This is a genomic window from Aequorivita sp. IT1282 (genome assembly GCF_058068205.1).
Genome location: NZ_JBYRHR010000004.1, coordinates 1 through 230,686, shown reverse-complemented (window position 1 = coordinate 230,686; position 230,686 = coordinate 1). Strand labels below are relative to the sequence as shown.

Annotated in this window: 192 protein-coding genes, 2 tRNA genes and 1 riboswitch (1 of these 195 cut by a window edge); of the genes, 71 read left to right on the top strand and 123 right to left on the bottom strand. The window is 37.1% G+C overall.

Going from position 1 to position 230,686, the window contains the following annotated elements; genetic code table 11:
- The 9 genes from AC3RVG_RS10375 to AC3RVG_RS10335 all read right to left on the bottom strand — a co-directional run.
- Nucleotides 1-942 carry the 5' portion of a T9SS type A sorting domain-containing protein gene (locus tag AC3RVG_RS10375; RefSeq protein WP_489691396.1) on the bottom strand. Its footprint begins 717 nt before the window's first position, so the window shows 942 of its 1,659 coding nt (coding positions 1-942); its start codon is at nt 940-942; its stop codon lies off the left edge, out of view.
- Between the two features lie 132 nt (nt 943-1,074).
- Complete coding sequence (gene queA / locus AC3RVG_RS10370) at nt 1,075-2,124, bottom strand: tRNA preQ1(34) S-adenosylmethionine ribosyltransferase-isomerase QueA (protein WP_489691395.1); 1,050 nt, start codon at nt 2,122-2,124, stop codon at nt 1,075-1,077.
- 136 nt (nt 2,125-2,260) lie between these two features.
- A complete protein-coding gene (locus AC3RVG_RS10365; protein WP_489691394.1) occupies nt 2,261-3,505 on the bottom strand; it encodes a 3-phosphoshikimate 1-carboxyvinyltransferase in 1,245 nt (414 codons plus the stop codon).
- A 240-nt stretch (nt 3,506-3,745) separates the two neighbouring features.
- A complete protein-coding gene (locus tag AC3RVG_RS10360; protein ID WP_489691393.1) occupies nt 3,746-4,072 on the bottom strand; it encodes a nucleotide pyrophosphohydrolase in 327 nt (108 codons plus the stop codon).
- Complete coding sequence (locus AC3RVG_RS10355) at nt 4,072-6,093, bottom strand: DUF3858 domain-containing protein (protein WP_489691392.1); 2,022 nt, start codon at nt 6,091-6,093, stop codon at nt 4,072-4,074. The genes AC3RVG_RS10360 and AC3RVG_RS10355 overlap by 1 nt, the downstream gene beginning before the upstream one ends.
- A 13-nt stretch (nt 6,094-6,106) precedes the next feature.
- Nucleotides 6,107-8,011, bottom strand: coding sequence for a DUF3858 domain-containing protein (locus tag AC3RVG_RS10350; protein ID WP_489691391.1), 1,905 nt, complete (start codon nt 8,009-8,011; stop codon nt 6,107-6,109).
- Between the two features lie 150 nt (nt 8,012-8,161).
- Complete coding sequence (dtd, locus tag AC3RVG_RS10345) at nt 8,162-8,614, bottom strand: D-aminoacyl-tRNA deacylase (protein ID WP_489691390.1); 453 nt, start codon at nt 8,612-8,614, stop codon at nt 8,162-8,164.
- Between the two features lie 58 nt (nt 8,615-8,672).
- Nucleotides 8,673-9,620, bottom strand: coding sequence for a ribosome small subunit-dependent GTPase A (gene rsgA, locus AC3RVG_RS10340; RefSeq protein WP_489691389.1), 948 nt, complete (start codon nt 9,618-9,620; stop codon nt 8,673-8,675).
- Between the two features lie 21 nt (nt 9,621-9,641).
- Nucleotides 9,642-10,724, bottom strand: a complete 1,083-nt coding sequence (locus AC3RVG_RS10335; protein ID WP_489691388.1) for a chorismate mutase — start codon at nt 10,722-10,724, stop codon at nt 9,642-9,644.
- Between the two features lie 245 nt (nt 10,725-10,969).
- Between AC3RVG_RS10335 and gldA the strand changes: the two genes are divergently transcribed.
- A complete protein-coding gene (gene gldA, locus AC3RVG_RS10330; protein ID WP_489691387.1) occupies nt 10,970-11,869 on the top strand; it encodes a gliding motility-associated ABC transporter ATP-binding subunit GldA in 900 nt (299 codons plus the stop codon).
- Here the strand turns inward: gldA and AC3RVG_RS10325 are convergent.
- The 10 genes from AC3RVG_RS10325 to AC3RVG_RS10280 all read right to left on the bottom strand — a co-directional run bounded on the left by AC3RVG_RS10325 (nt 11,856) and on the right by AC3RVG_RS10280 (nt 23,597).
- Nucleotides 11,856-12,605: a head GIN domain-containing protein gene (locus tag AC3RVG_RS10325; protein ID WP_489691386.1), complete on the bottom strand. Its 750-nt coding sequence runs from the start codon at nt 12,603-12,605 to the stop codon at nt 11,856-11,858. The genes gldA and AC3RVG_RS10325 overlap by 14 nt on opposite strands.
- A 29-nt stretch (nt 12,606-12,634) precedes the next feature.
- Nucleotides 12,635-13,744, bottom strand: a complete 1,110-nt coding sequence (locus tag AC3RVG_RS10320; protein ID WP_489691385.1) for an acyloxyacyl hydrolase — start codon at nt 13,742-13,744, stop codon at nt 12,635-12,637.
- 71 nt (nt 13,745-13,815) lie between these two features.
- Nucleotides 13,816-14,772, bottom strand: coding sequence for a methylenetetrahydrofolate reductase [NAD(P)H] (gene metF, locus AC3RVG_RS10315; protein ID WP_489691384.1), 957 nt, complete (start codon nt 14,770-14,772; stop codon nt 13,816-13,818).
- 34 nt (nt 14,773-14,806) lie between these two features.
- Nucleotides 14,807-17,515, bottom strand: coding sequence for a methionine synthase (metH, locus tag AC3RVG_RS10310; protein ID WP_489691383.1), 2,709 nt, complete (start codon nt 17,513-17,515; stop codon nt 14,807-14,809).
- 59 nt (nt 17,516-17,574) lie between these two features.
- The gene (locus AC3RVG_RS10305; protein WP_489691382.1) at nt 17,575-18,516 is read right to left on the bottom strand and encodes a pyridoxal-phosphate dependent enzyme; all 942 of its coding nucleotides are present in this window, start codon (nt 18,514-18,516) and stop codon (nt 17,575-17,577) included.
- Entirely contained in the window at nt 18,513-19,526 is a 1,014-nt protein-coding gene (locus AC3RVG_RS10300; RefSeq protein WP_489691381.1) for a homocysteine S-methyltransferase family protein, read from the bottom strand. The genes AC3RVG_RS10305 and AC3RVG_RS10300 overlap by 4 nt, the downstream gene beginning before the upstream one ends.
- 80 nt (nt 19,527-19,606) lie before the next feature.
- A complete protein-coding gene (locus tag AC3RVG_RS10295) occupies nt 19,607-20,041 on the bottom strand; it encodes an OsmC family protein (RefSeq protein ID WP_489691380.1) in 435 nt (144 codons plus the stop codon).
- A 114-nt stretch (nt 20,042-20,155) separates the two neighbouring features.
- The gene (locus AC3RVG_RS10290; protein WP_489691379.1) at nt 20,156-21,298 is read right to left on the bottom strand and encodes a homoserine dehydrogenase family protein; all 1,143 of its coding nucleotides are present in this window, start codon (nt 21,296-21,298) and stop codon (nt 20,156-20,158) included.
- Between the two features lie 3 nt (nt 21,299-21,301).
- Complete coding sequence (locus tag AC3RVG_RS10285) at nt 21,302-22,282, bottom strand: alpha/beta fold hydrolase (RefSeq protein WP_489691378.1); 981 nt, start codon at nt 22,280-22,282, stop codon at nt 21,302-21,304.
- Nucleotides 22,283-22,301: 19 nt separating this feature from the next.
- The gene (locus AC3RVG_RS10280; protein WP_489691377.1) at nt 22,302-23,597 is read right to left on the bottom strand and encodes an O-acetylhomoserine aminocarboxypropyltransferase/cysteine synthase family protein; all 1,296 of its coding nucleotides are present in this window, start codon (nt 23,595-23,597) and stop codon (nt 22,302-22,304) included.
- 126 nt (nt 23,598-23,723) lie between these two features.
- Nucleotides 23,724-23,843: riboswitch (SAM riboswitch) on the bottom strand.
- Between the two features lie 360 nt (nt 23,844-24,203).
- Here AC3RVG_RS10280 and metK point away from each other — a divergent pair.
- The gene (gene metK, locus AC3RVG_RS10275) at nt 24,204-25,460 is read left to right on the top strand and encodes a methionine adenosyltransferase (protein WP_489691376.1); all 1,257 of its coding nucleotides are present in this window, start codon (nt 24,204-24,206) and stop codon (nt 25,458-25,460) included.
- 128 nt (nt 25,461-25,588) lie between these two features.
- Here the strand turns inward: metK and AC3RVG_RS10270 are convergent, their stop codons facing one another.
- The 9 genes from AC3RVG_RS10270 to alaS form a co-directional block, all read right to left on the bottom strand.
- On the bottom strand, nt 25,589-27,133 hold the full coding sequence (locus AC3RVG_RS10270) for a M20/M25/M40 family metallo-hydrolase (protein WP_489691375.1): 1,545 nt from the start codon (nt 27,131-27,133) through the stop codon (nt 25,589-25,591).
- A 210-nt stretch (nt 27,134-27,343) separates the two neighbouring features.
- Nucleotides 27,344-27,991: a response regulator gene (locus AC3RVG_RS10265; RefSeq protein ID WP_489691374.1), complete on the bottom strand. Its 648-nt coding sequence runs from the start codon at nt 27,989-27,991 to the stop codon at nt 27,344-27,346.
- Between the two features lie 104 nt (nt 27,992-28,095).
- The gene (locus AC3RVG_RS10260) at nt 28,096-29,886 is read right to left on the bottom strand and encodes a tetratricopeptide repeat-containing sensor histidine kinase (RefSeq protein ID WP_489691373.1); all 1,791 of its coding nucleotides are present in this window, start codon (nt 29,884-29,886) and stop codon (nt 28,096-28,098) included.
- Nucleotides 29,887-29,889: 3 nt separating this feature from the next.
- Nucleotides 29,890-30,132 carry a YlbG family protein gene (locus tag AC3RVG_RS10255; RefSeq protein WP_489691372.1) on the bottom strand — a complete coding sequence of 81 codons (243 nt, stop codon included), beginning with the start codon at nt 30,130-30,132 and terminating at the stop codon, nt 29,890-29,892.
- Nucleotides 30,133-30,250: 118 nt separating this feature from the next.
- Entirely contained in the window at nt 30,251-32,230 is a 1,980-nt protein-coding gene (locus tag AC3RVG_RS10250; RefSeq protein ID WP_489691371.1) for a tetratricopeptide repeat-containing sensor histidine kinase, read from the bottom strand.
- Between the two features lie 181 nt (nt 32,231-32,411).
- On the bottom strand, nt 32,412-34,280 hold the full coding sequence (locus AC3RVG_RS10245; RefSeq protein ID WP_489691370.1) for an outer membrane protein assembly factor BamB family protein: 1,869 nt from the start codon (nt 34,278-34,280) through the stop codon (nt 32,412-32,414).
- 228 nt (nt 34,281-34,508) lie between these two features.
- A complete protein-coding gene (locus AC3RVG_RS10240; protein ID WP_489691369.1) occupies nt 34,509-35,030 on the bottom strand; it encodes a DUF6252 domain-containing protein in 522 nt (173 codons plus the stop codon).
- Between the two features lie 135 nt (nt 35,031-35,165).
- Nucleotides 35,166-36,119, bottom strand: a complete 954-nt coding sequence (locus AC3RVG_RS10235) for a GSCFA domain-containing protein (protein ID WP_489691368.1) — start codon at nt 36,117-36,119, stop codon at nt 35,166-35,168.
- A gap of 94 nt (nt 36,120-36,213) precedes the next feature.
- Entirely contained in the window at nt 36,214-38,823 is a 2,610-nt protein-coding gene (gene alaS / locus AC3RVG_RS10230; RefSeq protein WP_489691367.1) for an alanine--tRNA ligase, read from the bottom strand.
- A 121-nt stretch (nt 38,824-38,944) separates the two neighbouring features.
- Here alaS and AC3RVG_RS10225 point away from each other — a divergent pair, with 121 nt between their 5' ends.
- The 6 genes from AC3RVG_RS10225 to AC3RVG_RS10200 all read left to right on the top strand — a co-directional run bounded on the left by AC3RVG_RS10225 (nt 38,945) and on the right by AC3RVG_RS10200 (nt 42,891).
- Nucleotides 38,945-39,922: a M23 family metallopeptidase gene (locus AC3RVG_RS10225; protein ID WP_489691366.1), complete on the top strand. Its 978-nt coding sequence runs from the start codon at nt 38,945-38,947 to the stop codon at nt 39,920-39,922.
- Between the two features lie 6 nt (nt 39,923-39,928).
- Nucleotides 39,929-40,258 (top strand): MerR family transcriptional regulator, encoded by a 330-nt coding sequence (locus AC3RVG_RS10220; protein ID WP_489691365.1) that lies wholly within the window; start codon nt 39,929-39,931, stop codon nt 40,256-40,258.
- Nucleotides 40,259-40,270: 12 nt separating this feature from the next.
- Entirely contained in the window at nt 40,271-40,879 is a 609-nt protein-coding gene (locus tag AC3RVG_RS10215) for a LemA family protein (protein WP_489691364.1), read from the top strand.
- A gap of 82 nt (nt 40,880-40,961) precedes the next feature.
- Nucleotides 40,962-41,423: a TPM domain-containing protein gene (locus AC3RVG_RS10210; protein ID WP_489691363.1), complete on the top strand. Its 462-nt coding sequence runs from the start codon at nt 40,962-40,964 to the stop codon at nt 41,421-41,423.
- A gap of 62 nt (nt 41,424-41,485) precedes the next feature.
- Entirely contained in the window at nt 41,486-42,286 is an 801-nt protein-coding gene (locus AC3RVG_RS10205; RefSeq protein ID WP_489691362.1) for a TPM domain-containing protein, read from the top strand.
- A 110-nt stretch (nt 42,287-42,396) separates the two neighbouring features.
- Complete coding sequence (locus tag AC3RVG_RS10200; protein ID WP_489691361.1) at nt 42,397-42,891, top strand: TPM domain-containing protein; 495 nt, start codon at nt 42,397-42,399, stop codon at nt 42,889-42,891.
- A 1-nt stretch (nt 42,892) separates the two neighbouring features.
- On the opposite strand, the gene AC3RVG_RS10195 is transcribed toward AC3RVG_RS10200, so the two are convergent.
- From AC3RVG_RS10195 to der, 5 genes are all read right to left on the bottom strand, one after another.
- Nucleotides 42,893-45,655, bottom strand: coding sequence for an outer membrane beta-barrel protein (locus AC3RVG_RS10195; RefSeq protein WP_489691360.1), 2,763 nt, complete (start codon nt 45,653-45,655; stop codon nt 42,893-42,895).
- Between the two features lie 314 nt (nt 45,656-45,969).
- Nucleotides 45,970-46,365 carry a hypothetical protein gene (locus AC3RVG_RS10190; protein ID WP_489691359.1) on the bottom strand — a complete coding sequence of 132 codons (396 nt, stop codon included), beginning with the start codon at nt 46,363-46,365 and terminating at the stop codon, nt 45,970-45,972.
- 75 nt (nt 46,366-46,440) lie between these two features.
- Nucleotides 46,441-48,306, bottom strand: coding sequence for a T9SS type A sorting domain-containing protein (locus AC3RVG_RS10185; protein WP_489691358.1), 1,866 nt, complete (start codon nt 48,304-48,306; stop codon nt 46,441-46,443).
- A 145-nt stretch (nt 48,307-48,451) separates the two neighbouring features.
- Nucleotides 48,452-50,074 carry a helix-turn-helix transcriptional regulator gene (locus tag AC3RVG_RS10180; RefSeq protein ID WP_489691357.1) on the bottom strand — a complete coding sequence of 541 codons (1,623 nt, stop codon included), beginning with the start codon at nt 50,072-50,074 and terminating at the stop codon, nt 48,452-48,454.
- 71 nt (nt 50,075-50,145) lie between these two features.
- Entirely contained in the window at nt 50,146-51,453 is a 1,308-nt protein-coding gene (gene der / locus AC3RVG_RS10175) for a ribosome biogenesis GTPase Der (RefSeq protein ID WP_489691600.1), read from the bottom strand.
- Nucleotides 51,454-51,531: 78 nt separating this feature from the next.
- On the opposite strand from der, the gene AC3RVG_RS10170 reads away from it, so the two are divergent.
- Nucleotides 51,532-52,023, top strand: coding sequence for a GTP-binding protein (locus AC3RVG_RS10170; RefSeq protein WP_489691356.1), 492 nt, complete (start codon nt 51,532-51,534; stop codon nt 52,021-52,023).
- 29 nt (nt 52,024-52,052) lie between these two features.
- On the opposite strand, the gene AC3RVG_RS10165 is transcribed toward AC3RVG_RS10170, so the two are convergent.
- Entirely contained in the window at nt 52,053-52,847 is a 795-nt protein-coding gene (locus AC3RVG_RS10165; protein ID WP_489691355.1) for a M90 family metallopeptidase, read from the bottom strand.
- Entirely contained in the window at nt 52,844-53,734 is an 891-nt protein-coding gene (gene era / locus AC3RVG_RS10160) for a GTPase Era (RefSeq protein WP_489691354.1), read from the bottom strand. The genes AC3RVG_RS10165 and era overlap by 4 nt, the downstream gene beginning before the upstream one ends.
- A gap of 238 nt (nt 53,735-53,972) precedes the next feature.
- On the opposite strand from era, the gene AC3RVG_RS10155 reads away from it, so the two are divergent.
- The 5 genes from AC3RVG_RS10155 to AC3RVG_RS10135 all read left to right on the top strand — a co-directional run bounded on the left by AC3RVG_RS10155 (nt 53,973) and on the right by AC3RVG_RS10135 (nt 58,628).
- On the top strand, nt 53,973-54,230 hold the full coding sequence (locus tag AC3RVG_RS10155; protein WP_489691353.1) for a hypothetical protein: 258 nt from the start codon (nt 53,973-53,975) through the stop codon (nt 54,228-54,230).
- Nucleotides 54,227-55,600 carry a hypothetical protein gene (locus AC3RVG_RS10150; protein ID WP_489691352.1) on the top strand — a complete coding sequence of 458 codons (1,374 nt, stop codon included), beginning with the start codon at nt 54,227-54,229 and terminating at the stop codon, nt 55,598-55,600. Before AC3RVG_RS10155 ends, AC3RVG_RS10150 begins: the two co-directional genes overlap by 4 nt.
- A gap of 253 nt (nt 55,601-55,853) precedes the next feature.
- Nucleotides 55,854-56,024 (top strand): C1orf53 family protein, encoded by a 171-nt coding sequence (locus AC3RVG_RS10145; protein WP_157881732.1) that lies wholly within the window; start codon nt 55,854-55,856, stop codon nt 56,022-56,024.
- A gap of 16 nt (nt 56,025-56,040) precedes the next feature.
- Complete coding sequence (hutU, locus tag AC3RVG_RS10140; RefSeq protein WP_489691351.1) at nt 56,041-58,023, top strand: urocanate hydratase; 1,983 nt, start codon at nt 56,041-56,043, stop codon at nt 58,021-58,023.
- A gap of 68 nt (nt 58,024-58,091) precedes the next feature.
- A complete protein-coding gene (locus AC3RVG_RS10135) occupies nt 58,092-58,628 on the top strand; it encodes a DUF4136 domain-containing protein (protein WP_489691350.1) in 537 nt (178 codons plus the stop codon).
- Nucleotides 58,629-58,699: 71 nt separating this feature from the next.
- On the opposite strand, the gene AC3RVG_RS10130 is transcribed toward AC3RVG_RS10135, so the two are convergent.
- The 6 genes from AC3RVG_RS10130 to AC3RVG_RS10105 all read right to left on the bottom strand — a co-directional run bounded on the left by AC3RVG_RS10130 (nt 58,700) and on the right by AC3RVG_RS10105 (nt 65,679).
- A complete protein-coding gene (locus AC3RVG_RS10130; RefSeq protein ID WP_489691349.1) occupies nt 58,700-60,310 on the bottom strand; it encodes a T9SS type A sorting domain-containing protein in 1,611 nt (536 codons plus the stop codon).
- A gap of 92 nt (nt 60,311-60,402) precedes the next feature.
- On the bottom strand, nt 60,403-62,541 hold the full coding sequence (locus AC3RVG_RS10125; RefSeq protein ID WP_489691348.1) for an alpha-ketoacid dehydrogenase subunit alpha/beta: 2,139 nt from the start codon (nt 62,539-62,541) through the stop codon (nt 60,403-60,405).
- Between the two features lie 85 nt (nt 62,542-62,626).
- Complete coding sequence (locus tag AC3RVG_RS10120) at nt 62,627-63,931, bottom strand: dihydrolipoamide acetyltransferase family protein (RefSeq protein ID WP_489691347.1); 1,305 nt, start codon at nt 63,929-63,931, stop codon at nt 62,627-62,629.
- Between the two features lie 20 nt (nt 63,932-63,951).
- A complete protein-coding gene (locus AC3RVG_RS10115; RefSeq protein ID WP_489691346.1) occupies nt 63,952-64,164 on the bottom strand; it encodes a hypothetical protein in 213 nt (70 codons plus the stop codon).
- Between the two features lie 63 nt (nt 64,165-64,227).
- Nucleotides 64,228-64,836 carry an acyltransferase gene (locus AC3RVG_RS10110; RefSeq protein ID WP_489691345.1) on the bottom strand — a complete coding sequence of 203 codons (609 nt, stop codon included), beginning with the start codon at nt 64,834-64,836 and terminating at the stop codon, nt 64,228-64,230.
- A gap of 90 nt (nt 64,837-64,926) precedes the next feature.
- Nucleotides 64,927-65,679 (bottom strand): enoyl-CoA hydratase/isomerase family protein, encoded by a 753-nt coding sequence (locus AC3RVG_RS10105; protein WP_489691344.1) that lies wholly within the window; start codon nt 65,677-65,679, stop codon nt 64,927-64,929.
- A 322-nt stretch (nt 65,680-66,001) separates the two neighbouring features.
- On the opposite strand from AC3RVG_RS10105, the gene AC3RVG_RS10100 reads away from it, so the two are divergent.
- A complete protein-coding gene (locus AC3RVG_RS10100) occupies nt 66,002-66,973 on the top strand; it encodes a bile acid:sodium symporter family protein (protein ID WP_489691343.1) in 972 nt (323 codons plus the stop codon).
- Nucleotides 66,974-67,074: 101 nt separating this feature from the next.
- On the opposite strand, the gene paaZ is transcribed toward AC3RVG_RS10100, so the two are convergent.
- The 12 genes from paaZ to AC3RVG_RS10040 form a co-directional block, all read right to left on the bottom strand.
- A complete protein-coding gene (gene paaZ / locus AC3RVG_RS10095) occupies nt 67,075-69,573 on the bottom strand; it encodes a phenylacetic acid degradation bifunctional protein PaaZ (protein ID WP_489691342.1) in 2,499 nt (832 codons plus the stop codon).
- Between the two features lie 44 nt (nt 69,574-69,617).
- Nucleotides 69,618-70,826 (bottom strand): 3-oxoadipyl-CoA thiolase, encoded by a 1,209-nt coding sequence (gene pcaF, locus AC3RVG_RS10090; protein WP_489691599.1) that lies wholly within the window; start codon nt 70,824-70,826, stop codon nt 69,618-69,620.
- Between the two features lie 4 nt (nt 70,827-70,830).
- On the bottom strand, nt 70,831-71,688 hold the full coding sequence (gene ypfJ / locus AC3RVG_RS10085; protein WP_489691341.1) for a KPN_02809 family neutral zinc metallopeptidase: 858 nt from the start codon (nt 71,686-71,688) through the stop codon (nt 70,831-70,833).
- Between the two features lie 34 nt (nt 71,689-71,722).
- Nucleotides 71,723-72,130: a PaaI family thioesterase gene (locus tag AC3RVG_RS10080; RefSeq protein ID WP_489691340.1), complete on the bottom strand. Its 408-nt coding sequence runs from the start codon at nt 72,128-72,130 to the stop codon at nt 71,723-71,725.
- Nucleotides 72,131-73,291, bottom strand: a complete 1,161-nt coding sequence (locus AC3RVG_RS10075; protein ID WP_489691339.1) for a 3-hydroxyacyl-CoA dehydrogenase NAD-binding domain-containing protein — start codon at nt 73,289-73,291, stop codon at nt 72,131-72,133. It lies immediately after the preceding gene.
- Nucleotides 73,292-73,386: 95 nt separating this feature from the next.
- Nucleotides 73,387-74,169, bottom strand: a complete 783-nt coding sequence (locus AC3RVG_RS10070; RefSeq protein WP_489691338.1) for an enoyl-CoA hydratase-related protein — start codon at nt 74,167-74,169, stop codon at nt 73,387-73,389.
- A gap of 87 nt (nt 74,170-74,256) precedes the next feature.
- Nucleotides 74,257-74,757: a 1,2-phenylacetyl-CoA epoxidase subunit PaaD gene (gene paaD / locus AC3RVG_RS10065; RefSeq protein WP_489691337.1), complete on the bottom strand. Its 501-nt coding sequence runs from the start codon at nt 74,755-74,757 to the stop codon at nt 74,257-74,259.
- Nucleotides 74,758-74,811: 54 nt separating this feature from the next.
- A complete protein-coding gene (gene paaC / locus AC3RVG_RS10060) occupies nt 74,812-75,582 on the bottom strand; it encodes a 1,2-phenylacetyl-CoA epoxidase subunit PaaC (protein ID WP_489691336.1) in 771 nt (256 codons plus the stop codon).
- A gap of 115 nt (nt 75,583-75,697) precedes the next feature.
- Nucleotides 75,698-75,991 carry a 1,2-phenylacetyl-CoA epoxidase subunit PaaB gene (gene paaB, locus AC3RVG_RS10055; protein ID WP_489691335.1) on the bottom strand — a complete coding sequence of 98 codons (294 nt, stop codon included), beginning with the start codon at nt 75,989-75,991 and terminating at the stop codon, nt 75,698-75,700.
- A 114-nt stretch (nt 75,992-76,105) separates the two neighbouring features.
- Nucleotides 76,106-77,062, bottom strand: a complete 957-nt coding sequence (gene paaA / locus AC3RVG_RS10050) for a 1,2-phenylacetyl-CoA epoxidase subunit PaaA (protein WP_489691334.1) — start codon at nt 77,060-77,062, stop codon at nt 76,106-76,108.
- A gap of 57 nt (nt 77,063-77,119) precedes the next feature.
- Nucleotides 77,120-78,193 (bottom strand): 2Fe-2S iron-sulfur cluster-binding protein, encoded by a 1,074-nt coding sequence (locus tag AC3RVG_RS10045; protein ID WP_489691333.1) that lies wholly within the window; start codon nt 78,191-78,193, stop codon nt 77,120-77,122.
- 152 nt (nt 78,194-78,345) lie between these two features.
- On the bottom strand, nt 78,346-78,915 hold the full coding sequence (locus AC3RVG_RS10040; RefSeq protein ID WP_489691332.1) for a TetR/AcrR family transcriptional regulator: 570 nt from the start codon (nt 78,913-78,915) through the stop codon (nt 78,346-78,348).
- A gap of 133 nt (nt 78,916-79,048) precedes the next feature.
- Here AC3RVG_RS10040 and AC3RVG_RS10035 point away from each other — a divergent pair, with 133 nt between their 5' ends.
- The 3 genes from AC3RVG_RS10035 (at nt 79,049) to AC3RVG_RS10025 (ending at nt 81,646) form a co-directional block, all read left to right on the top strand.
- Nucleotides 79,049-80,872: an aromatic amino acid hydroxylase gene (locus AC3RVG_RS10035; RefSeq protein ID WP_489691331.1), complete on the top strand. Its 1,824-nt coding sequence runs from the start codon at nt 79,049-79,051 to the stop codon at nt 80,870-80,872.
- Nucleotides 80,873-80,912: 40 nt separating this feature from the next.
- Entirely contained in the window at nt 80,913-81,218 is a 306-nt protein-coding gene (locus tag AC3RVG_RS10030) for a rhodanese-like domain-containing protein (protein WP_489691330.1), read from the top strand.
- A 101-nt stretch (nt 81,219-81,319) separates the two neighbouring features.
- Nucleotides 81,320-81,646, top strand: coding sequence for a thermonuclease family protein (locus AC3RVG_RS10025; RefSeq protein WP_489691329.1), 327 nt, complete (start codon nt 81,320-81,322; stop codon nt 81,644-81,646).
- Here the strand turns inward: AC3RVG_RS10025 and AC3RVG_RS10020 are convergent.
- From AC3RVG_RS10020 to AC3RVG_RS10010, 3 genes are all read right to left on the bottom strand, one after another.
- Nucleotides 81,641-82,255, bottom strand: a complete 615-nt coding sequence (locus AC3RVG_RS10020; protein WP_489691328.1) for a DUF4230 domain-containing protein — start codon at nt 82,253-82,255, stop codon at nt 81,641-81,643. The two genes, AC3RVG_RS10025 and AC3RVG_RS10020, sit on opposite strands and share 6 nt — an antisense overlap.
- A 163-nt stretch (nt 82,256-82,418) precedes the next feature.
- Nucleotides 82,419-85,178, bottom strand: coding sequence for a carboxypeptidase-like regulatory domain-containing protein (locus AC3RVG_RS10015; RefSeq protein ID WP_489691327.1), 2,760 nt, complete (start codon nt 85,176-85,178; stop codon nt 82,419-82,421).
- An 87-nt stretch (nt 85,179-85,265) separates the two neighbouring features.
- Complete coding sequence (locus tag AC3RVG_RS10010) at nt 85,266-86,189, bottom strand: GLPGLI family protein (protein ID WP_489691326.1); 924 nt, start codon at nt 86,187-86,189, stop codon at nt 85,266-85,268.
- 173 nt (nt 86,190-86,362) lie between these two features.
- Between AC3RVG_RS10010 and AC3RVG_RS10005 the strand changes: the two genes are divergently transcribed.
- The 5 genes from AC3RVG_RS10005 to ppk1 all read left to right on the top strand — a co-directional run bounded on the left by AC3RVG_RS10005 (nt 86,363) and on the right by ppk1 (nt 90,543).
- Nucleotides 86,363-87,160 carry a hypothetical protein gene (locus tag AC3RVG_RS10005; RefSeq protein ID WP_489691325.1) on the top strand — a complete coding sequence of 266 codons (798 nt, stop codon included), beginning with the start codon at nt 86,363-86,365 and terminating at the stop codon, nt 87,158-87,160.
- Between the two features lie 5 nt (nt 87,161-87,165).
- On the top strand, nt 87,166-87,780 hold the full coding sequence (locus AC3RVG_RS10000) for a deoxynucleoside kinase (protein ID WP_489691324.1): 615 nt from the start codon (nt 87,166-87,168) through the stop codon (nt 87,778-87,780).
- A 164-nt stretch (nt 87,781-87,944) separates the two neighbouring features.
- Entirely contained in the window at nt 87,945-88,070 is a 126-nt protein-coding gene (locus tag AC3RVG_RS09995) for a type II toxin-antitoxin system HigB family toxin (RefSeq protein WP_489691323.1), read from the top strand.
- Between the two features lie 48 nt (nt 88,071-88,118).
- Complete coding sequence (locus AC3RVG_RS09990) at nt 88,119-88,436, top strand: helix-turn-helix domain-containing protein (RefSeq protein ID WP_489691322.1); 318 nt, start codon at nt 88,119-88,121, stop codon at nt 88,434-88,436.
- A 70-nt stretch (nt 88,437-88,506) separates the two neighbouring features.
- Nucleotides 88,507-90,543, top strand: coding sequence for a polyphosphate kinase 1 (ppk1, locus tag AC3RVG_RS09985; protein WP_489691321.1), 2,037 nt, complete (start codon nt 88,507-88,509; stop codon nt 90,541-90,543).
- Here ppk1 and AC3RVG_RS09980 read toward each other — a convergent pair.
- From AC3RVG_RS09980 to AC3RVG_RS09970, 3 genes are all read right to left on the bottom strand, one after another.
- Nucleotides 90,540-91,556 (bottom strand): App1 family protein phosphatidate phosphatase, encoded by a 1,017-nt coding sequence (locus AC3RVG_RS09980; RefSeq protein WP_489691320.1) that lies wholly within the window; start codon nt 91,554-91,556, stop codon nt 90,540-90,542. The genes ppk1 and AC3RVG_RS09980 overlap by 4 nt on opposite strands.
- Before the next feature lie 279 nt (nt 91,557-91,835).
- Entirely contained in the window at nt 91,836-94,340 is a 2,505-nt protein-coding gene (locus tag AC3RVG_RS09975; protein WP_489691319.1) for a sodium-translocating pyrophosphatase, read from the bottom strand.
- A 184-nt stretch (nt 94,341-94,524) separates the two neighbouring features.
- Nucleotides 94,525-95,037: an inorganic diphosphatase gene (locus AC3RVG_RS09970; protein WP_489691318.1), complete on the bottom strand. Its 513-nt coding sequence runs from the start codon at nt 95,035-95,037 to the stop codon at nt 94,525-94,527.
- Between the two features lie 165 nt (nt 95,038-95,202).
- Here AC3RVG_RS09970 and AC3RVG_RS09965 point away from each other — a divergent pair, with 165 nt between their 5' ends.
- The 5 genes from AC3RVG_RS09965 (at nt 95,203) to AC3RVG_RS09945 (ending at nt 101,119) form a co-directional block, all read left to right on the top strand.
- The gene (locus AC3RVG_RS09965; protein WP_489691317.1) at nt 95,203-95,673 is read left to right on the top strand and encodes an SRPBCC family protein; all 471 of its coding nucleotides are present in this window, start codon (nt 95,203-95,205) and stop codon (nt 95,671-95,673) included.
- A 315-nt stretch (nt 95,674-95,988) separates the two neighbouring features.
- Entirely contained in the window at nt 95,989-96,936 is a 948-nt protein-coding gene (locus tag AC3RVG_RS09960) for a DUF4382 domain-containing protein (protein WP_489691316.1), read from the top strand.
- A gap of 146 nt (nt 96,937-97,082) precedes the next feature.
- Nucleotides 97,083-97,316, top strand: a complete 234-nt coding sequence (locus AC3RVG_RS09955; protein ID WP_489691315.1) for a Kazal-type serine protease inhibitor domain-containing protein — start codon at nt 97,083-97,085, stop codon at nt 97,314-97,316.
- A gap of 282 nt (nt 97,317-97,598) precedes the next feature.
- Nucleotides 97,599-97,985, top strand: coding sequence for a (deoxy)nucleoside triphosphate pyrophosphohydrolase (locus AC3RVG_RS09950; protein ID WP_489691314.1), 387 nt, complete (start codon nt 97,599-97,601; stop codon nt 97,983-97,985).
- Entirely contained in the window at nt 97,982-101,119 is a 3,138-nt protein-coding gene (locus AC3RVG_RS09945; protein ID WP_489691313.1) for a DUF3427 domain-containing protein, read from the top strand. Before AC3RVG_RS09950 ends, AC3RVG_RS09945 begins: the two co-directional genes overlap by 4 nt.
- Nucleotides 101,120-101,517: 398 nt before the next feature.
- Here AC3RVG_RS09945 and AC3RVG_RS09940 read toward each other — a convergent pair whose 3' ends face one another.
- From AC3RVG_RS09940 to AC3RVG_RS09870, 15 genes are all read right to left on the bottom strand, one after another.
- The gene (locus tag AC3RVG_RS09940) at nt 101,518-102,378 is read right to left on the bottom strand and encodes an OmpA/MotB family protein (RefSeq protein ID WP_489691312.1); all 861 of its coding nucleotides are present in this window, start codon (nt 102,376-102,378) and stop codon (nt 101,518-101,520) included.
- A 715-nt stretch (nt 102,379-103,093) separates the two neighbouring features.
- Nucleotides 103,094-105,070: a heavy metal translocating P-type ATPase gene (locus AC3RVG_RS09935; protein WP_489691311.1), complete on the bottom strand. Its 1,977-nt coding sequence runs from the start codon at nt 105,068-105,070 to the stop codon at nt 103,094-103,096.
- A 155-nt stretch (nt 105,071-105,225) separates the two neighbouring features.
- Nucleotides 105,226-106,002 (bottom strand): DUF1206 domain-containing protein, encoded by a 777-nt coding sequence (locus AC3RVG_RS09930; protein WP_489691310.1) that lies wholly within the window; start codon nt 106,000-106,002, stop codon nt 105,226-105,228.
- Between the two features lie 238 nt (nt 106,003-106,240).
- A complete protein-coding gene (locus AC3RVG_RS09925; RefSeq protein WP_489691309.1) occupies nt 106,241-107,728 on the bottom strand; it encodes a T9SS type A sorting domain-containing protein in 1,488 nt (495 codons plus the stop codon).
- A gap of 24 nt (nt 107,729-107,752) precedes the next feature.
- On the bottom strand, nt 107,753-110,065 hold the full coding sequence (locus AC3RVG_RS09920) for a T9SS type A sorting domain-containing protein (protein WP_489691308.1): 2,313 nt from the start codon (nt 110,063-110,065) through the stop codon (nt 107,753-107,755).
- A gap of 108 nt (nt 110,066-110,173) precedes the next feature.
- Nucleotides 110,174-111,805, bottom strand: a complete 1,632-nt coding sequence (locus AC3RVG_RS09915) for a tetratricopeptide repeat protein (RefSeq protein WP_489691307.1) — start codon at nt 111,803-111,805, stop codon at nt 110,174-110,176.
- Nucleotides 111,806-111,952: 147 nt separating this feature from the next.
- Nucleotides 111,953-113,434, bottom strand: coding sequence for an NAD(P)/FAD-dependent oxidoreductase (locus tag AC3RVG_RS09910; protein WP_489691306.1), 1,482 nt, complete (start codon nt 113,432-113,434; stop codon nt 111,953-111,955).
- Between the two features lie 4 nt (nt 113,435-113,438).
- Nucleotides 113,439-114,467: a polyprenyl synthetase family protein gene (locus tag AC3RVG_RS09905; protein WP_489691305.1), complete on the bottom strand. Its 1,029-nt coding sequence runs from the start codon at nt 114,465-114,467 to the stop codon at nt 113,439-113,441.
- A gap of 4 nt (nt 114,468-114,471) precedes the next feature.
- Entirely contained in the window at nt 114,472-115,173 is a 702-nt protein-coding gene (locus tag AC3RVG_RS09900; RefSeq protein ID WP_489691304.1) for a COG1470 family protein, read from the bottom strand.
- Nucleotides 115,136-115,843: a COG1470 family protein gene (locus AC3RVG_RS09895; RefSeq protein ID WP_489691303.1), complete on the bottom strand. Its 708-nt coding sequence runs from the start codon at nt 115,841-115,843 to the stop codon at nt 115,136-115,138. Before AC3RVG_RS09895 ends, AC3RVG_RS09900 begins: the two co-directional genes overlap by 38 nt.
- Nucleotides 115,824-116,531 carry a hypothetical protein gene (locus tag AC3RVG_RS09890; protein ID WP_489691302.1) on the bottom strand — a complete coding sequence of 236 codons (708 nt, stop codon included), beginning with the start codon at nt 116,529-116,531 and terminating at the stop codon, nt 115,824-115,826. Before AC3RVG_RS09890 ends, AC3RVG_RS09895 begins: the two co-directional genes overlap by 20 nt.
- Nucleotides 116,512-117,318 carry a COG1470 family protein gene (locus AC3RVG_RS09885; protein WP_489691301.1) on the bottom strand — a complete coding sequence of 269 codons (807 nt, stop codon included), beginning with the start codon at nt 117,316-117,318 and terminating at the stop codon, nt 116,512-116,514. Before AC3RVG_RS09885 ends, AC3RVG_RS09890 begins: the two co-directional genes overlap by 20 nt.
- A complete protein-coding gene (locus tag AC3RVG_RS09880) occupies nt 117,315-117,839 on the bottom strand; it encodes a hypothetical protein (protein WP_489691300.1) in 525 nt (174 codons plus the stop codon). The genes AC3RVG_RS09885 and AC3RVG_RS09880 overlap by 4 nt, the downstream gene beginning before the upstream one ends.
- 243 nt (nt 117,840-118,082) lie before the next feature.
- Complete coding sequence (locus AC3RVG_RS09875; RefSeq protein WP_489691299.1) at nt 118,083-119,933, bottom strand: tetratricopeptide repeat protein; 1,851 nt, start codon at nt 119,931-119,933, stop codon at nt 118,083-118,085.
- Between the two features lie 383 nt (nt 119,934-120,316).
- Entirely contained in the window at nt 120,317-124,294 is a 3,978-nt protein-coding gene (locus AC3RVG_RS09870) for a BspA family leucine-rich repeat surface protein (protein WP_489691298.1), read from the bottom strand.
- Nucleotides 124,295-124,865: 571 nt separating this feature from the next.
- Between AC3RVG_RS09870 and AC3RVG_RS09865 the strand changes: the two genes are divergently transcribed.
- Nucleotides 124,866-126,344 carry an exonuclease domain-containing protein gene (locus AC3RVG_RS09865; RefSeq protein ID WP_489691297.1) on the top strand — a complete coding sequence of 493 codons (1,479 nt, stop codon included), beginning with the start codon at nt 124,866-124,868 and terminating at the stop codon, nt 126,342-126,344.
- Nucleotides 126,345-126,355: 11 nt separating this feature from the next.
- Here the strand turns inward: AC3RVG_RS09865 and AC3RVG_RS09860 are convergent, their stop codons facing one another.
- From AC3RVG_RS09860 to acnA, 4 genes are all read right to left on the bottom strand, one after another.
- Entirely contained in the window at nt 126,356-127,003 is a 648-nt protein-coding gene (locus AC3RVG_RS09860) for an HAD family hydrolase (RefSeq protein WP_489691296.1), read from the bottom strand.
- Nucleotides 127,004-127,078: 75 nt separating this feature from the next.
- Nucleotides 127,079-128,098, bottom strand: coding sequence for an LLM class flavin-dependent oxidoreductase (locus AC3RVG_RS09855; RefSeq protein ID WP_489691295.1), 1,020 nt, complete (start codon nt 128,096-128,098; stop codon nt 127,079-127,081).
- A gap of 59 nt (nt 128,099-128,157) precedes the next feature.
- On the bottom strand, nt 128,158-129,225 hold the full coding sequence (locus AC3RVG_RS09850; protein ID WP_489691294.1) for an NADH:flavin oxidoreductase/NADH oxidase: 1,068 nt from the start codon (nt 129,223-129,225) through the stop codon (nt 128,158-128,160).
- A gap of 460 nt (nt 129,226-129,685) precedes the next feature.
- Nucleotides 129,686-132,466 carry an aconitate hydratase AcnA gene (gene acnA / locus AC3RVG_RS09845; protein WP_489691293.1) on the bottom strand — a complete coding sequence of 927 codons (2,781 nt, stop codon included), beginning with the start codon at nt 132,464-132,466 and terminating at the stop codon, nt 129,686-129,688.
- Nucleotides 132,467-132,749: 283 nt separating this feature from the next.
- On the opposite strand from acnA, the gene AC3RVG_RS09840 reads away from it, so the two are divergent.
- From AC3RVG_RS09840 to AC3RVG_RS09820, 5 genes are read left to right on the top strand one after another with little or no spacing between them, the layout of a single operon-like run.
- Nucleotides 132,750-132,968: a hypothetical protein gene (locus tag AC3RVG_RS09840; RefSeq protein ID WP_489691292.1), complete on the top strand. Its 219-nt coding sequence runs from the start codon at nt 132,750-132,752 to the stop codon at nt 132,966-132,968.
- Between the two features lie 46 nt (nt 132,969-133,014).
- Entirely contained in the window at nt 133,015-133,458 is a 444-nt protein-coding gene (locus tag AC3RVG_RS09835; RefSeq protein WP_489691291.1) for an energy transducer TonB, read from the top strand.
- Nucleotides 133,459-133,482: 24 nt separating this feature from the next.
- The gene (locus AC3RVG_RS09830) at nt 133,483-134,028 is read left to right on the top strand and encodes a hypothetical protein (RefSeq protein WP_489691290.1); all 546 of its coding nucleotides are present in this window, start codon (nt 133,483-133,485) and stop codon (nt 134,026-134,028) included.
- 55 nt (nt 134,029-134,083) lie between these two features.
- Nucleotides 134,084-135,550 (top strand): alpha/beta hydrolase-fold protein, encoded by a 1,467-nt coding sequence (locus AC3RVG_RS09825; protein ID WP_489691289.1) that lies wholly within the window; start codon nt 134,084-134,086, stop codon nt 135,548-135,550.
- Between the two features lie 45 nt (nt 135,551-135,595).
- Nucleotides 135,596-136,471: a hypothetical protein gene (locus tag AC3RVG_RS09820; protein WP_489691288.1), complete on the top strand. Its 876-nt coding sequence runs from the start codon at nt 135,596-135,598 to the stop codon at nt 136,469-136,471.
- Nucleotides 136,472-136,480: 9 nt separating this feature from the next.
- Here AC3RVG_RS09820 and AC3RVG_RS09815 read toward each other — a convergent pair whose 3' ends face one another.
- From AC3RVG_RS09815 to AC3RVG_RS09795, 5 genes are all read right to left on the bottom strand, one after another.
- Entirely contained in the window at nt 136,481-137,005 is a 525-nt protein-coding gene (locus AC3RVG_RS09815; RefSeq protein WP_489691287.1) for a DUF1697 domain-containing protein, read from the bottom strand.
- A 260-nt stretch (nt 137,006-137,265) separates the two neighbouring features.
- Complete coding sequence (locus tag AC3RVG_RS09810; RefSeq protein WP_489691286.1) at nt 137,266-137,511, bottom strand: hypothetical protein; 246 nt, start codon at nt 137,509-137,511, stop codon at nt 137,266-137,268.
- Nucleotides 137,512-137,569: 58 nt separating this feature from the next.
- Nucleotides 137,570-138,787 (bottom strand): BaiN/RdsA family NAD(P)/FAD-dependent oxidoreductase, encoded by a 1,218-nt coding sequence (locus AC3RVG_RS09805; protein ID WP_489691285.1) that lies wholly within the window; start codon nt 138,785-138,787, stop codon nt 137,570-137,572.
- Nucleotides 138,784-140,178 (bottom strand): pyridoxal phosphate-dependent decarboxylase family protein, encoded by a 1,395-nt coding sequence (locus AC3RVG_RS09800; protein WP_489691598.1) that lies wholly within the window; start codon nt 140,176-140,178, stop codon nt 138,784-138,786. The genes AC3RVG_RS09805 and AC3RVG_RS09800 overlap by 4 nt, the downstream gene beginning before the upstream one ends.
- 302 nt (nt 140,179-140,480) lie before the next feature.
- Nucleotides 140,481-141,953, bottom strand: a complete 1,473-nt coding sequence (locus AC3RVG_RS09795; RefSeq protein WP_489691284.1) for a T9SS type A sorting domain-containing protein — start codon at nt 141,951-141,953, stop codon at nt 140,481-140,483.
- A 99-nt stretch (nt 141,954-142,052) separates the two neighbouring features.
- On the opposite strand from AC3RVG_RS09795, the gene AC3RVG_RS09790 reads away from it, so the two are divergent.
- A complete protein-coding gene (locus AC3RVG_RS09790) occupies nt 142,053-143,090 on the top strand; it encodes an endonuclease/exonuclease/phosphatase family protein (RefSeq protein WP_489691283.1) in 1,038 nt (345 codons plus the stop codon).
- A gap of 88 nt (nt 143,091-143,178) precedes the next feature.
- Here the strand turns inward: AC3RVG_RS09790 and AC3RVG_RS09785 are convergent.
- Nucleotides 143,179-143,260 (bottom strand) — tRNA-Leu (locus AC3RVG_RS09785).
- Between the two features lie 170 nt (nt 143,261-143,430).
- On the bottom strand, nt 143,431-144,123 hold the full coding sequence (locus AC3RVG_RS09780; protein ID WP_489691282.1) for an aspartyl/asparaginyl beta-hydroxylase domain-containing protein: 693 nt from the start codon (nt 144,121-144,123) through the stop codon (nt 143,431-143,433).
- A gap of 72 nt (nt 144,124-144,195) precedes the next feature.
- On the opposite strand from AC3RVG_RS09780, the gene AC3RVG_RS09775 reads away from it, so the two are divergent.
- Nucleotides 144,196-145,584, top strand: coding sequence for a dipeptidase (locus AC3RVG_RS09775; protein WP_489691281.1), 1,389 nt, complete (start codon nt 144,196-144,198; stop codon nt 145,582-145,584).
- A gap of 58 nt (nt 145,585-145,642) precedes the next feature.
- On the opposite strand, the gene AC3RVG_RS09770 is transcribed toward AC3RVG_RS09775, so the two are convergent.
- Nucleotides 145,643-146,218, bottom strand: a complete 576-nt coding sequence (locus AC3RVG_RS09770) for a PhnA domain-containing protein (protein ID WP_489691280.1) — start codon at nt 146,216-146,218, stop codon at nt 145,643-145,645.
- A gap of 198 nt (nt 146,219-146,416) precedes the next feature.
- Here AC3RVG_RS09770 and AC3RVG_RS09765 point away from each other — a divergent pair, with 198 nt between their 5' ends.
- From AC3RVG_RS09765 to AC3RVG_RS09755, 3 genes are all read left to right on the top strand, one after another.
- Nucleotides 146,417-148,876, top strand: a complete 2,460-nt coding sequence (locus AC3RVG_RS09765; RefSeq protein WP_489691279.1) for a hypothetical protein — start codon at nt 146,417-146,419, stop codon at nt 148,874-148,876.
- Between the two features lie 121 nt (nt 148,877-148,997).
- Nucleotides 148,998-149,363, top strand: coding sequence for a BlaI/MecI/CopY family transcriptional regulator (locus tag AC3RVG_RS09760; protein ID WP_489691278.1), 366 nt, complete (start codon nt 148,998-149,000; stop codon nt 149,361-149,363).
- A gap of 2 nt (nt 149,364-149,365) precedes the next feature.
- The gene (locus tag AC3RVG_RS09755; RefSeq protein WP_489691277.1) at nt 149,366-151,204 is read left to right on the top strand and encodes a M56 family metallopeptidase; all 1,839 of its coding nucleotides are present in this window, start codon (nt 149,366-149,368) and stop codon (nt 151,202-151,204) included.
- Nucleotides 151,205-151,366: 162 nt separating this feature from the next.
- Here the strand turns inward: AC3RVG_RS09755 and AC3RVG_RS09750 are convergent, their stop codons facing one another.
- On the bottom strand, nt 151,367-153,301 hold the full coding sequence (locus AC3RVG_RS09750; protein ID WP_489691276.1) for a M1 family metallopeptidase: 1,935 nt from the start codon (nt 153,299-153,301) through the stop codon (nt 151,367-151,369).
- Between the two features lie 478 nt (nt 153,302-153,779).
- Between AC3RVG_RS09750 and AC3RVG_RS09745 the strand changes: the two genes are divergently transcribed.
- A complete protein-coding gene (locus AC3RVG_RS09745; protein WP_489691275.1) occupies nt 153,780-155,237 on the top strand; it encodes an FAD-dependent oxidoreductase in 1,458 nt (485 codons plus the stop codon).
- 163 nt (nt 155,238-155,400) lie between these two features.
- On the opposite strand, the gene AC3RVG_RS09740 is transcribed toward AC3RVG_RS09745, so the two are convergent.
- Nucleotides 155,401-156,219, bottom strand: coding sequence for an ice-binding protein (locus AC3RVG_RS09740; protein WP_489691274.1), 819 nt, complete (start codon nt 156,217-156,219; stop codon nt 155,401-155,403).
- Between the two features lie 505 nt (nt 156,220-156,724).
- Here AC3RVG_RS09740 and AC3RVG_RS09735 point away from each other — a divergent pair.
- Nucleotides 156,725-158,584, top strand: coding sequence for a cystathionine beta-synthase (locus AC3RVG_RS09735; protein WP_489691273.1), 1,860 nt, complete (start codon nt 156,725-156,727; stop codon nt 158,582-158,584).
- A gap of 10 nt (nt 158,585-158,594) precedes the next feature.
- Complete coding sequence (locus AC3RVG_RS09730; RefSeq protein ID WP_489691272.1) at nt 158,595-159,263, top strand: RluA family pseudouridine synthase; 669 nt, start codon at nt 158,595-158,597, stop codon at nt 159,261-159,263.
- Between the two features lie 137 nt (nt 159,264-159,400).
- On the opposite strand, the gene AC3RVG_RS09725 is transcribed toward AC3RVG_RS09730, so the two are convergent.
- Complete coding sequence (locus AC3RVG_RS09725) at nt 159,401-161,824, bottom strand: beta strand repeat-containing protein (RefSeq protein ID WP_489691271.1); 2,424 nt, start codon at nt 161,822-161,824, stop codon at nt 159,401-159,403.
- A gap of 193 nt (nt 161,825-162,017) precedes the next feature.
- On the opposite strand from AC3RVG_RS09725, the gene AC3RVG_RS09720 reads away from it, so the two are divergent.
- From AC3RVG_RS09720 to AC3RVG_RS09705, 4 genes are all read left to right on the top strand, one after another.
- Entirely contained in the window at nt 162,018-165,146 is a 3,129-nt protein-coding gene (locus AC3RVG_RS09720; protein WP_489691270.1) for a CRTAC1 family protein, read from the top strand.
- A 50-nt stretch (nt 165,147-165,196) separates the two neighbouring features.
- Complete coding sequence (locus tag AC3RVG_RS09715; protein ID WP_489691269.1) at nt 165,197-165,784, top strand: alpha-ketoglutarate-dependent dioxygenase AlkB; 588 nt, start codon at nt 165,197-165,199, stop codon at nt 165,782-165,784.
- A gap of 161 nt (nt 165,785-165,945) precedes the next feature.
- Entirely contained in the window at nt 165,946-166,350 is a 405-nt protein-coding gene (locus AC3RVG_RS09710; protein WP_489691268.1) for an OsmC family protein, read from the top strand.
- A 96-nt stretch (nt 166,351-166,446) separates the two neighbouring features.
- The gene (locus AC3RVG_RS09705) at nt 166,447-167,379 is read left to right on the top strand and encodes a phytanoyl-CoA dioxygenase family protein (protein ID WP_489691267.1); all 933 of its coding nucleotides are present in this window, start codon (nt 166,447-166,449) and stop codon (nt 167,377-167,379) included.
- Between the two features lie 268 nt (nt 167,380-167,647).
- On the opposite strand, the gene AC3RVG_RS09700 is transcribed toward AC3RVG_RS09705, so the two are convergent.
- Nucleotides 167,648-167,720 (bottom strand) — tRNA-Met (locus AC3RVG_RS09700).
- 108 nt (nt 167,721-167,828) lie between these two features.
- On the opposite strand from AC3RVG_RS09700, the gene AC3RVG_RS09695 reads away from it, so the two are divergent.
- Nucleotides 167,829-169,379, top strand: coding sequence for an AsmA family protein (locus tag AC3RVG_RS09695; protein ID WP_489691266.1), 1,551 nt, complete (start codon nt 167,829-167,831; stop codon nt 169,377-169,379).
- 96 nt (nt 169,380-169,475) lie between these two features.
- On the opposite strand, the gene AC3RVG_RS09690 is transcribed toward AC3RVG_RS09695, so the two are convergent.
- Both AC3RVG_RS09690 and AC3RVG_RS09685 read right to left on the bottom strand, forming a co-directional pair.
- Complete coding sequence (locus AC3RVG_RS09690; protein ID WP_489691265.1) at nt 169,476-169,658, bottom strand: CPXCG motif-containing cysteine-rich protein; 183 nt, start codon at nt 169,656-169,658, stop codon at nt 169,476-169,478.
- 37 nt (nt 169,659-169,695) lie between these two features.
- Nucleotides 169,696-171,606, bottom strand: coding sequence for an ABC-F family ATP-binding cassette domain-containing protein (locus AC3RVG_RS09685; protein WP_489691264.1), 1,911 nt, complete (start codon nt 171,604-171,606; stop codon nt 169,696-169,698).
- Between the two features lie 99 nt (nt 171,607-171,705).
- Here AC3RVG_RS09685 and AC3RVG_RS09680 point away from each other — a divergent pair, with 99 nt between their 5' ends.
- Entirely contained in the window at nt 171,706-172,086 is a 381-nt protein-coding gene (locus AC3RVG_RS09680; protein WP_489691263.1) for a DUF983 domain-containing protein, read from the top strand.
- A gap of 16 nt (nt 172,087-172,102) precedes the next feature.
- Here AC3RVG_RS09680 and AC3RVG_RS09675 read toward each other — a convergent pair whose 3' ends face one another.
- The 7 genes from AC3RVG_RS09675 to topA all read right to left on the bottom strand — a co-directional run bounded on the left by AC3RVG_RS09675 (nt 172,103) and on the right by topA (nt 181,727).
- Nucleotides 172,103-173,146: an NAD(P)/FAD-dependent oxidoreductase gene (locus tag AC3RVG_RS09675; RefSeq protein ID WP_489691262.1), complete on the bottom strand. Its 1,044-nt coding sequence runs from the start codon at nt 173,144-173,146 to the stop codon at nt 172,103-172,105.
- Between the two features lie 135 nt (nt 173,147-173,281).
- Complete coding sequence (porN, locus tag AC3RVG_RS09670; protein ID WP_489691261.1) at nt 173,282-174,181, bottom strand: type IX secretion system ring subunit PorN/GldN; 900 nt, start codon at nt 174,179-174,181, stop codon at nt 173,282-173,284.
- A 24-nt stretch (nt 174,182-174,205) separates the two neighbouring features.
- Nucleotides 174,206-175,783 (bottom strand): type IX secretion system motor protein PorM/GldM, encoded by a 1,578-nt coding sequence (gene porM / locus AC3RVG_RS09665; RefSeq protein ID WP_489691260.1) that lies wholly within the window; start codon nt 175,781-175,783, stop codon nt 174,206-174,208.
- A 44-nt stretch (nt 175,784-175,827) separates the two neighbouring features.
- A complete protein-coding gene (gene porL / locus AC3RVG_RS09660; protein ID WP_489691259.1) occupies nt 175,828-176,481 on the bottom strand; it encodes a type IX secretion system motor protein PorL/GldL in 654 nt (217 codons plus the stop codon).
- A gap of 62 nt (nt 176,482-176,543) precedes the next feature.
- Nucleotides 176,544-177,917 (bottom strand): T9SS ring complex lipoprotein PorK/GldK, encoded by a 1,374-nt coding sequence (gene porK / locus AC3RVG_RS09655; protein ID WP_489691258.1) that lies wholly within the window; start codon nt 177,915-177,917, stop codon nt 176,544-176,546.
- Between the two features lie 115 nt (nt 177,918-178,032).
- The gene (locus AC3RVG_RS09650; protein WP_489691257.1) at nt 178,033-179,196 is read right to left on the bottom strand and encodes a formimidoylglutamase; all 1,164 of its coding nucleotides are present in this window, start codon (nt 179,194-179,196) and stop codon (nt 178,033-178,035) included.
- On the bottom strand, nt 179,196-181,727 hold the full coding sequence (topA, locus tag AC3RVG_RS09645) for a type I DNA topoisomerase (protein WP_489691256.1): 2,532 nt from the start codon (nt 181,725-181,727) through the stop codon (nt 179,196-179,198). Before topA ends, AC3RVG_RS09650 begins: the two co-directional genes overlap by 1 nt.
- 140 nt (nt 181,728-181,867) lie before the next feature.
- On the opposite strand from topA, the gene AC3RVG_RS09640 reads away from it, so the two are divergent.
- The 9 genes from AC3RVG_RS09640 to groL all read left to right on the top strand — a co-directional run bounded on the left by AC3RVG_RS09640 (nt 181,868) and on the right by groL (nt 189,886).
- Nucleotides 181,868-182,041 (top strand): hypothetical protein, encoded by a 174-nt coding sequence (locus tag AC3RVG_RS09640; RefSeq protein WP_489691255.1) that lies wholly within the window; start codon nt 181,868-181,870, stop codon nt 182,039-182,041.
- Nucleotides 182,042-182,155: 114 nt separating this feature from the next.
- Complete coding sequence (gene miaB, locus AC3RVG_RS09635; RefSeq protein ID WP_489691254.1) at nt 182,156-183,601, top strand: tRNA (N6-isopentenyl adenosine(37)-C2)-methylthiotransferase MiaB; 1,446 nt, start codon at nt 182,156-182,158, stop codon at nt 183,599-183,601.
- A 42-nt stretch (nt 183,602-183,643) separates the two neighbouring features.
- Nucleotides 183,644-184,522, top strand: coding sequence for a hypothetical protein (locus AC3RVG_RS09630; RefSeq protein ID WP_489691253.1), 879 nt, complete (start codon nt 183,644-183,646; stop codon nt 184,520-184,522).
- A 41-nt stretch (nt 184,523-184,563) separates the two neighbouring features.
- Nucleotides 184,564-185,841, top strand: a complete 1,278-nt coding sequence (locus tag AC3RVG_RS09625; RefSeq protein WP_489691252.1) for a sigma-54 interaction domain-containing protein — start codon at nt 184,564-184,566, stop codon at nt 185,839-185,841.
- A gap of 56 nt (nt 185,842-185,897) precedes the next feature.
- Nucleotides 185,898-186,410, top strand: a complete 513-nt coding sequence (locus tag AC3RVG_RS09620) for an LptE family protein (protein ID WP_489691251.1) — start codon at nt 185,898-185,900, stop codon at nt 186,408-186,410.
- Nucleotides 186,411-186,414: 4 nt separating this feature from the next.
- Nucleotides 186,415-187,380: a DUF8458 domain-containing protein gene (locus AC3RVG_RS09615; protein WP_489691250.1), complete on the top strand. Its 966-nt coding sequence runs from the start codon at nt 186,415-186,417 to the stop codon at nt 187,378-187,380.
- Complete coding sequence (secG, locus tag AC3RVG_RS09610; RefSeq protein WP_489691249.1) at nt 187,377-187,721, top strand: preprotein translocase subunit SecG; 345 nt, start codon at nt 187,377-187,379, stop codon at nt 187,719-187,721. The genes AC3RVG_RS09615 and secG overlap by 4 nt, the downstream gene beginning before the upstream one ends.
- 170 nt (nt 187,722-187,891) lie before the next feature.
- A complete protein-coding gene (locus tag AC3RVG_RS09605; protein WP_489691248.1) occupies nt 187,892-188,167 on the top strand; it encodes a co-chaperone GroES in 276 nt (91 codons plus the stop codon).
- Nucleotides 188,168-188,248: 81 nt separating this feature from the next.
- On the top strand, nt 188,249-189,886 hold the full coding sequence (gene groL, locus AC3RVG_RS09600) for a chaperonin GroEL (protein ID WP_489691247.1): 1,638 nt from the start codon (nt 188,249-188,251) through the stop codon (nt 189,884-189,886).
- A 93-nt stretch (nt 189,887-189,979) separates the two neighbouring features.
- Here groL and AC3RVG_RS09595 read toward each other — a convergent pair whose 3' ends face one another.
- The 3 genes from AC3RVG_RS09595 to AC3RVG_RS09585 are packed head-to-tail and all read right to left on the bottom strand — an operon-like array spanning nt 189,980 to nt 191,773.
- A complete protein-coding gene (locus tag AC3RVG_RS09595; RefSeq protein ID WP_489691246.1) occupies nt 189,980-190,273 on the bottom strand; it encodes a type II toxin-antitoxin system RelE/ParE family toxin in 294 nt (97 codons plus the stop codon).
- Nucleotides 190,263-190,508: an addiction module protein gene (locus AC3RVG_RS09590; protein ID WP_489691245.1), complete on the bottom strand. Its 246-nt coding sequence runs from the start codon at nt 190,506-190,508 to the stop codon at nt 190,263-190,265. Before AC3RVG_RS09590 ends, AC3RVG_RS09595 begins: the two co-directional genes overlap by 11 nt.
- 35 nt (nt 190,509-190,543) lie before the next feature.
- Entirely contained in the window at nt 190,544-191,773 is a 1,230-nt protein-coding gene (locus AC3RVG_RS09585; protein ID WP_489691597.1) for a M28 family peptidase, read from the bottom strand.
- A 31-nt stretch (nt 191,774-191,804) separates the two neighbouring features.
- On the opposite strand from AC3RVG_RS09585, the gene AC3RVG_RS09580 reads away from it, so the two are divergent.
- Both AC3RVG_RS09580 and AC3RVG_RS09575 read left to right on the top strand, forming a co-directional pair.
- Nucleotides 191,805-192,938, top strand: a complete 1,134-nt coding sequence (locus AC3RVG_RS09580; protein WP_489691244.1) for a TolB family protein — start codon at nt 191,805-191,807, stop codon at nt 192,936-192,938.
- 40 nt (nt 192,939-192,978) lie between these two features.
- Complete coding sequence (locus AC3RVG_RS09575) at nt 192,979-194,352, top strand: MptA/MptB family glycosyltransferase (protein ID WP_489691243.1); 1,374 nt, start codon at nt 192,979-192,981, stop codon at nt 194,350-194,352.
- A 22-nt stretch (nt 194,353-194,374) separates the two neighbouring features.
- Here AC3RVG_RS09575 and AC3RVG_RS09570 read toward each other — a convergent pair whose 3' ends face one another.
- From AC3RVG_RS09570 to folK, 6 genes are all read right to left on the bottom strand, one after another.
- On the bottom strand, nt 194,375-195,913 hold the full coding sequence (locus AC3RVG_RS09570) for a carbon-nitrogen hydrolase family protein (protein ID WP_489691242.1): 1,539 nt from the start codon (nt 195,911-195,913) through the stop codon (nt 194,375-194,377).
- Nucleotides 195,914-196,122: 209 nt separating this feature from the next.
- On the bottom strand, nt 196,123-197,100 hold the full coding sequence (locus AC3RVG_RS09565; RefSeq protein WP_489691596.1) for a deoxyhypusine synthase family protein: 978 nt from the start codon (nt 197,098-197,100) through the stop codon (nt 196,123-196,125).
- Complete coding sequence (speB, locus tag AC3RVG_RS09560) at nt 197,090-198,028, bottom strand: agmatinase (RefSeq protein WP_489691241.1); 939 nt, start codon at nt 198,026-198,028, stop codon at nt 197,090-197,092. Before speB ends, AC3RVG_RS09565 begins: the two co-directional genes overlap by 11 nt.
- Nucleotides 198,018-199,415, bottom strand: coding sequence for an arginine decarboxylase (locus AC3RVG_RS09555; RefSeq protein ID WP_489691240.1), 1,398 nt, complete (start codon nt 199,413-199,415; stop codon nt 198,018-198,020). The genes speB and AC3RVG_RS09555 overlap by 11 nt, the downstream gene beginning before the upstream one ends.
- A 313-nt stretch (nt 199,416-199,728) precedes the next feature.
- The gene (locus tag AC3RVG_RS09550) at nt 199,729-200,661 is read right to left on the bottom strand and encodes a pseudouridine synthase (protein ID WP_489691239.1); all 933 of its coding nucleotides are present in this window, start codon (nt 200,659-200,661) and stop codon (nt 199,729-199,731) included.
- Between the two features lie 98 nt (nt 200,662-200,759).
- On the bottom strand, nt 200,760-201,896 hold the full coding sequence (gene folK, locus AC3RVG_RS09545; RefSeq protein ID WP_489691238.1) for a 2-amino-4-hydroxy-6-hydroxymethyldihydropteridine diphosphokinase: 1,137 nt from the start codon (nt 201,894-201,896) through the stop codon (nt 200,760-200,762).
- Nucleotides 201,897-202,037: 141 nt separating this feature from the next.
- On the opposite strand from folK, the gene AC3RVG_RS09540 reads away from it, so the two are divergent.
- Nucleotides 202,038-204,698 carry an AsmA family protein gene (locus AC3RVG_RS09540; protein WP_489691237.1) on the top strand — a complete coding sequence of 887 codons (2,661 nt, stop codon included), beginning with the start codon at nt 202,038-202,040 and terminating at the stop codon, nt 204,696-204,698.
- A 1-nt stretch (nt 204,699) separates the two neighbouring features.
- Here the strand turns inward: AC3RVG_RS09540 and AC3RVG_RS09535 are convergent, their stop codons facing one another.
- Nucleotides 204,700-205,494 (bottom strand): DUF2797 domain-containing protein, encoded by a 795-nt coding sequence (locus AC3RVG_RS09535; RefSeq protein WP_489691236.1) that lies wholly within the window; start codon nt 205,492-205,494, stop codon nt 204,700-204,702.
- Between the two features lie 121 nt (nt 205,495-205,615).
- On the opposite strand from AC3RVG_RS09535, the gene AC3RVG_RS09530 reads away from it, so the two are divergent.
- Together AC3RVG_RS09530 and AC3RVG_RS09525 are read left to right on the top strand one after the other, a co-directional pair.
- A complete protein-coding gene (locus tag AC3RVG_RS09530) occupies nt 205,616-207,136 on the top strand; it encodes a GH3 auxin-responsive promoter family protein (RefSeq protein ID WP_489691235.1) in 1,521 nt (506 codons plus the stop codon).
- Nucleotides 207,137-207,320: 184 nt separating this feature from the next.
- A complete protein-coding gene (locus AC3RVG_RS09525; protein ID WP_489691234.1) occupies nt 207,321-207,503 on the top strand; it encodes a hypothetical protein in 183 nt (60 codons plus the stop codon).
- Between the two features lie 73 nt (nt 207,504-207,576).
- On the opposite strand, the gene clpX is transcribed toward AC3RVG_RS09525, so the two are convergent.
- From clpX to AC3RVG_RS09480, 9 genes are all read right to left on the bottom strand, one after another.
- Nucleotides 207,577-208,809, bottom strand: coding sequence for an ATP-dependent Clp protease ATP-binding subunit ClpX (clpX, locus tag AC3RVG_RS09520; protein WP_489691233.1), 1,233 nt, complete (start codon nt 208,807-208,809; stop codon nt 207,577-207,579).
- 27 nt (nt 208,810-208,836) lie between these two features.
- On the bottom strand, nt 208,837-209,511 hold the full coding sequence (clpP, locus tag AC3RVG_RS09515) for an ATP-dependent Clp endopeptidase proteolytic subunit ClpP (RefSeq protein WP_489691232.1): 675 nt from the start codon (nt 209,509-209,511) through the stop codon (nt 208,837-208,839).
- A 133-nt stretch (nt 209,512-209,644) separates the two neighbouring features.
- On the bottom strand, nt 209,645-210,964 hold the full coding sequence (tig, locus tag AC3RVG_RS09510) for a trigger factor (RefSeq protein ID WP_489691231.1): 1,320 nt from the start codon (nt 210,962-210,964) through the stop codon (nt 209,645-209,647).
- 82 nt (nt 210,965-211,046) lie between these two features.
- Nucleotides 211,047-211,388, bottom strand: a complete 342-nt coding sequence (locus AC3RVG_RS09505; RefSeq protein WP_489691230.1) for a phage holin family protein — start codon at nt 211,386-211,388, stop codon at nt 211,047-211,049.
- Nucleotides 211,389-211,490: 102 nt separating this feature from the next.
- A complete protein-coding gene (locus AC3RVG_RS09500; RefSeq protein WP_489691229.1) occupies nt 211,491-213,023 on the bottom strand; it encodes an SGNH/GDSL hydrolase family protein in 1,533 nt (510 codons plus the stop codon).
- 18 nt (nt 213,024-213,041) lie between these two features.
- Entirely contained in the window at nt 213,042-214,292 is a 1,251-nt protein-coding gene (locus AC3RVG_RS09495; protein ID WP_489691228.1) for an OmpP1/FadL family transporter, read from the bottom strand.
- Between the two features lie 101 nt (nt 214,293-214,393).
- A complete protein-coding gene (locus tag AC3RVG_RS09490) occupies nt 214,394-215,155 on the bottom strand; it encodes an alpha/beta fold hydrolase (protein WP_489691227.1) in 762 nt (253 codons plus the stop codon).
- An 18-nt stretch (nt 215,156-215,173) separates the two neighbouring features.
- Nucleotides 215,174-215,629, bottom strand: coding sequence for a hypothetical protein (locus AC3RVG_RS09485; RefSeq protein ID WP_489691226.1), 456 nt, complete (start codon nt 215,627-215,629; stop codon nt 215,174-215,176).
- Between the two features lie 23 nt (nt 215,630-215,652).
- Nucleotides 215,653-216,366: a pyridoxine 5'-phosphate synthase gene (locus AC3RVG_RS09480; RefSeq protein ID WP_489691225.1), complete on the bottom strand. Its 714-nt coding sequence runs from the start codon at nt 216,364-216,366 to the stop codon at nt 215,653-215,655.
- Nucleotides 216,367-216,453: 87 nt separating this feature from the next.
- Between AC3RVG_RS09480 and AC3RVG_RS09475 the strand changes: the two genes are divergently transcribed.
- The 8 genes from AC3RVG_RS09475 to murI all read left to right on the top strand — a co-directional run bounded on the left by AC3RVG_RS09475 (nt 216,454) and on the right by murI (nt 224,602).
- Nucleotides 216,454-217,110, top strand: coding sequence for a CBS domain-containing protein (locus tag AC3RVG_RS09475; RefSeq protein ID WP_489691224.1), 657 nt, complete (start codon nt 216,454-216,456; stop codon nt 217,108-217,110).
- Nucleotides 217,111-217,212: 102 nt separating this feature from the next.
- A complete protein-coding gene (locus AC3RVG_RS09470; RefSeq protein ID WP_489691223.1) occupies nt 217,213-218,097 on the top strand; it encodes an NAD kinase in 885 nt (294 codons plus the stop codon).
- A gap of 99 nt (nt 218,098-218,196) precedes the next feature.
- Nucleotides 218,197-218,886 (top strand): type IX secretion system protein PorG, encoded by a 690-nt coding sequence (porG, locus tag AC3RVG_RS09465; protein ID WP_489691222.1) that lies wholly within the window; start codon nt 218,197-218,199, stop codon nt 218,884-218,886.
- Nucleotides 218,887-218,893: 7 nt separating this feature from the next.
- The gene (uppS, locus tag AC3RVG_RS09460) at nt 218,894-219,637 is read left to right on the top strand and encodes an undecaprenyl pyrophosphate synthase (protein WP_489691221.1); all 744 of its coding nucleotides are present in this window, start codon (nt 218,894-218,896) and stop codon (nt 219,635-219,637) included.
- Nucleotides 219,606-222,218 (top strand): BamA/OMP85 family outer membrane protein, encoded by a 2,613-nt coding sequence (locus AC3RVG_RS09455; protein WP_489691220.1) that lies wholly within the window; start codon nt 219,606-219,608, stop codon nt 222,216-222,218. Before uppS ends, AC3RVG_RS09455 begins: the two co-directional genes overlap by 32 nt.
- A 39-nt stretch (nt 222,219-222,257) precedes the next feature.
- On the top strand, nt 222,258-223,136 hold the full coding sequence (locus tag AC3RVG_RS09450) for an OmpH/Skp family outer membrane protein (RefSeq protein ID WP_489691219.1): 879 nt from the start codon (nt 222,258-222,260) through the stop codon (nt 223,134-223,136).
- A 71-nt stretch (nt 223,137-223,207) separates the two neighbouring features.
- Nucleotides 223,208-223,717, top strand: a complete 510-nt coding sequence (locus AC3RVG_RS09445) for an OmpH/Skp family outer membrane protein (RefSeq protein WP_489691218.1) — start codon at nt 223,208-223,210, stop codon at nt 223,715-223,717.
- A 93-nt stretch (nt 223,718-223,810) separates the two neighbouring features.
- Nucleotides 223,811-224,602, top strand: coding sequence for a glutamate racemase (gene murI / locus AC3RVG_RS09440; RefSeq protein WP_489691217.1), 792 nt, complete (start codon nt 223,811-223,813; stop codon nt 224,600-224,602).
- Nucleotide 224,603: 1 nt separating this feature from the next.
- Here the strand turns inward: murI and AC3RVG_RS09435 are convergent, their stop codons facing one another.
- The 3 genes from AC3RVG_RS09435 to AC3RVG_RS09425 all read right to left on the bottom strand — a co-directional run bounded on the left by AC3RVG_RS09435 (nt 224,604) and on the right by AC3RVG_RS09425 (nt 228,135).
- Nucleotides 224,604-225,116, bottom strand: coding sequence for a gamma carbonic anhydrase family protein (locus tag AC3RVG_RS09435; protein WP_489691216.1), 513 nt, complete (start codon nt 225,114-225,116; stop codon nt 224,604-224,606).
- Nucleotides 225,117-225,208: 92 nt separating this feature from the next.
- Nucleotides 225,209-225,940, bottom strand: coding sequence for a LytR/AlgR family response regulator transcription factor (locus tag AC3RVG_RS09430; RefSeq protein WP_489691215.1), 732 nt, complete (start codon nt 225,938-225,940; stop codon nt 225,209-225,211).
- Nucleotides 225,940-228,135: a tetratricopeptide repeat-containing sensor histidine kinase gene (locus AC3RVG_RS09425; protein WP_489691214.1), complete on the bottom strand. Its 2,196-nt coding sequence runs from the start codon at nt 228,133-228,135 to the stop codon at nt 225,940-225,942. Before AC3RVG_RS09425 ends, AC3RVG_RS09430 begins: the two co-directional genes overlap by 1 nt.
- Before the next feature lie 201 nt (nt 228,136-228,336).
- On the opposite strand from AC3RVG_RS09425, the gene AC3RVG_RS09420 reads away from it, so the two are divergent.
- Complete coding sequence (locus tag AC3RVG_RS09420; protein ID WP_489691213.1) at nt 228,337-229,491, top strand: vWA domain-containing protein; 1,155 nt, start codon at nt 228,337-228,339, stop codon at nt 229,489-229,491.
- Between the two features lie 71 nt (nt 229,492-229,562).
- Here AC3RVG_RS09420 and AC3RVG_RS09415 read toward each other — a convergent pair whose 3' ends face one another.
- On the bottom strand, nt 229,563-230,564 hold the full coding sequence (locus AC3RVG_RS09415) for a PorP/SprF family type IX secretion system membrane protein (protein WP_489691212.1): 1,002 nt from the start codon (nt 230,562-230,564) through the stop codon (nt 229,563-229,565).
- 9 nt (nt 230,565-230,573) lie between these two features.
- Nucleotides 230,574-230,686 (bottom strand): T9SS type B sorting domain-containing protein (locus AC3RVG_RS09410; RefSeq protein ID WP_489691595.1); only part of this gene is annotated, 113 nt, incomplete at its 5' end.

The following is a 230,686-nucleotide window of genomic DNA, read 5'->3' as shown; positions in this document are numbered from 1 at the left end:
AAGCTGAACCAACGCAAAATCACTTTTGCTATTGTTCGCTTTTAATTCGGCGCCGCTGATGGTAAAATTTGTTTGTAAATCTCCACTCTCTTCATCGGTTCCGCAGACAGGATTTGGACTTACCCAATTAAAACGAATAGTCCATAACGCCGGACTACTATTATCCAAACAATGATTGGCGGTTAATATGTATGGCGTTTTATCACTCTGTGTATTATTCACCAATGCAGCAGAACATAAATGCCCGTTTCCTAAATTTAAGAGTGCTACTGATTTTTTAATTAAATCTTTTTTTGTGTCGAAATCGCTACCAACAGAACAGTTTACATCGTAATTACAATCTCCAGATTCGTTCATACCGCGAATGCCTTCAACGAATGCATTTACACTACCCATTCTGTAACCATGGATAACATTAGTTATTTGAAGTCGTGGTGATTCTTTCGTGCTAGGAGGCTGATAGTATTCAATCCAGATAATTTCACCTTCTACAAACCACGTTCCCAATTGACCGTTAATTCGGTTCTGCGCATTATTAAAAGTTCGAGTAATATCCGTTCTATCTTGATTGTATAGTTGAACTCTGGAGCCTGGGGGTAAATAAAAATCGCTAAAATTTACACTCAAATTAAGCGCTCCGTGCGATTGGATGGTAGTGCGCCATATTTTAGCACCATTGGGAAGTGTAGTCCACAACCCACCTTGATTCATATTTAGGTTTAAAGGTATTTCAATTCCGTAGCGCCAAGGCATACTTTTGTCTAAGTCGTTAATGCTATCTTGCTGTACTATTAACTCTAAGTCTAAAGTTGGAAGGCGAATAACATCGGGCTGTTGTGGTAAATCTAAATCCCAACTCATAGGGAAATCATCCCCATTACCTTGTGGAAAGGCAATAAGAACGTAGAAACATAAAATGAAGAAAATCGTAGTTTTTTTCATTAAGCCCGCTGGTTAGTATTTTTAAAAACGAACACTAAGGTATCTCTTTATTTTGACATTTGGAAACCAAACGCTTACAAAATAAAAAATCCCGATTTATATCGGGATTCATTAGTATTTATGGGGCTTGATTTAGATAATCAACATTGCATCACCATATGAGTAAAACTTGTATTTTTCTTTAATAGCTTCTGCATACGCTTCTTTAATAAATTCGTGTCCAGCAAATGCTGAAACCATCATTAATAAAGTAGACTTTGGAGTATGGAAGTTACTAATCATTGCATTTGCAATACTGAAATCATACGGAGGAAAGATAAATTTATTAGTCCAACCTTTGTAAGCATTTAGCGTGTGGTTTGAAGAAACTGAACTCTCCAAAGCACGCATTGCCGTTGTACCTACAGCACATACTCTTTTTTTCCTCTGAATACCTGTATTGATAATATCTACAGATTGCTGAGTAATTTCCATTTCTTCAGAATCCATTTTATGTTTTGAAAGATCTTCAACCTCAACAGAGCTGAAAGTTCCCAAGCCTACGTGCAATGTAACTTCTGCTATACTTACACCTTTAATTTCAAGACGCTTTAACAAGTGTTTTGAAAAGTGTAAACCAGCGGTTGGCGCTGCTACAGCTCCTTCATTTTTTGCAAAAATAGTTTGGTAACGTTCTGCATCTTCTGGTTCTACTTCTCTCTTTATATATTTTGGAAGTGGAGTTTCGCCCAATTCTGTCAATTTATTGCGGAATTCTTCATAAGAACCGTCAAAAAGAAAACGAAGCGTTCTTCCACGAGAAGTTGTATTGTCTATAACTTCTGCAACAAGTGTTTCGTCCTCGCCAAAATATAGTTTGTTTCCAATTCTAATTTTTCGCGCTGGATCTACCAAAACATCCCAAAGACGGGTTTCTGGATTCAACTCTCTTAAAAGAAAAACTTCAATTCGAGCTCCTGTTTTTTCTTTATTTCCGAACAAACGTGCAGGAAAAACCTTTGTATTGTTGGTTACCAGTACATCATCTTCATCAAAATAATCAATAATATCCTTGAACATTTTGTGTTCAATTGTCTTGGTTTTTCGGTTTAGCACCATAAGTCGTGATTCGTCACGGTTTGGAGCCGGATACTCAGCCAATAATTCCTCTGGAAGAGTAAAGCCAAAATTTGAAAGTTTCATTCCCATATTGCGAGTTGTCTTTAGATTTTAAAAGGCTGCAAATATACAACCTCAAAACAGGCGTTGTCAAGTAAAAGACCGTTTATTATTTGGAAATCTTTACTATAGCTTACTGGCTGCTAACTTAGAAGGTTTATTATTTTGAAGAATCGCTTAAAGAACAGTCAAAACCCACTTTTTTTAAATCCTCCCAAAAGCTTGGATATGATTTTGAAACTACTTCTGCATTGTTAATTATCAAGCTTGTTTTAACCGCCAGCGGCACAAAGGCCATCGCCATTCTGTGATCTTGATAAGTTTCTATCAACACATTCGGGTTAATTTGAAAAGACTTTTCCAGATTTAAAGAATTGTCATCAATTTGAGGCGTTGCCCCTAATTTTTCCAATTCGTTTTTTAAAGCTGTTAGCCTGTCGGTTTCTTTAATTTTTAAGGTGTGAAGCCCCGTAAGCTTGCAACCTATGCCCAAACCAAAACAAGTTACGGCAATAGTCTGTGCCAAATCTGGCGTATTTGTAAGATCGAGCATAATAGAATCTGGTAATTCTATATTTTTTTTCGAGAGCGAAATAGTCTTTTCTGAAGTATTAAAAACAGTTTGTACGCCCAAAGAATCGTAAATCTGAACCAACGCAGCATCGCCCTGTAAGCTTTCTTCAGAAAAACTTCCGAGTGTTATTTTGCAATCTTTAGATAGCGCTACCAAACTATAAAAATAAGACGCCGAACTCCAATCTGATTCTACTGTTAATGTGGTGCTTTCTACAGTTTTTGCCGATGAAATGGTAATTATATTTTTGTTGAAATTTCCTTCTATACCGATACTTCTCAAAAGTGAAAGTGTCATTTCAATATAAGGCACCGAAGTGGTTTCTCCCTCAAGAGTAATTTTCAGACCGCTGGGTAGCATTGGCGCAACTAACATAAGCGCAGAAATATACTGACTACTCATGTTAGCTTTAATCGTTACTTCATTTTTAAGAAGATTTTTACCCGTAATTTTCAAAGGAGGAAAGCCATCTTGATTTACGTATTCAATAGTTGCTCCTAAATTTTTTAATGCATCTACCAAAATACCAATTGGTCTTTCTTGCATTCGTTGGCTTCCGGTGAGCGTTGTTTGGGTAGCTTGTTTTGCCGAAAAATACGCTGTCAAAAAACGCATCGCCGTTCCGGCATGATGAATATCTACAATACCTTCTGAGCTTTGCAAACCAATTTGAAGCGCAACAGTATCATCACTTTCGGAAAGATTCTGAATAGTAATATTTGGAAACTGCGCCTGTAAAATCAACAATCGGTTCGATTCACTTTTGGAACCGCCTATATTGATTTTTACATTTTCTATTGGAAATTTACCGCGTTTAAGATTGGCTTTCATTTCCGTTTATCGTTTTCTTTGAGCTTGGACCTAAATTTTCCAAAGGTTACAAGAAAGCCGTAAATAAAGCCTGCCAAAATAAGGATTACGAAAAACACAAAAGGATTTCTTTCAGTGAAAAAAGTCGTCTCAAAACCTTCTATTGCCCACTTCACAATTGTAAAAAGGATAGCAGAAGCAATTGTTAGCGACAATACCGATTTCCAAAAACCTTTTGTATTTATAACTCTTTTAAACATACTATTTTAATTTTTCGTTGCTGTGGTGCCTGTCGTGATCGCGTTTGGTTTTTACATCCAACTTTTTCTGAAAAGCGTCTTCAAGATCAACACCGGTTTGGTTGGCTAAACAAAGTACCACAAAAATAACATCTGCAAGCTCTTCGCCCAAATCTTTATTTTTGTCACTTTTCTTTTCACTTTGCTCACCATAGCGGCGGGCAATAATACGTGCAACTTCGCCCACTTCTTCGGTGAGCTGTGCCATATTGGTGAGCTCATTAAAATAGCGTACCCCGTGTGTTTTAATCCAAGCATCTACTGCTTGTTGTGCGTTTTTGATATCCATTATGCTTTAGAAAGTACAACTTTTTCGTTTTCTTTCGCTACTAAAAGTTCAAAGAATTTTTTCAAATTTCCGTATTCCGCAGCAGCTATTAAAGAAGTATTGATAGAAAGTTCTACAGAAACCTGAAGCTTATTACCTATTTGCGTAATTAAGTAACGGTAGCTTCCTACTCCTTCTCCTAGATTATACACTGCATTTTCAGGCAATGATTCAACATTATAACCTTCCGGCAAATCTATATTTACAATATAACGATCTTTCATAGGATAGCCGAAATCTATAGGGTATGAACGCGTTTCAGGTTTAAAAGGATTTTCAGTCGTGGCCATAAAAATTAAAGGTGAAAAATATAATTTTCCTGCTACATCTTCAACTGCATCGAGTGTTTCAAAATCATATTCTAAAGCAACGGGTTTCCCTAAGGTGCTTAAATTTTCGAAATTTACATTCGATAATTCTGTTTGCTTCGTATCCTTTTCAATCGCTTTTCGTCTTGAATCTTCGTTTAAACTTTTAAACTCTGTTCTGTATTTGAAAGCATAATTACCAGTAAATCTATTTTGAGCTTTACCCACAATTGAAAAATCTGGATTGATTTCTGCACTTACCATTGCGCTTTTTACTGCGGGAACCAAAGAGTTTAATGAAACCCAACCAGAAGTGCCATCTTTTTTAATTACGCGCCCTTGCCAGTTTAACACACTCGACTTTAACACGCCAATTTCTGCATCTTTATTGGTTGCATCTAGCAATACAATTCCACCAGGAAGTTCAACGCCGGCTATTACATAATTAAAACCATTACGTGTTGGGAATAGCGGAATACCGTGAGTTTTGGTACTTACCAATACTGGATTGGCGTCAAGATTAGCCTTTCGTAACATAGCAATGAGCATTAGGTTAATATCAGCCACATTACCCGATCCTTTTTTATAAGCTTCCTTTACACCTTCGTTAGTGTAATAACCCGTGAAATTATTCCAAGTCATTTTGTTCAATAAAAACGAAAAGATCTTTGATACTTTCTCTTCGGGACTGCTAACACCACTTAATAGACTATTTAGATCATCTTCAAAATAATTGTCCTTTTCCAATTCGTCGCCGAATGAATCTACTTTGTAAATCCCTTTTGAAACATCTTCCCAAGTAGTTGAATAGGATTTCATTGAGCTGCCAGGAAAATCTACATAACTCAATTCAAATTTAAGTCCAGTGGCATAGTTATCAATATTTCCGGCAAATGCTTCTTCTTTCATTGCTGGCACATTGGCTAAATTAATTGTGTAAATATCTTCTTTAAATCTTAAATCTCTCGGTCCACCTTTAGATGTTCTGTTACCGTATATATCGTATTCTGAACGAGAGTTTGCCAATGCAATTGTTCGGTCTCTACCATCCTTTTCAACTTTATAAGGAACCCAGCCTTTTTGATGTGTCTTGAATACGAAATACTCTGGAGAAGCGAAACGTATTTCTACTTTTTCAACCGGAATAATCTCTTGAAAACTGAACTCATCAATGTTGCCGATAAACGGAGATTTAATAGTGTATTTATATTCTATTACGCAGCCTTCACGAATGTCGGGCATTGTAAATTTCGTTTTGTGAAGGTATTTACTTGTTTTTTCTTCAAAAACACCGTCGTTTCTTAATTTCACTTCTTCTATATCACCACTCCCATCCAAAAAGTAAGTATAGGCTTTTAAACCAGTAATTTCATCCTTAGATCCCGAATCGCCTTGATAAAGGTCTACTTCTTTAGAAGCCCAATCAAAACCTTCTTTATTATAGATTTTAACACGCTCGAAAATATCGGTAACCATATAAAAACCATCGCTATTTGTGTATTGAAATTCGGTGTGAATTTCTCTGTATAAAACTGCGGCATCGGCCGTAGGCTCCGTAGGATGCACTTTTTGAACCAATTCTTCTTTGGAAACTTTTCCAAATTTATAATTTTGAGCTACAGCTGTGCTAACAAAACACATAACTGCAATTACTGTAAGTAGGCTAGATTTCATAATATTCTGTTGTTTATTGTACATTTTGTTTTAAAAGAATTTTTGTTTTATCAAGTCGTGCGATTGACCGAAGAAAATCGCGGTAATTTTCATATTCAGAAGGCGGATAATCGCCTTTGTTTATGGTAATTTTTCTGTTGTATATTACTTTATGAGCATCGGTTTTGCTAAAGCTCATCTCGTATTTTCCAAATTTGGTTTCCAAAATAGTTTCTTCGGGAAGACCTTCCACCTCAAAATTTTCAGGTAGCTCAACCTCAACAGAATCTATATCTACATAGCCAGTGCCGATGTAAAGATTTTGTTTTCGGTTTTCAATTCGCGGCGGGATGTGTTGATTTTGATTGAAAATATTGGCGCAAAAAAGATAATCGTTACCTACTGGATTCGCATAATTAGGAATATTAAGTGCTAAATCTTCAGTGAAAACCACGGCTTCTCTATCATTATTGAGTTTTACATCAACAATAGAAAATCCATTTATATAACCCCACTTCTCCTTGTAATATTCATCTAAATCTTCTTGTTTTCGTTTTGGAAGAATATACATTTTATCATACTGAAGTCCTTTTGAAACAGTATTCAAAGTGGCAGTTACATTTCCTTCTGCATCTATCTTTACTTTTGCATTGTTTACTTGTGTATTCTCTTTAGTATTATAAACCGTGGTACGTACAATTTTACCTCCTTCGGGTGTAATTATCAGCACATTTCTATCATCTGTAAAATTACCTATGTAGCCATAAGGAGTGTCTTGGCTGGTACATTCAAGCCACGTTATTTCATTAGCCTCATTAGGAATACCAAGTATAACGTGATTTCCTTGAAGCGAAGAAAAATCTTCCATAATATCCCATTCCATAGCATCTCCATACACAACTGTGTAATACGATGGCACACCAACGGCATCAAGTAACGCCTTTGTATAATTAGTTAGTGCTTTACAGTCGCCATAACTAAGCTTATCTACGTCTGAAGCCAGCATCGGTTTCCACCCTCCAATACCTATTTGTATACTGATGTAGCGAACTTTATCCTGCACATATTTGTAAATTTTTCGAGCTTTACCTTCGTTTGTGGTTTCATTAGCTACTAGACTTCTAACTTGTGCAAGCGTGCCCGCAGGAAGTTCATTTACGTCGGCAAGTAAACTTTTAGCCATCCAGCTTCCAAACTGTTGCCAGTCTTTGCCCGAACCTGCAGTTCCTTTTAGTTTAAAATTATTGAGCGCCACATAAATAATTGGGAAAATTTTACTCTGCGAAAGACTGTGCTCTTCGTATCTTATTGTTTTAAGATCGGTAGCTGTGAATATTAATTCTTCCGGATTTTCGGAAATTGTAATGTTGTAACCTTCTAAATTTTGTGCCTTATACTTAGGCTTATTCAAAGGGTCGAATTTAATTTTCAACACGCTCTTTTTAGTACTTTCAGCATACCCATTCAATGGATACCACGGACTCAAAAATGCAGTATCTCCAGTTTCAGTTTCCTTTTCAAAAACTACAATATAAGGATATGTTGTTGGGGTGTAGTTTATGCCCAACATACGGTCATCACTATAGATACTGGAGCCCGTACGACTCACATCCATAAAATCCTTCTTTTTGAAATGCTCAATTTCTTTACCAGAGGCATTATAAATCCTAACCTCAATATCCTTAACGCGAGAGTTAGGGTCATAAAAGGCATAGAGTCGTGAATCGCCGTAACCAAGTTTGTTAAGCACAGCCGTAACCCGGCGGGTTTTTACATTCATCTTATTGAAATTGCTTACATCAATTTCAACCAACTCATCTAATAACACACTATTAGCATATTCTTTAAGATCTTTTGGAATAGACGCAATGGAATATTCGTTTTGCGCGAAAATATGAGCACCGCAAAGAAGCAATGCAAAACAAAAAATGTTTTTCATATATAGGAGTTACATGAGGAATAGCAAAATTGAACGATAAGATCATTCATACTAATCAAAATTGAATGTTGCGGGGAGCTAGTTCAAGAATTTCTATAATTGCTTGGCAATATATAAAAAATTTTAAAGGTTAAGAAAAAGTTAAAGGAATTATTCTCTTTTTTTTGAATCTATCCAAATTGTTACCGGTCCGTCATTAATTAATGCCACATCCATCATGGCGCCAAAATTTCCTGTTTTTACTTTTCTATTAATTTCATTTTCAAGCTGAAGCAGGAATTTTTCGTAGAGTGGGATTGCAGTTTCAGGCTTAGCCGCATTTATAAATGAAGGACGGTTTCCTTTTTTTGTATTTGCGTGAAGTGTAAATTGGCTAACCACTAAACAGTCGCCGTTAATATCTTGAACCGAGAGGTTCATAGCATCATTTTCATCCGAAAAAATCCGTAAACGTGCAATTTTTCCTGCTAACCAGTCAATATCGTCGTGGGAATCTTCAGCTTCAATTCCTAATAAAATAAGTAAACCCTGATTTATTTCAGAAAAGATTTTCCCGTCAATGGTAACAGAGGCTTTTTTTACTCTTTGAATTAATACCCGCATTTTGAGTTATTGAGTTAAGGTTAGTTGCTAACGGTAATACTTTTAGAAATTTGAACCTTTATTTCTCGTAAATATCTTTTCGGAAATGATCTTCCTCTCCAGCCAAAATTTGCAAATAACTTTTATACCTAGACCACGCAATTTCTTCGTTTTCTAATGCATTTTTAATTGCGCAGTGCGGTTCTTCTAAATGAAGACAGTTGTTAAACTTGCAGTTTTCCTTCAGTTTAAAAAACTCTGGAAAGTAAGCGCCTAACTCTTCTTTATCCATTTCAACCACACCAAAACCTTTAATACCCGGTGTGTCTATTATTTGTCCACCAAAAGAAAGGTCGAACATTTCAGCAAATGTTGTGGTGTGTTGGCCCTGCAAATGCTGGTCAGAAATTTTGGAAGTTTTTAAATGTAAGCCAGGTTCAAGCGCATTAACTAAGGTAGATTTTCCAACGCCGCTATGGCCCGAAAACATCGTCACTTTATCCTGCATCAAAGATTTTACTTTGTCTAAATTTTTACCTGTAATGGCAGAAATCCCTATACACTCGTAACCTATTTTACGGTAAAGAGCAGCAAGAAATTTTATCTCAAGTAATTGGTCTTCGTTATAAGTATCAATTTTGTTGAAAATAAGCACCGCTTTAATATGATATGCTTCCGCAGTAACCAAAAACCGATCGATAAAAGTGGTAAAGGTTGGTGGATTATTGAGGGTAATAAGCATAAAAGCAATATCAATATTGGCAGCAATAATGTGTGTTTGCTTACTAAGATTAACCGATTTACGAATAATATAATTATTACGCTCGTCTATTTCCTTAATTACACCCACCGTTTCATCGCCTTTTTTCTCAACATCAAAACCTACGTGGTCTCCCACCGCAACTGGATTTGTGCTTTTTATTCCACCAATGCGGAACTTACCTTTTATACGGCAATTATAAAAAGTTCCATTTTCCGCTTTTACGGTGTACCAACTACCGGTAGATTTATAGACTAGGCCTTTCATCTCGCAAAGTTGCAAAATCTTTCAATCATTTATCACCTTTTTTTGGTGGTTAATAGATTCCTGATGAATGGCTTTATAAATTTTCAGTACAAACTCTTCACTAAGTCTGTTTTGTTCACCTTCCAAAATCATTCGTCCAAGCACTTCATTCCATCGTTTCACCTGTAAAATGGCAACGTTGTTTTTCTTTTTCAAGGTTCCAATATTATCGACTATTTTCATCCTTTTGCCCAACATGTCCATAATTTGATCATCTATTAAATCTATTTGGGTACGCATAGTATTTAGCTGATTTTTGAATTCTTCCTCCTCGCCTTCTACTTTACGAATTTTAAGATCAACCGTTATTTTATCTAAAGTCGCAGGAGTTATTTGTTGTGCGGCATCGCTCCACGCATTGTCAGGATCAAAATGAGTTTCTACCATTAACCCATCGTAATTTAAATCGAGTGCAGTTTGACAAAGGTCAAAAATAATATCTCGTCTACCTGCAATGTGCGAAGGATCTAAAATTAGCGGCAAATCTGGAAAAGCATTTTGTAAATCAATCGGGATTTGCCATTCCGGATTATTTCGATAACGCGTCTTTTCATAGGTAGAAAAACCGCGATGTATTACCCCAAGTTTAGTAATTCCTGCAGTATAAAACCGTTCTACAGCACCTAGCCACAAAGCCAAATCTGGATTAACAGGATTTTTCACCAAAACAATTTTATCGGTCCCTCGTACAGCATCTGCAATTTCTTGCACTATAAAAGGTGATACCGTTGTGCGTGCGCCAATCCACAAAATATCTACATCGTGCTTCAGTGCCAAATCTACGTGATTAGCGTTTGCAACTTCCGTAGTTGTGAGTAATCCTGTTTCTTCCTTCGCTTTTTGAAGCCATTTCAAACCAAGGGCTCCAACTCCCTCAAAATTTCCAGGTCGCGTGCGTGGTTTCCAAATTCCTGCTCGTAAAACTGAAGTATCTGTATCTTTTAATTGGTGCGCAATTTTTAATAGTTGTTCTTCAGTTTCGGCACTGCAAGGTCCAGCTATTACAAGCGGATGATTCAATCCGAAAGCGTCTAACCAGTTGCGTAATTCCTTTTTATTTTCCATAAATTCAAGTCATAAAAAAAGCCCCAAAATGGGACTTTTCAAAGTATATTTATAATACAATTATCCCACTAGCAAATGTTTTTGAACATATGCCACCACCCTTGGGAAAAATTGTAAATAAGATTTATTTTCATCGCGGCTAAATTAGCTAATAAATATTATTTCGTAAACGTTTTAAGAAAATTTTTACTTCGGAAGCACAATCACTTCGGAAGAAAATTATGTAGCTTTGTTTTTGAAAAATTATGTCGATACACGTAGAAAATATTACTAAAATTTACGGCGAACAGAAAGCGCTGAACAAAGTTTCCTTCACCATTGAAAAAGGAGAAATTGTAGGCTTTTTAGGCCCGAATGGTGCAGGAAAATCTACCATGATGAAGATTTTAACCACCTTTCTTCCTGCTTCGGAAGGCGTTGCAATCGTCAACGGTTTTGAAGTTACCAAAGATGATATAGCCGTTAAAAAAAGTGTAGGCTATCTGCCCGAACACAATCCGCTTTATTTAGATATGTACGTTCGGGAATATTTACTCTTCAACGCCGGAATTTATAATATTCAAAAAACTGAGGTTGAAAATGTTATTCAGAAAACAGGTTTAACTCCTGAAGCTAATAAAAAGATTAGCCAACTTTCAAAAGGATACCGACAACGTGTTGGGCTTGCTAATGCCCTTTTGCACGACCCCGAAGTATTAATACTCGACGAGCCAACAACAGGTTTAGACCCCAATCAATTAGTTGAAATTAGGGAATTAATTAAAAACGTAGGAAAGGAAAAAACAGTTTTACTTTCCACGCATATTATGCAGGAAGTAGAAGCTATTTGCGATCGCGTAATTATTATAAATAAAGGTAAAATTGTACTCGACAAAAAGCTGAAAGACCTTAAAAACAATAAACAGCAAATTATTGAAGTTGAGTTTGACTATCGTGTGGAAGAAGTGGCGCTACATAAGCTGCCAAAAATTGAAAAGGTTGAAAACTCAATTGGTTTTGTATATCAGCTTACCTTCGATACAGAACAAGATATGCGAGGAAAAGTCTTCGATTTTGCCCACGATAATGGTTTGAAAATTCTTCAGTTGCATCAAAAAAATACAACCTTAGAAAAGTTATTTTCTGAATTGACTATCGAAAAATAAGTTTGCCTCGATAGAGTTCTTCTACTTCAACAATCGGTGGTCGGTGCATGGAGATTACGTTGCCCAAACTCACAATTTTACCGCGAATAGTTAATTGCGGATTCACAATCATTTCACCAGTACTTCGATGATAGATATATAAGTTTTGCACAATTAGGTTTTCAGAATATATTCTGGAATCGCCAGCATACAAGCCGAAACTTGCATAAGTAGCCGTTCCGCTTAAAAAGAAATTTGAAAGACCGTTAGCAACAATATTTATATTTTCGACTTCTAAATCCAGTTTAAAATCACCATCGATTTGATATTCATCTTCGTTATTTTGATCTTCGGAAAGTAGCGTTAATGAAGGGTATTTCAACACGCCAATACTTTCAATAAGGTATCCGGTGCTACTTCGGATTTCAGTAATATTTGGAGCGGTTATATATACTTTTGTCAGTCCATAATCTTGAGCTAAATTGCAGCTATAGCTGTTCAGAATTTCCAGCTTGCCATTTGTTACGGTAGCCGTTACGTCCGAAATTATATTTTCACCTGTTTCAATTCTTACTTTTTGTTCATCTCCTTGTTCAATAAATAGCTTTATACGATCCCAAACTATAATTTTTGTAAATGGCGGAACATTTACTTCCTTCTCCACAATATCTCCTGAAGATTGAATGCAGTCCCAACTTTTGTCAGAGCTACAGCCTGCAAAGAGTAGAATTAATGCGATGTAAATTATTTTTTTCATACTTAGTATTTCTGAAAATTTCAGAATCATTATAAGCGGTAACCTATGCCAAATTCCACAGCTTCAGCCTTGGCCCAATGAGCGTGTACGGTTACTGCAGCAAAAACGGTATCGCTAAAGAAATATCTTTTCAGACCCAATCTGTTGTAAACCCGATTTTCAAATTCATACGGATAATAAACATAATACCCCAACTGCGAAACAAAAGCGACCTTGTTAAAACGCCACTCATGGCCTACAAAAACGCCAACGCGTTTATGGTCTTCGTCTCCCGAAAGATTATCTTCAGGATATGCGATAGAACGATATGTAATTAATTCTTTTAGAAAAATAGAGTAGAAAACATCTACCCCAGCCGTAAAAGTGCTTTTATAATTAATACGTTTATCAACAAAAGCCGAAATTACCAAAAATGGTTCCTGGCCTAGCCCAACAACATCACTTTCGTTAATACCAGTTCTAAAAGCAAGGTTATATTTAAATCGTTCTGCATGGGTTTTGCTGAGTGAATCTTCCTGCACTATAAATTCTGGAAATTCCTTATAATCTAACTGATAACTTACCCCAGCATTAAGTGCTAACGTATTTGTACTATTATTAGGTGCTTTAAAGTTTGCGTTGCTATAGTGGATAATGGTAAAACCAGCGTGGAATCCCAAACCTTTCCAAATATTCTCACGCACAAAATTTACCTTCACAAACGTTGAACTCAAAAAATGTGTGCCGTAAGCGTTGTTATCGTAGTTTGAAATTGGATCAAAAGGGTCTGTTGCATAAGCAACTCCTTGCCCAACCCTAATCATTAAATTACGTTTTAAAAAGTAGAAATTGAAGTGTCCATAGGCGCTGAAAGCACTTCCTAAATATTCGTTGTGTAAATTTTGATATGCTGCTGTAAAACCCCAATCTGGATATTTAAAGCGTCGCTCCCACTCATTAAAACCATATGTTTTCCTGTTAAATGCAAAAATAAAACCTGTTGGGTGACCAGTTATTATATGTTCAATATCTGGATTGTGTTCGAGAATTGAGCCGTAGAAAAAATCGGCTTCCAATGATATTGGCTTTAATTCCTTATCCTGCGAAAAAAGCGGAAAACAGGTAAGTATTGCTATGAAAGGTAATAGTAGGTGCTTCATTTTTTTTTCAACGGTCGTAAAGATAAACTAATCTTCAAACTTTGAGGGAAAGCATTTATTTTCTTTTCTGCTTAAAATACCTGTGAAGCAATTTCTTTAATATTGCTGCTTTTTCCCATTGAATAATAATGCAAAAACGGCACGCCTGCTTTCACCAATTCTTTGCTTTGCTGCACGCACCAGTCAATCCCAATTTGGCGCACGGCTTTGTTATCCTTCGCTTTTACCACTTCTTTCACCAATGTATCTGGCAAATCTACTTTAAACCTGTGGGGAATTAAATTGAGATGCGACTTGACTGCAATTGGTTTTAACCCCGGTATAATCGGCACAGTAATCCCGGCGGCTCTACATTTCTCAACAAATTTGAAGTACTTTTCATTGTCGAAAAACATCTGAGTTACAATGTATTCTGCTCCATTTTTTATCTTCTTTTTTAGGAAATGAATATCGCTTTCGCTGCTCGGAGCTTCCATATGTTTTTCGGGATAACCCGCCACACCTACACAGAAATCTGTTGGGAATGTATTTTGAAGTTCGTCGTCTAAATAAGTGCCTTTATTCAATGAACTAACTTGATCAACGAGATCGCACGCAAATTTATGACCATCTTTTTCGGGGGTAAAATAGGTTTCACTTTTCACAGCATCCCCGCGTAAAGCCATTACGTTGTCAATTCCTAAAAACTGAAGATCTATCAAAAAGTTCTCGGTTTCTTCTTTCGAAAATCCACCACACAAAATATGTGGCACCGCATCTACGTGATATCTGTTTTGGATTGCGGCACAAATGCCAACCGTTCCCGGACGTTTGCGAACGACTTTCTTTTCTATCAAGCCATTTTTCAATTCCTTAAAAATATATTCCTCACGGTGATATGTAACATTTATATAAGGCGGTTGAAACTCCATCAACGGATCAATATTACTGAAAATGGAATGTATGTTTTCCCCCTTTAAAGGTGGTAAAATCTCGAATGAAAACTGGGTTCTTCCGTTTCCGTTTTTTATGTGTTCGGTTACTTTCATATTCATGCCCGCGAAGGCGGGTATCTTTTTATTATTAATCTGCCAAATTCGTTTTCAACCAATTTGTGGCTTCGTCCAAATTCATATTTTTCCGCTTTGCGAAATCTGCAACTTGGTCTTCCTTTATTTTACCGAGACCAAAATACCGAGCTTCTGGGTTTGCGAAATAATAACCCGAAACCGAAGCTGCCGGCCACATGGCTAAACTTTCGGTCAATTCAACGTCAATGTTTTCTTTCACTTTTAAAAGCTCCCAAATTGTCAATTTTTCCAAATGATCTGGGCAGGCAGGATAACCTGGCGCCGGACGAATCCCTTTATATTTTTCTGAAATTAAATCTTCATTGGAAAGGTTTTCTTCGGAAGCATAGCCCCAATAATTGGTGCGTACTTCTTTGTGAAGATATTCAGCAAAAGCCTCAGCTAAGCGGTCTGCCAAAGCTTTTACCATTATGGCATTATAATCGTCGTGTTCTGCAACATATTTGTCTGCCAATTCCGTAGTTCCAAAACCGGTACTCACACAAAAACAACCCACATAATCCTGAATTCCTGTTTCTTTCGGCGCAATAAAATCTGCTAAAGCAATGTTGGGTTTTCCAGCAGCTTTTTGAGATTGTTGGCGGAGGGTTCGGAAAACACTTCGGCTACGCTCAGTGTCCGCAGCACGGTCGTTGAGCGGAGCCGAAACGACAATATCGTCATCGTTTATTGTATTCGCCTCAAAGACGCCAAAAACTGCTCTTGCTTCCAATAGTTTTTCTGAAATTAATTTTTGAAGCATCTTCTCTGCATCCTCAAATAATTCTAAAGCTTGCTCGCCCACAACCTCATCGGTCAATATATTTGGGTATCTACCGTGCAACTCCCAACTTCTGAAGAATGGAGTCCAATCTAAATAATCAACCAATAAGTTTAAATCGAAATTCTTTATAACCTGCACACCCAATTGCTCCGGTTTTGTTATTTCTGAAGTTTTCCAATCAATTTGAAACTTGTTTTTCCTGGCTTCGGAAATTGGCAAATAGTTTTTTACTTTTTGTCGCTTCAGAAAATCTTGTCGGAAAGTGTCGTATTCCTTTTTTAAATTCTCTTTATAAGGAGCCGAAGTTTCCTTTTTCAACAAATCGCCAACCACTGTAACCGCTCGTGAAGCATCGTTTATATGCACCACGGCACATTCATATTCGGGATCAATTTTTACAGCAGTGTGCGCCCTACTCGTGGTTGCACCTCCAATTAATAACGGAACTTTAAAGTTTTGTCGCTGCATCTCTTTCGCCAAAAAAACCATTTCGTCCAACGAAGGTGTTATCAATCCACTCAATCCAATCGCATCTACATTTTGTTCTTTTGCAGTTGCAATTATTTTTTCCGGCGGAACCATTACGCCCAAGTCGATAATTTCATAATTGTTGCACGCTAACACAACACCGACAATGTTTTTCCCAATGTCGTGAACATCACCCTTTACAGTTGCCATCAAGATTTTGCCAGCGTTTTTAGAATCACCAGCTTGCGGATTTCTTAACTTTTCTTCCTCAATGTATGGCAAAAGATAAGCCACAGCTTTTTTCATCACTCGTGCACTCTTCACCACTTGCGGTAAAAACATTTTTCCACTTCCAAAAAGGTCGCCAACCACGTTCATACCAATCATTAGATTTCCTTCAATAACTTCAATTGGTTTGTCGGCAACTTGTCTTGCTTCTTCAATATCCTCTAAAATAAATTCGTCTATTCCTTTCACCAATGCACGTGTAATACGGTTTTGCAAAGGTTCCTCTCGCCACGAAAGGTCGATTTTACTTTCTCGTGATTTACCAATAACGTTTTCGGCAAAATCTAGCAATCGCTCCGTGGCATCTTCGCGACGGTCGAACATTACATCTTCCACGTGCTCTAAAAGGTCCTTTGGAATATCATCGTATATTTCCAGCATTGCAGGATTTACGATTCCCATATTCATACCCGCTTGAATAGCGTGATACAAAAACACTGAATGCATTGCTTCACGAACAGGGTCATTTCCACGGAAACTGAAGGAAACATTACTCACCCCACCACTCACACTTACGTGCGGCAGATTTTCACGCACCCAGCGCGTTGCCTCAATAAAATCAATGGCGTTTCGGCGGTGCTCGTCCATTCCCGTTGCAACGGGGAAAATATTTAAATCGAAAATAATATCCTCTGGGGCGAATTTTACTTGATTCACCAATATATCGTAAGATCGGCTGGCAATTTCTATTCTTCGATCGTAATTATCAGCTTGGCCCGTTTCATCAAAAGCCATCACGATTACAGCCGCACCGTAACGTTTTATTAATTTTGCGTGGTGGATAAATTCTGCTTCGCCTTCTTTCAAACTAATGGAATTCACAACACATTTCCCTTGCACAACTTGTAAACCCGCTTCAATTATTTCCCACTTACTGCTATCAATCATAATAGGAACGCGTGAAATATCTGGTTCGGCGATTACTAAATTCAGGAATTTCACCATCGCCTCTTTTCCGTCAATCAAACCATCATCCATATTTATGTCGATAATTTGCGCGCCGTTTTCAACTTGTTCGCGAGCAACGGAAAGTGCTTCTTCAAAGTTTCGATTTTTTATAAGTCGAAGAAATTTCTTAGAACCTGCCACATTAGTGCGTTCTCCCACATTTATGAAATTGCTTTCAGGGGTTATGATTAGTGGCTCTAAACCTGATAATTTTAAATATCTTTTATCTTTCATTTCAACTTCATTTGCTTAGCGCCTTTGCGAGAAAAATTGCAGGCAAAGGCGCTAAGGTTTTAGAATGGTAGATTCTTTAAGTCAACATTTCCGCCGGAAATAATAATTCCAACTTTTTTATTTTGAAATCGTTCCCTTTCGCGAAGCAAAGCCGCAAATGCAACTGCACTGCTGGGCTCAACGATTATTTTCATCCGTTCCCAAATAAGTTTCATTGCTGAAATAATTTCAGTTTCTTCAACTCGTATTATTTCTGAAACCAATGCTGTTATAATTGGAAAATTAATATCTCCGAGGAAAGTTTTAAGTCCGTCAGCAATAGTATTTGTGGTTTCGTTGAATTCAATTTTTCCGCTTTTTAAACTTCGAAAAGCATCGTCAACCTCAAAAGGTTCGCCGCCGATTGTTTTGCAATCAGTTCCGAAATATTTCCCTGAAAGTGAAGTGCCAGCAATCAATCCACCACCGCCAACGGGTGCAAATACAAAATCTAAATCTGGATGTGTTTTTAGCAATCCTGCTGCGGAAGTTGCATTTCCGAGGATTACATTTTTATCGTTTGACGGATGAATAAAGGTAGCACCTGTTAACTTTTGAATTCGCTCCGCTTCATTTTCACGAGCAATTGCTGTGGATTCCGATTCCGTAATAATTCCGCCATAACCTTTTACAGCTTCCTTTTTTACTTGCGGCGCATTTTCGGGCATTACGATATATGCTTTTACACCAAGATTTTTGGCCGCCAACGAAAGGGCCTGCGCAAAATTTCCGGAGGAATGTGTTACAACTCCTGCTTTTTTCTGCGCTTCGGAAAGTTGCAAAATTGCATTGGTTGCTCCCCGCATTTTAAAAGCTCCCATCTTTTGAAAACTCTCGCATTTAAAGAAAACATCAGCTCCAACCAATTCATTCAAAAAAGAAGATTTCAATACTGGTGTATTGTGAACGTAAGGTTTTACGCGTTCGCACGCTGCTTCAACTTCAAATTTTGTGGGAATCATACAGTACTATTTTCAGATTGAAAAACTGGGCGCGGTTTGTATTGCGAAGCGATTTCAGCAATGGCTTGAATATGTTCCGGCGTAGTGCCGCAACAACCGCCAATAATATTTACCAACTGCTTGTCTAAATATTCTTTTACTTGTTCTGCCATTTGCTTCGGACTTTCATCGTATTCCCCGAACGCGTTTGGCAAGCCTGCATTTGGATAGGCGCTCACGGCAAGATTGGTGCGGTTTGCAATCACTTCCAAATGAGGCGTGAGTTGTTTGGCGCCCAAAGCACAATTAAAACCTACACTCAAAAGTGGAATGTGCGAAATTGAAATCAAAAATGCTTCTGCCGTTTGCCCCGAAAGTGTTCTTCCCGAAGCATCGGTTATTGTTCCGCTTATCATTACTGGAATATCGATATTTCGCTCTTCCTTTATTTCATCGATTGCGAAAAGAGCGGCTTTGGCGTTCAACGTATCGAAAATAGTTTCAACCAAAAGTAAATCTACACCGCCGTCTATTAATGCTTCGGCTTGTTGACGATATGCAACGCGTAATTGTTCGAATGAAATTGCACGAAAACCTGGATCGTTTACATCTGGGCTCATACTTGCAGTTTTATTTGTCGGGCCCATGGCTCCAGCTACAAAACGGGGTTTATTGGGTTCTTTGGCGGTGAATTCATCTGCTACTTTTTTCGCGATTTTGGCGGATTCGTAGTTCAATTCGTAAACCAAATCCTCCATATCGTAATCTGCCATTGCGATGGTGGTGCTGGAAAAAGTGTTGGTTTCCACAATATCTGCGCCGGCAGCGAAGTATTTTGAATGGATTTCTGCAATTGCTTGCGGTTGTGTTAGTGAGATTAAATCGTTGTTGCCTTTAACCGATTTATGAAAATCTTTAAAACGTTCACCACGAAAATCTTCTTCCGAAAACTTGTAACGCTGCAACATTGTGCCCATTGCGCCGTCAAGAATCAATATTCGGTTTTGAAGTTCTTTTTGTATTTTATTCATCGTTTATTTTTATTTTTGAGACCTACAAGGTTTTGGAAACCTTGCAGGAAGATGCAATGAGTTTTAATGGTTTATTCCTATTATATATCTAATACATCCAAAGACTTTCCGTTTAGCACGATACTATATGTAATTTTTACCGACGCCTCAAATGTTATTGAAACCGAACAATATTTTTCAAAACTCAACTGAGCAGCTCGGATAGCTTTCGTTTCGTCAATTTTTCCTTCCAAATGAAGAGACACGTGTATTGATTCGAACGGTTTTGCTTCGCGAACCTCTTTTCGTTGACCTTCCACTTCCATTTTATACGAAGTGATTTCCTGCCGTTGTTTTTTCAAAATTGAAACTACATCAATCGCACTACAACCGCCAACGCCCATTAATAGAAGCTCCATCGGACTCGAGCCTTTTGGCGTATCATCGGTTTTGTTATCAATAAAAACGGGAACGCCAGATGCGCCTTTCGCTTCAAATAAATAGTTGTCGTTAATTCTGTTTAGGGTAACTTTCATAATTAGATATTTTTTTTATTTATAATGACTTAGGACAGTAAAACATAGGACTATTCTTAGTGATTTTTCGTCTTAAGTCTTTCGTCCTACAGCGCAGCTGTCTTAAGTCTTTTTTTAATCTTTATCGCTTATTCGTAAAATATCCCCAAAAACACCACGGGCTGTTACAGCTGCTCCGGCTCCAGCGCCTTGAATAACGATTGGATTGTCGCCATAGCTTTCAGTATATATTTCGAAAAGTGAATCGCTTCCTTTTACGATACCTAAGCTACTTTCTTTAGGCACATTTTCTAATTTTACCTTCAAAATTGCACCGTCTGTTTTTGAGAGATCTCCACAAAGGTCGGCAACATAACGCAAAACGTGATCTGGTTTGGCTGTATTTTTCAGGTGTTGATACGGAGCATCTAATTGGCTTACTGCGTCCAAAAATTCATTTTTAGAAATTGCTCTTAACGATTCAGGAATTAAATTTTCAATGTTTACATCACTAAATTCATTGTGCAAATCCAGCTCTCTAGCTAAGATTAAAAGTTTTCTCCCCACATCGTTCCCAGACAAATCTTCGCGAGGATCTGGTTCTGCGAAGCCTTTTGCTACAGATTCCAAAACAATTTCTGAAAATGGTCTATCCTCACTAGAAAATGTATTAAAAACATAACTTAAAGAACCCGAGAAAATACCGCGAATTCGTGTAATATTCTCGCCCGAAAGATGCAAAAGTTTAATTGTGTCTATCAACGGTAAACCTGCTCCAACATTGGTTTCATATAAATACTGACGTTTTTTTAAAGTCAATTTATGACGAAGTTTTTGATAAAATTCTAAATCTAAAGTATTGGCGATTTTATTCGAAGAAACTAAATGAAAACCACCTTCAACAAAAGCCGAATAATTTTGAACAAAGCCCACATCTGCTGTGTTGTCAACCAAAATCAGGTTTTGAAGATTGTTAGTTTTTGCGAATGAAATTACATCGTCAACATTATAAGATTGCCCCGATTCTGCCTTTTCTTCCACCCAATTTCTATTCAATACTTTTTGCTCAAACAAAACAGTTTTTGAATTCGCGACAGCAAAAATATTTAATTCTAAATCGCGTCGCCGAGAGATTTCCTCCTTCGAAGAAATAATTTGATTAACCAACTGACTACCTACATTTCCGTGTCCAAAAATGGCAATATTTATCTTCTTCTTTTTTATATTGTTTAGGTCAATTCGGTTCAAAACCGGATTATCTAATACTTGCGTGCTCATAATTTAAAGTTTTTGTAATTTTTCTGAATTAAAAATGGGGTCCAGAATTCCCGCCAATTGTTCATATTCTATTAAAAATGCATCGTGCCCGTGAATGGAATTTATTTCGGCATAATGCACGTTGTTTTTTTTTGGTTTTAAAATCGAATAAGTTTCTTTTATCTCTTCATTTATATAAAATCCGTCGCTGTCAATTCCTATCAAATGAATAGCACCTTCAATTTTTGAAGCTACATTTAAAAATGCTTCTTGCGTTTCAAAATTAGCCGTCATCAATAAATGGTTCATCAATTTATAAGCTTGCAACTGAAAACGATTTTGCAAAGCTTCGCCGTGATGCAGCAACCAACTTTCCACCTTGAAAATATTTTTCGCTTCGTTTAAACTTCTATTAAATTTCTGCTTAAAAGATTGCGGCGTTCTGTAGAAAGTCATCGCGTGAACGCGTGCATCGTGAACCGGATTTTCAGAATTATTTAAAATTTGCTTTTGAACTCTACACTGCGCAATCACCCAATCTGTCGCTTTCCAATCGGTTGCAATCGGAATTAAATTCTGAAACAAATCGGGTTTTAAAACTGCCATTTGCCAAAGAATACTTCCACCCAATGAACCGCCGATTCCGGCAAAAATCGACGGTATTTGCAGGTTTGCTAATCCTATTAAAAGCAATTGGGCAACATCGTAAATGTTGAAATCTTCATAATTTTCTATAAAAAAATCATCGTATCCATTCCCGGGAATATTAAAAGCAAGAATGGTATATTTTTCAATATCTATGCACTTTTTAGAACCAATTAAAGCTTTCCACCAGCCGTTTTCACCGCAAACATTACTATTTCCAGTTAGCGCGTGCGTAACCAAAACAATAGGCGTTTTACCCAATTCCTGCCCAAAAACCTGATAACTTAAAGGCAAGTTTTTAAAGTGAAATCCACTTTGGGTTGTGTAATCTGCAATAGTTATACTTGAGATGTGAGACATTAGATTTGAGATTATTTAATTAAACCAATTGCGTTTTATAAACACTTTCAAATGCTTGTTCCAAATCTGCGGTTAAATCTTCAATATTTTCTAATCCAACGGAGAGTCTTATTAAATCTTGACTCACACCTGAAGCAGCTTGATCGGCTTCACTTAATTGTTGGTGCGTAGTACTTGCAGGATGTATTATAAGCGATTTAGTATCGCCGATATTTGCCAAAAGTGAAAATAATTTCACGTTATCAACAACTTTTTTAGCAGTTTCAAAAACGCCTTTTACGCCGAAAGTAACCAAGCCACTTTGTCCGTTAGGAAGGTATTTTTGTGCAAGACTGAAATATGGATTATCCTCTAAACCGGGATAATTTACCCACGCCACTTCTTCGCGATTCTGAAGCCATTGGGCAAATTTCAGCGCATTTTCACTGTGTTTTTTAAGTCGGATTTCTAAAGTTTCTAAACCTTGAATAATTTGAAAAGCACTAAACGGACTTAAAGCTGCACCGAAATCGCGAAGCCCCTCGAGGCGTACTTTTGCGATGAAAGCGGCTTCCTTTAAAACTTCGGAATAAATTAAGCCGTGATATCCTGCAGAAGGTTCCGTGAATTCTGGGAATTTCCCGTTGGTCCAATCAAAATTTCCAGCGTCAATAATTGCGCCGCCTAATGTTGTCCCGTTTCCGTTTATGTATTTGGTAAGCGAATGGATTACAATATTTGCGCCGTGCGCAATTGGATTCAATAAAGCTGGGGAAGCAACCGTATTATCTACAATAAGTGGAATTTTATTTGCCTTAGCTTCAGTAGCAATTGCTTCAATATCTAAAACATCCAACTTAGGATTTCCAAGCGATTCAATAAAAATTGCGCGGGTATTTTCTTTTATGGCTTTTCCGAAATTTTCGGGCTCCGAAGCATCAACAAACGTGGTTGTAATTCCCAAACGTGGCAAGGTAACATTCAGCAAATTGAAAGTGCCCCCGTACAAACTGCTGGATGCAACAATGTGGTCGCCAGCGTGAAGAAGTGTTAATAATGCAGTTGAAATAGCCGATGCGCCTGAGGCCGTAGTTACTGCGCCAATACCGCCTTCAACAGCTGCTAAACGTTTCTCCAAAATATCGCAAGTTGGATTGTTTAGGCGTGAATAAATAAATCCGGGTTCAGAAAGATTGAACAAGTTTGCAGCGTGATCGCTGTTTTTAAAAACGTAACTTGAAGTTTGGTAAATTGGCACCGCTCGGGTTCCTCCATTGGCGGTTACATCGTGTCCTGCGTGCAACAAGTTTGTTGCGAATTTGTTTTGTGTACTCATTTTTCTAGTTTTTTTGAGTTAATAAAAAGATTAAAACAAAAGTCAAAATGCGCCTTGCGACGTACTTTAATAGAAAAATGTTAAAAAGAATAATTGAAAAGCAATTTCAGATAAGAAATTGTCTTGTCGTTATCTATCGCCAATTCTGATAATTTCAGAATCGTTGTAGAATGTAGCACCTTCATTCCTGAGAAAGGGTTGCTAAGGCGTCATAGGGTCTAATCCCTCGGCCTTTCTTGATAACATTTCAGTAAAGATTTGAACTTTGTGAGCACAAATATAGCGTCATAAAAATTTAAGAACCAAATTATTTGCCAAAAATCTTCAAATAAAATTGTCGTTCATAATATTTTTTTACTTTTGCCCTTGAATATTTCAAGAGGAAAGATTTGACTGATTGCGACCTCATTAAAAAATGCTAAAGGCAGTGAAAATCTCCCTTCGGCGCACCCGTCAAATCCTTACTTGAAAATGACATAAGATTGTAAGACATAGGACTTAAGACTATTAAATTTTCAATCCTTGATTAGAAATAATTTTAGTCTTACGTCATACGTCCTTTTATCCTACGTCGTGTCAATTTTTAAATAATTTTATATACAATTTATGGCCTATTTATTTACTTCGGAAAGTGTTTCTGAAGGACACCCAGACAAAGTTGCGGATCAGATAAGTGATGCATTATTAGATAATTTTTTAGCCTTTGACCCTGAGTCGAAAGTTGCTTGTGAAACTTTGGTAACCACCGGACAAGTTGTTTTGGCGGGCGAAGTAAAGAGCAATACTTACCTCGACGTACAAACAATTGCACGCGACGTAATCAACAAAATTGGTTACACAAAAGGAGCTTATAAGTTTAGTGGAGATTCATGTGGTGTAATTTCTTTAATTCACGAACAATCGCAGGATATTAACCAAGGTGTAGATCGCGAAAACAAAGAAGAGCAAGGTGCAGGCGACCAAGGGATGATGTTCGGTTATGCTACGAATGAAACCGAAAACTACATGCCACTGGCTTTAGATATTTCGCATAAAATATTGATTGAATTGGCTGCTCTCCGTAGAGAAGATGACGAAATTAAATACTTGCGCCCAGATTCAAAAAGCCAGGTTACGATTGAATATAGCGATGACAATGTGCCACAGAAAATTGTAGCGATTGTAGTTTCTACCCAACACGATGAGTTTGATGAAGACGAGCCGATGTTGAAAAAAATTAAACAAGACATTGTTGAAATTTTGATGCCGAGAGTGAAAAAACAACTTCCCGAATATGTTCAAAAACTATTCAATGATGATATTGTTTACCATATAAATCCAACTGGAAAGTTTGTAATCGGCGGGCCACACGGAGATACCGGTTTAACAGGCAGAAAAATTATTGTTGATACTTACGGCGGAAAAGGTGCACACGGAGGTGGAGCTTTTAGCGGTAAAGATCCAAGTAAAGTAGATAGAAGTGCAGCTTATGCAGCAAGACATATTGCAAAAAACCTAGTTGCTGCAGGTGTTGCCGATGAAATTTTAGTTCAAGTAAGTTACGCAATTGGCGTTGTAGAACCAACTTCGATTTTGGTGAATACTTATAACTCTAAAAATGTAAAACTTTCTGATGGTGAAATCGCTATAAAAGTCTCTGAGATTTTTAATATGCGCCCAGCTGCAATTGAAAGAAGACTAAAACTTAGAAACCCAATTTATTCTGAAACCGCTGCTTACGGGCATATGGGGCGTGTTCCAGAAATGGTTTCTAAAGTATTCGAAAGCCCATACAACGGAAGAATAGAAAGAGAAGTTGAACTTTTCACTTGGGAGAAGTTAGATTTTGTTGATGTCGTAAAGGAAGCTTTTCAATTGAAATAGTTCTCGACTCCGCTCGAACGGACAATATTAAATAGCGTCTAAATTATAAATCCCAAATTCCAAAAGTTAAGCTTTGGAATTTGGGATTTGCTATTTGGTGCTTTTTAAGCTTTGATGTTTTTAAAAGTTTACATTCCACCTTTACGTTCCGGAACACGCGGCGTTGGCCAAGTTTGCTGCTCGCCCGATCTTTCATTTATCGGAAGAATAATCTGCTCCCGCGAAGTTTTTGAATCATCTTCTGAAGCCATATAAGCCATTATTGCAGTTAATATTACATTACTCTGCACATCGTCAAAAACAATCTTATCATACGTATCTAAGTTTGTGTGCCAAGTGTAATTCCAGTAATCCCAGCTCAATGAACTTAAGCTAAACGCAGGTGCGCCAGCAGCCACAAATGAAGCGTTGTCTGACCCACCAGAAGCAGGCCAACCCGGAAATGTAGTTTCAATATGCTTGCTAATAGAATCAGGAACTGCTCTCAACCAACGTGAAATATATTCGTAGGATTGTAAAAATCCTGCACCATTAATGCTTTTTACTCTTCCCGTTCCATTGTCTTGGTTAAAGACCGCCTGAATATTGTTTACAATCTCAGGATGATCTGCAACAAATGAAGAAGAACCGTTTAAACCTTGTTCCTCGCTTCCCCAGTGACCCACTAAAATGGTTCGTTTTGGGTTTGGATATACTTTTTTGAGAATACGCATGGCTTCCATCATTACTAAAGTACCAGTGCCATTATCTGTCGCTCCTGTGCCGCCATCCCAAGAATCGAAATGTGCAGAAAGAATTACATATTCATCAGGTTTTTCAGTTCCTTTAATTTCAGCAATTGTATTAAAAGTGGGAACTACGCCCAAATCTTTAGATTCCGCAACCACGTGTATTTTCGGTTTGTCGCCGTGTTCTACCATTCGGTAAAGCATTCCATAATCTTCCAATTGAATATCTACGGAAGGTATTTTTTTAGTTCGGGCACCAAAGATTTTATTCACTCCAAAACCTTTTGACCAATAGGAATCTACAATTCCAGCAGCTCCTGCTTCTTCCAAAGCAGTAATAATACTTCTTCTGTCATAACCGCTTCGTTTTATGTTTTGGTTCCAAGCAGTATTCATTTCATCTCTTTCCTTTTTCATCTTTTCGAAAGACTCTGGCGTTGCCCATTCTTTCCAGTTATCGTCTGGTCTTCCCGTGGATTGTTTCATAGCAATCATCACGAATTTTCCCTTTACGGTTGGCAGCCATTTTTTGAAAGAAAGAGAGTCTTTTATTTCTGGCAGTACAATCAATTCTGCAGTTACTCCTTTTGAGGAAGTACCGGGATTCCACGCCAATTGCGTTCCCGCCAAAGTCTGCACTCTGGGCGAAACCAGATCAATATGCGTTATGCCACGCTCCCATCCTTTCCACTCACCCCATTGTTGATTTTCAGCAGAGATACCCCAAGTTTTATATTTAGCAACGGCCCAATCGTGCGCCTTTTGCATTTGTGGCGTACCTACCAAACGCGGACCAATATCGTCCAGCAATTCGTGACCCAGAATTTCTAATTGTGAATTTTCGTAAGCTTCTTTTTGAATGTTTTCGATAACTGTATTCTTATCCTGCGAAAAGATTGAAAAGCTTACAAATAAAAGGAAGCTAAAAGTTAATAGTTTTTGCATAATGACCATTTTAGGTTTCAAAGATTTTTTTCAAAAATGAAATCTAAAACTACAATTAATTTATGAAACCTACCATTGGAATCTTTAACCGCAAAGGGCGCAAAGAAATTCGCAAAGGACGCTAAGTTTAGGATTAATTTTAAGACTTCACTGGTTTTCAAAAACTGAGCACTTTCGAAATTTTGAATTTGGAATTTGTTCTTTGGTGTTTTAAATAATATTGTGGTTTTTCGCCTTTTGAACTGCTTCTATTTTGCTATGCACTTGCAGTTTTTTGTAGATATTTTCAATGTGTTTTCGCACCGTGCTGGGTGATAAAAAAAGATGTTCGGCAATTACCGTGTAACTCAACCCTTTGCTTAACTGCTCCAAAACCTCAACCTCGCGCGTGGAAAGTGAAATTTCTTCTTTGTCTTTCAGATTCTGAATATCAATCGGATTTCGCAATAATTTCAAAGTTTTCATTGCGATGGAAGGATTCATTGCGGCACCACCATTTAAAGTTTCAATTATTCCATCATACAAATCTTTGGGATTGATTTCCTTTAGTAAATAACCATCGGCACCCGCTTTTATCGCGTTGAAAATATGCTCGTCATTATCAAAAGCGGTAAGCATAATTATTTTTATGTGTGGGTATTTTTGCTTTACTATCTGAGTGGTTTCAATGCCATTGAGGACGGGCATTTCAATATCCATTAAAATTAAATCGAGCTTGTGATTTTCTTGCAGTTTTGTAAGCAGTTCGCTACCATTTAAGGCTGTATGCTTTACGGTAACATCTTCAAAAAAGGAGAGCTTTTCCTTAATCGCATGGATGAGGAAAGAATTGTCGTCAACGATAGCAATTTTGTGCATCTTCAGATAGTTAGTAATTTAAAGATACTAAATTTAGTATTTATAAATTATAAAGAAAATAGGGCAATTGACGTATAAAACCGGATTTTGAAAAATATTGAAAATTACTGATAACTTGGTTTTATAGGAATGTTTAGAATAACTCGTGTGCCGTTTTTCTTTTTTGAAATAACTTCAATATTTCCACCAATTTCGCGAGCGCGTTTTTTCATATTACTCAATCCATTGCCTAAATCAGTGGTATCTGGATCGAAACCTTTACCATTATCTAGAATTTCAATTTTAAAATGATTTTCTTCTTTTGAAATATCCACCTCAATTTCTTCTGCGGAAGCATATTTTAACGCATTGTTTACAGCTTCTTGAATAATTCGGTAAATGTTCATGCCTTCAACCGATGAAAATAGGTGAGTTTCGTCAACATTTTTATCAATATCAAAAGAAAATTCTGTTTGTTCCGAAGCATTTTGAGCGTGTTTAATAAAGTTGGCTATGCGTATCTGGAGATCTTCAAACGTAATCTTTTCTTTATTCATCGCCCAAATAGTATCGCGCAATTCATAAATCGTTTGCGAGGCAAAACTGTTGATATTAGTGAGTTTCCTGTTCAATTTTTCACTAATATCCGTAAAGCCGAACTTCACATTATCGATGCTGGAAATTATAAAAGTAAGTTGAGATCCAATATTATCATGCAGATCGCGAGAAATTCGCAAACGCTGTTCTTGCAGTTTGTTTTGAATTTCAATTTGCGATAGCGCAGCTTTCAACTCGCCTTCCTTTTGAAGTTGACGATTTTTCAATTTCTGCTGATTATACAGCAAATACCCGAGTAATCCCAGAATTAATGCCAAACCCAAACTGCCAAAAATAAATGTGTTTTTGCGGCGAACTTGTAAATCCTTTTCCGCCAATTGTGCACGCTGTTGAAGGATTTGGTTTTCCTTTTTTTCGGTTTCAAATTCAATGTTTAATGCAGAAATACGCTCCTTAACTTTTAGACTATGTACGCTATCTTTTACCGTAGTATATTGTTCAAAATAATACAAAGCCGAATCTACAATATTCAACTTTTTATAAATATCTGAAAGCATTTTGTAATTGTAAATCGTCAGATTTTGATATTGCTTTTTTAGTGAAATAGGCAACGATTTGTGCATTAACGGAATCGCGTCATTCCATTTTTGTTCAGCCATAAAAACTTCGCCCAATTGGGTATAGTTTTCTGCAATTCCCAAGGAATCTGCCCATACTAATCTTTGTTGAAGCGATTTATTAAAATATTCTCTCGATTTCGAGAAATTTTCCTGAAGCCCATAAACGCCAGCCAAATTGCTCCAACTATATGGAATTCCGATGGTATCATTCAAAATTAATTTTATTTCCAGCCCTCGATTATAATAATAAATCGCGCTGTCTAATTCATTGTTTATTTCTTTTAAAACGCCGTAGTTATTGTAAATATCTTTAAGTTCGTTCTCAAAATTATTAGCCTCGGCAAGTGCTTTTCCTTTTTGCATGTATTGAATCGCCTTAGGAAAGTCGTTATATTTTAAACTATAGCCCATTTCGCCGTAATAGTCAGCGAGCCTATCTAATTGATTCATGTCTTCATAAATCGTTACGGCCTTAATAGTGCTTTCTGTGCTTTTTTCATATTTGCCTTGATAGCCATAAACTAAAGAAAGTTGGAAATACGCATCGGCCACACCCAGTTTATATGAAATTTTTTCGGCGTCTTTTATATTTTTCTGAAATAATGCAATGATGGAGTCTTGGGGAATATTCAACCCCTGCACATAGAGTTTGTTAATGGAATCTATCTTGGTTTTATTTTGTGAATAGATAGTTGTAACGCTAAATAAAACCAGATAAAAAAGAATAGCTTTTACCATAATTTAAAGTTTTATTTCTGGTTGTACAACTAGGGCTTCGTCCAGATTATACTTTACAAAATTATACCTATTGAGATGAAGTGTTCTAAAATTAAGCTGAGAACGATGCTTGTAAATAGCACTTTCCAACATTTCCATGTTATGGTTATGTGCGTGCCCTATCGACTTTTTCGTGTTGAAAAACCAAACTATTATCCCAATTAAAGATAGCGCTAAAACCAATAAAATGGTGATTTGCAGATACATAATTTCTCTTTTGGTTTTGTAGCCTAAATATACTGATTTACAAACCGTAAGCACATAGGGCAGTTGCCCTATTTATTGCGCTCCAACCGACCCCAAATAATCGATTAATTTTGAATTTTTAAAACAAAAGAGCAACCGCAGTTCCTTTACCTTTTTCTGAAATTATCTCCACTTTTGCATTCAAGTCTTTAGCGCGTTTTTGCATGTTTGCAATACCGTTTCCGAATATGGTTTTTTCAATATCGAAACCTTTTCCGTTATCAACTATTTCTAGTTTATAGGAAGTTTCTTCCCCAGGTTCATCACCAAAAGGAAGTGAAACTTTTACGAGAGAAACCATAATTTCCGTTGCTTCTGAATATTTTAATGCATTGTTTACAGACTCCTGCATTACCCTGTAAATATTCATCCCTTGTACAGAGTTAAAAACAGTTTCCTTCAAAAGTGCTTTGTCCACATTAAACTGAAAATCAACATCGCTTGCAACGACGGCTTTTTCTATAAAGTTAGAAATTCGAGCCTGCAAATCGTCAACTAAAATATCTGTTTTGTTCATTGCCCAAATCGTGTCGCGAAGCTCATAAATAGTTTGAGAAGTAAATCCGCTAATTTTTCCGAGTTTTTCGGTTATTGTATTTGCAACACCTTCCATCCCGAATTTTAAATTGTCTACGGAAGAAATTATAAAAGTAAGTTGCGAACCAATATTGTCGTGCAAATCGCGCGAAATGCGCAGTCGTTGTTCTTGCAGTTGATTTTGGGTTTCAATTTTTGCCAAAGCAGTTTTAAGCTCAGCCTCTTTCTCAAGTTGACTGTTTTTAAGTTTCTGCTGCCGAAAAATAAGAAATCCAAGAATTCCGGTAAAAAGCACTAATGCAACCATTCCGAAAATAAAACTGTTTTTTTGCTCGCCTTGTAATTCGCTTTCGGCAAGGTTTGCTCGGGTTTCGGCTAAGTCTCTTTCCTTCTCAGAAATTTTATATTTTGTTTCTAAAGAAGCGGTTTTGTGAGCGTTTTCGGTTGAAAAAATACTGTCTTTTGCAGCCAAGGTTTTTTCAAAATAAAGTTTTCCTTCTTTATAATTATTCTCCATAAAATACGCTTGGGAAGCGGCGCCATAAAAATCTACCGTAGAGACCAACAGATCTGGGAATTCATCCAAAAAATTATTGCCTTTGTCAATATAATCTTTTGCGTTTTTTAACTGCCCCGTGCCCAAATAAGCCGAAATAATATTTGCAATTGCAGAGAGATTTGCCCTCCGTTCAATATTTAATTGGTCCCTTTCTTTAATAGATTTTTCTAAAATTGGGATAGCTTTTTGGTAAGCTCCAGTTGTAATATACACATCTGCCAATCCGTCTGAAGCATTATAAAGAACGCCGTATTCATTAGCCGCTTTTGCGGTTTCAATTGCTTCTTTGAATGTTTTTTCGGCTTCGCTATAATTTTTTTTCAATAAAAGAGATATCCCAATATTGTTAAGCGAAATAGCTATTTCCTTCTTATCCTTGAGTTTCCGGCGTATTTCCAGTGCTTGGTAATGATATTCCAATGCTTTATCCGGCAGGCCCATATCCTGATAAATAAGCCCGATATTGTTATAATATGTATCTGCTTTTGAACCCGAAAGTTCGCTTTTATTCATTTCCAGAGCTTGGAAAAAATAGTCTAAGGCTTGTTGGTAATTGCCTTTGTTCCAATGAAACATTCCCAAATTATTAATTACCATTATGGTAATGGTTTTATAATTATGGGTTTTACTAATATTTAATGCCTTCTCGAAGTAATATTTTGCAGAATCTGACTGTCCAGAAACGTCGTAGTAAATTCCATAGGTATTGATAAGTTCCGCTTCGGAAAAAGGAATTTTCTTGTTTTGGGATTGTGTTATTCCTTTTAAAAGTAAACTTTTAGCACGTTCCGGTTCGTTGAAAATGTAATAGAAACTTATTCTATTGAAAAGCCGAAGTTTAATAGAATCGTTAGAAGATTCGGCAACCTGCATTAAACTATCTATCTTTTTTTGGGCAGATTGGGAATAAAGGCTTGAACCTCCCAAAACCAAAAATAGTATTATATACAAATTACGGCTCATAAACGGCTTTTGGTGAGTTACCTAAAATACAGAAAAAAATCTAACAAAGTAGTTTTCAAAACATTTGAACTCGTTAAATACAATTAAAATTTAAACCCCATAAATACTTATGGGGTTTTTAACCTCAAATGCTCCTCACTTCACTTGCGGCTTTGAAAAATAATCTGGTTAGTAAATCACTTTATTTTTTAAGGTCGTATGCATAAATGGAATTATTATCTGCTTTGTAATAAAGCAATCCACCTATTTCATCTACTATATATTCTGGTTGTTTGTCTTTTAAAACAATTTCCTTTTCCTTTTTTCCGGAGTCTTTGTTAATTTTCACCAAGCCTACTCCGTCGTCAAGTTTTGTAAGTATAAATTGATCATTTTTAGTAGCCGCTGTGGCTTTAAAACGTTTCAACATTTCGGAGACGGAGGCACCACTAGCTGCGGCCATTCCTCCCGCTAAATCTGCGTCGCGTTCCGACTGACTATCATAACCTGCTAATTTATTCTGCACAGAAGAATTAGCTGCCGCCACTGCCGTTGTTGCCGCAGCAACTGCCGCAACGCCTGCAAGTATTGCCCCCATAGCGCTTTTCCCTGGAGCGCGATAATATTCCTGCCACTGCTTGCCACCGTTCCAATCCATTAAATGCATATTTTGATCGCTAGTAAGAAGTATGCCTCCATCACGAATTTCTACGTGTGTTGGGTCTTCCTTTCCATCAAATTTTGATTCGGCTAAAGTGCTTACTTCCCCCGAAGTAGCATCTACCGCATACAAGGTTTCGTCAACACTTATAAGAAAGCGGTTATTCTTTTTGTCTAAAGTAGAGCTTACGGCATCTGCTCTTTTATATTTCAATGGTTTCTTCCAAACTTGATCGCCTGTTTTTAGGTCTACAATATTTGCATCTTCTGAAGTTATATAAATCAGTCCCTGTGGCGTGTGTGCCATCGTTAAAATGTTTTCTCCCGTCTTTAAAGGTTTTTTGAAAAGCGTTTGCCCATCGAAAGAAATTTTATTGATTCCGCCTTCATAAATTCCGAAGAGAATACCATCTTCCATTACATAAAAATGCTGCACATAGCCTTTAGTTTTTGGCGCTTTATCCCAAAGATCTTCACCGTTTGTGGCGCTTAAAAATGCAATGTTCGATTCGTTTTTTGCTGCAAAAACGCTATCGCTACCGCCGTCATTTTGATTACTCACTACAGCAATTCCATTGGGTAGAATTTCAAAATTTGCCACTTGCCCTTTTACTTTATGATCGTCTTTCCAAAGCTCCGCACCATTAATTCCCAGTTTGTGAATGCGGGTATTTTTTCCTTGGTTTACTAATTCAAAGGCATAAATTTCAGTTTCTGAAATATCTGCAACAAGTGAATTCATATTTTTCATATCATTTTGCCAAATAAGTTCTCCAGTTTGAGCTTTCATATTAAAAACCCCTTGCGAAGTTGGCACTACCAGACTATTCTTTAACAAAAGCGGAGTTCCGGTTACCACATACGTTTTCGCAATACCTACTCGTCCGGGTTCGCCAATATCGAACCTATAATCTTCTTTTCCGGTGTTAAGGTCATAAACAGCCACTTGTTGCGCATATTTCTCTTTTGAGGTTCTGTTTCCGCTTACTACTAGTTTATTTTGAGGCATCATAACGTGTAATGTTATAACATCTTTCCAACCATTAGTTTCAGTACTAAAAAGTGTTTTTCCCGAAATATAGTCAATAACGGTTTTTTTAGAGCTCAAATTAGCAAAGCCACCTTGGTAAATAACTACATAAGGTGCATTCGGAATATAGGTAAGCTCCTCTGGCTTAACCCTTCCGTACTCGGTAAAGTTGAACAATAGTTGGTTGCTACCTGGCTTTATCCCCACTAGGCCATCGTTGGTTGCAACCACCATTGTTCCTCCTTGTGTTAAGCTCATTTCATTAATTTTGGCTCCAGTATCGTAACGAAAATCTGGTTCCTCTGCTCTTTGTGCCAGCAATGGATTACTAGTAAAAAACACAAAGCAAAGCAATACGTAAAAAAGAATTGAAGTTTTCATAATCGTGGTTTTTTAAATGTTGATATTCAAAGATGCCTCGAAATAAAGGTGCAATCAATAGGGCAATTGACGTATTTGACCCCTAACCTCCAAGGGGTTAACCATTGCGTAATTCTGTAATTCCCCTTTGGGTGCTAGGGGGACAAAAAAAACCGGAGGTAAAACTTGCGTTTCGCCCCCGGCCCACGTAAAAACCTCAACATCTGAGATTTTTCTTAGTGTGTTTAATTATTGAAAGTTAAGATCGAAAGATCCTTCTGTAATATTTTTTATGGACTGATCGCCGTTTACGTTTTTAGCCATAAAGTTGAACGTGCCCTTAATGTTAGTATCAGTTTTTTCAGAAACTTTAACCTCGCCTACAACGCCACTATCTTGGTAAGGAGCAGACCATGTTTGTGAATCCATGGGGTTATCTATATTTGCTTCAATATATGTAGCAGTTACGAATACATTTGAATCTGTAAACTCATAAGTTCCAGTTCCATCATAATTATTGATGATAATAAAAATTCCTTTACCATCTGCGTCGGAACCCTGAAGGGTAATCGTAGTGGTTCCACCACCAGTAGACTGACTTGCCGTTGAAGCAATTTCCATGGATCTAAAATCACTGCCTCCAACTTTTGCAGCCACGGTTCCAGAGCCGGCCGAGCCACCTCCGCCGCCATCGTCGTCTTTTTTACAAGAAGTTAAACTCACGGCTGCGATAGCCATTAATACTAAAATTGATTTTTTGAAAAATTTCATAACGTTTGGTTTTAGTTCTCCGCCGAAGCGAATACGTGAATACTATTTGAAACAAAATTGCCTCATTCACAGATAGTTCACAATAGGGCAGTTGCCGTATTCTGCAACATTAACCCCCAAAAGCGCAATGAATCTCTAAAATTTTATGTGTGGAAATCGATTTTGAATTGAAGCCATTTTCTGCTGAAGTTTCTCCAAGAACTGAAGATTCTCCGCACTTTCTGAATTGAATGGCCTGTGAAGTAAACCATTTTGAATAGAAGAAATTTCCTTCTGAGGTGATTCCGTTTCTGAAGCAATCCAAACTTCAGAAAATTTTTGCCAAATAATTTCAATCGCCGTTTTATTTGGGTGAAGCATATCTTCAGCATAAAATCTGTAATCGCGCAACTCGTCCATCATTATTTCAAAAGAAGGGAAATAAAAGCTACTCGACTGCGCTGGAAGTGACAATGTCTGCTGAATTGCAGCAATTAGATGTGCTTTGCTGAGTGAATTTGCTGTGAAACCATCTTTTAGATGGCGCACCGGCGAAACTGTATATATAAAAGTAACATTTGGGTTTATGGCAGAAATTTTTTCCGCAGTATGCTGAATGCTTTTTGAAATAGTATCGATGGAAAGTAATTCCTTTTTAAAATTCTGCTGCGGAAGTTTGTGGCAATTGGCGACTATTTCATCACTTTCCAAATGTCTGTAAACCCAGGATGTTCCGAACGTAAAAATTATATGTGTTGAAGTATATAATGCTTCACGTAAATTTTGAAGTGCCGAATTTAAATTTTTCAGGAAATCAACGTTGTTCAAAGCTGCAAGCTCAGAATGTGCCTCAAAACATTTCCAAATTCCGTTGTGCTCAAAAATATCTTCTTCGGAAAAAAAGTCGTTTTCAATCGCCCGAATTATTAGTTTTTCAATGGAAACTGGATTAAAAATTATTCCAAACGGATTTTGCAGATTCTGAAATTTAAAAAAATCAAACTTCTCCCCGATGTTTTCCGAAAAACAACTTCCCAACAATAGTATATCCGAAGAATAATCTATTTGATTTTCTTCGGGTTTAAGTGGTATTTCAGTTTGAAGTTTCATGTTTCATTGTGGTTAAACTCAGCGAGCCTCCGTGGTTCTCCGTGCAACTCTGCGTAATAGTTATTTCACAGAGTAGCACAAAGAAGATGCAGAATTACACAAAGGATTTAGCTTTTATTAAAGCTTCGTCTATTCCTGCTGGGTTTTTACCGCCTGCTGTGGCAAAAAACGGTTGTCCGCCACCGCCGCCTTGGATGTATTTTCCAAGCTCGCGAATTATTTTTCCAGCATCGAGGCTTTTTTCGATTGCTAATTCCTTCGAAATATAACAAGCTAGTAAAGCTTTTCCATCGTATTCGGCGCCAAAAACTAGAAATAGATTTTCGGTTTCACCGCCCATTTCAAAAGCCAAATCTTTCATACCGCCAGCGTCTAAATCAATCTTTTTAGCAAGAAAATTCACGCCATTAATTTCTTGAATTTCACTTTTCAAATCGCCTTTTAAATTCTTGGCTTTATCTTTTAACAAATGCTGAATTTGTTTCTGTAAATTGCTATTTTCTTCCTGCAAGCTTTCAACTGCTTTTACCGGGTCTTGCGAATTATTTAGTGCTTTTTGAAGAGATGCAAAAGATTCACTTCTATCAATAAAATATTGTTTTGCCGAATCGCCAGTAATAGCTTCAATTCTTCTAATTCCAGATGCAACTGCGCCTTCCGAAGTAATTATAAAATGCCAAATATTATTGGTGTTCGGCACGTGCGTTCCACCGCATAATTCCATCGATTTTCCGAATTTTATAGCACGAACTGCATCGCCATATTTTTCGCCAAAAAGTGCAATTGCACCTTCGTCGATTGCCTGTTGGTACGGAATATTTCTACGTTCTTCTAAAACAATTCCCTCGCGGATTCTTGCGTTTACAAAATCTTCAACTTGTTTTAATTGTTCATCCGTCACTTTAGCATAATGTGAAAAATCGAATCGCAAATTTCGACTGTGAACCATGCTACCTTTTTGCGCTACGTGTTCGCCCAAAATATTTCGCAAACCTTGATGAAGCAAATGCGTTGCGGTGTGGTTTGAAGCAGTTCGGCTTCGTTGCAATTCGTCAACTACTCCATTAAAACTAGCTTCAGGATTTCTTGGAAGCGTTTTTGTAAAATGGATTATTAAGTTGTTTTCCTTTTTGGTATCTACAATATAAGTTACGCCGCCATCTGCCGCTTTTAAATAACCTTTGTCTCCCACTTGCCCACCACCTTCGGGATAGAAAGGTGTTAGGTTGAAAACAAGTTGGTACATTTCGCCATCTTTTTTGCTTTCTACTCTTCGGTAACGTGTAATTTTTACCTGAGTTTCCAGCGTATCGTAACCCACAAATTCTTCAACATCGTCTTTTTGTAAAACCACCCAATCGCCAGTTTCCACTTTCGTGGCTGCGCGAGAACGATCTTTTTGTTGCTGAAGTTCAGAATCGAAGTCCTTTTCATTTAAAGAATAACCGCGTTCACGAAGAATTAAAGCAGTTAAATCTATTGGGAAACCGAAAGTATCGTACAATTCGAACGCCTTTTTACCTGAAATTTCCTTGGAATCCGCAGAATCGATAATATTTTCAAGTAACACCAAACCTTGATCGAGCGTACGAAGAAACGATTGTTCCTCTTCGCGGATAACATTTGTAATTAAATTCTTTTCTGTGATAAGTTCTGGAAAAGCCTCCCCCATTTGGGCACTTAGAGTTTCAATCAATTTATAAATGAACGGTTCTTTTTTGTCTAAAAACGTAAAACCGTAGCGGATTGCTCTTCTTAAAATTCTTCTTATTACATATCCGGAACCAGTGTTGCTTGGCAATTGTCCATCTGCAATAGAAAAAGCTACCGCACGAACGTGATCTGCAATAACGCGGGTTGCGATATCTTTTTTCTCGTCTTTACCGTATTTAGAATTCGTTATCGCTTCTATTTCACGAATAAGCGGTGTAAAAACATCAGTGTCATAATTACTTTGTTTGTTTTGCAAAGTCATACACAAACGCTCAAAACCCATTCCCGTATCAACGTGTTGGGAAGGCAATTTTTCTAGGCTACCGTTGGCTTTTCGGTTGAATTGCATAAAAACCAAATTCCAGATTTCCACTACTTGTGGATGGTCATTGTTCACCAAATCTTTTCCTGAAACTTTAGCTCTTTCTTCGGCAGAACGAATATCTACGTGTATTTCGCTACACGGTCCGCATGGGCCTTGTTCGCCCATTTCCCAGAAGTTATCTTTTTTATTACCGTTTAAAATACGGTCTTCGGGTACAAATTGTTTCCAAAGATTGTAGGCTTCGGTATCGCGCTCTAAACCTTCACTTTCGTCCCCTTCAAAAATTGTAACGTAAAGAATTTCTTTATCAATTTTATATACTTCGGTTAAAAGTTCCCACGCCCATTCTATTGCTTCTTTTTTAAAATAGTCGCCAAAACTCCAGTTCCCGAGCATTTCAAACATGGTGTGGTGATAGGTATCCATTCCCACTTCTTCCAAATCATTGTGTTTTCCGCTAACGCGCAGACATTTTTGGGTATCGGTAATTCGGTTGCTTTTTGGTTTTCCATTTCCTAAGAAATATTCCTTAAACGGTGCCATCCCACTATTGACAAACATTAGTGTAGGGTCGTTTTTAACCACCATTGGCGCCGATGGAACAATGGTGTGTTGTTTCGACTTGAAAAATTCTAAAAATTGGGAACGTATTTCCTTGGACTTCATTTCTTATAAAATTATGCTAAATTAATGGTTGGGCGCAGAAGGAAACTATTTCTATCTTTGTAAAAACGTTACATTTACTCCGCGCTAACAACAAAGCGCAAAAATAGCAATTTTTTAACGCATGTCTAAGGTTAAATATTACTACGATAGCGAAACGCTCTCGTACCGAAAAATAGAAAAGAAAAAGGGTCGAAGACTAAAGATTTTCGCGCTAAGTATTCTAGGCTCGTTACTGAGTGGATTTCTGTTGCTTTTGGTTTACATAAACCTTCCATCTGTACAAACTCCCAAAGAATTATCCTTACAACGGGAAGTGAACAATATGCACCTGCAATTTGAACTTTTAAATAAAAAGATAAATCAGGCACAGGCTGTACTTGCGGAAGTTGAAGATAGAGATAACAACCTCTATCGCGTATATTTTGAAACCAACCCTATACCAGAAGAACAGCGAAAAGCAGGTTTTGGAGGGATAAACCGATATAAAGATTTAGAGGGTTTTAACAATTCAAAATTGATAGCAAACACAACTCGAAATTTAGATATTTTGACGAAGCAAATCGTTGTGCAGTCAAAATCGCTTGAAGAAATAGCTAAACTTGCAGTGAATAAAGAGAAGCTTTTAGCTGCAATCCCCGCCATTCAGCCAGTAAAAAATGAAGACCTTACACGCATGGCTTCAGGTTATGGATACAGAACAGATCCATTTACAAAAGCACGAAAGTTTCATTATGGAATGGATTTTACCGCCTCACGAGGAACACCAGTTTATGCAACTGGCGATGGTAAAGTTTCACGTGCCGATAATAACGCCACGGGCTACGGAAACCACGTTGTTGTAGAACACGGTTATGGCTATGAGAGTCTGTATGCGCATTTGTACAAATACAATGTGCGTCCGGGACAAAAAGTTCAGCGTGGAGACATTATTGGCTTTGTGGGAAGTACCGGAAGAAGCGAGGCGCCTCACTGTCATTACGAAGTTTTTAAAGACGGTGATCGCATTAACCCAATTAATTTTTACTACGGAAGTTTAACTGCAGAAGAATTTGCAGATATTTTGAGAAAATCACAAGAAGAAAACCAATCGCTTGATTAATTCTAGATGCACATAGACCTACCAGAAAAATTGTATTATGGCATCGGCGAAGTAGCCGAAGCTTTCAGCGTGAATACCTCGCTGATACGTTTTTGGGAAAAGGAATTTGATGTACTAAAGCCCAAGAAAAATGCAAAAGGCAATCGCAAGTTTACACCTCAAGACATAAAAAATCTTGAACTCATTTATCATTTGGTAAAAGAGCGCGGTTTTACACTGGACGGCGCTAAAATCCATTTAAAGGAAAACAAGCAAAAAACACTAGACCAATTTGAAATTATTAGAAAATTGGAATCGGTAAAAGCAGAATTATTAAAAATTAAAGAACAACTCTAAATCAATTGTATCATGAAAAAATGGTTACCTCTTATTATTATTCTTGGAATTATTTTTATAATTGGATCATCTTTGGCCAGTCAAAACAACAAATTAGTTGTGCTAGACGAGAAAGCAACTGCGCAATGGGCTAACGTGGAAAGTTCCTATCAACGTCGGGCAGACCTTATCCCTAATATTGTAAGTACTGCAAAAGGCTATGCTGAATTTGAACAGTCAACTTTAATTGCTGTTACTGAAGCCAGAAGTAAAGCGACCTCCGTTACTATTGACCCTTCAAACATTACCCCCGAGCAATTGACACAGTACCAAGAAGCTCAGGCTGGTGTTACTTCTGCCCTTTCGCGTTTATTGGCTGTTTTTGAAAGATATCCAGATTTAAAAGCGAATGAAAATTTCAAGGAATTGATAAACGAATTGGAACGTACCGAAAACCGCATCAACGTTGAAAGAAATAGATTCAATGAGGAGGCGCGATTGTTCAATACCGAAATCAATCAGTTTCCTACAAAGATGTTTGCAGGTGTTTTAGGCTTCCACGAGAAAGCATACTTTAAAGCAGATGCAGGCAGCGAAAATGCTCCAAAAGTAGACTTCGACTTAGGAAAAGACAAAAAATAAAGTTTACAGTAAGCAGTTGCAATTGGCAGTTGGAAGTATTTTTCAACTGAACAATATTTCAGAATTTAAAAAAAAATAAAGCATGTCTAAAGTTGAAGATTTTCTCACCAAAGAGGAAGAAGCAGCAATTATTGAAGCAATTCGTATATCCGAAAAAAATACTTCGGGAGAAATACGTGTGCATTTAGAACCCAGTTCTATCTCTACCGAAGAACCTGGCGAGCAAATAGATGCATTTGACCGCGCTGCAGAAGTTTTTGATACGCTTAATATGGCCAAAACTCAAGAACGCAACGGCGTGCTACTATATGTTGCAGTGAACGATAGAACCCTCGTTATCTTGGGTGATAAAGGCATTAATGAAATTGTGGGACAAAACTTTTGGGAAAGCACCAAAGACGTTATTATTAGCCATTTTAAAAATGGTGATATGAAACAAGGTTTGGTGGAAGGAATACTAAAAGCTGGCGAACAATTGAAAAAGCACTTTCCTTATAAAAAAGATGATAAAAATGAATTGCCGGACGATATTTCGGTAGGATAATTTTTAAGTACAAAGTGTTTCGGCTCCAGCCAGCAACCGTATAAGTTGGCAAAAAAAATTCAATGAAAAAAATTCTTCAGAAATATAAATTCGTATTAGTATTAATCGCGATTACATGTTGCTTCCAAAATGTTTGGGGGCAGTATGAAATTCCACCAAAACCAAAACTTGCGGAGCAAACTTCGGTGTACGATTATATAAACCTACTTACGCCTGCCCAAGAATCTGCCTTAAAAAATAAGTTGAAACGATATGCCGATTCAACTTCCACACAAATAGTTTGTATTATAATCGGTACTACAAAAGGTGAAGACATTTCAATTCTAGGTGCAGAATGGGGACAGAAATGGGGCATTGGTCAAAAAGATGAAGACAACGGAATTGTAATTACCCTCGCCAAAGATGACCGCAAAGTGGACATAAACACAGGTTACGGAATTGAATATAGAATTACCGATTTAATGTCTGAACGTATCATTAACCGCATCATGATTCCCCAGTTCAAAACCGGCAATTTTTACGAAGGTTTAGATCAAGGTAGCGACGCCGTTTTTGCGGCTCTAAAAGGAGAATTTAAAGAAGATCGCGATTTCGGAAAAAAAGAAGACGGTACTCCTATACCATTCTTTATTATCTTCATTTTTATCATTATTATTATTGCGTTAATCCGTAAAGGAGGCAAAGGCGGAAAAGGCGGCGGTAGGAGCAGTCTGTTAGACATAATTGTACTTAGCAGCCTTGGACGAGGTGGTTTTGGCGGCGGCGGAGGCGGCTTCGGCGGCGGAAGTGGTGGCGGAGGCGGCTTTGGTGGCGGTTTCGGCGGCGGTGGCTTTGGAGGTGGTGGCGCTAGCGGTGGTTGGTAAAACCCCCTAATCCCTGAAGAGGAACTTCTTTAAGATATCGAAAAGATTTGTTCAGAATGAAACTTCCTGCAAGGTTTTTAAAACCTTGTAGGTCTAAAGATGTTATAAAAATGAAACTTTCATTAGTATCAATTTTCATATTCACCCTTGTTTTTTCCTGTAAAGGTCAGGATCGAGATTATTCCGAAGTTTTTCCAGAAAACCCAAATTCATTAGCTGTAGTAGATAGTTCGAATATATTTTCAACTGCAGAAAATTACGAGCTTGCCGCCAAATTGGTGGAGTATGGTGATGCTACAACACGACAAATTGTAGTGGTGACTGTAGACTCTATTTCGCCCTACAATGATATTCAAAAGTATGCCAGCGATTTGGGAAGTTATTGGCGTGTGGGCCAAAAAGACCTCGACAATGGCCTGGTAATCGTGCTTTCAAAATCACTCAGAAAAGTGGCTATTGCTACAGGGTATGGCACAGAGAAAATTTTAACCGACTCGATATGCGAACAAATAATCGATAGTACTATGATTCCTGAGTTCAAAAACGGTAATTATTTTAAAGGAATCGACAAGGGTGTTGATGCGATAATTGAAGCCTGGAAATAAATCAATCCCAAGGATTATCATCTATCTCTCCTTTTTTACCAAGCGTATTAAATTTATAGCTCAGCGTAAGCATAAAATATTGCTTTAAAACCGTACTCTGGACATCTTGTATATAATCTTGGTTTGAAGTCCGCTGGACGTTATTATTTTGGTTCAACAAATCGTAAACTTTAAGAGTTGCACTACCGCTATCTTTTAGGAATGAATAGGTTAATGAGCTGTTCCAAAAAACATAACTTCTGTTAAAACCATCGGCAACATCAGCATTATATACGTATTCGATATCATTGCTCCATTCTAAAAATTTCGGAACAAAAGTAGTAGCTCGTAAATTGAATTCGTGCCGCGTGTAATTATTGTCTTCAAATGTGTCTATTTCAAAACTATTGATGCTATAATTAATGGCGTACCTAGGGGTTATTTCAAATATATCCTTCCATCTGAAACTCGTATATAATGATGGAGTATAACTAATTGTTCTACTGCTGTATTGTACGTTATTGATAAAATTCACATTTTTATTGCCGTGCAAATAAATGAACGCTCCGTATTTAAAAGTGCGTAAACTGTCAATTTTAAAATTTTTATTAAAACCGAAATTTCCCGAAAAATTATATGTGCCATTCACGTTTGTGTAGGTGGTAGTCCTAACAAGGTTTTCGTCCACGGTGGTTTTCGGCACTACGCGGTCATTGGTTATTTCGAGATTTAAGTAAGAATAGAAGCCAGATTGATTTTTAAAATCGTAATTATTTCCTCCAAAATAAAATCGATGCTCGTTTGAAGGTTTCAAATCTGGGTTTCCGTTGGTAATATTCAATGGATCTGAAATATCTACAAAAGGTGAAAGTTGGTCTATATCTGGAGCATTATTCTGTAGATAATATCCTGAAAATACGCTAAATGATTTAGTGAATTTATATCGAAAATTAACACCCATCTCCAACGCATTAAAATCGTTTTTGAAGTTTATATCTCTTAGCGCATCATCGCTTTCCAGCGTTCTAAAAACATAACCAACATTCACACTGGCATAGATTTTTTCGGAAGAATAAGTCACGCCCATTTCTGGACTGGATTGCTGATTTGTATTAGTAAAATCGGTACTCTGCGCAGTATTGAAATCTGTATATTCTTGTGAAACTACATCAAAATCGAAAACATTTACTTGGTCTTTTCGTTTATCTTTTTCAAAAGAATATTCAAAATTTAGAAAAAGTGTATCAGCAATAATGGGCACTCGCCACGATGGCGTTACAGTAAAGTCTGAAGAACTTTTTCTGCCATCAGAAAGTTGATTTCTTGAGATTGTATTTGGGTCGTCGCCAAAAATTTGTGTTTCACTATTTGTATAATCCTGATTATCGATAGCGTTAATTTTGTTGTTTGTAATAATCCTAAAAAAGCCGCCCTTATCTCCGTATTTTTTGGTGATTGTGAGACTATTGTTAAAATCACTTCCTTCCCTTTCGCTGTGATTATCGTTATTAGATTGATTAATCAGTTCCTGATCTAAATCACGGCTTTCTTCATTTTTGGTGAAATCAGAAATAGCTTTATTAAGTGTTAGTTGCGGGCGAATAGAAATCAAAAATGTAGAATCTATTTGCGTTTTAAAACTCAAGTTTGCCGTATGGCTATCATTATCATTTTCTGATTTAGTATTCACATTTGAGAAATATCTATTCTCTGGTAAAATATTTTCACGGTTTCGCAACTCTTCGTTAAAAGTATTTGCAGAAGAATAAAAATAATCTGCGCTTAGGTCTATGCCTTTTCCAAAGTTATCCGCAATATTGGCACCAGCGGTACGAGAATTGGTAATACCATCGCCTCCGCCAAACGACCGCCCGTTAATGCTGAAAGAACCATTGCTGTTGAAATTAGCATTTCGAGCGCTACCGAACATTTTCTCTATTTCCCCAAAACTAAAACCTGGAGAATTTATATTGTTCCCTCCCGCAAGAGCGCTAACCCGAAGATCATTGTCAAAGTAATTTATAAGGCCGGCATATTCAAAACGTTTATCTGTTCCACCACCAGCTGCCACCCTTCCAAAAATACCTTTGTTCTTTTCTTCGTCAATTTGGATGTTTATGGTTTTGTTGTTTTCATCACCTTTTTCACCTGTAAATGCTTGAGAATCTGTTTTGGTATCGGTTACCTGAATTTTTTCAACAATTTCTTTAGTGAGATTTCTGGTAGCAATAGTTGGATCATCACCAAAAAACGGCTTCCCATTGACCAAGATTTTGTTAACAGGCTTTCCGTTAACGGTTATATTGCCCTGCGCGTCCACTTCAACGCCCGGAAGTTCTTTCAGTAAATCTTCAACAGTGGCGTTCTTTTTTGTTTTGAAAGAAGCTACATTAAATTCTAAAGTATCTTTTTTGATTGTAATGGGAGCGCGCGATTTTACTACTACTTCATCTAGATTTGCTACCGAAACCGAAATAGGAATAATCCCCAAATCCTGAATTGGTTTATCTAAATTTATTTCCTTTTGAAAGTTTTCGTAGCCAACAAAACTGATGTTCACTCGAACGCTTTTTTCTGAAGTTTTCCCTTCTAAAGCAAATTTGCCATTTTTATCGGTAATGGTGTAAGTAATCAACGTACTGTCTTTTACTGTTTCCATAAAAACGGTGGCAGCTTCAAGTGGACCGCGGGTTTCACTGTCGATTAAAGTACCTGAAACGTGAACATTTTGGGAAAAACCAAAAGAAACAAATAGGAAGAAAAAAATTGAAAAAAATCTCTGCATAAAAAAGTGTAGCAACTTTAATTTACAATCGAATATAAAGCTATATTTTGAAAAATTCAATGCAAATTTAAAATAAAACAGTCCCCTCCTTTTTAAAGATTTTTGCATTATAATATTTCGGTGAAACTGCAGTATTTACCATTAATTACACGTTAAAAATAACGCAATACCATAGTGGAAACTAATTGGTAAATAGGCGAATAATCTTCATTATAAAGGCTAATTCGGTAAAAAATACATCTTTTCAAAAAATAGTAAACGAAAAAAGCTGCTAAAATATCTTTAGCAGCTTTTAAATTTATAATACTCTCTTTTTACTCTTTGGGAGTTTTATCCTTTTTATCCATCGCTCGTTCGCGAATTTCGGTAATACTAATAGGATTAGCTTTGTCGCAACGGTTAGGCATTTTTAAAGATCTAAACGTGAACCACACTCTAGTTCCGTTCTTCTTAAAATTACCCAACAAATTAACGGGGTCGAACATAACGGTTCGCTCATCTTCCAAAGCGATTACATATTCACAATCGCCCTCTACCGTTGAATGTATAATTATCCCCTTGTATTCTTTAACGTTCGGGGTCGAAACTTGAGCTTGAGCTTGAGTTTTTACGCTACTTTTAGAAGGGCTTGTTTTAGGTTTTGTGGAATTGCACGACGCTAGGCTTACGACAGCAAAAGCAAGAAAGAAAATTTTTTTAACGGTTGTCATATTAAGGATTTTATAATAGCTAAGGTAAGAAAAAAGGCTGTTTATATTAAAAAAACAGCCTTTTTCTTAATCTAGTTATTTTACAAGAATCTTCTTGCTGAGCTTATTTTTAGAGTTTCCAATTTCAACTATATAAGTACCAGCACTAACTGCTCCCATATCTATTGTAGTTTTATAGTACGCTGCATTTCTTTTTTTAACTTGCTGTTGCATTACTCTTTTACCTTGAATATCGTACACGTTTAGTCTTAAAATATCACTTGTCGTTGTATTCAACAAACTTAGGTCAAATGTTTTATTATCTACAGATGAAATGATAAGATCTGAAGCATTCATAACCAATTCATCCACACTTGCTGTACTAGACAATTTAAACGATGCTATACGGGTTTTTCTTGGCTCACCTGAGTATTCGCCAGTAAACCAAAAAGTAAGGTCGTCTACAGGGTCTCTTGTAAGTTGTGAATAATCTCCATAACGCGAATTACTAGTTACGGAAGTAGTTCCTGCAACTATTAATTCTGGCGCAATGGTCATGTTACCAATAGGGTCTGAGTTCATTCTTCCTGTATAATATAATGATGGAAATGTAGTAGCACCAGACTTTGTGAAGCCCATACCTATGTTACCTTCTTGATCCATAGCCATTCCAGAAAGGAAAACACTTTCGCCTCCTGCATCTTGAAATGTACCTTCTTGATATTTAACCCAAGGTGCTGCCACACTTGGTCTTCTAAGTTCAATCCAGCGAATACCACAAATTCTAGTCCCGTCTGTTACTTCTACTGGGAAGTTGATTAACATAGATTCGTGCGTACCAAAATCATAACGATGTGTTTGAAAATAGGTTGCAAAAACTATCGGGTCTATACGTTGTGCAGTACCAGGCTGTTCTACAACAGCAAATGAATCTCCTCCAGTTCCTTCTAAAAACGAATCGAAAGCAGCGATAGGAATTTCCTGCGGTTGAGATACTATAGCTGCACCTGGGTTAGACCAATCTATATCAAGACCCCAAACTTTAATGTGGTCTACTGCAACTCCTGCCCAAGCATTATCTTGAAACCATACAATAGGAGCAGCTCCATCTGCTACACCAGCACCTTCAGAATGCACAGGCTGTGGCGCTTGAAAACCACCAGAACCTATATACCCTGGTAATGTTAAGGTAGCAATTTCAGCAGATGGATCTCCATCTAGCATCTTTTGACGGTTGAATGCATAAAAGCGACCACTCTCTAAAGGACTAAAATTTCCTGTACACACATAGCTATTGCCATAAACTGCGTAATGTGGGTAATCGTTTTCTGGCACATCATAGCTGTAAACTGCATAAGTTCCTGTAGGATCTGGAGTAGTTGAAACCGCTATTTTAAATTGTTCTCCAGCAGGTAATTGAAACTGCGAAATAAACCAACGATCTGCTTCTCTATCATACAGAACAACAGGATCTCCTGAAATAACACCACCAAGTGGAATGTTTATATCCTTTGGGAAACCTGGAGCTTGCACTCCGTTTTTGTCCCATACGCTCCACAAACCATTTGTCATTTGCACAACGTGATTAGGACCTACAGCTGCAGTTGGATCTGGTGGGCTCATATCTATGTTAATTCCATCAAAGTTTGCAATTGGAGCACTACCTCTATGAAGCGGAGTTTCGTTTTGCGCCAATGGATCTTGCTGTGTTGGGCTTTCTCCTACAGTTTTAGTAAAATCTTGTTTTTTTAAGTTTTTAGAACTTATTCCGTTTCTGGGAACCTCTCTTTTAGCAACAGACTTTGGGTCTACCTTAGGATAGGTTGTCATGGATTGGGTGACGAAGAAATTGTCGGGGGTTTTTACTTCAACGACTTGTCCTTTTGAGGCCGAATCTTGTGCTTGGGAAACTAATCCGAAACAGCAAAATACTCCTAATAAAAAGTAATTTTTAATTCTCATAATGTTCTAGTTTTATTACGTTAGTTTACTTGAACAAATATCTTGAAACTGTAGGATAGATTGTCTAAAACAGACTACGCACAAACTACTCGAAAATGAAAATTTGATAAAAATCAGGGTTTTCCTGTAAAATTGAATAAAAAAACTAGGTAGCCGAGAAGCGTTCCTGTTCTGTTGCTTTAAGATTGGTAACAAGAAATGCTGCAAGTGTTTCATCTTCCTCATCCAATCCAATTTTTTTGCTAATACGATATCGTTTGCTTTCCACCGCACGTATGGACCTATTTAAGAATAAAGCAATGTCCTTATTTTTAAAATCCATAGCTAAATAATAACACACAATAAGATCAGAATCGCTAAGTTTTGGAAATAGAGCTTTTAAGTTTGAAAAGAAATCAATATTCAGTTCGTTAATTAACTTAAGATGATCTTCACCATTACTAATTACTGAAGAAGATTGTAAGTGAATATTATTATATAAATCTTTTATTTTAACACGTTGCTCCTTGGTATCATCTCTTGAAGCAATGCTTTTAATTTCTTTTTTCAATTCGCCAATATACTCTTCTAAACCAAGGGTTTTAATTTTTAGCTTTTCGTAGTTGGAGCTTAATTGCGAATAACTTTTTCGCTGATTAATAAAGTGATTTATCTTCCTGTTGATTTTTTTATAATAAATAATAAAAGCGCCCATTAGAAGAAGAAGTACTATAAATAGGGCAATTAGCCAATATCTATTCAATACCTTTAAATCGCTTTCAGCTTTAACAGCTTCTTCAGATTCAATTAAATTTTCAGTAATATCATAACTAGCAGTTATGTTCTTTTTCAATATTTCGTCTTCAAACCACTTCAGCGAATCTGAATATATACGGCTCAATTCTCGATTACCTTTCAAATCATATACTTCAGAATAGCGCGTATAATAAGTTTTTTTGGCAACGTAATCTAAGAAGTCTTTAGATTTACTAGCGTAAGACAAGTATATTAAAGTAGAATCCAATTGGTTTTCATTCAAATGTAGAGAGGCCATGCAAACATTCAAATTCACATCATACGCTTGAAAATTATAGTTGTCTATTGTTGGGTTAGACTTTAGGGATTTAAAAATTTTGCGGCATTTATTTGCACTCTTTAAATCATCGAGATGCGTATAATTATCTGTTAACATATAAAGCGCAAATAAATAATAATAGGCATCGTCTTCTATATTTTTATAGATGTCTAAATTCTCTAAAAGCAACGCATTACTCTTCTCAAATTCATGATTCTGAAATGCAGCAAACGCAGGCATTTGCAATACTTCAATCAAACCATTTTTATTATTGGCTAAAGTAAAATATTTTTTTGCCTGTTGAAGGTATTTGTATGCAGTTGAATCTTTTTTTACAACAAAAATATTGGAGAATAAATCTAGACTTGCCTGTCCGGCGACATCATAGTTTTTTTCCATTTCACCATATTTTACTGCAAGCGTGAAACTATTAAATAGTTTTGCTTGCTCTCCAGATTTATGATAGAGAATCCCCTTCGTCATATAATAATCTGCTAAGCGACCTGCAATAGATTTTGTAACAGGAGCGGGTATAGAATCTAAATAACTCCACGCTAAATTAGGATTATTATGTACGTTCGCGAAGGCAGAATCTACATATCGTGTAAATTTTCCTTGCTTTTGCGCCGCAATTGTAGTAGCAAATAAAAATATGTTCGCATATAGAGTGCATTTTAAAATTTGAAGAAAGGAAGTATATCTAAAGCTATTCATGAATATAGAGGAATACAACTAGAACAATATATGAAAAATCTCCTATAACTAATGAGATAAGATTAAAGTTCCTATTTCTTCCTAAAATAAACAGTAATTGGCACTCCAGAAAAATCGAAGTTTTCTCGAAGTTTATTTTCGATAAAACGTTTGTAAGGGTCCTTAACATACTGCGGCAGGTTGCAGAAAAACGCAAAACTAGGATAGGGCGTTGGCAACTGTGTGCAGAATTTTATTTTTACGTATTTAGCCTTGTAAGCTGGCGGCGGATATGCTTGAATTATAGGAAGCATTACTTCGTTAAGCTCGCTAGTTTTTACCTTTTTGCTTCGGTTTTGGTAAACCTCAACAGCAGTTTCTATTGCTTTATAAATACGTTGCTTTGTAAGAACTGAAACAAAAACAATAGGTACATCTACAAAAGGTTCAATTTGCTGGCGGATGTATTTTTCATAATCCTTAACGCTGCTACTTTCTTTATCTTCCACCAAATCCCACTTGTTGGCAAGTATTACAATCCCTTTATTATTGCGTTGTGCAAGCCAGAAAATATTTTCAACCTGTCCGTCAAATCCACGGGTGGCATCAAAAACTAGAATAATTACATCGCAATGCTCAATGGCGCGAACGCTTCGCATTACCGAATAAAATTCTAAATCTTCCTTTACCTTGCTTTTTTTCCGAATACCAGCTGTATCAACTAAGTTGAACTCAAATCCGAAACGGTCATACTTCGTATCTATACTATCGCGAGTTGTTCCTGCAATATCAGTAACAATATATCTGTCTTTTCCAATTAATGCATTAATGAAAGAAGATTTTCCTGCATTTGGACGTCCAACCACAGCAAAACGAGGTAGCTCGCTGTTGTCTTCTTCTTCCCTATCTGGCAAGGCTTTTACCAAATCGTCAAGCAATTCACCGGTACCACTACCATTAATACTTGATAGATTGTATTGATATTCAAAACCTAAGGAATAAAACTCCAACGCAGCGTTTACACGCGAAGCTGCATCGACTTTATTGATAGCCAAAAAGATAGGTTTTTTAGAACGACGAAGCAGTTTTGCAACTTCTTGATCCATTCCAGTAACACCCGTTTCCACATCAACCATAAAAATAATGGCGTCAGCTTCATCTATAGCAAGCTCTACTTGTTTATCAATTTCGGCTTCAAAAATATCACCGCTACCTTTAATATAACCTCCAGTGTCTATCAACGAAAATTCCTTTCCGTTCCAATCACTTTTTCCATAATGACGGTCCCGCGTAACACCGCTTGTTGAATCTACAATGGCTTCTCTACGCTGAATCAATCTATTGAAAAAAGTGGATTTACCTACATTTGGTCTTCCAACAACGGCAACAATGCTCATAATCTTAATTTTAGAGTGCAAAAATAGCTTTTAGTTGGCAGAAAAAATACTATTTTAACCGCTTTAAAAACAAATAAATTTATGCAGCTTTCCAACGAAATAGTATTGAGACCACGTTTTGAAATGGAAACTAATAAAAGTTGCAAGCAAATTTCTGATGTTTTTGTAAAAGCTAAAAAAAATCAAGATCGATTCGTTATTTCCTGTGTGGACGACCATATTTTTATAAAACCGCCAAATAACAACCAGCATTTTTGGTCACCCCAATTACACTTAGAGTTAACCCAACACTCAGAAAACACCTGTACTATCCACGGTTTTTTTGGTCCCAACCCCACAGTATGGACCTTATTTATATTTTTACACGTGGCTATTGGAATTCTATTTATGGTAGATTTAACTTGGTTGTATTCTAACTATAATTTGGGTAATTCTATCACACTACAAATTAGCATAGCAGTTATTTTACTAATATTTTGGGTATTACTTTATGTAGCTGGTAGAATTGGAAAGAAAAAAGGAAAGCCCGGGATGCGGGAACTTTATGATTTTACGATGGAAAAACTTGGTTAAAAACCGAATAAAACGTTCAGTAATTTAATTTATGCTTTAGAAATCCTCTTCCTTGCTGCTGGATTTTGCTGAAAACACTTTTCGAGCATTTCGTAGATTTCCGGATGCTTATTTCTGAAAAGTTTTGGACGCTCAAAAAAATATTCTGAAGCTACCGCTAAGAATTCAACTTCCTTGGTGCCGCCGTATTTTCGAATGTCAGACTTATTATCATTAATAGCTTCCATTTCTTCGTGCATCAATTTCAGCCACGGAGTAATGTATTGTCTTTCCAAAAGTCTTTCTGGAATTCCATCAGCCACGCCGTCCATTTTATCAATAAGATGAACAAATTCGTGAACAGAAGTATTGCCTTTATCCGTTTCGTTTTGAAATCCTAAATGCAGTGCTTTCCGGGACAGAATCATTTGTTTTTCGAATCTTCCAGAGCCTACGAGACCGGCGATTATCCGCTTTTCGCCATCAGTTTCAAATTCGAGATTGTCATTAAAATTATCAGGATAAATAATAATACCACTAAGATTATTGTAATGCCATTCCGCAAATCCGAAAACTGGAATTACTGCACTTGCAGCAATCAATACTTTGTCTAAATCTTCAATTTCGGTGTCAACTGCTTCTATGTACACTTCGCTCAAAAAAAGCATCATTCGCTGCCGAAATGTTTTCTTTTCGACTGTGGAAAGTTGCCTATAAAAATGAACGTTTTCATTTAAAAGTGCTTTCCATTCTTCAGGAAAATTTTGGACAGGTCGTTTCTTATTAATAATGAAAGCATAAACCGCAAAGGCCACCAGACCAATAAAAAGAATGAAATAAATCATTTTTTATTGTTGTAACCAAACCTGCGCAACTGCCTTTCATCGCTTCGCCAGTTTTTATTCACTTTTACATAAAGTTCGAGGTGAATTTGTTTCCCAAAGAATTTTTCCAAATCCTTACGAGATTCAATTCCCACCCGTTTTAGCGCCGAACCTTTATGGCCAATGATAATTCCTTTTTGGGTTTCGCGTTCCACCATAATTACACTTCGAATGCGGATGATAGTTTCGTCTTCAAAAAATTCTTCCGTATCAATTTCAACTGAATAAGGGATTTCCTTTTTGTAGTGAATTAATATTTTTTCACGAATAGCTTCGTTTACGAAAAACCGTTCGGGCTTATCGGTCAATTGGTCTTTCGGATAAAAGGCTGGTGACTCCGGCAACAATTCAATAATTCGATTGAAAACTTCAGGTACACCAAAATTTTTAAGCGCCGAAATAGCAAATATTTCAGCATTTGGAACTTTTTCCTGCCACAATTTTAGTGCTTCAGAAAGCAGCTCTTCGTTACCAATGTCAATTTTATTTATAAGAAGTAATACCGGGATTTTAGAATTCGTTATTTTATTAAAAAATGCTTCATCCTTTAATTCCTTTTCGCCCAATTCAACCAAATATAGCAGTATATCTGCATCTTCAAAAGCAGATTTTACAAAATCCATCATACTTTCCTGCAACTGATAGGCAGGTTTTATAATTCCCGGCGTATCGCTTAAAAGCACTTGAAAATCATCGCCGTTTACTATCCCTAAAATACGGTGGCGCGTGGTTTGTGCTTTGGAAGTGATTATGGAGAGACGTTCGCCAACAAAAGAGTTCATCAAGGTGCTTTTGCCTACGTTTGGGTTTCCAATAATGTTTACGAATCCGGCTTTGTGATTAGTCATTTCTTATAAATATTAAAAGTGCAAATTTACGCTTAATTTTTTCGCCCGATGAAAATTTGAAAAACAAATAGCACAATTGAACATATCAAAGCATTTTGGACAATGTGGATTGTTCAGTTACAACTCCTGCAGTTAATTACAACATAATAGCAAATAGTTCAACCATATATGTTTAATTACTTATTATTGCATTCGAAAAATTTATATTCGCTAGAATACATCCCCACAAAGCATAAAAATGATAAAAAAAATTACACTCCTTGCAGTTTTAATGATTTCCTTTAATAGTTTCTCACAAGTGGGAATTGGGAATACCAATCCTTCGGAATCGTCCTTACTCGATATAAATGATGCAAATAATGATAAAGGAATTTTAATACCTAGAGTTGATATTGGAGATCTGGATACGCAAGCACCTGTTTCCACAGCGACCATAGCTGAAAGCTTATTGGTTTATAACACCAATATTACAACTGGAAAAGGTTATTATTATTGAAGCGGCACAAAATGGATGGGGCTTCAAAATTCAGGTACCGAAAAAACATTTACAATAATGACGGCGATTTAACAGAAAACCGTACTGTTGGTCTTAGTGGCAATTCACTAAATTTCAATTCAGGTTCTAATGTTGCTTTACAAATTGATGACAATCGTCGTATCACCTTCGGCGGTTATGGAGGCACAACCTTTGCCGGCACTTCCGAAAATCTGCTAGGCGTGAATGGAACAGGACAAGTAGTCTCACTTAATACTGCAGCAACAATGGCTGCTACTAATTCAGATTGGTTTGAGGAATCGACTATAACCCCGCCCAATAACATTAATGATAACATTTACACTATTGGTGAAGTGGGCATTAATATTACCAATCCTGATGCTCCCTTCCATATATATGAAGCAACGGGTACTGCACCATCCGGGAATGACGGCACTATGATTATTGAACATGGTGATGACGGTGGCGTTTCGTCTATTGTATTTAAAAGTCACGTCAATGCAGGCAGCGATTATGGGTATATTAGTTATTCCGATAATGGCTCTGGAAACGGTTTTGGAATAGAAAGCAGTCTGTTGGAAATAGGAACTGAAAATGATACGCCAACAGGCTACCCGCAAGGAGTAGACAATATAAACTTCGCTTCTTCTGGCTCTATAGGAATAAGCAATGCTGTCCCTAATGGCAGTTCGTCATTGGATATGGGGGCAAATGACCGAGGATTGTTAATTAATCGCGTATCTCTCACTACTGCCGATGCCGCGGGTCCAATTGCAAACCCAGCTAATGGTTTGCTCGTTTTCAACACCGCAACAAATTTTACGCCAACTGGCTATATAAATGACGTTAGACCTGGATTTTATTATTGGAGCGCAACGCAATCCAGATGGATAGCTCAAAGTCCAGAGAATCGTTCTGCCAGATTTACGAATTCAAATACAACTTTTGATTTAAATCAATCATCGGCGCGAAGTCTTCCTATTTTTGGCTTTGAAGAATGGAATGACGACTCTTCACTTTATGAAGTCAGTGTAAGTAATAATGCAGATGAAATAGTTATAAAGGAAGATGGGCGTTATGAAGTGACAGCCAATATATCTATAATTTCAAATAATAGCAGAACAAATATAGATGCTGAATTCGTAGTAGACCCTGGTACTGTTTCAGTGCGTTATCCAGGATCCACAGCCTCCACTGGTTACGCCCGAAATGCAAGCAACCACGATCATAGTTCTTTGCACTTAAAAGAAACAATTGAACTAGAAGCCAATGACATACTCGTTATAGAAGTTTTGAAGGAAGCTAATGGAGGTTCGGTAACAATGAGAATAGGCGGCAGCTGTAATTTTACCATTAAAAAAGTAAAGTAAACTTATGCTAACTTTAAGAAATAAATTAGACCTCTTTTTAAAAAATTGAGGTCTTTTCATTTTATAACATACTATTAAAATATAAAACTTCGCTGTGTAATAATGCTAAGTGCTCAGAAAAATCTTAATTAATTTCTTCCGAATTAAGGGGTTTAGCTAATTCAGATTTCAAAACAAAAAGTATGTAATTACAATATAAAAAACTGCTAATGATGCACTCAATACTGAGCATTGAATTTAGTATTTTTACACAATGCTTTTTCCAAAGAAAAAAATAGAACTCGAAGAAGGCGATTATTACCTAACGCCCGAAGGTTACAAATGCTTTACGGAGCAATACCATTTAAAACGTGGCTATTGTTGCGAGAGCGGTTGCCGCCATTGTCCGTATGGGTTTGATAAGAAAACCGGAAAGCATCAATAAAAAATATCATTAAAAAATGACTTTTAAAGAACAAATACAGCAAGGCATACCTTCAATTCTTCCCGAAAAGAAGCCTTTCGATGCATCTATAAATCACGCGCCAAAGCGAAAAGATATTCTTTCAAAAGAAGAAAAGGAATTGGCGTTGCGCAACGCGCTTCGTTATTTTGAACCAAAACATCACGCTACACTCCTACCCGAGTTTAGCGAAGAACTTGAAAAATACGGCAGGATTTATATGTACCGTTTTCGTCCTGAATATAAAATGCATGCCCGCCCTGTTGATGAATATCCCGGAAAATCAAATCAGGCGAAAGCGATTATGCTAATGATTCAAAATAACTTGGATTACGCAGTGGCACAACATCCGCACGAGTTGATTACTTACGGCGGAAATGGTGCCGTTTTTCAAAATTGGGCGCAGTATCTTTTAGTGATGAAATATCTATCTGAAATGACCGACGAGCAAACTTTGGCGGTTTATTCGGGACATCCTATGGGTTTGTTTCCTTCGCATAAGGATGCACCGAGAGTTGTAGTAACCAACGGAATGATGATTCCGAATTATAGCAAACCCGATGATTGGGAAAAATTCAATGCGCTTGGAGTAACGCAATACGGCCAGATGACGGCGGGAAGCTATATGTACATTGGCCCGCAGGGAATCGTGCACGGAACCACAATTACGGTTTTAAACGGTTTTAGAAAAATTAAAAAAGAACCCCAAGGTGGTTTATTCGTAACCTCTGGCCTCGGCGGAATGAGCGGCGCACAGCCAAAAGCAGGAAATATTGCTGGATGTGTAACCGTTTGTGCTGAAGTAAATAAAAGAGCAACTGAAACCAGACATAGTCAAGGTTGGGTTGACGAAGTGATTTCAGATTTAGACACACTTTCAAAACGTGTGAAAGAAGCAACTGCAAACAAAGAAACTGTATCAATTGCCTTTGACGGAAACATCGTTGAAGTTTGGGAAAAGTTTGACGCAGCTAATATTCATATCGATTTGGGAAGTGATCAAACATCACTTCATAATCCGTGGGCTGGCGGCTACTATCCAGTTGGATTATCCTACGAAGAAGCCAACGAAATGATGGCCAACAATCCGGAACAATTCAAAAAAGAAGTACAAAGTAGCTTGCGCCGCCATGTGGAAGCAATCAACAAACACACGGCAAAAGGCACTTACTTTTTCGACTACGGAAATGCTTTTCTTTTGGAAGCTTCTCGTGCTGGTGCAGATGTGCTTTCCGAAGAAAAAGGAAAGGAATTTAGATATTCGTCCTACGTTCAAGATATTATGGGCCCGATGTGTTTTGATTATGGATTCGGACCTTTTAGATGGGTTTGTGCTTCCGGAAAACCAGAAGATCTTCAGAAAACAGATGAAATAGCTTGCATAGTTTTGGAAAATTTGATGAAAAATTCTCCAAACGAAATTCAGCAACAAATGCAGGATAATATTACTTGGATTAAAGGCGCGCAAGAAAATAAACTGGTGGTAGGTTCGCAAGCACGCATTCTTTATGCAGACGCTGACGGACGTGTTCAGATTGCTTCGGCTTTTAATACAGCTATTTCAGAAGGTAAAATTGGTCCTGTAATTTTAGGTCGCGATCATCACGATGTTTCGGGAACTGATTCGCCGTACCGTGAAACTTCCAATATTTATGACGGTAGCAGATTTACAGCAGATATGGCCATCCAAAATGTTATTGGCGATAGTTTTCGTGGCGCCACTTGGGTGAGCATTCACAACGGTGGTGGCGTAGGCTGGGGTGAAGTTATAAATGGCGGTTTCGGAATGGTTCTTGATGGTAGTAAAGATGCGCAACGACGTCTTGAAAATATGCTTTTCTGGGATGTGAATAACGGAATAGCACGACGTAGTTGGGCACGAAATGACGAAGCAGTTTTCGCTATAAAACGTGCGATGGAAAACAATCCGCAATTAAAAGTGACGCTTCCAAATTTTGTTGACGACAATCTTTTCAAATAAATTTCTTTAACTTTAAAAGAAAAACGGCAGAGGTGAAAATTCTGCCAAAATTTAAAAAAATAAAAACTATGAAAGCACTTAAATTCTTACCGCTGCTATTGCTTTTTGTTTTCGCTTCCTGCTCCACCGTTCGTGTTGCGACAGATTTCGACAAAGAAGTAAATTTTAATCAGTACAAATCCTTCGCATTTTTTAGACCCGGCATAGACAAAGCCGAAATTAGCGATTTGGACAAAAAACGCATTCTTCGCGCTATTGAAAGTAATCTTACAATGAAAGGAATGTCTAAATCTGAAAAACCAGATTTGCTAGTTAGTATTTTCACTAAAGAACGTGAACGTATTGATGTTTACAGCAACAATTATGGTTACAACTGGGGCTGGAGTCCTTGGTATTACGGAGGTTATTATGGCGGAAGTAATGTTGCGAGAACTGCAGAAGGCACACTTTATATTGATTTAATCGATGCGAAAACCAATAATCTAGTTTGGCAGGGTATGGGTAGCGCAGATTTAGTGACTGGAGATATGGAAAGAAAGGAAGAACGAATTAGAGAAATAGTTTCTAAAATTCTAGCTGAATATCCGCCGGGTTCTAAGAAATAATATAGACTTAATTACAAATCAAAAGCCTTCCCGGAACACAGGAAGGCTTTTTAATTTAGGAACTTATAGGCTTATTGTTTAACTAGCTTTATGCCAGTTTTAATTCTGGAATTAGTTGAAACATTCATAAAAAAAATTCCCGAATTCCAGTTTTGAGTATTTATGTTTACTGAACTTTCATCATTGAATTTTGATGCGAATATTTGCTGACCTAAAACATTATAAATTGAAATTTCTTCAATCGGGGAACCGCTACTAACGAACATTTCATCTTTTACGGGGTTCGCAAAAGATATTGAAACGTCTGAAAATTCTTCAACACCAGCGGTATCATCAACCACATTTTGCGCATAGATTTTTTGGCCACTACCTTTGTCTTCTGTAAAAACGGCTACACTTTGCGATGTTGCTTGTTTGGTAAAACTAATTCTACCTTTTGACGCCGAAAATGTAGCTACAGGACGCGTTTCTTCAGGCCAAGCAAAACCCCCATTTTCATCAAGATTAACTGAATGTAATGTTACCGGCGAAGCACCAGTATCTAATCCATCTTTTATAATAAACAAAGGCGTATTGTTAATTAGCTGAAGACTTCCCGCATGAATTTTTTCGGAACCGATAGGAAATACAACTTTAGCATTATCGGTAAACGCTCGCGCTCCAGTAATTTTATCATACTTCTGAACAAATTCTCCTCTTTCGCTCTGAGTATTATTTGAATAAGTAGCAACAGACCAAATATTTTGTGATCCGCTTTCAAAAGCTATTTCGGTTTCCATTTCATAATCGGTTTCATTGGTGTCGAAATCAGAGCCGTTTACTCCCCAAGGCAAGGTTCCATCTGGATTTATTCGTTGTAGATAAGAATCAAAACGATTTCCTGCCGAAGCATAATAGCCCATATAAACTACATCGCCATCCTGAACACCTTTGTACGAACGAATAAAAGCTGTAGCTCTGTCAGAAATTTGAACAGCACTTCCCCAAACTGCATTACCGTCTGCATCGTATCGCTGTGCATATAGAAAAGAGTTTATACCCGTTAATAATTTATGGAAAACGGCTATATATTCGCCTCCCGAAACCTCAAAGAAATTTCCAGGCGACGAAGTGCCAGATCCCATTGTTAACGGCTGAGTTGCTGGCCAAACTGCAACACCACTAGCGTCATATTTTTGCATAACTGCACCACTTCCAGAAAGCCAGCTAACAATTGCGCCTCCTGCAGAAAGCGGTAAAACTGTTACCACATTACCATTTCCAACTTGAACTCCATTGGCACCCCATAAGTGATTGCCATCGGCATCCATTTTAAACACAAAAGCTGGATCTCCGCCGGCTGTTCCTGTAGCTCCTATATAAAGATTATCATCGGCATCTACGGTTGAAGTCATTATTACCGTAGAAGTACTCATAGGTATTAGGTCGCTTACCAACATACCATCGCTACCAAGTGTTTGGTTGCCATCCGCATCCATAATTTGCAAGCGAAGTTCAATATTTGCTGGCGGCCCAACGTTTTTCCAATATACAACATATGTTTGTCCATCAGAGGTGCCACGGGCTTGCACATCCAGTTCGCCAGACTCGGCTACAAGCGTGTTTGCATCAGTATCATTTGTCCATTGCGCGTGTAATACTGTTACCGAGAAAATGGCGAAAAGTGTAATTATCGATTTCATAAAGAATATAATTTAAATTAGTTTTATATTTATCAATCAAAATATCAAATACTTAACTTAACAGTTGCCTTTTAGAAATTAGCCACTAGCAATTAATAGTTAAGTATTTCAAGTATTTTCTTCTTCACTTTTTCGGTGGAAGGAATCATCGTTTCTTCCAAAATTGAATTCAATGGAATTGCAGGCATATTTTCTGAACCAATTAACATTACAGGTGCATCTAATTGTTGAAAACACTCCTCTTGAATTCTTCCCTGTAAACTTCTACTAAAACCATTTTCCGAAGGTTCTTCAGTTACAACCAAACATTTTCCACATTTTTTAACCGATTTAAAAACCGTTTCATAATCTAATGGGTGAAGTGTTCTTAAATCCACAACTTCAATTTTATCCTGCATTCCAAGCTCTTCGGAAGCGTTCATTGCCCAATGTACGCCCATTCCATAAGTTATAATTGAAAGAGTTTCCTCCTCTTCTTTTTTCCAAATTTCTTGTAAAACCCAAGCTTTTCCGAAAGGCAAAATATAATCTTCCGCAGGCATTAATGAAGTAGCGCCTTTGGTGCCTTTTACCTTGCTCCAATATAAACCTTTGTGTTCAAAAATCACAACGGGATTTGGGTCGTAATAAGCCGCTTTCAACAATCCTTTTAAATCGGCTCCATTACTTGGATAAGCAATTTTTAAACCTCTAATATTTGTAATAATACTTTCTACGGAAGAAGAATGATAAGGCCCACCGCTGCCGTAAGCACCAATAGGAACACGCAAAACCATAGACACCGGCCATTTTCCGTTTGAAAGATAACAGCTTCGGCTTACTTCAGTAAAAAGCTGATTTAGGCCAGGCCAGATGTAATCTGCAAACTGAACTTCAACTATTGGTTTTAAACCTACAGCGCTCATTCCAACGGTGCTACCAACAATAAATGCTTCTTGGATTGGCGTATTAAATACACGGTTATCGCCAAATTTTTGTGCCAAAGTTGCGGCTTCGCGAAAAACTCCACCCAGGCGTCCGCCTACATCTTGACCATAAAGTAAACATTCTTTGTGCTTGGTCATTAACTCTTCAATAGCGAATAAAGCGCAATCTACCATCACAACTTTTTCGCCTCCTTTTGGGGAGCGTTCACCTTCTTCTTCGGTGATTTCGGTTGGTGCAAAATCGTGGGTAAATAAATCTTCTGGTTTTGGATCTTCTGCTTTAAAAGCTTTTTCCAAACTTTTGGCAACTTCCTTTTTTGCAGCATTTTCAATATCTGAAAGTTCTTTTGCTAAAAAACCATTATTAGATAAAAGCTGTTTTAACTTCGGATACGGATCCCGACTTTTAGCTTCGTCCAAATCATCGCGATAAAACTCCATCCTAACTCCAGAGGTGTGGTGATTTAATAACGGAACTTTGGCGTGTACCAAAAACGGTCTTCTTTCAGTTCGAATTTTTGAAATTACATTTTGAATGGTGTTATAACTTTCTTCAAAATCAGTTCCATCGATAGATATTGCTTCCAATCCTTTAAAACCTTTGGCATATTCAAATGCGTCTTGAGCTCGGGTTTCTTCTGCATTTGCCGAAATATCCCAGCCGTTGTCCTGCACTAAATAGAGAATTGGCAATTTCTTTAAAACAGCCATTTGGAAAGCTTCAGCAATTTCGCCCTCGGTAACGGAAGCATCACCTAGACTGCAAACTACAATAGGTGCATTCCCGCGTTTAAGGGACTCTGCTGAATGAACCGACGAATCATAATGACTTTCCGATTTCTTTGCATTTTTAGTTTTTGAATCATTTGAGTGTTGTTCCTCGTCAAAGAGATTACCGCCTTCTCGGTAATGAAAACCTAAGGCAACACCAGTAGCTGGAATAGCTTGCATTCCTGTGGCAGAACTTTGGTGCGGAATTTTTGGTTTATCATCATCTTTCAAGCTTGGATGCGAATAATACGTTCTTCCTGCCGAAAAAGGATCGTCCTTTTTTGCCAAAACCTGAAGCATTAATTCATAAGGTGTCATCCCAATAGAAAGCAAAATGGAGTCATCTCTATAATATGGAAATACATAATCTTGTGGCAATAACTGCATGCCAACCACAATTTGTATTACTTCGTGACCACGCGAAGTAGCGTGTACGTATTTTGAAACGGTTTTGAAATTTTCTTCATAAATCTCGGTCATCGCTTTTGCTGTGACTAAGGTTTTGAAGGCATTTTCTAATATATCTTTATTCATTGTTTAATTATTTGAATCACGAAACATTTGAATCGCGACTAATGCTCAGACCTGAAAGGTTTTAAAAACCTGTCAGGTCTTTTAATTAAATTTTCCGATTGGAATCGAATTGTTCCATATAATCACCAATTCTCCTCAAAAAAGAACCCGCCAAATATCCATCCACAATTCTATGGTCGAAGGAAAGTGAAAGGTACATCATCTGTCTAATCTCAATGGTATCGCCATCTTCACGTTCCATTACTTCGGCACGTTTTTTTATGATTCCGGTTGCGAGAATTGCTGCTTCTGGTTGATTGATTATTGGCGTACCCATTAAACTTCCAAAAGTTCCCACATTGCTAATCGTAAATGTGCTACCTCGAGTATCGTCAGCCGTTAATTTGTTGTCGCGGGATTTTCCTACAAGCATATTTGTTGCTTCGGCCAATTCCTTTAAATTCTTTTTGTCGGCATTTCTCACTACAGGAACAATTAAATTTCCCGACGGAAGCGCAGTTGCCATCCCTATATTTATTTCGTCTTTTACAATAATACTTGTTCCATCAAGCGTGGAATTAATCATTGGGAAATCTGTAATTGCCTTTGCAACACATTCGATGAAAAGTGGCGTAAACGTGAGTTTTTCATTGTGTTTTTTCTGAAAAGCGATTTTATTTTTGTTGCGCCAATTAGCCATATCCGTCAAATCTGCTTCCACATAGGCGGTAACGTGTGGCGAAGTGTGTTTACTATAAACCATGTGGTCTGCAATCATTCGTCGCATACGGTCCATTTCCACAATCTTACCTTTGCCTTTGTCGAATTTTAAATCAGGAACCTGAAAGCCTGAAGCTTCGGGAACGGCTTGCGCAAATTTAAAAGGGCGTCCACTTTCTATGTATTCTGAAACATCGCTTTTACGCAATCGGCCATCTTTTCCTGTTCCGGAAATTCGAGCGAGCTCTTCGTAACTAATGTGGTTTTTACGTGCAATCGCATCAACTAAGGGGGATATAAAAATATTTTCATTTACTTTGAAGGAAGTCCCCTTAGCCCCTGATGGGGGAATTGAAGTTGTACTTTTACTACGCTCAGTAACCTTATCTTTAGAAGGTGAAATTGGGGTTTTTGAAGTTTTTAAAGCAGTTTTTTCTGAATTACCACCTTCTGAAATATCCAAAATAGCAATCACTTCGCCAATTGGAACAACATCCCCATCGCTGAATTTATGTTCCAGCATCGTTCCCGCAGCAGGAGCCGGCACTTCATTATCAACTTTATCTGTGGCTACTTCCAAAAGGATATCGCCTTCTTCAAAAGAATCGCCTACTTTTACGTGCCATTCAATGATAGTTCCCTCGGTTATGCTTTCGCCCATTTTGGGCATTTTGAAATTGGTTTTATTCATAAATAAATTTACCCTTCACACTATGGAAGGTGTTTATATTTTTTCTTCTTTTTATTTTTATTTTTATTCTGTCCAGGGGCATACGGTTTTGCACTTTTAGACCCTGTAAATTTTTTAACTTGACCAGGTGATGATTTATGTGATTTTGTAGCGCGATGGTGATGCACGGTACAAGAAGACAATATACCAGCTGTGAAAAGAGATAAAAAGAATAATCGAAATAAAGTTTTCATAATCTGTGGTTTTAAATTCAGAATAAATGTAATCTACCTTCAATCGATTAAAATTCTTTTTGGCTAAAGCTTAGTATTCTTTTCCTTGAATTCATTTAGCGTCTTATAAAAATCCTCCTGTATTGGCCTATCCACAGGTATTTCGCGCAATGGTTCAACTTCTTTCAAACTCTCATGACAGTTCGCAGGCAACTGCTGATACAATCTCGTGCCAGCTGTTTTCCAAGCAATCATGTCATCACTAATATCTTTAATTGCCTTTGCTGGATTACCAACAATCAGTTTTCGCTTCGGAAATTTCTCTGTAGCTTTTACAAAACTCATTGCGCCAACTATACATTCGTCGCCAATTTCGGCATCGTCCATAATTACGCTGTTCATTCCAATAAGGCAATTTCTACCCAAATTTGCGCCGTGAATTATTGCGCCGTGACCCACGTGCGCACTTTCTTTCAACACAATACTTTTACCTGGAAACATATGTACCGTACAGTTTTCCTGCACATTTACGCCGTCTTCTAAAATAATCTCGCCCCAATCGCCGCGAATTGCAGCACCTGGACCGATATAGCAATTTTTCCCAATAATAACATTGCCCGTTACGGCCGCCAAAGGGTGAACGAAACTAGATTCGTGAATAACTGGAATATGACCTTTAAAACTGTAAATCAAAATATTTAAGATTGTTGATTGTCGATTAACGATTTTTGATTTCAGAATCTTTAAATCAAAAATCGTTAACCTGCAATCGTTAATTATATTTTATTCAAATCGTTTTAATGTTTCCTTCGTAAATTCTGAAAGCACCAATCTGCCCGAAATTACTGCTCTTTTAGCAAGCAAGTCGTCCCAATCTTCGGTGCCACTCCAAAATACTTTTTTCATTTCTTTCATCGCTTCGGGGTTGTAATTGCAAAGATTCTCTGCAAAAGAATTTATAGCAGCATCCATTGTTTCAATACTATCAAAAAGTTGATTGTATAATCCTTTATTTAGCGCCCACTCTGCAGTGTAAAAAGTATTGGCATCAATTGCTATTTGGCTCATTGCACTCAGGCCTAATTTGCGCTCTACAGCGGGACCAACCACAAACGGACCGATTCCAACATTCAATTCACTCAATTTAATTGCTGAAAATTTTGTTGCAAAACAATAATCTGTCGCCGAAGCAACACCAACGCCGCCGCCAACAGTTTTTCCTTGAATTCTGCCGATGATAAATTTGGGACATTTTCGCATTGCATTAATGACATTGGCGAAACCGCTGAAAAATATTTTTCCAGTTTCGGCATCGTTTATATTTATCAATTCGTTAAAACTTGCGCCTGCGCAGAATGTTCTGTCGCCGCCACTTTTTAGAATTATAACTTTTATGTCGTCATTATTTCCTGCTTCGGTTATTGTATCTGCGAGTTCAGCCAGCAAATCTCCTGGCAAACTATTGTGCGCTGGGTGGAAGAATTCGACGGTTGAAATGCCGTTTTGTGTGTTTTGTTTTACGTATGCTTCGTTCATATTTATTCGCGCTTTACGCTCGTTTTCATTTGGTTACAATTTATTCATTTTTAAAGACTTTTCCCTTTGATTTGGCTACTTTAACCAAACAATTTTTCAGGTATTACCGCTTTTGGCATTGCTAAGTATCATTTTACAAAATAAACCAACTTTTTGTAATTATAGTAGTCAATTGCAGCTTTTATAAACTTGATTATTTTCATAATATTTCGGTGAAAACGGTTGGATGAATTCTCGAGAAGTTTTATTGTTTGAATCACTTTATTTCCATTCTACCTCTCAAAATGTTTCAGCACGCATATCTTTGCCAAAAAAAACTTCCATGCTGAAGAAACTCAAGGTAGATTCATTTGTTATTGCCATTGTAATAAGCATCGCTATTGCTTACGTTTTTCCACAGTTGGGAGCATCAGATAGTCCAGTGCCGATGAATTTAATTAGCAGTATTGGAATTTCTCTTATCTTCTTCATTTATGGTTTGAGTCTAAATTCCGAAGCCATAAAAAACGGTCTTAAAAACTGGAAATTACATCTTACAGTACAAAGTTCTACTTTCATATTATTTCCACTTCTTATTCTGCCATTTTTTCCGCTGTTTAAAGACACACAGTATGAGCTTCTATGGCTGGCTTTTTTATTTATGGCCGCCTTGCCATCTACCGTATCGTCTTCTGTGGTGATGGTTTCTATGGCCAAAGGAAACTTACCCGCAGCTATTTTTAATGCGAGTATCTCTGGGATAATAGGAATTATTTTAACCCCGTTGTGGATGATGCCGTTTATAAAACAAACTGATGTGGCTTTCGATTTTTCTACAATCTACTTACAACTAATCACAGAAATTGTAATTCCTTTAATACTCGGACTTTTACTGCGAAAATATCTTGGAACTTGGGCACAAAAACATAAACGCCCATTAAACTTATTTGATAGATTTATCATCCTATTAATTATTTACAAAAGCTTTGTACATTCTTTTGAAGATAAAATTTTTACTATTATTAGCCTGCCTGAAATGCTAATTATGATTGCGGCCGTTCTACTATTGTTTTTTATTGTTTACTCACTTACTGGGTGGTTGGGGAAGGTTTTTAAATTTAATCACGCCGATAGAATTACCAATCAATTTTGCGGAACTAAAAAATCCTTGGTTCACGGAACGGTTTTTTCCGAAGCATTATTTGGCCACACTAACATCATTGGTATTATGCTTTTACCCTTGATGATTTATCACGCGTTTCAGATTTTAGTTATTAGTGTAATTGCTACTAAAAAAGGCAAAGAACAGTTATAAATGCAGCACTTTCGGTTCTAAGCCTATATTTAAGCTTAGTACGAAAAACAAAAACAGCCCGACTTTCGTGGGCTGTTTTTGTTTATTTAAAAAGTTCAACTTTATATAAGACCGAATTGTTCAAAATGATGATTAAGATGTTTTCTTTCCATCAAATACCATTCGTATTTATTCAACTCTCCGAAGACCATATTGTTTAATTTGGTTTCTGGATTTTCCTTGAAATAGGTTTTATAGGCTTCTCTTTCTTCAAGAAATTTAATTTTCGCAGTATCCAAATCTGGATGATTTAATGTTCCTAATTTACCTTTTTCCAACTGTGGAAAATTTGAATTATGGGGAAATTTTTCATAGTTGTAAAGACTTGCGTGAACTTTCTCCAATATCTTTTCAGGCGTTGCAACTTCAAAATCTTGAATTTTTCCTGAAGCAATTTTATAAGTGTATTCCATATGTTCCAACATATGCTGAGGTGTCATAATGCCCCATTTTGGCTTGGTTTCTTCGGATAGCTTGTTCAAAGATTCCTGAATATTTTCATCGGTCATTTCAACAAAAGTCTCCTGTTTCTTTTGAACCATTGTCAAAATTGTTGCAACCGCCACCAACTCATCTTCAGCATCAAAAACCTCCACAAACCATTTTACAATTCCGCTTGGATGTTCTGCGGAAGCAACATCGCGATCTACTTTTTGCTTACACGTTAAACGTACATAAATAGTATCGTTGTGATACAGCGGACGTAAAAAACGACAATCTTCCAAACCGTAATTTGCAGCAACTGGGCCTTTATTTGGATAAACAAATAATCCCGCTGCGGCTGCAATAATGAAATAACCGTGGGCAGTTCGCTTTTCGAAAATACTTCCGTCTAAAGAAGTAATATCGGTATGTGCATAAAAATGATCCCAAGTTAGATTGGCGAAATTTATAATATCGGTATCTGTTAGGGTGCGATTGTGCGTTTTTAGCGACATTCCGGGCTCGATGTCTTCCCAGTGATATTTAAAAGGATGTTGATCGGCTTCTTTATATTTTGCGTTTGCCTGATAAATACCTGTAATTTCGGTTAAAGTAGTTGGTGAACCTTGAATGGCTGTACGTTGCATATAATGTTTTATACCTCGCACTCCGCCCATTTCTTCACCGCCACCTGCACGTCCAGGACCACCGTGAACTAAATACGGAAGTGGCGAACCATGACCTGTGCTTTCTTTGGCACTTTCGCGGTTTAATACTAAAATCCGTCCGTGGTGGGAAGCAGCATTAATTACATACTCCTTCGCAATTTTATCATCATTTGTGGCAATAGAAGAAACTAACGAGCCTTTCCCCATTTGGGCTAAAGTGATTGCTTCGTCTAAATTTTTATATGGCATAATGGTACTCACTGGGCCAAAAGCTTCAGTTTCATGAACCGCTAGATTTTTAAACGGATTATCTTCTCTGAGTAAAATTGGAGCCAAAAAAGCTCCTTTTTTGGCATCGGCACCTATGACGTCAATTTTATCTAAATCGCCATAAACAATAGTTGCAGTTTTGGACAATTCTTGCACGCGTTCTCTAACTTCTTGCACTTGATCTAAACTCACCAATGAACCCATTCGCACTTCTTTTAATCGCGGGTCGCCAATTGTTACTTTTGAAAGCGCATTACCAAGGGCAATTTGCACATCTTCAACTAAGTTTTGCGGAACAATTATACGGCGGATAGCAGTACATTTTTGCCCACATTTTACCGTCATTTCATTTCTTACTTCTTTAATAAAGAGATCAAATTCCAGAGTTCCCGGAACGGCATCCTCACCTAAAATTGAAGCATTAAGTGAATCGGCTTCCATCGTAAATGGAACAGATTCTTCGATAATTTTTTTATGTGCCTTCAGCATTTTACCTGTAGTGGCAGAACCTGTGAACGTAACCACATCCTGCGATTCTACTCCGTCTAGGATTGTTCTTGCAGAACCAGTAATTAGCTGCAATGCACCTTCTGGTAAAATTCCGGAAGCAATAATTTCACGCACTACGGCTTCAGTTAAAAATGACGTATTTGTTGCAGGTTTTACAACGGCAGGGACACCCGCCATCCAATTTACTGCACACTTTTCCAACATTCCCCAAACAGGGAAATTAAATGCGTTTATATGAATTGCAACCCCACGTTTTGGAACCATAATATGATGCGCCATAAAACGGCCACCGCGTGAAAGATCTATTGGATCGCCTTCAACGTGGTAGGACTGATTTGGAAATAATTTCCGAAGGGAAGCATTGGCAAATAAATTCCCGAAACCACCTTCAATATCTATCCAGCTATCAACTTTTGTTGCGCCGGTTCGGTAGCTAATTTCATAAAAATCGGCCTTCTTTTTAACTAGATAAAGTGCTAAGGATTTCAGCATATTTCCGCGTTCCTGAAAGGTCATTTTCCGAAGAACTTCGCCACCTTTTGTTCTTCCGTATTGAAGGATTTCAGCAAAATCTAATCCTTCTGTATCTGAAAGCGCAACGATTTCTCCAGTAATTGCATCGTGCATTGGCACGCCTTCACCTTTACCAGTAATCCATTGTCCTGTAACGTAATTATGTAGTTTTTTCATTTTGTATTTTTAATTAATCCACGTTTAAGTGGCAAAACAACCTTTTAAACTCGCTCGATTATAGCCGCATACCCTTGCCCAACGCCAATACACATTGTTACCAAAGCATAACGCTTATTTTGTTCTTTTAACTCTAAGGCCGCTGAATATGTGGTTCTAGTTCCTGTAACTCCAAGTGGATGCCCAATAGCAATAGCGCCTCCATTCGGGTTTAATCTTGGATCATCGTCCTTTAACCCCCAGGCACGAGTGCAAGCTAATGCCTGTGCTGCGAACGCTTCGTTAAGCTCGATTACGTCCATATCGTCCATGGTTAGGCCTGCTTTTTTCAAGGCTTTATTTGCAGCTTCCACTGGGCCAATCCCCATAATTCTTGGTTCTACTCCAACCACAGCCGAACTTACGATTCTTGCTAATGGCTTGAGATTGTATTTTTTCACTGCCGCTTCCGAAGCAATTATTGTTGCCGCAGCTCCGTCATTCAACCCTGAAGAATTCCCTGCGGTAACGCTTCCACCTTCCTTTTTAAAAGCTGGGCGTAATTTTGCTAAAATCTCTAAGGATGTTGTTGGCTTTACAAATTCATCTTTCGAGAAATTTATAGGATCTTTTTTGCGTTGCGGAATTTCAACAATAAGAATTTCTTTTGCCAATCTCCCGTTTTCTTGGGCTTTGGTAGCTTTTTGCTGACTCCAAAGCGCAAACTTATCTTGGTCTTCTCTTGAAATATTATATTTCTCTACTAGATTTTCAGCGGTATTTCCCATGCCATCGGTTCCATACATTTCCTGCATTTTTGGGTTTACGAATCGCCACCCAAAACTTGAATCGTACATTTTAGCATCGGTTCCAAAGGCTGAAGATGGTTTGGCAACCACGTATGGTCCGCGCGTCATGTGTTCAACCCCACCGGAAATAAATAAATCTCCATCGCCTGCTTTTATAGCTCGGTTAGCCTGGATAATAGCTGAAAGTCCGCTGCTGCAAAGTCTGTTTACTGTTTCACCAGGAACTGTTACTGGCAAACCTGCTAAAAGGGAAGCCATTCGCGCAATATTTCTATTGTCTTCACCAGCCTGGTTTGCACAGCCAAGAATTACATCATCATATGCTTCTTTGGGGATATTCGGATTTCGTTTTACTATTTCAGCAATTACCAAAGCCGCTAAATCATCTGTTCTTATTGTGCTTAATGCTCCTTGGTAACTCCCGATTGGAGTTCTAATTCCGTCAATTATATATGCGTTTTTCATCATTTTAATTTAATATTTCTGAAAAGGTATCACCCTGTTTTATATCGCCAGTTTTATAACCTTTCATAAACCATTTCATTCGTTGTTCGGAGCTACCGTGGGTAAAACTATCTGGCACCACATCGCCTCGTGTTCTTTTTTGAATAGCGTCGTCGCCAACAGCATTTGCGGCACTTAAAGCTTCCTCAATATCACCTTCTTCCAAGTATTTTTTGTTGTAATAGGCCCAAACACCCGCATAAAAATCAGCTTGAAGTTCAAGCGCTACTGATAATCTGTTGGCTTCACTCCTATTTTGGCGTTGCAGTTGTGTTACTTTTTGGGAAGTACCCAGTAATGTTTGTACGTGGTGGCCTATTTCGTGAGCAGTTACATAAGCTATGGCAAAATCGCCCCCTTTTGCGCCGAAGCGAGATTTCAATTCGTCAAAAAAGGCTAAGTCCATATATACTTTTTGGTCTGCAGGGCAGTAAAATGGTCCCGAAGATGAACTCGCATTTCCGCACCCAGTGCTAACCGCGTCGGTAAATAGAACCATTGTTGGCTCTTGATATTCACCTATATTATTCTGTTGAAAAATATTATTCCAAACATCTTCGGTATCAGCCAAAACAGTGGCCATAAAATTACCCATTTCCTTTTCTTGGGCAGTAAGCTCTCTTTGTTCGGTTTGCTGAATAGACTGGGAATTCCCTATTTGTTCAACGAGAGGCGCAAGTTGTTGTCCTGTTTCACCACCAAAAAAGTTTAACGCTAGTACTATTAGAGTAACGACAATTCCGCCACCAGCGGCCATTTTGCCTTTGCTCATTCCACGACGATCGTCTAAGTTACCGCTTTGTCTTCTACCCTGCCATTTCATAATTTTTAAATGTATTAGTTAGGTTTAATTTGAATTACTCCCAATCCTTACTGGTTCTATAAACAACGCCTTTAAAAAGTGCAACTAACTCGTCGCCACGCTTTACTTCAACAATATTGAAACCCAATTTATTGCCTACTTTTTCAATTACAGATTCTGCGGTTAAATAATCGCCTTCGTTCAATGCTTCAATATGATTTATTGAAGTTTCAATGGAAACGGCAAACTTTCCGTGAGTGTTTGCTGCAAAACCAAAAGCCGTATCCGCTAAACTGTAACTAATGCCTCCGTGGGCTTTGTTCATGCTATTGAGCATTTCTTTGCGAACAGTCATCGCAACCTTACATCTTCCTTTTTTAACTTCCAAAATCTCAATTCCGAGCCAAGAACTGAAGGCATCTTGACTTAACATTTTTACAGGTATTTTTTCAGCATCAAGCATTTAAAAAAAGGTTTTATTTTCACGACTCATCTTTCGTAATAAAGGCGAACATCTGTAGCGGTCTTCGCGATATTCATCGTAAAGTTCGTCCATCTTCTTTATGCACCAATCAATGCCCTTTTCGTCTGCCCAAGCCAATAATCCTTTTGGGTAATTAACGCCTTTGGTCATTGCGTTGTCTATATCTTCTGCGGAAGCGATATTCCAAAAAAGCGCGTCGGCGGCTTCGTTGATAAGCATTACGAGGATTCGATTGAAAATTTGTTCAGCTTTTTCAGAAGCCAAAGACCCCTCGACTGCGCTCGGGGTGACATTAATTGAATAATCGTAATAACCTTTTCCACTTTTACGCCCCAAATAACCTGCTTCAGCGAAACGTTTTTGTGTGAACGATGGTTTGTAGCGTGGATCGAAATAAAAGGCTGTAAAAACGGTTTCAGTAACCGTATAATTCACATCATTTCCTATAAAATCCATCAGTTCGAAAGGGCCCATTCTGAAACCACCAAGCTCTTTCATCGCTGAATCTATTTCAGAAAAAGAAGCAATTCCTTCTTCGTAAATTCGAAGGGCTTCTCCGTAAAATGGACGAGCAACTCGGTTTACTATAAATCCCGGGGTATCTTTTGCAACGGCAACCATTTTTCCCCAATCTTTAATTGTTTTAATTGAAATATTTAATGTCTCTTCCGAAGTCTGAATTGCTGGTATAACCTCAACCAATTTCATCAAAGGCGCAGGATTGAAAAAATGAATTCCAATGCATCTTTCAGGTTTTTGCAATGAGGAAGCAATGGAAGCAATGGATAAAGAAGAAGTATTTGAAGCAATTATGCAGTCATCACTCACAAACTTTTCAAGTGTAGAAAACACGTTCTTTTTAATGTCTAAATTTTCAACAATCGCTTCAATAGTCATATTAGAATCTTTCAATTCCTTTAGCGTGTTGACGTATTGGATATTGTTCTGAATGCGCTGTTTTTCTTCGGAATCGATTTTGCCTTTTTCAATCAAGCGATCCATTATTTTGTTTAAATCTGCTTCAGCTTTTTCCAAAGCATCTGTTTTGGTGTCGTATAATTTTACGAAACATCCGGCCGTGGCAGCTACTTGTGCTATGCCCGCGCCCATTGTTCCTGCTCCTATTATTCCTATCTTCATATTTGTATTTTATCCTGCAAAGTTTTAAAAGCCTTGCAGGAATTTTTAAATATTATTTTTCTTTAACCTCTCGACTGCGCTCGAGGTGACATTAATTAGTTCCCCTTAAAATTCGGTTTTCTTTTATTTACAAACGCATCAACGCCTTCTGCGTAATCTTCACTTTGGGCTGCTTCAATTTGAAGTTTGCTTTCCATATTCAACTGTTCTTCCAAAGAATTCTGAAGCGATTGATTAAGCAATCGCTTTGTTAATCCTAACGCTTTCGTAGGCATATTAGCCATTGTGCTTGCAATATTATTTACTTCTTCCGAAAAATTTTCTGAAGAAACTACTTTGTAAACCATACCTAGTTTTTCAGCTTCTACGGCAGAAACTTTATCACCCAACATCATTAAAGCCGAAGCTTTTTGAAAACCGATTAATCGTGGCAAAAAGAAAGTCCCAGCACTATCGGGAACCAAACCAATTTTACTAAAAGCCTGAATAAAACTAGCATTTTCTGAAGCAATTACAACGTCACAAGCTAAAGCAATATTTGCTCCTGCTCCGGCGGCAACGCCATTGATAGCGCCAATTATCGGTTTTTCGATACTTCGAATTCTCGATATAATTGGATTGTAATGTTCTTCAAGAATTTTCTTAAAACCTGGGTTCAATTCTGGGGAAGTAACTTCCTTTAAATCCTGTCCGGCACAAAACGCTTTACCGTTTCCAGTGATTACAATTGCTCGCACTTCTGGATTTTTTTCACAAGCGTCCAATTCACTTTGCAGCAATAACGCCATTTCACGGTTGAAGCTATTGAAAACCTCAAGGCGATTAAGCGTTAGTGTTGCTACTTTGTTTTCTATTTGAGTTGTTATGCTTTTATTCATATTTAGGTCTGCGAAACTGCTATTTTTTATAATAACTTCAATTTATAAATCTTTTTATAACAATGAGATTCCCGCCTTCGCGGGAATTTATTTTAGGCATTTAAAATAATCAAACGGTTCTAGGCAATCATCGCATTTAAAAAGTGCCTTGCAAGCCGTGGAACCAAATTGGCTCACCAAATGTGTATTTGTACTTTGGCATTGCGGACATTTAACCAGCCTTTTTTCACCCAACAAAACATCTATATTGTGCGATTCAGATAACGGACGCGCAATACCATATTCTTCCATCATTTGGAGTCCTTCTTCCGTGATCCAATCTGTGGACCACGCGGGAGAAAGCACCAATTCAACTTCGGCGGTTTTTCCTATTTCTAAAAAAGCAGCTTTTAAATCGTCCGCAATTACGTCCATTGCTGGGCAACCAGAATATGTTGGAGTTAATTTTATATGAATTACGCCCTCTTTTTCAATTGCTTCCCGAATAACACCAAGAGCCAAAACAGAAAGCACAGGAATCTCCGGATCTGAAACGGTTTTCAGAACTGGGATTAAGTGGGATTCGATATGTGCTTTTTTGGTTAACAAAATTCTTCTTATAAATTAAAAACCCTTCGACTGCGCTCAGGGTGACATTAAATTTTACCAAGTCATATTTGGATATGTACGTTGCATATATTGCAATTCTGACAAAATATAGCCCATATGTTCTGTATGTATACCTTCTTTTCCGCCTTTGGTGAAATATTTATTTTCAGGAACAGTTAGCGTTGCTTCTTTTAAAACTTCGGAAACTTCTTCGTAATATTTTTCTTTGAAGGTGGAAACATCAATTCCAACCCCTTCTTTTGCCATTGCTTTTTCAGCCTCGGTTGTATGGAAAAGTTCGTCAGTAAATCGCCAAAGATCGTTGATTGCTTCTTGCATTTTTTGGTTGCTTTCTTCGGTTCCATCACCCAAACGTTTTACCCAATCTGAAGAAAATCTCTTGTGGTAACTCACTTCTTTAATTCCCTTCTTTGCAATTGCAGCTAAAGTTTCATCTAGACTATTTTGAAGTTTTTCCATTAACATAAAATGGAAAACATCAAACAAAAACTGACGCCCGATTACAAAACCAAAATGTGTATTCGGCTGTTCAACTAACAGACAGTTTTTGTATTCTCTTTCAATTCTTAAAAAAGCGATATCATCCTCGGTTTTACCTTCGCCTGAAACTTTCGCTGCATATTGATAATAGCTTCGCGTTTGCCCAAGCAAATCCAAGGAAATATTTGTTAATGCAATATCGGTTTCCAAATTTGGGCCGTGACCGCAAAGTTCGCCCAATCGCTGCGCGAGGATTAGGGAGTTGTCTGCGATTGTTAGGATATAATTCCCGTGAAGGCGGGAATTTTTTTCTTGAGATTCCATTATTTTCTTAGTATTTCATTAATAAAAATTAGCAGAAATCATTGTTGCACTATTTTAACCCAATGAGGAAAAATTGAACAATATATACTGAGATTCCTGCCTGCGCAGGAATTTGTTACATATGCTTCACCTCATCCGGCAAATCGTAAAATGTTGGATGACGATATACTTTATCTTGTGCTGGTTCGAACATTTCGCCATTTTGCTCTGGGTTTGAAGCTGTAATATTTGTGCTTTCCACAACCCATATGCTTACGCCTTCGTTTCTACGTGTATAAACATCGCGTGCATTTTCCATTGCCATTTCAGCATCGGCAGCGTGAAGACTTCCAAAGTGTCGGTGCTCAAGTCCGTTTTTACTGCGGACAAATATTTCCCAAAGGGGCCAATTTTTTTTGTTATTAGACATAAGGTATTAGTTTTTAATATTAAGACTTAAGACCGCGCTTCGCTCTAGGACATAGGACGTAAGACCATAATTTATTTGTCTTACGTCTTAAGTCCTATTGTCTTTTGTCTTTTTTCAACTTGCTTTCGCTACTTTTTTATTTGCATTTTTTTCTGCGTGCGCCATTGCCGCATCGCGTACCCATTCACCATTATTCCAGGCGTTAACACGGGCACTCATTCTTTCTTTGTTACAAGGTCCGTGGCCTTTTACTACCTGCCAGAATTCGTCCCAATTAATTTCGCCAAAATCATAACTACTAGTTTCTTCATTGAATTTCATATCTGGATCTGGAATTGTAAGTCCCAATAAGTCTGCTTGCGGCACAGTTTGATCTATAAATTGTTGACGTAATTCATCGTTACTTTTTCGTTTTAGTTTCCACTTCATCGATTGCTCTGTGTGGATTGATTCAGCATCTGTTGGTCCCAACATCATCAAACTTGGCCACCACCAACGATTTAACGCATCTTGCGCCATTGCCTTTTGCTCTTCAGAACCACGGCAAAGCGTTAACATAATTTCAAAACCTTGGCGTTGGTGAAAACTTTCCTCCTTACAAACGCGCACCATAGCACGAGCATACGGTCCGAAAGATGTATTGCAAAGCGGCACTTGATTTATAATCGCTGCTCCGTCAACTAACCAGCCTACTGCGCCCATATCGGCCCAAGTAACTGTGGGGTAGTTAAAAATTGAGGAGTACTTCGCTTTTCCGCTGTGAAGTTGTTCATATAATTCATCACGCGAAATACCTAAAGTTTCGCAGGCCGAATAAAGGTATAATCCGTGACCAGCTTCATCTTGAACTTTTGCAAGCAGTGCGGCTTTTCTGCGTAACGAAGGAGCTCGAGTAATCCAGTTTCCTTCTGGTAGCATTCCAACAATTTCAGAATGTGCGTGCTGGCTCATTTGCCGAATGTGTGTTTGACGGTATTTCTCCGGCATCCAATCTTTCGGTTCAATTTTTTCATCGCGCGCAATGCGAGCTTCAAAAATTTCTTCTAGGTTTTTAACTTCTTTTTCGCTCATAATTCTATCTTTTTCAGACCTGACAGGTTTTAAAAACCTGTCAGGTCTAGCAATGCTTTATACATCAAAATCTACTTTCACTTTTTCTGAAGTTGGAACGGCTTGGCAACTTAACACTAAGTTTTGCCCAACTTCTTTATCGCTCAAGGCATAATTTATTTTCATTTCAACGCTGCCTTCTAAAATTTGGCATTTACAAGTACTGCAAACCCCACCTTTACAGGCGAAGGGTAAATCGGCACCCGCAGCCAAAGCGGCATCGAGAATATTATCAAAATCTTTGGTCATTCTAAATTGGAATTCTTTTCCTGCATCTACAATGGTTACCTCCACACCTTCCACATTTTGCTGCGCCAAACGCTCGGCACGTTGCTTATCTTCTTCGGTTAGACCAGTAACGAACAATTCAAAATGAATTAATTCCTTCGGCAAGCCAGCATCTATTAAATAGTTGCTTAAGTAATTTACCATTTCTTCGGGGCCGCATAAAAACACTTCACTCGTATCAGGAATGTCGATAAAAGTTTTGGTTAGCACCTTCATTTTTTCATCATCAAAACGACCGTTAAAAAGATCGATATCCCGACGCTCTTTCGTAAGAAAATAATAAATTTCTAGCCTTCCGAAATATTTGTTCCGCAATTGTTCCAAAGCCTCTTTAAAGATAATGGATTTCGCGGTTTTATTCACATAAAACAATTTGCAAGTTGCGTTTGGCTCAAGTGCTAAATGGGTTTTAATCATTGAAAGCACTGGTGTAATTCCGCTTCCTGCAGCAAAAAACAGATAGTTTTTGGCTTTTTCTGGATCAGCTTTAACACCGAACATTCCGCTGGGCTCCATAATTTCTAGCATATCGCCAGACTTTAAAGTGGAATTTACAAAAGTTGAAAAAGCACCTCCAGGAATTGTCTTAACCGCTACTTGCCATTGCTTATCAATGGGACTGGAACACAAACTGTAGGAACGGCGGGTGTCCTCGCCATTTATGTCTGCCTTTAAAGTTAAGTGTTGACCTTGGCGAAAGTGAAATTCTTCAGCCAGATTATCGGGGACATCAAAAGTTATTACCGAACAATCGTCGGTCTCTTTGTAAACGTCCTTTATTTTTATTTTATGAAATTTCGCCACTTGTTTTTTATCGAATTAAGTTAACAAAACTAACGCTTGTTAGTTAGAATTGCAAATTATTATTTTGTCTCGTCGAGCGCAGTCGGGACGTCCTAAAATAGTTCTCGACTTCAGTTTAGGCTAAGTGAAGTCGAATGACTCGAACAGACATTTTATATTATCCCTTTAATGAGAACAGAAACCATATCCTTTTTTAGAATATTCACATCTACTTTACCTCTTTTTTGATTCCACAAATACAACGTACGCAATGTGGAAAGTATTGAAAATAGAATAACTTCGGGATGATGCGGTTTCATTTCACCAGCCTGAATGCCTTGTTTAATTATACTTCGGAAATTCTGTTCGTAATCTTCACGCATTTTTACAAAAGCGCTAAGGTCTGCCTCTTCAAGGTGCATCCAGTCGTTGTTTAAAGCGGCTAATGCTTCGGAATAGTTAACCGTAATATCTATATGAAGTTCGATTACTTTTTCAATCTTTTTGATTGCCGAACTATTTTCAGCGACCACACTTTCCATTCCAACGGTAAATTCTTCGGCAACTTTCAGTATGATTTCTGAAAGTATTTCCTGCTTGCTTTTTATGTGGTTGTAGAGACTCGCAGCCTTTATATTTAGGGCCGTAGCGATGTCGCGCATAGAAACTGCAGTGTAGCCTTTTTCATAAAAAAGTCGGGATGCAGTTGCTATTATTTCTTCTTTTCGGGAGATTGTTTTCATTGACGATGCAATATAGGAATTTTAGGGCTGAGCACCCGATCCGATTTTATTTGCCAAAATGTAAATACCCAATTTACCTAAAAATTGGGAAGGAGCGAGATGTTTTCAAAACAAAACCAATTACTTTTGAATTATGGAAATTAAGATTGAAACCAACGAACTGTTGGACCGGTTACCGCCGCATTTAAAACAGTATATAAAACCACAGAATTATGAGCAATACACGCCCATAAACCAAGCTGTTTGGCGCTATGTAATGCGAAAAAATGTAAATTATCTCGCCAAAGTTGCCCACGAAAGTTATTTGGTAGGCTTGAAAAAAACTGGTATTTCCATAGATGAAATTCCATCGATGTACGGAATGAACCGTATTTTGAAAGAAATTGGTTGGGCGGCAGTTGCCGTTGATGGATTTATTCCACCGAATGCTTTTATGGAATTTCAGGCCTATAAAGTGCTTGTAATTGCTAGCGATATTCGTCAACTTGAAAACATTGAATACACGCCAGCGCCCGATATTATTCACGAAGGTGCGGGTCATGCGCCTATTATTGCGAGTCCAGATTATGCGGAATATTTACGCCGTTTTGGAGAAATTGGCGCCAAAGCAATTTCCAGCGCTCACGATATTGATATGTACGAAGCAGTACGTGAACTCTCTATTTTAAAGGAAGCAGAGGGTATTTCGAAAGAATTGATTAACGCTGCCGAAACACGAGTTGAAGAACTTCAAAACAAAAAAGTGAAAGCTTCCGAGATTTCTTTAATTCGAAACTTGCATTGGTGGACTGTTGAATACGGCATGGTTGGTACAGTTAAAAATCCTAAAATTTATGGCGCAGGTCTGCTTTCTTCCATTGGCGAAAGCGTTTGGTGTATGAAGGACGAGGTGAAGAAAATACCTTATTCCATAGATGCTGCTTACCAAGATTTCGACATTACAAAACCGCAACCACAGCTTTACGTTACGCCAGATTTTGCTTATTTGCAGGAAGTTTTAGAAGAATTTGCAAATACAATGGCTGTGAGAAAAGGTGGATGGCGAGGTTTGAAAAAACTGATAAAATCCAAACAACTTGGAACGATAGAAATTAGTACCGGTTTACAGATAAGCGGTCATTTTAATAGAATGATTAAAAACGAAGACAACCAAGTAGTTTATTTTGAAACCAAAGGCGAAACTGCACTTAGTTACCGCGAAAAAGAAGTTATTGGTCAAGGAATTAGTAGACATAAAAACCGTTTCGGATCGCCGCTTGGGAAATTAAAAGGAATAAATCTTGCGATAGAAAATATGGGACCTCGCGATTTGCAGGCTTATAGTTTTTATGATGGAAAGCCCATTGAATTTGAATTTGAAAGCGGCATAACCGTAAAGGGTTTGAACGTTACAGGAATTCGAAATTTGAGAGGCGAATTAATGTTAATTCAATTTACAGATTGTACGGTAAAATATAAAGACGAGGTATTGTTTTCACCAGAAATGGGTGATTTTGACATGGCGGTTGGTAAAGAAATTGTTTCGGCATTTGCTGGCGCGGCAGATTATAATTCGTTTAATCTGGCGACACATATTGCTTCAAGTGAAACAATTCGCGTTGAGCAAACCGAGAAAGAAAAAGAGCTCAATGAACTCTATAAAGAAGTTCGTGAGATTCGTAATGAACATCCACCCCTAACCCCTCCTTCGAAGGAGGGGAACAAATTAGAAAAAATATTTGAAGCTTTAAAAGAAAACCACGCTACCGATTGGTTGCTTCCCTTGGAAATTTATGAGCTGGTTTCTAAAGAAGACTCAGATTTTTCAGAAGAAATATTGCAACATCTTTTAAATTTGAAGGAACAAAGACCAAAAGCGGCACATTTAATTGAGGGAGGATTGGAGCTAATTGATGCCTCGACTTCTTTCAATAAAAGCACTTCGGCTCCGCTCAGTGCTCAACAAAATAATTATTAATTAAAAAACCTCTCGACTACGTTCGAGGAGAAACTATACTATGGGATTATTAGATTTTTTATTCGGAAACAAATCAAAGAAAATTGAAGATTTTAAAAGCCGTGGTGCAATCATCATTGATGTACGCACCAAAGGTGAATATGACGGTGGAGCCATTCCGGGTTCCAAAAATATTCCGCTGCAGACTATTACTTCAAAAATGGGGGAAATAAAAAAATGGAACAAACCTGTAATTTGCTGCTGCGCCAGTGGTATGCGTAGTGCAAGTGCAGCTGGAATTCTAAAAAGTGGTGGCGTTGAAGCTATGAACGGCGGTGGCTGGCACAGTCTGAGTCAGAAATTATAATTCTCAGCCAAAAGGAAGTGCCAAAATAAACCTTTGTTTTTAAGTAGTTGATTGTCAGTTTTTTGTAGCTTTATAAATGCTAATCACAAAAAATTGAAATTATGTATCAGTACAAAGCAAAAATAATCTCTGTTTATGACGGTGACACAGTAACTGCTATGGTGGATTTAGGATTTTTTCACTTTCAGCAAATGAAATTTCGGCTCTATGGAATAGACACCCCCGAATTGCGCGGAGAAGAAAGAGAGAAAGGTTTGGTGGTGCGCGACATTGTACGTGCGATGATTCTTAACAAAGAAGTTACAATCAATTCTTACAAGGACAAGCAGGAAAAATACGGTCGTTATCTGGCAAATATCATCATTGGCGATATAGACTTAAATCTGTGGCTAGTTCAAAACGGGCACGCTAAAGAGTATATGCTATAATTTTAGTTTTTGTAGCTCGGCTTCATTTTCAACCACGGTTGTGTTATATTTCAAGGTCCAACCCATGGAATTCGTCAAAATAAAAATTTTCTGAAGTTCAGAAATTAGTCGGTTATCTGCATTTGTCCGCAATTCTGAAGCTTCTATTTTTTTCCGAAGCGATTTTTCAACACGTTGTTTTATTTTGTTGTAATCTGCGGCGGTAAACTGATTTAAGTAATCTTGCGTTACATCGTAATATTGAATATTTGGGTTGATGGAAAGCTCCGGTTCAGGAATGTTTGTAATCGTTACTGTTTTCGTCGCTTCGTCCACTTGAGTGTTTACTTGGCTTAAATCGTACGCGATTGTAGCTTTTGCATTTACTACAATCAACGCTTTTTTTCGGGCATCAAAAAGGCCATACATTAAATCTTTGCTATCGTTATAACTGAAAACTTGGGCGTAACTCCCTTCGGTTACAATCAGTTTACCTACGTTTTTCAATTCTTTTTGAATTAGCGCTGTATTGGCTTCGAGAATTTCACGGTTATCTTTTTTGTTTTCGCAATAGCGAAGGCCGAAGACGATGACGAATGCAATTACAATTCCGAGTAAGATATTTCGCATAAAAAAGACTTAAGACCGCTTCGCTATATGATGTAAGACATAAGACTCTTAAGATTGCGAAGATGGTGTTCAAAAATAATCATATTTCAATTGAAATGAATATACCATTAATTATACTTTAAGAAAATTTATAGGGATTGCTTCGCTTCGTTCGCAATGGCAGTTACAAATCATATTTTACCACAAGCATCGCAATGCGCGGCATTACAAAATATTGCGAAGTAGTGTTATATTGATCATTAAAGCTATCGTTGTTAATAGATTTGGTATCCAGAAGATTTGTAGCGCGAATTGAAAACTCCCACGGACTTTCGCCTTTTTGGTAATACAAATTCGCGTTTATAAACGAATAGTTATTCTCTACCGTTTTTGCATCGTTGGTGTAATTATAATAGTCCCACTCCGCAAAAAAGTTGAAGTTTTTCAAAAAGCGAAGATTCACATTTGCGTAAGGACGGTTTGTGAAAAAAGTCTGTTCAATTCCGCCATTGTCGTATTCATTTTTGGTGAAACGATAACCCACTTCAAAATTCGGGAAGGTTTTAAAGTTGCTTAAAATACTGGCGTTGTAATTCTGAGTTAAACTTTGGCTCTCGCGAATTTCGTTATTAATAGTATTGTTTGTTTTACTTAAAACCATTGCCGCATCTAGCTTAAACTGAACTTTTTTAATCGTTTTACTAAATCTTCCAACCGCCGAAAATGTTTCATCGGGAAAGTTACTATCAAAATTCACGGGGCTGCTCACTTGGTTTATTCCCTCCAATTGGGTGTTTGTTTTAATAGCGTCAATACGTCGGGTGTAACTTAAATTTCCGCCGATGTTTGTATAGTTGAAAAGATTAAAACTGAAATACGTTAAATTATAACTGTGCGAAAGCGAATTTTCCAGTTCTCTATTTCCGCGATAAAGACGGTTATAATTATTGAAAACATAAGCTTGTGCGTAATTATTTACATCGCTGTATTCTGAAGTAATTGCATAGTTAAAACGCAAGTTTTCACTTTTCTTCAATTCTAAAATCACATTTACATCTGGTAAAACCATCCAATCGTTTTGAGTGGCAGTTGTGCCTAATTGTTCGTTTTTCAAACTATAATTGTGAAGTGTAGCTCCTGGAGTAAAAATGAATTTCCCCGATTTCAATTTATAATGAAGTCCGAAAAAGGCATCCGTAAAAGTGTAGGTTACATCGTTGTTGAAATCGTCGTCAGTAAAAGTATTTTCATCGCCATTATCCAAAATCTGAAAAATCGCAGAGTTAAAATTTTGATTGCTATAGGTAGTTCCGACGGTTAAATTAATATTGCTTAAATTATTTAGAACGTAATAATAATCGACCTTCGCGTCCAGCTTATTGCTTTTTACAGTTTTATTTTGATTGATGTTGTAACGGTCTGATTCTACTAAAGGATCAAAAGTATCGGCATCACTATTAAAAGGATCCTCTTGATCTATAACCGTGAAAACACCCCGAAACGGAATGGAATCCTGTTCTGCTTGATAAAAAGGATCTTCATTTTGATATAAATGTTGCACTTCCGCAGCGAAGATATTCTTGTCGTTTAAAGTGAAATAGGCATTCGCCGTCTGATTTATAGAGAAAGGTTTGTTTTCCTTCACTTCTGAAATATCGTTTTGATTTCCGCCAACTATTGAAATAGTGGCATCATCTTCGGTTTGTTTAGATGTTTTCACCAAAGCATCATAATCCACTTGAAAACTTGTGCTGGGTTTATAACTGCTGCTCAGTTTAAACATTGCCAACTGGTTACGCTGGTCGTTGCTTGCATTAGTATTTTCAGTAATTCCGGTTAAAATATATTGACGGATACTGTTGTTTACGATATTTGTTTTGTTGTCGCTTAAAATTCCAAAACCGCTAATATCTAGTTTGTCATTTACTGCATAACTGAAGTTTCCCGCAACAAATTTTGCGTCAATACTTTTTGCACGATTGTTTTGTGCAACTGCAAAACCGAGGTCGCTATCGCTGATTCTAAAACTTGTTCCGCCGCCTCTATTGAAATTTTTAAACCCGCCCGTAAAGTTGAAATAATCGCGAAACGTAAAAGGAACTTCGCCAATATTATTAAAATCTGTGATTAGGTTTATGCTGTATTTTGGGCTGTAATAAAACAGTTTTGGATGCACTAAATAACGGCCACTATCTTCGCCGTATTCATCTGCAATTCCAGCGCCAGCAGTAACTTCTCCAAACCAGAAATCCTTTTTTCCTTCCTTTAATCTAATGTTTATTGCTACATTGTCTTGATCATTTCCTAAACCGCGCATTTGGCCTACTTCGTTGTAATTACGTAGCACTTCCACTTTAGCAACAGCATCTGCGGGAATGTTTTTTGTTGCGAGTTTGCTATCGCCATCAAAAAAATCTTTCCCTTCAACCATTACTTTGGTAACGGTTTTACCTTCTACTTGTATTTCGCCGTCTTCATTTACTTCAACGCCGGGGAGTTTTTTCATCACATCGCCCAGTTTGCGCTCGTCGCCATTTGTAAAACTATCTGCGTTGTAGACTATTGTGTCTCCTCTTACCGTAACGGGCATTTCGTAAACAATTTCTACATCGTCCAGCTGGTTTTCCTGCGGATTTAAAATGAAATCTAGATCTATATTTTCTGAATCTGAAGAAACATTTACCGTCTGCTCCTTGCTTTCATAACCCAGAAAACTTGCTCTTAAAACGTAATTATTTCCTTTTGGAAGATCTAGTTGGTAGCGGCCTTGGTAATTGGTAATTCCGTAAGATTCGGTTTCACCCGAAGACTTAATACTTGCAATAACATTGGCAAATTCCAACGGATTGCCGATGCTATCTTTGATGGTTCCTTTCACTTTAATACTTTGGGCAGAAAGGGAAAAGCCTATAAAAATAACAGATAAACAAAGGATTTTTTTCATAGTGTGTATTGTAGTAATGAGGTCTCGACTGCGCTCGACCAGACAAATAATTTGCCTGTTATTTTGAGAATTAATTAAAAACTGTTATTAAAATCCACCACCTCCACGACCGCCGCCGCCATTGCCACCTCGACCTCTAAAGTTTTCGCGAAGTTCTTCGGTTTTATCCTTAACAATTTTAATGTATTCTTCACGGGTAACTTTTTTGCCTTTTGTGGGCGCTTCAATTTTATCAGCTTCTTTTGGGTTCATCACTATTTTAGAACACAAAAGCGTGGTTCTATAAAAGTTCAATTCTAAAATAAGTCCGGGTAGACCTCCATATTCCCCTGGCCCATTACTAACTGGAATTTGTGGTGTAAACCAAGCCGTAACCTCAATTTCCTTTGGAATTTCAATCATATCCATTGGGTCTTCCGACTGTGTAGTATCTTTTTTTATTGCAGTATTTTCTTTTATTTCGTCTCCCTTCGCTCTATCTCCTGAACCGTTTCTTCCTCCTCTATTACCTCTTGGGCGTGCCATGCTTAAATCGTTTGGATCAATTTTTTTCAGTGCAGTGGCTTTAAAAGCTATGTATTGTCCAATTTGCTTTGATTCCTTTGTTATTTGCCAATCCAAAGTTTGTACGGAGTCTGTTACCAAAAATTGTTTTCCAAAAAATTCGTTCTCCTCAACAAGCTGTGATGTTTTTATGTTTTTGTACTGAACGCCCGGAGTAAAGCTGCTCATCATCATTTTAAAGCCTGGGTTTATAGGCGTGGCATCAAGTTTTTCCTGTTCTTTATAAAGTGACTCGTCTTTGTTGAAAGTGAGTATATATGTTTTTTCGAGCAAACCTTTCATTCGCTCCGCAATAGACTTTTTCATTTCATCGGTCATTTCGCGGTTACCGCCAAAAGCGTCGAGATCTACAGTGGTTTTAGATTCGTAATAGGCTTGACCGCTAATATTTTGGGCATTTATGGTGAAAGAAAATAATAGCAGAAAAATTGAGATATATTTTATCATATATTGTAAATTGAAGTTAGGCGTCAAAGCTCATAATCTTTGACTAAATCGTTTAAAGTTAGTTTAATCTGTCTATAAAAAAACTGCAGACTACCATTTAGACGGCACAGCGTATAATCTGTTACAGTATTTTTCGTTCAAATAAAACCTTCATTTTGTAACTTGCAAGCCTTATGAAACAGCTTTTCCTTCTTTTTCTTCTTATCTCTCAAGTTGGCCTTGCCCAAAGTCTCGTTCCCGTTAGTAAGGTTCCGCTTGTTGCTGATAGATTTCTAGGTATGGACAATTACAAAAACGCCTACTTTATAAAAGATAGAGTAATTAACAAGCAAGGACCCGACGGCAATTTTCTATTTAACGATTTGCAATTGGGGCGAATTACTTCGGTAGATATTATAAATCCGTTGAAAGTGGTAGTGTTTTTTCAGGACACAAATACAGTTTTAATGCTAGACAATAAGTTCAACGAAATTGAACGCATAAACTTCAACAATCTACCGCAATTTTTGAATGTTAGCACTGCTACCAACGCAGGCAATAACAGTCTCTGGCTTTTTAATGTAAATACCCAGCAGCTGGAACTTTATAACTACGGCGCTAAATTGCAGACAGTGGTTTCGCAACCTTTTCCGGGGAAATTACTATCACAGGCAAGCAATTTTAATTATTGTTTCACTTTAACCGAAAAGAAACTTCGCGCCTATAATAGCTACGGAAGTATACTTAATGAAGCAGCTTCAGAAGGTTACGAAAAGATAATTCAGCAGAATGAAAATCTAATAGCATTGAAGGAAAATGCATTATACTACATCCCCGATTTCGCAAGGCGCAACAACGAAATTGAGCACGAAACGGTAAAGTTGAAATTGTCTGAAATAACAATTAAAGACTTGCAGCTTAGCAATGATTTCCTGTATATTTATGACGGCGAAAATTTGCACACTTTTAAACTAACCATTCCAAAGAAATAACAATTATGCATGTTGCGATTGCAGGAAATATAGGTTCCGGAAAAACCACCCTTACCCGTTTATTGGCAAAACATTACAAATGGCAAGCCCATTATGAAGATGTGGAAGACAATCCTTATTTAGACGATTTTTACAATCAGATGGAGCGTTGGTCTTTTAACCTGCAAATTTACTTTTTGAACAGTCGTTTTCGTCAAATTCTCGATATTCGTGAAAAAGGCAAGTCGGTAATTCAAGATAGAACTATCTATGAAGATGCCTACATTTTTGCGCCCAACTTGCACGCTATGGGTTTAATGACCAATCGCGATTTTGAAAACTATCGTTCGCTTTTTGAACTTATGGAAAGCGTTACCGAAGGTCCAGATTTGCTTATCTACTTGCGGAGCAGTATACCAAATTTGGTAGACCAAATTCACAAACGCGGTCGTGATTACGAAAATTCTATCAGCATAGAGTACCTAAGTCGTTTGAACGAGCGTTACGAAGCGTGGATTCATAATTACGACAAAGGCAACCTAATTATTTTTGATGTGGATAACATAAACTTTGTGGACGATCCCGAACATTTGGGTGAGGTTATCAATAAAATTGATGCAGAATTGCACGGTTTATTTTAGATTCTAAAATAATACTGAAAACTCTTCGACCGTACCTTTTATAAAAACCCCGTCAATATTTTTGACGGGGTTTTTTATACATTCTAAATACCTTAAAATCAATTTTAGGGAATATAATTCTATTTAATGGAATTTATTTCTAATTTTGTAAATTACCTCGCTATGTGTTCAATATTAAAGATAACAATTTTCGTTTAATCTGTATTGTAATATTTGTTTCGAAGAAAATATACATTCGCTTTTTAGGCACTCACGCCGAATATGATAAAATAGATGCAAAGAATATTTAATTCTGAATTATGTTGACTCAAAAAGAATACAAAACAAAAAATGTAGAAATGGAAGTTCTACTTAAAAAATTGACCGAAATAGGCCAATTATCTGAGCAAGAGGGAAAAATTCTTGATACAATTTCAGATGAAATTGCCACTTACGAAGAAACTAATTTTCCTTTTGAACCCGAATCTTTAAAGGAAATGATTGAATTAAGAATGTACCAAAGAAAGCTAAAGCAAAAAGATTTAGCCGAAATTTTAGGAACAACACCATCTCGCATAAGTGAAATATTGAGCGGTAAACGCAGCCTCACGATCGAATTGGCTAAAAATCTTCACAATAAACTAAACATTGATGCTGGCTTAATTCTCAACGGATAATTGTCATTAAAAACTTAACGTTTCCCTTAGAGAATCTTAGCTTTAAAACAATTAATTTGCCGTATCTACTATGGCTTCACTCTACAACAATAAATTTTATCACCGCGACCTTTCTTGGCTACGCTTTAACCATCGTGTGCTTCAAGAAGCAGGAGATAAACGCAATCAACTTTATGAGCGCATAAAATTTTTAGCAATCTTTTCATCCAATCTCGATGAGTTTTTTCGGGTTCGCGTTTCGGATATACGGCAGATAAAAAACCTTGAAAAACCTCTTCGGAAAAAGCTAATTACCAAACCTAATAAGGTTTTAAAAGAAATTAAAGCACAAGTTGATGTGCAACAAAATGAGTTCGGTAGAATTTTTAAGGAAGAAATAATTCCGCAGTTAGCTTCGGAAGGAATTCATCTAATTCGTCACGAAGATTTTTCAGAAGAACAGAAAGAAATTGCAGCCAACTATTATAAAGAAAGCTTGAGGCAAATTACTGAAGTTAGTTGCAAACCGTGTACGGAGGCAGATACTGTTTTTGTAAAAAACGAAAGGCTTTATTTGGCGGCGCAAACTACCAAAGATGAATTTTTAATAGTTGAAATACCAGACACAGAACCCAGATTCTTTGTATTTCCATCTGTAAATAACAAGGATTTTCACATCACTTTTATAGACGATATTCTGAAATACAATCTGCAAAAGGAGTATTCTGAAAAAGGAATTAGTGAATTTCATTCACTTAAAATTTCTCGCGATGCAGAATTGTATATCGAAGATGAATTTTCTGGCAATTTGATGGAAAAAATTAAAGCTGCTCTTCCAGATCGCGATACTGGCCAAGCAACAAGAGCTTTAATAGACCCGGAAATGCCGCAGGCTTTCCGCGAAATATTAAAGAAGGCGTTAGACGTAAATCATACCGATGTAGTTTTGGGCGGACGTTACCATAATTTCAAAGATTTTATGCAGTTCCCGAATCCAACGACAAAGCAATTAAATTATAAAAAACTGCCTCCGCTTCCCCACCCTATTTTGGCAGACTGCGATTCAATTTTTGAAGTAATTGACAAAAAAGATCAACTACTGCATTATCCATATCAAAGTTTTAGACCTGTAATTAAATTGATGCAAGAGGCGGCAACTGATCCGCTGGTTACAACGATAAAGATGACTATTTACCGTGCCGCAGACGATTCAGATTTAAACGATGCCATCGCCTTAGCTGCAAAAAACGGAAAAGATGTAACTATTTTTATTGAAGTAAAAGCACGTTTTGACGAGCATAATAATTTAAAATGGGGTGCTATTTTCAGAAAGAATGGGGCGCGCGTTATTTACAGTTATCCGGATATTAAAGTACACTCCAAAATTCTATATATTGAAAGAGAAGATGAAGACAAAATAAAACGTTACGCATACATTGCTACAGGTAACTTCAACGAGAACACGGCGAAACTATACACAGATTTTGGGTTAATGACCGCTAATAAAAAAATAACCAAAGATTTAAGGAAAGTTTTTATGGTTTTGGAGCGCGATATGATTATTCCAAAAGCAAAACATCTTTTAGTTTCACCCTTTACCACACGCGAACGATTTACGGCTTTGGTAGAACAAGAAATAGCACTCGCAATTGCTGGTAAAAAGGGCTTGATTATTTTAAAAATGAACAGCCTGCAGGATGAAGGAATGATAAAAGAACTCTACAAAGCAAGCAATGCTGGGGTTGAGGTTCGTTTATTAATTAGAGGTATGTGTTCTTTGGTGCCAGGAATAAAAGGCCAAAGTGAAAATATTTACATTACAAGTATTGTAGATAGGTTTTTGGAACACGGCCGCGTTTATATTTTTGGAAATGATGGTGACGAACAGATTTACATTGGTTCCGCAGATTGGATGACGCGCAATTTAACGCACCGTATAGAAGTGGTTACGCCTATTATGGACCAAGACCACAAAAGAACCATTCGAGAGCTATTAAACATTGAATTAGAAGATAATGTAAAAGCGCGTATTATCGACGCCGAACAGAAGAATGAATATGTGAAAAACTCAGAAAAAGAAGTGCAGTCGCAGCTGGCTACTTATGAGTATTTTAAAAATCCACATTAAATAAAGCCCTTATCTTGGGCGTGAGCGATTGCAGCTTTGCTATCTTCCACTAATAATACAGGCACGGTTTCGTAATCTTTAAAGAGACCTTTTACGCGTAGCATTTTTCGTTTGTGATTTACATTTCGCAGGTAGATTGTGAGTATGCGTTCAGGATGTGCTTCAGCAATTTCGGTATAAATATCTGGGTCGTGCTCGCCGCTATCGCCAATTAAAATGAATGGCAGTTGTGGGTATGTTTTCAGAATATTGATAATTTCTTTCTGCTTCTGTGGCTTTTCAGACCCGATTGCTATTGGGATGTACTTTCTCGCAAACGGATTTACAAAATCACGAAGCAGAATAGGGCCTTTCGGAAAATTATTCTTTTGAAGAAATACTTCCAAATAGCTATAAAGATTCCACGGACTATGGCTCACGTAAAATACAGGATTACTTTCGTAGCCAGATTTCCCGAGGTGCAGTGCTTTATAAAAATGTGCAGCGCCTTCTAGCGGAATACGTTTTTCAGCTCTTTTGAAAAAAGTGTTTTTCACCACTCGCCATTTAAACCAAGAGGTAAGCCCAGTGTGCATAATTGTGTCGTCAATATCACTGATAATTCCAAATGTGGCTTCTTCGGAAGGAATTAATATTTCGCCTTTAAAAATATTATCCTGTTGAATTTTTCGCCCTGAAATCTCTTCAGTAAAAGAAATAGTATAATGAAGCCAACCTTCGGCATCCGTAAGCGAAAGCAGATTTTCAATCATTAAATCAATCAAAAAGTAGCCTTGTTCACTTGTAATGGTTTCAACAGTTCTGCCGTCGGGAAGAGTTAAAACAAGCGCAGTATTTTTTACCAAATCGGTTTTGAAGCGTTTGTACGTAATCCAAAGAAGATTGAAAAATCCTTTTTTTGATAGATCTATATTTTCATCTTCCAGTGCTCGACCTTTTACATACAAATGGTTTGAGGTGCCATAACTGCAAAATGTAATAATCTGGATGGGATCTTTTTTGAAAAAATTCATAGCAAGCTAAGATAGTGAAAATTGAAATCGAAAAAAGAAGAAAGACTTATGACGTAAGGCACGACCATTGGATGTTTGCAAGTTTGAATCCACCTTCATTCCCAGTAAAAGTACACCGCAAAGGCGCAAAGGACGCGGAGTTCCGAATAAAGAAAATAGTTTTTAATAAGCCGATTAAAGACAAGACCCCAAAGGTTTTCCACTTACGCTGAAAAAGCTTCAGCGGACAAGTTTCAACCTTTGGGGTCTGAGTAAATCAATGAATTTAGGGTTTCCCCTTTATTCCTTATCTTTTATTTTAATTTTCATTCCGTCCACATCTTTTAATTGCGCACGAACTTCTTCTTCAGTACCAGTAAAAGTTCTGTTTTCTTTGGTTTCAACACCGTTTACCGTTTTTGTGATAGTCACATTTGCAGTAACCTGGTCGTTGTTATCGTTTTTCAACATTTCAACTACAGTTTCGGTTTTGTCTTTTAGGTTTTCACCTTCAACTATCGTACTTCCAGTTTCAATATATTGAATTTGCTTTTCGGTTAAAATCGTTTTGTTTCCTTCGGCATCAATAAAGTAAACTTCTTCAGAAGAAGTTTCTGCAGCCATAACAGCGCCATCGTGATTTCCAAGAATTGGAGCGATTACTAAACCAATTAAACAAGTAAGTTTAATTAAAATGTTCATAGAAGGACCTGAAGTATCTTTAAAAGGATCACCAACAGTATCGCCAGTTACAGCAGCTTTGTGAGCTTCGCTTCCTTTATAGGTCATTTCGCCATCGATCATTACACCAGCTTCAAAAGATTTTTTAGCGTTATCCCAAGCACCACCAGCGTTGTTTTGGAAAATAGCCCAAAGCACACCACTTACGGTAACACCAGCCATATAACCACCCAACATTTCAGCAATTGCCATATTGTTCATTCCAAAAATCATAGGAACGAAAGCAATAACTAATGGAAACCCAATAGTTAAAATACCTGGCAACATCATTTCTCTTAAAGAAGCCTTCGTTGAAATAGCTACACATTTATCGTATTCTGGTTTGCCCGTACCTTCCATAATTCCTGGAATCTCGCGGAACTGTCTTCTTACTTCATTCACCATTTGCATTGCAGCTTTACCAACGGCATTCATCGCTAATGCAGAGAATACAACCGGAATCATACCACCTACAAAAAGCATTGCTAAAACAGGCGCTTTAAAGATGTTTATACCATCAATTCCTGTAAAGGTTACATAAGCAGCAAAAAGTGCCAATGAAGTTAATGCAGCTGAAGCGATAGCAAAACCTTTACCAGTAGCAGCAGTTGTATTACCAACAGAGTCTAAAATATCAGTACGTTCACGAACGATTGGTTCTTGCTCGCTCATTTCGGCAATACCACCAGCGTTATCGCTAATAGGTCCGAAAGCGTCAATTGCAAGTTGCATAGCAGTTGTTGCCATCATTGCAGAAGCTGCAAGCGCAACACCATAAAAGCCTGCGAATGCATACGATGCCCATATAGCACCTGCGAAAAGCAATACTGAAGGGAATGTAGAAATCATCCCTGTTGCTAAACCTGCAATAATGTTAGTTCCAGCACCAGTTGATGATTGTTGTACTATTTTAAGGATTGGTTTTTTACCTAAACCAGTGTAGTATTCGGTTACCGATGAAATTCCGGCACCTACAACTAAACCAACCAAAGTGGCATAAAACACTCTCATTGAAGAAATTTCTTGAAGACCTTCGCCGAAGAAACTCATATTCATTGTTTCTGGAAGCATCCATTTTACAAGAGCAAAACAAGAAACTGCCACAAGAACTATAGAAACCCAGTTTCCAATATTTAAGGCGCCCATAACCTGAGCTTCCTTTGCGTCGTTGCTTTTAATTTTCACCAACATGGTACCAATAATAGAAATAACGATACCTACACCCGCTATTGCCATTGGCAATAAAATTGGGCCTATTCCGCCAAAACCATCGGCAATTGCACCGCCCATATCTTTTATAACGTAGTTTCCTAAAACCATTGCTGCTAATACTGTTGCTACATAACTACCAAATAAATCGGCACCCATACCTGCAACATCACCTACGTTATCACCTACGTTATCTGCAATAGTTGCAGGGTTACGTGGATCATCTTCTGGAATTCCAGCTTCTACTTTACCTACAAGGTCAGCACCAACATCGGCAGCTTTTGTGTAAATACCACCACCTACTCTTGCGAACAATGCAATAGACTCAGCTCCAAGAGAGAATCCTGCTAATGTTTCAAGAACAATGGTCATATCTGTCGTATTTGTCCAAACACCACCCATAAAGAAGTGAAAGAAAAAGATAAAGAATGCTGTTAACCCTAATACTGCAAGACCTGCAACACCAAGACCCATTACTGTACCACCACCAAAAGATACTTTTAAAGCATCTGGCAGACTTGTTTTTGCAGCTTGTGTAGTACGAACGTTTGTTTTGGTTGCTATTTTCATACCCATATTACCTGCAAGCGCAGAAAATATAGCACCGAATATAAATGCAACTACTATTAGTATATGTGTGGTATCTACAACGTATGATACAATTGCCAAAGCAACACTCACGATTACAACAAAAACAGCAAGTAACCTGTATTCAGCATTTAAAAAAGCTAAAGCGCCTTCATAAATGTGGTCGCTTATTTCTTTCATTTTACCATCGCCTGGGTTTTGTTTTAATACCCATGAGCGTTTAAAAGCCATAAAGATTAGGCCTAATATCGCCATCACAATTGGCGCATAAATCATCATTGATTCCATAAAATTTATTAATTAAGGTTGGTTGTCAAATTTTCGATTGCTAAAATAGGGAAATGGTTTGGGATACGAAACAGTAAAATGACTATTGAAAATGACGTAGGACGGTAAGACTTAAGACATAGGACTAATACAGGAATTCCACATTAGTCTTACGTCCTATGTCCTATAGTCTTACGCCTTTTAATTAAATACTAAAATGTCCCTGAACTTCAGGTGTTTCTTTGTAGCGTTTTACACATTGGTTGTAGATTTCCACCGCTTCATTTGCGTCTCCCCATCCACCAACGTCAACTTTTTTCTTTTCCAAATCTTTGTAAACTTGGAAGAAATGCTCAATTTCTCTAACTAAGTGCGGGTTCATATCGCTTAAATCGTTTAGGCTACTCCAGATAGGATCTGAAATTGGTACACAGATTACTTTTTCATCTGGTCCTTTTTCATCTGCCATGTGGAATACGCCAATTGGCTTCACTTCCATTACACACATTGGGAAAGTAGGTTCGCCACCTAGAACCAATACGTCTAACGGATCGCCATCTAATGCTAATGTTTCTGGTATAAACCCGTAATCTGCTGGATACATCATACTGCTGAAAAGCATACGGTCAAAGCGGATTTTCTTTAATTTAAAATCGTATTCGTATTTATTACGGCTCCCTTTTGGGATTTCGATTAGTACGTCGAATGTCTTGTTCATGATCTTTTCTGTAAACTATTATTTTGAGGGTGCAAAAGTACTGCTTTCTTTGTAAATAGAAAGCACCACTTTGGTTTTTCAACTGTTAAGATTGGCGTGCTTTAAAATTTAAAAGATGAAAAGAATAATAGCCAAACCCATAATATTATCATCAAAAACAGCAGATTGATACTAGAATTAAATATTTTTATAGGAAATAAAAAAACCATCATGGAGCCAAAGCCAATAAGTGTAGAGCAAATTTATGATGCCAGTATTTCTGAAGTTTGGAATGCAATAACCAACGCCGACGAAATGACACAATGGTATTTTGTGCTAGCAGAATTTAAGCCTGAGCTTGGTTTTAAATTTCAATTTATGGGCGGCACAGAAGATAAACAATATCTGCATAAATGCGAAGTAACCCAAGTAATCCCATTGCAGAAACTCTCCCATTCTTGGCAATACGATGGGTATTCAGGTAATAGTTTTGTAACTTTTGAACTATACACTGAAGGTTCCAAAACACGTTTGAAACTCACACACAGCGGCATAGAATCTTTCCCAAAAGAAGAAAAAGACTTCGTTAAAAGCAATTTTCAGGAGGGTTGGGAGCATATTCTTAGCATCTCATTATTCGATTATCTCAACAAATAACAGCCTATATTTGTTAAAAAGCCAGCTGCTACTTCTGTTAATGTTTCGTTATTTTTTGAAGGATTTAGACTACAAATTTCGCTTCAAAATTAATTTTTCGCTTTAAGGCAACTCCTTGTAAATCAACAAATTTACAGAAGTCGTTCTTCAAATAAATTTAAAAAAAATCCACTCGTTTTAGATTTCCCAAAAAAAGTTAAGAAGCGTTAACAGCTGCAATAAAAACAACAATCGTGCGCTAATATTGCAGTGTGGTAACGGCCTTGCCACGTGCTTACAAACCTAAATTAATAGCAACAAAATTTAAAACAAACTATGAAAACAAACGTAATTTTAAAATCGATGCTCGCTCTATTAGTAATAGTAGGATTCGCATCTTGTAGTGAAGACGATGGAGACACCAACCAAGAAACCTATAATACCAAGGTATATATTACCGATGGTCCTATAGATAACGCAGAGGTTCAAGGTGTTTTTGTAACCATTGCAGACGTAAAGCTTAACGGCGTTAGCGTTAATGGTTTCACTAAAACTACAGTTGACTTAAAAGCACTTCAAAACGGTGAAACTCAATTATTGGGTGATATCGATTTGGCTGCCAACACTTACAATCAGGTAACTTTAGTATTAGACGATGAAAGTGATGCATCTGGTAATTCCCCAGCTAATTACGTGCTAACTGCAAGCAACGAGAAAGTTGAATTAACTGCTGAAAACAACACTATTAACGTGAACAGTAGTTTCGACATTACTGCTAGCACTTCTAACCAAGTTGTAATAGATTTCGATTTGCGTAAATCTATTGTTGCAGCTTCAGGAAGTACAGGTTACAAATTTGCTGCACAAACCCAACTTGAAAGCAGCATTCGTGTTGTAAACAAGCTAGACGTTGGTACAATTACCGGAACAGCTGCAAATAACACTGGTAACAGCGAAATTAAAACCGTTGCTTACGCATATACGCAAGGTAGCTTTAGCGCTAGTGAGCAAGATGAAAACGCTGCCGGGGTTCGTTTTTCTAATGCAGTAACAAGTAGTGTTGCTAGTGGCGGAAACAATCAATTTGGTCTTTACTTTCTAAATGAAGGCGCATACGAAGTTCACTTTGCATCTTATGAAGACACTAACAACGACGGTGTATTTGAGTTTACTGGTATGATTGAAGCAGAAGGCAACTTAGGTTTAGACCTAATGAATGTGATAGTTTCAGCTAATACTGAAGTATCTCTTCAAGTATTGTTGCTTGCCATAATTGAATTATAGTAAGCGTTAACTAACTAACATAAAAACCTCCCTTTTGGGGAGGTTTTTTTATTTTATAAAGTTCTGAATTAACTTGACTTTTTTTACACTGTTCACTAAAGTGAATACATATTTGAAGTATTTTAGCTTACATATAACTTCAAATTATGAAAACAAGATTTTCTTTTATCGCATCCCTCCTATTTATCGCTACGCTATCATTATCGTCTTGCGGCGCAGGAAAAACTTTGGCCTGCATAGATAAAACCAAAATTAGCGATGGCCCCTGCACCATGGAATACAACCCTGTTTGCGGTTGCGATGGCAAAACTTACTCCAACCCTTGCGCTGCAGATCGCGCTGGACTTACTTCTTGGGCTGATGGGGAATGTGGGAAGTAATAGGGTTTTAAAAATATTCTATATTTCTTAAAAAAACTATTTTCATTAGGCGATAACACATCCAATGTTGTCGGTTATTTATTACCCTGAAAATGTTTGTTGATTCCTTAAAATTCATTTAGTTTAGTCCTTCGATACAAATCCTGAACTGATATTTCTCTTTGGATGCGCATCAATTTTCTCCCCGCCTAATTAGTTAAACAGGTTTTATATGACACGAATTCCGTGAATCTAAAAAAAATTTAGAATATAAACGTATAAAAGTAACAGAGCCATATATAAATGATTCAAGTAGTTTGTGCAGTAATTCTGAAAGAGAATAAAATATTAATCGCTCAACGAAGTGATAAAATGAAGTTGCCTTTAAAATGGGAGTTTCCAGGCGGCAAGCTAAATAAATGGGAAAATGAAGTGCAGGCAATAACGAGAGAAATCAAAGAAGAATTAAATATCGAAATACTTCCTATAAAAAGAATTTCTTCTAACATCCACGACTACGGTTCATTCAAAATAAATTTAATTGCCTACTTATGCGATTATATTTCAGGCGAAATTGCTCTTTTAGAACATAAAGACTTCAAATTTGTCGACTTTGAGAACTTGATGGATTATGATTTAGCAGAAGCTGACATTCCTTTTATTCAGGATTTAAAATCACTTGTACAATGACTGAAGGTATATACGAACAATTAATAACCAAGTTGGTCGCTTCCAAACTTGATGGTCTTGAGACAAATAAATACTTCATTAAAGAATCTAAGATTGACAAAGAAGAGGCTTCTCAGATTTTATCCAAGCATCTTAATAGTACAATTGGTTATGCGCTTTCTTTAATCAAGGGTGAACACGCAATTGAAAATCAAATTAAAATTGCAAACAAAATTATTCGAATTTTAAAAGACGAGATTGACAATAACCTAATTGAAGGGGACCTTGTTGAAGTAGAAGGAAGAATTCTTAAAGCTGTTTTTGAAAAAACTGATGCACACTTTTCCGACTTGGAATTGCATTTAAAAGAAATCACCCCTTATACCAGGTTAACCCATAGTGAATTATTTACAGGCGGGAACGTCGGTCTTTCTTTAGAAAGCGAATTAAAAAAAGAGATTCTTTCTTCAAATAGAGTTGATTTATTAGTGTCTTTTATAAAATGGAAAGGAATAATAATCCTTGAAAGGGAATTACGAGAATTCACAGAAAGAGGCGGTGAATTAAGGGTCATTACAACTACCTATATGGGTGCTTCGGATTACAAAGCAATTCAATTACTATCCAAATTACCAAATACAGAAGTCAAAATATCCTACAATACTGGAAACGAAAGATTGCATGCCAAAGCATATTTCTTCTACCGAAATACAGGATTTCACACTGGATATATTGGTTCCTCAAATTTTTCACGCACTGCATTAACAGACGGTTTGGAATGGAATCTGAAAATTACTACAAAGGAAGTAAGCCATATAATTGATAAGTTTCAGAAAACATTTGACGTTTATTGGCAAAACGATGAATTTGAATTGTTTAATGACGAAACACATTCTGAAAAACTCATATCTTCACTTAGGTTAGGGAAAATGCCACAACAAAGTTTTAATAACTTGGCTTATTTTGACTTGAAACCTTACCCCTATCAAAAGGAAATATTGGAACGGTTGGAAGTGGAACGCAGTGTTCACAATAGACATAAAAATTTATTGGTCGCAGCCACAGGAACTGGAAAAACAGTTATTTCGGCTTTCGATTATAAAAGATTTAAACAGGAAAATAAAACAGCCAAACTTCTATATGTAGCACACAGAAAGGAAATTCTTATTCAGGCCAGGTCAACATTTCAAGGTGTATTAAAAGACAATAATTTTGGTGAATTATGGGTAGATGGAATGGAGCCCGATAAATTCGATTTTGTTTTTGCGTCTGTTCAGACTTTAAGAAATAAAATTGATCAACTTTCCTTAAGTCCTTCGTATTATGATTTTATAATTGTAGATGAAGTTCATCATATTTCAGCTTCAAGTTATCGACCAATTCTCAATCATTTTAAACCAACAATTCTTTTAGGCTTAACTGCTACTCCAGAGAGAATGGATAATGAAAACATTCTCGACGATTTTTGTGATAGAATTGCAGCAGAAATAAGGTTACCAGAAGCCTTAAACAGAAAGCTTTTATGTCCATTTCAATATTTCGGAATTTCAGATAGTATGGATTTGTCCAAGGTTAGTTGGCAAAATGGAAGATATGTACCAAGTGAATTAACGAAATTGTATTTAGCAAATGACAGACGTGTTAGTGAAATACTAAACAACGTTAATAAATATCTAAGAGACATAAACGATGTTAGAGCACTGGGTTTCTGTGTAACTATTGAGCATGCCAAATATATGGCCGAAAAGTTCACATTAGCCAATTTAAAAGCGCATTATTTAACCAGTGAAAACTCAAGGGAAAGAGAAGAGGTAAGGAGAAGACTACGAAATAAGGAAATCAACTATCTATTTATTGTGGATATATTTAATGAAGGAGTCGACATCCCTGAAATTGACACAGTTTTGTTTTTGAGACCAACAGAAAGTCTAACGGTATTCCTACAACAATTAGGAAGAGGACTTAGGTTATCTGAAGGCAAAGAATGTTTAACTGTATTGGATTTCGTGGCTAATGCAAGACCTGAATATAATTTTGAAAATAAATTCAGGGCATTAATTGGTAAAACAATTACTCCTGTTCAAAAAGAAATTGAAGACAATTTTCCACACTTGCCATTAGGATGTTCAATTGTGCTTGAACAAAAAGCCAAACAAAGTATTCTTGAAAATATTATTGCGGCAACAACAGTTAATAAAAGACAGCTGATTCAAAAAATTCAAAATTTTGAACACCAAACCACTTTACCCCTTACACTAGCCAATTTCCTTTCTTTCAATAATATTAGTTTACAAGCGATTTACAAAAGAGGAAGTTGGAAAAGACTACTTCAATTGGCAGGTAAGCACGACGACTTCGAAAGCAAGAACGAAAAAGAAATTGTTTCAACCATTTTAAAAAAATGGCTGTCCACTAATTCTACAAGTTATTTGCAGTTTATTTTAAATATTGCAAAACAGAGATTTGATCCGAAATTTAAATCATTCGATGAAGAGAAAAAGACCATGCTTCTTATGCTGCACTATGATGTCTGGCAAGATGCAAAAGAGTTTAACTCTTTAGAGAATAGCATACAAGCAATTGGAAAAAATACAGTCCTTGTTGATGAAATGATTGAGGTTTTAGAAATTCTAATCGATGAAATTAGTTTTAAAGAAATAGACATCGATCTTCCGTATAAACAACCCTTGAAGGTCCATGCACGCTATACTCGCGATCAAATATTGGTGGCTTTCGGGTTAAGTACTTTTTATAAAAAGTCATCCAACCGAGAAGGTGTGGCCGAAAACAAGGCTCTGAATACAGAAATTCTTTTCATTGACCTAATCAAATCAGAAGAAGACTTTTCTCCAACAACTATGTACAATGACTATGCAATTAGTGAAACACTCTTTCATTGGCAGTCTCAAAATCAAACACGCTCAGACCACGGTAAAGGTTTGACATATATTAATCATCAGAATTTGGATAAAAAGATTTTACTCTTTGCCAGAGAAAAAGCAAAAGATGAATTTGGGAATACAATGGGATATGTTTTTATAGGAGAAGGAAACATTGAGGATTATTATGGATCTAAACCTATGAGTATAAATTGGGCTTTAAATGAACCAATGCCTCAGTATTTATGGAATGTTTCTGCTAAAATGTCAATATAATTAGCTTTAGCATTTTCGTGCAAAGAAATATTCTTACAAAAATTTATCCCCCCTCAAACCTCCAAAACCAAGTAAGCAAAACATAAAATGCCCAAAAAGTATATATTTTTTACACGGTGACATTGAGCAGTTTTAATCGATAACAGTTTAACTCAGCAAAAATAACATTCATTGTTGGAATGTTGAATTGCTGCATTGTTGGAATTCTACCCCTTCCGTCTCTCAACTGAATACCAGGAGCCCTCTTTCCCTACTATTGTATTCGAAATAATAAAGTGACTGAATGAATTTTAGCAAACCAAGCGAAGCTAAAATTTGTTAAGATCTTAGATAGCGCCTAATAAAAAACCCAGCCTTTAGCGCTGGGTCTTATATTATAAACTTTAAACTAGGGCAACTTAGTTACCTCCAGCTTCAAGATTTTTCATTTCTTTTTCAATCATATCATAAAATTGATCGATTTTTGGAAGTATTAAAATACGCGTACGTCTATTGGTTGCTCTATTTTCTGCAGTATCATTTGGCACTAATGACACGTAATCTGCACGACCAGCAGCAACTAATCTAGAAGGCTCCACACCCAAGTTTTGAAGTTCCCTCACAATGGCGGTGGCTCTTTTTACACTCAAATCCCAATTGTCTATTAACAAGCCATTGCTATAAGGCACATTATCTGTATGCCCTTCTACCATTGCCTCAAAATTAGGTTTACCGTTAATTACTTTAGCAACTTTGCCTAAGATTTCAGTTGCTCTGTTTGAAATTTGATAGCTTCCACTTTTAAACAGTACTTTGTCGGAAAGTGATATATATACTACTCCTTTTTCAACATTTATTTCAATATCGGGATCGTTCATACCCACTTCACGCTTAAGGCTCATAACAAGGGCAAGGGTAACACTGTCCTTTTTGCTCACGGCATCTTGCAAACGAGTGATTTTGAGATCTTTTTCTTTTAAGCTTTCCAATGATTTTTCTAAATTCGTAGCTCCTTTTGAAGTTAACATGGTTAGATCTTTGGAGCTTTGAATGAGGTCGGAATTTGTTTTTTTCATATCGGCTAAACGTCCTTCAAGTTCCTGGGCGCGAGCCATAGCTACAGCCCTATCTGCAAGACAGTCATTAAGCTTAACCGTAGCTGTGTTCAATAAATCTTGAGTGTTTTTTTGTTTAGTTTCAAGTTCTAAATACTGCTTTTTTGTTACACAGGAAGTAAAAACAAAACTTGTACAAAGTACTAGAATGAGGAGTTTTTTCATGATTTTTAGGTGTTACTTTTGGTTGTTTAATAATATTCATTTACAATATAATTAAACTAAGGTTCATAGCTCTTACACTTAACAGGAGTTTATCTTTAAGAAGTGAAAAAACTCCCCCACTGGAACGCTTTTACCCGCTCTGAGCAGAGCCGAGGATAAAGTTTCTATTTTGCTGCATTTTGCAAAGCTATTCCGTAGCTATTAAGCTTTACTCTACCTTCGTATTTCATCGCTCGCATCTCCCACTTCAATTTACATTCACCATCATCCACTACACCGATACAGTCGTTTCCTTGTCTTATGTTAGTGTGTTACTGATACTTTGCTTTTTAAATCCGCGACACTTTCCATTTCCGCCTATTTATTTATCTTTACTTTTTTAAATCTTTAAAAACGTTTTGTTATGGGTGTAGGAAATATATTTGTTGCCACAGTTATCTTGTTTTTGGTTTTATTTATAATCAGCTATTTCCAGGATCGGTTGTCGTAGTGCCTTTTTCACCCCCTTTTCCGCCCCCCAAAGGGAAATATAAGCAGTTGCTAAAGCGATGGTGCTTTTGTATACGATAACATGAAAACTTGTACGTTAAAGGTGGAGAAACAACGCCTCGATTTACACCCACCACAACAAAAAGGATTGAAAGCGTGGTTAGAACGACTTTTGAGCGACGAGGGACGAACGAATGAACGAGGTTTGAATTATGAGTTTTGAGGGTTAATTCCAGGTCATTTTTTGTAGGCGGACTGCGTTTAAGATGGCTAGTAGGGCTACACCTACGTCAGCAAATACGGCTTCCCACATTGTGGCTAGTCCTACGGCGCCTAAAATTAGCACTACAGCTTTTACGCCAAAAGCAAGGGCGATATTCTGCCAAACGATGTGGCGTGTAGAGCGACCTATTTTTATTGCTTTTGCAATCTTGCTTGGTTGATCGGTTTGGATGATAACGTCTGCCGTTTCAATGGCAACATCGCTACCTAAACCGCCCATGGCAATACCTACATCGCTGGCAGCTAAAACTGGCGCATCATTAATGCCATCGCCAATAAAAGCAACTTTATTTTTATTTTCAGACATCAGTTTTTCAACCTCATCTAATTTATCTTCGGGGAGCATTCCTCCTTTAGCCCAATCCACTCCCAATTCTGCTGCAACTTGCTGTGTTATGGAATCTTTATCGCCAGAGAGCATTATTATTTTTGAAATGCCTGCATCACGGATTTGCTTGATAGCTTGGTGTGCATCATCTTTTAATTCATCTGCAATAATTACATAACCAGCGAATTTATCTTCAATGGCAATCATAACGATGGATTCCACAATAGTATTTGTTTCTGTCGGAACTTCGATGTTGTTTGAAGTCAGCAATGCTTTGTTTCCAACCAAAACGGTTTTCCCATTTACCGTTCCTTTCAATCCTTTACCAGCAATTTCAGATACGTTTGAAGCTTTATAAGTATTGCCATCGATTTTGTATTCCATAATGGCTTTGGCGATGGGATGAGTGGATTGCCCTTCCATTGCCATGAGGTATTTCATTATCTCGACTTCGCTCGATACAGGCATCTCGGCTTCGCTTGTGCCTACAGATTTTATCTCCTTTATTTTGAAAACACCCTTAGTCACCGTGCCGGTTTTATCCATTACTACGGTAGTTACTTTGGTCATTTCATCTAAAAAGGAAGCACCTTTAAATAGAATTCCATTTTTTGAAGCTGCGCCCAAGCCTCCGAAATAGCCTAAGGGAATTGAAATTACTAAAGCACAGGGACAGGAAATAACCAAGAAAATAAGGGCTCTGTACAACCAATCCTGAAACACATAATCTGCTACAAAAAAGTAAGGCAACAAGGTGAGGCCAATGGCGAGAAAAACAACAATGGGGGTGTAAACCCTAGCAAATTTTCGAATAAACAATTCGGTTTTGGATTTGCGCGCCGTAGCATTTTGCACCATATTTAAAATTCGAGCGATGGAACTATCTTTGAATTCTTTGGTGGTTTCAATTTCAATTACTCCATCTAGATTGATGCTTCCGGCAAAGACTTTTCCGCCTTTTGCAATGGTATCTGGTTTGCTTTCGCCCGTTAATGCCGCTGTGTTGAAGGATCCTTTTTCAGAAATTAAAACACCGTCCAAAGGTATTTTCTCGCCCACACGCACTTGCACTTTTTCGCCAATGGCAACCGATTCTGGGTTTACTGAAATAAAATTGTTATTTCGAAATACCAAGGCTTCATTCGGCCTTACATCTAGCAAAGCTTTTATATTTCCTTTTGCCTTTTTTACCGCGGCACTTTGAAAAAGTTCACCCACGGCATAAAACAACATTACTGCCACACCTTCTGGATATTGCCCAATGGCAAACGCACCCACTGTAGCGATGGACATTAATAGAAATTCTGTGAAGAAATCGCCTTTATTAATGCTTTTCCAACCTTCTTGAATCACAGGAAAACCTACGGGAAGATATGCCACTGAATACCAAACAATACGTATCCAATCTTTAAAAAATATCACTTCGAAGTAATCCATCGCAATTCCAACAATCAACAGTATAAAACTGAAGATAGCAGGAAGATATAATTTGAAATTCGCAGCCTTAGCGTGCGAATGGCCGTCATTGTGAGTGTGCTGTCCCGAATGCTTTTTGATATCGATATCGCGAAGGTTTGTCTTTTTCTTACTCATCTATTTTAGTTAGATAATATTTCAGCTTTTATTTTTTTTAGGGATAATTCTGTCAATTCTAAACTTACAAAAAATTCGACTACCGCTACCGCTTCATTTATATCATTATGATTGGTTTAACAGAAGTTATTGGGCTTTCAGATTTCAAAAAAAAATCACTCCCCCTTAAAACTCCGAAACCGTGTAAGAAAAACAAAAAAGGCTCCATAGGATATAAAGCCTATTGCTGTAACCGCCATTAAAATCCTTCCAAATGTAGATCGATCTAAAAAGGCAAAAGCGTCTTGTATGCCTTTTATATCATTATTACCGGTATAGATACCAGCATGAAGAAAGAAATAGGCAATTATGGCTACCACAAAAGCACGGGCATAAAAACCAAACTGCCCAACTACCCTAATAAATGCGGAACCTTTTCGACCTTCTAAATTAAATTGATCTAAGAGACCACCTCTTATAACCCCTAAAATTAGCACCACAGCTTGTAAAGCGAGGATAATGCCAATGGCTATAAAAAGATAGGACAATGTAATAGGGCCCACAAAATCTAAATATCTAGAATTCGAACCATTATCAACGGGATAGGTAAATAAATGGTAAAAGCACAGAAAAGCTATTACCACATAAACCAAACCAGTTGTAAAAAGTCCGAAACGACGCAATTTTGCTTTTCGGCCGGAGCCAATATTCTCCGGATCTTTAATACTTTGTACAAACATCCAAAAAGAGTAACACAACAAACCGCTGCCTAACAGCAATAATAACACTCGCCCAAAGGGTTGTTTTTTTAAAAATCGGAGCGCTTGGTTTGTACCTGAGCTTTCACCGCCCATATTTAAAGCTGCTAAAAGGGAGAGCGTGCCAATTACCAAGTAGATTAATCCCTTGGAAACGAAACCAACAATAGCGGCAACTTTAAAAGATTTATTCACGGAGACGTTTTTGGTTTTTTAAAATCTGTGGGCAAAGATAGTATTAGTGGGAAGATATTTTTGAAAATTTTAGTGCGGCGAGGGATGAATTATGAGTGGTGAAGTAATGATAAACTAAAATTCATTCCTTGGCATTTTGGAGATTAAATTGATTGCTGAAGAATAAAAAAAAGGCCAAAGCATAGTGTTGCTTCGACCTTTTTTTAAAAGAATTGTAGCGTTTTTATTATAAGCTAACCTATTGTTTAACTAGTTTCTGCACAGTTTTAGAACCATCTTCAAAAACTACATTCACGAAATATATTCCGTTTGAAAGGTTGGAAATATTTAATTCGGAAGTGTTTGTATTTACAGAAAGCACTTCTTTTAGTAACGAGCCGCTAATGCCGTAAACTTGAATGCTACTCATAGCTTTATTACTTTGTACCGTAAAGTTATTTTGAACTGGATTTGGGTATAAACTAATGTTGTTTGCAACATTATAATCTGTAACTCCTAATATATTTGGGTCTTTAAAAATATATGCTGAGCCAGCATCACCCATTTCATTAGTACCACTAGCATCGTGGTCTTCTCTAGGTGCTCCTACAATCATTTCGGGACCGTTCATTGCAATACTCCAACCATAAAAATCTTCAGCTGCAGTATCATCACCTTGTATTATTTGATCTTCTACCCACATTCCTGAGGCATCTTTTTTATAAAAGTATACTTCGCCTACTTCACTGCCGTAAATATGAGGAGCTGTTATAGCAATATAATCTTGATTTATAGCTGTGGCCCATCCAAATTGCACTCTGTCTGTTGATGGATTAGCATTTAAAATTTGAACTTCTTCAAAAATGCCTTGAGTATTTTTTTCAAAGATATAAGCTGTCCCAATTTCCAAGTTGGCGCCGTAAGATCCAACTACTATTTTATCATCTTCGATAGTTGCTGAATTCCCAAAGTAATCATCAACTTCTCCATTTGAAGCAATAATTGTTTGGTTGTATTCCCAAACACCGCCAGCGTTTTTAGTATATAAATATGCTGCTCCCCTTCTTTCGTTAACGCCTTGTGCCCCTATTAACAATTGATCTCCTGAAATCGAAACTCCTATTCCAAAAATATCATTTGCTAGAGGGTCTGGACTCATAATTTTTTGAGTTTCTTCCCATACTCCATTTACTTTGGTGAATACATATACAGAGCCAGTCCAAGAGTCTTCTCCTGGAGCTCCTGCTATAATGGTATTACCTTGTACATCTAAGGATGTTGGATTCATTCCTAATTTTGCATCACCACTTAGATCTGAGGCTACTATTTTCGTATCGAATTCCCAAGTATTATTTTGATAATCATAAACATATAGGGCTCCAGCTCTTATTACACCTCCTACATCTGCTCTTCCGGCTGCTACCACAGCATAATCGTCACCAAATTTTGCACCACCACCATATTCGGCGCCGGGATTGGGATCATCTGCCACCAATCTCTGGGAGAAGTCCCAAGTTCCTTGACTGTTTTTGGCGTAAATATAGGCAGCACCAGATGCTGAGGTTTCGCGTGATGTGCCTACTATGGCAAAATTGTCTGAGAGCGCCACAGCTGTTCCAAATTCTGCTCTACCTTCTCTATTTTCACTTACAATTTTTGATGTTTGTGAGAATTGTGCCGTCGCCACTGCTCCGAATAATAAGCAGCTTAAAAGGGTTAATTGTTTGATTCTATTAATTGATTTCATATTAATTACTTTAAAACTGTTAGATTATAATTTTAGTAGACGTTTGAAATAGGTTCTCTTATCAGTATTAATTTTCACCAAGTGCATTCCGCTAGATAGTTGAGAAATATCGATATTTTCAAGCTGAGAAGTAGTAGCCATTACTAATTGACCTGTAACATTATAAATCGTTACACTTTCAATATTTTTATTTGAAGCAATTACGCTAAAGCTATCATTAGCCGGATTTGGGAAAACTGCTATTTCTGAAGTCGCTACATTGTTTGATGTTCCAAGTACAAAAAGGTCTATGGAATATTTTACCAATCCGAGGTCGAAGGTTCCAAAATACACATCTGCGCTATCATCTACAAATTGAATGGTAGAACTAGCTGTGTTTAAGTAACCAAGTGCTTCGGCAGAAATTTCTTCCCAGTTTGCACCATTATCGAAAGAGTAAACAATTCGCGCATCTGCTTTAGGGTATAACCATCCGTCTGAATAATGTGTAATTGCCACAATTTGATCTTCGTTTTCGCTAGAATAGTAAGCTCTATCTACTTGCTCATCAAAAATTTGAGTCCAAGTTGCACCTTTATCTTCCGAAGCAAAGATTCCTTGCGTAGTTGAAATCAAGTATTCATCTGCATTTAAAGGATTAACGGAAGCACTAAAGATCATATCGTCTCTATCTACTAAAACTTCTAAGCCAGTAGAAGGATCTTCCCAAGTTGTACCGCCATCGTTAGTAATATATACATTTACACCCTGTGTAATTGTAATACGGTCTGGATCTGCTGGGTCTATAATTATTCCGTAGAGTAAATCTGAGGTAGGCAATGCAACCTCTTCAAAAACAGGAGCCGTAGGGTCAGTAACATCAAATTTAAACAAAGCTTCCCCAAAAGAAAACCAAACAATGTTTGTGTTTACTGGGTCTGTTGCCATAGCGTAGATGTTTATAAACATCATAGTAGTGTAAATAGGAGTGTATGATGCACCGTGGTCTAAACTCATTTCTAAAACTGAATCCATTCCAAACCTTCCGCTGTTAAAATTTCTACCTGCCACTACTTTATCGGCGTGTGGAAAAGTAGTTGATCCAAACGAATTGTTTAAATCGCGCATGCGGTGACCTGTTTCGGTATTAGTCGCTAAATCTCTGTGAATAAAACCATTTCTAAGACCGTAGTAAAGATGACTTTCTGAATCGCCAGCATAAGAATCTATACGCCCTGTACCATTAACCATTGGGCTATTTAACTTTTGTAGTGTTACACCCCCATCTGCAGAGCGGAACGGGTAAAAATCTGCAGCAATAATAAGATCGTCTGCTTGAAAAGGATTAAATGAAACTGAAAGTCCGTAGTAATATTCGGCTGGATCAACATCAGTATACACTTGATTACTCCAAGTTAGTCCATTATCGTTGGTTGTAATTATTTCGTTTTCTTCAAGAACAACAATGTTATCGGTATTCTGTGGGTTGAATTGTATTGTATTAATATGGTCGTTAGACATGCTAGTATAGCTAATTACCACTTCGTTCCAAGTATCGCCACCATCTAGTGAGCGGTATAAACCTTCTCTATGGCTACCGTATCCGTAGAATGTTCCTAAGAAAATATCGTTACTATCGGTAGGGTTAAATGCTATAGCGCTGTATGTATTTCCTGGAAGTTTTTCGTCCCAAGTAGATCCGCCATCAAGGCTTACAAAAAGGCCACCCATATCTCTACCTGGGCCTCCACCTCGCATTAAGAAAAAGTTCTCTGGATTAATAGGAGAAATAGCCACGTTATTTATTGCAACATCGCCGTGAACAGGGCTAAAATAGATGCTAAACCAGGTAACACCGCCATCTGTAGTTTTAAAAACTTCATTAGTAAAACCATTACCCAAAGTGTAAGTAGTGTGTAAAAGTGCTATGTTATTGTCTGCTTCGTAGATATCATAACTTTGAATAAGTATATCAGATTCAAAACCATTTGGCACATTATATTCTTTTATAACCGAACCATCGTTAAGGTCTATAATTACAACCTTATTATATTCTGTACCTTCGGCTTTTACAATAAAACTTAGGTTTTCGTTATTATTAATAAGACGCATATTTCTTAATACTGCATATACTTCCATTGAATCGCTGTAAAGCACTGTCCAACTATCGCCATCGTCTTCAGATTTAATAATATGGTTTCCTACTGTTCGGGCGTAAAGTGTACCTTCTATAGTAGCATCAAAAAGCACATCATAGATTTGCCCATATTCTTCATTTGATTCATAACTTAATTGCGCATACGTATTGTGAAAAAATGTTACTAAAAGAAATGTAATAAAAATAAAAGTCCTTTTCATACTTGAGTGTTTTTAGTTATGCCGTAAAAATAGAATGTAAGTGCGGTGAAGCCTTATAAACAGGCGTGACATTTTGTGACAATACGGGTAAGAAAATGTGACACCAACCTATATATCTGCTATATAAGCGGCTAAGGAAACGTCGTTTGAAAGCTTTAATTTTTTACGAATACGTTCTTTGCGTTTTCTACAAGACTGAGGAGTGATATTAAGAAGGGAAGCAATTTCACTATTACTTAAATTCATATGAAGATATATTATAAAACGAACATCCTGTTGCGTTAAACCTGGATTGTGTTTTAGAAGTCGACTGGAGAAACCAGGATTAACCTCTTCAAAATGGCTGAAAAAACTATCGAGCTGCGGATTTTTCTTTAAATGTTTACTGAGTTCTTTTATTTGAATAAGCAAATCTGGCTGGGCTTTTACCTGCGGATTTGCCGTAAAGGTATCAACGATTTCCTCTATCAATTCATTTCTGCTAGAAAGATAAAGTGCTTTTGAGGTTAGTTTTCTATTTTTAATATCCAACTCATTTTTAAAGCGCTCCTGTTCTAAGTTAACCAGAGCTTCCTGTTCACGCATCTGTTTTTCGGCCAGTAGCCTTTTGCTTTTTTCCTGTTCAAGTTCCAACTCGGCAATTTTTTTACGTTGCCGGTGTCTAATTGCATAGTTTCGAAATATCCAAATAATAGAGATAAGTAGTAAAACGATACAAGTAGTGATGATATAGAAAAAACGTCGTTCTTTTTTTAGGAGTATTTGACTTTCGCTTAATTGGTGCGCGTAGTTTTGTAGTTCAAATTTAATTTTATTGTTTTCATAACGCACGTTATTTCTAATTTGCTGAAGGGTATCGCGAGCTACTAAAACACTATCCTTATAAATTAGTGCCTTATCATAATCATTTAATGACACATATGCTTTAGAAAGCGCATCATACACATCTTCCCTATTTTCCATTGCGATGGAACCTTGTCTTGCCATTTGTGCATATTCAAGGCTCTGATTATACTTTTTTTGCTTTTGGGATATTTGGGAAAGTAAAATTAGAATAAATACTTTGTTGTCTGCATTTGCCTCCCCCTGCAATTGTGGCAATAGTTCAAGCGATAAATCTTTCGCCTGTTCCAACAGTTGCCGTATTACAAGGTTTTCTGCTTGGGCCATTTTAGCCATTACGGCTACTTTGGGTTGATCTTTTACAAGCGGTAATGCTTCCTCTATATATTTACTGGCCTCCTCCTGGGCATTCATTTTGTTGGCAACCAACGCCAGGTTGATAGCATAATACCCGTGTTTACTTCGGTTGTCGAGGTTGAAACTTAGATTATACGCCTTCAGAAAATATTCTTTGGCTTTGTCTAATTTTTCATCTTGAAAATAGAGAATACCAATATTGTTCAGTACTGTAAGTTCATCTTTGGTTTCAAGATCTGTTATTGCTATTTCGTAGGCTAACAGATAATAATCTAAAGCCTCACCAAAGGCTGACATAAGATAATAATTGGAACCTGTATTAAGCAAGGCACGAAATTCCTGTTTAGGCCAATTATTTTCTTCAGCTACAGCGCTCGCCTCAACAAGTAATTCTAATGATTGAACATGCTTTTTTTGAAACATCAATTCAATGCCTCGCTCAATTAATTTTTCGCACTCTAATTGATTTATAGTTTGACCGAATATAATCGAACTGAAAAGGAAGAGGGATAGAATTATTATTTTTTCAACAAACTTCATTTGGGGACTTTGGAAACGAAAATAAAACTATTTGAATTTTCTGAGGGTATGATTTTGAAGATATATTGTAAAAAAAATGTGAGATTAAGAAATCAAGAAGTATCAATACTCAATTTTGAGTTATATTAAGTTCAGGTTCACAATAGTTTAAAATTCTTTCCGAAGCTTTTTAAAATCTACCGTGCGTGCTACATGTCCTGCTACAGCCGCGGTTTTGGATAGTGTGCTTCCCGCCCATTTTAATTGCTCTACAGGGTTTGCCTTTACCTCTTCAATTATATTGAAGAGAAATTGCACAGCATCTGCACTAGTATCAAGCAAACTGTTGGGGTTTTTTATTTGGTGACTTAAGGCTTTTGATATTTCCACTCCTCCTTGTTTTAACGATTTTAAAATGAAAGGAAAATTTAGCGCTTTATATGATGGATATGTTCCTTCAAAAATACCGGCTATAATATCTGCATATCCTTTGTCTTCCTTAGCGCGGGCTATAACGACTGTAAGAATTTGCATCCAAACTTTGGTGAGGGTTTTGTTTCGGGGAAATTGCACTAACAAATTAGAAAGCGCAAAGTCGAAACCTACTTCTTTATGCACTTTTTGCGAATAGGAGTTCAAAGCTGTTTCAGAAAAATCATCTTCGGCAACACAATTTTCAATAGTTTCTGCCGCCCAGCGCGAACTTAAAAGCGCATATTGAATACCATCGCCGCTCAAAGGATTTATAAGCCCTGCCGCCTCGCCTACTAATAGTATTCTGTCGGCAATCAACTTTTTTGAAGCGTTGAAAAAAGTAATAGGCCAACCTTCCATTTTAGCTTCCAAAGTACCGTTCCCGATGCGTTCTGCAATTTCGGGATGTGTGGCAATGTGATCTGTAAGTAGTTTTTTGATATGATCTGGCTTATGCGGAAAAGTCTGCGAAATCATAGCCATGCCCACATTCGCATCATTTTTTCCTTTCGGAAACATCCAAAAAATTCCGGGAAATCCTTCTTCACTAAAATAAATATCCACCCTGTCTGTAGGGCCGTTTACATTATTGTAATAAGCACGAAGCCCCAAAAGTTGGTAATCGTCTTGGGGTTTGCTGCCGTGCATTTGCCGCGCAATGGTCGATCTACTGCCATCGGCACCCACTACTAGTTTCGCTTTAATATGCTGTTCTTCCCGCCCGTTTTTTACCGTTACTATTGCTGCATTGGGAGTAACTTTATAATTAACCACACGACAATTTTCCAAATAGGAAGCACCCGCTTTTTTTGCAGCTTCGTAAATCATTGCGTCCAATTCTATCCGCGGTATAATTCGCGCGTGGAATTGCAAGTGTTCGGGTTTTGAAAGATTTATAAATACTTGGTCTGTTTTTAAAAACAATCCTACCTTTTTTATTTCGTTGGCTTTTGCAAATTTCTGGGTTTGGGTAATGCCCATTTTATTCAATTCGGCTAAAGCGATAGGGCTTACACCATCGCCACAAACCTTATCGCGCGGAAATTTTCCGGCTTCTACAACAATAACCTTAATGCCTTTTTTCGCCAAATGAAACGCTAAAGCACTGCCGGAGGGACCGCCACCAGAGATGAGCACATCGCAATCATAATTAATTTTAGGTTTTACGGTTAGCATAGTTTTAGTATTCGCGGTCTATCATATAAATGATAATATTTTCAATCAAACTTTTGTCTTCAGAATCGGGCAATCTGGAAAAAATGGTATAGAATTCTTTTAATGCAGCACCCGCCAAATATTGGGCGGTGTGTTTGGCGTGTGTAATCGCGCCGTAGCTGTGCATTAATTCTAAAATTTCCTTTGCATCCACATTTGTTCTTTGCCTGATGGGAACAGATAAAAATTCTGAAATTCTCACAAGTTCTTCAGGTTTGCAATTTTCCATTAAATGAATTAGCATTAAGGTGCGTTTGCCTTCTAAAATGTCGCCACCTATTTCTTTGCCATATTTTTCTTCGTCGGCAATAAGATTTAAAACATCATCTTGAATCTGAAAAGAAGTGCCCATAAAATAACCAAGTCGGTCGAATTTTTCAGGATTCACCCTCCCCTTTGTGCCTATAATGGCACCAATCCGCAGCGGATGAATGCAAGTGTACCAACAGGTTTTTTTGAGAATCATTCGCAGATAGTCCGTTTCTTGCAGATTTGCGGTGTTGTCTTTTCGCCAGCCTAGTTCCATGGCTTGTCCTTCTACAGATTCGGAAACCATATGCTGCACTTCTAAAAAAATTTGCATTGACACTTTATCCCCCAGCAATTCGCGATTTTTGAATAATGGATACAGGCCCAGCACTTGCATAGCATCGCCTACATTTATGGCAATGGCCGTATTGGTACTTTCGTGTAGCGTAGGTTTATTTCTTCTGAAAAAACTTTCGTCCTCCACATCATCGTGGATAAGAAATGCATTATGAAGTAACTCCAAACAAACAGCAGAATTAGAAGCTTCTTCTTGTTTGCCGCCGAAAGCTTTACAAGCGGCTATGCAAAGCCCAGGCCTAAAGCCTTTACCGCCGCGGTTGGGATATTCAGAAATTAAATTGTAGAGATATGTGCGAGGTTCCTTATCTGGTATGAAGTCGTGGATCCCTTTTAATGTTTCGGCACCATAATTTGCAAGCATCGCTTTCATTAAAAGGGTGTCCATAGTTTTAAGAGATTACTACTACATTGAGAACTACTTTTACGAGGGCATTATCCGAATCTGTGATTAAGGAATTGTAGGCGCCGGGTTGTGCGTCATTTGGTACGGAAAGCTGAACTTTCACTGTTCTTTCTTCTTTTGGTTTTAATGATAGCCGAAGCGGGGTGATTTTTAAAGCTGAAGCATTTATTGACTGCCCATTTGGACCGAAAAGTGATGTTTTTTGAAAACTAATTTTTGTCACTTTATCAGAATCCTCAAAAAGGGTGAAACTGAAAGTTTCCGATTGTCCAGGTTTTAAGGGCTGTTCTGTTTCAAGCAGTGTTAATGTTGGAGTTTTTTTCACAGCATCTGCCTCCGACTTTTCATCCTTTTCATTTTCTGTTTTGGTAAGCTTATTAACCTGATGTGTAAGGGCTGTTATTGCATCGAGAAAGAGATCGACAGCTTCGTGGGTATCTCTGCGGATACGATTCATAAGATCGTCTGGGTTGCTTCGGATGTTGTCTACATCTAATACTTTTTTCTCAATTTTTTTGGCGGCCAGTATGCCAGCAGCTATTTCTTCTTCAAGAACATTAACTGCAGAATTGATAACTTTTTGAGCGCTGGAAAGTATTTCATCTTTTTTTATTCCCTTAAGAATATCGTCTGCCAATTTCCTGCTTCCACTACTCTTTTTTTGCTCCTCTTTTTGTTTGGCGGCCATTTCCAGTAGTTTTTATGGTTTTTGAAATTGGTTTTTCAACGGGCTTTTCAGCAATCGTTAATCTAATTAGAAAATAGGCGGGTTCAAAACCGAGTACTTGTACTTTACTTTGGTAAGTTCCAAGGCTTAAATCATCATTAACCGAAATTTGTATTTCCACAGTTTCTGATACGCCAGGGGCCAATTGAAACGATTGAGGCTTAAAGTTGGTTGAAAGATTTAACGAGTTGAAAGGTTCGACTTCATTTATATATTCAGAATTTACAAACTGGCAGGTAGCTTCTTTATTTTTAATATTATCTAAAAGAAATTGCAGATTTACTCTTTGACCAGCATAAGTGGTTGCCAATAAAACAAAAGAGGGCTCTTCTGCATTTTCTCGGTCTTCACTTGTTGTGTCACCAGTTGCTGGATCAAACGCTTTTTTAGTTAAAGCGAATCCGAGGTCCATCATATTTTTATAATGATCGAGATTCATTTTGGTAAATGAAGTGAATGCTCCCATCATTACTTCTGGCTGAAAGAGTTTAAAATTTTTAAGTTCTTTCCCCGAACTACCAAACTCCTTAAACATATCTGTACTCTGCTTTAGATAGTGCTTGTTGATTTCAATAGTTTTTTTAAAAATCCCTTCAACATCTTTTGAAAAATCATCCTTTGGTGTGCTCATCTTTTTGGTTATAAGAAGTTTCCATTGTTCTAACATTTGCATTCAATCTATTTGGTCGCGGTTCGCAGTAAAAGTGCGATTGCCAACTTTGCCATTTTAGTTTGAATTTTTTCTCGTCAAGGGGGCTTACTTCTGTACCGTTATTATCATTCACATTTAAAGTGAAACATACATTTTGATTTATCTCTCTTTCCCGAATTACCACTTCGGCTTTATAACTACTTCCATTATTATAGTTGGCTAAGTCTAAAGTCATTAATACGCGTTCACTTCGACCTGGCTCTATAGTAAGGCTAGTTTTGTTTAAAACAGGTTGCGATGGAGCGAGATTGCCGTCTACATCCGTCAATTCGCGCACGCCCACACGATAGGTTTTTTGTGTATTGCATTTGTTCGAAACAATTATAGGAACGATAATACGCTCTCCAGCCATAGCTTGCCTATTAATAGTTGCAATGCAATGTGGCGGACAAGTTTCCTCGGGCGGGCAGCATTTACTTTTCTTTCCCGTGCCGAATATATTTAGCGTTGGAAGCCCACTATCAGAAATAGTTCTATTGAAGTTAGACATATTTTCAACCATATTTTCCACCAAGGGTTGCATGGCTTCCATGGAAACAGTTGTCATTTTTTGAAAATTATCTGTTAGCATTTGTGGGAGTGAATTATCACTTTGATTGTTTGTCATAACTGGTGTTTTTGTTGTTTTCCCTATGCGACTTTATAACCACTGAAATTTCCTTATCCCAAAATCTGAAATTACCATCGTAGTCGCGTCTTGACTCGGCATTTTTTGGTAGGGTGAAGTTAACGTGAAGCAGAAGCGACTCGCCCGGCTGGACAATTTGACTGTGTTCATCTACAGAAATTGAGGCCCAATCCGTAAGATTAGCCTTTAGATTTCTAGTAACCTCATCTAATGTAGACATTAAATCGTCCTTTCCTTTCTCTCGAAATCCCTGCCCAAAAGCACGACAAAGGAGGTCCATATCTAATGCTGCCGCATGTTTTAATTCGGGCACCTCAAAAGGCATATTACCTTTGTTGGTAAGCGTAATTACAGCAACGTGGGTGGTTCCAGGGGAAGTATCCTGAAAAGTAAATTGATTTGGATACACCTCAATATTAATGGAAGGCTGAACTATCATTTTCACCTTGTGAATTTCTTCGCCTACCATTATATTACTTTCATAGGTGCCAGGCGGTGTGGTGGAAGGAAGCTGATGATAAACCGTTTCTAATTTTTGTTCGCCGGGCCGTAGTCTAAAAGAGAATTGTAAAAAGTCTCTCCCGCCATCTTGAATTCGTTTTTTGTTTTTATCTACAAGGGCAAGAGTCTTTACCCGTAGCGGATCGTTTTGGCGATTCTCAAACTGAATATTTCCTTGCAAGCTAGAAGGAGGGCCATTTAGAACGATCTCCTTCGCTATTATATTAATTTTTTCCTGATGGGCATCTGCTGTAACGACTTTCATGGCTTTTGCTTTTTGTAAGATGCTATAGTATCTTTTGTTTCTTCGGGATTTGACTGCCCTGTTCGACCTGGAAACGGTCGTGTATCTGGCTCACAACAATCATCTTCGCAAAGTTCTGCTGAGGTGGGAATGTAGGGTTCCGTTATAATTTGGCTTTCACCCCCCATACAAACATTCAATACCTCTACCCCTAGCATTTTCACACATATATTAGAATAGTTTGGTATACGAACACGCACTTTCATCATGTCCTTAATATCGTCCAAAGTGAATCGCGGGAGATTTAAAATCTCAATTTTGCTGTCTGTACTTACCGGTTCGTTTGGATCGCCTGTAAGTTTCAGTACACTGTCTGTCTCTAATTTACCACTTACAATGGTTTCGATACTGCCACCATGGGTAGCATCAAATCCACCCGATAATCGGGTATCAAGACCTCCATCTATAGTTGAATCTACATCAAAAATACCGGTAGGTTTTAGCTCGTTCTTGAAGGGCTGTGGAATACTTGGCATGCTCATAATGAAAAGTTTTAATTAACTCAAAGTTAGGGAATTAAGTGAATTAATTTTAAATAATGAGCATATTTTTTTAGCTCACATTCTGAAATTTAACATACAGCGTGCGAAAAATATATTATAAAAAGGTGAATTAATAGCGCATTATTAGACGATCCTAATGTGCTAATAAGAAGAAGTATTCTCTCTAAATTGGAAAAAAGTTAGGATTGAAGCTCAGTAAAAATTAGTTTTAAATGAAGATGTTTATTCTAGATGGTCAATAAACTTTTCAAAACCTAGCAGGTCATCTCCCATCCCTATTTTTCTTCGAAGATTTGCCTTTTTTGATTCAACTTGTTCCCTACTAATTCCCATTAACGAAGCTATTTCATCTATAGAAAGTTGAAGCTTTAGCATACAGCAAAAGGCTACTTCGTTTTCTGATAAATTAGGGAACATTTCAGTAAGTTGTACCGCGAAAGCTGGGTGAACCTCAACAAATTTGCCTTTAAAGTATTTCCAATAGTTATTCTGGCTCAGCAGACCGTTTAGTTTAGCGGCCAATTCCATCGAGTTTTCTGGGTTTTCTCGGTTATCTACCAATTCCTTTATTCTTTTTTGAATGTCTGAAATCTCTAAAGTTACTTCTATCAATTCTTGCTCTTTATTAGCAATCGTTTTTTCGCGTTCTACACGTAATTCGCTTGCCAATTTATTCTTCTCCTCTAGTACATCTTTACTATTTTCTAAGCTTGTTACTAATTCTTCTTGCAGTTTTAGTTTGTGCCTATTAGACCAAAATAGCACAATCCCAAATGCAAGTATCAAAACAAAACTTAAAATACTCAACATTAATATTTTATCCTTTTTGCTATTGTTTTCAACCAAAAGCTCGTTGTTTTTCGTTAAAACAAAATTTTTCTCGAGTTGGAGGTCATTCTGATAAGATTCTTGAAGTTCAAATGCCTTCGCCTTGTTAAGAACATCGTTAACTGAATCCTTTAAAAAATCTAAACGTTCAAAAGTTGCCAATGAATTTTGCACCATTCCTTTTTGACTGTATGTAGAAACAGCTTGCTTTAAAAAAGATATCTCATTGTCGGCATTCATTTTTAGTCTGTGGGTTTTTACGGTGGCTTTTACCTTTGCGACTAAGTTTAGAGCGGTTGTATACTGTTTTTGATCATTTAAAAAGGTAAGATAGCCAACACTGGTCTCCAAAAATCGAGGAGAATTTAACTGATACAAACCGTCGTAGGCCTCTTTAAAGGCAACTTGAGCTTCTTCTGTTCTGCCTGTAGCAACATAAAGTTTAGCAAGATTAGTAACAGCCAGCCATTTATACTCCAACTGGTTCATCTCCAGAAAGGCATTTTTTGCTTCATTTAAGGATTTTTCAGCTTTCTTATAATCTAGTTTCAATTGAATCAAACAATTGGAATAAGTCAACAGAGTTACGTAATAATTACTACCTTTTAATTTTGCGAATGATGGCAAAACCTCTTCAAATAAATCTAGTGCAAACGCATAATCACCATTGTTATAATATAGGTTTGCTAATTTTTGCTTCACTACATATAGTTCTCTTTCATCTTTTACATCGTTTAAAATAGCAATAGCTTTCTTTAGGTATTCCAGCGCTTTTTCGCTGTTTTTCATGTAATTGTAGTTAGATGCCATTTCGCCATAAGTCCTACCTATACCTTGCTGGCTATTAACTTGTTTATACATTTCAATAGCTTTTTCACAAGCCTCTAAAGATTCATCATAACGCGCCCCAATTCGGTAATTAATAGCGAGATTTAGATACATGTCTCCGTGTAGCCTAGGATATTCTTCTGTATACCCCAATGCCTTTTTCATATAAAACTCGGCAGAATCAGTAACCGCAAGTTTGTTGTATTGTATTCCAATATGGCTGTACGTTCTGCCAATAACCGTATCGTGAAGTTTTGCAGAATGCTCCAGAAGACGGAACATATAATATTTGGTAGAATCAGGGTTTGAATAGACCGTTTTCTCTATCTGCTCTTTTAGTTTATTGATTTCAGGAGTTTGTGCGTGTAAGTTTAATAAATGACAAAAAAATATGGGGAGAAAAATTAATAATTTCATAGTGAGGTTTGGAGTGCTAAATATATAATAATTCCTAATAATACGGTGAAAATTTCTCGTTAGTACTGTATTAGTAAGCTAATTGGCAAATATTTTTAAATTTTGAAGACGATAGCTAAACGATTAATTTCCACAGAAAATTATAATAGCTATAAATATTGAAGAGAACGACATTGTTAGGCTTGTGATAATTTTTCTATTGCGACTTCCATATCAATGATTTTTTCGTTTAAAAATAAAATTCAAGAATGAAAAGCGAACTTCATTTCACGATACTTTAACAATATTCTTAGTTTGAATACTCTTCAGAAAAAATAGAACGTTTAAAAACAAAACCCCTTGCGCCATTAGCACTAGGGGTTCTTGAAATTAAAAATTAAACACTATTCCTTTAATAAACGTTTTGTTATTTGTCCTGTTTTACCTTTGATGATTACTACATAAGTGGCAGCAGCAAGGTTATCAATATTTAGCGTTTTGGCAGTAATCATTCCTTCTAAGTTGAAGGATTGTACTAGTCTTCCAGTTAAATCATAAATATTGGCGCTCTCAAGTTCTAAGCTTTGTGGATTGCTAATTGTTACATTCCCTTTTGCTGGGTTTGGATACATTGAAATGCTGCCAAGGTTCTGACTGTTTTCGCCTAAACCAAGTACACTTTCTACAACAAGCTCAAACTCGCAGCTGCTACTATTGCCATATTGATCTGTTGCGGTTAGTGAAATAGTATAAGTGCCGTCAGATAGCGGAGTGCCAACTGCTGGATTCTGTGTGATTTCTGAAATAGGATTGGAACAATTATCTACAGCAGTAGCCTCGTCTGTTGCAATATAATCTGGAAGTATATAATACAGATTATTCGTTCCTGGATCTACAGTTTGATTTGCAGGACAGCTAATTACTGGCGCAAGATTATCTACTACAGTTACAACCGCTGTACAAGTTGCAAGATTGCCATTGTTATCTTGGCTGAAAACTTGTACAGTAACTGGATTACCAATATCTGCGCAACTAAATTCAGTTATATCTACAGCTACTGTATAGATTCCACAAATATCGTCGTTAGAAGCAATAACATTGCTTGGATTTAGAATTGCCGTGCCGTTAGCACCAAGTTCTAATGTGTAATCTTGACAAACAAGTACAGGACTTGTGTTATCCTCTACATTTACCGTAGCGGTGCAAGTGGCAACATTACCATTTACATCGGTTACGGATAGAGTTACGAGATTAGCCCCGGTGTGGGAACAGTCGAAGGTATAAACATCAAGTTCATAACTTGCGATGCCACATGAATCTGTGCTACTATTTAGAATATCTGTTTCAGTAATAGTGACCGTGCCAGTTACAGGATCGAGTTCCACAGTTATATTTTGGCAAGTTACTTCGGGAGCAGTTACATCTTGTACAGTAACGATTGCGGTACAACTACTGCTGTTTCCGTTTAAGTCGGTTACTGTTAAGATTACATTGTTTACACCAACATTGCTACAGTCAAAAGTGTTTAAATCTATGCTTATTGAAGCTACGCCACATGCATCATTACTACCACCATCAACGTCTGCAGCGGTAATGCCAGCATTGCCATTTGCATCCAGCTGGACAGTAATATTTTGACAAACCGCTACTGGTGCTTCATTATCGGTTACTGTAATAATAGTTGTACAACTCGTATTTTGGCCATTTCCGTCATTTATTGTCCAAATAACGGTGGTTATTCCTGTAGGTAAGATTTCTCCCGAAAGAGTTGCTGTACCATTTAGATTATTACTGATGTTACCATCTGCGCAGTTATCTGTGAATGTGGCATCAAATTCATTTCCTAGAACTGTGTACTCACAAACGCCCGGATTTGTATCGCGGCTGGCATTTGGCACACAACTAATAACTGGAGCTTCGTTGTCTTCAACTGTAATTACTGTTGTACAAGTAGTTGTTTGACCGTTGCCATCATCAACCGTCCACACAACTGTTGTAACTCCTTTTGGAAGGATTTCCCCTGCAATAGTCGCAAGTCCGTTGTAATTGTTGGTGAGAGTTCCTGAGGAACAATTATCTGTAAATGTGGCGTCAAACTCGTTTCCTATTACCGTGTATTGACAAACACCCGCATCAGTATCTCGCGTTGCGTTTGGAACACAAGTAATAATTGGATCTTCATTGTCTTCAATCGTAATTATTGTAGAACAAGTAGCAGATTGACCATTGCCATCGTTTACTGTCCAAACTACTGCATAAATTCCTTTGGGAAGAACTTCTCCCGCAAGTGTAGCCGTTCCATTATAATTATTGGTGATGCTACCATCAGGACAATTGTCTGTGAATGAAGCATCAAACTCAGTGCCTATTACTGTGTATTGACAAACGCCCGGATCAGTATCGCGAGTTGCGTTTGGCGCACAAGTAATAACTGGATCTTCGTTGTCTTCAATTGTAACTATTGTGTTACAAATGGCAATTTGTCCATTACCATCGTTAGCCGTCCATACAATGGTTGTTATTCCTTTTGGAAATATTTCACCAGCAAGCGTTGCGGTGCCATTGAAATTGTTGGTAATGCTGCCATCTGGGCAATTATCTGTGAATGTAGCATCAAACTCGTTACCTATTACTGTGTATTGGCAAACGCCAGAATCAGTATCGCGAGTTGCGTTTGGCACACAAGTAATAATTGGGTCTTCATTGTCTTCAATTGTAATTACTGTTGTGCAAGTGGCTGTTTGGCCATTGCCATCGTCAACCGTCCAAACAATTGTATAAATTCCTTTTGGAAGAATTTCACCCGCAAGGGTAGCTGTTGCATTATAATCATTTGTGATTATTCCATCGGAACAATTATCTGTAAACGTTGCATCAAACTCAGTGCCTACGATAGTGTATTCGCATAAGCCTATTTCCGTATCGCGCGTTGCGTTTGGTATGCAAGCAATAATTGGATCTTCATTGTCTTCAATTGTAATTATTGTGGTACAAGTAGCGGTTTGGCCATTACCATCGTCTGCTATCCAAACTACAGTAGTTATTCCTTTTGGAAGGATTTCCCCAGAAAGAGTGGCAGTTCCGTTAATATCGTTACTGATGCTACCATTAGCACAGTTATCTGTGAAGGTTGCATCAAACTCAGTGCCTACTATAGTGTATTGACAAACGCCAAAATCAGTATTGCGAATATCGTCTGGCAAACAACTAATTACTGGAGCTATATTGTCTTCAATAGTTACAGTCGAAGTACAACTGCTAGTGTTTCCAACTGAATCGGTAACTGTTAAAGTAACCGTGTTTGGACCAATGTTGCTACAATCGAAAGAGTCTGGAGATATAGACAAGGTTGCCGATCCCGTACAACCAAAAGTAGAGCCATCGTCTACATCATCTGCTGTTATGCTGGCATTGCCGCTGGCATCAAGCTCTACTACTATATTTTTACAAATGGCAACGGGTGGATTACTTAGTCCTCCATCAATTATAATCCACCCGAAAGAGCTTATCATTCTCTCTCTTGCCATTGTACCATTACAATATTTACTATTGCCCGCGTCAAAGGTCACCCCGTCTTGTAAAATCTGGGCACCCCAACCTATTAACAAGGCATCGTAATGGATGGTAGTTAATGCTATTCCATTAAACATAAAATACATATCTGTTACGTTTGTAACATTCCAATTTCCAATATTTTGATTGAATGCGGAGGCATTTGCAAACATCCCTGTCATATCCTCAACGCTACCAACATTCCAATTACCTATATTCTGGTTGAAAGACGTAGCGTTATAAAACATAAAAGACATATCAGTTACGCTACCTACATTCCAAGTACTTATATTCTGATTAAATGCAGTTGCAGAAGCAAATAAACCTCTCATAAGGGTTACGTTGCTAACATTCCAATTGCTTATGTTTTGGTTGAATGCCCCAGTATTACCGAACATATAAGACATATCGCTAACGCTGGAAAGGTCTGGCGCATCTGCTGCAGTTACAACAAGATTTGCACAACCTCTAAAAGCTCTATTCATGGAACTCCAAGCTGTGGAACCCCATTGATTTACAGCTATAATTTTTCGGCGATCGCCGGCATTATTAAAAAAGATACGAGGAAAATCTCCCCTTATGGCAACAGTATATGTACCCTCGATTCCGTAATCGTGGGTAATATTTCCACTAACGCCAAAATCGTCGAAAATACCGTCATTGTTCCAATCAACATCATAATTGTATCCTGCATCCGTGGTTGGTATAGTAATAGAGGTAGAATTTGAAGTTCCTGGATTGTCGGTTTTCCAAGAAGTGATAAATTCAGCTTGAGCATTTGCTTGGTTAACTGCAAAGCACAGCAATAGTAGAAGTAAATATTTACTCATTTTTTTCGATTTGGGGCTAATATTAAAACTGTTTATTCCCGTAGGTAGGAATGTTGATTTCAAATAAAAAAGTTAAGTTGTGAAACTAATAAAGAACCAAATTAGAATAGTATTTTCTTACTAAATTCAATATTAATTAAAGTAGGACCTCTTTACTTTTCGATTTTAAAAACAGCGAAAGTTATAATATTATCGTGTTGTAATCGGTGAATTCCCAATAATTTCGACGAAACGCAAGTTGATTTTTTAAAACACCTCATTTTCAGCTATTTAATTATTGGCGATAATGCCAAAATACAGTTGCTTTTGGAGGATAATTGGCAATTCAGAGTATTGAAGTGTCAAAAATTTATAAGAAATACTTCAGAAAGAACAATTATGTCTTCAAATAAAAACGAATTTGAAATTGTAAAATTGAATTTTTCGAAAAATGAAAACCAATAAACACAAAATTAGAGAATTATTTTTCGACACCATAAATTGAAAGTTTCGGAATATTTCCACTTAGTAGGAATTATTCCAAATATTTCAAATAGTATTTCTTATCTTTGTGATTCTCAGCAAAAAATAAATGCATTCACAACTTTTCGCAGTAATAGACGTAGAAACCACCGGCGGCGGTATTGCAGGTAATCGAATTACCGAAATATGTATCGCTTTATTAAAAAATGGTGGAGTGGTAGATAAGTATTCCACATTAGTAAATCCAGAGCGTAATATTCCACAATACATTACGGCGCTTACGGGGATTGATGATACTATGGTGGCTAATGCACCTCGCTTTTTTGAAGTTGCAGAAAAAATAGAAGAATTTACGAAAGACGCAATTTTTGTAGCGCATAATGTAAGCTTCGATTATAATGTAATCCGTGGAGAATTTCGGCTTTTAGGGCAGCATTACAACCGCAAAAAACTTTGTACCGTCCGGCTTTCACGCAAGTTAATTCCGGAAATGTCGTCCTATAGTTTGGGGCGACTTTGCAACACTATAAATATTCCACACATTAACCGTCACCGAGCGGAAGGCGATGTGGATGCCACGGTAATTCTCTTTCAACGGTTACTTACTTTAGATGCAGATTTTGAAATCTTCAATAACTTTTTAAACCCTCGCTCAAAACAGGCCACTCTCCCACCTCATTTGCCAACCGAACAGATAGATGAATTACCCGAGGAAGCTGGCATTTATCTTTTCAAAGACCAAAAACATAAAGTGATTTATGCGGGAAAAGCGAAAAATATTAAGAAAAGAGTGCTGTCACATTTTTATGATAAAAAGACGAAGGAATACCAACTTGGGCAGGAAACACATTTTATAGATTACGAAAAAACGGGAAATGAATTGCTGGCGCTGCTAGTAGAATCGGAACACATTAGAAAGCATTATCCTAAATATAACCGAGCGCAAAAATGGCCGGCGACTACCTATCAGATTATCAGTTATGAAAATCAACGTGGAATTATCCAATTGGCTTTGGGGAAAACAAAAGCACTGCACGATTCCGTAGGCACTTTTTACAATAAAACAGAAGCTATTGAAAAGCTAGAGGAAATATGTGAAACTTTTAAACTTTGCCCACGTTTTTGCACTTTACAAAGTAATGTTGAAATGTGCTCGCACTACCGAATTAAAAACTGCGAAGGTATTTGTGATGGTACCGAAAGCATAGAAAATTACAACTCGAAAGTAATGGGAGCCATTCGATCTTTAAAAGACAACAACCCTAGTTTCGCCATACAGGGAAAAGGCAGAACAGAAGACGAAATTGCCTTTGCGCTAGTAGTTGAAGGACAATATAAAGGTTTTGGATTTTTTGATCGAAGTGACGCCATTTGTAATGTTGAAGATTACGAACCTTTTTTAAAGCTACAACAAGCCAGTTATCACACTCACGCCATTATTAGAAGTCATCTTAAAAAGAATGGCGAGCGAAATTTAATTCACTTTGAAGAATCGATTCAATTTGCGAATCATAAAATCAAAGCGCTTAAAAAAAGCCCAGTGAAAATGGAAACTGAAAATCTACTTAAAAACCTAACAGGTTTTTAAAACCTGTTAGGTTAGGGTAGTTTAGCGAATAATATCTCCTCAAAACTCGTAATTACTCTATCTGCTTTACTGTAATCCTGATTAACGGAGTGCGGACTTTTGAAGCCTACACAGTAAATACCTGCTGCTTTGGCCGCGACAATGCCGTTGGTGGAATCTTCAATAACCATACAATGATCGCCGTGTTCTTCAGCAAGTGCAGCGGCTTTTATGAAAATTTCTGGGTGCGGTTTTGATGCTTTTAAATCGGCACCACTAATTTTCGCCTTAAAATATTTATTAAGGTCGAACCTATCAAAAATTCTATTGATGTTTGGCATGGATGCAGAAGATGCTAAAACCAAAGTTAATCCGTTGCTGTGATAATCTTTTATAAGGTCGTGAACGCCGTCAAGCAATGTGAGGCTGGAATCGTTTTCAAACAAATATTTAAAATGCTTCCGCTTAATAGCAACCAAATTTTCGGGTTCGTGCTTAAGCTCGAAATGATCACATAAGGTTCTGCATATTGGCAAGGTAGATTTCCCTGTAAAGGAATCGTACAATTCTTCGCCTACATTAATATTCACCTCATCAAACATATTGAAATAGGCTTTACGGTGTAGCGGTTCAGTGTCTACAATAACACCGTCCATATCAAAAAGTACTGCTTTTAGCATTGTTATATTTTGTTTGTGGTGGCAAAGAAAACAAATCTTTTTAAAACCATCCCTTTAAAATAAAATTGACTTTAATTAAACTAAAGTTTCTTTTTTTAGTTGCGCTAATAATTCAAAAGACTTTAATCTAGCCTCTTGATTATAAATGTGTGCAACGGCAATTATTTCGTCTACTCTAGTTTCTGCAACAAAATGAGTTAATTTTTCGCGAACGGTTTCTTTACTTCCTATAAAGGTATATTGCATCATTTGCGAAATATGTGCTTCTTCCATTGGGTTCCAAATATCCTGCATATTTTTTACTGGCGGCTGCAAAGGCTGACGCGTATTGCGGATTATATTCAACATAAAAAGTTTCATACTCGTTGCTAAATATTCGGCTTCTTCGTCTGTATCTGCAACCACAATATTTACGCAGGCCATAGCATACGGCTTCGATAATTGTTTGGAAGCTTCAAAATTACTGTGGTATAAGCCAAGGGCATCGTGCAAATGGGTGGGTGCAAAATGACTGGCAAAGGCATACGGTAAGCCTAGAGATCCTGCCAATTGTGCACTGTAAGTGCTAGAGCCCAAAAGATATAATGGAACTTCCAACCCTTCGCCCGGAATAGCTCTTACAAGCCCGTTTTTATTCGTTTTTGAAAAATATTGTTGCAGTTCCTGCACATCATTCGGAAAATCATTTACAGTTTCCGTCCGTTCCCTTCTAAGAGCTCGAGCCGTAACTTGATCTGTACCTGGCGCACGCCCCAAGCCCAAATCGATTCTATCTGGATAAAGTGTGGCAAGGGTTCCGAATTGTTCGGCTACAATAAGTGGTGCGTGATTAGGCAACATAACGCCGCCCGAACCTACACGAATGGTTTTTGTGTTTTCAGCAATGTAACCAATAAGCAATGGCGTGGCTGAACTTACAAGACTTTCCGCATTGTGGTGTTCTGAAATCCAGAAGCGTTTAAAGCCTAAATTTTCAACCTTTTGCGCTAAAGCCAAACTGTTTTCCATTGCAGCTTTATGAGTGCTTCCCTGAATTACAGGAACCAAATCTAAGACTGAAAAAGGGATGTTATTTAAAATTTCTTCGTTATTCATTATACTATTTTGATAATTGGATTCGACATTGCTCGGACAAGCTCAGCATGATATTATTTTTAAATTTTAGCTCTTTCGTATTGCAAAGGCCAATCTATACTTACGTCTAATTCGTGGGCTGCGTGTAATGAAAAATAAGGCTGCCTTAGGCTTTCGCGTGCATAGAGAACTAAATCTGCTTTTCCTTCTTGTAAGATTGCTTCGGATTGTTCGGCAGTTGTTATTTGCCCTACCGCGCCCGTTAAAATATGCGCCTCTTTTTTAATCTGCGCCGCAAAATCTACTTGATAACCCGGAGAAGTTGGGATAGTTGCATGAGGTACATTTCCGCCAGAAGAAGTATCGATTAAGTCGACACCAAGTTTTTTTAATTCCACAGAAAGTTTTACCGAATCCTCAATTGTCCATCCACCAGCGGTCCAGTCTGTTGCAGAAATACGTACGAAAAGCGGCTTTTCATCGGGCCATTCTTGTCGCACTACTTCAGTTACTTCAAGTAAAAAACGGATTCTATTTTCAAAACTTCCTCCGTATTCATCGGTGCGTTCATTTGCCAAAGGCGAATAAAACTGATGAAATAAATAACCGTGAGCAGCGTGTATTTCAACTACATCGTAGCCTGCTTTTTCTGCTCGGCGCGTCGCGGCAACATAATCGTTTTTTACCTTTTCAATTCCTTTAGCATCCAAAGCAATTGGCGCGGGCTCTCCATCGCGAAAAGGCAATGGGGAAGATGAAACTGTTTGCCAACCGTTTTCATCTTTAGGAGCAATCTTTTTGGCACCATCTTTTGGTAATTGGTAGCTCGCTTTTCTACCGGCGTGTGCCAATTGAATTCCTATTAAAGCATCTTGGGAGTGTATAAAATCTGCAATTTGTTTCGACTTCTCAATGTGGTCATCTTTCCAAATGCCCATATCGCCGTGGGTAATTCTACCCTCGGGTGAAACAGCTGTAGCTTCTTGAATAATTAATGCCGAACCTCCTACGGCGCGGCTTCCTAAATGGACTAAGTGAAAATCGTTTGCAAAACCATCAATGCTACTATACATACACATTGGCGAAACGACAGTTCTATTTTTAAATATTGTATTTTTTATTTTTAATGGGGAAAAAAGGGTGCTCATATATATTCTTTATTATTATACTCTATTATTAATTTTATTGAAATTCTTTATTATTTTGAATTACTTCAACTTTGAGGGATTTACAACTTCATCCTTACATTTTAAAACTTAAGATTTCGCTAAAAATCAGTATACAAACTTTAGAAAAGCATAAAATTTTCGTTTTTGTAAATAGCTGAAATTACCTTCATTTCTGTAGGCTTCACGTTCAAAAGAAATATTTCTGTAAGCTTTATGTCGATTTCCGAATTGTAACCAGCGAAATATAAATTCTACAACGTACCACAAATAGAAAAACAGCACCAACATTTCCGCTTGTTGGCGAAGGTGAATGCATTCGTGATTTAAAAAAACAGCATCCTTTTTTAATGAATGATGTTTTAAAATTACGAATGGCCAAAGCGTTATTCCGTTGAAATTTTTTCGGAGGAGTTTTGGTCGGACTATTAGAATCACAAGTTTATTTCTTCAAAAATTGTCGCAACACATATTGCAGAATACCTTCGTTTTGATAATATGCAACCTCAATTGGGGAATCTAGTCTTGCGATAGCTTTAAATTCAATTTCCTTGCCATCATCGGTTTTGGCAGTTATGGTTACTTTTTTTGAAGGTGTTAAATCGTTTTCAATCCCCGTAATACTGAAGTACTCTTTTCCTGTTAGGCCGTGCGATTTCGCGCTTTCACCGTTTAAATATTCCAGTGGTAACACGCCCATCATAATTAAATTACTTCGGTGGATGCGTTCATAGCTTTCTGCCAAAACGACCTTTATTCCCAAAAGAATGGTTCCTTTTGCGGCCCAATCGCGCGAAGAGCCGCTACCGTATTCTTTTCCGGTAAGCACAATTAGTGGGGTTTTATCTTTAATATATTTTTCTGAAGCCTCAAAAACCGTCATTTGTTCATCTGAAGGTAAATGCGTAGTAAATCCACCTTCTCGATTAGCCAATTGATTTTTGATGCGCACATTGGCAAAAGTACCGCGCACCATTACTTCATCGTTTCCACGGCGAGAACCGTAACTGTTGAAGTTTTTCTTTTCAACACCTCTCGAAATTAAATATTTTCCAGCTGCGGAATCTTCAGAAAATGCTCCTGCGGGCGAAATATGATCTGTAGTAATGCTATCACCGAGCATTAACAAAGCCCTTGCTCCCTTAATATTTTGAACCGGTTTGGGATTGTCTGGGAGATCACGGAAAAATGGCACTTCTTTTATATATGTTGAATCATCTTGCCATTGGTAGAGCTTATCATTTGGCACTTCCAGATTTCTCCAAATTTCGTTTCCTTCAAATATTTCGTCATAATTCTTTTTGAAATCTTTTGGCGTAAGCACCTCACTCATTACTTCGTGAATTTCATCGTCTGTTGGCCAAATATCTTTTAGAAACACTGGCTTGCCATTGCGATCGCAACTTAAAGGTTCTTTTGTGAGATCCATATCTACCCTTCCAGCAATGGCAAAAGCCACGACTAACATTGGCGACATTAAGAAATTCATTTTTACTTGTGGGTGTATTCGCGCTTCAAAATTTCGGTTTCCGGAGAGTACCGAGGTCACAATTAAATCGTTTTCTTCAACTGCTTTTGAAATCTCTGGCGGCAACGGGCCGGAGTTTCCAATACAAGAAGTACAACCGTAGCCCACCAAATGAAACTGAAGTGCTTCGAGATCTTTAAGCAAATCGGCTTTTTCCAGATAGTCCGTTACTACTTTAGATCCTGGAGCTAAAGATGTTTTTACCCATCGTTTTATATCTATACCGTGTTCTCTTGCTTTTTTGGCTACCAATCCCGCGCCTATCATTACGAATGGATTGGAGGTATTAGTACAAGACGTAATTGCGGCAATAGCCACAGCACCATCGGAAAGCATATATTTTTCATTCCCGTGCGATATCCAAACGGTTTTTAAACCATCTTTCATTTTTGATTCAACTTCAACGTCCGTGGCTGGATTATTAGACTGTTCCACGGGTTGACTTCCACCCTCTTCCTTCCAACGTGTAACTGCTTCTTCACGATCCGAATGCTGAATATATTTTCTACCGAATGAAGCGTGTTCAAGCTCAATAAATTTTTCTTTTAAATCTGTGATAAGAATTTTATCCTGTGGGCGTTTTGGACCGGCCACACTAGGCAATACGGTCGAAATATCCAACTCTAAAACATCGGTATATTCAATTTTATCTTCATCTTGACGCCAAAGCATATTTGCTTTGCAATAATCTTCCACGAGCTGAATTTGCGCTTCACTTCGGTTACTGCTTCGCATATATTCCAACGTTTTGTTATCTATGGGGAAATAGGTAATAGTACATCCAAATTCTGGCGACATATTACCAATAGTTGCTCTATCTGGCACCGAAAGATGGTCTAAGCCAGGGCCAAAAACCTCAACAAATTTACCAACCACGCCGTATTTACGTAGTAAATTGGCGATGGTAAGTACCAAATCGGTCGCAGTGGAGCCAACGGGAAGTTTTCCAGTGAGCTTCAATCCAATTACTTCTGGGCTAATAAAATAAATAGGCTGACCGAGAATTGCGGCTTCCGCTTCAATTCCGCCGACACCCCAAGCCACTACGCCTATTCCGTTTACCATTGGTGTGTGACTGTCGGTTCCCACCAAAGTATCTGGAAATACCATTCCGTCGCGGGCAATTGCGCCTTTAGAAAAATATTCTAAGTTCACTTGGTGGCAAATCCCCATTCCGGGTGGCACCACGCTAAAATTATCAAACGAACGCTGCGCCCATTTTAAAAAAGTATAACGCTCTTTGTTGCGTTTGTATTCCTCCTCCATATTTTGCTGATACGCATATTGAGCAGCAAAATAATCTACCTGCACGCTATGATCTATCACCAAATCCACAGGAATCAACGGATTTATTTTTGAAGCATCACCACCTTTTCGCGCCATTTCGGAACGAAGGGAAGCAATATCAACCACGGCCGGAACACCCGTAAAATCTTGCATAAGCACACGAGCCGGTTTGAAAGCTACATCTTTTTCGCTTTTTGCAGGTTTCCAGTTTAGAATAGATTCTAAGTGGTCTTTAGTTACAGAAAAATCATCGTAATTGCGAAGTGCATTTTCCAGAAGAATTCTAATTGAAAAAGGCATCTTATTAATATTATGCCCTTGTTTTTCGAGTTCGGGAAGACTGTAGTAGGTTAAGTTTTCGTTGGAAGATTCCAGTGTTTTTTTGAGGTTGAAGATATCTTGCTCCATGGTGGTATTATTTTATTGGCTATTAAAATTACGCAATAAATATGGTGTTGAGATGCTACAGTGTTTGTTTAACAGGGCGTTAACACATTCGTTTAATGATATATTTTCTCATAAAAAAAGCCCCCGAAACAAAACATCTCGGAAGCTTTTTTCTCCTCATATTTCTAAACCTAAAAACTATCCTCAGTATTCAGATTACAATCACATCGAAGAGTGTTTCGAAATGTCATCCAAGGTTTGGGAAGAAATTTTGTAGATTTAAACGTTTCCAAAAAACTCCAACATGAACAAAATCTTAAATTTCATCAAAAACAGTGCTACTCTCAAAACAGTATTTTTAATGGCAATTTTTTATATTGCTAGCACTTTTATTTTCGAAGATGGAATGGGAGTAGTTGAAATTATAATTACCTTTTTAACTTTTTTATATATTGTTTGGAGTTTCAATCTTCAGTTTTGGAAAGGCAAAAAAAGAAAAATTGGCAGAGAAGAAAAATATTGATGAAATGTTTTTTCCCCTTTAATTATACAATCACAAAATATCCCAAATGAAAACTAAAATCTCCATACTACTTACAATACTATTAACTACAATTAGTTTTGCACAAAACACCGAAACAGTAAACGAAACCGAACCGATGCCTTTCAATTTAGTGGAAATACCGCCGCTCGCCCCTGACTGTAAAGCAAAGTGGAAAGTAGAAAAACAACAAAAATGTACCCGAAATTTTATTCTGAATCACATAAATCGAAAAATTAACACAAACCTTGTTTCAGAGATAGGTTTGACCGGATTTGTTAGAATAGACGTTACTTTCACAATAGACAGAGAAGGAAATCCCAAAAACATAATCGCTACTGGAGGACCAGAAGTATTGAACCAAGATGCAATAGAAGTGATTCAAAGACTCCCTCAACTAACCCCAGCCATGAATAAAGGGGAAGTAGTTGAGGTTTACTTAAAATTTCCAATTGCATTTGATATTCAATAAACTTATTTCAGAAATTGTTTAAGTATGTTTCAACATTTATTTATAATTCTTATTATTGGTTCATTCTTCTCCTGTAAAAATATAAAGAAGAACGAAAAATCACTTTCTCAAAAGAATATTGAAATAACCTGCACAGACGTCAATTGCAATGGCACCTACATCGGCCCTGAATTCATAAATGGTTCAGATGTAGCTCAACAATTCTCAAACAAAATGGCGGCTCAAGTTGGCGACCAATTAAAACAACTTTACAAGCAAGAAAAATACTCAAAAGTAGATTTCCCAAACATTAGAATGACAACAACAGGAATGGGTTCTGGTACGGTAGAATATTCACTTTATATTCCCTTTAAAGCGGTGGATGAACCCTGCCAAGCTTATACCTCTTTTGACCACGTGGGTGGGTGGAACCATACTCCCGCTTTTGAAGCAAGAAAAGATCAACTATCAAATCTATTATTGAAAGGAGGAGAATTAGATATAAGCGAATTAAACACAACCCCAGAAGGGCTTCAGGAATATTGGATACAGTGGAAGAATAAAGAAGTTCAATTGGAATGTACGAAATAGAAACAATAAAGCCTTTTTTTGTAGCTTTAACTTTCAAAAATAAAATCCCACCTACATGAAAAAACAAATCACCCTCCTCCTACTTCTGCTCGCTTGCACCTTTTCCTTCGCGCAACAGTTTAAAGTAAGCTATAACGCTTCAGATTTTAAAGGTCCGTTTACGGGAAAGGTATTTCTGTATATGAGCAAGGAAAATAAAAGTCCGAAAGACGGCTTTGTGGGCATAACTTCTTACCCAGTTTTTTCGATAGACGTTCAAAATGTAAAACCTGCAGAAACTGTAACTTTTGACGATAGTGCCAAAAGTTACCCCGTAAAACTATCAGATATTGAAAGAGGCGAATACTACGTTCAAGCTGTTTGGGACCGGAATCTTGGCGGACGCGCAATTAACGAAAGTGCGGGAAATATCTACAACACAGCCATCCAAGTAAACATCACCCAAAATAGGGAAGCTGATTTCACTTTAAACTGTTCCGAAACTATCCCCAAATCTACTTTCACCGATACCGAATTTGTAAAGGAACTAAAAGTAAGTTCTGCCCTGCTTTCAAAATTTCATAACAAAGAAATGACCGTGAACGCGGCCGTTATCTTGCCCAAAGAATATTACACCCAGCCCGATAGAAAATTCCCGGTTTTGTTTAACGTTTCGGGTTATGGTGGCGATTATCATAACCTCAGCAACAACGAAAACATAAAAAGCCGACCCATAGATTCTATCGCCTGCATAACCGTTTATTTAGATGGTAACTGCTCTTTAGGCCATTCGGTATATACCAATAGCGACAACAACGGACCCTGGGGAGATGCACTTACGCAGGAATTTATTCCCGAACTGGAAAAGAAATACAGAACCAATGGCGCGAGACTTTTAACTGGCCACAGCAGCGGTGGTTGGACCGTACTTTCATTACAAAGCCGTTATCCCGAAGTATTTCACGGTTGCTGGAGTAGTTCCCCAGACGTTGTAGATTTTACAGATTACCAAGGTGTTAATCTTTACGAAGGTGAAAATTTATTTTTCACCGCAGATGGCGACCAGCGAAATGTAGCAACCGTTGCGGGACGTTTTCCGTGGGCGGCGAGCAAACAAATTTATTCTATGGAAAATGTAATTTATCGTGGCGAGCAGATGCATTCGTTCGATGCAGTTTTTGGTCCGAAAGGAGCCGATGGCAACCCAGAACGCATTTGCGATCCTATAACTGGAGTGATGAACGCACAAGTTTTTGATCATTGGAAAAACTACGACATCTCCCGCTACCTTAGCACAAACTGGCCTTCGTTAAAGAAAAATCTAGCTGGTAAAATACGTGTTTCCGTAGGTGAACAAGATAATTTTTTATTGAACGGGGCAGTGCATAAGTTAGATGAAGCTTTAAAACCTCTAAATACAAATTTTCAGTTTGAATATTTTCCCGGAGATCATTTTACTGTTTTCACTCCTGAATATTCTGAAAAAGGAAATGCCTTTTTAGCTGAAAGATATGCTGTTTGGGAGAGGGAGAATGGGAAATAGAAATACGTTAATAATACTACGCTACTTTTACACGTTATTAATTGAATGGAAAAATATATAGTTTTAATCAGCCTTTTATTTTTGAGTTGCACCAATAAAAATGTTTCCGCTGAAACCGATAAAATTAGTACAACAGTCGACACATTAACCTTCTCTTCAAGTGGTTTTAATTCAAGAAATAGTATAAAATTTACAACTAAACAACATTTTGTAGCTGAAGCTTCTTGGGCAAGTTGCTTTGGTGGTGGTGGGACACAAAAAGTTTTTGGCACATATGATACTATAGATGGAAAAACCATTCTAAAGCCTAAAACCGTTGAATATACGGAACACCCAAGGGAGGAAAGTGATTCAATTATTACTAAAAAATTTGATTATAATCCAGCAGCGTTACGAATAGATATACTAACAGAATACTTTTTAATTGAGTGGCAACAAAATAAATATCTACTTTCCGAAGAGGTTTATCCAATAATACCGGAATACGAAAATGACTTTTTTCATTTTGCCAGATATTTTAATTCAGAGTCATTGCAGTTTAAGATGTATGGTTTTTTAAGGCTTGAAGATGTAAATATCTGTGACACAATCAAAACTAATTTTGATTATAATCAAATTCCAGAAAAATGGAGGAAATACTTTTTACCCACTCCCGTAACAGCTCAAATAAAAAATATTAAAAAATATAAAGATATAAAGGATGAATATACCAATGGAAGTCTGTGGATTGTTGAATTAGATAAAGGAAGTAACGACAACGTTTATAAAGGTCTATATTTCAGAAACAGCAAAACCTATATTACAATAGAAATAGACTCAACTTTGCAAAACAAAAGCTATGGAACTATCTATTTATCAAAAGGTGAAATACCTTCAGACCAAAATCTCCTTAATTGTGAAGTGAGTACACGATGGAATTAAAAAAAACAATTACCCCGCCAACACTACCAATTTAGCAAGCGTACGGTAGTTGCGTGTAGTAGCCGCAACTTGTAATTTTTTCTCGAAGAAATTATTGTTCAGTTTTGCATTTCCCGCTCCATTGCCATAGTATATATAAACACACTCTGGAGTTAGGACAAATTCTTCGTTTGGGTAACTAATTTCCCGGACTGCTGCCATAAATTCCTCTTTAGGTGGAGCGGCAAGCAACATATAATACCCCACAATTTTCTTTGTTTCCTCAAATGGGCAAGCTGATAAAATTTCAGCAATTGCATTGGCTGTTTTTACTAGTACTGGAACTTCCCAACCAAACTTTTTGGTTATTTCATTCGAAATTTTTTCAGAAAGACCCTTTTCTTCCGCAGCAGTAAAAACCACGTTCCCACTTTGTATATAAGTAACTACATCTTCAAAACCCAAACCTTCAAACAGAAGTTTAAGATCGACCATTTTTAGCTTTTTATGTCCGCCAACGTTAATGCCGCGAAGTAGGGCGATGTAGATTTCCATACTAATAATTCTGACGTTGATTTAGAAATCTATAAATTAATACTCCATAGGGCTTTACCACATAATGAATAGAGTAATTAAAGCGTGCTAACGTAATTATTCGAACATTTCTATACCGAACTTGAAATGCTTCTGGCATTAAACGAATTGTATCTATTTGTCGATTGAAGTCTTCCCAAAACTCTTCTTCTTTATTATTAAATTCAAAAAAACATTTCGCTTTGTGTATTTCAATTCTTGCCTCATCCGTAGTCTTTATCTCATCGCCCATATTGCTTCAAAATATCTTTTAAAGAATGGGTAATTAACGTGCCATTTTTATCTCTTTCAATCATATCATCCATCATTGCCTTGTATTCTTCACTTGGTTCAGCCAAACGTAAAGCGGTTTCTTCCAAAGACCATTCAATAAAATTTTTAAGAGAGCGTTTGTTCAGCTTGGCTTGGTCTTCTAAAATAGCAATCGTTTTATTATCCAGCTCGATTAATTTTTTAGTCTTTCCCATAGTATATAGATTGTATATATCAAATATATACAATGAACCATTAATAATCAATTAAAAATTACAAATTTTGTGAAACAATAAACCCACCCGTCCAAGCATTCTGAAAGTTAAAACCTCCTGTGATGGCATCAATATTAAGTACTTCACCTGCAAAGAATAAGTTTTGGCAGACTTTACTTTCAAAGGTTTTGAAGTTTACTTCTTTCAAATCTACACCGCCGGCGGTTACGAATTCTTCTTTAAAAGTGCTTTTCCCCTTAACTTCAAAATTAGCGGCAGCTAATTGATTTGCGATATTCAGGAGATTTTCGCGGGTAGCTTCGGCCCAAGTAAGGCGCTCGTCAATTCCCGAAGATTTAATAATACTTTGCCAAAGTCGTTTTGGCAATTCAAACTGCGCATATTTAAAAATGGTCTGCTTTCCCTGAAATGTTTTTATTTCCTTTAAAGAATCCAAAACATCTTCCTCCGTAAGTGTGTGCAACCAATTTACTTCAATATTAAAATGGTATTGCAAAGTCTCTAAAACGCGAGCGCCCCAAGCTGAAAGTTTTAAAATTGCCGGACCACTCATTCCCCAATGGGTGATCAAAAGCGGACCGCTACTTTCCAAAACCGTTTTCCCTTTTTTATCGAACACTTTCACCGACGCTTCGGTGCTCAATCCGGGTAAATCTACAATTCGTCCATCCTTAATATTAAAAGTGAAAAGCGATGGAACAGCAGACACAACAGTATGTCCCAAACCTTCTAACAATTGCCAAATCTTCGGATTACTGCCTGTGGCAACTACAATTTTTTCAGCCGAAAAAGTCTCGGTAGTTGTGTTTATAGTGAAATGATCCGACTCCTTTTGAATGGTTTTTACAGATTGATTGAGTAAAACTTCAACCCCCAAACGTTTTGCTTCGGAAAGAAAACAATCAATTATAGTTTTCGAAGAATCTGAAACCGGAAACATTCTTCCATCTTCTTCAATTTTAAGTTCCACTCCCCGTTTCTCGAACCATTCAATAGTATCGCCAGTCATAAAAGTGTGGAATGGTCCTAAAAGTTCCTTTTCGCCACGCGGGTAGTTCTGCGTTAAATCCTTCGGAATAAACTCGGCATGGGTTACATTACAGCGGCCGCCGCCAGAAACTTTCACTTTGGTGAGTACTTCTTTTCCGCGTTCTAGGATTACGATTTTAAGTTTAGGATTCTTTTCCGCAGCATTTATTGCTGTAAAAAAACCTGCTGCTCCGCCGCCAATTATTATAACATCGGCCTGCTTCAAGCCAATATTTTTTCTTCTGCAAAAGATTCGCAGAGTGCAATAGTTTCTTTTACATCTTCGAGCGTAGTTCGTGGATTTATCAAACACATCCGCAAAACAACTTGTCCGTTTAACACAGTGGTTACAAGTAACGCCTGTTTAGATTCGACTACATTTTGCGAAATTCGCTGGTTCAACGCATCCAGCTTTTTCTCGGAAAGTTTATTGCCAATTGGGTTATATCTAAAATTAATTACCGCTAGAGTCGCTGGTGAAATTACTTCCCAATTAGAACTTGTACGAAGAAATGCTTCCGTGGCTTCTGCCAGTTTTACGTTATAAGTAATCGCTTTTCGGAATTCACCCAAGCCGAAAGTTTTAACCGACATATAAAATTTCAATGCTCGGAAACGGCGCGTTAATTCAATACCGTGATCGTAAAAATTAATCTCGGAAGTATTGCCTTCAATATCTCGTAAATACTCAGGTTTTTCGGTGAAAGTACCTTTAAGCCATTTGTGATTTTTAATTAAAAGACATCCAATTTCATAAGGCTGAAAAAACCATTTATGAGGATCGATTGTTAGGGAATCTGCCTTTTCAATTCCTTTTAAAAGCTGTTTTCCGTTATCGGCAAGAATTGCAAACCCCCCGTAAGCCCCGTCAATGTGGAACCAAATGTCTTCTTTTTTACAGATTTTAGCAATATCTGAAAGCGGATCGACCGTTCCCGTATTTGTTGTTCCGGCAGTTGCAATTAAGCAAAAAGGTTGCAAACCTTCCAAACGATCTTTTGCAATTGCATTCTTTAATTTATTGAGTGAAAATTTGAATTCACCATCGGTTGGAATTACACGAATCTGTTCTTTACTAAAACCTAAAACTCGAATGGCTTTTATATTTGATGAGTGCGCCTGGTCTGAAAGATAGATAATAGCTTTGCTGAAATCGTCGCCACATTTTACCGAACGTGCGGTTACCAATGCAGTTAAATTGGCCATTGAGCCACCACTTGTGAAAATTCCACCTCCTTTTTTCTGAGGAAAACCGAACATTTTAAGAAGCCAATTCATGGTTACAATTTCCATTTCGGCTGCAGCGGGCGATGCTTGCCAACCTCCAGAAAATATATTAAAACCAGAAGCTAAACCATCTGCCATCGCACTAATGTAATTGCTAGGACCCGGAACAAATGAGTATGATTTTGGGTGAGAAACGATGTTACTTTTGGTCATCACTTCGTCCAAAACAAAATTTAAAACTTTTCTTGGATCGCTGGGTTTTTCGGGAGCGTCTTCAAGAAAAAGTTCCTCCATTTCTTCTCGCGATCCTGAAACCACGGGGAGTTTTTCATTCTGTGTTGCAAAATGTGCTACAATGGCATCAACTACTTCATAGCCATAGGCTTTCATATCTTCATGGCTCAACTCCAAAGTTGCTTTGTTCTGAATATTCACGTGTTTGTTTTTTGAATTTTTTGAAAGTGCAAAATTACGGTTTTAGGAAAGGAAATTGGGAGTTTCAGACAATAAAATACAACTTCGGAAGAAAGCGGTAAAACATATTAAAACTCAGTAATGCAAGTTTTTAAATTTTACTTCACAAAAAAACCTAACAGATCTTGAAGACCTGTTAGGTTTGATTTAGTTTGCTTTAATAGTCTTCGACGGAGTTTATATTGAGCGCAGTCGAAATGCTCAAACTGAGATTGTAATTATTCTACAATCATTTTCTTAGTAACCGTTTGCGCATCATTACTGAAGTTCACAAAATATAAACCTGCAGGAAGGTTTATTGCTAGTGTATTCTGCCCTTCGGAAATAGTTTCAGTAGAAATTAAATTGCCCTGAACTCCGTATATTTGAACCTTTTCAAAAGAAACAATATTGTTGAAATTGATTTCGTTTTTCACCGGATTTGGATAAAAACTGAAGTTTTCGATTGTATTATCTGCTACGCCCAAAACGCCACATAGAAAAGGATCGAATGTTACTTCGCCTAAAGTTGGATCGTCTACACTGTGAAAAATAACATCTTCCACTTGCGCTTCTGTGCTTTGTTCTCCTTCAATCCAACAGTTATTTTTTGCTGAAACAGTATTAGCCGTATTGTTGTAAAGTGCATAAACCGCTCCGCCGTTACCGTTTTCAGAAAAAACATTGTTACCAGGATTTGCAGCATCATCACCAAGATTTATGGAAGCCGAATCTTGAAGGGTAATTCCCCAAAGATTTCTTCGTATCTGGTTGCCCGAAACAATTACCTCAGGACCAACTGCCGATGTTTGTAAATTAATACCACTTCCTCCAAGAAGAGGATCGTTTTGAATATTGTTATCTTCAATAATATTGTTTGTAATTTCTGCAGTATTCACTGAACCTAGAATCGTAATTCCGTAACGGTTTCCTCGAATAGTATTATTATCGATAAGCACGTTTACATCGCCGCCCACGAAGTTGGCAATTGCAATACCTCCAGCCTGTTCTGATGCAGGATCGCCGATGATTGTATTTTGAATAATTTCCAACGGAATATTTGGCAAAGTAGTACCCAGATTTATCTGCGGACGATTAGAATTGTTTTTGTTATTCCCTTCAATTGTATTATTGAAAATATATGCTGACACTGCTGAATTCGCTGCCGAGCCAATAGCTGGATTACTATTAAAAGTGATAGTATTGTTAGTTATTTGCGGCAATCCGCGAGACAACTGAATTACTGCACTTGTAGTTGTACCTGAAACATTATTAGTAAGTGTGCAATTATCTATTGAAAAAGTTTCGGTTAAAACGCGAAGTCCGCCGCCATATTCAATAGTCGAATTTTTAATATCGATAGTTGAAAGTTCCTCAAAACGAAAACCGTCGTAAGGCGCATTTTCATCAACCGCAGTAATTGTAACTGCATCAGTATCTATTGTAAAATCTCCAAAAACCGTTACTCGTTTACCACCATCAATTAATAGTGTTAAGTCTGTATCAATAATAACCGCATCATTTGCGGCAATGGTTAAATTCCCCAACAATGTGTATTCGCTACCAGAAATGGTAATTGTAGAAGGGCTTGCCGCAGCAATATCGTCAAGGGTCCAGTTTACACCCGTATCTGGAGTTGTATAATCCTGCGCAAGTACTATAGCGCAAGTAAAAAAAGTTAAGAATGTAGTAAGAATAATTTTTTTCATCATTTTTTGTTTTTTTTGAAGTCGCAAAAATAGGGATATGAACTAACGCAAAAAAACAAATTAGTAGGTTTTACATTTTAGTAAAAGAATTAACTTTGAAATATGGTACTATACATTTTAATGATTTTTTTTATCATTAGTCCTTTTTTTCCAGCGACTCAAAATCCACATTGGTTTTTCCGCACCGCAGATTTTGTAAGACTTCAATCCTTGGTTATTCAATTTATCTTGTTGGGCCTCTTTTTATATTTCGAAGAAAATTATACGGTCTTTAGCTGGGTATTACTTTCTGCTATTGTTGCCACAATAATCTATCAGCTTTATAAAGTGTTTCCATATAGTTCTCTTTTCCCAAGAAGAAAATCGGAGGCGGCGAGCGACGGTCAAGTTTCTATTTTAGCGGGAAATGTTTTACAAACAAATTCGTGTTACCCAGATTTTTTAAACGAAATAAAACGTTTTGATCCAGATTTGATTTTAACAATGGAATCTAACAAAGATTGGGAAAACTGTCTTTCAGAGATTGAAAAAGATTATCCATTTACAGTGAAAGTACCTTTAGAAAATTTTTATGGAATGCATCTGTATTCAAAAATAGAATTAGAGAATGTTGAAGTGAAATATCAAATTGAAGACGATAAACCTTCCATATTCTTCGATTTTCCTATAAAAGGAAAACCGCCTATCTATTTTTGCTGTTTGCATCCCGCACCTCCTAGCCCTACCGAGAATGAAACTTCTAAGGAACGCGATGCCGAGTTAATGCTAACCGGAAAACAGATACGCAAGTTAGATAAGCCAACTGTTGTATGTGGCGATATGAATGATGTAGTATGGAGCCGAACTACGCGTCTTTTTAAAAAAATGACTGGAATGATCGATCCACGCGTGGGCCGGGGGTTTTTCTCAACTTTTCACGCTGGGTATATATTTCTACGGTTTCCGTTGGATCATTTATTTCACACTCGCGATTTATTTGTAGAGAAAATGGTGCGTTCTAAAAACTTTGGAAGTGATCATTTTGCGATGTATTATGAAATTCATCATAAAAGAAAAGTGCAAACGCCAAAAAATCCAAAACTAAACGGAGACGATAAAGCGGAAATTGAGGAGTTGATTGAAGAGGGGAAAAACAATTAAAAATAAGCCCGCTAATTCTGAAGAGCCTTTAAACGAACCCTTTTAAAACAAAAAAAGCCCCTCATTTCTGAAGAGCTTTCTACTTTTGTACAGGCGGAGAGACTCGAACTCTCACACCTTGCGGCACTAGATCCTAAGTCTAGCGTGTCTACCAATTCCACCACGCCTGCATTAAAATTTTTTACAACACTTAGGACATATTGTAAAAGAAGCCTGCCCGTCTTTTTCAAAACTTGCTTCGGCGGGTGCAAATATAAAAAATACTTCCAAATGATTGTCAACTTATCCTAAATTTTTTATCGAATTATTTCCAAAGCAATAATTTCTTTTTCAAATACCATTAAAGCTCCTTTTGTAAGTCTAAAATCATCGCTCGGGAAGTTTCGGTTTCCATCAATTTTAGCTGTTCGATCATTTGCAATTTCGTTTCGCGGGAGTATTCTGGTTTAGCGCCTTCCAAATCAAAATTGTAGCCACAGTCCAAAAATAATGCATCAGACCAATCATTGCGCAAACAGTCCATAACTAAATGAAAACGGTCGGTTTCCCCATCATTGCGCACACTGTGCGATAAATTATAATTGCCGTACCAACATTCTCCAGGCAACATTTTCACCTGTTCACCATTTATTAAAAAGCGCACCCCATTATTGGTAACTAAGGGAATATGAATTCTGAAATTTCCGTCTTCATAACTCAAATTATCATCGGTATGCTCCTTAATAATACTGCCAGATTTAAGATTTAAGAGTCTAATTGATTCTTTTTCACATTTAAACGAATCGATTATTTCATTAAAATATGCGCATTTTTGAAGCAGTATTGTATTATTAAATTTTTCTCCATCTATGGAGAATGCAAAATTATTGTCCATTTCGCCATCCTGCGAACGTAATGCAATTGAAGTCCACTGACCACTAAAGTCATTTTTGTTATAATGCAAGTTGAAATTATAATCTTTACAGACCTCCAAATCTTTCTGCAGTTTTTCTTCCGAAAAGTGAAAATTTAATTTTAAAAAAGCGTTTTCCATAAAAATGAAATCTTTGGTTCAGCCTACAAATTACTGCATTTTTAGTACTTTTAGAAAAAATTATTATTTATAATGAAAAGTGCAAAACCTTATATTGAAAAAAACAAAGAACGTTTTATAGACGAACTAGTTGAACTGTTGAAAATACCTTCCATCAGCGCAGATTCTGCCTATAAAAAAGATGTTTTAAAAACAGCTGAAGCTGTAAAAACCCAACTTGAAAAAGCTGGCTGCGATAGCGTAGAAATCTGCGAAACGCCAGGTTATCCAATTGTTTACGGCGAAAAGATGATCGATGAAAAGTTACCCACCATTTTGGTTTATGGGCATTACGATGTGCAACCGCCAGATCCGTTAGATTTATGGAATAGCCCACCGTTTGAGCCAGTTATTAAAAAAACAGAACTACATCCCGAAGGCGCCATTTTTGCCCGCGGAAGTTGCGACGATAAAGGCCAAATGTATATGCACGTGAAAGCGTTGGAATATATGACTCAGACCGATCAATTACCCTGCAACGTAAAATTTATGATTGAAGGGGAAGAAGAAGTTGGCAGCAGTAGCTTAGAATGGTTTGTATCCAGAAACCGCGAAAAACTAGCTAACGACGTTATATTAATTAGCGATACAGGAATGATTGCCCCCGATACGCCTTCAATAACAACCGGACTTCGTGGTTTGAGTTATGTGGAAGTTGAAGTAACGGGCCCAAATAGAGATCTGCACAGTGGTCTATACGGCGGCGCAGTTGCAAACCCGATAAATATTTTAACTAAGATGATTGCGTCTCTTCACGATGAAGACAATCATATTACCATTCCAGGATTTTATGACGATGTAGAAAATCTTTCAAAGGAAGAACGTGCGAAAATGGCGGAGGCTCCTTTCAATCTTGAAAATTATGAAAAATCAATAGGTATTAATTCAGTTTATGGAGAAAAAGGCTACTCAACCAACGAACGCAATTCCATTCGCCCTACTTTAGATGTAAACGGTATTTGGGGTGGCTACATTGGCGAAGGCGCTAAAACTGTTATTGCCAGTAGCGCTTTTGCAAAAATAAGTATGCGTTTGGTGCCAGATCAAGATTGGAGAAAAATCACTGAGCTTTTCAAAAATCACTTCGAAAGTATTGCTCCAAAAGGCGTTACTGTAAAAGTGAAGCCGCATCACGGCGGACAAGCTTATGTTACACCAATTGATAGTTTAGGTTACAAAGCAGCTGAAAAGGCATACGAAGAAACCTTCGGAAAGACGCCAATTCCACAACGCAGTGGCGGAAGTATTCCGATTGTAGCTTTGTTTGAAAAAGAACTGAAAAGCAAAACCATTTTAATGGGCTTCGGATTGGATAGCGACGCCATCCACTCCCCCAACGAACATTTCGGGATTTGGAATTATTTAAAAGGAATTGAAACCATCCCGCAGTTTTATCATTTTTTTACGGAAATGAGTAAGTAAATGTAGTATCGAGTGCAGGCGGGAGTTTTAGTTCTCGACTGCGCTCGAACTGACATAATTATAGTTTCTTCACGAAATCTGTAATAATCACTATTTGCTGCCCATCTACTTTGCCTTCAATATATTTTTCGTTTTCGTGATCGAGAGAAATTCTTCGAACTGCAGTTCCCTGTTTTGCAACCATACTACTTCCTTTCACTTTTAAGTCTTTTATTAAAACCACAGAATCTCCAGTTTCCAAGATAACGCCATTACTATCGCGGTGAATAATCGCATCGGCTTTTGCTTCAGCTACACCAGCTTTTGCCCACTCTTTGGTTTCATCTTCCAGATACATCATATCTAGCAAGTCTTGTGGCCAACCTTCAGCTTTCAAATGGTTAAGCATACGCCAAGCCATAACTTGCACGGCAGGAACTGTGCTCCACATGCTGTCATTTAAGCAACGCCAGTGATTCGGCTCTACTTTTTCTGGGTCTTCAATTTGCTCCTTACACGTGTTGCAAATTAAAATGTTAACCTCAGCTACATCTGTTGGCGAGTCTGACACTTCAAAAACATTAAGATTTTCTTCGTTTCCGCAAAGTTCACATTTATTATCGCTTCGCTTTTGTAGTTCTTTTTCTGAATTCATCTTTCAAATATTTATTCCAGTGCCAAGGCTATGGAGAATTTGGAGGCAAAGATAACCGAAAGGTCGAAATAGACCTCAAAGGTTCTAAAAAGCTTTGAGGTTTCAAGAACAGCTGATTTTTGCACGTTTTGTTGAAATACATTTTGTGACTCATAATTCATACCTTTATAAAGTTTCAGCGCATATAATTTTCTTATTATGAAATCAAAAACCACCTCACTCGCCTTATTTTTAATCAATACTATTTTTATTGCAATCGTCTCTTTTTCAGCTTTCGGTCAGAACAATAAGGAATTGGAAACGCTAATTTCTTCCTATAAAACATACAGCGAATTGCCGCGCGAAATAAGTTACGCCCACCTCAACAAAACCGTTTTTTTAAAAGGAGAGATTATGGGTTTTACAACTTACTTTTTTGATAAAAGCAGTAAGAAACCCTCCACAACTGTTACAAACGTTTACTGTACAATTTCTGATGAAAACAATAAAATTATAAAAAGCGAAATGATTTTGGCTAGCAATGGCGTTGCAAATGGCTCGTTTCAAATAGATAGCCTTTTTACTTCGGGACAATATATTTTTAAGGTTTACACCAATTGGATGCGCAATTTTGACGAGCAGAATTATTACTCTCAAACCATAAAAATTATAGATTCTGAAATAGAAAAGCCCAAAAACGCTCAAGTTATCACCTCCACTTTTGATGCGCAATTTTTACCGGAAGGCGGACATTTTGTAGCAAATACTAAAAATTCAGTTGGCGTAATTGTAAAAGACAGCTTGGGTTTTGGAGTGCCAAATATTTATGGGCAAGTTGTAGACGTTGCAAATAAGCCTCTTATCGATTTCAAAACCAATCGCTTCGGAATTGGGAAATTCACCTTTACTCCCAATGAAACCGACACTTATAAAGTGGTTTTAAATTTTAACGGAACCGAACAAACGTTTCCACTAGAAAAAGCTGAAAATAAAGGAATTGCTTTAACAATGAACGATTTGGAAAATAAGGTTGCCCTTTCCTTCAGAACAAATAAAAACACCATTTCTGAAATAAAGAATAAAATATTTACGCTGGCAATCCACAATGGAAGTTTCCTAAAAACAACTGAAGTTTCCTTTGAAAATTCTCCCGAAGTTTTCAAAATGATAAAGTATGAAGATTTAAATCCGGGGATTAATATTTTCACACTTTTTGACAAAAACAACCAGCCAGTGCTGGAACGCTTATTCTTTAAATACGACGGGATTAAATTATTAGCCAGCGGAAACCATCAAATTTCGAACTCAAGAGATTCTATTACGGTAACAATTCCTATAAAAAATAGTGAGGCTTCGAAGGCGAATAACTTCAGTGTTTCGGTGCTTCCGGAAGAAACAAAATCTTACAATCCAAATAATAATATTATTTCGGCTACATATTTACAGCCCTATATAAAAAGTAAGGTTGAAAATGCAAGCTATTATTTTACCGAAATAAATAGAAAGAAAAAATTTGAGTTGGACAATCTGCTTTTAACCCAAGGATGGAGCAGCTATGATTGGAATACCATTTTTAACAATCCGCCAATAACGCTGTACAAATACGAGAACGGCATTGAGTTTAGAGCAAATGTAAACGGCAAAAACGGATCCGAATATATGATGTACGCCACCGAAAATAACGAAATGGAATTGTTTGATTTAGATAAGGATGACAAGGATTTTGGTGCCGTCGGTCTCTACCCAATGGAGTATGAAGAAATTCAATTTAGCGAGGTAAAAAAGAGTAATGGGATTGACAGACCAAATTTATATTTAATGTTTTCGCCATCGCGAATTCCAGATTTAAATAGAGTTGAAAACATTGCGCTGCAAAACGAGAAATCTTCCTATTATTTTCATTCGGGCCAAGAAATTCTCCAAAGCAGTTGGTCCAAAGCCGAAGAATTGGACGAAGTGATTGTAAAAGCCGATAAGGTTATATCGCGGGAAGACAAATTAGCAATAAGTGCCTTTGGAAAAGTGAAAGTAATAGACGATCAAATACGAAAATCGTTTTTCTTCTTTGGTGACTATATCAGAACTCAGGGATTCAAAGTTTATGAAACAATGGGGCAACTTTTAATACTCAATCCACGTCCAGTTACATTTGGTCAGGGAGAGACAATTACCACAAAAGGAACCTTAAACGGCACCACCAACACCAGTATAAAAGTCAAGCCCGTTACGGTTTATTTAGATAACATTCCACTTACTAATACCGATATGTTGTTCAGATATTCCATGGATAACATAGATTATATTACGATTGATAAATCAGGAACAAGTGAAGGAGGATTGGGAGCTCAAGGCGTAATAAAGATTTTTACCGATCCGCTAAAAGCCCAAAGTAAAATGCAAAGAAATGTTTCTCAGAGTATTCCTGTCCCTTTGATTTTCAGCAGTCCTAAAAAATTCTATACCCCAACATACTCTACTTATAATAGTAATTTTTATAAGAATTTTGGTGTCATAGATTGGTTTCCGAACCTTAAATTGGACACCGATGGCAATATTCAGTTTACAATGGCTAAACCAAAAACTGAACATTTTAAATTGTTTTTGGAAGGCACAGCGAATGACGGCAGTTTTATTTCGGAAGAAAAAACCGTTACAATGCTTCCCAATACCTCTGATTAAAGAAAGATTCCAAAAACAAGCAGCGCTTTTCAGTAAACCGAGCCATAAAATTTCTTACTCTACGTTTGTAGAATTGAAATATTTATTCTACGTTTGTAGAGTTAATTCAAATTTTACTTAAATGGCACTATCAAATTCCGAAGAACAATTAATGCAACTCCTCTGGAAAAAGGAACGCGCTATTATGAAAGATTTAGTTGAAGCCTATCCAGAGCCAAAGCCTGCAACCACTACAGTTGCTACGCTTTTAAAACGGATGCAGGACAAAAATTTTGTAGATTACGTTCAACTTGGGCGATCGCGCGAGTACTTTCCGTTGGTGAAAAAGAAGGATTATTTTTCGAAACACGTAAATGGGTTGATTAAAAATTTCTTTAATAACAGCCCGTCGCAATTTGCTTCATTCTTTACTGAAGAAACCAATCTTTCAAAAAAAGAATTGGAAGAATTAAAAACTTTAATCGATTCCGAAATTCAAAAAAAGTAATTATGGAACTCTATTTTTTAAAATCTGCCGCTTGCCTCGCACTGTTCTTCGCTTTTTACAAGCTGTTTTTGGAAAATACTTCCATTCATAATTTTAAGCGTTTTTATTTATCGGGAAGTTTATTGGCTTCTTTTTTAATTCCGCTCATCACTTTTACAAGCTACGTTGAAGCTTCACCGGTTGTTCAAATTTCTTCGGAAGCAGCGCCACAAATTATTTTTACGCAAGCTGAACAAACCATCAATTATTGGCCGTATGTTATTTGGGCGATTTACGGGTTGGGAGTTTTATTTTTTAGTGTGAAATTTTTCAGAAATCTTTTCAGTTTAATTCAAAAAATTCGGAAGAATCCGAAGTACAAAAACACGCGTTTCATCAATATTCTTTTAAAAGAAAAAGTAATTCCACATACATTTTTTAGCTATATATTTCTGAACAAAATACAATTTGAAAACCAGGATATTCCTGCAGAAGTAATGCTTCACGAAGAAACTCATGCACGCCAAAAACACAGTTTAGATGTAATTGCGGTTGAACTTTTACAGATAGTATTTTGGTTTAATCCGCTGTTTTATTTCATTAAAAGAAGCATTAAACTAAACCACGAATTTTTAGCAGACCGTGCCGTATTAAAAGCGGGTGCGCAAACTTCAAACTATCAAAAAATATTACTGGCATTCTCATCAAATGCTTATACGCCATCGTTGGCACATTCAATCAATTATTCATCTATCAAAAAACGATTTACAGTTATGAAAACACACACCTCAAAAAGAGCCATTTGGTTTCGCAGTATTTTACTGTTGCCACTGCTAGCTGTATTAATTTACGGGTTTAGCACCAAAGAAGTTTTAATAGAACAAGCTGAAAAAAGCGCCGTTTTTGCAAGCGACACCATTGAAGATATTAAGATTGTAATTGACCACAACACAAAACTAACTTTAAACGGAATTCCTGTTAAACTTGAAGATCTTAAAACCGAAATCAACAAACGAAATACACATTTAACAGCTGAGCAAAAGCAAAGATATCTATCTGCCAATGTAGGACTATATGATGAAAAAGATAATGATTTAGCTGAAAACATCATAGAAATACTCCAAGCTAGCAATTATAGAAACTTAAGTATATATCACTTAAAAAACATGGAAGATGCAAATTTGGATACAAATTTTATAGTGAATTCCCTATCAGGAAAAACCGCTGAGGAAGCAGAAGTATTGTATCAAGAGCGTTCAATAGAGCGTGAAAAATTTAAAACTATTACAAGCGCTAATGTGAAAAATGATAAAAACAATCCTTGGTCAGTTCAAGTTGGTGAACCTGAGGAAAGAAACGAAAACACTGGGGAAATAATTCAACAAAAAGCCACCGAAGCCGAACTCGCCGAATACAACGAACTGGCAATTAAATACAACGCAGTGGATATTGAAAAACGCATTATTAAAAAGAAAGATTTAGAGCGTTTGGAAAATATCTATCGAAAAATGACAGATGCACAAAAAGCAAATGCACAATCTTTTCCAGAGTGTATTCCGCCGCCACCGCCTGCTCCAATAGTTAAGAAAGGAGAGGACAGCAATATTCCGCCTCCCCCACCTCCACCAGCTCCAAAAGTTCCTTCAGCAGAAAACGGAAATTTATATACGGCAGCCCAAGCTCCGCCACCGCCAAATTCAAACCCAGTTGAATACGTAAAGGAACTGGCAAAGAGAGGAGCTACTTTTTATATTGGTCCTCATAAATACAGTGCGGAAGAAGCAATTATAATGGTTCAAAAAAGCAACGAAGCAACTATAGATGTAAGCCAATATCCGAAGGTAATTATAGGTGGGTGCTAAATAAATACCTACAAGGTGATTGCTTCGTGCCTCGCAATTACACCTTGCAGGAATTCTAGTCTTTAGTTTATCCTGAGCGAAGCCGAAGGGCTCGAACAGACAAAAAAAAGACGCCTCTAAACTTTAAAGTTTAGAGGCGTCCTTTTTTAAACTTTTAATCTTTTAGATTCTATTCCAAGCATCATTTAAAACATTCACATCGGGCAAGATTTTATTTGGGTCTAAAATCACGCGTTTTACTTCTTTTGTAGTTTTTAATAAATGTGACCAGCTATTGCCGCGTTGCCAAATTTCTACCGGAAGTAAAATCTCCTCTTTTGAATTGTCGGCATAAATAACTTGGAGTTGCACTGGCATTGGAACTTGTCCCGTATTTTCCACCGTAATTAAATAGTTTCCTTGAAACTTCTTCACTTCAGAAATACCTAAATCTATATTGCCGTTGCCATAAAACCATCCTTTCCAAAACCACGATAAGTCTTCGCCTACCACATTTTCCATATGGTTAAAAAAGTCGTTTGGTTGTGGATGTTTGTACGCCCACGTTTTAATATAGCTTTTAAAAGCATTGTCAAAACGCTCGTGCCCTATTATATATTCGCGAAGCAAGAAGAGCCCAGCGGCTGGTTTATAATAAGCTGTGTAGGCTAGGTTTCTGGCGTTCGCCACATCAGGATAAGTGTCTATGCCTTCGCGATTTTCGGAAGTTAAATAGCCCACTAAATTTTTTGGACTGTCTGAACGTGTGGGGAATTCGCCATTATTAAAAGCGGCGGTGCTATAATGATTTATAAATATATTAAAACCTTCGTCCATCCAAGGGTAACGGCGTTCGTTACTACCAACAATCATCGGGAACCAGTTGTGTCCAAATTCGTGATCTGTAACGCCCCACAAATCTTCATCGACACTTTTATAGTGGCAAAAACTAACCCCAGGATATTCCATGCCGCCAACGCTTGCCGCAACGTTTATTGCATTTTGGTACGGATACGGAAAATAGTTATTTGAGTAAAATTCTATAGAAGCTTTTGAAAATTCGGTAGATCGCGTCCATGCTTTTTTGCCATCACTTTCTTTTGGATATACAGATTGTGCCAACCCTGATTTGCCTTCGCCAAGATTCATTCGGGCAGCATCCCAAATAAAAGCAGTTGAAGCAGCCCAAGCTACATCGCGTGTATTTTCCATTTTAAAATGCCAAGTGAGTGTACCGCTATTTTTGGCGTGTGCAATGGGTTTTCCCACCTCATCTGGTTTTATAATATAAACGGTTTCGTCACTTTTTTCTGCTTTAGACCATCTATCAAGTTGCTCTTTTGTAAGCACCTCTTTTGGGTTTTGCAACACGCCAGAACAAACAACGGTTTGATTAGCTGGCGCAGTAATTTTTACATCATAATTGCCGTACTCGCAATAAAACTCACCTGCCCCTAAATACGGATCAGTATTCCAACCTACAACATCATCAAAAACTGCCACTCGCGGATACCATTGTGCTAAAGCGTAAATAGTGCCGTCCTTAACTTCCAAACGCCCCATTCGGTCCATACCTTCTACAGGAACTTTAAATTTAAAATCCATTTTTATTTCAACCTTCCCTCCTTTTGCGGCCAAAGGCTTATCCAGCCAAAGTTGCATTCGGGTATCTGTAATTAAATATTTTGAAGAAGTACCGGTTGTTGTTTTAGCTGAAACATTTTTCAATTCCAAACCGCCTTCCACGTCGCCACTGTATCTACCGCCTTGTACTGCGGTGGTTAGCGTGCCTCGTGAATTTTCGGTAAACCGATTTTGTTCCAAATAAATCCATATAAAATCTAATGTTTCGGGGCTGTTATTTGTGTACTGAATAGTTACGTTGCCAGAAACCGTGTGGTTTTTGTCGTCCAGTGTTGCTTCCAAACTATAATCGGCTGAATTCTGCCAGTATTCTGGTCCAGGTTTTCCAGATGCAGAACGATACACATTACCCTGTCTGTAACTGAAATTATCAAATAGTTGCTGATTGCTTTGTTTTACTTCCTGTGCGGTTAGCGTGAAAGAAAATGTGGATAAAAGCAGCGTGATAAAAACTCCGTAAGCGAAATATTTCATTAGAATATAATTTTAAAAATAGTGAGCTAATGTACTAAATGCAATTTGAAATTGGTGTTAAAGAAAGTACTACAGAGTCTAAAATAGATTGAAGCTAAATGAAAAGCTTTTCAGCCAAGACTTAATGAATAAAAATGAAATCGGTTAACTAGAAAAATTTGATAAACGCATACTTTTATGCTCGTGTGTAGTCAGCATTACGAATGGGAAAGTCCTAAAATTTAAGAATAATTAAAATTTTAATAATCGGTAAAACATCATTGCCTGGAAAAACTTTAGTTTATAAAAAGCTACAAGAAATGTGCAATCTACCCATAAATCGAAGTGCAATTGTATCTTTACGAAGTCAGAAAAATATTATTTTGAGATAGGAAAATTAAGAAAAAACGAAATACAATTGATTTGTAATATATGTGAAATTTATTCTTATTAACGCCTAATCACTTTATACAATACGTTAAATGAAGAAGAATTAAAAATGAAGAACAACGAAAAGACCAGCTGGAGTACCTGTCCAGAATGTCATGGACGCGGCAAAAAAAGCCAGAGAATTCGCAAGAAAATGCGACTCGCCTACCAAAATGCATTAATTCAATTTGAAAGAACGAATGGCGAAGGAACGCCTCCTGTTCGTCCTAAAGGTCACTTAAATTCATGTTTAAATTGTTCTGGATCTGGGTTGGTGCAATCTGCTAACCATCCCATAGCAGATAAAGAAAATTACCCGCACGTTGCTATTATTGGTGGCGGTATTGGCGGTGTGGCACTTGCTGTGGCCTGTTTGCACCGAGGCATTCCTTTCACTCTTTATGAACGCGATAGTGGTTTCAATACTCGTTCTCAAGGTTATGGACTTACTTTGCAACAAGCTAGTAAAGCGATTGAAGGATTTGGAATTTTCTCATTAGAAGAAGGGGTTATTTCAACAAGACACGTTGTTCATACTACAGACGGAAAAGTGATTGGTGAATGGGGTATGCGGAAATGGACGCCTGAAGATGAAAAAATGGCTCCGAAACGCACAAATGTACATATTGCACGACAGGCTTTACGCTTAGCACTGCTGAAGCAATTAGGTGGAAATGATGCGGTGCAGTGGGGGCACGAATTAATAGATTTTAAAGAAAGTAAAGACGAAACTGTTAATCTGAATTTTCAAGTGGACGGGCAGATGAAAAGCGTCAAGGCAGATCTTGTAATTGGTGCAGATGGTATTCGAAGTGTTGTGCGTAACTTGCTAATTGGCGAAGATGTAACGCCATTACGTTACTTAGACTGCATTGTAATATTGGGTATATGTAGTTTAGATGCGCTTGAAGATTTAGATAATTCTTTATTAGACTCGGCCACTGTATTTCAAACCGCCAATGGTAATGAACGGATTTATGTAATGCCATTTTCGTCAGATTCGGTTATGTGGCAACTAAGTTTTCCAATGCCGGAAGAAGAAGCAAAAGCCTTGAGTAATAAAGGCACTAAAGCACTCAAAAAAGAAGCGTGTAAAAGAACGAAATGGCACGATCCAATTCCTCAGATTTTAGCGGCGACCCCAGAAACTCAGATTTCTGGTTATCCCGTATATGATCGAGAATTATTAAATTCAGAAATGTTGGAACAAGTTGGCCCAATAACATTAATTGGAGATGCGGCTCACCCTATGAGTCCGTTTAAAGGTCAAGGTGCGAATCAGGCGTTGTTGGATGCGCTGGCGCTGGCTCGTGGTATTTCACAAGGATGTAGACCCTTATCGCAATGGAGGGAAGTTGGAGTTAGGGAAAGTGTATTAACTGCCTTTGAATCAGAAATGCTAGAACGCAGTGCTTCCAAAGTAAAAGATTCCGCCGCTGCAGCAGCCTTTTTACATTCCGATATTGTGCTTCACGAGGGTGATGAGCCAAGAGGAAGATGTTTAAAAAGAAAGAATACAACAGCATAAAAACTTTAGGCTACGTACTTAGGCGAAAGTTTTGGATGGAACATTTTTATATAAAAAAAGGATCTGGTTTTTGGACCAAATCCTTTTTCTAAATTTAAAAACAGCACTGAAATTAACTGACTTTGCAGTTGTTATTTCAACTTAAATTTCAATACATATTAATTTATTGTGGTTGGGTAACCGTACTCTTTTGAAGCGTTGCCGCAGTTTGAGCCAATAATCTTCCGTTTATTGAAGAACCCGTTCTTAAATGAATTCCTGTCTGTCCTAATACGTTTCCTTCAAAATGGCTAGTTGTTCCAAAAGTAACTTCCCCAGCAACTTGCCAGAAAATATTTTTAGCTTGTGCACCACCTTTCAAGGTAACGTTTACGGCAGAACTCATATCAAGATTTCCAGCAATTTGAAATATCCAAACATCGTTCGGTCCACCTGCAAGTGCAATATCTGTTGGGATAACTACAGAACTTGTAAATTTATAAAGTCCGGCCGTTAGTGTTTCACCACCAATATTTCCGGCGCCTAAGTTTACAAAATCTGGAGTAGTACGTCCGGCAGCGTCAGTATATGCAGTTTGCATATTACTTATTGCCGTTGTTAACATACTTGCGCTTGTAGTTTTACAAGCTGGACCTGCAGCATCTACAGAATATACATTCCCGGTCACTTCGTCGCAGGCTAAAACCATAGCAGCACCAGTAATTGGGCTTGTACCTATATCGCCAGTAATAGCAGATTTATAGACACTCGTTATTCCTGTTTTTGTTAGAATCGCAAAATTACTTGCAACACCAAGGTTTACTACTTCTAATGTTTTTTTACTGTCCGGATTTTTATCCGAAGAATTATTTGGTAGATCTGCGGTGCTTTCTACAATCGCGTTCGAATCAGCGGCACTGTCACTCATTTCACTCTGTTCGCAGCTGGCCAAAAATCCAACAAATACTAATGCTAAGGCTGGTAATATAATTTTAAGTTTCATAATTAGGTTTTATTTTTCGTGACTTAATTATCACGAGGGAATGGTTAAGGTTTGAATATTGTAATGGATACAATCATTATATCTAAAAGTAATTTTAATGATATAGTTAATTATATGTCACTATGTATTTTATAGGATCAAACCTACGACTATTTAAGTGGCTCAAAGGACAATTGGGATACTCTTGGGAATAAAATATTGTAGTTCGTCGAAATAAACGGTCATTTTAGCGATTATTTTAGGGTATTTTGAAGATATTCTTAAAACGTATTTATACTATTCTGTATTCATAAATATCTGATTTTTGGTTACATACCTTGATTGAATTGGTTTATTATGAATTTGAACATTTTTGCTTTTCATCTATAATTAGCATTAAAAATACGAATCGTTGAAAATTTCATTAAAGTCATAAAGGTTAGCCAAAATGTAACAAAACAACTTGGACACCGGTTTCAAAAAAATCTAATTCATGTATCTTGCAGCCCTATTTAAAGTTGAAATTATGAAAGAGAATAAAATGCTAAATTATATTGAAGAAGTATTAAAAAATATGCCAACAGATTGGTTGAATTTAACAACCCATCGGCTTGATATTTATGATGAAAGCTTAGCTAAAACTCAATTTTTAGATCAATTTGAAGCATTATTTAATGACAATAATGCTACTTCAGCTTCACTATATAAATTACCCACAGCTTACGACTATATTCGTTTAGGACATCCTTTATCTAGCATTTTGGAATGGGGAATTGCTAAATTAAATAAGCTACATTCTGAAAATGTGATTAGCTTTTCGTCCAAGACAATTCCTATTTTGGCAATTTTAAGAACAAATTTACTCGATAATAAAAATACCCAAATACTGTATAAAGGCGAATTACCTGTATCGTTTGATGCCGAAGTACTGCGAAGAGTTTATGGTTATAAATTTGAACTAAAGAAAGTTGAAGACTTTAAAAATGTTTCTCAATTTGACGGCAGTACTATTTTCATTTCACAACAAGATGAAATTGGCACTGTTAATCTCACTCCAAATATTGACTTTTTCATCAGTCTTCATGGGCACCTTGGAAGCATTTTAATAGTGAACGGTGAAGAAAATGAAAGTTATATTTCAGATATTCAACACGTAAGAAGAAGAGAGACAATTGCAATGACGCCAGCCAATAGTCTTGAAGCATTAAAATTATTCGTATCACAGTCTTCATTAGAGAAAGCAACTACAAATACTGATAGCAGTCAGTACGAGGCAAATAAAACAAGTGTTTTAAATTCACTCAAAGAGATTACAGACACGAAGATAAAACCCCTAGTTGCTTCTAGCGGATTATCTATTCAGTATGCTATAATGATGGGGCTCGTTCACGATGCTTTAGAAAACCATAAAGGAAAGGCGATAAAATTTATTGTTCCTCCTAATTGTTACGGCGGTACAAATGACCAAGCACGTCGTGTTGCTGCGTGCCTCGATAATGTAGAGATAGTAGATTTACCTGTGGATGGGGATAACGAAATGGTTAAAAGCATCGATAGCATTTTAGATAAAATTGCCAGCGACGATGCTGTTCCTTATATAATCGCAGAAATTCCCACTAACCCAAGAGTTGAAGTTCCAGATCTTTTAGAATTGAAATCGGTTTTAAGTAAAAAACGAAAAACAAGTAAAGGTGAAATTGCCATCGAACCTGTTTTTATTTTAGATCAAACATTTTGTCCGAATTTTCACTTTTTAGGTGAAGGCGAAACACTTTCAACAATTAGAGCTATTTCATACGCTAGCGGATCAAAATTCCCAAGTGGAGGGAAATGTACTGCGGGCTACTGTGTAGCAAATGATAAGGCGGAAGCTTTGATGAATAAAATTGACATGCATTTAGATCTTTGCGACAACGAAGCTACAGCGCTTCAATATGAAATATTGGCGAAGCAATTACCTTCAATGAACCAAAGAATAGTTGATGCGTATAAAAATACACGCGAATTTGTAAACTACATCCACGAAGTTTTACCAGCCGCAAAAATCAATTTTGTTTCAGAAGAATTGGCGAATGAAGGATTTACGCCTTCGGTGTTTTCGTTAGATCTTCCCACAAAAGGAAATACGGCTGAAGAAAGAGAGACGTATAAAAGGGCGTTGAATCTTAAATTAATCAATTTAATGATTACAGAAATTCCTAATGAAAGTAAATTCTGCGTGAGTTACGGACAATTAAAAGGATGTTACTGGACGGTACCCGCGACTTCAACGCAAGGGACGACAAAAGAAGGTGATAAAGATTATATTGTGCGTGTATCACTTTCACCTAATTTGGATCTTGAACTTCATAAGAAGGTGTTCCTGAAATTTGTGAATGAAATTTAGCAACAAATAAATGCCGAACCTTGAAATAGTATCTGAAAACATTGATTACATAGTTGTAAACAAAACGGCTGGACTGATAACTGAAAAGAGTCTTTATGAGAAGTGCACTGTTGAAGATCAAGTTTTTAATCATCTTGCCAAAAATAAACAAAAGCCCTTTGTTGGGATTATACACAGATTAGATCGCGTTACTAGTGGCGTGTTGATTTTTGCAAAGAAAAAAAGCATTCTTGTTGAATTTAATGAGCTGTTTAGTAGTCGGAAAGTTCAAAAAACATATTTGGCAATTGTTAAAAATAAGCCACTAAAAGAGAAGGAAAACTTACATAATTTTCTTGTAAAAAATAACCTTGAAAAAAGAGCGGATATTGTTCCGTCAAAATCAAAAGACTCTCTGGAATGCAGTCTTTCCTATAAAGTTATAGGTAAAAACGATTTTGGTTATCTATTAGAAGTAAAACCAAAAACTGGCCGATTTCATCAAATAAGGGCCCAATTAGCAAATATAGGACTCCCCATTTATGGAGATGAAAAATATGGTTCCGATCAAAAATACTTACCGCTATCTGTTTGCCTTCACGCCTGGAAATTAAGCTATCAAGACGCTGCTTCTCAAGAAATGAAAACCTTTGAAGCACCAATGCCAAAAAACAAATTTTGGACATATAAAACTGTTTGAAATTAGTAGTAACTACGATTCTACTGCTCAAAAAAGTTTCCGCGCGATCACAAAGCTTATAAGCCAAACTACTAAACGTTATAAATAAAGAAACCTTCCAATTGGAAGGTTTCTTATAATTTACATTTCCGAAGAACTTATTCAATAATCATTCTTTTGGTGTCTAGTCTTTTTCCATTAATGTATAGCGAATATAAAAATACTCCAGCGCTGAGTCCGGCTCTATTTATGTTGAAAACACCTTCACCTACATTATTGATTGGAATTCTATTGATGAATTGCCCAAGGGTGTTTGTTACTATTATTTCAGCCTTATCAAACGCAAAAGGAATGTTATAGCCTATCTGTGTTGAATTGTCAAACGGATTTGGAACGTTTTGTAATAAATATGCCTCGCTCCTATTTAAGTTTACATCTTCCACTCCTAAGGTACAAGCACAGCCTTCTAAGAACTCAACTCTAGCGATAAGGTCGTCAATTTGTTGCTGCTGGTTTGCATTTTGTATTTCCAACGGCAATAAAATAGTTGACAAATCTACTTGTACAAAACTTGTATTTTCAATCAACAATTTTAATGTAGTACCCGCTAGTGAAAATTCTGTAACGCTCTGATTATCTGTATTATCTAAGTAGGCAGAAAGATCTACATTGCCACCGTCTTCAAGGTTTAAAGTATTTCCTGCAAGCGAAAGTTGTTGGTCATCTGTACCTACGTCGTTTAAAGTAGAAAGATCCACATTTTGCGAAGCTCCACCTGAAATTCCAATAGTTAAAATGTTTCCTGCCAATCCTGAACCAGCGATGTTTTGGCCATCTGTATTATCTAAATAGCTTGCTAGGCTAACAGTTCCACCGTCTTCTAAGTTTAGGTTGTTTCCTGCGAGAGATATTTGTTGGTCATCTGTTCCAGAATTATCTAAGGCTGAAAGATTCACAGTCTGCGATAATCCGCCTGAAATCCCAACAGTTAGCATATTTGCCGCAAAGCCTGAGCCAGCGATGTTTTGGTTATCTGTATTGTCTAAATAACTTGCTAGGCTAACTGTTCCACCATCTTCCAAGTTTAGATTGTTTCCTGCGAGCGATATTTGCTGATCATCTGTTCCCGAATTATCCAATGATGAAAGATCTACGATTTCTGAAGTCCCACCAGAAATTCCAACGGTTAGCATATTTGCCGCAAAGCCTGAGCCAGTGATGTTTTGGTTATCTGTATTGTCTAAATAGCTTGAAAGATCTACTGTTTGTGTAGCTACCCCATCATCTTCCAAAGAAAGTTCTAAATCGTTCCCATTAAGTTGAAAAACATCGGCTCCTTGATCGTCTGTTCCAGGATTGTCTAAAGTTGAAAGATCTATGGTTTCTGAAGTTCCGCCAGAAATTCCAACGGTTAACATATTTGCCGCAAAACCAGAACCAGCTATGTTTTGGTTGTCTGTATTGTCTAAAAAGCTTGAAAGATCTACTGTTTGTGTAGCTACCCCATCATCTTCCAAAGAAAGTTCTAAATCGTTTCCATTAAGTTGAAAAACATCAGCTCCCTGGTCGTCCGTATTGTCTAAAAACACTGAAAGATCTACGGTTTGTGTTGCTACGCCATCATCTTCTAAAGAAAGTTCGAGGTCGTTACCGCTCAATTGAAAAACATCTGCTCCTTGATTGTCCGTTCCGCCTGCACCGCCGGTAGACCAAGCTACGCCATCCCAAGTGTAAACACTTAAAACGTCTGTATCGAAAACAATTACACCAACTTCCGAAGTGCCCAAAGCAGTTCCCAGTGCAGTTCTTTCTACGGTGGTAAGTCTATTTAATTGCAAACCTTTATCTGTTGCATTTAAATCTATAGAGGCATTAACATTTGGAAAAGCAGTTCCACCCATTCCAATACCAACATTGCCATTAGAACCTATAGAAAGCGAACCTGTTGGTGCCGCTGGTTGTATTCTGAAAGGAAGTCTACTTCCATTAGTTACATCTCTAACAAAAAAGTTAGATTCGTTACCTGCAATGTCCCAAGTTTGTGGTGTAAATCCTGAATCTCCATTTTGTTCAAGCCTCATTGTTGGTGTGTCACCATCTGCAATATGAAGTTCTACCACTGGAGTATTAGTACCCAGTCCAACATTTCCACCTGTATCACTTACAAATAGCGCGTTGTTCCCTGCTCCTGCCATTACCCTAAATGGATTAGTACCAGCGGTAGCATCATCAATTCCGAAATAACTAGCGCCACCATTATTAATGTCATTGATTGTAATTCGCCAGTCGTTCAATGGAAAGCTAGCCGAAGTACTAGTATCATTAAAATAGATTCTTAAATTATTTTCAGCCAAGACGAAGGTGTCAAAACCGTAATTATAATTAGCTGGAATATCAACTCCAATCCCCAACGAACCTTGAATTTCAGAATCTGTCGAACTAATTACAACACTCTGAACATCCTGATCATCTATAGAGTAATCGGGTTGATTTTCAAGTAAGGTGGAAAATGGATTTTGTGCAAAAACGGTGACTGGCAACGTCAATAGAAATAGCCAGAAGAATATAAGATAGCGTTTCATAAAAGATAATTTGATTAGTTAGTTACTGTCAAGATAGATAATTCAAATTCCTTTTTATAATTCTATTTTATTTACTCGTTAAAACCCTAGATAAATAGGGTAAAGTGTAATTGATTAATAATCAACTCCTTACTTATAGCTAACAATTCTATTTTACTATATTTAACAATTAAACAATTCTAACCAAGAAAGAATGAAGTACAATTATTATTTGCGTATTGTTTTCATATTACTATTTTTTATAGCATTTACCACTTTAGTTCGTGCCCAAGTAACTTCGAATGTTTCAGATATTATTCACAAAATATATGAATTGGAAAAGGAACGAGATCCAAAATGTTACGCAACAGCAAACCGTTTGGAAGATTTTATGTACGGCACACCTTTAAATGAAGACGCCAGAAATTTTAAGATTGAAATTCAGAAAAGCATCATTTATTATTTAAAACAACAAGGAACGATTTTGGCCCAAGGAAAAGGCTTATCCCAAATTGAACCTTCCGAAATCCACGCAGTAATTAACGATCTCTCAGAGTATACAAAGAATGCTTCGGGAGATTATTTATACAAACTCACCACAGGTACAATTACTATTAAACAAAAAGATTTTAGGCAGTACAGCTCCGTTTCATACGGGTATCGTTCCTTACTTTCTGTTGAACAGGATTTGCTATATTTTTCGGAATCTGAATTATTATCATTCAATCAAGAAGCATTGCAAATTGCCAATGATTATGTAAACCTGCTTACCCTCGTAACGTTGAAAATTGCAGATATAAACGCTCGAAAGCACAACGAATTTACCATAAACAAAACGCGTTTAAAAGATAGCTGGGTATTGATATTGAATGAATCTAAAAACATTCACACTTTACAGGAAATAAATTATCCGAGCGTCGCAAAAGGTGAAACCACCGCAGCTGATGACAACAATGCGATGACAAAGGAAATTATTAAGCAAAAAATTGAATCTTATGAAAAGTACAATCAATTGGCTGAAAATGTTTTTCTCCGAAACATACAAGTGTATTTTGCTAGACAGAAGTGGCCTACGGAACTTACAACTTCGAACGAATTGCGGTCTTATTATTTAGAATCGTTAATAGGTTTTACAGCAGCTTTACTTCAAGAATCTGATAAAAACTCCGAAACAAATAATGAAGCTATTTTGCGAGTTGCAGATGTGCAAAAAGCACTAAATATATTTTTGCCCAGTTATACCAATACGTTTGAAGATGTAGCGTTTTTTCCGAATAACGGAGCGCAAGCTATCACCATAGAATCTTACGATTTGGATGCCTTTCGCGACAGCGGTTTTCATTGGAGAATTTTAGGTTACGCGCTGGACGACATTAAAAAAGGAACTCTAAAAAGTTTAGATCCAAATGCAGCAGAACAGCTTGTAGAAGGCATTGCGCAGTTTGGGGTTTTAGTGCTTCGGTTAGCGGGTGAAACTTCAAAATCTGCGGGAAAAAGTGTGCTTGATATTCAGGATTTACAAAACGCTTTATCTGAAGTTAAAGACCTCATCGCGAATTACGATTATTCGTCTAAAAAAGAAGTTTCTGTTGCACTAAGTTCTTCAAAAAGCACAAATGAAAACACGCAGGGTTTTGAAATAATTAATTCAGCTGCTAAAATAGATTTTGAACACAAATCTTCAGACTGGCTAAATAGATTGATTCGTGGCTACACTACTTCTTCCGAAGAAGGCGTGATTAAATTAGCCATTCCGCCAGCATTTGGAGGCTCTGGCGTTGCGTGCGAAGATATAAACCAAGATGGCGCAATAGATATTTTGCTCTTAGGAGGTTTTGGCAACAAACTATATCTCAATGCGAAAGATGGCACTTTTACAGATGTAACTGATAAAACCAATCTAAACAATTGGAATGAAGATTTAAACTCTTTCGGCGAAGCGCGGCAACCAATTATAGCCGATTTTGACAATGATGGAAAACAGGACATTTTTATAACCTACGTAAACGATGCCAACAGAATCTACAGAAATCTGGGAGATCTTCAGTTTGAAGATATGACAGCCCAGGCGCAATTGGGTGGCGAAAACGCCGTCGCCGGACCAGCAACCGCTTTTGATTACGACAATGATGGATTGCTCGATATTTACATTGGTTATTTCGGTAATTATGTAGCGGGAGTTCTTCCCACAATTCAACGGGACAACCAAAATGGAATGGCCAATAAGCTTTTCAGAAATTTAGGGAATTTTAAGTTTGAAGAAGTAGCCTATGCTGCAGATACACTTTCAGATTCAGGTTGGACGCAAGCCGTGGGTCATTCAGATATTAATCAGGACGGTTTGCAGGATATTATCGTTGGGAATGATTTTGGAGTGAACAAATATTACCTCAACACCCCAGAAGGAAAGTTTGTGGATATGAGTAAAACACTGGGCACCGATAAACCATCGTACACAATGAATATAGGCATTGCCGATCTTAATGGCGACTTCTTTCCAGATTTTTATATTTCGAATATTGTGGTGATGCAAAAAGATGAAAAATATGTAAGTCCAAATGCAGATACCAAAATGAAATTTGACCCAAAAAAGATGGCAACTATTCGAACTATTGAAGCTAACGATCTGTTTGTTTCTTCTAAAGGAGAAGAATCGCTAACGTATAACCTTTCAACTAATATTGGCCGCGGTTATGGTGCCACCGGTTGGTCTTGGGATGCAGACTTTTTCGATTTTGATAATGATGGCGATGAAGACTTGTATTGTCTAAATGGAATGAACGATTTTAGTGTGTATTCTAGTGAAAATCCGTTTTATTTTGAACGCGCTGAAGATTCCAAATCTATTGAATATGCTGAAAGCGATCGGGAACGAAATGTCTTCTTTGTAAACGAAAACGGAATGCTCACCAATAAGGCCGAAGCGTTTTCCTTAGATTTAAACAGCAACGCCCGCAGTGGTGCTTATTTTGATTATGACGATGATGGTGATTTAGATATAATTGTAAACAACTATCACGAGAAAGCGACGATGTTGGAGAACAAAACAGCAAATAGCAATAATTGGATAAAAATTAAACTTATTGGTGACCCAAATGCCAAAATAAATAGGGACGCCATTGGCTCTTCCTTCATTATAAATGGTAGCATTTGGAGAGAAATCCATAGCACTACGGGTTATCTTTCTGTGCATCCTAAAGAACAGCACATAGGTTTGGGGAATTCAGAAAATGTATCAATTGAAATACGCTGGAGCAATGGCGAAAAGGAGGTTTTAAACAATATAGAAGCAAACCATAGTTATTCAATTAACTATCCTAATAGTATAATTGTAAAACAATAAAATTAAAAAGAACAGTTTAAATAGGCCGCTTTAGATACAAGATTGTAAATATGAAAATACCCATAGATAGTGAAGTGTATTATATAAACGATTTTTTAAGTAAAGATGAAGCTAGCGAATTATACACCATATTAATTGAAAAATACAAAATAGACCAATCACGCTTAATAATTCAGGCCGGCGGAAAATTAATTAAAACAGACAGTTTTAAAATTTTATTTGCGACACAGAAACTTATTAACTGCAATAGTCACCCCGAAGAAATTCATGGAAAAAACTTTAGTTGGGAAGGACCATTACTGAAGTTGAAGACTAAAGTTGAAGCATTCTTAAATAAGGAGTTTGACCTTGCAATGTGTCTTTATTATCCCAACGGAAATTATTTCGCTCCTTTTCATAGCGATCAAGAAACATCGGGTTACAACACCGTTTTACCGTCGATTAGCTTGGGCGAAGTACGCGAGTTTAGCTTCTGTAATAAAGCTAGTAATGAAATGTATAATTTAGATTTAGCAAACGGCAGCTTGTTAGTCATGGGAGCCCATTGTCAATCTAGGTATACTCATAGTTTACTTCAAAATACAGCTTATAAAAATGGACGAATAAATATTACTTTTAGGGATGCTAATTTTAAATAATTCTAAAAAATATCGATTCAGATTTAGATTTGAAGACGTAGCTAATTATATAATAGGTTTTGAATGAGCCGGTAGAAATATGGTAACTTGTGCAGTAACCGATAATAAGCCTCGATTGACTCAACGTATATCACGATCTGATAATTAAAACAATTTTATTTATGAAGTACTCTATTAAAGCAAAATCAGTTTCCAAAAATGATGCTTCACTAAACATCAAAGACTCCGAAATTAAATTTGGCACTACTCCAGAATCTGCTGAAACGTCACCAAATCCAGCCGAATTATTCTTAGGATCGTTGTCAGCCTGTATTCTTAAAAATGTGGAGCGTTTTTCTATATTAATGAATTTTGAGTATTCGCATGCCGAGATAATAGTAAACGCTGTTCGACTCGAAAAACCGCCAAGGATGGACGAAATAAATTATGAATTGAAAATTTACAGTCAAGACAATTCCTTAAATATTGATTTACTGAAAAAAAATATTGAAAAGTTTGGTACAATATATAATACAGTAAAAATCTGCTGCACCATTGAGGGTGTTATAAATAAAATTTCTGAATAGAGGACCAAGATGAAAAGAAAGGAAATTCATAATTCGAAGTCATTTGAAAACGAAAAAATCGGCATATCATATCTAAAGCAAATTTGGTCAACGACGATGCTTCAAAAGAAAGGAATGGTAGATGACGAACTAAACCTTAAACACAATTATGTTTCTGCGGTATTTGATGCTTTAGGCATAGGTATAGAGCCCACTTACAAGTATTTATTTAATGCAGACCCTTCGTTTGTTGAATTCGAAGATTGGATACTTAAAAATGGTCACCTATCAGAAGATATGATAGCGTTATTTAACACAGCATATAATTCTCAAAGTAAAAAAGTTGAAAGTTTTGAAAATGAAGAATTAATATTAAACAAAGAATCACTGAAGCAATGGGAAGAAGACGGATATGTTATTATTCCAAATGCTATTTCTCAAGATGATTGTATAGCTAGTGTAGCCGTTATTCAAGATTTCTTAAAAATAGATCCGACAGACAAATCCACTTGGTATAAGCATCATCCCGAAAAACAAGGGATAATGGTACAGTTATTCAATCACGAGCAATTGAATAAAAATAGAACTTCTAAAATAATCAGACAAGTATACCAACAACTTTGGAATAGAAATGATTTAATTTTAAGTATGGACAGAACCAGTTTTAATCCTCCAGAAACTGATAAATTTAAATTTCCTGGACCAGATTTACATTGGGATGTAAGCTTAAAGCAACCAATATATTTTGGTGTTCAGGGATTATTATATTTAACCGATACACCTGCAAATCAGGGAGCATTTACTTTAGTTCCTGGGTTTCATCGAAAAATTGAGAAATGGTTAGAAGATTTGCCAAAAAACGTGAATCCCAGAGAATATGATTTACACCAATTGGGAGCTAAACCTATTTCTGGCAATGCTGGTGATTTTATTATTTGGAATCACAAGCTTCCTCATGGGAGTTCCCCAAACACAGGAATGAGGCCACGTATAGTACAGTATATTAATTACCAGCCATTAGATCGTGAAATACAAACAACTTGGCTCTAAAAAATTATACTCAACATTAAAAAAATGACCGAGAAAAACCAAACAATATTCAATATTCAATCGGAATAAAAGTTATTGCTTGGGGAATGAATAAAAATAAAAAACTCCCGAGTTTTTTCAAACTAAGGAGCTTTTCTTTGTAACGGAAAATGCCCCGAAGCATCGGGGGAACCAGTGTCCGCCGCGGCGGATAAGAGCCCATTCAAATTTAAATTCATTTTAAAATAAAAAACTCCCAAGTTTTTTCAAACTAAGGAGCTTTTCTTTGTAGCGGGAACTGGACTCGAACCAGTGACCTTCGGGTTATGAGCCCGACGAGCTACCTACTGCTCTATCCCGCGATATGGACGGCAAAGATACAAAGCTTTTTAGAGTTTACAAGAAAGAAATACTAATTTTTTCAAAATATATTTTTGTGTATTTTTCATACATACTTTTCATATATTTAAATGATGAAAAAAGGTTTCAAAAAATTAATATTTACCGTTCTGTTGCTTGGAGCAATACTTATTATTGCAACAGTTTCGGTAAATATTCTTCTGAAAAATAAGCTTGAAGATTTTATAGCCAATCGGTTACCAGAAAATATGATACGCGCTCACGAAGGTATTACAGTCGAAACTTTTGGCGGTTCGCTAACGATTACAAATGCCTCTCTTATTATTAAAAACAAGCGGGATAGAAAGGAGCACACTTTTGTGAATGTTGAAAAGCTCAAAATTTCAGATATCAGTTATTGGGATTATCTAGTCAATAACGAAATTCACATAGAAACCATTACGCTAGAAAACCCAACAATTGCCTATTATCAAGACCGGATCGAAAAAAAAGAAGACACGCTGCGCAATGACATATTTTCAATCTACAAACCCATTATCATTGACAAATTAAAAATCAATAATACTAAATTCGCGATTTTTGAAAAAGGGAAAGACTCTACTAAACTATACACGAAGGGACTTTCCGTTGAAGTGGAAGGAATAAAGATTGATAACAACACAATTGCGCGTAGAATTCCATTAACTTATAATACTTATAATGCCAAAAGCGATACCGTTTTCGTGAAAGTTGGACCTTATGAAAATCTATCTGTAAAAGATTTTTCCATTGATAACAGAAATGCCGTTTTTAAAAACCTTCACTTGAAAACAAAATATTCAAAAAGGGAGCTTTCAAGATTGATTAGCACAGAACGGGACCATTACGATCTCTCCATGCAATCGCTTTCGGTTGAAGGCATAGATTTTGGCTTTAAAAACAATCGTTTCTTCGCCAAGAGCGAAAAGGTTACCATGGAAGCACCTTCAGCAGAAATTTACCGCGATAAGCTGGTGGCGGACGATTTAAAAATAAAACCACTTTACAGTAAAATGCTTCGCGATATGCCTTTTGCATTAACCGTAGATTTACTGAAAATAACCAACGGGAAATTGAAATACGAAGAGCGAGTAAAACCCGAGAACATGGGCGGCTCCATCAATTTCGAAAATTTAGATGCAGCAATTTCTAATGCCAGCAATACCTACAGAAGTCCTAAAAAAACTGAAGTACATATTACCGCAGATTTTATGGGAAATACACCAATCGAGGTTGATTGGAATTTTGATGTAAACGCGAAGTCGGATGCATTTGTTTTTAAAGCAAATATGGGCACTTTAGTAGTAGATAAACTGAATAGTTTTACAGAACCTAATTTAAAAGTTAGGCTAAATGGGCAGACTAACAAAACCTATTTTACTATTGATGGAAATAAAGAAACTTCTACAACAGATATGAAAATGAGCTATTCCAACTTCGATGTTAGCGTGCTTCAAAAAGATGGAAAGAGAAAAAATAAATTTCTGTCGGCTATTACAAATTTATTAATCTCGAAAAATAGTAAAACCGAAAAAGACAATTTTAAAGAAGGCACTGCCGTGGCAAGTAGAGACCAGACCAAATCTATTTTTAATTTTCTGTGGGTTAGTATAAAGGCGGCACTCACTAAAATTATGATATAAATTTTTAATGGCTTATCCACTGGATAGTTTCTAACCTTTACTAGGAGCTAAAAATGGCGTTATCCGGCGGGATTACGAAAATTATTGAAATATACTCTATTGTCCAATTTGCTTCGCTGTAAAGCCTATTAATTCGCTATTCTGAAAATTTACATCCAATTCTATCGGGTTGCAACAAATTTCGCAGTCTTCAATATAAACTTGATGTCTTACGGAAGTATCTAGTAACATTGAGATTTCCTCCCAACAATGCGGACATTGAAATAAGTGTTCAAGCATATTTTACAAGAAAAAATTTATAAAAACATTCAAAAATTTAAGCTAATGATTCCACCGTTTCTTGAAGAATCTCCCAATCCTCCATCAGCTTTTTAAGCTTCTTTTTCTTTTCTTGATACTTATCAAAAAAGTGAGGTTTGGCAATGGTTTCTTCATAACGAACTAGCAATTCTGTGTCGATTGTTGCAATTTCTTTTTCCAAAGAAGAAATAGAAGATTCCACATTGCTCAATTTATTTTTAGCCGATTTAAGTTTTTTCTGAATCTCGTACTCCTCCCCTGCAGTTCGCTTTTCCTTTACTACTGAAACAACGGTCCGCTTTTCGGCTTCGCGAAGATTTTCAAGATTTCGTTGCTCGAGGAAGTAATTAATATCACCCAAATATTCTTTAATATGGTGATCTTTAAATTCGTAAACTTTATTAGTTAATCCTTGTAAAAAGTCACGATCGTGAGAAACCAAAAGCAATGTCCCCTCGAAGCTTTTTAACGCATCTTTTAAAACGTTTTTAGATTTTATATCCAAGTGATTCGTGGGTTCATCCATCACCAAAACATTTAAAGGTTGCAGCAATAGTTTTGCCAGTGCCAAACGGTTTCGTTCACCACCACTCAATACACGCACATATTTATCTACTTCATCGCCACGAAAAAGAAAAGAACCTAAAATGTCGCGAACGCGGCTTCGGTTTTTTTCATTAGCAGCATCAATCATTGTATCGAGCACGGTTTTAGTACCGTCTAAATGATCTGCTTGATTTTGTGCGAAGTAACCTATTTGTACGTTGTGGCCTAAAACGAGTTTACCGCCGTATTCTATTTCGCCGACAATAATTTTTGCCAAAGTAGATTTCCCTTGTCCGTTTTGACCTACGAAAGCTATTTTGCTATCGCGATCAACCAAAAGATCTACGCCATTCAATACTTTTTTATCACCGTAATTTTTTGAAATGTTTTCAGCCTCAATTACCACTTTTCCCGGCGTGATGGAAATCGGGAAACGTAAGGTCATTACACTATTGTCGTCTTCATCAACTTCAATACGGTCAATTTTATCAAGCTTTTTTATAAGCGACTGCGCCATAGTTGCTTTACTAGCCTTGGCGCGAAATTTATCAATTAGCTTTTCAGTTTGCTCAATCTGCTTTTGCTGATTCTTTTGCGAAGCCAATTGCTGCTCGCGCAATTCATTCCGAAGTACTAAATATTGGGTGTAGGGTTTATTGAAATCGTATATTTTTCCAAGAGAAATTTCTATGGTTCGATTCGTTACGTTGTCCAAAAACATTTTATCGTGAGACACAATTACCACAGCACCTGCGTAACCTTTTAAGAACTCTTCTAACCAAACTATAGATTCAATATCTAAGTGGTTGGTAGGCTCATCCAAAAGCAGAATATCGTTATTTTGAAGCAATAATTTCGCAAGCTCAATACGCATACGCCAACCTCCAGAAAAAGTTTCGGTAAGTTTTGAAAAATCTTCTCTTTGAAAACCTAAACCTTGTAAAATACGCTCCGTTTCACCTTGATAATTATAACCACCGTGAATTTCATACTGGTGCTGAACATCGTTTAAATCTACCATCAAGTCATGGTAGGTATCACTTTCATAATCTGTGCGTTCGGCAAGTTGGGTGTTTATTTCATCAAGCTTTTTCTCTAATTTTTTTATTTCGATAAAAGCTTCATAAGATTCTTCCAACACCGTTCGACCTATATCAAATTCTAAATCCTGTTTTAAGAACCCAATAGATATTTCTTTATCGGTCGCTATTTGTCCGCTATCATATTCCTGTTCTCCGGAAATAATTTTAAGTAAGGTAGATTTTCCGGCGCCATTTTTACCAACAAGACCCACGCGATCGCCTGCCTTTAGCTGAAAAGTTATTTTTTCGAATAAATAGTCCCCTTGAAAGGAAACCGAAAGATTGTGGATGTTGATCATTAGTATGTTATGAATGCAGTATTATAAATTAATGAATTGGGAATTACTGCTGAAATTTTTGCAAAGATGCTTATTTTTGTGGTGTTAAAAAAGTCTACAATGCATTTCCTTAAAGGTTCCAAACTCAATAGTATTTTTACAAGCACTTGCCCCGTATGTCAAGAGGGTGATATGTATTTAGAGGATAATCCTTATAAAATTTCTAAAATTATGGAAATGCATGAGCATTGTGAGCATTGTGGAAAAAAATTTAAGATAGAACCGTCATTCTTTTTTGGAGCAATGTATGTAAGTTATGGCGTTGGTGTCGCAATTTCTGTCGCCGCGTTCGTTATTTCATACTTCATTCTTGGGCTTGATAGAAATTATTCATTTTTAGCTATTATTATATCCTTGGCGGTATTATTTCCTCTTATCGTTCGAATATCACGAAATATTTGGATCAATCTTTTTGTGGATTACGACGAAACTAAAGTATAATCCAAGTAAGAGAAAATTATAACATTCTCTGAATATCCATTTCTTTAGGAAGCGCACTTTTATTTTCCAATGCATTTATTAGTATTTCTGCCAGCAAAGGTGCCATTAAAAATCCTCGCGAGCCCAAACCATTGAAAAAAACCAAATTTGGATTTTCAACCAAACTTCCCAATAAAGGCCTGTGGTCTTTAGTTGTAGGTCGAACGCCAGCCGTTTGCCCAACTACTTCAAAAGGACAGTTTATAAATGTTCTTAATTTCGAAAGAATTTCTTCCCTTGCCAGTTCGGTTGGATTAACACTATAATCATCGCGGCTATAAGTTGCGCCAACTTTGTATTGATCTTTGCCCGCCGGAATTACATACATAGGGCCCTTTAATAGCGCGTCCAATTGAAGCTTAGGAGCAGCTATAACTACGTATTCCCCTTTATTGCCAATAATTGTTTGCTTCGGAAAAAATGGGTTGTCTATTGCTTTTGCACCTTCAGCGAAAATGATTTTTTTAGCTGAAATGTTTTTGTAACAGATCTCATTTTCTTTTTGTTGCACCAAGTTATATTCGAAGGTTTCTGTAAGCAATAAATCTGCAGTCTGTAAATAAGCGCGGTAGCCAGAAAGCAATTGTACGGCATCAATTTGAGCGGTGCCTAAAACTTCACCAAAACCGTATGTTGCGTCTATTGCTGGATTCGTATTCTTTAAAAATTCCGAAGAAAGAAAGGGTTGCAAGTCCTTTTTATCGCTTGCCACCGACCAATTGTTTTGTTCCTCAACACTTTTAAAAATCCGTAGAACTGGGGTTTCAATAAATATATTCTGATTGAGTTTTTTTAATAGTTCATTATAAAAATCAATCGCTGTGGGATAAAAGGAAGCTGCATTCCAGGCCGCAGTAAAGCGTTTTAGAACCGTTGGATTAAAAACCCCACCAGATTTAGCCGTAGAACCTTCAGCGCCACCGTCAACCACTACAAAGCTCTTATTTTGCTTTTGAAGTTGCTCGCACAAACTAATTCCGGCAATTCCGAGCCCAACTACTATATAATCTACCTTTTTCATTGTCAATTTTAAATTTTTAAAAACCGCCTCTTCATCAATAAATACTATTTCAAATATTGGCGGAATTAAAAAACCCTTCAGTTTCCAAAAATGGAACTTGAAGGGCTTTCTTCAAATTATGAAATTATCAACAAATTAATAATTCCACAAATCTATTTCAATGTTACGTATTTGTTCTTTGATTCGCTCAGATTCCATTAACTGCATAAGTGCATTATCGTTTATGTAATCATTCACACCTCTATCGCCTTGAACATTGTCTTCTCTATAAATAACCGCATTAAAGCGTCTAGAGTTCAACAAGTGATCGTAAGATATTGGTTGCGAAGTATTTTTCCGGTTGAATGCCTTTGCTTCGTGTAAAACCTCACGAGCTCCTGGAAACCATACCCAAAAAAGTTCAACTTTAGACTCAAGCCCATCTCCGGGAAAAGCTTTAGAACGCGCTTCATTTGCAACCGGACAAAGACCAAGTAAACGATATTTCAGTTCACCTTGACGCTTGTCTAGATACCAATAGCCTCTAATATGCCAAGAATCAATATCTCCAGCATCTAATGAAAAACGACGCACATATTGATCATCCACAACACCTTCGGCGTTATACTGCTCAATACCTAAATCTGTAGTATCGCTATAAACCAAAGAGGCGTTTATGTCTTGCAACGTACGCTTTTCGGTAAAATATGAATCTGCATATACGCCATCTATTTTTCCGTTTTTGATGTTTTTCACCAAAACGTCGTAAAGTGAACGTCTATCTGAACCAATATTGTTGGTGTCTATAGGGTAATACAATGGGAAATTTACTCTTTCATCAAGATCAATTATCTCCCAAGTGGTTTTAGACCAAAGCACATCGCGCTCGTCCGTATACCCATAAGGTAACGGTTTATCATTGTCATAAGCAATTTGCGATTCGGTTTTCTTGCCTATATCCTCAGGGGTTTTGGCGTTTAAAATGTTTACTTGTGCGCTAGCACCAGCAGCCATTCCAAGACCAAAAACACATAAAACAACATTTTTCAAATTCATACCTATAGGGTTTTTATTCTAAAATTAGTTTGTCAATTCAATAATTACAGGAGAAATCTTTTTCAACATATAACCTGAATTTCCAGCTAGATTAGCACTTATGTCAAAAATTTGAACTGCATCTCCACGCTGTGCTCTTCTTAACGCTCCTTTAGCAGCAGCATCAAGTCTAGTTCCGTTAACCTTAACTGTAGGTTGTCCAGAAACTTTAAAGCTAAAGCCTGTTACGTTAATGTTTAATTCAAAATCAAAATCTTGCAATACTGCTGAAACTGTAGATATTTCAAGACCGCCACGTTCCATACGTACAATTCCAGTTTCTCCACGAATTGCACCAACTGGTGGTGGAATATCTTTAATGCGGAATTCCTGTTTTGAACCTACTGGTTTCCCATCAGGCAATGTTCCATTAGCCGAAATCATAACTGTTCTACCAGCTCCTGGACGCATTACATATTTACTTCCTGAAACTCTTGAAAGTCCAGCTGCCGAAGCGTTCACTTTATTATCTGGAATACCAGGAATAGAAACCGTCATTGGGTTATCTACACCACGATAAACTACGTTCATTTTGTCTGCAGCGATTACTGCTGAATTTGGTAATGAAATTGTAGCAAAGGAGCGGTTCACCGCTACTTCAGTTTCTTCACCGCCTTCACCATAATATAAAGTTCCCTCAATTTTGTGATCTCCAGGAGAACCTGCACTCACATTCAGTTTTACTTTACCACCTTCAAAAGTATAATCTGTATTTTCTACTAGTTTTCTGCCGTCTAAAGTCAATTCAGCTCTTTTTGGCTTAGTACTTTCATCAGTACGTCCTAACACAATAGCACCATCAAATTTTTCGCCTGAATAATATGCAGATTTTGAAGATTCCATTAACGTAGAGTAGTTGCTGAAAGATAAAGCTGCGGCTTGTTGTCCAGCAAGCATTCTTTGTAAAACTTCACTTTTGGTAGATTTAACATCCGCTTGAATCTGGGTAAGTTTGGTTAATGAAGCCACTAAAGGAAATCCTTCGTAGTTATAGTTTAACCAATTTACCTTTTTACCATCACGGTTAGTAACTTCTGCTGTTGAAAAATTAGTTTCAATAGATTTTATAATAGCATCGATACCGGCAACCTTTGCCAAAGCTGGATCTGATAATACCTTAATCATTTCTGTACGGTATTTATCCATATTTGCTAAAAATTCTTGTCCGCCTTCTTTATACTTTTCACCTGTAAAAAACAAGTTGTTAAAGTGATCTGGCTTATCCATTACCTCGTAATCTGTAGGGTCTTCAATTTTTTCCATTGAACCAGATTTAAGTGAAGCAAGATAAGTGTCTAGTTCATCAGAAATTTGTGAAATTTCTTTTGCTTTTGCCTCAACAGCTGCGTATTGTGCAGGCTCATCAATTACCTTCTGAGCCAATCCATCCATAAAGGCTTGGTTACGCTGAGATGTTGAAACGTTAGCAACTTCTATTTTTTCGTTTAATAATCCAAAAGCCGATAATACTTCTTTGGACATGTTCAATGCAAGCATCGCGATGAAAACCAAATACATTAGGTTAATCATCTTCTGCCTTGGGGATAGTTTTCCTCCTGCCATTTTTATTCTTTTTTAAAGATTAATAATTAAGGTGAAGACCTATCTTAGTTTTTATTACTCATTGCAGAAAGCATACCTCCATAAACACCGTTCAATGAAGAAAGGTTGGTAGCTAAGTGCTGCATTTGTTGTTTAAGCTGTTCAGCGTTTTCTGCCGCTCTTTCGTTGGCTTCAGTCTGACGGCTAGTAGATTCTATTTGAACTTTATACAAGCTGTTCAATGAATCCATTTGTGCAGCGGCAAGCGCCATCTCTTCGCTGTATTTTTTAGTAGAACTCATTGCTTCAGCAGTTGGAGCCATACCTTTAGCAGCACCTTCAAAAGAACGGATGCTTGTAGTAAGGCTGTCCATTAATTCAGAATCGATACGTGCGTCTTTAAGCATATCGTCTAGTTTTTTAGACAAAAGTCCTTGTGCATCTTCTGGATCTTTAACAGCTCCTTTTCTTAAGCCACCTGCTCCACCAGCAAGTTCAGGATAAACCAATGACCAATCCAAATCATCATCTACTGGTTCAAAAGCAGAGATTGCGAAAATAAGTGCTTCAGTAATAAGTCCGATTGCCAAAAGAATACCTCCGTTTAATGGACCAATTTCCCAGTGAAGGATTTTAAAAAGCGCTCCAATAATTACTATCGAAGCTCCAAGGCCATAGGCCATATTAAATAATTTCTTAGTTGATTTTGCTTGTGCCATAATGCTTAATTTTTAATTGAGAGTTTAAGTTAAGGTTGAATAAATTTAGTAAATAAAGGGTATTAACGTGCGTCACCAAAGTTTTGATTTAGCACAACGTCAGTTCCCATATAATCTTGTACAGTTCTAAAGCCAATATAACTTCTGGCAGAATCTGCGTATTCATAATCACGGGTACTAACTTGAAGAAAATAAGCTACATCCTTCCAAGACCCGCCACGCACAACTTTGCGCATATTCTCATCATCGTTTACGTTCGGGTTCATTGTAGAAGTATAATCATAAGATGCTGGATCATATGAAGAAGCTACCCATTCGGCAACATTTCCAGACATATTATAAAGATTGAAATCATTTGGCTCGTAAGATTTAGCTTCTACTGTGTATAAAGCTTGATCTGCTGCATAGTCACCACGTAGGGGTTTAAAATTCGCCATAAAACAACCACGGTCATTCTTGGCATAAGGACCACCCCAAGGATACGTTGCAGATTCTAGTCCACCACGAGCTGCATATTCCCACTCTGCTTCACCAGGAAGTCGGAATGAGTTTATGAAATTCTTCTTTTTAGATTTTTGGTAAGAGTTTTTGTATAATGTTCTCCAAGCTGTGAAAGCTTTTGCCTGTTTCCAGCTTACACCTACTACAGGATAGTCGCCATAAGCTTGATGCCAAAAGTAATCGTTGTGCATTGGCTCATTATACGAATAGTTGAAATCCTTGATCCAAACTGTTGTATCAGGGTATATATTCAATTCTTCTTTTTTGATGAAATCTTTTCTTCTTTTGCTTTTATCTCGTGCAGCACTCTGAATATCCATATAAGTATATTGGAATTTTAGTTTGCTAACATCAATAGTGCGTTGACCGTTATAAGCTTCTTCGGTTGGAATATACATAGTATCCATAACTTCAGAATAGTACTCATCTGGATATTCAGCTGTATCCCAGATTAAATCTACTCTATCGTTAAGTTTTCTACCAGCGTAGTAGTCTTCACCCATACCGAAGTAATTATCGTACATATATTGTTGGTACGGAGTCATTTCTTCGCTTTCTTGATCTACAAATGCAAATTCACCAATTCCGCCATCGCCAGGAGTAGCTCCCACCATGTCTGCTTGGATTGCAAGTCTTAATCTTACTGTTGAATCTCTTACCCAATTTACAAATTGACGGTACTCTGAATTTGTAATTTCGGTTTCATCCATATAGAATGAGCGTACAGTAACAGTTTTTGTTGGCGCATCATTCACGGCAACAAAATCGTCATCACTTTTACCCATAATGAAGGATCCACCAGGTATAAGAGTCATTCCGTAAGGTTTTTGTGGATACCATTTTTTACCTTTTACCCCAACCAGTTCGCCTCGGTCTCCAGAGTTACAACTGAATAAAAAGGCAACGATCGCAGTTAATGCAATAAACTTCTTCATAGGTATTTCGGTTAAATTTTGAGATTCAAGGGCGTAAACGTATCCATAAAAATCCAAAAAAACAATTTTTTTTTTGAAAATCCATCAATCCCTCTTTTTACTTGTTTACTTTAGATTATACTTCATTCTTGTAGCGGGCCTTTAACCACCTCTCAGGAATTTCCTGATTACACGCACCCAAATATTCGCCATAAGTGCAAGGTAATAACGTACGTCTTTTTAATTTATTATTAACATTTGAAAGAAAAGGCAAAACAATCCACCATCTTTCTGTTTTATTACTTTTTTTGAATTCTAAAACCTCATCTTCAATGGGCACTTTATAAGTGGTAAATAGGGTCTCGCTTTCAAAATCATCATCTTCAACCCTAAAATTATATCCTTCAACAAAATACCAAAGTATTTGCGCCACAAGCATTGCTCCGCTTCGGCTTTCAATGGAATTACTTAATTCGTAAACACCAAAAGATTTTACTTTATTACTGATACCGGCATATCGAGAAATGGCGCAAATTTCGCGTCCATCAAAGCCGTTAGGGCTGTCATTATTTTTATAACTTAATTCTGCACTTTTTATTGCTGTAACATCCAATGTAACCATATCAGCATCACGCATTATAGGTTCTACGGAAGTAATATCGGCGGTAATTTCACCCAAACGATAGGCTTCAAAGAAAAGCTTGTCCATCAAAGCTATTTCCTGCGGTGCATTAAAAAATGATTGATACCCTATTGCACTATAATTGAAAAGATTGTAAGGTTGGTCCACTACCATTTTACCAACATACGATTTGTTAGAAATTGGTAATTCGGCATTTCCGAGATCGAAACGGTTGTCTATGTTTACCACATTAACCATTGCGCCCAAACTGTCATAACCACGATATTGGGCATAGGCTAAATCTTGACCTCCACCGAGAATTATTGGCACTATATTTTTCTTCAAAAGGGCAGCTATAACTTCTTTTGCGGCAAAACGTGTGTCTTCCGCCGTAGCTCCTTTTTCAATATCGCCAAGGTCAATTATTTTGTAATTCCAGTTACCCGGGTAAAGCGAATAAAATGCTTTCCGGTACGGTTCAAAAGAAAGTTCTCCGCCAATATAATCTACATCGCTTCGGTTTTCCTTAATTCCGAGGAGCGCAAACTTCACGTCTTTTAAGTTAGGCAATTCTCCTATTTTGGCGTGGGCTTCAATTTGTTTTCCCAAGGTTCCGAGCGGTAGAATTTCCCGGTGAGCCATTACTTTTTTTGAAACTGGAGATAAAAACTCTATCATTATTTTTTCTTGGCTGTTGTTTTCTTCTTAGCTGCAGGTTTCTTGGTTGCGGTTTTCTTTTTGGCAGCTGTTTTCTTTTTCGGACTTTTCTTTTCTAATAAAGCCTGAGCTTCCTCTAAGGTTATTTTGTCGGCCTCGGTGCCTTTTGGCAACTCTACCTTCGTTTTTCCTTTAATCAGGTTAAAACGTCCCCAACGCGCTTTTTCAATGCGTATTTTCTCTTCTGGCCACTCATTGATTAACTTATCAATTTCTTTTTGCTTTTTATCTTCAATAAGCTGAACAATATCTTCATCAGAAAGATTATCGAAATCGTATTTCTTGTTCACATTAATGAACATGCTGTTCCATTTTAGGAATGGTCCAAAACGTCCCACACCTTTCTGAACTGGCAAATCCTCATACGTATAAATAGGTGCATCTGCCTTTTTCTTTTCTTCAATTAGCTCTTTTGCGAAAGCCATATCTACCTCCAAAGGATCCATTCCTTTCGGCAAAGAAATATAAGTTTTTCCTAAGCGAACATAAGGCCCAAAACGACCATTGTTTACCTCAACTTCTTCATTGTCATAAACGCCCAAAGTCTTTGGAAGTTTAAAAAGATCCATTACTTCTTCAAAAGTAACAAGGTGCAATTGCTGGTCTGGACGGAGGCTAGCAAATTTTTTCTCCTCATCATCCGGCGCACCAATTTGTGCCATTGGCCCGTATTTTCCAAGTCGTACTAAAACCGTTCTTCCGCTTACAGGGTCTTCACCCAAAATGCGTTCACCACTTTCGCGTTCTGCATTTTCTTCAACATGTTCTACTCGTGGATGGAATTCGGCATAAAAATTCTTCATCATTTTCGTCCACTCCTCTTTTCCTTCAGCAATGTCGTCAAAATCCTGCTCTACTTTTGCAGTAAAATTATAATCGAGAATATTTTCGAAGTGTGCCACCAAAAAGTCGTTCACAATCATTCCAATATCTGTTGGAACCAATTTTCCTTTATCAGAGCCAACGGTTTCCGTCAAGGTTTTATCCTTAACATTTTCATCTTGAAGTGTTAGTTGAAGATACTTTCGTTCCACACCTTCCACAGATCCTTTTTCAACATAATTTCTGCTGATGATTGTTGAAATAGTTGGCGCATAAGTTGACGGACGACCAATACCTAGCTCTTCCAATTGCTTTACCAACGATGCTTCCGTAAAACGATACGGCGGACGCGTAAAGCGCTCCGTAGCGTTAATGTAATTATTTTCTAGCGGGTCGCCATTTTTCATATTTGGCAACATTCCCTCTTGTTCTTCTTCTTCAAAATCAGTTCCTTCTAAATAAACTTTTAAGAAACCGTCAAATTTTATCATTTCACCATTTGCAGTGAAATTTTCTGAAACCTTTTCCTTTGAAAGTACGTCAATCTTCACATTAGTGCGCTCTAATTGCGCATCGCTCATTTGCGAAGCCACAGTTCTTTTCCAAATTAAATCGTACAAACGCGCTTGATCGTGATCGCCAGTAATAGTGTGCCGGCTCATATCTGTTGGCCGAATAGCCTCGTGAGCTTCTTGCGCTCCTTTGCTTTTCCCTTTGTAATCGCGGGGTTTGCTATATTCCTTTCCGTACGAATGAATAATTTCTTTTTGCGCAGCATCTTTAGCGTCGTTACTAAGGTTAACGCTATCGGTACGCATATAAGTTATAAGTCCAGCTTCATAAAGACGCTGAGCAATTGTCATTGTTTTTCCAACTGAAAAGTACAGCTTTCGTGCAGCTTCCTGTTGTATTGTTGAAGTGGTAAATGGCGCTGTCGGCGATTTGCTAGCAGGTTTTTTAGTTAAATCTGAAATTTTATACGAAGCTCCTAAATTCTTCCGAAGAAACTCGCGGGCTTCTTTTTCAGTTTCAAAATTCCTTGGAAGTTTCGCTTTAAACTTACTGCCATCAACGGTTGTAAATTCTGCATCAATTCTATAGGAACGAACGGGTGTAAACCCTTCTATTTCGCGTTCGCGCTCCACAATTAATCGCACTGCAACAGATTGTACGCGTCCTGCAGAAAGTCCGCCTTTCACCTTTTTCCAAAGAACCGGTGAAAGTTCGTATCCCACCAAACGGTCCAAAACGCGACGTGCTTGCTGCGCATTTACCAAATTATAATCTATTTGGCGCGGGTTTTCAATTGCTTTTAAAATTGCAGATTTTGTAATCTCGTGAAAAACAATACGCTTGGTTTTGCTTTTATCTAACTTTAATTCTTCTGCTAAATGCCACGCAATTGCTTCACCTTCTCGATCCTCATCACTCGCCAACCAAACCATTTCGGCTTTTTTGGAGAGTGCCTTTAACTCGGCTACCAACTTCTTCTTATCGCTGCTAACTATATATTTAGGTGTGAAATCTCCTGCTACATCTACGCCCAATTCCTTAGACGGTAAATCTGCAATGTGCCCAAAACTCGAGGAAACTTTAAAATCTTTCCCTAGAAATTTTTCTATTGTTTTTGCTTTTGCTGGGGACTCAACTATCACTAAATTCTTTGCCATATCCTTTTTTGTTATGTGTGCAAAAGTATGTGAATTTTTTAATACGAAATTTTTGTGATCAAAAAATAGTCAACTCTTAACATGGAAGAAGTGCGTAATTACGTTATTTTTAGTCGCTTCGGAAACTGAAAACTTTTTTTATGAAATCATTTCACCCCCATATTAAGGTGTTTATAGGAAGTTATATTTTACTTTTCTCCTTAATAATACTTCAAAATTACAATCCGTCAGATCCAGTAAAAATTATAGTTTGGGGCAATGAAGAGGAAGCTTTGGCTGAAATTCAAAAACTAGCTATTCCTCTAAAAGATTAATATTATCCAGAAAATTTCAGAAATAAATCTGCCACTTTGTCACCGTGACAAATTAATAGTATCTTTGCCAGTTCAATGAAAGCGCTTTGAATTTGCATTGAATAGAGATTTTTTATGGAAAAGATTATTGACGAAAAAACACAAGGAAACACACTCACTTTAGAAGCACGTGAGGGCAATTCTCGAAAATTATATATTGAAAGTTATGGCTGTGCTATGAATTTTAGCGACAGCGAGATTGTAGCTTCAATTCTCGCAGACCAAGGTTATAACACCACAAATTTATTAGAAGAGGCAGATTTAGTTTTGGTAAACACCTGCTCTATTCGCGATAAGGCCGAGCAAACCGTTCGCAAACGTTTGGAAAAATACAATGCCGTAAAACGAATTAACCCAAAGATGAAAGTGGGCGTTTTGGGCTGTATGGCGGAACGCTTAAAAGAAAAATTTCTTGAAGAAGAAAAAATAGTCGATTTAGTAGTTGGGCCAGATGCGTACAAAGATCTTCCTAATTTGCTAAAAGAAGTAGAAGAAGGCCGCGATGCTGTGAATGTAATTCTTTCGAAAGAAGAAACTTATGGCGATATTTCGCCAGTTAGATTGGGCGGCAATGGAATAACCGCTTACGTTAGCATTACCCGTGGTTGCGATAATATGTGTACGTTTTGCGTGGTTCCTTTTACCCGTGGTCGCGAACGCAGCCGCGATCCGCAGAGTATTTTAGGCGAAGTGAATGATCTCGCTGAAAAAGGTTACAAAGAAATAACGCTTCTTGGTCAGAATGTGGACAGCTATTTATGGTACGGTGGTGGTTTGAAAAAAGACTTCAAAACTGCTTCAGAAATGCAGAAGGCTACGGCAACAGATTTTGCCCAATTGCTTGATATGACTGCAGCAGCGCATCCCGAAATGCGCATTCGTTTTTCAACAAGCAACCCACAAGATATGCACGAAGAGGTTTTGCATATTGTTGCAAAACACGACAATATTTGCAATCATATTCACCTTCCCGTGCAAAGTGGAAGCACGCGGATTTTGAAAGAAATGAACCGTCAGCATACCCGTGAAGAATACTTGAAATTAATTGATAGAATTTCTGAAATTATTCCAGAATGTTCCGTTTCGCAAGATATGATTATTGGTTTTCCAACTGAAACAGAGGAAGATCACGAAGCTACTATGAGCTTGATGGAATATGTAAAATACAGTTTTGGGTATATGTATAAATATTCCGAAAGGCCCGGAACTACGGCTGCCCGAAAGCTTGTTGACGACATACCCGAAGAAACAAAAAGCCGTAGATTAACTGAAATTGTGAACCTTCAGCAAAAACACAGTGCCCTGCGCACTGCACAATATTTAGGTAAAACCGTAAAGGTTTTAATTGAAAAAGAATCTAAAAAGAATAAAGATGAATGGAGCGGAAGAACCGAGCATAATAATGTAGCGGTTTTTCCGAAGAAAAATTATAAAGCAGGAGAATTTGTAAATGTAAAAATAACCGATTGCACTACGGCTACCCTAATTGGTGAAGCTGTGGGATACTCTGAAAATAATTAGTAAAAATAATAGTATCTTGAGGTATTACCAAAATACATAATTATGAGACATTTTATTCTTCTACTTAGTGTAATTTTTAGTTTGTACGGATGTACCAATAATGACAATGATGTAGTTCAAGAAGAAGAACAGGAACAAAACACTGAACTAAAAATTAAGAAATTTACCATTACGAAAGCTTCTAATCAAAACACACGTATAGAATATTATTTTGATGAAGACGCTAAACCAATTCAATATTTTAATACCGAAAATGGTATTGATAGAATTAAAATGGATGTTTTATACAACAATTTAGGACAGTTAACGGGAGTTGTAGGTTTTCTATTTTTTGAAGGTCAATCAGAACTTTGGTTTTACACTGAAAATGAATACAACAACTCTAATGAGCTTGAACAAATTAATAGATTTGACGAAAATGGCTCTTATTTTGGAGCAATAGCAGCTACTCACTTTCAGGATAGCATTCAAGTTCAAAAACGATTTTTCGAAGATGGGGATACTAATTATACATTAATATTTGGAGCAAACAACCTACTGATTCAAGAGAATTTAGAACCTCATGCCTGGAATTCTAACCCTACAGTAACAAAATACTCTTATAATAACGGAAACCTTATAAATATAAAGGAAGAATCTGGCAGCTATATCTACGACATAGATTATGAACTTGACGATAAAATAAATCCGTTGCACCCTGTACTTATGAGGGATTATAAAAGTTTTATTTTGGATGATATTGGCCTTTACCTAGCCTTTAATAGAACATATTCCTATTCAAAAAACAACATTACATCTTATAATAACTATGGCAATTTGCGGATTATAACATATCAATATAATGATTTGGATTACCCTATTAGTGCCGAGGTTACTATAGATGGAGAACTATTTGAGTTATTTAGCTACGAATATTATTAAGAACAAAAAATAAGAGATTCCTGCCTTCGCGGGAAGTTACTATGGAAAGCATACAAGCAACAAAACAAAGATTCGGAATAATAGGCAACGACCCAAAACTGAACCGTGCCGTAGAAAAAGCAATTCAAGTAGCACCCACTGATATTTCGGTATTGGTTACCGGTGAAAGTGGCGTTGGTAAAGAAAGTATTCCAAAAATAATTCATTCTCTTTCGCACAGAAAACACGGAAAATACATTGCCGTAAACTGTGGTGCAATTCCTGAAGGAACTATTGACAGCGAACTTTTTGGTCACGAAAAAGGATCGTTTACGGGAGCTACGGCTGCGCGAAGCGGTTATTTTGAAGTAGCTGATGGCGGAACAATTTTCCTCGATGAAGTTGGCGAATTGCCGCTGCCCACGCAGGTGCGTTTACTTCGTGTTTTGGAGAATGGCGAATTTTTAAAAGTAGGGTCTTCCGCAGCACAAAAAACCGATGTTCGCATTGTGGCCGCAACCAATGTAAAAATGGTTGAGGCAATTGAAAAGGGAAAATTTAGAGAAGACCTTTATTATCGCTTAAGCACGGTGGAAATAAACTTACCGCCGTTACGCGAGCGGGAGGAAGACATTCATTTGCTTTTTAGAAAGTTTGCCGCAGATTTTGCGCAGAAATACAAAATGCCCACCATTCGCTTAAATGATCGAGCGGTAGAAATACTTTTAAAATACCGTTGGAGCGGAAACATTCGTCAATTGCGTAACGTGGCGGAACAAATTTCGGTTTTGGAACAATCTCGCGAAATTACGTATGAAACTCTAAAACATTATCTGCCAGACATGGGCAGCAATCTTCCGGCAGTTGTAAATTCGAAAAAATCTGAAAGCGATTTCGGTAGCGAAAGAGAAATTCTTTACAAAGTTCTTTTTGATATGAAACGCGATGTAAACGACCTTAAAAAGCTTACATTGGAATTGATGAAAACTGGTAATGCGGCAAAGGTAAAAGAAGAGCAATCGTCACTTATTAATAAAATTTATTCAGATGATCACGAAGCCGAAGAGGAATTGGCTTCAATCATTGACGAAGAAAACAACGATTCAGACAATGATGTGGAGGTTTTCAGTATTCCCGAACATAGCTCTGAACAACGAAAAGACAAATACGAGTATGCCGAAGATATTGAGGAAGAAGAAAATCTTTCACTTCAGCAAAAAGAATTGGAACTCATAAAAAAATCACTCGAAAAATACAGCGGAAAACGAAAAGACGCCGCAGATGAGTTGGGTATTTCAGAGCGAACTTTATATAGAAAAATTAAGCAATACGACTTGTAGGCACGTGATTCATTGCGTGCATCGGTGTTCAGAAAATTAAAGAAAGATTAAAGTAAATGTTAAAAACATATTCAATTTTAGTATTGTTAATCGCAGCAATTACTTTGCAAAGCTGCGGCCCGTATTCGTTCACTGGAGCAGATATTAATTACGCCACTACCAAAACGGTTCAGGTAGCTTATTTTCAGAACAACGCTCCAATTGTAGAGCCAGGGATTGCGCTCGATTTCACACAAAAATTGCAGGATTTATTACTTAATCAGACTAGTTTAGACCTTGTAAATAGTAATGGCGATTTGGTTTATGAGGGCGAAATTACTCAGTTTTACATTGCGCCAATCACGGCAACTTCTACCAGCACAGCCGCACAAAACAGACTAACCATAGCTGTAAGTGTACGGTTTTACAACACAAAAGACCCATTGAAAGATTTTGAGCAACCGTTTAGTTTTTATTATGATTATCCCGGAACAACTCAATTAACAGGTTCAAAACTTGACGCCGCTGTCGATATTATTTTTGAACGAATAACACAAGATATTTTTAACAAATCACTTGCAAATTGGTAGGCTTTTGAAAACTTCAAACTTTACATATCTACTCGCCAATCCACAGAAAATAACTTCTGAGGATTTGGCAGCGTTGGATTTGATTATAAAAAAATATCCCTATTTCCAAAGCGCTCGTGCGTTGCAACTTAAAGGTTTAAAAAATCAGGATAGTTTTCTGTATAACGATGCTTTAAAACTTACAGCTGCTCATACCACAGACCGCGATATTCTTTTTGAATACATTACTTCAGAAAAATTTATTCAAAATGAAATTTCCCAAACAATTTTACAGCACGATGCTTCGGTAGAAAAGATAATTGTTGTGGCCGAAAATGTTTCAGAACAAATAAGCCTTGAAATAGATAAGCAGATTAAAGCCGAAATGCAGAAGGCAGAGGACATTTTAAATCCAGAACTTTTTCAGAGAAAAGTTACTTCTATTAGCAATTTGGTTGAAAAGAAGCTGGAAGAACCATCAACTGAAGCTGATAAGCCCGTAGCGCAATTACAGCCAGACAAACCTTTAGAATTCACGCAAAACGACACGCATTCATTTTCTGAATGGTTAAAACTTACAAAAGCAAAACCTATTAAGCGTTCCGAAGAAATTTCAGACGGAGCAGACTTGTCGACCGTAGCTTCAGCGAAAGAGAAAAATTTAGCGAAGGAGGACATTTTAGCGCTGGAGGAAAAAGAGCGGAAATCTGAGTTAATAGACAAGTTTATACAGGAAAGACCTAAAATAATTCCTTCAGAATCACAAAAAAATTCACAAAAAGAAGAGCCAAAAAATATTTCTGCACTGCACGCTCAAACTCCCGAGTCGCTGATGACGGAGACTTTGGCTAAAGTTTATTTGCAACAAAAGAACTATAAAAAAGCAATTCAAGCATATAAAATTTTAATTTTGAAAAATCCCGAAAAAAGTGGTTTCTTTGCAGACCAAATTCGGGCAATAGAAAAATTGATTAATTCAGAACAATCATGAGTACTTTTACAATATTTTTAATTTTGATAATGATAGTGGCCTTTTTATTGGTCGTAGTTATAATGGTTCAAAACCCTAAAGGTGGTGGGCTTTCATCGTCGTTTGGCGGTGGCGGTGGCGCACAAATTGGTGGTGTACAGAAAACGAGTGACTTTTTAGATAAAAGTACTTGGACGCTTGCAACTATTATGTTAGCGCTTATTTTATTTTCTAACGTTTTTATTATGGGCGGTAACAGCTTGCAGTCAAAAACGTTTGATGAAAATGCGATTCAAAACACAATTCCTGCGGTACCAACAACCACAAATACCCCAACAGAAAATACTGAAGGAGCTAACTAATTCCTTCTAAAATATATTTTAAAATGCCAGCTTATGACAAGCTGGCATTTTTGTTTTATATACTGTCAGTTTATGGGCAGTGGCACAATTTCTGCCAATTAGCTATCATAACATTAGAACATAAGTTTAACAGATTTCCGCTTTTGCGGAAGAATAAAAATTAATTTTATATGGCATTAAAAATTCAACCACTTGCAGACCGTGTTTTGGTTCAGCCACAAGAGGCAGAAACAAAAACAGCTTCGGGATTGTATATTCCAGATTCTGCAAAAGAAAAACCACAACAAGGAAAAGTAGTAGCTGTTGGTAAAGGAAAAGAAGACCACAAAATGACCGTGAAAGTTGGCGATACCGTGCTTTACGGAAAATACTCTGGCAGCGAATTAAAGTTTGACAGTAAAGACTATCTCATTATGCGTGAAGATGATATTTTAGCCATCATCTAACCATTTCAAAATAAATTCAAAAAAAAATAGATTAATCACAGCTTAAGGCATATTGCCAAAAGCATAAAGCATTTTAAAAAAATGGCAAAAGATATAAAATTTGATGTTGACGCCCGCGACGCTATAAAACGCGGTGTTGACGCATTGGCAAACGCAGTAAAAGTAACTTTAGGCCCAAAGGGTCGTAACGTAATTATAAGCAAATCTTTTGGTGCACCACAAGTAACTAAAGATGGTGTTACCGTTGCAAAAGAAATTGAATTACAAGATCCGCTTGAAAACATGGGCGCTCAAATGGTGAAAGAAGTTGCTTCAAAAACCAACGATCTTGCGGGTGATGGAACAACAACTGCTACAGTTTTAGCACAGGCAATCGTTAAAGAAGGCCTTAAAAACGTTGCAGCGGGAGCAAACCCAATGGATTTGAAACGTGGTATTGACAAAGCTGTTACAGCTATCGTGAAAGATCTTGAAAGACAAACTACGAAAGTTGGAAATTCTTCTGAAATGATAAAGCAAGTTGCTTCTATCTCTTCAAACAACGACGAACTAATTGGCGAGTTAATTGCTAAAGCTTTCGGAAAAGTTGGTAAAGAAGGTGTTATAACTGTTGAAGAGTCTAAAGGAACTGAAACCTACGTTGATGTTGTTGAAGGAATGCAGTTTGACCGCGGATATCTTTCTCCTTACTTCGTAACAGATACCGAAAAAATGCAAACTGAATTGGAAAACCCAATGATTTTGCTTTACGATAAGAAAATTTCTTCAATGAAAGATTTACTTCCTATTCTTGAGCCAGTGGCACAACAAGGAAAATCTTTATTGATTATTGCTGAAGATGTAGACGGTGAAGCATTGGCTACTTTAGTAGTTAACAAACTTCGTGGTTCGTTAAAAATTGCAGCTGTAAAAGCTCCAGGTTTTGGTGACAGAAGAAAAGCAATGCTTGAAGATATAGCAGTACTAACAGGCGGAACCCTAATCTCTGAAGAGCGAGGTTTCACTTTAGAAAACGCTACTATTGATATGTTAGGTTCTGCTGAAACTGTAACTATTGATAAAGACAACACTACGATTGTTAATGGTGCTGGAGATAAAAAGGACATTAAAGATCGTGTGAACCAAATAAAATCTCAAATAGAATCTACTACAAGCGATTACGACAAAGAGAAATTGCAAGAGCGTTTAGCCAAATTGGCTGGCGGAGTTGCCGTTCTTTATGTAGGTGCTGCTTCTGAAGTAGAAATGAAAGAGAAAAAAGATAGAGTTGACGACGCACTTCACGCAACCCGTGCGGCTGTGGAAGAAGGAATCGTTGCTGGTGGTGGTGTTGCTTTAGTTCGCGCCATAGAAGTGCTTAAAAAGCTTACAACTGATACTCTTGATGAAGCAACTGGAATTCAAATTGTGGCTCGTGCCATTGAATCTCCACTTCGTACCATTGTTGAAAATGCAGGTGGCGAAGGTTCTGTAGTTATTAATAAAGTTTTGGAAGGCAAGAAAAACTTCGGTTACGATGCAAAATCTGAAACGTATGTTGATATGATAAAAGCAGGAATCATCGATCCTAAGAAAGTAACCCGTATCGCGTTAGAAAACGCTGCATCGGTTGCAGGAATGATTCTTACTACTGAATGTGCTTTGGTAGATATTAAAGAAGATAATGCCGGTGGCGGAATGCCAGGTGGTATGGGCGGTGGAATGCCCGGGATGATGTAGTATATCGTTGAGAAAAGGCATGCCTTTTCCCAACTCAGTACGCAGTTTAACCTAACAGGTCTCTAAGACCTGTTAGGTTTTTTTTATTTTAACTTAATTGCGCTTTCGGTTTGGATCCTGATAAGTATTAAAAATCGAATAAATAATAATAGTATTATCTATCACTTCATAAATAATCACATAGGGAAACCTACCTAATGGAAGTTCGCGATAACTAGGTTTTCTTTTAATTTGAAAAATCGGGATTTCAGTTTTAAGTATATCAAAATAACTCTGAAGATGCATCAAAAAATCAAAGCCCAACCCTACTTGTTTAGATTCGTACCAATCTACGGCATCATTTATTTCATCCTCCGCCTCTGGCTTTATCAGTAGATTAAAAGCCATGCTTTTTAATGATTTTCTCTTTTACTTCATTCCATGTTAGTGATTCAGATTCTCCGGCCAAATGCTTGCGTCTGCGCTCATCAACAATTTGATAATGTGATTCAGGTACTTGTGAAGTATAATTATCCTCGTTTAAATCTTCAAAAATTCTTTTCAAATAATTTAAATTTTTATCATCTGCAATTATTTCAGAAAACTGATTCTTAAGCTTTTCTCTAAGTTTTGTCGTTTCCATAATAATATTATTTATTCAAATATACTTCAAAATTCCTAAAATGTAACCTCAACTTCTTTCAGATTACCGTCTCTTTCAACAGTTACCATTGCTGCTTGACCCTTTTCAAACATTGAAAGGCTCTTCATATAACTCATCATATCAGTCACTTCAAAATCGCCCATTTTTACTACTACATCGCCTTTCTGAAGGCCCGCTTTTTGTGCGGGACGGTCTTCACTAATGCCATCAATTCGCATTCCTTTTCCGCCGAAAAGATAATCGGGCACAACGCCCAAAGTCACTTTAAAATCGGGCACCGCTTCGCTTTCATTTTTAGTTTTTCTAAAAGGAAGTTTTGGCTGATTGTCCAAATCCTTAATGATGCTAAAAATGTAATTTGAAACAACTTCCATTCCTTCAAAATTTACCTTTTCGGTGTCGTCGCCAGGTTTGTGGTAATCTTCGTGCTGCCCAGTAAAAAAGTGAAGTACCGGAATATCTGCCAAATAAAATGAAGTATGATCGCTCGGACCAACGCCACTTTCATTCTCAATGATTTTTAAATCGCCCGCGTTTGCAATTACAGTTTGCTTTAAAATTGGCGATGTTCCAAGACCGTAAACGGCTAAAGTGTTTTCAGCATTAAGCCTTCCCACCATATCCATATTCAGCATATAGGTTACTTTTTTGGTATCTATTGTTGGGGTTTTAACGAAATAATTTGAACCCAATAAACCCTCTTCTTCCCCAGAAAAAGCGATAAAAAGATAGTTGTTCATTTTCGGAGAATCTTTCTTCTGAAGAGAATCTGCCAAATGCAATAGCATTGCTACCCCACTCGCATTATCGTCGGCACCGTTATGAATTGCATCGCCCTCTCTGTAAAGCGAACCTTCGCCGCCCATTCCTAAATGGTCGTAATGCGCGCCAATTACAACCGTATTTGCCGCCTTGTTATCCAAATATGCAATTACGTTAACCGCAGTTTCTGTACTGTCATTATTTTCTGAAGTGAATTCTGCCTCTTGATGTGGATTCTTGCTGGATTTAAAAGTGAATTTTTGAAAATACCCGTCAGTTCCTTTTGGCTGCAGTCCTAAATCTGCAAACCGTTTCGCAATGTACTTTGCAGCTTTTTTTTCACCTTCAGAACCTGTTTTTCTTCCGTTTAAACTATCGTTTGCCAAAACGGAAACGTCGTCTTTCATACTTACAGATTTCACTTTCGCTTCCTTACAGGAGAAAACCACTAATGTCAGAAATATTACTAAAATTACACGCATATCATTACTTTTGTTCAAAAGTACACTAAAAATGAAAGTATTATATACGCTGCTCATTGTTTCGGTTTTAGCAAGTTGTAAAAACGAAGTGAAAGAAGAAAAAATCTCGGCTCCGATGGGAGACCGAATTGAAAAAACAAACTCAGCTTTACTTGACCCGCAAACAAAAGACACGCTAATTTATTCTGAAGAAAAGCACTTCAAAAATATTCGTCAAGTAACTTTTGGAGGCGATAATGCCGAAGCGTATTGGAGTTTTGACGACAGTAAACTCACCTTCCAAAGCAATTATAAAAGTTGGGGTGTTAACTGCGACCAAATGTTTTTGATGAATGCAGACGAAACTTTTAAAGACAAGCAACCACCAATGGTAAGCACGGGAAAAGGGCGTACTACTTGCAGTTATTTTATGCCGGATGGAAAACATATTGTTTACGGAAGCACACATTTAAAAGATAAAAATTGTCCAGAAGTTCCGCTGAAAAAGGAAGGGAAATACGTTTGGCCAGTTTATGATAGCTTCGATATTTTTGTCTCAGATTTAGAAGGGAATATTACCGCTCAACTCACTAAAGAACCAGGTTACGACGCCGAAGCAACCGTTTCGCCTAAGGGCGATAAGATAGTTTTCACATCCATGCGAAGTGGCGATTTGGAACTTTACACCATGGATCTTGATGGAAAAAACGTAAAACAGATTACTGATGAATTAGGTTATGATGGCGGGGCATTCTTTTCGCCAGATGGTACAAAATTAATTTTTCGCGCTTCCCGTCCAAAAACAGAAGCAGCGATAAAAGAATACAAAGATTTGCTCGCTCAAGGTTTGGTACAACCTACAGAGATGGAGCTTTTTATTTGCAACGCAGACGGAAGCGAACTCCGCCAGCTTACACATTTAGGGAATGCAAACTGGGCGCCCTTCTTTCATCCTTCGGGTGAAAAGATTTTGTTTTCCAGCAATTTTGAAGCAGAAAAAGGATTTCCGTTTAATCTTTATTTAATTGATATTGACGGCAAAAATCTAGAACGCGTTACCCATGGCGAAACGTTTGATGCTTTCCCCGTTTTTTCAAATGACGGAAAAAAGTTGGCGTTTTCGAGCAACAGAAATAATGGCGGAGGGCGCGACACCAACCTTTTTATTGCTGAATGGCAAGACTAATAATTCCTGCGAAGGCAGGAATCTGTAAATCAAACCGTCATTGAATTTCATTAAATTATATAGAATCCACTTCCTTTTTGCGATAGCTTCTATCGCATTCTACTTCAGTTTTGCATACAATGTAGAGCGAAGTGATTTTACAAAACTTATTTCACTTTACGCGGCACTTTTTTTTGTTGCCTATCTTTCTATTGAAAAATTAAAACTGAATTTTTGGCTTTTGGCAGGATTCGGAATTGTTTTCCGACTAGTTTTCATTCCTGTAATTCCAAATCTCTCGCAGGATTTTTATCGGTTTCTTTGGGATGGGCGGTTACTTATGCAAGGGGTAAGCCCATACATTTTTACGCCAGACACTTCGGATGCGCTGGGGGAAAATGTCGCTCAATCGCAGCAATTAATAGAGGGAATGGGTGCGCTAAATGCCAGCCATTTCAGTAATTATCCGCCTATCAATCAATTGTTTTTTACCATTGCAGCTTTGTTTGCTGGGAAAAGTATTTTGGGATCTGTGGTTGTACTGCGAGTGCTAATTATTTTAGCAGATATTGGCATTCTTTACTTCGGGAAAAAAATACTGGAGAAACTAAATCTTCCCATTAAAAACATCTTTTGGTATTTTCTGAATCCATTTATTATCATTGAACTTACGGGAAATCTGCATTTTGAAGGCGTTATGCTTTTCTTTTTTGTTTGGGCACTTTATTTACTTTTTAAAGGAAAATGGGCTTGGGCAGCAATTTTAATTGGAATTTCTGTTTCGGTGAAATTAATTCCGTTATTGTTATTGCCTTTGTTCTTGAAATATTTCAGCAATAAAAATAAAACCCCTAAGATTTTGAAAACCTTTGGGGTTTCAGTTAAAAGACTCGTCGGATTTTATTTAATTATCGGATTAACAGTGGTACTCCCTTTTCTTCCATTTCTTTCCTCAGAATTTATTCAAAACTTCGCTGCAACCATCGGACTGTGGTTTCAAAATTTTGAATTTAATGCGAGTGTTTATTATGTAATTCGATGGATAGGGTTTCAGATTGTGGGTTGGAATATTATTGAAACCGTTGGAAAGATTCTACCTGTTTTAGTGCTGCTTTTTGTTTTGGGAATTTCTTTTTTCAGAAATAACAAAACCCCTCAACAATTGCTAACTGCAATGCTTTTTGCAATTTCATTTTACTTTTTATTATCAACCACCGTACATCCGTGGTATATAGCCACTCCCCTTTTACTTTCAGTTTTCACCAAATATAAATTCCCGATTGTTTGGAGTTTTGTGGTTGTACTTAGTTATTCAGCCTACGGAAAAGAAGGGTTTGATGAAAAACTTTGGTTGGTTGCTTTGGAATATGTGTTGGTGATTGGAATTGCAACTTGGGAGATATTTCTTCCAAAAAATAAACCTGTCAGGTTTTAAAAACCTGACAGGTTAGAATGATTTACTTTTTTACTCTTTCGAGCTTATAAAAATCTTTTCTTCTATCTTTCAAATTCCGCACTGCACCAAATGTGTGCAATTCGCGAAGTAAATCTAAATCTACATCGGCCACCAAAATCATTTCAGTATTTGTGGTTGCCTCCGCTTTTATTCCGTTGCTGGGGAAAGAGAAGTCGCATGGTGTGAAAACAGCACTTTGGGCGTACTGTATATCCATGTTATGCACTTTCGGTAAGTTACCAACACTTCCGGCGATAGCTACGTAACATTCGTTCTCAATAGCTCTTGCTTGAGCACATAATCTTACGCGCGAATATCCGTTTTGGGTATCGGTCAAGAATGGTACGAAAAGAATATCCATTCCTTCATCTGATAGTAATCTTGATAGTTCAGGAAATTCAGAATCATAACATATTAACACACCTATTTTTCCGCAATCGGTATCAAATGTTTTTAGAGAGTTTCCGTTCACCATTCCCCAAACGCGTTCTTCATCTGGAGTAACGTGTATTTTTTCATAACGTTCTACACTTCCGTCGCGACGACATAGGTAGCCTACGTTGTACAATTTACCACGAACCATTTCGGGCATACTGCCAGTGATGATATTTATATTGTACGATATAGAAAGTTGAGAAAGTTTTTCGGTAATCTCTTTAGTGTATTTGGCTAGTTCACGAATGGCATCTGGCTCGCTCATGTGGTTGTATTCTGCCATAAGCGGTGCGTTGAAAAATTCAGGAAACATTGCAAAATCACATCTGTAACCAGCTACACAATCTATAAAATATTCAGCTTGATGCATCAGCTCCTCCATTCCGGAATAGCTTCGCATTTGCCATTGAATTAAGCCTAGTCTTACTACACTTTTAATTGCAGATACCCTAGGTTTTTTTTCTGGTTTGGTGTAATAAATATTATCCCATTCCATCAAAACCGCAAACTCACCCGAAGCCTTATCGCCTTCCAAATAACCCTTCAACACACGTACTGGGTGAAAATCGTTCGAAATTTGAAAGTTTAAAACTGGGTCGTCAATTTGTTTGCGTTTTACTTTTTCAATGTATTGTTTTGGCGAAAGTTTATCGGAATGTAAATGATAGTTTGGCATTCTTCCTCCGAAAACGATACTCTTCAAATTTAAATTTTCGCAGAGTTCTTTTCTATAATCGTATAATCTTCTACCTAAACGCAGACCACGAAAATCTGGACGGATAAAAACATCTATTCCGTAAAGCACATCGCCTTCGGTATCGTGGATTTTAAAGGTTGGATCGTCGGTAATATCTTTATAGTTGTGTTTTTCACCCAGTTCGTCAAAATCAACAATAATTGAAAGTGCGCAACCGGCAATCTGACCATCCGCCATAATAACTACTTGACCCTCGGGAAAAATGTCTATTAAGCTTCCTATTTCGTCTATTTTCCAATAGCTGTTTGGCATACCACCATAAGATTGAATGGTCGCTTTCTTCAAGGCTTCATAGTCTTCAATCGTTAAAAACTTCAGCTCTATGTTATCAATTTTTTGTGGTTCCATTATCTTCTATTTAGACTTAGCTTACTATTTTTTTATGTGAAGTTTATTAAGAGAGAATTTAAATTTGAAAGCAATATGCATGGCTCTTCAAATTATTGAGCAACTAACGCAAAATCCGCAGCCAATCTCCTAAATATTGGGTAGGGAAATTTTAACTGCGGATTGCCGTTTTAAATTTGCATTTATGTATTTGCTATTTACTGCGCCGTTTACATATCTAAAATATATGCAAAAACCAATGGCGCTACGATAGTTGCATCACTTTCTATGATGAATTTTGGCGTGTCTATGTCTAATTTACCCCAAGTAATTTTTTCGTTTGGAACAGCTCCAGAATAACTACCAAAACTTGTGGTAGAATCGCTAATCTGGCAGAAATAGCTCCAAAAAGGTGTTTCTGGACGCTCCATATCTTGGTATAACATTGGTACCACACAAATTGGGAAATCTCCAGCAATTCCTCCTCCAATTTGGAAGAAACCGATTCCGTTCTTAGAATTTTCTGTGTACCATTCCGCTAGAAAAGTCATATATTCTATACCACTTTTCATTGTGGAAGCTTTCAATTCGCCTTTCAAAACGTAGCTGGCAAAAATGTTACCCATCGTGCTGTCTTCCCAACCTGGACAAATAATTGGCAGGTTTTTTTCTGCTGCGGCGTACATCCACGAATCTTTTAAATCTATTTCGTAATGTTCTTCCAATACACCACTTAAAAGTAGTTTGTACATATATTCGTGCGGAAGGTAGCGTTCGCCTTTTGCTTCAGCTTCTTTCCATAATTTCACGATATGTTTTTGTATTCTTCGAAAAGCCTCTTCCTCCGGAATACAAGTATCTGTAACGCGATTCATTCCTCTTTCAAGCAAATCCCACTCATCTTGCGGCGTTAAATCGCGGTAATGTGGTACACGCTCATAATGACTGTGAGCAACAAGATTCATTATATCTTCTTCAAGGTTTGCACCTGTACAAGAGATAATTTGAACCTTATCCTGACGGATCATTTCCGCAAAAATTTTGCCTAATTCGGCAGTACTCATGGCGCCTGCAAGAGATACAAGCATTTTTGAACCTTTGTTCAATTGTGCTTCATATCCTTTTGCGGCATCTACTAAAGCTGCTGCATTAAAGTGTAAATAATACTTTTCAATAAACTGGGAGATAGCTCCTTTATTAGTACTCATCTTCTTCTTCTGAATTAAATTTTGAAACGCCTTTTTTGGTTTCATTAAAATGGTTATCGAATTCGTCGCCTTCTTCGGTACCTGCGAACTTGTAAGTTAACATTTTATAGTACAATTTTGCGGCAACAAAATCTGAAGCTCTTTCATTTTCATTTGGGCACAGCTCTACAATGTCAAAACCTACGACGTTTCTTTCTTCGAAAACTTGTTTTAGGAAATCAAGAGTTTCATACCAAAAAAGACCACCTGGTTCTGGAGTTCCTGTTGAAGGAAGGATAGACGGATCGAACGCATCAAGATCGAAAGTAATAAATACATTTTCACCTAAAGCTTCAATAACCTTATCTGTCCAGTATTCGTCTTTTGCCATATCGTGGGCAAAAAATACTTTTTCTTCATCCATAACGCGTGTTTCGGCAATATCCATACTGCGAATGCCTACTTGCACTAGATTAGTAGTTTGGCTGGCTTCATAAACGGCGCAGGCATGGTTGCAAGCGCTTCCGTGGAAGTCTTTGCGTAAATCTGCATGTGCATCAATGTGTAGCACGGTTAAGTTGTCAAAACACTCATTAAAAGCACGGATGGTACCAATGGAAATACTGTGCTCGCCACCAAAAATGGTTACAAACTTATTCCGCTTAATATAATCTTTTGTGGCTTTATGCACTTCCGAAACCATAGCTTCGGGTGACGAGTTTTCTGTAATGGCATCTGCAAGAAAAACACCTTGCTTATAAACCTCTGTTTGGGTTTCAATGTCGTACAGCTCCATGTTTTCTGAAGCATCCAAAAACGCTTCAGGACCTTTGTCTGCACCTTTTTGCCAAGTGCTTGTACCGTCATACGGAACCGGAATTAATACAATTTTTGATGTTTCAAGGGCCGCATATTTCTGCGGGATACCTGCATACGTCTTAGTGCTCATAACCTAAAATGTTTAGCAATTGCTCGCTTGTTTGTTGTTCTGAAAAAAGTTCGGTTGTAATATTATCGTCTTTGTCTCTGTCTATCAAAATATGTTTTGGCGAAGGAATTAAGCAGTGTTGCAAGCCTCCAAAGCCACCAATACTTTCTTGATAAGCTCCTGTATTAAAGAAGCCAATATACAAAGGTTTTTCTTTTCTGAATTTTGGCAGATAAATAGCCGCCATGTTTTGTTCACTATTATAGTAATCGTCGCTGTCGCAAGTTAAGCCTCCTAAAAGCACTCTTTCGTATTCATCGTTCCAACGATTAATAGGTAACATAATAAACTTTTTACTAATTGCCCACGTATCTGGCAAGGTTGTAATAAAAGAGGAATTTATCATATTCCACTTTTCTCTGTCATTTTGTTGCTTCTGATAAAGAATTTCATAAATGGCACCACCACTTTCACCTACTGTAAAACTTCCGAATTCGGTAAAAATATTTGGTACTGGCACATCTGCTTCTTCACAAGTAATGTTTATTTGGTTTAAAATTTCATTAACCATATATTGATAATCGTACTCAAAATGTAAAGAGTTTTTTATAGGAAAACCACCACCAATATTTAAGCTATCCAGAGAAGGACAAATCTTCTTTAGACGTACATAAACCTTTAAACACTTAACCAATTCATTCCAATAATAAGCAGTATCTCGAATACCCGTATTGATGAAAAAATGGAGCATTTTCAGATCCACTTTGTCGTTATTTTTAATTTGATCTTCGTAAAAAGGAATGATGTTTTTGTAGCCAATTCCCAATCGCGAAGTATAAAACTCAAACTTTGGTTCTTCCTCGGAAGCTATACGAATTCCTACGCTGAAGTGGTTATTAATACTGTCCGAAAGCAATTCTATTTCTTCGTAATTATCGATAATCGGAATGCAATTTTCCTGACCATCATTTATTAACCGAGCAATATTTTGAATGTATTGTTCACGTTTAAAACCGTTACAAATTACATAGGTTTTATCTGTTACCTTTCCGGTTCTCTTTAAGCGTTCTACGATATCAATATCAAAAGCCGAAGAGGTTTCAATATGAATATCATTCTTCATCGCTTCATTTAAGACGTGCTTAAAATGCGAACTTTTTGTACAATAGCAATAGTTGTAAGTACCTTTATAATTGTTTTTTTCAATGGCTTGTGCAAACCATTTTTTGGCCAAATTTATATTTTCTGAAATTTTCGGGAGATAGGTAAATTTCAGCGGAGCTCCGTAACGTTCTACCAGCGCCATTAAGTCTACGCCATGAAATTCTAGTCCGTTATCGCCTAAGCGAAATTCTTCTTGTGGAAAATAATATGTTTGGTCAATTAAATCTATGTACTTGGTGTTCATCCTTAAGTTTTCGTTGAAAAGTGTAAATTAAAAATTCTTGTAGCGTATTCCCAAAAAATGGGAGCGTATAACAAAAAATTAACTAGAAGTTTAAATGCGAATAGGCAAAGGGTTTTTAGTGGAACGTTTGCCCGTAGCTTGCTGCGGTGCAGCGACTAGAAGTGAAAATGTGTTGTTCATTTAGAATCTATATTTCTGAAATTATTCAAAAACCAACCATTTTAAAAAAATACTATTACTCATTTATTTATAATACAAATGTGCCACAAAAAAATTCAATAATTTACAAAAGCTATAAAATTTTCACTTTTAGTTAGATCATGCTAAACATGTTGAGTTCCTTTTCGGTAAGTGTTCTCCAACGACCGCGTGGTAAATCTTTTTTGGTCAAAGGGCCAAGAGTTACACAATCTACCCGAACTACATCGTAACCCAAGTGTTCAAAAATGGTTCTAATAACACTGTTTCCAGTATGTTTTATCTTTAAACCTACTTCACTTTTTGGCGCATTATCTACGTAGCTTATTTCTTCTACGCTTATCTCTTTGCCTTCAATTGTAAGTCCTTCTTTTATTTTAATCATGTGCTCAGATTTCAAGTTTTTGTCTAATTCAATATGAAAAAGTCTTGAAATTCCTTTTTTAGTGAATTTTTGCACAAACTCATCATCGTTTGTAAAAAGCAAAAGTCCCGTTGCATTTCTACCCAAACGGCCAAAAGGTTTAATTTTAGCGGTAGTAGAATTTGCTACCAAATCCATAACTGTATTCCCTTTAGAATTGCTATCTGTTGTTGCAAAACCTTTAGGTTTGTTCAATAAAACATAGGTGTTTGGCTCAGGATTTAGGCGGCGACCGTCAAAACGAACATCGTCTGTTATCATGACTTTATAGCCCATTTCGTTTATAATTTTACCGTTTACAGAAACTAATCCGGTTGCAATATACGTGTCTGCCTCGCGACGTGAGCACACGCCACTGTTACCAATATATTTATTTAAGCGAATTCCATCTTCGGGATTGCTCTTTTTTACTTCTTTTACGGGTGCGTCTCTACGGCCTATTTCCTTTCCGTTTTTGTCGAATTTTAATTTCGGTTTTCCAGTTGGCTCTTCTGGTTTAAACGGTTTTTTAGGCTTAGCACTTGATTTTACAGGAGCATTTCCTCTTGCACTGCTACGGTTGCGTTGGTTATTATCGCCACGACCTGAAGCTTTCCCTCTACTCTGATTATCTTGTCTGCTCATAATTAATTTTTTGCAAAGATAATGAAATAAAGTAGGTAGTTGCATTTTTCATTGCGTAGTAAATTGAATGCTAACCACAACTAGTTACTCCTACTTTTTTAAGAAACTATTTCTTTTAAAATTTTTAAATAATCTGAGCGGTTTTTAAGAAAATCCATTTCAGAAATATCAATGATTTTTATGCTATCGGAATGTTGGTTTTTGATAAATTCCAAATACCCCGTGTTTAATTTTTGAAGATAAGAGGCTTCAATACTTTGTTCGTATTTCCTGCCTCGTTTTTTAATATTTTCCAGCAAACGCTCCGTATTTTGATACAAATAAATATACTTATCTGGTTTTGGAACGTCTTTATGCATTACCTGAAATAGCTTTTTGTACAATGCATATTCCTCTTTTGGCAGGGTAATACTCGCGAAAATCAAGGATTTGTTTACATCGTAATCTGTTATCACCAATTCTTTAAAAAGGTCGAGCTGCGAAATATCGTCTACCAATTGCTGATAGCGATCTGCCAAAAAAGACATTTCTAACGGAAAAGCATAGCGCGCAGCATCTTCATAAAATTTAGGCAAAAACGGATTTTCTTTAAAGCGTTCTAAAATTAATTTCGCATTAAAATCCAGTGCCATTTTTGAAGACAAACTTGTTTTTCCGGCACCAATATTTCCTTCAATTGCAATGTAATTGTATTGCGAAATATTAATATCTCGCATTGGGTTGCTAAGCCATTTAGATTGTTTTTGAAGTACGCTTTCATCTTGGGTTTCAGATAAAATTTTAATGATTTTCTTTTCTGAAATTGGATGGATCAATTGCGAATTTATATCTGCTAACGGTTGTAAAACAAACTTTCGTTTCTCCATTTCTGGGTGCGGAACGATGAGTTTTTCTGAATCAATAATTAAATCGTCAATAAATAGAATATCAATATCGATGGGTCTGGATACGTAATTTTTAGAAGTATTTCGCTTCCGTCCCATCGTCTTTTCAATGTCCAAAATTGTTTTTAGAATCTTTGACGGCTTTAAATCTACCTGCATCAAAACAGCACAATTCAGGAAAGATTCTCCTTCAAAACCCATTGCGGGCGTTTCATAAACTGGAGAAATTTTCAGAATACTCCCCACTTCTTCAAAAAGCGCATTGACGGCATTTTGAAGATTATCAAAACGACTGCCCATATTGCTGCCAAGGGAAAGATAGACGTTATATGAAGGTTTTTGCGTGTCCAAATTTTAACATTTAAGACGAAATTAAGGAAAAGAAAAAGACTACCAAGTAAATTTGTGTGCAGATATAAATTTTGCTTGAATGCAGTTTTTCAAGAAGTTGTTTTCAAAGGGATTATCAAAAAATAAATTTTCAAATTTTTTATGAAGAAAGCACTCAAAATAATTGGAATCATTCTCGGAATTTTGATTCTATTGCTAATTGCTGCACCTTTTATTTTTAAGGGAAGTCTTGAAAAAATGTTAAAACGCACCATCAACGAAAACCTCAACGCTACTGTAGCTTGGGAAGATCTTGACTTGAGCCTTTTCAGCAGTTTTCCCGATGCTTCGTTACAGTTAAAAAATTTCAGTGTAATTAATAAAGCACCTTTTGAGGGCGATACACTTGCGAGCGGCAAAACGCTTTCGTTGGAAATGGGCATTATGCAACTTTTCAAAAAAAGCAATGAAACTATAAAGGTCGATGCGGTATCGCTTGACGAAGCTTTTATTAATATAAAAATCGATTCGCTTGGAAACACTAATTATGATATTGCCATTAAAGACGACGCTCCCGCAATAAATGAAGATGAAGAAACCAAGGGTGGTTTTACCTTCGATTTGAAAACATACGAGATAAAAAATTCGCGCATAATCTATGCAGACGAAGCTACTAAAACCTTTTTAATGCTCACTGAAGTGCAACACAGTGGTAGCGGCGATCTTTCGCAGGAAGTTGGCAATCTCGACACAAAGACCGAAGCGCTCGCTTCTTTCCGAATGGACAGCACAGAATATTTGACCAAAAATAGAATTTCGCTCGATGCAATTTTCAAACTCGATTTAAAAAATCAGAAATACACTTTTCTAGAAAACGAAGCCAAAATAAATGAACTGCCGTTGACTTTTGATGGTTATGTAAAAGTGAACGAAACCAACAACGAAATAGACCTTACTTTTAAAACACCGTCTTCAGACTTTAAAAATTTCCTTGCCGTTATTCCTGAAACGTATGTGAAACAAATTAGCGATGTAAAAACCACGGGTAATTTTACGGTTAATGGAATGCTGAAAGGCATTGTAGACAGCACGCATATACCAACAATGGATATAAAAATTGCTAGTGAAAACGCTTCGTTTAAATATCCAGATTTGCCGAAAACAGTAGATAATATTACGATTGACGTACAACTGAAGAATGAAACTGGGTTGTTAAAAGACACCTATTTAATTATTTCGAAATTCACATTTAGAATTGACGGCGAACCCTTTCGACTAAACGGAAGTATAAAAAACATGACCGAAAACCCATTGGTGAATTTGGAAATGCAGGGAACACTGAATTTAGCAAACATTGAAAAAGTTTTACCTGTTAAAATGGAGCAAAAACTCAGCGGAATTTTTAAGGCTGACGTAATTGCGAATTTTGACATGGAATCTGTGGAAAAGGAACGTTACGACAAGATAGACGCTCGCGGAACTGCAAGTTTAACCAATTTTAATTACGACGCAGGTTTCAAAAATGAATTGAAAGTTGCGAATGCCAGTTTAGCGCTACAACCCGGTGTTTTTACTTTGAAAGAATTGAACGCAACTACTGGCCAAACTGATATTAAAGTTTCTGGAAATATTCAAAACCTCATTCCATTTTTGATGAGCAAACAGGATTTAAAAGGTCGCTTTTCTGTACAATCGAATACGTTTAACGTGAATGATTTTATGGCTACGGAAACTTCTACTTCTGAAAATAATACGTCGGAAAAGGGCAAAACTTCACAAAAAGCAACTGCTTCAGAAGCGGTGAAAATTCCTGATTTTCTGGATGCTACTTTAGATTTTAACGCAAACAAAGTTATCTACGATAATTTAGAATTAAAGAACGCCAAAGGAACTGCAACTATCGCTAATGAAACCATTACAATAAGCAATTTTACGTCTGATATTTTCGGTGGAAATATTGCGCTTACGGGTAATGTTTCAACAAAAAGCGAAACGCCAACCTTTGCAATGACTTTAGATTTAAGCAAGATTGATATAGAACAATCTTTCGAAAATCTTGAAATGTTTAAATTTTTGGTGCCAATTGCTAAAGCATTACACGGAAGTTTGAACACCAAATTCGAGCTTAACGGACAACTTACAAACGACCTTTCGCCTAAACTCTCCACACTTGCCGGAACTGCTTTAGCGCAAATTATTACTGCAGAAGTTGATCCAAAGCAAGCGCCTCTGCTCGCTGCGCTGGGTAATAAAGTTTCATTTTTGAATTTAGACAAATTGAGTCTGCGTGATGTGAGTACAAATTTCACTTTCAATAATGGTAAAATTGAAGTAAAACCATTCAATTTCGATATTAAAGGCATTAAGGTTACTGCTGGAGGAACTCACGGTTTAGACAAATCTATTGACTACAACTTAACAATGGACGTACCTGCAAAATATTTGGGCAACGATGTAACTAAACTGCTTCAAAATTTGAGTCCGCAGGAAGCAGACGCAATGAGCGTTGCGTTACCTATTGGCTTGAAAGGTACATTCACTAATCCACAAGTTTCACTAAACGCTGAAACCGCTATTAACACTTTAACCAAACAACTTTTAGCCAAGCAAAAAGACAAATTAATAAAACAAGGTACGGGTGTTTTGGAAGGATTATTAACCGGCGGAACTACACAGGATTCAACAAAAACGAATACAAATACTAATACCAATACGCAACAACAGACTACCCAGCAACAAAACACCAAAATTATAAAGGATGTTCTGGGTGGAATTTTGGGTGGAAAGAAAAAGAAAGCAGATACTACAAAAGCTGGAAATTAGCTTAGTTTACAGTAATTGAAACTACATAACCCTCGTTACTGCGGATGTTAAAAACGGTATCGTCTTCAAATATTAGATATTGTCCCTTTATTCCTTTTAAAACTCCTTCGTAAAAAGGAGTTTTTTCAAGATTGAGAGATTTCGGCTTTTCGGGATAATTTATTACAGGAAATTGTAGATTGGTTTCAGTATTATTTTCTAAATAATATTCGGCAGCTTCAGCGGGAATATATTGTTTCAATTTGTCTCGCCACTCCACCAAATTTTCATCTTTAATGTCGTTTTTTAGCATCGTGCGCCAATTGGTTTTATCGCTTACGTAATCCTTTAGTGCAACCTCTGTAATTCCGGCAAGATACCGGTTGGGTACTTCTACAATTTCAATGGCTTCGTGTGCGCCTTGATCAATCCATCGTGTTGGAATTTGAGATTTACGCGTCACCCCCACTTTTACACTACTGCTGTTTGCGAGATAAACTACATGTGGTTGTAATTGCACACCTTTTTCATAATCCAAATCGCGATCTTCGATTCCTAAATGCGCTTGGCTTTTTTCGGGATTTATAATCCAATCTGCCGCTTGGGGGATTTCAAAAAAACAATCGTAGCAAAATCCTTGGCGATAAATTTTCTTTTGTAGGCTACAATTTAAACATTGATATCGCAGGAAATTTATGGCGACTATTTTGTCTAATAGTTGATTCACATTCAAAAAATCGTTTTCAAAAACAAGATAATACTGAATGGGTGAACCGTTTTCAGTCTGCATTTTTTTGAGTACTCCTTCGTAATTCATTTATACAAAAATATTTATGCCGAAAATTCTTCCAACGAAACACTGTAAAACATCGCTTCAAAAAAGGGGAAATCGTAATTATAAAATAGTTATTTTTATAGCATAAAGATAGCAGAAAAATATGCCAATCCCCATTGTAAATTCCATTGCTTCTTGGTTCTTGAAAAAAAGATTTCATCAAATAGACCTTTTTTTGAAGTACCCTATTGAAGTACAGGAAGAACTACTTTTTAATTTACTTCTAAAAGCGAAATATACCGAAATTGGTAAAGAGTATGATTTTGCTTCTATAAAAACCTATCGCGAATTTGCAGATAGAATTCCCGTTACAACCTACGAAGACAACGAACCCTCAATTGAGCGAGCACGAAAAGGCGAATCTAATATTTTCTGGCCCACGCCTATAAAGTGGTTCGCAAAATCTAGCGGCACAACGAACGCTAAAAGTAAATTTATACCTGTCACTAACGATTCTTTAGAGAATTGCCACTATGCTGCGAGTAAAGATTTGCTTTGCATGTACCTCAATAACAACCCAGATGCACAATTATTTTTAGGGAAAAGTTTACGACTTGGCGGAAGCAAACAATTGTACCAAGAAAATGGGACCGTTTTCGGCGATCTTTCTGCAATCTTGATAGACAATATGCCTTTTTGGGCAGAATATAGCAGCACCCCCAGTAACGAAGTTTCACTAATGGGCGATTGGGAAACCAAATTGCAAGCCATAGTAAACGAAACAACTAAAGAAAACGTAACGAGTTTAGCAGGAGTGCCATCGTGGATGTTAGTTTTGCTGAACCAAGTAATGGAAACCACAGGCAAGGGAAATCTATTTGAAGTTTGGCCAAACTTAGAAGTTTATTTTCACGGCGGCGTAAATTTTGACCCGTATATAGACCAGTACAATAAATTGTTGCCGAAAGACAATTTTAGATATTACGAAATTTACAATGCTTCGGAAGGATTCTTCGCCATTCAAGACCGAAACGACAACAAAGAGCTACTGTTAATGCTAGACTACGGTATATTTTATGAATTCATTCCGATGGATAATTATGGCACACCAGAGGAAAAAGTAATTCCGCTTAGCGAAGTGGAAGAAGGAAAAAACTACGCAATAATAATTACTACCAATGCAGGACTTTGGCGTTATAAAATTGGAGATACCATTCGTTTTACCTCTATAGATCCGTACAGGATTAAAGTTACCGGAAGAACGAAGCATCACATAAATGTTTTTGGCGAGGAATTAATTATTGAAAATGCAGAAACAGCACTTCGAAAAGCTTCGCAACAAACCAATGCCGAAATTGTAGATTACACTGCCGCCCCTATTTTTATGGAAGGAAAAGAAAAAGGCGCACACGAATGGATTATAGAATTTAAAAATCCGCCGGATGACTTAAATGCTTTTGCCAAGTTTTTAGATTCGGCACTGCAGGAAGTAAATAGCGATTATGAGGCCAAGAGATTTAATAATACTACACTAAACGCACCGAAAATCCACAACGCTCGGGAGCGCCTCTTTTACGATTGGTTAAAAGACAAGAATAAATTGGGCGGGCAGCACAAAGTTCCGAGGCTTTCTAATACGCGCGATTATTTAGAGGAGCTATTAACGATGAATCGTACTGTTTAGCGAGGTTTTCCTTATATTCCAAGTAAATATAGATTGCCGGAGACAAGAGTGTTTTCAAGGCTTTGACAACAGATTTTTTTTACTTGATGCATTTCAACGACTATTGAAGGGCTTCGGCTAAAACTTTTGTGAACCACTTACTTCCATAGTACATTTGTGTAGTTAAAATAATGACTATACAATAATGAAAAAAATCTTTACTATATTTTGCCTATTGGTTTTTACCGTTTTGTTGTCGTCTTGCGCCTCTACAACTACCATCAAAAAAGATGGAGAGATAGCAGATTATAATTTGAGAAGCAAAAAAGAGCAAATGCAGAATAAAATTCTTCACACGAATAATACATCTTTGCTCTCTACTCCGTAAAAAATACATTTATACATATAAAAAAACCTCGGGCTTTCCCGAGGTTTTTTAGTTCTATAGCTATTCTTGATTTTTATGAAACAGCTTTCAACTTTTTAAGGGTTGATTTGTTCAATTTTTCTTCTGCATAGTCCTTTGTTACATGAACCGTTTTTTCGTCTGTGCCGGGCATTTCATACATCGCATCGGTTAAAACAGCTTCGCAAAGTGAGCGAAGTCCACGTGCTCCAAGTTTATAATCAATTGCTTGTTCAACAATAAAATCTAAGGCTTCTTCCGTAACTTCAAAATCAATTTCATCCATTTCAAACAGTTTTTTGTACTGTTTAATAATAGCATTTTTAGGTTCTGTAAGAATTGAACGAAGCGTTTCTTTGTCCAACGGATTCATATAAGTTAAAACCGGCAATCGCCCAATAATTTCAGGAATTAAACCGAAATCTTTTAAATCCTTCGGAATAATATAGCGCAATATATTTTCGCGATCCATTTGGTTTTCTTTCAACGAAGCAGTAAATCCAACGGCCTGCATATTCAGCCTTTTTGAAATATGACGATCAATACCATCAAAAGCACCACCAGCAATAAATAGAATATTTTCAGTATTTACTTCAATGAATTTTTGATCTGGATGCTTTCTACCTCCTTTTGGCGGAACATTCACTGTTGTACCTTCCAATAGTTTAAGTAAAGCTTGCTGCACACCTTCTCCACTCACATCGCGAGTAATTGAAGGGTTATCGCTTTTTCTTGCAATTTTATCAATTTCATCAATGAAAACTATTCCGTTTTCAGCTTTTTCAAGATTGTAATCTGCGGCTTGTAGCAAACGTGTTAAAATACTTTCAACGTCTTCTCCTACATATCCAGCTTCAGTTAAAACTGTAGCATCTACAATTGCCAAAGGAACGTTCAACATTTTTGCAATTGTTTTCGCAATTAATGTTTTTCCTGTTCCAGTTTGCCCAACGATTATGATATTACTTTTTTGTATTTCAATATCGTCGTCGCTTTTTGGTTGAAGTAATCTTTTGTAGTGGTTGTAAACGGCTACAGACATTACTTTTTTAGTGAATTCCTGACCAATTACGTATTCATCCAAAAATGCTTTTATAATTTTTGGTTTCTTCAGCATTAAATCTTTGGATAGTTCCGTATTGCCTGCATGCAAGGCTTCTTCCACAACTATTCCGTGGGCCTGCTCAATACAACGATCGCAAATGTGGGCATCCAAACCTGCAATCAGCAAGTTTGTTTCCGCCTTTTTACGGCCACAAAAGGAACATTCTAAATCTTCTTTCGACATATTATCTTTTTTCAACAATCTCTTTTTTTAGCTTCTAGTCAATATTTCATCTATCATTCCGTATTCTAAAGCTTTATCAGCTTTCATCCAATAATCACGGTCACTATCATCGTAAACCTTATCGTAGGTTTGGCCTGTATGTTTTGCGATTATTTGGTAAAGCTCTTCCTTTAGCGTAATTATTTCGCGGGCGGTAATTTCAATATCGCTAGCTTGCCCTTGTGCTCCACCTAATGGTTGGTGAATCATAATACGCGAATGTGTTAAGCCGCTGCGTTTTCCTTTTTCACCTGCACATAAAAGCACGGCAGCCATAGAGGCAGCCATTCCGGTACAAATAGTTGCAACGTCTGGTTTTATGAACTGCATAGTGTCATAAATTCCCAAACCGGCATAAACACTTCCACCTGGAGAGTTTATATAAATTTGAATATCGCGTGCAGCATCAGTACTTGCCAAAAACAATAATTGCGCTTGTACAATGTTAGCCACTTGATCGTTAATTCCGGTACCAAGAAAAATAATGCGGTCCATCATTAAACGCGAAAAAACGTCCATTGCCACGGCATTCATTTGGCGTTCTTCAATAATATTTGGTGTTAGATTTGTAGGGTACATACTGCTTATGATTTTATCATAATACATACCGTTAACACCTTGATCTTTTATAGCAAAGTCTCTAAATTCGTTACTGTAATTCATAAATGTGTATTCGTTTTTTTGTGGGGTCTAAGGGGGTAAATATGCAACCTTTATAGACTCCTGTGTTCGCAAGAATTAAAAAGGCGTTAAATTATATAATTCAACGCCTAAAGATAACTATTTCTTCGCTGAATTATGCGTAGGCGTCCTTAATGAATTTGTCGTAAGCCACTTCTTTAGTCTTCAACTTTGCGTTTTCCTTAAAGAAATTCAACAATTTTGTTGAGTTTAATTGCTCACTTAAACGCTCAACTTCTTCTTTATTAGAAAGAATTCGTGCAGCGATAGATTCCAGTTCCTCTTCTGCTGGATTATTTTGTCCAAACTGAGCCATTTGTTCTTTTATCATTTCTTTTGAATGGTCTTTCAACTCATCAAAAGTAACTTGTAGGTTATTTTCTGTGCGAAGCTTACCTTCAATTAACTGATAACGAAGTCCTTTTTCGCTTTTTTCAAATTCTGCTTTTGCATCTTCTTCAGAAAGTCTCTTTTCGCCAGTCATTGCAATCCAACGTTGTAAAAACTCTTTAGGTAGATCGAATTTTGTGTTTTCAATTAATGAATCAACAACATCATTCAACAACTTCTGGTCGCTTTGCTGTGCAAATTGTCCTTCGGCATCTTCCTTTATTTTCGCTTTCAATTCTTCTTCTGAAGTAACTGTAGCTTCGCCAAATAATTTATCGAACAATTCTTGGTTCAATTCGGCCATTTCGCGCTGGTTCACTTCTTCTATTTTCAAAGAAACTTCGATATCTAAACCGTGAGCTTCGTCGTGCTCAATGCCTAAAAATTTCTGATTGTCGTGATCATCGGCAAACATTCCTTTTGTTTTCAAAGTAACTGTATCGCCAACTTTAGCACCAATCAGGCTTTCCAATTGCTTTTTGCCAGCAACATCGTCTGTAGTAATTGTAGTTTTATTTTCAAATTCTTTTTCTGTAGAAGTGAAAGTTCCGGTAATTTCATCACCTTTTTCAACTTCATTTTTAGAAATCAATTTACCGTATTGCTTGCGGATAGTCTTCACTTGATTGTTTAGCAATTCATCATCTGCAACAATTTTATAGTGAACAATTTCTTTGCCTTTTACGTCTACAGTGAATTTTGGCGCAAGACCCAATTCAAATTCAAAGGAATAATTTTCTGTCTCCCAATCAATTTCCGTTTCATTCTTCGGAAGTGGATTTCCAAGAATGTCCAACTTTTCTTCGTTAAGATATTTATGAAGCGCGTCTTGAAGAATTTTGTTTACTTCTTCAACCAAAACAGCTTTTCCGTATTGTTTTTTAACCATTCCCATTGGGATATGGCCTTTTCTAAAACCTGGAATATTAGCGGTTTTTCTGTAATTATTCAATACCTTCTCTACGTTGGCTGAATAGTCTTCTTTTGAAACTTCTACCGTAAGTACAGCGTTCAGTTTATCAATGTCTTTTTTTGTAATGTTCATTTTTCTTCTGAATTTCGGGATGCAAAAGTACGGCTTTTTGCACAACTCAACAAACATTTACAAACTGTTGTTCAGCAATTTGCTAGTCCTCCTTTAAAAGTGAAAAAAGCACAGCTTGGAAAAGTGAAAGCAGCAAACTAAAGAGCAGCGCCCACCAGATTGAAGCAACGTCGAAGCTTTCTACAAAAAAGTCTGCCATTAAAATAATAAATGCATTTATAATAAGTAGAAATAGTCCAAAGGTTATAATTGTTATTGGAAAGGTTAAAAGCACTAAAATAGGTTTAACTATCAATCTTAAAAGCGCAATGACGATGGCAACAATAATTGCAGAACCATATCCTTCTACAGCGACTCCCGGAAGAATTTTAGACAAGACCACAACCGCCACGGCGGTGAGAAGTAATTTTATTATAAGTTTCATTTTAAAGAGTTTGGCGTTAGTATTTTTACAAGCTTTGAGTAAATATAATAAAAAAACCGCCCCCAAATGGGAACGGTCTTTAACTAACTAAATATATAGCTATTAATTATTTGTAAGCGTAATAGTTGGATAATTGCCAATCTTCACCATTGGGATAGTTGCATTGTAAGTAGTGTTGATTGCTTTAATAATAAGGTTAGCAGTATAAGCATACCCTCTTGGAGATGGGTGAACGCCATCTAAAGAAAATCCGCCACCTGTTACAAATTGTGATGTAAGAACACCACCATCGTAAGGAATCCCACCGTTTGCAAGGCTAGCTAATGCAGACTTAGCATCTACATACGCTAAACTTTTTGCTCCTGCCAAAGCTTGAATTGTTGTATTGTAAGCATTGCTTGCTACTGTAATGCGAGCCTGCTCAGACACTGCCAAAACATATTGATCTGTCAATGGAATAGAAACACCAATAACACCCTGTGGGTTGTTAGGATCTGGTGTTGTACCCAAAATTGATGAAGCAGTTAAAACAATTAAATCATCAGATTTTACTTGGCGCAATTGGCCCAATAATGCAGCCAATTGTGGTGGTAAGTTAAATGGAGCAGCTTGTATAATAGCGGTAATATCCGTTAGGTCATCATCTGTCATAATCGGGAAGTTTTGCCCTGCAGAAAAATTAATCATTCTTAAAGCAGCTTCTTCTGGAGTAATAACCCCGAAGGACACTAAACCTGGCAAAATCTGGGTGTTATATCCAGCAAACTGTGCGTTTAAAGCACCAGCAGTTGCAGCATCTAACGGAATTGCATTAGTAGGAACAGTAGTAAAATATGGAATTGAAGTTACTGCCGGTATATTCACCAAAACACCTTTAGCGCCATTTGCGGTTAAAGCATCTACTTGTTGGCTATAAACAGAAGCAAACACGTTTGGATCTGTAATGTCATTCGGGCCATATGTTGTAGGGTCAAAATTATTAGTTTGATCTACACCTAAACCTCCCGAAGTTGCATAGCTTAAGATATCATTATTTCCAATCCAAAGGCTGAAAAAGGTAGCACCTTGCGCAGCTGCATCACCAATTACTGTTGCACTTTCACTACTTGCGAAACGCGCAAAATAAGGATTGGCAGCACCAGTTGGCACTCCAGCAGCATTACCATATCCAGGAGCTACTAAATGGAAACTTTTCGCTCCAGGAACACCCACATTATTAAACGGGCCAGTTAATTTATTTGTAACCTCTGTTGTTGGCGCTCCAACTAAACGCACAGGTCCCGGATTTCCGTTTGCATCAACAGCAAGTACAAATCTGTTTTCAGTAATTTGAGTTCCGCTAAACAACATACCTCCTATGTTATCATTCATTAAAGGTTGTGTGAATTCACCACCACCGGCAAAAGCAAACTGCTGCGCCATAATGTTTGGGTAGCTATTTTCTTGACCAGTAATATAAAGTGCTCCATCAGCATATCCAGCTGTTAAAGAGTTTCCAACGGAAACATATTTTGAAAGATCTGCAGTTCCGCTAGTGTAAAAACCTTCGTCTGTTACTGGAGTATCAAATTCTGGTTCGCAGCTTACAAAGCCAACAGCCATAACTGCGAATGTATATTTAAGTATATTTTTCATCTCTAAGATTTTTTTCGATTATAATTTATAAGTAAGCCCCAATCCTGGAACAAAAGCGCTGGTTTTGTAGGTTCCACTAAATGGAACTGCTTGACCATTTTCGAAATAGTAATTGTAAGATGCATCTACTTCCTTAAAGTGTGAGTAAAGGAATGAAGCATCGATCTGCAAGTGTTCTCCAAGATTTACGGTAAGACCAGCAGTAAAGTTATTACTGTCGTTACGTGGAGTTTCAGGAGCAAAATAGCCTTCACGAACTGGACTCTCATCAAAGTAATAACCAGCTCTTAAAGTAAACATTTTTGTTGCTTCATATTGCATTCCGAAACGATATACTGAAGAGTTTTTATAATTACGTGCGTTTTTAGAATCTGGAATATTCGGATTTTCAAAATCAATATCTAATGATTCATAAACATCCCAGAAAGTACGGTTTAAATCAAAGGCAAAGACCCATTTTTCACAGAAATCGTAAGACATACCCACAGTCATTTCAGCAGGCATAGGCAAAGCAGCACTGATATTAGTGTTTTCGAAAGGTGTTAATGGAGAATTTGGAATATTTGCAAATTCTGCAGTACCTTCTTCAGCTTCTAAAATAATTTCAGAACGGTACGTTGCGCCTAAATGTAAATCATCACTAAGGTTTATCATAGTACTTGCAACCCAACCCCAAGCGTTTACACCAGAAGCATCAATAGTTACGTTAGCACGATTTCCGTCAAGATCAGTGAGCGTACGGTTTAGGTTTCTATTGAAGTTTACAGATCCTGTAACATAAATAGGTCCACCCCCAAAGCTTATTTTATCGTTAACCTTTACCGAAACAGTAGGCTGAATATAAATTGCGGCTAACGCTATATTATTAATCAAATGCGAACCAGCCCAATCATCATCATATACCACTTCACTTCCGTATGGTGTGTAAACACCTAGCCCAAGCGCCAACCAGTCTGTAGCTTTATAAGAAGCATAAAGGTAAAGCGGAGTTCCAACGGGACTGTCGGTTCTATCATTTGCTCCTGTTTGAGTGTCTTGGTATGCAATTTTCGAGAACACTCCGTGAACACCAGCAGAGATATTGAATTTATCGTCTAGATACACCAATGCGGCTGGATTAAAAAATACAGATTCACTACTGTTTACAACAGCAACGCCTGCATGACCCATCGCTAAGGCCTTATTGCCCTGCAGACTTACACGGTAACCGCCCGCATAAGTCACCGCGCTCGCAAGTGCAAAAACGGCAAGTACTAATACTTTCTTCATAATTATTTAATTCTTTAAAGTTAATTTTCTCGGATTAATAAGTAAGGATATTTTTTTTTCAATAATTTATTATGCACGCATAAGAAATCTTACTTACAATATTATAAAAAATTCATAACATTATCATAAAATTCTTCAGGATTTTCGGCGTGAAGCCAATGACCAGCATTTGAGATTGTATCAATTCTTGCTTTTGGAAAGTGTTTTTTGATTAAAAGTTCGTCCATTTGTTCAATATAACCACTTTTTTCACCACCTAAAAAAAGTGTATCGCCTTTAAACACGGTGTCTTCCGGAAGTGCTACACCCACCTCTTCAATTTTTTTTGATAGAATAGGAAGATTTATGCGAAGTGCTAATTCATTTTTACTTTTGCGGTAAAGATTTTTAAGAAGAAATAATCGTGTGCCTTCATCTTTTATATATCCTGAAAGAATATCTTCTGCCTCACCGCGCGATTTTATTTTTGAAAAGTCCAATTGCGAAAGCGCTTTTAAAATATCTTGGTGGTGTGCGGGATAGGCTTTTGGACCAATATCTGCAACAATCAATTTCGAAACCATTTCGGGATAAGTTACCGCGAACTGCATTACAACCTTTCCGCCCATGGAATGACCGAGCAGGATAATTTCGTTTAAATCGTGCTCTTCACAATAGCTTTTTAAATCTTCGGCCATTATTTTATACGAAAATTCATCGCTGTGGAAACTGCGCCCATGGTTACGTTGGTCTAAAAGATGTACTTCGTAACCATCTTCTGCCCAGCGAGCGCCAAGGGTTTTCCAGTTGTCGCTCATTCCTAAGAAACCGTGGAGGATGACGAAGGGTTTGCCGGAGCCGAGTATTTGGGAGTGTAGGGTCATTTAAAAAAATAATTAATATTAGTCCGTTAATATATAATTCCATTTAGGTTTGAATACAGTTATAATATCTTCAAATCCTTCAATATTTATAAAGTATTTTTTTCTGAATAAATACTTAAATTTAATCCTAATGCCAAGTTTCTTTTTTGTTTTATTATCAAAAATTCTACTATTATAATAAATTTTAATATAACTAGACTCTCTATAATAATAAACAGGAAACACAATTTTGTGTTTTTTAAAAATTGCCAATAGAGGAATTCCTTTGCTAGTTAATGTGTCTTTCAATAGAATACTATCGCCCTTTTTAGGTAGTAAATGTGCTTCTTTTTGATTTTTAATAATATAATACTTTACCCGATCAACTGGTTTACCATTTATATAAAAAGTAGTTTGAATTTTTAAATCATTATTTTGCGCTATCAAGTTTAATGGAAGTATAAATATCAAAATTATTGAAAACGCAACTTTCATATCTATATCAAAAATTTAACTCATTATTTAAGTCTTATCAAATATCCACCAATAACATTTTCCAACCCATCGTAAAGTGCTTCACAAATAAGCGCATGCCCAATACTCACTTCTAAAAGGTTTGGAATGTTTTCCTTGAAAAATGCAATGTTTTCCAACGAAAGATCGTGTCCTGCGTTTATTCCTAGATTCAGTTTATTTGCAAGAATTGCACACTCTGTATACGGTTTTATGGCTTCTTTGTTTCCCAAGGAATATTGTTTTGCAAATTCTTCGGTGTATAATTCAATTCTATCGGCTCCAGTTTCGGCGGCACCTTCAATCATTTTTAAGGTTGGATCTACAAATATGGAAGTGCGGATTCCGTTTCGCTTGAATTCAGAAATTATTTCCTTTAAATAATCTTTATGTTTCACTGTATCCCAGCCAGCATTGGAAGTAATTGCATTCACAGCATCGGGAACGAGGGTAACTTGGGTAGGTTTTATTTCCAAAACCATTTTTGTAAAATCGTCCATCGGGTTGCCTTCAATGTTGTATTCCGTTGAAACAATCGGTTTTAAATCGTATGCATCTTGATACCGAATATGACGTTCATCGGGCCTCGGGTGAATTGTGATTCCCTGTGCGCCAAACCGCTGCACATCTTTAGCAACTTGCAATATATCAGGCACATTGCCGCCGCGTGCGTTACGCAACGTGGCAATTTTATTAATGTTTACGCTTAATTTTGTCATTTGTATGTGTTATAATTATCAAAAATACAAACCTTCTAACGCTAATGAACCTTTATTTTAAGTAATTTGCGTTAAAAATAACTTCCGATGGAAACCCTAAATTACATCATAAACGATATTGAACCGTTTGACGTTTCGGCCAAGATAAAGGATGTGCAAACTGTTTTCAATCAGCTTACCTATTCGCACGTGCCCGTTGAAAAAGACGGTCATTACATTGGCTGCGTGTCTGAAAATGACGCGTATTGTTTTGACAACACAAAATTGTTAAGCGATTTTCAATACGCTTTAGAGCCTTTTCACGTGCTGCAAGACACCAATTGGCTAGATATTCTGGAAGCTTTTGCGTTAAATAATAGCAATATAATGCCCGTGCTTGGTGCCGACAATAAGTATATAGGTTACTATGAATTGGGTGACATTATGAGTCTTTTCAACAATACACCTTTTTTAAATGAAACCGGTGGAATAATTGTAGTTGAAAAAGGTGTTCAAGATTATTCTTTTAGTGAAATTTGCCAAATAGTAGAATCTAACGGAACTCGAATTTTCGGCCTTTTTATTTCGAACATGGAAAAGGAAATTGTTCAAGTTACTTTAAAAGTAGGCCATACAGCTATGAATAGCATTGTTCAAACTTTTAGGAGATATAACTATAATGTAGTAAGTCATCACGAAGAAGATAAATTTATTGAAGACTTAAAAGAACGTTCTGAATATCTGAATAAATACCTTAATATATAATTGAGTGAAATTCTTAGTGTTCAGTGTTCAGTGTTCAGTGTTCAGTGAAAAAGATAAAAAACTAATACTAATTAGGATTAAAAGAATCAACAGTTTCGAAAAATGAAAATAGGAATCTACGGACAGTTTTACCACGAAAATGCAGAAATCTATATTCAGATGTTGTTGGACGCGCTTCAAAAACGAGAAGCTGAAGTTCTTATAGAAGAAAATTTTCTCGAAATTATAAATCGAAATCAGGATATTACTAAAAACTTTTCGAGTTGTTCCACGTTTACAAAATTGGATAAAAGTTTCGACCTATTTTTCAGTATTGGTGGCGACGGAACCATTTTAAAAGCGGTAACGTTTGTAACAGACTTGGGCATTCCGATTGTTGGAATAAATACAGGACGACTTGGTTTTTTGGCAACTATTCAAAAAGAAGAAATGACAGAAAGCCTAAACCAAATTTTGGAAGGCGAATACACCATTTCTGAAAGAAGTTTGCTAACTGTTGAAACAATTCCGCAGAGCGACGAAATTCTACCTTTAAATTTTGCCTTAAACGAAGTGGCCGTAAACCGACGCAATACAACTTCGATGATAAAAGTTGAAACTCACGTAAACGATAAATACTTAACCTCTTATTGGTCTGACGGCCTAATTGTAGCAACCCCAACGGGTTCTACAGGTTATTCTTTAAGTTGTGGCGGACCTGTTATAGATCCTCAAGCTAGTAGCCTAGTGCTCACACCCATAGCACCACATAACTTAAACGCGCGACCTTTGGTTATTCCAGATTCAAGTACTGTTTCACTAAAAGTTTCGGGAAGAGAAAATACTTTTTTGGTTTCTATGGATTCGCGTATTGCAACTTTAGAAAATGAAACCACAATAATTATTAAAAAGGCCCCTTTTACCATCAAACTGCTTCAACTACAAGATGATAGCTTCATAAAGACACTTCGCAAGAAACTTTTGTGGGGTGAAGACAAGCGTAACTAAACAATAAAATCCCTCAAAATTTGTTAATCAACAGAGACTAATTGGCTTCCAATAATGTCAAGCCAAGATTATTGTTATATTTGCAAACTTTTAAATTATATGAAGTATTTCGCGACCGTATTTCTTATACTCTCCACAGCTTTCCTAGCTCAATCTCAAACCTATGAAATAGGCGGAATGATAGGAGGTGCTAATTATATAGGTGATGTTGGAAAAACCAATTTTGTAAACCCAAATACTCTTGCTTTGGGCGGTATTATTAAGTGGAACCGCAGTGCTAGGCACTCGTTTAGAGGTTCAGTAATGATCGCGAAAATTAAAGGAGACGATGCAAATAGCAATAATAGCCGCAGAGAGCAACGTGGCTATTCTTTTGAAAATACGGTTAAAGAAGTTTCATTGGGCATAGAATACACCTTTTGGGAATTTAATGTTCATAGCCAAAAATCTATTTCTACACCTTATTTATATACTGGTCTAACTTACTTTTGGTATGATGCTCTTTATAAAAGAGGAGGCATAATAACAGATTACGATGGGGCTAGTAGCGTTGCCATCCCAATGGTTGTGGGCTACAAGGCAAACCTTGGCACCAACGCAATGGTAGGTTTTGAAATAGGAGCGCGCTACACATTTACAGACGATTTGGACGGCAGCAACCCTGTAAAAGGATTGGCTGACAATGAAACCGTTAAATTTGGAAATACAAATAGCGATGATTGGTATGTATTCACTGGTATAACTGTTACTTTTGCATTTGGAAGAAAACCTTGCTATTGCAATTTTTAGATAACGAATGAACTATAAAGACCAAATAGACGTAGATAAACTACCGCAGCACCTGGCCATTATTATGGATGGAAATGGGCGCTGGGCAAAACAAAAAGGTCTTTATAGGTATAAAGGTCATGAAAACGGATCAAAAGCAGTGCGTGAAATCATAGAAGGATGTGCCGAAATAGGAATTCCATTTTTAACACTTTATGCATTTTCAACTGAAAATTGGAACCGACCAAAATTAGAAGTAAACCTGTTAATGAAACTTTTAGTTTCTGCACTTAAGCAAGAAATTAAAACATTACAGGATAACGATATAAAGCTCAATGCCATCGGCAATTTGGAGGCATTACCAAAAAAAGCACAAAAAGAATTGCAACATGTAATTGAAGCATCAAAGGACAATAAGCGTATGACAGTTACGCTTGCACTTAGCTATGGTTCAAGGGAAGAAATTATAAAAACAATAAAAGAGATTAGTCTTAAAGTTAAAAATAACCTAATTTCGCCGGACGATATTGATGAAACGGTAATAAATAATCATCTTTACACGCAAAATTTACCAGATGTAGATTTATTGATCCGCACCAGTGGAGAGCAGCGAATTAGTAATTTTTTACTTTGGCAAATAGCATATGCCGAGCTATATTTTACTGAAACTCTTTGGCCGGATTATACTAAGAACCATCTTTTTGAAGCAATATTAAATTATCAAAACAGAGAAAGAAGATTTGGAAAAACCAGTGAACAACTTAAACAATAGTTTCCTATTGCAACTATACAGAAAATCTTATTGTATTTTAATATTTACAATACTTTCCGTTTTTTCATCACAAGCGCAGCAAAAAGAACTCGATAGTGGTAGAAAATACACCATAAACGAAATAACGGTCACGGGAGCGCAAAACTTTAATGAGCAAACAGTTATTGCTTTTACAGGCCTCAAAAAAGGTGATCGTATTTACATTCCCGGTGAAAAATTAAGCCAAGTTACCAAAAAACTTTGGGAGCAAAACCTATTTAGCGATATCGCATTCTACGTCACTAATATTGATGGAGATGATGTAGATTTAGAGCTTTATATTGTGGAATTGCCCAAACTTAATGAGGTAGTTATTAATGGCGATAAAATTCGCAAGGCTAAAAGGAAGGAAATACTGAAGGATAATGATCTTAAAGCAGGTACAAAAATTACTAAAAACCTTATTTCTACCACAAAAAATTACATCACAAATAAATATAAAAAAGACGGGTACTATAATACAAATGTTATTATTAGCACTACGCCTGTCAACGATTCACTAGGCCTAGAAGTGTCAAGAAACATGACCATTTCTATTGATAAAGGCAATAGAGTTAAAGTGAAGGAAATAAACTTTGAAGGGAACGAACATTTTACCGACAGTAAATTGCGACGGTCCATGAAAAAGACGAAACGTAAAAACTTAATTCGTTTCTGGAAGCGTTCAAAATATACAGAGGAAGGTATTGATGAAGATAGAGAATCTCTTCTGAAAAAATACAAATCCAACGGGTATCGCGACGCTCGTATTATTGAGGACACACTTCGTATAATGGACACGAAAAATGTGGCGTTGGATATTAAACTGGAAGAAGGCGACAAATACTACTTTGGCGACATTAAGTTTATCGGTAACAGCGTTTTTACAGACGGTCAATTACGTCAGATTTTAGGAATAAAAACCGGAGAAGTTTACAATGGTATTCTATTACAGGAACGCATTGCAGATGAGAGCGATCCAGAAGCGAACGACCTTACTAACTTATACCAAAACAACGGTTATCTTGCAGCGCGTATAAATCCTGTAGAAGTAGCTGTTCGCAACGACACCATAGATTTTGAAATCCGTATTATGGAGCGTAACCTTTTCTATTTTGACCACGTTACGGTTATAGGAAACGATCGCACCAATGATCACGTTATTTACAGAGAATTAAGAACACGTCCCGGACAAAAATACAGCAAAAGAGATGTTGTAAGAACAATCCGTGAATTAGGACAATTAGGTTTCTTCGATCCAGAACAACTATCGCCAAACTTCAAAACTGTTGATGAAAATAATGGCCTTGTAGATCTGGAATACTCTGTTGTTGAAAAAGGCTCTAGCCAGATTGAACTTCAAGGAGGTTATGGTGGCGGTGGTTTTGTAGGAACACTTGGGCTTTCATTTAACAACTTTTCACTTAAAAATATTTTCAACTTAAGCTCATACAAACCTTTGCCAATGGGAGATGGTCAAAAACTATCTCTCCGTGCGCAGGCGAGTAGTTATTACCAAACATATAGTTTGTCACTCACAGAACCTTGGTTAGGCGGAAGAAAGCCAGTACAATTATCTACTTCATTCTCTCATACTATTCAGAATTTCTATGATTATAACACACAAACAGCAGATAAATCTAGAAGTTTCACTATAACGGGTGGTTCTGTAGGTCTTGCTAAAAAGGTGAAATGGCCAGATGATTACTTTGTATGGTCCAACGCTATAAGTTTTCAACATTATAATTTGAACAATTATAATACTGGACTGTTTACTTTTGGAGATGGTTATTCTAATAACTTAGCATACACAATTGGTATTAGTAGAAATAATACTGCTACAAACCCAATTTATCCAACACAAGGATCAGAATTTAGCCTTACAGCTAAAATGACTTTGCCATATTCTGCCTTTAATAGCGTAGATTATAAATCACTTTCTGATGAACGTACATTGTTAGAGCAAACATCTATTGATAGTCCTGAATATATAGATGACAATGAGCGTATCTCTGCAATTGACCAGGAACGTTTTGGATGGTTAGAGTACTATAAAGTTAAATTTAAAGGAACTTGGTACACTAAACTAATCGGAAAGATGGTGCTACGTACCAATACCGAATTCGGATTCCTTGGAGCTTACAATCAAGATCGCGGTGTACCTCCTTTTGAAAGATTTTTCGTAGGTGGTGACGGACTTGGCGCATACAGTTTAGATGGTCGCGAGGTGATTCAAATGAGAGGTTACCCTAACCAATCACTTTCAGATGTAGACGGAAATACGATTTACAATAAATTTTCGTTAGAGGTAAGATATCCAGTAACTTTGGCACAAATGGCATCTATTTATGTGCTTGGGTTTGCAGAGGGTGGAGCATCTTATGATGGGTTCAGAAATTATAATCCTTTTGAGTTAAAGCGTTCAGCTGGCGCAGGATTACGTATATTTATGCCAGCATTTGGCCTTTTGGGTATTGATTTTGGATACGGATTCGACCCCGTTTTGGGTGGAACCGTAAAGAATGGATGGGAAACTCATTTTATAATTGGACAACAATTTTAAATACTGGCACGATATTTTCTTAAACAACAACCAAATAATATGAAGACAAAGAAAATCCTATTTTTTACGCTTTCCCTTTTTTGCTTCACCTTTATGGCTGAAGCTCAAAGAGGGGTTCGCATCGGATATATTGATATGGAATATATCTTAGAAAGTGTTCCTGAATACAGAGAAGCCACCATACAATTAGAAGGAAAAGTTCAACGGTGGAAGCAGGATATTGAGAAAAAGCAAAAGGAAATTGACCAGATGAAGTTGAATCTCGCCAATGAAAGAGTTCTTCTTACAAAAGAATTGATAGATGAAAGGGATGAAGAAATAAAAATTAAAGAAGACGAAATGCTTCAATACCAGCAGGACCGTTTTGGACCAAATGGAGATTTAATGATCCAGCGCAGACAATTGGTACAGCCTATTCAAGATCAAGTTTTTAATATTGTTCAAGAAGTAGCAGAAGCTAAAAAGTACGATTTCATTTTCGATAAATCCGCAGATGTGGTTATGCTTTTCGCAGCAAAAAGAAACGATATTAGTGATTTGGTCTTAAGAAGTATTGAGCGCGCAGGTAGAAGAGTACAGGCAGAAGACAAAAAAGAAAAACGCGAAATAGAAAAACGCGAAAGTCTTTCAGCTGAAGAAGAAGGAGCCGTTACTGAAAGAGAAAAAGCAATTGAAGAAAAGCAAGAAGAACGCGAAAAATTAGTGGAAGCTAAAAAGACTGAACGAGAAGAAATGATGGCACAACGCCAAAAAGAACGCGACTCTATTCGTGCTGTTAAAAAAGCAGAGTTCGAAGATCGTAGACAACGTTTAATTGAAGAAAGAGAACAAAGAAGAGATTCAGTAATGAACGCGCGCCAAAACAGAAACAACCTGCCAGAAGGCACAAAAGAAGGTGAAGAAGGCGACGGTCAGTAAAACAATAATTACCTAGATATTCAATAATAAAAAACGCTAAAAGAATAACACTTAAATTAAATACAATTACAATGAAAAAAATGAAAATAGTTTTAGTTGCAATGGCGCTATTTATGGGTGCTACAAGTTTTGTAAACGCACAATCCAAAATTGCACATATTAATGCACAAGAATTAATTGAGGCAATGCCAGAATACAAAGCAGCACAGAGTCAATTAGAAAAAGTGCAGAAAACTTACGACACTGAAATTAAAGCAATGGCGAAAGAGCTTGAAACTAAAATGAAACTTTACGATACTGAAGCTCCAAGTAAATCAAACGAAGAAAATCAAAAAAGATTTACTGAAGTTGAAGGAATGCAAAGTAATATTCAAGCTTACAGACAACAAGCCCTTCAAGATTTAGATAAGAAAAGAACAGACATCTTTAAGCCAATTCTTGAAAAAGCACAAACTACTATTCAAAGAGTAGCAAAAGCGCAAGGGTTTCAATATGTATTAGATTCTACAATGGGTAGCGGAGTAATTCTTGCCGATGGAAAAAACCTAATGCCAGATGTTAAAAAAGAATTGGGAATGTAATTCTTTTAAAAAAATAAATTTCCTAAAAACTGCCCGTTCTTAACGGGCAGTTTTTTTTTACCCTAATTTGAACTTATTGGCTACATTTACGTGATGAAAAAAAATAACCCCATAGGTATTTTTGATTCGGGCGTTGGTGGCTCTTCTATTTGGCAAGAAATCCATAAACACTTGCCTTTTGAACATACCATTTATCTGGCGGATAGTAAAAATGCGCCCTACGGATATAAAACTGCAGAAGAAATTACCGAACTTAGCATTAAAAACACTGATAAACTGCTAGAATTAGGGGCAAAAATAATAGTTGTAGCCTGCAATACTGCTACCACAAATGCAATTGATACACTTCGGAAAAAATACGATATTCCCATTATAGGCATAGAACCAGCTATTAAACCAGCTGCATTGCAAACCACCTCAAAAAGTATTGGAATATTGGCCACTAAAGGGACATTAAGTAGTGCTCTTTTTAGTGCCACAGCAAAAGAATTTTCGAGAGACATTAATGTAGTTGAAATTATCGGCGAAGGCCTAGTATCGCTCATTGAAGCAGGTAACCTCGATGGACCAGAAATGATGAGGCTTCTTGAAAAACATACCAAACCTATGATTGTCGCCAATATCGACTATTTGGTTTTGGGCTGTAGTCATTATCCATATATTATTCCGCAATTAGAAAAAATACTGCCCAAAAATGTCAAGATAATTGACTCGGGCGAGGCTGTTGCCCGGCAAACAAAAATCGTTCTCCAAAGTTTAGATATGCTGCGCGAAGAAAATACGAAGCCAAAACTTCAGTTCTACACCAATGCCGAAACTGATACTTTAAAATGTCTGCTTAAAAAATATTCTGAAAAGATTTCAGTTGAAAAATGTGAGTTTTAAATTACTCTTTAAACCACGAAGAATACATAACATAATTATTGGCGATTCGTTCAATTTCGCCTTTGGTGAGTTCGGGGCTGATATCCTTTATTTTTTTCGCGGGAATTCCAGCGTAAATACTTCCGCTTTCAACTCTAGTATTTTTAGATACTACAGCACCCGCCGCAATAATTGAATTGCTTTCCACTACGCAATCGTCCATAACAATGCTTCCCATCCCAATCAATACATTATCTTGAATAGTACAACCGTGCACAATTGCATTGTGACCAATGGAAACATTATTTCCAATAGTAGTGGGAGAAGTTTTGTAAGTTGCGTGAATTATAGCTCCATCTTGCACATTCACCCTATTGCCCATTTTAATAAAATGCACATCGCCACGGATAACAGCGTTGTACCAAACACTACATTCGCTACCCATTTCTACATCGCCAACAATAGTAGCATTTTCAGCAATAAAGCAATCTTCTGGAATCTGTGGATGTTTTCCGTTTACAGTTTTTATAATCATAGTTTTTTGTTTCAGGTTTCAGAATTCAAATTTCGTGAGGGGCTAATATCTAAAATCTCACGTCTAATGTCTCTCGTCTCAAGTCTCATACATCACCCAAAATAAGCCAATAATTCCTTTTTTCGCGTCGGACTCACCATTATTTCTTTACCGCTGGAAAGCACTACACTCCCACCCTTTCCTTTTTTGTATTCAGTGATTTCATTCACATTAACCAAATAGGATTTATGAACACGCGCAAAGCCATTTTCTGAAAGCGAATCTTCAAAATATTTCAAGGTTTTGCTAACTAAACGCTTCCCTTTTTTTAAATAGATCTGGGTATAATTATCATCAGCCTGGCAATACAGTATATCCTCCATTTGCAGCACTTCAAAGCCATTTTGCAGCGGAATAGTGATCTTCCCCGCTACCTGCGTTTGTAATGGCTTTAAAATTGAATTTTGAAGCGTGTTTTCCTTTTCCTTTATCTCCTTAACATAATCTACAGCCTCAATAAGTTTATCGATTGAAATAGGCTTCAACAAGTAATACGAAGCATGTGCATTTAACGCATCAATAGCATAGTGATTATAAGCGGTAACGAATACAGTTTCAAATTGCCGGTCGCCTACTTTATCAAGTAAATCGAAGGCATTTCCGTAGGGCATTTCTACATCTAGAAAAACTACATCCAAATCATTATTTCGAATTAAAACTAAGGCCTCTTCAACATTGGCAGCTTCACCCTTCAATAAAATACTTGGGCAGTATTTCGCCAAATAATTTCTCAGAATTTCTCTGCTAGTTTCTTCGTCTTCTACAATTATTGCGTTTAGTTTCATCAATCTTTCTTTAATATAAGTTCAACTCGCGTGCCTTCGTTATTTTCGAAAACATTATCCACTGTCACATCTATTTTTTCTTTGTACATCTCGTTCAAAATAGCAATTCGTCTTTGGGTATTCCCCATTCCTTTCGACTTTTGTTTCATCTGATTTTCAGTTTTAAATTCTTTCGATTTTGCGCGTCCAATACCATTATCCACAATAGTTATTTTTACGGTTTTCGAATCAATTTTTCTGAAATCAATTTCCAGCAAACCCTTTTCTTCTTTATACCGAAGCCCATGCCAAACAGCGTTTTCTACATACGGCTGAAGCAACATTGGCGGAATTACGAATTCTTCTAAATTGATGTTTTCATCAACCGAAATTTTATAGTCGAATTTATCTTTAAACCTAAAATGTTCCAATTTTGTATAAAGTTCCAACAGCTCAATTTCCTTCGCTAACGAAATAAAATCTTCTTCACTATTTTCCAAAACGGAACGCATTAGCAATGAAAAATCGGTCAAATATTTATTTGCCGCGCGTTCGTCATTTACTGCGATGAAACTATTCACAGAATTTAATGCATTAAAAATAAAATGTGGATTCATCTGCGATCGAAGCGATTTCAGTGCCAATAGATTATTTGCAAATTTTTGCTGCTTTACATTTTTGTATTGGGTGTAAGCCGCAAAAACCAGCAGCAAAACAATAATGCCTAACGAAATAATAATCCATTTCTGAATCTGACTGTATCTTTCTACAAGTTCCTGGTTTTCGAAGGCTAGTTTATATCTACTTTCGTTCAACTTTCGGTCGTTTTCGAGACTTGCAATTCTGTTTTGTTTCTGTGTAATTTCTTTGCTGAAACGCGCCGCTTGGCTAATTTCCTGTTCCTTTTTCACGTAAAGTTCATCCACCACTTCCACATATCTTTGGTAACTTTCGGTAGCCTTATCGAACTCACCGATATCCCGATAAATCTCTGAAAGCTTTCGCACGGCGTCTTTTTGAACTACCAAATCTTCTTTCTTGTCAGCTTCCGCAATACTCTTTTCAAGGTATGGAATAGCCTGTTTATATTTTTCCTGCGCCACAAAAGCATTGGCAATTTTATAGTTTTGTCGTTGCGGGGTTAGCGCTTCATCTTCAACAGTAGCAACTTTCCCCATTGAATTTAGCTCTTTCAAGGTTTCTTCCCGAAGTTCAATCTCCTTTTCGTATTCGCGGTTTTGGTTGTAGAAATCTGCTACTTTATTTTTTTCGGAAACGGCGCGTTGCTTATTTTCCTTTTTGGCAAGTTTTAATGAATTGTCAAAATATTCTTCGGCTTCAATTAGCGCACCACTTTGTGCGTATGCCTCTCCAATTTTAGAATTTAGGTTTGTAATTTTCGGCGTAATCTGATTCTCTTTGGCAACATCAAGCCCCTTTTGGTAATTGAAAACACTTTTTACGCCCTCACCAATTGCTTTGTGTGTATCTCCCAAACCTTCATAAATCTCGACTCTTTGATAGGGTGAAAGATTTCGATTTAACAAATTTTGGAAGGTTGAAATACTTTCCTGATAGCTTTTATTTTGGGCAAATGCTTTAGCTAATTTTATTGAAACATCAATATTGGCAGTATTTTGCAAGCTTTGTTTATAATTGTCAATAGCCAAATCTGGCTGATTCCAAAACAAATTTATATCGCCCAAAGTTTCAAATGCCAAGCTATTTTGTTTTTTAGAAATGCTTTCGTTACGTCTTGGTTCCAAAGCGCGGGTTATGTATTCGATACTTTTAGGAGCGTCCTTTTTCAAAAAGAACTTTGCAGAATCTAGAAAATTAATAAATCCGAGTTTTTTCTCGTCTTGAACCTTTTTGGCAATTGGTGCGGATGCCTCTCCTTTTGCCTTTTCAACGCGAACGGTAATAAAATCGTCTTTGGTAATATTATAATAAACGGTAACAAAATCGTCGCTTTTAATAACTAATTCGTCCCCAATTTTCGCCGAAATAGCAAATCTTCCCGAAAGATTGGTTGTGGTATATTGGCCTCCCAAAATCTCAACATTCACTTTGGAGATGGGCATATTTGTTTCGCCATCAACAACTTCACCTCTTAACATAAAAGGTTTGTTTTCCGCTTGCCGCTTTACTTGCGAAAAGCTTTCAGCCGAATAAAAAATGGCAAACGATAAAAAAATATAAAGTAGGGTTTTCATTTAGTCTAATAAACGGTAAACATACGCACTTTGCAGCAAAGCCAAAATTACGTTTTTCTGAAATAGCGCCCGCAAAAACAGAAAAAGAATACTTCACTCACCCAAAGACTGTTTTTACTAATTCGCCAGCAGCATTCACATAATGTAGGTTTTTTCTAAAAAATGTTCATCATAGGTTTACCTGTATAAAAAAACAAAGTTATGAGAACGTTACAAATTATTATGGTTACTATTTTACTAGCTTCCGCATATACTTGCAAAGCTGATAATAAAAAATTTGAAGGTGAACTTTTAGCAAGTTTGGAAATTCAAAAACCTAAAAAAGACCACTTCATTAAAGTCGCGCTGCTATTAGACACCAGCAACAGCATGGACGGATTGATAGATCAAGCAAAAGCACAACTCTGGGAAATAGTAAACGAATTAAGCTACGCTAAATGCAATAATGCCCGCCCGAAACTACAAATTGCTTTATACGAATACGGAAATGACAACTTAAGTTCTCAAGATAATTACATCCGGAAAATTTTGAGTTTTACTGAAGATTTGGATGATGTTTCCAAAGAGCTTTTTTCATTAACCACCAATGGCGGAAGCGAATACTGCGGTGCTATAATTCAAGAATCTTTGAATAAACTTGATTGGGGTAAAGAGGATGACGATTTAAAAATGGTTTTTATTGCAGGTAATGAACCCTTCGATCAAGGCGGAATTAATTACAAAGACGCAGCGGCAAATGCCAAAGAAAATGGTGTCGTGGTAAATACGATTTTCTGCGGCGATTATAAACACGGAATTGATAGTTACTGGAAAGATGGCGCCCAACTTACCTACGGCGATTATATGGCAATTAACCAAAACCAACAAACCGTTTATGTGCCCTCCCCGTATGACGATATTATAATTCAGTTGAATATAAAGCTTAACAAAACGTATGTTCCTTATGGCACTACAGGAATGGCGAAAAGTCGCGTACAACAAGAACAGGATGCCAATGCTGCGGAATATAGCAAAGCCAATGCTGTAAGCCGAACCGTTTCGAAAGGAAGTCATCTTTACACAAACAGCACTTGGGATATGGTAGATGCCGAAGAAGAAGCAGATTTTAGTTATGATAAGTTGAAAAAAGATGAATTACCTCAAGAGTTGAAAGGGAAAACTACGGTGCAAATAAAGAAGTATCTTGAAACAAAGCGTTTGGAAAGAGAAACAATTCAAAAGGAAATAATGGAACTTAATGAGCAACGCCGAAAGTACATTGCAGAAAACACGAAAGAAACGAGTAATGGGCTGGAAAACGCAATGGTGCAAGCCATAAAAAAACAAGCAGAGAAAAAGAATTATTCTTGGGAATAGATTTTTTCTAAATATAAAATGCCTGACACTTTTAAGAGTGTCAGGCATTTTTCTTTTACGAATAAAAAGGTCTAATTAATTGCAGGACAATTACAATCGTATGGCTCATCTCTTCCTCCCAAAAAGTCATAACCTAAAGTAATTTGGTGGAAGCCGCCACTTTCAAATTTTATATTCCCAGCTTGATAAGAGTATGTATATGCAAACATGAAATTGTTATAATTTATCCCCAAAACTGGAGTAACATATTGCAGTTTTTGAACTTTTACTTCCTGCCCGTTAAGGAATTCAGCTCCATCCAAACTTCTTCTGTAAGATAAACCACCCCACAACTTACCAAATTCCATCTTTCTGTAAGCTTTAAAGTTTAAATCTACAGCTTGTTCGCCAGTGCGTTCGCTCCATTGAAAGAGAAAAGATGGCTCATAGCTCCAATCTTGTCCGTATTGTCCAATTGCATATGCTGCAGAGATTAAATACTTACGTTGGTTGTTTGATTCAAATTCTTCACTATAAATTGATCTATTCTGAAAGATGATATTCTTAACAGTGAAATGTCCTGAAAAGTCTAAGAAATTATATGAAAGACCCGCATCTACATTAAAATATGAGCTACTCTGAATAATTCCACTAATAACAGGATCAAAATCTGAAAGGTCGAATTGAGTTTCATCCAAACGAGATTGTGTTAAACCAGCGCTCAAACCAAAAGATAACTGATTTAAATCTGCTTCACTTCTAGAAAACATGATATGGTGGGCATATGTTATATACCCCCCAGTTTGAGAGTGATATCCGTTTTTATCATTGTATAATATTACTCCAAGTCCAGATCTTTCTCCAACTCGCGCATTAAAACTTAGCGTTTGTAGATTTGGAGCTTCGTTTTGGTCAAACCACTGTTGGCGTGCTGTTAGGCGCAATTGGTTGTGTGATGCAGCTCCCGCCATCGAAGGATGTAATAAATAGAGATTATCAGAAAAATAATCTGAGTAAATGGGTATTCCGTCTTGGGAATATCCATAAATGGATGAAAACAAAAGTAGGATGAGAGAGATTTGTTTAATATTCATAATTTCTATTTATCGTTTTAGGGTAAAATGTCCTTTGAATTCTTTAGGCACGTCGTCTTCGGTGTATTCCACTCTGAACCAGTAATCGCTTGATGGCAGTGGGCTTCCCCCGAAGGTTCCAT

What these genes read in the sequence shown, in the direction of transcription:
- queA (WP_489691395.1), bottom strand. Translation starts at nt 2,124, where the DNA reads ATGAAACTTTCAAATTTTGGCTTTACTCTTCCAGAGGAATTATTGGCT.
- AC3RVG_RS10365 (WP_489691394.1), bottom strand. Translation starts at nt 3,505, where the DNA reads ATGAAAGCCAATCTTAAACGCGGTAAATTTCCAATAGAAAATGTAAAA.
- AC3RVG_RS10360 (WP_489691393.1), bottom strand. Translation starts at nt 4,072, where the DNA reads ATGGATATCAAAAACGCACAACAAGCAGTAGATGCTTGGATTAAAACA.
- AC3RVG_RS10355 (WP_489691392.1), bottom strand. Translation starts at nt 6,093, where the DNA reads ATGAAATCTAGCCTACTTACAGTAATTGCAGTTATGTGTTTTGTTAGC.
- AC3RVG_RS10350 (WP_489691391.1), bottom strand. Translation starts at nt 8,011, where the DNA reads ATGAAAAACATTTTTTGTTTTGCATTGCTTCTTTGCGGTGCTCATATT.
- dtd (WP_489691390.1), bottom strand. Translation starts at nt 8,614, where the DNA reads ATGCGGGTATTAATTCAAAGAGTAAAAAAAGCCTCTGTTACCATTGAC.
- rsgA (WP_489691389.1), bottom strand. Translation starts at nt 9,620, where the DNA reads ATGAAAGGCCTAGTCTATAAATCTACCGGTAGTTGGTACACCGTAAAA.
- AC3RVG_RS10335 (WP_489691388.1), bottom strand. Translation starts at nt 10,724, where the DNA reads ATGGAAAATAAAAAGGAATTACGCAACTGGTTAGACGCTTTCGGATTG.
- gldA (WP_489691387.1), top strand. Translation starts at nt 10,970, where the DNA reads ATGTCGATACACGTAGAAAATATTACTAAAATTTACGGCGAACAGAAA.
- AC3RVG_RS10325 (WP_489691386.1), bottom strand. Translation starts at nt 12,605, where the DNA reads ATGAAAAAAATAATTTACATCGCATTAATTCTACTCTTTGCAGGCTGT.
- AC3RVG_RS10320 (WP_489691385.1), bottom strand. Translation starts at nt 13,744, where the DNA reads ATGAAGCACCTACTATTACCTTTCATAGCAATACTTACCTGTTTTCCG.
- metF (WP_489691384.1), bottom strand. Translation starts at nt 14,772, where the DNA reads ATGAAAGTAACCGAACACATAAAAAACGGAAACGGAAGAACCCAGTTT.
- metH (WP_489691383.1), bottom strand. Translation starts at nt 17,515, where the DNA reads ATGAAAGATAAAAGATATTTAAAATTATCAGGTTTAGAGCCACTAATC.
- AC3RVG_RS10305 (WP_489691382.1), bottom strand. Translation starts at nt 18,516, where the DNA reads ATGATTCCCACAAAATTTGAAGTTGAAGCAGCGTGCGAACGCGTAAAA.
- AC3RVG_RS10300 (WP_489691381.1), bottom strand. Translation starts at nt 19,526, where the DNA reads ATGAATAAAATACAAAAAGAACTTCAAAACCGAATATTGATTCTTGAC.
- AC3RVG_RS10295 (WP_489691380.1), bottom strand. Translation starts at nt 20,041, where the DNA reads ATGAAAGTTACCCTAAACAGAATTAACGACAACTATTTATTTGAAGCG.
- AC3RVG_RS10290 (WP_489691379.1), bottom strand. Translation starts at nt 21,298, where the DNA reads ATGAGCACGCAAGTATTAGATAATCCGGTTTTGAACCGAATTGACCTA.
- AC3RVG_RS10285 (WP_489691378.1), bottom strand. Translation starts at nt 22,282, where the DNA reads ATGTCTCACATCTCAAGTATAACTATTGCAGATTACACAACCCAAAGT.
- AC3RVG_RS10280 (WP_489691377.1), bottom strand. Translation starts at nt 23,597, where the DNA reads ATGAGTACACAAAACAAATTCGCAACAAACTTGTTGCACGCAGGACAC.
- metK (WP_489691376.1), top strand. Translation starts at nt 24,204, where the DNA reads ATGGCCTATTTATTTACTTCGGAAAGTGTTTCTGAAGGACACCCAGAC.
- AC3RVG_RS10270 (WP_489691375.1), bottom strand. Translation starts at nt 27,133, where the DNA reads ATGCAAAAACTATTAACTTTTAGCTTCCTTTTATTTGTAAGCTTTTCA.
- AC3RVG_RS10265 (WP_489691374.1), bottom strand. Translation starts at nt 27,991, where the DNA reads ATGCACAAAATTGCTATCGTTGACGACAATTCTTTCCTCATCCATGCG.
- AC3RVG_RS10260 (WP_489691373.1), bottom strand. Translation starts at nt 29,886, where the DNA reads ATGGTAAAAGCTATTCTTTTTTATCTGGTTTTATTTAGCGTTACAACT.
- AC3RVG_RS10255 (WP_489691372.1), bottom strand. Translation starts at nt 30,132, where the DNA reads ATGTATCTGCAAATCACCATTTTATTGGTTTTAGCGCTATCTTTAATT.
- AC3RVG_RS10250 (WP_489691371.1), bottom strand. Translation starts at nt 32,230, where the DNA reads ATGAGCCGTAATTTGTATATAATACTATTTTTGGTTTTGGGAGGTTCA.
- AC3RVG_RS10245 (WP_489691370.1), bottom strand. Translation starts at nt 34,280, where the DNA reads ATGAAAACTTCAATTCTTTTTTACGTATTGCTTTGCTTTGTGTTTTTT.
- AC3RVG_RS10240 (WP_489691369.1), bottom strand. Translation starts at nt 35,030, where the DNA reads ATGAAATTTTTCAAAAAATCAATTTTAGTATTAATGGCTATCGCAGCC.
- AC3RVG_RS10235 (WP_489691368.1), bottom strand. Translation starts at nt 36,119, where the DNA reads ATGAAACTTCAAACTGAAATACCACTTAAACCCGAAGAAAATCAAATA.
- alaS (WP_489691367.1), bottom strand. Translation starts at nt 38,823, where the DNA reads ATGAAGTCCAAGGAAATACGTTCCCAATTTTTAGAATTTTTCAAGTCG.
- AC3RVG_RS10225 (WP_489691366.1), top strand. Translation starts at nt 38,945, where the DNA reads ATGTCTAAGGTTAAATATTACTACGATAGCGAAACGCTCTCGTACCGA.
- AC3RVG_RS10220 (WP_489691365.1), top strand. Translation starts at nt 39,929, where the DNA reads ATGCACATAGACCTACCAGAAAAATTGTATTATGGCATCGGCGAAGTA.
- AC3RVG_RS10215 (WP_489691364.1), top strand. Translation starts at nt 40,271, where the DNA reads ATGAAAAAATGGTTACCTCTTATTATTATTCTTGGAATTATTTTTATA.
- AC3RVG_RS10210 (WP_489691363.1), top strand. Translation starts at nt 40,962, where the DNA reads ATGTCTAAAGTTGAAGATTTTCTCACCAAAGAGGAAGAAGCAGCAATT.
- AC3RVG_RS10205 (WP_489691362.1), top strand. Translation starts at nt 41,486, where the DNA reads ATGAAAAAAATTCTTCAGAAATATAAATTCGTATTAGTATTAATCGCG.
- AC3RVG_RS10200 (WP_489691361.1), top strand. Translation starts at nt 42,397, where the DNA reads ATGAAACTTTCATTAGTATCAATTTTCATATTCACCCTTGTTTTTTCC.
- AC3RVG_RS10195 (WP_489691360.1), bottom strand. Translation starts at nt 45,655, where the DNA reads ATGCAGAGATTTTTTTCAATTTTTTTCTTCCTATTTGTTTCTTTTGGT.
- AC3RVG_RS10190 (WP_489691359.1), bottom strand. Translation starts at nt 46,365, where the DNA reads ATGACAACCGTTAAAAAAATTTTCTTTCTTGCTTTTGCTGTCGTAAGC.
- AC3RVG_RS10185 (WP_489691358.1), bottom strand. Translation starts at nt 48,306, where the DNA reads ATGAGAATTAAAAATTACTTTTTATTAGGAGTATTTTGCTGTTTCGGA.
- AC3RVG_RS10180 (WP_489691357.1), bottom strand. Translation starts at nt 50,074, where the DNA reads ATGAATAGCTTTAGATATACTTCCTTTCTTCAAATTTTAAAATGCACT.
- AC3RVG_RS10170 (WP_489691356.1), top strand. Translation starts at nt 51,532, where the DNA reads ATGCAGCTTTCCAACGAAATAGTATTGAGACCACGTTTTGAAATGGAA.
- AC3RVG_RS10165 (WP_489691355.1), bottom strand. Translation starts at nt 52,847, where the DNA reads ATGATTTATTTCATTCTTTTTATTGGTCTGGTGGCCTTTGCGGTTTAT.
- era (WP_489691354.1), bottom strand. Translation starts at nt 53,734, where the DNA reads ATGACTAATCACAAAGCCGGATTCGTAAACATTATTGGAAACCCAAAC.
- AC3RVG_RS10155 (WP_489691353.1), top strand. Translation starts at nt 53,973, where the DNA reads ATGATAAAAAAAATTACACTCCTTGCAGTTTTAATGATTTCCTTTAAT.
- AC3RVG_RS10145 (WP_157881732.1), top strand. Translation starts at nt 55,854, where the DNA reads ATGCTTTTTCCAAAGAAAAAAATAGAACTCGAAGAAGGCGATTATTAC.
- hutU (WP_489691351.1), top strand. Translation starts at nt 56,041, where the DNA reads ATGACTTTTAAAGAACAAATACAGCAAGGCATACCTTCAATTCTTCCC.
- AC3RVG_RS10135 (WP_489691350.1), top strand. Translation starts at nt 58,092, where the DNA reads ATGAAAGCACTTAAATTCTTACCGCTGCTATTGCTTTTTGTTTTCGCT.
- AC3RVG_RS10130 (WP_489691349.1), bottom strand. Translation starts at nt 60,310, where the DNA reads ATGAAATCGATAATTACACTTTTCGCCATTTTCTCGGTAACAGTATTA.
- AC3RVG_RS10125 (WP_489691348.1), bottom strand. Translation starts at nt 62,541, where the DNA reads ATGAATAAAGATATATTAGAAAATGCCTTCAAAACCTTAGTCACAGCA.
- AC3RVG_RS10120 (WP_489691347.1), bottom strand. Translation starts at nt 63,931, where the DNA reads ATGAATAAAACCAATTTCAAAATGCCCAAAATGGGCGAAAGCATAACC.
- AC3RVG_RS10115 (WP_489691346.1), bottom strand. Translation starts at nt 64,164, where the DNA reads ATGAAAACTTTATTTCGATTATTCTTTTTATCTCTTTTCACAGCTGGT.
- AC3RVG_RS10105 (WP_489691344.1), bottom strand. Translation starts at nt 65,679, where the DNA reads ATGAACGAAGCATACGTAAAACAAAACACACAAAACGGCATTTCAACC.
- AC3RVG_RS10100 (WP_489691343.1), top strand. Translation starts at nt 66,002, where the DNA reads ATGCTGAAGAAACTCAAGGTAGATTCATTTGTTATTGCCATTGTAATA.
- paaZ (WP_489691342.1), bottom strand. Translation starts at nt 69,573, where the DNA reads ATGAAAAAACTACATAATTACGTTACAGGACAATGGATTACTGGTAAA.
- pcaF (WP_489691599.1), bottom strand. Translation starts at nt 70,826, where the DNA reads ATGAAAAACGCATATATAATTGACGGAATTAGAACTCCAATCGGGAGT.
- ypfJ (WP_489691341.1), bottom strand. Translation starts at nt 71,688, where the DNA reads ATGAAATGGCAGGGTAGAAGACAAAGCGGTAACTTAGACGATCGTCGT.
- AC3RVG_RS10080 (WP_489691340.1), bottom strand. Translation starts at nt 72,130, where the DNA reads ATGCTTGATGCTGAAAAAATACCTGTAAAAATGTTAAGTCAAGATGCC.
- AC3RVG_RS10075 (WP_489691339.1), bottom strand. Translation starts at nt 73,291, where the DNA reads ATGAAGATAGGAATAATAGGAGCAGGAACAATGGGCGCGGGCATAGCA.
- AC3RVG_RS10070 (WP_489691338.1), bottom strand. Translation starts at nt 74,169, where the DNA reads ATGAATAAAAGCATAACAACTCAAATAGAAAACAAAGTAGCAACACTA.
- paaC (WP_489691336.1), bottom strand. Translation starts at nt 75,582, where the DNA reads ATGGAATCTCAAGAAAAAAATTCCCGCCTTCACGGGAATTATATCCTA.
- paaB (WP_489691335.1), bottom strand. Translation starts at nt 75,991, where the DNA reads ATGTCTAATAACAAAAAAAATTGGCCCCTTTGGGAAATATTTGTCCGC.
- paaA (WP_489691334.1), bottom strand. Translation starts at nt 77,062, where the DNA reads ATGAGCGAAAAAGAAGTTAAAAACCTAGAAGAAATTTTTGAAGCTCGC.
- AC3RVG_RS10040 (WP_489691332.1), bottom strand. Translation starts at nt 78,915, where the DNA reads ATGAAAACAATCTCCCGAAAAGAAGAAATAATAGCAACTGCATCCCGA.
- AC3RVG_RS10035 (WP_489691331.1), top strand. Translation starts at nt 79,049, where the DNA reads ATGGAAATTAAGATTGAAACCAACGAACTGTTGGACCGGTTACCGCCG.
- AC3RVG_RS10030 (WP_489691330.1), top strand. Translation starts at nt 80,913, where the DNA reads ATGGGATTATTAGATTTTTTATTCGGAAACAAATCAAAGAAAATTGAA.
- AC3RVG_RS10025 (WP_489691329.1), top strand. Translation starts at nt 81,320, where the DNA reads ATGTATCAGTACAAAGCAAAAATAATCTCTGTTTATGACGGTGACACA.
- AC3RVG_RS10020 (WP_489691328.1), bottom strand. Translation starts at nt 82,255, where the DNA reads ATGCGAAATATCTTACTCGGAATTGTAATTGCATTCGTCATCGTCTTC.
- AC3RVG_RS10015 (WP_489691327.1), bottom strand. Translation starts at nt 85,178, where the DNA reads ATGAAAAAAATCCTTTGTTTATCTGTTATTTTTATAGGCTTTTCCCTT.
- AC3RVG_RS10010 (WP_489691326.1), bottom strand. Translation starts at nt 86,189, where the DNA reads ATGATAAAATATATCTCAATTTTTCTGCTATTATTTTCTTTCACCATA.
- AC3RVG_RS10005 (WP_489691325.1), top strand. Translation starts at nt 86,363, where the DNA reads ATGAAACAGCTTTTCCTTCTTTTTCTTCTTATCTCTCAAGTTGGCCTT.
- AC3RVG_RS10000 (WP_489691324.1), top strand. Translation starts at nt 87,166, where the DNA reads ATGCATGTTGCGATTGCAGGAAATATAGGTTCCGGAAAAACCACCCTT.
- AC3RVG_RS09990 (WP_489691322.1), top strand. Translation starts at nt 88,119, where the DNA reads ATGGAAGTTCTACTTAAAAAATTGACCGAAATAGGCCAATTATCTGAG.
- ppk1 (WP_489691321.1), top strand. Translation starts at nt 88,507, where the DNA reads ATGGCTTCACTCTACAACAATAAATTTTATCACCGCGACCTTTCTTGG.
- AC3RVG_RS09980 (WP_489691320.1), bottom strand. Translation starts at nt 91,556, where the DNA reads ATGAATTTTTTCAAAAAAGATCCCATCCAGATTATTACATTTTGCAGT.
- AC3RVG_RS09975 (WP_489691319.1), bottom strand. Translation starts at nt 94,340, where the DNA reads ATGGAATCAATGATGATTTATGCGCCAATTGTGATGGCGATATTAGGC.
- AC3RVG_RS09970 (WP_489691318.1), bottom strand. Translation starts at nt 95,037, where the DNA reads ATGAACAAGACATTCGACGTACTAATCGAAATCCCAAAAGGGAGCCGT.
- AC3RVG_RS09960 (WP_489691316.1), top strand. Translation starts at nt 95,989, where the DNA reads ATGAAAACAAACGTAATTTTAAAATCGATGCTCGCTCTATTAGTAATA.
- AC3RVG_RS09955 (WP_489691315.1), top strand. Translation starts at nt 97,083, where the DNA reads ATGAAAACAAGATTTTCTTTTATCGCATCCCTCCTATTTATCGCTACG.
- AC3RVG_RS09950 (WP_489691314.1), top strand. Translation starts at nt 97,599, where the DNA reads ATGATTCAAGTAGTTTGTGCAGTAATTCTGAAAGAGAATAAAATATTA.
- AC3RVG_RS09945 (WP_489691313.1), top strand. Translation starts at nt 97,982, where the DNA reads ATGACTGAAGGTATATACGAACAATTAATAACCAAGTTGGTCGCTTCC.
- AC3RVG_RS09940 (WP_489691312.1), bottom strand. Translation starts at nt 102,378, where the DNA reads ATGAAAAAACTCCTCATTCTAGTACTTTGTACAAGTTTTGTTTTTACT.
- AC3RVG_RS09935 (WP_489691311.1), bottom strand. Translation starts at nt 105,070, where the DNA reads ATGAGTAAGAAAAAGACAAACCTTCGCGATATCGATATCAAAAAGCAT.
- AC3RVG_RS09925 (WP_489691309.1), bottom strand. Translation starts at nt 107,728, where the DNA reads ATGAAATCAATTAATAGAATCAAACAATTAACCCTTTTAAGCTGCTTA.
- AC3RVG_RS09920 (WP_489691308.1), bottom strand. Translation starts at nt 110,065, where the DNA reads ATGAAAAGGACTTTTATTTTTATTACATTTCTTTTAGTAACATTTTTT.
- AC3RVG_RS09915 (WP_489691307.1), bottom strand. Translation starts at nt 111,805, where the DNA reads ATGAAGTTTGTTGAAAAAATAATAATTCTATCCCTCTTCCTTTTCAGT.
- AC3RVG_RS09910 (WP_489691306.1), bottom strand. Translation starts at nt 113,434, where the DNA reads ATGCTAACCGTAAAACCTAAAATTAATTATGATTGCGATGTGCTCATC.
- AC3RVG_RS09905 (WP_489691305.1), bottom strand. Translation starts at nt 114,467, where the DNA reads ATGGACACCCTTTTAATGAAAGCGATGCTTGCAAATTATGGTGCCGAA.
- AC3RVG_RS09900 (WP_489691304.1), bottom strand. Translation starts at nt 115,173, where the DNA reads ATGGCCGCCAAACAAAAAGAGGAGCAAAAAAAGAGTAGTGGAAGCAGG.
- AC3RVG_RS09895 (WP_489691303.1), bottom strand. Translation starts at nt 115,843, where the DNA reads ATGAGCACACCAAAGGATGATTTTTCAAAAGATGTTGAAGGGATTTTT.
- AC3RVG_RS09890 (WP_489691302.1), bottom strand. Translation starts at nt 116,531, where the DNA reads ATGACAAACAATCAAAGTGATAATTCACTCCCACAAATGCTAACAGAT.
- AC3RVG_RS09885 (WP_489691301.1), bottom strand. Translation starts at nt 117,318, where the DNA reads ATGAAAGTCGTTACAGCAGATGCCCATCAGGAAAAAATTAATATAATA.
- AC3RVG_RS09880 (WP_489691300.1), bottom strand. Translation starts at nt 117,839, where the DNA reads ATGAGCATGCCAAGTATTCCACAGCCCTTCAAGAACGAGCTAAAACCT.
- AC3RVG_RS09875 (WP_489691299.1), bottom strand. Translation starts at nt 119,933, where the DNA reads ATGAAATTATTAATTTTTCTCCCCATATTTTTTTGTCATTTATTAAAC.
- AC3RVG_RS09870 (WP_489691298.1), bottom strand. Translation starts at nt 124,294, where the DNA reads ATGAGTAAATATTTACTTCTACTATTGCTGTGCTTTGCAGTTAACCAA.
- AC3RVG_RS09865 (WP_489691297.1), top strand. Translation starts at nt 124,866, where the DNA reads ATGCATTCACAACTTTTCGCAGTAATAGACGTAGAAACCACCGGCGGC.
- AC3RVG_RS09860 (WP_489691296.1), bottom strand. Translation starts at nt 127,003, where the DNA reads ATGCTAAAAGCAGTACTTTTTGATATGGACGGTGTTATTGTAGACACT.
- AC3RVG_RS09855 (WP_489691295.1), bottom strand. Translation starts at nt 128,098, where the DNA reads ATGAATAACGAAGAAATTTTAAATAACATCCCTTTTTCAGTCTTAGAT.
- AC3RVG_RS09850 (WP_489691294.1), bottom strand. Translation starts at nt 129,225, where the DNA reads ATGAGCACCCTTTTTTCCCCATTAAAAATAAAAAATACAATATTTAAA.
- acnA (WP_489691293.1), bottom strand. Translation starts at nt 132,466, where the DNA reads ATGGAGCAAGATATCTTCAACCTCAAAAAAACACTGGAATCTTCCAAC.
- AC3RVG_RS09840 (WP_489691292.1), top strand. Translation starts at nt 132,750, where the DNA reads ATGAACAAAATCTTAAATTTCATCAAAAACAGTGCTACTCTCAAAACA.
- AC3RVG_RS09835 (WP_489691291.1), top strand. Translation starts at nt 133,015, where the DNA reads ATGAAAACTAAAATCTCCATACTACTTACAATACTATTAACTACAATT.
- AC3RVG_RS09830 (WP_489691290.1), top strand. Translation starts at nt 133,483, where the DNA reads ATGTTTCAACATTTATTTATAATTCTTATTATTGGTTCATTCTTCTCC.
- AC3RVG_RS09825 (WP_489691289.1), top strand. Translation starts at nt 134,084, where the DNA reads ATGAAAAAACAAATCACCCTCCTCCTACTTCTGCTCGCTTGCACCTTT.
- AC3RVG_RS09820 (WP_489691288.1), top strand. Translation starts at nt 135,596, where the DNA reads ATGGAAAAATATATAGTTTTAATCAGCCTTTTATTTTTGAGTTGCACC.
- AC3RVG_RS09815 (WP_489691287.1), bottom strand. Translation starts at nt 137,005, where the DNA reads ATGGAAATCTACATCGCCCTACTTCGCGGCATTAACGTTGGCGGACAT.
- AC3RVG_RS09810 (WP_489691286.1), bottom strand. Translation starts at nt 137,511, where the DNA reads ATGGGAAAGACTAAAAAATTAATCGAGCTGGATAATAAAACGATTGCT.
- AC3RVG_RS09800 (WP_489691598.1), bottom strand. Translation starts at nt 140,178, where the DNA reads ATGAAAGCCTATGGCTATGAAGTAGTTGATGCCATTGTAGCACATTTT.
- AC3RVG_RS09795 (WP_489691284.1), bottom strand. Translation starts at nt 141,953, where the DNA reads ATGATGAAAAAAATTATTCTTACTACATTCTTAACTTTTTTTACTTGC.
- AC3RVG_RS09790 (WP_489691283.1), top strand. Translation starts at nt 142,053, where the DNA reads ATGGTACTATACATTTTAATGATTTTTTTTATCATTAGTCCTTTTTTT.
- AC3RVG_RS09780 (WP_489691282.1), bottom strand. Translation starts at nt 144,123, where the DNA reads ATGGAAAACGCTTTTTTAAAATTAAATTTTCACTTTTCGGAAGAAAAA.
- AC3RVG_RS09775 (WP_489691281.1), top strand. Translation starts at nt 144,196, where the DNA reads ATGAAAAGTGCAAAACCTTATATTGAAAAAAACAAAGAACGTTTTATA.
- AC3RVG_RS09770 (WP_489691280.1), bottom strand. Translation starts at nt 146,218, where the DNA reads ATGAATTCAGAAAAAGAACTACAAAAGCGAAGCGATAATAAATGTGAA.
- AC3RVG_RS09765 (WP_489691279.1), top strand. Translation starts at nt 146,417, where the DNA reads ATGAAATCAAAAACCACCTCACTCGCCTTATTTTTAATCAATACTATT.
- AC3RVG_RS09760 (WP_489691278.1), top strand. Translation starts at nt 148,998, where the DNA reads ATGGCACTATCAAATTCCGAAGAACAATTAATGCAACTCCTCTGGAAA.
- AC3RVG_RS09755 (WP_489691277.1), top strand. Translation starts at nt 149,366, where the DNA reads ATGGAACTCTATTTTTTAAAATCTGCCGCTTGCCTCGCACTGTTCTTC.
- AC3RVG_RS09750 (WP_489691276.1), bottom strand. Translation starts at nt 153,301, where the DNA reads ATGAAATATTTCGCTTACGGAGTTTTTATCACGCTGCTTTTATCCACA.
- AC3RVG_RS09745 (WP_489691275.1), top strand. Translation starts at nt 153,780, where the DNA reads ATGAAGAACAACGAAAAGACCAGCTGGAGTACCTGTCCAGAATGTCAT.
- AC3RVG_RS09740 (WP_489691274.1), bottom strand. Translation starts at nt 156,219, where the DNA reads ATGAAACTTAAAATTATATTACCAGCCTTAGCATTAGTATTTGTTGGA.
- AC3RVG_RS09735 (WP_489691273.1), top strand. Translation starts at nt 156,725, where the DNA reads ATGAAAGAGAATAAAATGCTAAATTATATTGAAGAAGTATTAAAAAAT.
- AC3RVG_RS09730 (WP_489691272.1), top strand. Translation starts at nt 158,595, where the DNA reads ATGCCGAACCTTGAAATAGTATCTGAAAACATTGATTACATAGTTGTA.
- AC3RVG_RS09725 (WP_489691271.1), bottom strand. Translation starts at nt 161,824, where the DNA reads ATGAAACGCTATCTTATATTCTTCTGGCTATTTCTATTGACGTTGCCA.
- AC3RVG_RS09720 (WP_489691270.1), top strand. Translation starts at nt 162,018, where the DNA reads ATGAAGTACAATTATTATTTGCGTATTGTTTTCATATTACTATTTTTT.
- AC3RVG_RS09715 (WP_489691269.1), top strand. Translation starts at nt 165,197, where the DNA reads ATGAAAATACCCATAGATAGTGAAGTGTATTATATAAACGATTTTTTA.
- AC3RVG_RS09710 (WP_489691268.1), top strand. Translation starts at nt 165,946, where the DNA reads ATGAAGTACTCTATTAAAGCAAAATCAGTTTCCAAAAATGATGCTTCA.
- AC3RVG_RS09705 (WP_489691267.1), top strand. Translation starts at nt 166,447, where the DNA reads ATGCTTCAAAAGAAAGGAATGGTAGATGACGAACTAAACCTTAAACAC.
- AC3RVG_RS09695 (WP_489691266.1), top strand. Translation starts at nt 167,829, where the DNA reads ATGATGAAAAAAGGTTTCAAAAAATTAATATTTACCGTTCTGTTGCTT.
- AC3RVG_RS09690 (WP_489691265.1), bottom strand. Translation starts at nt 169,658, where the DNA reads ATGCTTGAACACTTATTTCAATGTCCGCATTGTTGGGAGGAAATCTCA.
- AC3RVG_RS09685 (WP_489691264.1), bottom strand. Translation starts at nt 171,606, where the DNA reads ATGATCAACATCCACAATCTTTCGGTTTCCTTTCAAGGGGACTATTTA.
- AC3RVG_RS09680 (WP_489691263.1), top strand. Translation starts at nt 171,706, where the DNA reads ATGCATTTCCTTAAAGGTTCCAAACTCAATAGTATTTTTACAAGCACT.
- AC3RVG_RS09675 (WP_489691262.1), bottom strand. Translation starts at nt 173,146, where the DNA reads ATGAAAAAGGTAGATTATATAGTAGTTGGGCTCGGAATTGCCGGAATT.
- porN (WP_489691261.1), bottom strand. Translation starts at nt 174,181, where the DNA reads ATGAATTTGAAAAATGTTGTTTTATGTGTTTTTGGTCTTGGAATGGCT.
- porM (WP_489691260.1), bottom strand. Translation starts at nt 175,783, where the DNA reads ATGGCAGGAGGAAAACTATCCCCAAGGCAGAAGATGATTAACCTAATG.
- porL (WP_489691259.1), bottom strand. Translation starts at nt 176,481, where the DNA reads ATGGCACAAGCAAAATCAACTAAGAAATTATTTAATATGGCCTATGGC.
- porK (WP_489691258.1), bottom strand. Translation starts at nt 177,917, where the DNA reads ATGAAGAAGTTTATTGCATTAACTGCGATCGTTGCCTTTTTATTCAGT.
- AC3RVG_RS09650 (WP_489691257.1), bottom strand. Translation starts at nt 179,196, where the DNA reads ATGATAGAGTTTTTATCTCCAGTTTCAAAAAAAGTAATGGCTCACCGG.
- topA (WP_489691256.1), bottom strand. Translation starts at nt 181,727, where the DNA reads ATGGCAAAGAATTTAGTGATAGTTGAGTCCCCAGCAAAAGCAAAAACA.
- AC3RVG_RS09640 (WP_489691255.1), top strand. Translation starts at nt 181,868, where the DNA reads ATGAAATCATTTCACCCCCATATTAAGGTGTTTATAGGAAGTTATATT.
- miaB (WP_489691254.1), top strand. Translation starts at nt 182,156, where the DNA reads ATGGAAAAGATTATTGACGAAAAAACACAAGGAAACACACTCACTTTA.
- AC3RVG_RS09630 (WP_489691253.1), top strand. Translation starts at nt 183,644, where the DNA reads ATGAGACATTTTATTCTTCTACTTAGTGTAATTTTTAGTTTGTACGGA.
- AC3RVG_RS09625 (WP_489691252.1), top strand. Translation starts at nt 184,564, where the DNA reads ATGGAAAGCATACAAGCAACAAAACAAAGATTCGGAATAATAGGCAAC.
- AC3RVG_RS09620 (WP_489691251.1), top strand. Translation starts at nt 185,898, where the DNA reads ATGTTAAAAACATATTCAATTTTAGTATTGTTAATCGCAGCAATTACT.
- secG (WP_489691249.1), top strand. Translation starts at nt 187,377, where the DNA reads ATGAGTACTTTTACAATATTTTTAATTTTGATAATGATAGTGGCCTTT.
- AC3RVG_RS09605 (WP_489691248.1), top strand. Translation starts at nt 187,892, where the DNA reads ATGGCATTAAAAATTCAACCACTTGCAGACCGTGTTTTGGTTCAGCCA.
- groL (WP_489691247.1), top strand. Translation starts at nt 188,249, where the DNA reads ATGGCAAAAGATATAAAATTTGATGTTGACGCCCGCGACGCTATAAAA.
- AC3RVG_RS09595 (WP_489691246.1), bottom strand. Translation starts at nt 190,273, where the DNA reads ATGGCTTTTAATCTACTGATAAAGCCAGAGGCGGAGGATGAAATAAAT.
- AC3RVG_RS09590 (WP_489691245.1), bottom strand. Translation starts at nt 190,508, where the DNA reads ATGGAAACGACAAAACTTAGAGAAAAGCTTAAGAATCAGTTTTCTGAA.
- AC3RVG_RS09585 (WP_489691597.1), bottom strand. Translation starts at nt 191,773, where the DNA reads ATGCGTGTAATTTTAGTAATATTTCTGACATTAGTGGTTTTCTCCTGT.
- AC3RVG_RS09580 (WP_489691244.1), top strand. Translation starts at nt 191,805, where the DNA reads ATGAAAGTATTATATACGCTGCTCATTGTTTCGGTTTTAGCAAGTTGT.
- AC3RVG_RS09570 (WP_489691242.1), bottom strand. Translation starts at nt 195,913, where the DNA reads ATGGAACCACAAAAAATTGATAACATAGAGCTGAAGTTTTTAACGATT.
- AC3RVG_RS09565 (WP_489691596.1), bottom strand. Translation starts at nt 197,100, where the DNA reads ATGAGTACTAATAAAGGAGCTATCTCCCAGTTTATTGAAAAGTATTAT.
- speB (WP_489691241.1), bottom strand. Translation starts at nt 198,028, where the DNA reads ATGAGCACTAAGACGTATGCAGGTATCCCGCAGAAATATGCGGCCCTT.
- AC3RVG_RS09555 (WP_489691240.1), bottom strand. Translation starts at nt 199,415, where the DNA reads ATGAACACCAAGTACATAGATTTAATTGACCAAACATATTATTTTCCA.
- AC3RVG_RS09550 (WP_489691239.1), bottom strand. Translation starts at nt 200,661, where the DNA reads ATGAGCAGACAAGATAATCAGAGTAGAGGGAAAGCTTCAGGTCGTGGC.
- AC3RVG_RS09540 (WP_489691237.1), top strand. Translation starts at nt 202,038, where the DNA reads ATGAAGAAAGCACTCAAAATAATTGGAATCATTCTCGGAATTTTGATT.
- AC3RVG_RS09535 (WP_489691236.1), bottom strand. Translation starts at nt 205,494, where the DNA reads ATGAATTACGAAGGAGTACTCAAAAAAATGCAGACTGAAAACGGTTCA.
- AC3RVG_RS09530 (WP_489691235.1), top strand. Translation starts at nt 205,616, where the DNA reads ATGCCAATCCCCATTGTAAATTCCATTGCTTCTTGGTTCTTGAAAAAA.
- AC3RVG_RS09525 (WP_489691234.1), top strand. Translation starts at nt 207,321, where the DNA reads ATGAAAAAAATCTTTACTATATTTTGCCTATTGGTTTTTACCGTTTTG.
- clpX (WP_489691233.1), bottom strand. Translation starts at nt 208,809, where the DNA reads ATGTCGAAAGAAGATTTAGAATGTTCCTTTTGTGGCCGTAAAAAGGCG.
- clpP (WP_489691232.1), bottom strand. Translation starts at nt 209,511, where the DNA reads ATGAATTACAGTAACGAATTTAGAGACTTTGCTATAAAAGATCAAGGT.
- tig (WP_489691231.1), bottom strand. Translation starts at nt 210,964, where the DNA reads ATGAACATTACAAAAAAAGACATTGATAAACTGAACGCTGTACTTACG.
- AC3RVG_RS09505 (WP_489691230.1), bottom strand. Translation starts at nt 211,388, where the DNA reads ATGAAACTTATAATAAAATTACTTCTCACCGCCGTGGCGGTTGTGGTC.
- AC3RVG_RS09500 (WP_489691229.1), bottom strand. Translation starts at nt 213,023, where the DNA reads ATGAAAAATATACTTAAATATACATTCGCAGTTATGGCTGTTGGCTTT.
- AC3RVG_RS09495 (WP_489691228.1), bottom strand. Translation starts at nt 214,292, where the DNA reads ATGAAGAAAGTATTAGTACTTGCCGTTTTTGCACTTGCGAGCGCGGTG.
- AC3RVG_RS09490 (WP_489691227.1), bottom strand. Translation starts at nt 215,155, where the DNA reads ATGACCCTACACTCCCAAATACTCGGCTCCGGCAAACCCTTCGTCATC.
- AC3RVG_RS09485 (WP_489691226.1), bottom strand. Translation starts at nt 215,629, where the DNA reads ATGAAAGTTGCGTTTTCAATAATTTTGATATTTATACTTCCATTAAAC.
- AC3RVG_RS09480 (WP_489691225.1), bottom strand. Translation starts at nt 216,366, where the DNA reads ATGACAAAATTAAGCGTAAACATTAATAAAATTGCCACGTTGCGTAAC.
- AC3RVG_RS09475 (WP_489691224.1), top strand. Translation starts at nt 216,454, where the DNA reads ATGGAAACCCTAAATTACATCATAAACGATATTGAACCGTTTGACGTT.
- AC3RVG_RS09470 (WP_489691223.1), top strand. Translation starts at nt 217,213, where the DNA reads ATGAAAATAGGAATCTACGGACAGTTTTACCACGAAAATGCAGAAATC.
- porG (WP_489691222.1), top strand. Translation starts at nt 218,197, where the DNA reads ATGAAGTATTTCGCGACCGTATTTCTTATACTCTCCACAGCTTTCCTA.
- uppS (WP_489691221.1), top strand. Translation starts at nt 218,894, where the DNA reads ATGAACTATAAAGACCAAATAGACGTAGATAAACTACCGCAGCACCTG.
- AC3RVG_RS09450 (WP_489691219.1), top strand. Translation starts at nt 222,258, where the DNA reads ATGAAGACAAAGAAAATCCTATTTTTTACGCTTTCCCTTTTTTGCTTC.
- AC3RVG_RS09445 (WP_489691218.1), top strand. Translation starts at nt 223,208, where the DNA reads ATGAAAAAAATGAAAATAGTTTTAGTTGCAATGGCGCTATTTATGGGT.
- murI (WP_489691217.1), top strand. Translation starts at nt 223,811, where the DNA reads ATGAAAAAAAATAACCCCATAGGTATTTTTGATTCGGGCGTTGGTGGC.
- AC3RVG_RS09435 (WP_489691216.1), bottom strand. Translation starts at nt 225,116, where the DNA reads ATGATTATAAAAACTGTAAACGGAAAACATCCACAGATTCCAGAAGAT.
- AC3RVG_RS09430 (WP_489691215.1), bottom strand. Translation starts at nt 225,940, where the DNA reads ATGAAACTAAACGCAATAATTGTAGAAGACGAAGAAACTAGCAGAGAA.
- AC3RVG_RS09425 (WP_489691214.1), bottom strand. Translation starts at nt 228,135, where the DNA reads ATGAAAACCCTACTTTATATTTTTTTATCGTTTGCCATTTTTTATTCG.
- AC3RVG_RS09420 (WP_489691213.1), top strand. Translation starts at nt 228,337, where the DNA reads ATGAGAACGTTACAAATTATTATGGTTACTATTTTACTAGCTTCCGCA.
- AC3RVG_RS09415 (WP_489691212.1), bottom strand. Translation starts at nt 230,564, where the DNA reads ATGAATATTAAACAAATCTCTCTCATCCTACTTTTGTTTTCATCCATT.